General features: G+C 62.4%; 204 protein-coding genes, 1 other RNA gene and 1 riboswitch. Of the genes, 134 read left to right on the top strand and 71 right to left on the bottom strand.

Annotated features, from left to right (window positions below):
* Nucleotides 1-50: 50 nt before the first annotated feature.
* The 5 genes from VM94_RS10850 to gatC all read right to left on the bottom strand — a co-directional run bounded on the left by VM94_RS10850 (nucleotide 51) and on the right by gatC (nucleotide 5,222).
* Complete coding sequence (locus VM94_RS10850; protein WP_046683491.1) at nucleotides 51-1,298, bottom strand: M56 family metallopeptidase; 1,248 nt, start codon at nucleotides 1,296-1,298, stop codon at nucleotides 51-53.
* Complete coding sequence (locus tag VM94_RS10845; protein ID WP_046683490.1) at nucleotides 1,295-1,678, bottom strand: BlaI/MecI/CopY family transcriptional regulator; 384 nt, start codon at nucleotides 1,676-1,678, stop codon at nucleotides 1,295-1,297. The genes VM94_RS10850 and VM94_RS10845 overlap by 4 nt, the downstream gene beginning before the upstream one ends.
* Before the next feature lie 190 nt (nucleotides 1,679-1,868).
* The gene (gene gatB / locus VM94_RS10840) at nucleotides 1,869-3,344 is read right to left on the bottom strand and encodes an Asp-tRNA(Asn)/Glu-tRNA(Gln) amidotransferase subunit GatB (RefSeq protein ID WP_260687384.1); all 1,476 of its coding nucleotides are present in this window, start codon (nucleotides 3,342-3,344) and stop codon (nucleotides 1,869-1,871) included.
* A gap of 38 nt (nucleotides 3,345-3,382) precedes the next feature.
* Nucleotides 3,383-4,867, bottom strand: a complete 1,485-nt coding sequence (gene gatA / locus VM94_RS10835) for an Asp-tRNA(Asn)/Glu-tRNA(Gln) amidotransferase subunit GatA (RefSeq protein WP_046683488.1) — start codon at nucleotides 4,865-4,867, stop codon at nucleotides 3,383-3,385.
* A 52-nt stretch (nucleotides 4,868-4,919) separates the two neighbouring features.
* Nucleotides 4,920-5,222: an Asp-tRNA(Asn)/Glu-tRNA(Gln) amidotransferase subunit GatC gene (gatC, locus tag VM94_RS10830; RefSeq protein ID WP_046683487.1), complete on the bottom strand. Its 303-nt coding sequence runs from the start codon at nucleotides 5,220-5,222 to the stop codon at nucleotides 4,920-4,922.
* A gap of 351 nt (nucleotides 5,223-5,573) precedes the next feature.
* On the opposite strand from gatC, the gene VM94_RS10825 reads away from it, so the two are divergent.
* The 6 genes from VM94_RS10825 (at nucleotide 5,574) to VM94_RS10800 (ending at nucleotide 12,455) form a co-directional block, all read left to right on the top strand.
* Nucleotides 5,574-6,617 (top strand): rod shape-determining protein, encoded by a 1,044-nt coding sequence (locus VM94_RS10825; protein WP_010393186.1) that lies wholly within the window; start codon nucleotides 5,574-5,576, stop codon nucleotides 6,615-6,617.
* A 108-nt stretch (nucleotides 6,618-6,725) separates the two neighbouring features.
* Complete coding sequence (gene mreC / locus VM94_RS10820; protein ID WP_046683486.1) at nucleotides 6,726-7,787, top strand: rod shape-determining protein MreC; 1,062 nt, start codon at nucleotides 6,726-6,728, stop codon at nucleotides 7,785-7,787.
* The gene (mreD, locus tag VM94_RS10815; RefSeq protein WP_034749354.1) at nucleotides 7,784-8,296 is read left to right on the top strand and encodes a rod shape-determining protein MreD; all 513 of its coding nucleotides are present in this window, start codon (nucleotides 7,784-7,786) and stop codon (nucleotides 8,294-8,296) included. The genes mreC and mreD overlap by 4 nt, the downstream gene beginning before the upstream one ends.
* Before the next feature lie 12 nt (nucleotides 8,297-8,308).
* The gene (gene mrdA, locus VM94_RS10810) at nucleotides 8,309-10,279 is read left to right on the top strand and encodes a penicillin-binding protein 2 (RefSeq protein ID WP_046683485.1); all 1,971 of its coding nucleotides are present in this window, start codon (nucleotides 8,309-8,311) and stop codon (nucleotides 10,277-10,279) included.
* An 8-nt stretch (nucleotides 10,280-10,287) separates the two neighbouring features.
* Nucleotides 10,288-11,403, top strand: a complete 1,116-nt coding sequence (rodA, locus tag VM94_RS10805; protein ID WP_046683484.1) for a rod shape-determining protein RodA — start codon at nucleotides 10,288-10,290, stop codon at nucleotides 11,401-11,403.
* The gene (locus VM94_RS10800) at nucleotides 11,403-12,455 is read left to right on the top strand and encodes a septal ring lytic transglycosylase RlpA family protein (protein ID WP_046683483.1); all 1,053 of its coding nucleotides are present in this window, start codon (nucleotides 11,403-11,405) and stop codon (nucleotides 12,453-12,455) included. Before rodA ends, VM94_RS10800 begins: the two co-directional genes overlap by 1 nt.
* Before the next feature lie 52 nt (nucleotides 12,456-12,507).
* Here VM94_RS10800 and VM94_RS10795 read toward each other — a convergent pair whose 3' ends face one another.
* From VM94_RS10795 to argS, 7 genes are read right to left on the bottom strand one after another with little or no spacing between them, the layout of a single operon-like run.
* Nucleotides 12,508-13,203: an SPOR domain-containing protein gene (locus VM94_RS10795; RefSeq protein WP_046683482.1), complete on the bottom strand. Its 696-nt coding sequence runs from the start codon at nucleotides 13,201-13,203 to the stop codon at nucleotides 12,508-12,510.
* A complete protein-coding gene (locus tag VM94_RS10790) occupies nucleotides 13,197-13,955 on the bottom strand; it encodes a type III pantothenate kinase (protein ID WP_046683481.1) in 759 nt (252 codons plus the stop codon). The genes VM94_RS10795 and VM94_RS10790 overlap by 7 nt, the downstream gene beginning before the upstream one ends.
* A gap of 4 nt (nucleotides 13,956-13,959) precedes the next feature.
* Nucleotides 13,960-14,754, bottom strand: coding sequence for a biotin--[acetyl-CoA-carboxylase] ligase (locus VM94_RS10785; RefSeq protein ID WP_046683480.1), 795 nt, complete (start codon nucleotides 14,752-14,754; stop codon nucleotides 13,960-13,962).
* A 10-nt stretch (nucleotides 14,755-14,764) separates the two neighbouring features.
* Nucleotides 14,765-15,526, bottom strand: coding sequence for an SDR family oxidoreductase (locus tag VM94_RS10780; protein ID WP_046683479.1), 762 nt, complete (start codon nucleotides 15,524-15,526; stop codon nucleotides 14,765-14,767).
* 37 nt (nucleotides 15,527-15,563) lie between these two features.
* Nucleotides 15,564-16,235, bottom strand: coding sequence for a thiol:disulfide interchange protein DsbA/DsbL (locus tag VM94_RS10775; protein ID WP_046683478.1), 672 nt, complete (start codon nucleotides 16,233-16,235; stop codon nucleotides 15,564-15,566).
* Between the two features lie 9 nt (nucleotides 16,236-16,244).
* Nucleotides 16,245-16,952 (bottom strand): SPOR domain-containing protein, encoded by a 708-nt coding sequence (locus tag VM94_RS10770; protein WP_046683477.1) that lies wholly within the window; start codon nucleotides 16,950-16,952, stop codon nucleotides 16,245-16,247.
* Nucleotides 16,953-16,972: 20 nt separating this feature from the next.
* Nucleotides 16,973-18,682 carry an arginine--tRNA ligase gene (argS, locus tag VM94_RS10765; protein ID WP_046683476.1) on the bottom strand — a complete coding sequence of 570 codons (1,710 nt, stop codon included), beginning with the start codon at nucleotides 18,680-18,682 and terminating at the stop codon, nucleotides 16,973-16,975.
* Between the two features lie 376 nt (nucleotides 18,683-19,058).
* Here argS and rsmB point away from each other — a divergent pair, with 376 nt between their 5' ends.
* From rsmB to VM94_RS10725, 8 genes are all read left to right on the top strand, one after another.
* Nucleotides 19,059-20,480 carry a 16S rRNA (cytosine(967)-C(5))-methyltransferase RsmB gene (rsmB, locus tag VM94_RS10760; RefSeq protein ID WP_046683475.1) on the top strand — a complete coding sequence of 474 codons (1,422 nt, stop codon included), beginning with the start codon at nucleotides 19,059-19,061 and terminating at the stop codon, nucleotides 20,478-20,480.
* Between the two features lie 97 nt (nucleotides 20,481-20,577).
* On the top strand, nucleotides 20,578-21,084 hold the full coding sequence (locus tag VM94_RS10755) for a DUF4390 domain-containing protein (protein WP_235194189.1): 507 nt from the start codon (nucleotides 20,578-20,580) through the stop codon (nucleotides 21,082-21,084).
* Nucleotides 21,084-23,381, top strand: coding sequence for a sensor histidine kinase (locus VM94_RS10750; protein WP_046683473.1), 2,298 nt, complete (start codon nucleotides 21,084-21,086; stop codon nucleotides 23,379-23,381). Before VM94_RS10755 ends, VM94_RS10750 begins: the two co-directional genes overlap by 1 nt.
* Nucleotides 23,382-23,479: 98 nt before the next feature.
* Nucleotides 23,480-24,199, top strand: coding sequence for a response regulator (locus VM94_RS10745; RefSeq protein ID WP_034749318.1), 720 nt, complete (start codon nucleotides 23,480-23,482; stop codon nucleotides 24,197-24,199).
* Nucleotides 24,196-24,603 carry a hypothetical protein gene (locus tag VM94_RS10740; protein WP_046683472.1) on the top strand — a complete coding sequence of 136 codons (408 nt, stop codon included), beginning with the start codon at nucleotides 24,196-24,198 and terminating at the stop codon, nucleotides 24,601-24,603. Before VM94_RS10745 ends, VM94_RS10740 begins: the two co-directional genes overlap by 4 nt.
* 150 nt (nucleotides 24,604-24,753) lie before the next feature.
* On the top strand, nucleotides 24,754-25,011 hold the full coding sequence (locus tag VM94_RS10735) for a BTH_I0359 family protein (RefSeq protein ID WP_034749313.1): 258 nt from the start codon (nucleotides 24,754-24,756) through the stop codon (nucleotides 25,009-25,011).
* A gap of 77 nt (nucleotides 25,012-25,088) precedes the next feature.
* A complete protein-coding gene (locus VM94_RS10730) occupies nucleotides 25,089-25,868 on the top strand; it encodes a class II glutamine amidotransferase (RefSeq protein WP_082127667.1) in 780 nt (259 codons plus the stop codon).
* A 137-nt stretch (nucleotides 25,869-26,005) separates the two neighbouring features.
* Nucleotides 26,006-27,286, top strand: coding sequence for an EAL and HDOD domain-containing protein (locus tag VM94_RS10725; protein ID WP_035824533.1), 1,281 nt, complete (start codon nucleotides 26,006-26,008; stop codon nucleotides 27,284-27,286).
* 94 nt (nucleotides 27,287-27,380) lie between these two features.
* On the opposite strand, the gene VM94_RS10720 is transcribed toward VM94_RS10725, so the two are convergent.
* Together VM94_RS10720 and metH are read right to left on the bottom strand one after the other, a co-directional pair.
* Nucleotides 27,381-27,752 carry an SPW repeat protein gene (locus VM94_RS10720; protein ID WP_046683470.1) on the bottom strand — a complete coding sequence of 124 codons (372 nt, stop codon included), beginning with the start codon at nucleotides 27,750-27,752 and terminating at the stop codon, nucleotides 27,381-27,383.
* Nucleotides 27,753-27,872: 120 nt separating this feature from the next.
* The gene (gene metH, locus VM94_RS10715; RefSeq protein ID WP_185982100.1) at nucleotides 27,873-31,667 is read right to left on the bottom strand and encodes a methionine synthase; all 3,795 of its coding nucleotides are present in this window, start codon (nucleotides 31,665-31,667) and stop codon (nucleotides 27,873-27,875) included.
* 640 nt (nucleotides 31,668-32,307) lie between these two features.
* Here metH and VM94_RS10710 point away from each other — a divergent pair.
* Together VM94_RS10710 and VM94_RS10705 are read left to right on the top strand one after the other, a co-directional pair.
* Nucleotides 32,308-34,797: an IPT/TIG domain-containing protein gene (locus VM94_RS10710; RefSeq protein WP_138828925.1), complete on the top strand. Its 2,490-nt coding sequence runs from the start codon at nucleotides 32,308-32,310 to the stop codon at nucleotides 34,795-34,797.
* A 158-nt stretch (nucleotides 34,798-34,955) separates the two neighbouring features.
* A complete protein-coding gene (locus VM94_RS10705; protein ID WP_046683468.1) occupies nucleotides 34,956-35,363 on the top strand; it encodes a tautomerase family protein in 408 nt (135 codons plus the stop codon).
* Here VM94_RS10705 and VM94_RS10700 read toward each other — a convergent pair whose 3' ends face one another.
* The 3 genes from VM94_RS10700 to def form a co-directional block, all read right to left on the bottom strand.
* The gene (locus VM94_RS10700; RefSeq protein ID WP_046683467.1) at nucleotides 35,364-36,266 is read right to left on the bottom strand and encodes a LysR family transcriptional regulator; all 903 of its coding nucleotides are present in this window, start codon (nucleotides 36,264-36,266) and stop codon (nucleotides 35,364-35,366) included.
* An 18-nt stretch (nucleotides 36,267-36,284) separates the two neighbouring features.
* On the bottom strand, nucleotides 36,285-37,241 hold the full coding sequence (gene fmt, locus VM94_RS10695) for a methionyl-tRNA formyltransferase (RefSeq protein ID WP_046683466.1): 957 nt from the start codon (nucleotides 37,239-37,241) through the stop codon (nucleotides 36,285-36,287).
* A gap of 107 nt (nucleotides 37,242-37,348) precedes the next feature.
* Nucleotides 37,349-37,891, bottom strand: coding sequence for a peptide deformylase (def, locus tag VM94_RS10690; protein ID WP_046683465.1), 543 nt, complete (start codon nucleotides 37,889-37,891; stop codon nucleotides 37,349-37,351).
* 307 nt (nucleotides 37,892-38,198) lie between these two features.
* On the opposite strand from def, the gene dprA reads away from it, so the two are divergent.
* From dprA to VM94_RS10675, 3 genes are all read left to right on the top strand, one after another.
* On the top strand, nucleotides 38,199-39,302 hold the full coding sequence (gene dprA, locus VM94_RS10685) for a DNA-processing protein DprA (RefSeq protein ID WP_046683464.1): 1,104 nt from the start codon (nucleotides 38,199-38,201) through the stop codon (nucleotides 39,300-39,302).
* Between the two features lie 94 nt (nucleotides 39,303-39,396).
* Nucleotides 39,397-39,861, top strand: coding sequence for a DUF494 family protein (locus VM94_RS10680; protein ID WP_046683463.1), 465 nt, complete (start codon nucleotides 39,397-39,399; stop codon nucleotides 39,859-39,861).
* A gap of 283 nt (nucleotides 39,862-40,144) precedes the next feature.
* Nucleotides 40,145-42,808 (top strand): DNA topoisomerase III, encoded by a 2,664-nt coding sequence (locus tag VM94_RS10675; RefSeq protein WP_046683462.1) that lies wholly within the window; start codon nucleotides 40,145-40,147, stop codon nucleotides 42,806-42,808.
* Nucleotides 42,809-42,886: 78 nt separating this feature from the next.
* On the opposite strand, the gene VM94_RS10670 is transcribed toward VM94_RS10675, so the two are convergent.
* The 3 genes from VM94_RS10670 to VM94_RS10660 all read right to left on the bottom strand — a co-directional run bounded on the left by VM94_RS10670 (nucleotide 42,887) and on the right by VM94_RS10660 (nucleotide 46,575).
* A complete protein-coding gene (locus tag VM94_RS10670) occupies nucleotides 42,887-43,618 on the bottom strand; it encodes a hypothetical protein (protein WP_046683461.1) in 732 nt (243 codons plus the stop codon).
* 74 nt (nucleotides 43,619-43,692) lie between these two features.
* Entirely contained in the window at nucleotides 43,693-45,093 is a 1,401-nt protein-coding gene (locus VM94_RS10665; protein ID WP_046683534.1) for an alkaline phosphatase, read from the bottom strand.
* A 30-nt stretch (nucleotides 45,094-45,123) separates the two neighbouring features.
* Nucleotides 45,124-46,575, bottom strand: coding sequence for an alkaline phosphatase (locus VM94_RS10660; protein ID WP_185982101.1), 1,452 nt, complete (start codon nucleotides 46,573-46,575; stop codon nucleotides 45,124-45,126).
* A 280-nt stretch (nucleotides 46,576-46,855) separates the two neighbouring features.
* Between VM94_RS10660 and VM94_RS10655 the strand changes: the two genes are divergently transcribed.
* The 4 genes from VM94_RS10655 to VM94_RS10640 all read left to right on the top strand — a co-directional run bounded on the left by VM94_RS10655 (nucleotide 46,856) and on the right by VM94_RS10640 (nucleotide 50,485).
* The gene (locus VM94_RS10655) at nucleotides 46,856-47,725 is read left to right on the top strand and encodes an MBL fold metallo-hydrolase (RefSeq protein ID WP_046683460.1); all 870 of its coding nucleotides are present in this window, start codon (nucleotides 46,856-46,858) and stop codon (nucleotides 47,723-47,725) included.
* Between the two features lie 20 nt (nucleotides 47,726-47,745).
* Entirely contained in the window at nucleotides 47,746-48,402 is a 657-nt protein-coding gene (locus tag VM94_RS10650) for a DsbA family protein (RefSeq protein WP_046683459.1), read from the top strand.
* A gap of 93 nt (nucleotides 48,403-48,495) precedes the next feature.
* Complete coding sequence (locus VM94_RS10645; protein WP_046683458.1) at nucleotides 48,496-49,959, top strand: catalase; 1,464 nt, start codon at nucleotides 48,496-48,498, stop codon at nucleotides 49,957-49,959.
* A 148-nt stretch (nucleotides 49,960-50,107) separates the two neighbouring features.
* Complete coding sequence (locus tag VM94_RS10640; protein WP_138828924.1) at nucleotides 50,108-50,485, top strand: hypothetical protein; 378 nt, start codon at nucleotides 50,108-50,110, stop codon at nucleotides 50,483-50,485.
* Between the two features lie 52 nt (nucleotides 50,486-50,537).
* On the opposite strand, the gene VM94_RS10635 is transcribed toward VM94_RS10640, so the two are convergent.
* From VM94_RS10635 to VM94_RS10620, 4 genes are all read right to left on the bottom strand, one after another.
* The gene (locus VM94_RS10635) at nucleotides 50,538-54,116 is read right to left on the bottom strand and encodes an ABC transporter permease/M1 family aminopeptidase (RefSeq protein WP_046683532.1); all 3,579 of its coding nucleotides are present in this window, start codon (nucleotides 54,114-54,116) and stop codon (nucleotides 50,538-50,540) included.
* Nucleotides 54,117-54,126: 10 nt separating this feature from the next.
* A complete protein-coding gene (locus VM94_RS10630; RefSeq protein WP_046683456.1) occupies nucleotides 54,127-55,020 on the bottom strand; it encodes an ABC transporter ATP-binding protein in 894 nt (297 codons plus the stop codon).
* Nucleotides 55,021-55,190: 170 nt separating this feature from the next.
* Nucleotides 55,191-56,387 carry an ABC transporter permease gene (locus tag VM94_RS10625; protein WP_046683455.1) on the bottom strand — a complete coding sequence of 399 codons (1,197 nt, stop codon included), beginning with the start codon at nucleotides 56,385-56,387 and terminating at the stop codon, nucleotides 55,191-55,193.
* Nucleotides 56,388-56,390: 3 nt separating this feature from the next.
* A complete protein-coding gene (locus tag VM94_RS10620) occupies nucleotides 56,391-57,170 on the bottom strand; it encodes an ABC transporter ATP-binding protein (protein WP_046683531.1) in 780 nt (259 codons plus the stop codon).
* Nucleotides 57,171-57,318: 148 nt separating this feature from the next.
* Here VM94_RS10620 and VM94_RS10615 point away from each other — a divergent pair, with 148 nt between their 5' ends.
* Both VM94_RS10615 and coq7 read left to right on the top strand, forming a co-directional pair.
* Entirely contained in the window at nucleotides 57,319-57,750 is a 432-nt protein-coding gene (locus VM94_RS10615; protein WP_046683454.1) for a hypothetical protein, read from the top strand.
* A gap of 86 nt (nucleotides 57,751-57,836) precedes the next feature.
* Complete coding sequence (coq7, locus tag VM94_RS10610) at nucleotides 57,837-58,481, top strand: 2-polyprenyl-3-methyl-6-methoxy-1,4-benzoquinone monooxygenase (RefSeq protein WP_046683453.1); 645 nt, start codon at nucleotides 57,837-57,839, stop codon at nucleotides 58,479-58,481.
* A 102-nt stretch (nucleotides 58,482-58,583) separates the two neighbouring features.
* Here the strand turns inward: coq7 and VM94_RS10605 are convergent, their stop codons facing one another.
* Nucleotides 58,584-59,006 carry an OsmC family protein gene (locus VM94_RS10605; protein ID WP_034749235.1) on the bottom strand — a complete coding sequence of 141 codons (423 nt, stop codon included), beginning with the start codon at nucleotides 59,004-59,006 and terminating at the stop codon, nucleotides 58,584-58,586.
* Between the two features lie 225 nt (nucleotides 59,007-59,231).
* Between VM94_RS10605 and rplM the strand changes: the two genes are divergently transcribed.
* The 5 genes from rplM to erpA all read left to right on the top strand — a co-directional run bounded on the left by rplM (nucleotide 59,232) and on the right by erpA (nucleotide 62,211).
* Entirely contained in the window at nucleotides 59,232-59,660 is a 429-nt protein-coding gene (gene rplM / locus VM94_RS10600) for a 50S ribosomal protein L13 (RefSeq protein ID WP_010393282.1), read from the top strand.
* A gap of 9 nt (nucleotides 59,661-59,669) precedes the next feature.
* Nucleotides 59,670-60,062 (top strand): 30S ribosomal protein S9, encoded by a 393-nt coding sequence (rpsI, locus tag VM94_RS10595; protein WP_010393285.1) that lies wholly within the window; start codon nucleotides 59,670-59,672, stop codon nucleotides 60,060-60,062.
* 170 nt (nucleotides 60,063-60,232) lie between these two features.
* Nucleotides 60,233-61,270, top strand: coding sequence for an N-acetyl-gamma-glutamyl-phosphate reductase (gene argC / locus VM94_RS10590; protein WP_046683452.1), 1,038 nt, complete (start codon nucleotides 60,233-60,235; stop codon nucleotides 61,268-61,270).
* Nucleotides 61,271-61,360: 90 nt separating this feature from the next.
* Complete coding sequence (locus VM94_RS10585; protein ID WP_034785332.1) at nucleotides 61,361-61,750, top strand: bactofilin family protein; 390 nt, start codon at nucleotides 61,361-61,363, stop codon at nucleotides 61,748-61,750.
* A 98-nt stretch (nucleotides 61,751-61,848) separates the two neighbouring features.
* Nucleotides 61,849-62,211 (top strand): iron-sulfur cluster insertion protein ErpA, encoded by a 363-nt coding sequence (gene erpA / locus VM94_RS10580; RefSeq protein ID WP_029496047.1) that lies wholly within the window; start codon nucleotides 61,849-61,851, stop codon nucleotides 62,209-62,211.
* A gap of 65 nt (nucleotides 62,212-62,276) precedes the next feature.
* On the opposite strand, the gene VM94_RS10575 is transcribed toward erpA, so the two are convergent.
* Complete coding sequence (locus VM94_RS10575) at nucleotides 62,277-63,371, bottom strand: anhydro-N-acetylmuramic acid kinase (protein WP_046683451.1); 1,095 nt, start codon at nucleotides 63,369-63,371, stop codon at nucleotides 62,277-62,279.
* Between the two features lie 138 nt (nucleotides 63,372-63,509).
* Entirely contained in the window at nucleotides 63,510-64,877 is a 1,368-nt protein-coding gene (locus VM94_RS10570; protein WP_034749221.1) for a M23 family metallopeptidase, read from the bottom strand.
* Nucleotides 64,878-65,031: 154 nt separating this feature from the next.
* On the opposite strand from VM94_RS10570, the gene tyrS reads away from it, so the two are divergent.
* The 11 genes from tyrS (at nucleotide 65,032) to VM94_RS10515 (ending at nucleotide 74,229) form a co-directional block, all read left to right on the top strand.
* On the top strand, nucleotides 65,032-66,297 hold the full coding sequence (tyrS, locus tag VM94_RS10565) for a tyrosine--tRNA ligase (protein WP_046683450.1): 1,266 nt from the start codon (nucleotides 65,032-65,034) through the stop codon (nucleotides 66,295-66,297).
* Nucleotides 66,294-66,740: a D-aminoacyl-tRNA deacylase gene (gene dtd, locus VM94_RS10560; protein WP_046683449.1), complete on the top strand. Its 447-nt coding sequence runs from the start codon at nucleotides 66,294-66,296 to the stop codon at nucleotides 66,738-66,740. The genes tyrS and dtd overlap by 4 nt, the downstream gene beginning before the upstream one ends.
* 33 nt (nucleotides 66,741-66,773) lie before the next feature.
* Nucleotides 66,774-67,406 carry a YbhB/YbcL family Raf kinase inhibitor-like protein gene (locus tag VM94_RS10555; protein ID WP_046683448.1) on the top strand — a complete coding sequence of 211 codons (633 nt, stop codon included), beginning with the start codon at nucleotides 66,774-66,776 and terminating at the stop codon, nucleotides 67,404-67,406.
* Nucleotides 67,407-67,409: 3 nt separating this feature from the next.
* Complete coding sequence (locus VM94_RS10550; RefSeq protein ID WP_046683447.1) at nucleotides 67,410-68,054, top strand: histidine phosphatase family protein; 645 nt, start codon at nucleotides 67,410-67,412, stop codon at nucleotides 68,052-68,054.
* Between the two features lie 107 nt (nucleotides 68,055-68,161).
* Nucleotides 68,162-69,202, top strand: a complete 1,041-nt coding sequence (gene dusB / locus VM94_RS10545; RefSeq protein WP_082127662.1) for a tRNA dihydrouridine synthase DusB — start codon at nucleotides 68,162-68,164, stop codon at nucleotides 69,200-69,202.
* A 191-nt stretch (nucleotides 69,203-69,393) separates the two neighbouring features.
* A complete protein-coding gene (locus VM94_RS10540) occupies nucleotides 69,394-69,627 on the top strand; it encodes a helix-turn-helix domain-containing protein (protein ID WP_008445162.1) in 234 nt (77 codons plus the stop codon).
* 105 nt (nucleotides 69,628-69,732) lie between these two features.
* Entirely contained in the window at nucleotides 69,733-71,319 is a 1,587-nt protein-coding gene (gene purH / locus VM94_RS10535; RefSeq protein WP_046683446.1) for a bifunctional phosphoribosylaminoimidazolecarboxamide formyltransferase/IMP cyclohydrolase, read from the top strand.
* A gap of 184 nt (nucleotides 71,320-71,503) precedes the next feature.
* Complete coding sequence (ruvC, locus tag VM94_RS10530; RefSeq protein WP_046683445.1) at nucleotides 71,504-72,043, top strand: crossover junction endodeoxyribonuclease RuvC; 540 nt, start codon at nucleotides 71,504-71,506, stop codon at nucleotides 72,041-72,043.
* A 54-nt stretch (nucleotides 72,044-72,097) separates the two neighbouring features.
* Nucleotides 72,098-72,676, top strand: a complete 579-nt coding sequence (gene ruvA, locus VM94_RS10525) for a Holliday junction branch migration protein RuvA (RefSeq protein ID WP_034749203.1) — start codon at nucleotides 72,098-72,100, stop codon at nucleotides 72,674-72,676.
* 6 nt (nucleotides 72,677-72,682) lie between these two features.
* A complete protein-coding gene (ruvB, locus tag VM94_RS10520) occupies nucleotides 72,683-73,738 on the top strand; it encodes a Holliday junction branch migration DNA helicase RuvB (RefSeq protein ID WP_046683444.1) in 1,056 nt (351 codons plus the stop codon).
* 23 nt (nucleotides 73,739-73,761) lie between these two features.
* Entirely contained in the window at nucleotides 73,762-74,229 is a 468-nt protein-coding gene (locus VM94_RS10515) for a YaiI/YqxD family protein (protein ID WP_046683529.1), read from the top strand.
* Nucleotides 74,230-74,281: 52 nt separating this feature from the next.
* Here VM94_RS10515 and VM94_RS10510 read toward each other — a convergent pair whose 3' ends face one another.
* From VM94_RS10510 to VM94_RS10495, 4 genes are all read right to left on the bottom strand, one after another.
* Nucleotides 74,282-75,421: an OmpA family protein gene (locus VM94_RS10510; protein ID WP_046683528.1), complete on the bottom strand. Its 1,140-nt coding sequence runs from the start codon at nucleotides 75,419-75,421 to the stop codon at nucleotides 74,282-74,284.
* A gap of 13 nt (nucleotides 75,422-75,434) precedes the next feature.
* A complete protein-coding gene (locus tag VM94_RS10505) occupies nucleotides 75,435-77,747 on the bottom strand; it encodes a beta strand repeat-containing protein (RefSeq protein ID WP_052755707.1) in 2,313 nt (770 codons plus the stop codon).
* Between the two features lie 278 nt (nucleotides 77,748-78,025).
* The gene (locus tag VM94_RS10500; RefSeq protein ID WP_046683443.1) at nucleotides 78,026-78,472 is read right to left on the bottom strand and encodes a DUF2147 domain-containing protein; all 447 of its coding nucleotides are present in this window, start codon (nucleotides 78,470-78,472) and stop codon (nucleotides 78,026-78,028) included.
* A gap of 164 nt (nucleotides 78,473-78,636) precedes the next feature.
* Complete coding sequence (locus VM94_RS10495; protein ID WP_046683526.1) at nucleotides 78,637-81,444, bottom strand: valine--tRNA ligase; 2,808 nt, start codon at nucleotides 81,442-81,444, stop codon at nucleotides 78,637-78,639.
* 491 nt (nucleotides 81,445-81,935) lie between these two features.
* Between VM94_RS10495 and VM94_RS10490 the strand changes: the two genes are divergently transcribed.
* Nucleotides 81,936-83,018 carry a porin gene (locus VM94_RS10490; protein ID WP_046683442.1) on the top strand — a complete coding sequence of 361 codons (1,083 nt, stop codon included), beginning with the start codon at nucleotides 81,936-81,938 and terminating at the stop codon, nucleotides 83,016-83,018.
* An 8-nt stretch (nucleotides 83,019-83,026) separates the two neighbouring features.
* On the opposite strand, the gene VM94_RS10485 is transcribed toward VM94_RS10490, so the two are convergent.
* Nucleotides 83,027-85,111 (bottom strand): putative bifunctional diguanylate cyclase/phosphodiesterase, encoded by a 2,085-nt coding sequence (locus VM94_RS10485; protein ID WP_052755705.1) that lies wholly within the window; start codon nucleotides 85,109-85,111, stop codon nucleotides 83,027-83,029.
* A 235-nt stretch (nucleotides 85,112-85,346) separates the two neighbouring features.
* Between VM94_RS10485 and VM94_RS10480 the strand changes: the two genes are divergently transcribed.
* From VM94_RS10480 to VM94_RS10425, 12 genes are all read left to right on the top strand, one after another.
* On the top strand, nucleotides 85,347-86,087 hold the full coding sequence (locus VM94_RS10480) for a Crp/Fnr family transcriptional regulator (protein ID WP_046683441.1): 741 nt from the start codon (nucleotides 85,347-85,349) through the stop codon (nucleotides 86,085-86,087).
* A gap of 45 nt (nucleotides 86,088-86,132) precedes the next feature.
* The gene (locus VM94_RS10475; protein WP_235432892.1) at nucleotides 86,133-88,037 is read left to right on the top strand and encodes a PAS domain-containing hybrid sensor histidine kinase/response regulator; all 1,905 of its coding nucleotides are present in this window, start codon (nucleotides 86,133-86,135) and stop codon (nucleotides 88,035-88,037) included.
* A gap of 28 nt (nucleotides 88,038-88,065) precedes the next feature.
* A complete protein-coding gene (locus tag VM94_RS10470; protein WP_046683440.1) occupies nucleotides 88,066-88,872 on the top strand; it encodes a response regulator in 807 nt (268 codons plus the stop codon).
* A 38-nt stretch (nucleotides 88,873-88,910) separates the two neighbouring features.
* A complete protein-coding gene (locus VM94_RS10465) occupies nucleotides 88,911-89,168 on the top strand; it encodes a hypothetical protein (RefSeq protein ID WP_046683439.1) in 258 nt (85 codons plus the stop codon).
* Nucleotides 89,169-89,251: 83 nt separating this feature from the next.
* Nucleotides 89,252-89,367: riboswitch (TPP riboswitch) on the top strand.
* 79 nt (nucleotides 89,368-89,446) lie between these two features.
* Nucleotides 89,447-91,360: a phosphomethylpyrimidine synthase ThiC gene (thiC, locus tag VM94_RS10460; protein WP_046683438.1), complete on the top strand. Its 1,914-nt coding sequence runs from the start codon at nucleotides 89,447-89,449 to the stop codon at nucleotides 91,358-91,360.
* An 11-nt stretch (nucleotides 91,361-91,371) separates the two neighbouring features.
* On the top strand, nucleotides 91,372-91,584 hold the full coding sequence (gene thiS, locus VM94_RS10455; protein ID WP_046683437.1) for a sulfur carrier protein ThiS: 213 nt from the start codon (nucleotides 91,372-91,374) through the stop codon (nucleotides 91,582-91,584).
* Nucleotides 91,585-91,741: 157 nt separating this feature from the next.
* On the top strand, nucleotides 91,742-92,536 hold the full coding sequence (locus VM94_RS10450) for a thiazole synthase (protein ID WP_046683436.1): 795 nt from the start codon (nucleotides 91,742-91,744) through the stop codon (nucleotides 92,534-92,536).
* Nucleotides 92,533-93,300: a bifunctional hydroxymethylpyrimidine kinase/phosphomethylpyrimidine kinase gene (gene thiD, locus VM94_RS10445; RefSeq protein ID WP_046683435.1), complete on the top strand. Its 768-nt coding sequence runs from the start codon at nucleotides 92,533-92,535 to the stop codon at nucleotides 93,298-93,300. Before VM94_RS10450 ends, thiD begins: the two co-directional genes overlap by 4 nt.
* A 10-nt stretch (nucleotides 93,301-93,310) precedes the next feature.
* A complete protein-coding gene (gene thiE / locus VM94_RS10440) occupies nucleotides 93,311-93,922 on the top strand; it encodes a thiamine phosphate synthase (RefSeq protein ID WP_046683434.1) in 612 nt (203 codons plus the stop codon).
* A 78-nt stretch (nucleotides 93,923-94,000) separates the two neighbouring features.
* Entirely contained in the window at nucleotides 94,001-94,633 is a 633-nt protein-coding gene (locus VM94_RS10435; protein WP_034749164.1) for an ANTAR domain-containing response regulator, read from the top strand.
* Nucleotides 94,634-94,719: 86 nt separating this feature from the next.
* Entirely contained in the window at nucleotides 94,720-95,826 is a 1,107-nt protein-coding gene (locus tag VM94_RS10430) for an S-(hydroxymethyl)glutathione dehydrogenase/class III alcohol dehydrogenase (protein WP_046683433.1), read from the top strand.
* A 184-nt stretch (nucleotides 95,827-96,010) separates the two neighbouring features.
* Entirely contained in the window at nucleotides 96,011-96,865 is an 855-nt protein-coding gene (locus VM94_RS10425) for a hypothetical protein (RefSeq protein ID WP_046683432.1), read from the top strand.
* On the opposite strand, the gene VM94_RS10420 is transcribed toward VM94_RS10425, so the two are convergent.
* Nucleotides 96,862-97,137: a hypothetical protein gene (locus tag VM94_RS10420; RefSeq protein WP_046683431.1), complete on the bottom strand. Its 276-nt coding sequence runs from the start codon at nucleotides 97,135-97,137 to the stop codon at nucleotides 96,862-96,864. The genes VM94_RS10425 and VM94_RS10420 overlap by 4 nt on opposite strands.
* Nucleotides 97,138-97,245: 108 nt before the next feature.
* Here VM94_RS10420 and VM94_RS10415 point away from each other — a divergent pair, with 108 nt between their 5' ends.
* Nucleotides 97,246-99,549 (top strand): UvrD-helicase domain-containing protein, encoded by a 2,304-nt coding sequence (locus VM94_RS10415; RefSeq protein WP_034749150.1) that lies wholly within the window; start codon nucleotides 97,246-97,248, stop codon nucleotides 99,547-99,549.
* A 267-nt stretch (nucleotides 99,550-99,816) separates the two neighbouring features.
* Here the strand turns inward: VM94_RS10415 and VM94_RS10410 are convergent, their stop codons facing one another.
* From VM94_RS10410 to VM94_RS10400, 3 genes are all read right to left on the bottom strand, one after another.
* Entirely contained in the window at nucleotides 99,817-100,608 is a 792-nt protein-coding gene (locus tag VM94_RS10410) for a BPSS1780 family membrane protein (RefSeq protein WP_046683430.1), read from the bottom strand.
* Nucleotides 100,609-100,610: 2 nt separating this feature from the next.
* Nucleotides 100,611-101,567 (bottom strand): homoserine kinase, encoded by a 957-nt coding sequence (locus VM94_RS10405; protein ID WP_046683429.1) that lies wholly within the window; start codon nucleotides 101,565-101,567, stop codon nucleotides 100,611-100,613.
* Nucleotides 101,568-101,650: 83 nt separating this feature from the next.
* Complete coding sequence (locus VM94_RS10400; RefSeq protein WP_046683428.1) at nucleotides 101,651-102,046, bottom strand: hypothetical protein; 396 nt, start codon at nucleotides 102,044-102,046, stop codon at nucleotides 101,651-101,653.
* A gap of 291 nt (nucleotides 102,047-102,337) precedes the next feature.
* Here VM94_RS10400 and polA point away from each other — a divergent pair, with 291 nt between their 5' ends.
* The 4 genes from polA to VM94_RS10380 all read left to right on the top strand — a co-directional run bounded on the left by polA (nucleotide 102,338) and on the right by VM94_RS10380 (nucleotide 109,073).
* Complete coding sequence (polA, locus tag VM94_RS10395; protein ID WP_046683427.1) at nucleotides 102,338-105,097, top strand: DNA polymerase I; 2,760 nt, start codon at nucleotides 102,338-102,340, stop codon at nucleotides 105,095-105,097.
* Nucleotides 105,098-105,188: 91 nt separating this feature from the next.
* On the top strand, nucleotides 105,189-106,073 hold the full coding sequence (locus VM94_RS10390; RefSeq protein ID WP_046683426.1) for a dienelactone hydrolase family protein: 885 nt from the start codon (nucleotides 105,189-105,191) through the stop codon (nucleotides 106,071-106,073).
* Between the two features lie 246 nt (nucleotides 106,074-106,319).
* Nucleotides 106,320-107,078 carry a ZIP family metal transporter gene (locus VM94_RS10385; protein WP_046683425.1) on the top strand — a complete coding sequence of 253 codons (759 nt, stop codon included), beginning with the start codon at nucleotides 106,320-106,322 and terminating at the stop codon, nucleotides 107,076-107,078.
* Nucleotides 107,079-107,336: 258 nt separating this feature from the next.
* A complete protein-coding gene (locus VM94_RS10380; protein WP_046683424.1) occupies nucleotides 107,337-109,073 on the top strand; it encodes an ABC-F family ATP-binding cassette domain-containing protein in 1,737 nt (578 codons plus the stop codon).
* Between the two features lie 44 nt (nucleotides 109,074-109,117).
* Here the strand turns inward: VM94_RS10380 and VM94_RS10375 are convergent, their stop codons facing one another.
* The 3 genes from VM94_RS10375 to VM94_RS10365 are packed head-to-tail and all read right to left on the bottom strand — an operon-like array spanning nucleotide 109,118 to nucleotide 112,061.
* Entirely contained in the window at nucleotides 109,118-109,969 is an 852-nt protein-coding gene (locus VM94_RS10375; protein WP_046683423.1) for a sulfurtransferase, read from the bottom strand.
* Nucleotides 109,970-109,982: 13 nt separating this feature from the next.
* A complete protein-coding gene (locus VM94_RS10370; protein WP_046683422.1) occupies nucleotides 109,983-110,906 on the bottom strand; it encodes a DMT family transporter in 924 nt (307 codons plus the stop codon).
* A gap of 54 nt (nucleotides 110,907-110,960) precedes the next feature.
* Nucleotides 110,961-112,061, bottom strand: a complete 1,101-nt coding sequence (locus VM94_RS10365) for an aromatic ring-hydroxylating oxygenase subunit alpha (RefSeq protein WP_046683421.1) — start codon at nucleotides 112,059-112,061, stop codon at nucleotides 110,961-110,963.
* A gap of 405 nt (nucleotides 112,062-112,466) precedes the next feature.
* Here VM94_RS10365 and VM94_RS10360 point away from each other — a divergent pair, with 405 nt between their 5' ends.
* The 7 genes from VM94_RS10360 (at nucleotide 112,467) to VM94_RS10330 (ending at nucleotide 118,960) form a co-directional block, all read left to right on the top strand.
* Nucleotides 112,467-112,718: an exodeoxyribonuclease VII small subunit gene (locus tag VM94_RS10360; protein WP_046683420.1), complete on the top strand. Its 252-nt coding sequence runs from the start codon at nucleotides 112,467-112,469 to the stop codon at nucleotides 112,716-112,718.
* Complete coding sequence (locus VM94_RS10355) at nucleotides 112,715-113,626, top strand: polyprenyl synthetase family protein (RefSeq protein WP_235432891.1); 912 nt, start codon at nucleotides 112,715-112,717, stop codon at nucleotides 113,624-113,626. Before VM94_RS10360 ends, VM94_RS10355 begins: the two co-directional genes overlap by 4 nt.
* Complete coding sequence (dxs, locus tag VM94_RS10350) at nucleotides 113,627-115,495, top strand: 1-deoxy-D-xylulose-5-phosphate synthase (protein ID WP_046683419.1); 1,869 nt, start codon at nucleotides 113,627-113,629, stop codon at nucleotides 115,493-115,495.
* Nucleotides 115,496-115,689: 194 nt separating this feature from the next.
* Nucleotides 115,690-117,756 (top strand): FUSC family protein, encoded by a 2,067-nt coding sequence (locus tag VM94_RS10345; RefSeq protein ID WP_046683522.1) that lies wholly within the window; start codon nucleotides 115,690-115,692, stop codon nucleotides 117,754-117,756.
* 321 nt (nucleotides 117,757-118,077) lie between these two features.
* Nucleotides 118,078-118,458, top strand: coding sequence for a glutaredoxin family protein (locus VM94_RS10340; RefSeq protein ID WP_046683418.1), 381 nt, complete (start codon nucleotides 118,078-118,080; stop codon nucleotides 118,456-118,458).
* Between the two features lie 31 nt (nucleotides 118,459-118,489).
* On the top strand, nucleotides 118,490-118,681 hold the full coding sequence (locus tag VM94_RS10335) for a hypothetical protein (RefSeq protein WP_046683417.1): 192 nt from the start codon (nucleotides 118,490-118,492) through the stop codon (nucleotides 118,679-118,681).
* 90 nt (nucleotides 118,682-118,771) lie between these two features.
* Complete coding sequence (locus VM94_RS10330) at nucleotides 118,772-118,960, top strand: hypothetical protein (protein ID WP_046683416.1); 189 nt, start codon at nucleotides 118,772-118,774, stop codon at nucleotides 118,958-118,960.
* Between the two features lie 66 nt (nucleotides 118,961-119,026).
* Here the strand turns inward: VM94_RS10330 and VM94_RS10325 are convergent, their stop codons facing one another.
* Nucleotides 119,027-119,581, bottom strand: a complete 555-nt coding sequence (locus tag VM94_RS10325; RefSeq protein WP_046683415.1) for a cob(I)yrinic acid a,c-diamide adenosyltransferase — start codon at nucleotides 119,579-119,581, stop codon at nucleotides 119,027-119,029.
* A gap of 151 nt (nucleotides 119,582-119,732) precedes the next feature.
* Here VM94_RS10325 and VM94_RS10320 point away from each other — a divergent pair, with 151 nt between their 5' ends.
* From VM94_RS10320 to glcF, 3 genes are read left to right on the top strand one after another with little or no spacing between them, the layout of a single operon-like run.
* Nucleotides 119,733-121,223 (top strand): FAD-linked oxidase C-terminal domain-containing protein, encoded by a 1,491-nt coding sequence (locus tag VM94_RS10320; protein ID WP_046683414.1) that lies wholly within the window; start codon nucleotides 119,733-119,735, stop codon nucleotides 121,221-121,223.
* 16 nt (nucleotides 121,224-121,239) lie between these two features.
* Nucleotides 121,240-122,310 carry a glycolate oxidase subunit GlcE gene (gene glcE, locus VM94_RS10315; protein ID WP_046683413.1) on the top strand — a complete coding sequence of 357 codons (1,071 nt, stop codon included), beginning with the start codon at nucleotides 121,240-121,242 and terminating at the stop codon, nucleotides 122,308-122,310.
* Nucleotides 122,311-122,316: 6 nt separating this feature from the next.
* Nucleotides 122,317-123,543: a glycolate oxidase subunit GlcF gene (gene glcF / locus VM94_RS10310; protein ID WP_046683412.1), complete on the top strand. Its 1,227-nt coding sequence runs from the start codon at nucleotides 122,317-122,319 to the stop codon at nucleotides 123,541-123,543.
* Here glcF and VM94_RS10305 read toward each other — a convergent pair.
* The 4 genes from VM94_RS10305 to VM94_RS10290 form a co-directional block, all read right to left on the bottom strand.
* Entirely contained in the window at nucleotides 123,536-125,644 is a 2,109-nt protein-coding gene (locus VM94_RS10305; protein WP_046683411.1) for a putative bifunctional diguanylate cyclase/phosphodiesterase, read from the bottom strand. The two genes, glcF and VM94_RS10305, sit on opposite strands and share 8 nt — an antisense overlap.
* A 184-nt stretch (nucleotides 125,645-125,828) precedes the next feature.
* Nucleotides 125,829-126,314: a glutathione peroxidase gene (locus tag VM94_RS10300; protein WP_046683410.1), complete on the bottom strand. Its 486-nt coding sequence runs from the start codon at nucleotides 126,312-126,314 to the stop codon at nucleotides 125,829-125,831.
* Between the two features lies 1 nt (nucleotide 126,315).
* Nucleotides 126,316-127,455 carry a PilT/PilU family type 4a pilus ATPase gene (locus VM94_RS10295; protein ID WP_185982102.1) on the bottom strand — a complete coding sequence of 380 codons (1,140 nt, stop codon included), beginning with the start codon at nucleotides 127,453-127,455 and terminating at the stop codon, nucleotides 126,316-126,318.
* Nucleotides 127,456-127,458: 3 nt separating this feature from the next.
* Nucleotides 127,459-128,502: a type IV pilus twitching motility protein PilT gene (locus VM94_RS10290; protein WP_046683409.1), complete on the bottom strand. Its 1,044-nt coding sequence runs from the start codon at nucleotides 128,500-128,502 to the stop codon at nucleotides 127,459-127,461.
* Nucleotides 128,503-128,572: 70 nt separating this feature from the next.
* Here VM94_RS10290 and VM94_RS10285 point away from each other — a divergent pair, with 70 nt between their 5' ends.
* Together VM94_RS10285 and proC are read left to right on the top strand one after the other, a co-directional pair.
* Nucleotides 128,573-129,274, top strand: coding sequence for a YggS family pyridoxal phosphate-dependent enzyme (locus tag VM94_RS10285; protein ID WP_046683520.1), 702 nt, complete (start codon nucleotides 128,573-128,575; stop codon nucleotides 129,272-129,274).
* A gap of 16 nt (nucleotides 129,275-129,290) precedes the next feature.
* A complete protein-coding gene (proC, locus tag VM94_RS10280; protein WP_046683408.1) occupies nucleotides 129,291-130,121 on the top strand; it encodes a pyrroline-5-carboxylate reductase in 831 nt (276 codons plus the stop codon).
* A gap of 3 nt (nucleotides 130,122-130,124) precedes the next feature.
* Here proC and VM94_RS10275 read toward each other — a convergent pair whose 3' ends face one another.
* From VM94_RS10275 to VM94_RS10240, 8 genes are all read right to left on the bottom strand, one after another.
* Nucleotides 130,125-130,841, bottom strand: a complete 717-nt coding sequence (locus VM94_RS10275) for an anti-sigma factor (RefSeq protein WP_046683407.1) — start codon at nucleotides 130,839-130,841, stop codon at nucleotides 130,125-130,127.
* The gene (locus VM94_RS10270; protein ID WP_046683406.1) at nucleotides 130,838-131,395 is read right to left on the bottom strand and encodes a sigma-70 family RNA polymerase sigma factor; all 558 of its coding nucleotides are present in this window, start codon (nucleotides 131,393-131,395) and stop codon (nucleotides 130,838-130,840) included. The genes VM94_RS10275 and VM94_RS10270 overlap by 4 nt, the downstream gene beginning before the upstream one ends.
* Before the next feature lie 92 nt (nucleotides 131,396-131,487).
* Nucleotides 131,488-132,045, bottom strand: coding sequence for a DUF3455 domain-containing protein (locus VM94_RS10265; RefSeq protein ID WP_046683405.1), 558 nt, complete (start codon nucleotides 132,043-132,045; stop codon nucleotides 131,488-131,490).
* Between the two features lie 89 nt (nucleotides 132,046-132,134).
* Nucleotides 132,135-132,482, bottom strand: a complete 348-nt coding sequence (locus VM94_RS10260; RefSeq protein ID WP_046683404.1) for a hypothetical protein — start codon at nucleotides 132,480-132,482, stop codon at nucleotides 132,135-132,137.
* Nucleotides 132,479-132,865 (bottom strand): phage holin family protein, encoded by a 387-nt coding sequence (locus VM94_RS10255; RefSeq protein WP_046683403.1) that lies wholly within the window; start codon nucleotides 132,863-132,865, stop codon nucleotides 132,479-132,481. The genes VM94_RS10260 and VM94_RS10255 overlap by 4 nt, the downstream gene beginning before the upstream one ends.
* A gap of 45 nt (nucleotides 132,866-132,910) precedes the next feature.
* Nucleotides 132,911-133,267, bottom strand: a complete 357-nt coding sequence (locus tag VM94_RS10250) for a glycine zipper domain-containing protein (RefSeq protein WP_046683402.1) — start codon at nucleotides 133,265-133,267, stop codon at nucleotides 132,911-132,913.
* 108 nt (nucleotides 133,268-133,375) lie between these two features.
* Entirely contained in the window at nucleotides 133,376-134,230 is an 855-nt protein-coding gene (ubiA, locus tag VM94_RS10245; protein ID WP_046683401.1) for a 4-hydroxybenzoate octaprenyltransferase, read from the bottom strand.
* A 58-nt stretch (nucleotides 134,231-134,288) separates the two neighbouring features.
* Nucleotides 134,289-135,227, bottom strand: coding sequence for a hydrogen peroxide-inducible genes activator (locus tag VM94_RS10240; protein ID WP_046683400.1), 939 nt, complete (start codon nucleotides 135,225-135,227; stop codon nucleotides 134,289-134,291).
* Between the two features lie 134 nt (nucleotides 135,228-135,361).
* Here VM94_RS10240 and VM94_RS10235 point away from each other — a divergent pair, with 134 nt between their 5' ends.
* The 8 genes from VM94_RS10235 (at nucleotide 135,362) to VM94_RS10200 (ending at nucleotide 145,445) form a co-directional block, all read left to right on the top strand.
* Nucleotides 135,362-135,601 carry a DUF3717 domain-containing protein gene (locus VM94_RS10235; RefSeq protein ID WP_046683399.1) on the top strand — a complete coding sequence of 80 codons (240 nt, stop codon included), beginning with the start codon at nucleotides 135,362-135,364 and terminating at the stop codon, nucleotides 135,599-135,601.
* Nucleotides 135,602-135,634: 33 nt separating this feature from the next.
* Nucleotides 135,635-136,117, top strand: a complete 483-nt coding sequence (gene rfaE2, locus VM94_RS10230) for a D-glycero-beta-D-manno-heptose 1-phosphate adenylyltransferase (RefSeq protein ID WP_046683398.1) — start codon at nucleotides 135,635-135,637, stop codon at nucleotides 136,115-136,117.
* 127 nt (nucleotides 136,118-136,244) lie between these two features.
* Nucleotides 136,245-137,729: a hypothetical protein gene (locus VM94_RS10225; RefSeq protein WP_138828923.1), complete on the top strand. Its 1,485-nt coding sequence runs from the start codon at nucleotides 136,245-136,247 to the stop codon at nucleotides 137,727-137,729.
* Nucleotides 137,726-139,195: a hypothetical protein gene (locus VM94_RS10220; protein ID WP_046683396.1), complete on the top strand. Its 1,470-nt coding sequence runs from the start codon at nucleotides 137,726-137,728 to the stop codon at nucleotides 139,193-139,195. The genes VM94_RS10225 and VM94_RS10220 overlap by 4 nt, the downstream gene beginning before the upstream one ends.
* Nucleotides 139,196-139,239: 44 nt before the next feature.
* Nucleotides 139,240-139,680, top strand: coding sequence for a hypothetical protein (locus VM94_RS10215; RefSeq protein ID WP_046683395.1), 441 nt, complete (start codon nucleotides 139,240-139,242; stop codon nucleotides 139,678-139,680).
* Between the two features lie 36 nt (nucleotides 139,681-139,716).
* On the top strand, nucleotides 139,717-143,415 hold the full coding sequence (locus VM94_RS10210; protein ID WP_052755704.1) for a tubulin-like doman-containing protein: 3,699 nt from the start codon (nucleotides 139,717-139,719) through the stop codon (nucleotides 143,413-143,415).
* 33 nt (nucleotides 143,416-143,448) lie between these two features.
* Nucleotides 143,449-144,681 carry a hypothetical protein gene (locus tag VM94_RS10205; RefSeq protein ID WP_138828922.1) on the top strand — a complete coding sequence of 411 codons (1,233 nt, stop codon included), beginning with the start codon at nucleotides 143,449-143,451 and terminating at the stop codon, nucleotides 144,679-144,681.
* 17 nt (nucleotides 144,682-144,698) lie between these two features.
* Nucleotides 144,699-145,445 carry a hypothetical protein gene (locus tag VM94_RS10200; RefSeq protein ID WP_046683392.1) on the top strand — a complete coding sequence of 249 codons (747 nt, stop codon included), beginning with the start codon at nucleotides 144,699-144,701 and terminating at the stop codon, nucleotides 145,443-145,445.
* Here the strand turns inward: VM94_RS10200 and trmL are convergent, their stop codons facing one another.
* Together trmL and VM94_RS10190 are read right to left on the bottom strand one after the other, a co-directional pair.
* Entirely contained in the window at nucleotides 145,446-145,916 is a 471-nt protein-coding gene (gene trmL, locus VM94_RS10195; protein ID WP_046683391.1) for a tRNA (uridine(34)/cytosine(34)/5-carboxymethylaminomethyluridine(34)-2'-O)-methyltransferase TrmL, read from the bottom strand.
* Nucleotides 145,917-145,940: 24 nt separating this feature from the next.
* A complete protein-coding gene (locus tag VM94_RS10190) occupies nucleotides 145,941-146,690 on the bottom strand; it encodes a ComF family protein (protein ID WP_046683390.1) in 750 nt (249 codons plus the stop codon).
* A gap of 57 nt (nucleotides 146,691-146,747) precedes the next feature.
* On the opposite strand from VM94_RS10190, the gene VM94_RS10185 reads away from it, so the two are divergent.
* From VM94_RS10185 to VM94_RS10160, 7 genes are all read left to right on the top strand, one after another.
* Entirely contained in the window at nucleotides 146,748-147,671 is a 924-nt protein-coding gene (locus VM94_RS10185; RefSeq protein ID WP_034749015.1) for a methyltransferase domain-containing protein, read from the top strand.
* A 465-nt stretch (nucleotides 147,672-148,136) separates the two neighbouring features.
* On the top strand, nucleotides 148,137-149,345 hold the full coding sequence (gene coxB / locus VM94_RS10180; RefSeq protein ID WP_046683388.1) for a cytochrome c oxidase subunit II: 1,209 nt from the start codon (nucleotides 148,137-148,139) through the stop codon (nucleotides 149,343-149,345).
* A gap of 13 nt (nucleotides 149,346-149,358) precedes the next feature.
* Entirely contained in the window at nucleotides 149,359-150,957 is a 1,599-nt protein-coding gene (ctaD, locus tag VM94_RS10175; protein WP_034749009.1) for a cytochrome c oxidase subunit I, read from the top strand.
* A 51-nt stretch (nucleotides 150,958-151,008) separates the two neighbouring features.
* Complete coding sequence (locus VM94_RS28955) at nucleotides 151,009-151,125, top strand: cytochrome oxidase small assembly protein (RefSeq protein ID WP_216350353.1); 117 nt, start codon at nucleotides 151,009-151,011, stop codon at nucleotides 151,123-151,125.
* Between the two features lies 1 nt (nucleotide 151,126).
* Entirely contained in the window at nucleotides 151,127-151,699 is a 573-nt protein-coding gene (locus VM94_RS10170) for a cytochrome c oxidase assembly protein (protein WP_082127658.1), read from the top strand.
* Nucleotides 151,700-151,708: 9 nt separating this feature from the next.
* Nucleotides 151,709-151,915 carry a DUF2970 domain-containing protein gene (locus VM94_RS10165; protein ID WP_034749002.1) on the top strand — a complete coding sequence of 69 codons (207 nt, stop codon included), beginning with the start codon at nucleotides 151,709-151,711 and terminating at the stop codon, nucleotides 151,913-151,915.
* A gap of 40 nt (nucleotides 151,916-151,955) precedes the next feature.
* Nucleotides 151,956-152,816 (top strand): cytochrome c oxidase subunit 3, encoded by an 861-nt coding sequence (locus tag VM94_RS10160; protein WP_034748999.1) that lies wholly within the window; start codon nucleotides 151,956-151,958, stop codon nucleotides 152,814-152,816.
* 197 nt (nucleotides 152,817-153,013) lie between these two features.
* On the opposite strand, the gene VM94_RS10155 is transcribed toward VM94_RS10160, so the two are convergent.
* On the bottom strand, nucleotides 153,014-153,214 hold the full coding sequence (locus tag VM94_RS10155; protein WP_046683386.1) for a twin transmembrane helix small protein: 201 nt from the start codon (nucleotides 153,212-153,214) through the stop codon (nucleotides 153,014-153,016).
* A gap of 36 nt (nucleotides 153,215-153,250) precedes the next feature.
* On the opposite strand from VM94_RS10155, the gene VM94_RS10150 reads away from it, so the two are divergent.
* From VM94_RS10150 to VM94_RS10125, 6 genes are read left to right on the top strand one after another with little or no spacing between them, the layout of a single operon-like run.
* Entirely contained in the window at nucleotides 153,251-153,997 is a 747-nt protein-coding gene (locus VM94_RS10150; RefSeq protein WP_046683385.1) for an SURF1 family protein, read from the top strand.
* Nucleotides 153,978-154,607 (top strand): SCO family protein, encoded by a 630-nt coding sequence (locus VM94_RS10145; protein ID WP_046683384.1) that lies wholly within the window; start codon nucleotides 153,978-153,980, stop codon nucleotides 154,605-154,607. Before VM94_RS10150 ends, VM94_RS10145 begins: the two co-directional genes overlap by 20 nt.
* 18 nt (nucleotides 154,608-154,625) lie before the next feature.
* Entirely contained in the window at nucleotides 154,626-155,795 is a 1,170-nt protein-coding gene (locus VM94_RS10140; protein WP_046683519.1) for a COX15/CtaA family protein, read from the top strand.
* Nucleotides 155,796-156,695 (top strand): heme o synthase, encoded by a 900-nt coding sequence (cyoE, locus tag VM94_RS10135; protein ID WP_046683383.1) that lies wholly within the window; start codon nucleotides 155,796-155,798, stop codon nucleotides 156,693-156,695. It abuts the gene before it with no gap.
* Nucleotides 156,692-157,285: an SCO family protein gene (locus tag VM94_RS10130; protein ID WP_046683382.1), complete on the top strand. Its 594-nt coding sequence runs from the start codon at nucleotides 156,692-156,694 to the stop codon at nucleotides 157,283-157,285. The genes cyoE and VM94_RS10130 overlap by 4 nt, the downstream gene beginning before the upstream one ends.
* 42 nt (nucleotides 157,286-157,327) lie before the next feature.
* Entirely contained in the window at nucleotides 157,328-158,404 is a 1,077-nt protein-coding gene (locus VM94_RS10125) for an AI-2E family transporter (RefSeq protein ID WP_046683518.1), read from the top strand.
* On the opposite strand, the gene VM94_RS10120 is transcribed toward VM94_RS10125, so the two are convergent.
* The 3 genes from VM94_RS10120 to nhaR all read right to left on the bottom strand — a co-directional run bounded on the left by VM94_RS10120 (nucleotide 158,405) and on the right by nhaR (nucleotide 162,228).
* Nucleotides 158,405-159,745, bottom strand: a complete 1,341-nt coding sequence (locus VM94_RS10120; protein ID WP_046683517.1) for a hemolysin family protein — start codon at nucleotides 159,743-159,745, stop codon at nucleotides 158,405-158,407. It lies immediately after the preceding gene.
* Nucleotides 159,746-159,854: 109 nt separating this feature from the next.
* Complete coding sequence (locus tag VM94_RS10115) at nucleotides 159,855-161,189, bottom strand: MFS transporter (RefSeq protein WP_138828921.1); 1,335 nt, start codon at nucleotides 161,187-161,189, stop codon at nucleotides 159,855-159,857.
* Nucleotides 161,190-161,310: 121 nt separating this feature from the next.
* On the bottom strand, nucleotides 161,311-162,228 hold the full coding sequence (gene nhaR / locus VM94_RS10110) for a transcriptional activator NhaR (protein ID WP_046683381.1): 918 nt from the start codon (nucleotides 162,226-162,228) through the stop codon (nucleotides 161,311-161,313).
* A 117-nt stretch (nucleotides 162,229-162,345) separates the two neighbouring features.
* Between nhaR and VM94_RS10105 the strand changes: the two genes are divergently transcribed.
* The 5 genes from VM94_RS10105 to VM94_RS10085 all read left to right on the top strand — a co-directional run bounded on the left by VM94_RS10105 (nucleotide 162,346) and on the right by VM94_RS10085 (nucleotide 165,818).
* Entirely contained in the window at nucleotides 162,346-163,425 is a 1,080-nt protein-coding gene (locus VM94_RS10105) for a DUF475 domain-containing protein (protein WP_046683380.1), read from the top strand.
* Between the two features lie 131 nt (nucleotides 163,426-163,556).
* The gene (locus VM94_RS10100; RefSeq protein WP_034784897.1) at nucleotides 163,557-164,132 is read left to right on the top strand and encodes a TerD family protein; all 576 of its coding nucleotides are present in this window, start codon (nucleotides 163,557-163,559) and stop codon (nucleotides 164,130-164,132) included.
* 70 nt (nucleotides 164,133-164,202) lie between these two features.
* On the top strand, nucleotides 164,203-164,898 hold the full coding sequence (locus VM94_RS10095) for a TIGR00266 family protein (protein WP_046683379.1): 696 nt from the start codon (nucleotides 164,203-164,205) through the stop codon (nucleotides 164,896-164,898).
* A gap of 39 nt (nucleotides 164,899-164,937) precedes the next feature.
* Entirely contained in the window at nucleotides 164,938-165,519 is a 582-nt protein-coding gene (locus VM94_RS10090) for a TerD family protein (RefSeq protein ID WP_046683378.1), read from the top strand.
* An 80-nt stretch (nucleotides 165,520-165,599) separates the two neighbouring features.
* Nucleotides 165,600-165,818, top strand: coding sequence for a hypothetical protein (locus VM94_RS10085; RefSeq protein WP_034784905.1), 219 nt, complete (start codon nucleotides 165,600-165,602; stop codon nucleotides 165,816-165,818).
* A 70-nt stretch (nucleotides 165,819-165,888) separates the two neighbouring features.
* Here the strand turns inward: VM94_RS10085 and VM94_RS10080 are convergent, their stop codons facing one another.
* The 4 genes from VM94_RS10080 to VM94_RS10065 all read right to left on the bottom strand — a co-directional run bounded on the left by VM94_RS10080 (nucleotide 165,889) and on the right by VM94_RS10065 (nucleotide 171,328).
* Entirely contained in the window at nucleotides 165,889-167,541 is a 1,653-nt protein-coding gene (locus tag VM94_RS10080; protein WP_160309287.1) for a patatin-like phospholipase family protein, read from the bottom strand.
* Nucleotides 167,542-167,620: 79 nt separating this feature from the next.
* Nucleotides 167,621-169,897 carry a CPBP family intramembrane glutamic endopeptidase gene (locus VM94_RS10075; protein WP_046683376.1) on the bottom strand — a complete coding sequence of 759 codons (2,277 nt, stop codon included), beginning with the start codon at nucleotides 169,895-169,897 and terminating at the stop codon, nucleotides 167,621-167,623.
* A complete protein-coding gene (locus VM94_RS10070) occupies nucleotides 169,894-170,625 on the bottom strand; it encodes an ABC transporter ATP-binding protein (RefSeq protein WP_046683375.1) in 732 nt (243 codons plus the stop codon). The genes VM94_RS10075 and VM94_RS10070 overlap by 4 nt, the downstream gene beginning before the upstream one ends.
* A gap of 10 nt (nucleotides 170,626-170,635) precedes the next feature.
* The gene (locus VM94_RS10065; protein ID WP_046683374.1) at nucleotides 170,636-171,328 is read right to left on the bottom strand and encodes an ArsR/SmtB family transcription factor; all 693 of its coding nucleotides are present in this window, start codon (nucleotides 171,326-171,328) and stop codon (nucleotides 170,636-170,638) included.
* Between the two features lie 76 nt (nucleotides 171,329-171,404).
* Between VM94_RS10065 and VM94_RS10060 the strand changes: the two genes are divergently transcribed.
* Nucleotides 171,405-172,508 carry a cytochrome P450 gene (locus tag VM94_RS10060; RefSeq protein ID WP_046683515.1) on the top strand — a complete coding sequence of 368 codons (1,104 nt, stop codon included), beginning with the start codon at nucleotides 171,405-171,407 and terminating at the stop codon, nucleotides 172,506-172,508.
* Nucleotides 172,505-172,852, top strand: a complete 348-nt coding sequence (locus VM94_RS10055; protein ID WP_046683373.1) for an antibiotic biosynthesis monooxygenase family protein — start codon at nucleotides 172,505-172,507, stop codon at nucleotides 172,850-172,852. The genes VM94_RS10060 and VM94_RS10055 overlap by 4 nt, the downstream gene beginning before the upstream one ends.
* A gap of 3 nt (nucleotides 172,853-172,855) precedes the next feature.
* Here the strand turns inward: VM94_RS10055 and VM94_RS10050 are convergent, their stop codons facing one another.
* Entirely contained in the window at nucleotides 172,856-173,308 is a 453-nt protein-coding gene (locus tag VM94_RS10050; RefSeq protein ID WP_046683372.1) for a hypothetical protein, read from the bottom strand.
* Between the two features lie 178 nt (nucleotides 173,309-173,486).
* Here VM94_RS10050 and VM94_RS10045 point away from each other — a divergent pair, with 178 nt between their 5' ends.
* Nucleotides 173,487-173,753: a hypothetical protein gene (locus VM94_RS10045; RefSeq protein ID WP_046683371.1), complete on the top strand. Its 267-nt coding sequence runs from the start codon at nucleotides 173,487-173,489 to the stop codon at nucleotides 173,751-173,753.
* An 89-nt stretch (nucleotides 173,754-173,842) separates the two neighbouring features.
* Here the strand turns inward: VM94_RS10045 and rpoH are convergent, their stop codons facing one another.
* The 5 genes from rpoH to VM94_RS10020 form a co-directional block, all read right to left on the bottom strand.
* Nucleotides 173,843-174,736: an RNA polymerase sigma factor RpoH gene (gene rpoH / locus VM94_RS10040; protein ID WP_035824784.1), complete on the bottom strand. Its 894-nt coding sequence runs from the start codon at nucleotides 174,734-174,736 to the stop codon at nucleotides 173,843-173,845.
* Nucleotides 174,737-175,125: 389 nt separating this feature from the next.
* The gene (gene ftsX, locus VM94_RS10035) at nucleotides 175,126-176,046 is read right to left on the bottom strand and encodes a permease-like cell division protein FtsX (RefSeq protein ID WP_046683370.1); all 921 of its coding nucleotides are present in this window, start codon (nucleotides 176,044-176,046) and stop codon (nucleotides 175,126-175,128) included.
* Nucleotides 176,043-176,786: a cell division ATP-binding protein FtsE gene (locus VM94_RS10030; RefSeq protein ID WP_046683369.1), complete on the bottom strand. Its 744-nt coding sequence runs from the start codon at nucleotides 176,784-176,786 to the stop codon at nucleotides 176,043-176,045. The genes ftsX and VM94_RS10030 overlap by 4 nt, the downstream gene beginning before the upstream one ends.
* Before the next feature lie 8 nt (nucleotides 176,787-176,794).
* Nucleotides 176,795-177,853, bottom strand: a complete 1,059-nt coding sequence (gene ftsY / locus VM94_RS10025; RefSeq protein WP_046683368.1) for a signal recognition particle-docking protein FtsY — start codon at nucleotides 177,851-177,853, stop codon at nucleotides 176,795-176,797.
* A 164-nt stretch (nucleotides 177,854-178,017) separates the two neighbouring features.
* On the bottom strand, nucleotides 178,018-178,959 hold the full coding sequence (locus VM94_RS10020; RefSeq protein WP_046683367.1) for a MerR family transcriptional regulator: 942 nt from the start codon (nucleotides 178,957-178,959) through the stop codon (nucleotides 178,018-178,020).
* Nucleotides 178,960-179,162: 203 nt separating this feature from the next.
* Between VM94_RS10020 and VM94_RS10015 the strand changes: the two genes are divergently transcribed.
* The 10 genes from VM94_RS10015 to VM94_RS09970 all read left to right on the top strand — a co-directional run bounded on the left by VM94_RS10015 (nucleotide 179,163) and on the right by VM94_RS09970 (nucleotide 188,835).
* Nucleotides 179,163-180,476, top strand: a complete 1,314-nt coding sequence (locus VM94_RS10015; protein ID WP_046683366.1) for an NAD(P)/FAD-dependent oxidoreductase — start codon at nucleotides 179,163-179,165, stop codon at nucleotides 180,474-180,476.
* Nucleotides 180,466-181,263 carry a DUF1365 domain-containing protein gene (locus tag VM94_RS10010; protein WP_046683365.1) on the top strand — a complete coding sequence of 266 codons (798 nt, stop codon included), beginning with the start codon at nucleotides 180,466-180,468 and terminating at the stop codon, nucleotides 181,261-181,263. The genes VM94_RS10015 and VM94_RS10010 overlap by 11 nt, the downstream gene beginning before the upstream one ends.
* A gap of 68 nt (nucleotides 181,264-181,331) precedes the next feature.
* The gene (locus tag VM94_RS10005) at nucleotides 181,332-182,495 is read left to right on the top strand and encodes an SAM-dependent methyltransferase (RefSeq protein ID WP_046683514.1); all 1,164 of its coding nucleotides are present in this window, start codon (nucleotides 181,332-181,334) and stop codon (nucleotides 182,493-182,495) included.
* 2 nt (nucleotides 182,496-182,497) lie between these two features.
* A complete protein-coding gene (locus VM94_RS10000; RefSeq protein WP_046683364.1) occupies nucleotides 182,498-183,046 on the top strand; it encodes a chalcone isomerase family protein in 549 nt (182 codons plus the stop codon).
* The gene (locus VM94_RS09995; RefSeq protein WP_046683363.1) at nucleotides 183,043-184,320 is read left to right on the top strand and encodes an MFS transporter; all 1,278 of its coding nucleotides are present in this window, start codon (nucleotides 183,043-183,045) and stop codon (nucleotides 184,318-184,320) included. Before VM94_RS10000 ends, VM94_RS09995 begins: the two co-directional genes overlap by 4 nt.
* A complete protein-coding gene (locus tag VM94_RS09990; RefSeq protein ID WP_046683362.1) occupies nucleotides 184,311-184,871 on the top strand; it encodes a DUF3833 domain-containing protein in 561 nt (186 codons plus the stop codon). The genes VM94_RS09995 and VM94_RS09990 overlap by 10 nt, the downstream gene beginning before the upstream one ends.
* The gene (locus VM94_RS09985; protein WP_046683361.1) at nucleotides 184,868-185,635 is read left to right on the top strand and encodes an SDR family NAD(P)-dependent oxidoreductase; all 768 of its coding nucleotides are present in this window, start codon (nucleotides 184,868-184,870) and stop codon (nucleotides 185,633-185,635) included. The genes VM94_RS09990 and VM94_RS09985 overlap by 4 nt, the downstream gene beginning before the upstream one ends.
* Nucleotides 185,632-186,087, top strand: coding sequence for a nuclear transport factor 2 family protein (locus VM94_RS09980; protein WP_046683360.1), 456 nt, complete (start codon nucleotides 185,632-185,634; stop codon nucleotides 186,085-186,087). Before VM94_RS09985 ends, VM94_RS09980 begins: the two co-directional genes overlap by 4 nt.
* 974 nt (nucleotides 186,088-187,061) lie before the next feature.
* The gene (locus VM94_RS09975) at nucleotides 187,062-188,141 is read left to right on the top strand and encodes a porin (RefSeq protein ID WP_046683359.1); all 1,080 of its coding nucleotides are present in this window, start codon (nucleotides 187,062-187,064) and stop codon (nucleotides 188,139-188,141) included.
* Nucleotides 188,142-188,292: 151 nt separating this feature from the next.
* A complete protein-coding gene (locus tag VM94_RS09970) occupies nucleotides 188,293-188,835 on the top strand; it encodes a hypothetical protein (protein WP_046683358.1) in 543 nt (180 codons plus the stop codon).
* A gap of 73 nt (nucleotides 188,836-188,908) precedes the next feature.
* Here VM94_RS09970 and VM94_RS09965 read toward each other — a convergent pair whose 3' ends face one another.
* Entirely contained in the window at nucleotides 188,909-190,612 is a 1,704-nt protein-coding gene (locus tag VM94_RS09965; protein ID WP_046683357.1) for a thiamine pyrophosphate-binding protein, read from the bottom strand.
* 198 nt (nucleotides 190,613-190,810) lie between these two features.
* Between VM94_RS09965 and rnpB the strand changes: the two genes are divergently transcribed.
* The 17 genes from rnpB (at nucleotide 190,811) to VM94_RS09885 (ending at nucleotide 209,914) form a co-directional block, all read left to right on the top strand.
* Nucleotides 190,811-191,165, top strand: an RNA gene (gene rnpB, locus VM94_RS27220) — RNase P RNA component class A.
* 661 nt (nucleotides 191,166-191,826) lie between these two features.
* Nucleotides 191,827-192,255 carry a division/cell wall cluster transcriptional repressor MraZ gene (mraZ, locus tag VM94_RS09960; protein WP_034748899.1) on the top strand — a complete coding sequence of 143 codons (429 nt, stop codon included), beginning with the start codon at nucleotides 191,827-191,829 and terminating at the stop codon, nucleotides 192,253-192,255.
* Between the two features lie 9 nt (nucleotides 192,256-192,264).
* On the top strand, nucleotides 192,265-193,236 hold the full coding sequence (rsmH, locus tag VM94_RS09955) for a 16S rRNA (cytosine(1402)-N(4))-methyltransferase RsmH (protein ID WP_046683356.1): 972 nt from the start codon (nucleotides 192,265-192,267) through the stop codon (nucleotides 193,234-193,236).
* A complete protein-coding gene (gene ftsL / locus VM94_RS09950) occupies nucleotides 193,233-193,502 on the top strand; it encodes a cell division protein FtsL (protein WP_034748894.1) in 270 nt (89 codons plus the stop codon). Before rsmH ends, ftsL begins: the two co-directional genes overlap by 4 nt.
* Nucleotides 193,502-195,280 (top strand): peptidoglycan D,D-transpeptidase FtsI family protein, encoded by a 1,779-nt coding sequence (locus VM94_RS09945; RefSeq protein ID WP_034748891.1) that lies wholly within the window; start codon nucleotides 193,502-193,504, stop codon nucleotides 195,278-195,280. The genes ftsL and VM94_RS09945 overlap by 1 nt, the downstream gene beginning before the upstream one ends.
* 8 nt (nucleotides 195,281-195,288) lie before the next feature.
* Nucleotides 195,289-196,797 (top strand): UDP-N-acetylmuramoyl-L-alanyl-D-glutamate--2,6-diaminopimelate ligase, encoded by a 1,509-nt coding sequence (locus VM94_RS09940; RefSeq protein ID WP_046683355.1) that lies wholly within the window; start codon nucleotides 195,289-195,291, stop codon nucleotides 196,795-196,797.
* Between the two features lie 11 nt (nucleotides 196,798-196,808).
* Nucleotides 196,809-198,239: a UDP-N-acetylmuramoyl-tripeptide--D-alanyl-D-alanine ligase gene (locus VM94_RS09935; protein WP_046683354.1), complete on the top strand. Its 1,431-nt coding sequence runs from the start codon at nucleotides 196,809-196,811 to the stop codon at nucleotides 198,237-198,239.
* 2 nt (nucleotides 198,240-198,241) lie between these two features.
* Nucleotides 198,242-199,417: a phospho-N-acetylmuramoyl-pentapeptide-transferase gene (mraY, locus tag VM94_RS09930; protein WP_034748886.1), complete on the top strand. Its 1,176-nt coding sequence runs from the start codon at nucleotides 198,242-198,244 to the stop codon at nucleotides 199,415-199,417.
* Nucleotides 199,417-200,973, top strand: coding sequence for a UDP-N-acetylmuramoyl-L-alanine--D-glutamate ligase (murD, locus tag VM94_RS09925; protein WP_046683353.1), 1,557 nt, complete (start codon nucleotides 199,417-199,419; stop codon nucleotides 200,971-200,973). The genes mraY and murD overlap by 1 nt, the downstream gene beginning before the upstream one ends.
* Nucleotides 200,973-202,184 (top strand): putative lipid II flippase FtsW, encoded by a 1,212-nt coding sequence (gene ftsW / locus VM94_RS09920; RefSeq protein ID WP_046683352.1) that lies wholly within the window; start codon nucleotides 200,973-200,975, stop codon nucleotides 202,182-202,184. The genes murD and ftsW overlap by 1 nt, the downstream gene beginning before the upstream one ends.
* The gene (gene murG / locus VM94_RS09915; RefSeq protein WP_082127656.1) at nucleotides 202,181-203,275 is read left to right on the top strand and encodes an undecaprenyldiphospho-muramoylpentapeptide beta-N-acetylglucosaminyltransferase; all 1,095 of its coding nucleotides are present in this window, start codon (nucleotides 202,181-202,183) and stop codon (nucleotides 203,273-203,275) included. Before ftsW ends, murG begins: the two co-directional genes overlap by 4 nt.
* Nucleotides 203,276-203,285: 10 nt before the next feature.
* Nucleotides 203,286-204,689 carry a UDP-N-acetylmuramate--L-alanine ligase gene (gene murC / locus VM94_RS09910; protein ID WP_034748872.1) on the top strand — a complete coding sequence of 468 codons (1,404 nt, stop codon included), beginning with the start codon at nucleotides 203,286-203,288 and terminating at the stop codon, nucleotides 204,687-204,689.
* A 1-nt stretch (nucleotide 204,690) separates the two neighbouring features.
* A complete protein-coding gene (locus VM94_RS09905) occupies nucleotides 204,691-205,659 on the top strand; it encodes a D-alanine--D-alanine ligase (protein ID WP_046683351.1) in 969 nt (322 codons plus the stop codon).
* Nucleotide 205,660: 1 nt separating this feature from the next.
* The gene (locus VM94_RS09900; RefSeq protein WP_034784973.1) at nucleotides 205,661-206,473 is read left to right on the top strand and encodes a cell division protein FtsQ/DivIB; all 813 of its coding nucleotides are present in this window, start codon (nucleotides 205,661-205,663) and stop codon (nucleotides 206,471-206,473) included.
* A 45-nt stretch (nucleotides 206,474-206,518) separates the two neighbouring features.
* A complete protein-coding gene (gene ftsA / locus VM94_RS09895) occupies nucleotides 206,519-207,751 on the top strand; it encodes a cell division protein FtsA (RefSeq protein WP_010394955.1) in 1,233 nt (410 codons plus the stop codon).
* A 154-nt stretch (nucleotides 207,752-207,905) separates the two neighbouring features.
* Nucleotides 207,906-209,114 carry a cell division protein FtsZ gene (ftsZ, locus tag VM94_RS09890; protein ID WP_034784974.1) on the top strand — a complete coding sequence of 403 codons (1,209 nt, stop codon included), beginning with the start codon at nucleotides 207,906-207,908 and terminating at the stop codon, nucleotides 209,112-209,114.
* A gap of 293 nt (nucleotides 209,115-209,407) precedes the next feature.
* Nucleotides 209,408-209,914 carry a peroxiredoxin gene (locus tag VM94_RS09885; protein WP_046683350.1) on the top strand — a complete coding sequence of 169 codons (507 nt, stop codon included), beginning with the start codon at nucleotides 209,408-209,410 and terminating at the stop codon, nucleotides 209,912-209,914.
* A gap of 181 nt (nucleotides 209,915-210,095) precedes the next feature.
* On the opposite strand, the gene VM94_RS09880 is transcribed toward VM94_RS09885, so the two are convergent.
* Nucleotides 210,096-210,863 carry a class I SAM-dependent methyltransferase gene (locus VM94_RS09880; protein ID WP_046683512.1) on the bottom strand — a complete coding sequence of 256 codons (768 nt, stop codon included), beginning with the start codon at nucleotides 210,861-210,863 and terminating at the stop codon, nucleotides 210,096-210,098.
* Nucleotides 210,864-210,967: 104 nt separating this feature from the next.
* Here VM94_RS09880 and VM94_RS09875 point away from each other — a divergent pair, with 104 nt between their 5' ends.
* The 3 genes from VM94_RS09875 to lpxC all read left to right on the top strand — a co-directional run bounded on the left by VM94_RS09875 (nucleotide 210,968) and on the right by lpxC (nucleotide 213,757).
* Nucleotides 210,968-211,738 (top strand): helix-turn-helix transcriptional regulator, encoded by a 771-nt coding sequence (locus VM94_RS09875; protein WP_046683349.1) that lies wholly within the window; start codon nucleotides 210,968-210,970, stop codon nucleotides 211,736-211,738.
* Between the two features lie 165 nt (nucleotides 211,739-211,903).
* The gene (locus VM94_RS09870) at nucleotides 211,904-212,746 is read left to right on the top strand and encodes a DMT family transporter (protein ID WP_046683511.1); all 843 of its coding nucleotides are present in this window, start codon (nucleotides 211,904-211,906) and stop codon (nucleotides 212,744-212,746) included.
* Between the two features lie 75 nt (nucleotides 212,747-212,821).
* Nucleotides 212,822-213,757, top strand: a complete 936-nt coding sequence (lpxC, locus tag VM94_RS09865; RefSeq protein ID WP_046683348.1) for a UDP-3-O-acyl-N-acetylglucosamine deacetylase — start codon at nucleotides 212,822-212,824, stop codon at nucleotides 213,755-213,757.
* Between the two features lie 129 nt (nucleotides 213,758-213,886).
* Here the strand turns inward: lpxC and VM94_RS09860 are convergent, their stop codons facing one another.
* Nucleotides 213,887-214,396: a DciA family protein gene (locus tag VM94_RS09860; RefSeq protein WP_046683347.1), complete on the bottom strand. Its 510-nt coding sequence runs from the start codon at nucleotides 214,394-214,396 to the stop codon at nucleotides 213,887-213,889.
* A 279-nt stretch (nucleotides 214,397-214,675) separates the two neighbouring features.
* Between VM94_RS09860 and secA the strand changes: the two genes are divergently transcribed.
* The 4 genes from secA to VM94_RS28950 form a co-directional block, all read left to right on the top strand.
* On the top strand, nucleotides 214,676-217,444 hold the full coding sequence (secA, locus tag VM94_RS09855) for a preprotein translocase subunit SecA (RefSeq protein WP_046683346.1): 2,769 nt from the start codon (nucleotides 214,676-214,678) through the stop codon (nucleotides 217,442-217,444).
* Between the two features lie 154 nt (nucleotides 217,445-217,598).
* Entirely contained in the window at nucleotides 217,599-218,837 is a 1,239-nt protein-coding gene (gene argJ, locus VM94_RS09850) for a bifunctional glutamate N-acetyltransferase/amino-acid acetyltransferase ArgJ (protein WP_046683345.1), read from the top strand.
* Nucleotides 218,834-219,715, top strand: a complete 882-nt coding sequence (locus VM94_RS09845; RefSeq protein ID WP_046683344.1) for an ATP-binding protein — start codon at nucleotides 218,834-218,836, stop codon at nucleotides 219,713-219,715. The genes argJ and VM94_RS09845 overlap by 4 nt, the downstream gene beginning before the upstream one ends.
* A partial coding sequence (locus VM94_RS28950) for an NUDIX domain-containing protein (RefSeq protein ID WP_046683537.1) occupies nucleotides 219,712-219,947 on the top strand: 236 nt, incomplete at its 3' end. The genes VM94_RS09845 and VM94_RS28950, both read left to right, overlap by 4 nt.

Genomic DNA, 219,947 nt, shown 5'->3' with positions numbered 1-219,947 from the left:
GGGCGGCGGCAGCGCTGCTGCGATGTTGCTGCGCTGCCGCCGCCCGTACATTACTTCAGACGCCAGACGTATTGCGCCTTGACGCTGGCGCTGACAGGCTTGCCGCCAGCGAGGGCCGGCTTGAACGTGCACTTGGCGATGCCGCTGCGCGCCGCCTCATCGAGGGCCGGATGGCCGCTGCTTTTGACGACGCTCGAAGCTGTTACCTTGCCGGCGGCATCGACGTCGAAGGACATGGTGACCTTGCCCTCTTCCTTCGCCTGCAAGGATGCGGCTGGGTAGACGGGTTTGCCGCAGACGCCAAAGTCGATGACGGGGCGGCGCTCCAGCACGGGCGCGCTGTCGGCGGCGACGGCCTGGCCGTAGATGCCGAGGCAGGCGCCGGCCAGGGCCAGCAGCGGCACTGCCGCCTTCCAGTTCAGGGTTTGTGGTGCGGGGCGCAGCAATCGTTTGATACGTGACATAAGATCTCCTCCGTTGGCCGCCTGGGCCAGGTGGTGGGTTGAGAACTGGAGGCGTTCCAGTTCCGAAAGTGCAAGAGCCAGACGCCGCGGTTCGCCCAGTTGTCTTGCTGCGAAATCATCTGCAATATGTTCGCGTTCGAGGCGCACGCCGCGTGAAATCCACCAGACGGCAGGGTGGAAAAACAGCAGCGCTTCGATGGCGTTTTGCAGCAGGTTGATCAGATAATCGTGGCGCCGGATATGCGCCAGTTCGTGCGCCAGCAGCGCGTCGAGCAGGTGCGGCGGCATGCCGGTCAACAGCGAGGCGGGCACCAGCACCATGGGGCGCCAGATGCCGGCCGTGAGCGGGCTGGCGATGCCGTCGAGCACGCGCAGCCGCACTGGCCGCGTCACGCCCGCATCGTGCGCCATGTGCGACAGCCTGGTCTGCAGTTGTCCATGCGTGGCGCCCGTGTTCCTGGCGCTGCGTTCTATCCACAGCATGCCCAGCGCCATGCGCACGACCAGCACGGCGGCGCACAAAGCCCACACGCCGACGACGGCGCGCAGCAGCAGGTCCAGGTCGGGCAGGCTGTCGGGTGCCAGCAGAGCGGCCGGCAGCAAGGCGCTGGAGAACGGAGCGCCCGTGGCGTCGCCACCGGCCAGGCGCAGATACAAGCCCGCCGCCGGCCATGCCAGGCAGGCCAGCAGGGCGCCGCAACCGACGGCGTAGCGCGCCTCCGGACGCGCATTGCGCAGGGCCGCCCACGCCAGCGCCGTGGCGCAGCCGATCAGCAAGCCTTGCCACAGGAAGTGCAGCAGGGTCCAGCCCAGCGCTGGCACGAAGCCGCTCATGACTGATCGTCCTTGAGCATTTTTTCGATCTCTTCGCGTTCGGCGCGCGACACGCCCGTGCGCAGCGCCGCCAGCACCAGCGCCTTGGCCGAACCGGCAAAGGCCTTCTGCATCAATTCCTTGAGCAGGTTCGTCTGCAGGCTGTCCTGCGCCTGCGCCGGCGCATACACGTGCGAGCGCTGGCTTTCATCGCGGATCAGCAAGCCCTTGCCGTGCATGATCTGCATCAGGCGCAGCACGGTGCCATACGTGATGGCCGGCTTGGCCAGCGCCATCGCCTCGTGCACCTGCTTGGCCGTGGCGGCGCCCAGCGGCCACAGCGCCTGCAGCAGATCGAGTTCGGCCGCCGTCGGTTTCGGGATGTCGTGCGTCTTGGCCATGCGGTTTTCCTCTTGCCTGAAATTCAATAGGGCTAGATTAAACCTTGTAGACAAAAATGTATACTTTAATTTTTGATGGTCTGCAAACGCCCTTTAGGGAAGAGAAAAAGTGTAGACAAGGCTGTTTATAAACGACGCGTTCAGGCGAAAAAAAAGACGCCGCAGCGTCTTTTTTTTGGGGAGAGGGGAGTTAGCCCGCCAGCTTGGCCTTCAGCAGTTCCGTCAGCTGGGCCGGGTTGGCCTTGCCCTTGGACGCTTTCATGGCCTGGCCGATCAGCGCATTGATGGCCGCTTCCTTGCCGGCGCGGTACTGCTCCACCGACTTGGCGTTCGCCGCCAGCACTTCATCGACGATGGCTTCCAGGGCGCCAGTATCCGAAATCTGTTTCAGGCCCTTGGCGTCGATGATGGTGTCGACCAGGTTTTCGTCAGTCGATTTCGCTTCCCACATGCCGGCGAAGACTTCTTTCGCCGCCTTGTTCGAGATCGTGCCGTCGGCGATGCGCTTGAGCATGGCGGCCAGTTGCGCGGCGGAGACGGGCGCGTCGTCCAGGTCCACGCCTTCGCGGTTCAGAGTAGACGACACGTCGCCCATCAGCCAGTTGGCGGCGGCCTTGGCGTTTTCCTTGCCGGCCTTGTCGACCACGGCGACGAAATAGGTGGCCATGGCTTTCGACTGCGTCAGCACCAGCGCATCGTAGTCCGGCAGCGCGTATTCACTGATGAAACGGGCGCGCATGGCGGCCGGCAGCTCCGGCATCGACGCCTTGACGGTAGCGATCCATTCTGGCGAGATGACCAGCGGCGGCAGGTCAGGGTCCGGGAAATAGCGGTAATCCTGTGCGTCTTCCTTGCTGCGCATTTCACGCGTTTCCTTGCGGTCCGGATCGTACAGGCGCGTCGCCTGCACGACCTTGCCGCCGTCTTCGATCAGTTCGATCTGGCGGCGCACTTCCACGTGCACGGCTTCCTCGATGAAGCGGAAGGAGTTCAGGTTCTTGATTTCGCAGCGGGTGCCGAATTCCTTCTGGCCGACAGGGCGCACGGAGACGTTGACGTCGCAGCGGAACGAGCCTTCCTGCATGTTGCCGTCGCAAACGCCCAGCCACATGACCAGCGAGTGCAGGGCCTTGGCGTAGGCCACGGCTTCGGCGGCGCTGCGGATTTCCGGTTCCGAGACGATTTCCAGCAGCGGCGTGCCGGCGCGGTTCAAGTCGATGCCGCTCATGCCTGCATAGTCTTCATGCAGCGATTTGCCGGCGTCTTCTTCCAGGTGGGCGCGCGTCAGGTTGACCGTCTTGGTGACGAATTCGCCATCCTTTTCGTAGCCGAAGGTCAGGGCGCCGCCGATGACGACGGGGTCTTCGAACTGGCTGATCTGATAGCCCTTCGGTGAATCAGGGTAAAAATAGTTCTTGCGCGCGAAGACCGAGTGCGGCGCGACGGTGGCGCCCACGGCCAGGCCGAAGCGGATCGCGCGGTCGACGGCCTGCTTGTTCATCACCGGCAGCACGCCTGGCAGCGCCAGGTCGACAGGGCTCGCTTGCGTGTTGGCGTCGGCGCCGTACTTGATCGGCGAACCGCTGAAAATTTTGGATTCGGTCGTGAGCTGCACGTGGTTCTCAAGACCGATGACGACTTCCCATTGCATAGTGTTCTCGCTTATTTTCTGGTGGCGCCGCCTGGGCGGCGCGTCTGTTCTTATTAAATACCGGCAGGGCTGCGCGTATGCCAGTCCGTCACTTGCTGGAACTGGTGGGCGACGTTCAGCAGCTTGGCTTCGCCAAAATAATTGCCGATGATTTGCAGGCCGACGGGGCGCTTGCTGTTTTTCTCGCCTTCGCCGAAGCCGCAAGGTATCGACATGCCGGGCAGGCCGGCCAGGCTGGTCGACAGCGTATAGATGTCGGCCAGGTAGTTCGCCACCGGGTCGTCCGTCTTGTCGCCCAGGTCCCAGGCGACGGTCGGCGCGACCGGACCCATGATGACGTCGCAGACGGCGTTCGGGCCATTCAGGACGGCGTCGAAATCCTGCGCGATCAGGCGGCGGATCTTTTGCGCCTTCAGGTAGTAGGCGTCGTAGTAGCCGTGGCACAGCACATAGGTGCCGACCATGATGCGGCGCTGCACTTCCGGGCCGAAGCCCTGGGCGCGCGACTTCTTGTACATGTCCTGCAAGTCCTTGTATTCGGCAGCGCGGTGGCCGTAGCGCACGCCGTCGTAGCGCGACAGGTTCGATGACGCTTCGGCCGGGGCGATCATGTAGTAGGCGGGAATCGACAGGGCCGTGTTCGGCAGCGAGATGTCGACCAGGGTGGCGCCCAGCTTTTCATATTGCGCCAGCGCGCCGCGCACGGCAGCTTCCACGTCCTTGGCCAAACCTTCGCCGAAGTATTCGCGCGGCACGCCGATGCGCAAGCCCGTGAGGGGCTGGCCCAGCTCGCGCGAAAAATCTTCCGCCACGCCGCCTTGTTCCGGCGACAGGCTGGTCGAGTCGCGCTCGTCGAAGCCGGCCATGGCACTCAAGAGCAGGGCGCAGTCTTCGGCCGAGCGGGCCATCGGGCCGCCCTGGTCCAGCGACGAGGCAAAGGCGATCATGCCGAAGCGCGAGACGCGGCCATACGTCGGCTTGATGCCGGTGATGCCGCAAAAAGCGGCAGGCTGGCGAATCGAGCCGCCCGTGTCGGTGCCGGTGGCCGCCGGCGTCAGGCCGGCCGCCACGGCAGCGGCCGAGCCGCCCGACGAGCCGCCCGGCACGGCGTGCTTGTCCCACGGGTTCCGCACGGCGCCGAAAGCCGAGTTCTCATTGCCGGAGCCCATGGCGAATTCATCGCAATTGACCTTGCCCAAGGTGACCATGCCGGCCGCCTGGAATTTTTCCACCACGGTGGCGTCAAACGGGCTGGCGTAGTTGGCCAGCATTTTCGAGCCGGCCGTCGTGCGCCAGCCTTTGGTGACGAACAAGTCCTTGTGCGCGATCGGCACGCCCGTCAATGGCGTGGCCGTGCCGGCGGCGATGCGCGCGTCCGCTTCGGCCGCTTGCGCCAGGGTCAGGGCACGGTCGACGTGCAAAAAGGCGTTCGAGGTGTCCGCTTCGATGCGGTCGAGGAAATGCGTCGCCAGCGCAACGGCGGAAATTTCCTTGTTCTGCAAAAGCGTGGACAGCTGTTTGATGGATTTTGTATGCATGGCGTTTCTATTTTGATATTCGACGGGAAGGCAACAGCATGGAGCGGCGCAGTTACTCGATCACTTTTGGCACCAAGTACAGGCCATCCTGTACCTTCGGCGCCACGGCCTGGTAGGCGTCGCGGCGGTTCGTTTCGGTAGCCAGGTCTTCGCGCAGGCGCAGGGCGATATTGTCCATGTGGGCGGCCAGCGGGTGGCTCAGGGGCGCCACGCCATCGGTATTGACGGCTTGCATTTGTTCTGCCAGGGCAAAAATCTTGTTCAATTGGGCCAAAGACGTGACGGCCTGGTCGTCGGCCATTTCAAGTTGGGCCAGGTGGGCGATGCGTTTTACGTCGGAGAGTGTCAGGGACATGGCGAATGGCGCGGAGTGCCGCGCATTAGTATTAAGTTGGCGTTTTGATAAAACGCGGGTATTTACTGCTATTTTGCTCACAAAAATCGAGGAATGCCGCGTAACTCGCGGCTGCAAGAGTCGCACTTTTCCATGGTTTTTGAGCAAATCGCATTCAAATTATAAGGTAGAATGGCGGGTTAATGCGTTGCCGGCGCTGATGGACCGCTGCCGCAGCATAGAAAAGATTGCGCAAGCGCCAAGCGAAACCCGAAAAAATCGCCTCCACGGATTTTCAGGGTGCCTGAAAGCGCCCGCTTTGAAACTCCCCATAAACAGCTTTTGCGCAGCTCGATGCGCTACAGGACACTCATGTTTGGTTTTTTACGCAGGTATATCTCCACCGATCTGGCCATTGACTTGGGCACGGCCAACACCCTTATTTATGTACGCGGCCTCGGTATCGTCCTGGACGAACCATCCGTTGTCGCCATCCGCCAGGAAGGCGGTCCGAATGGCAAGAAGACCATTCAGGCAGTCGGCAAGGAAGCCAAGCAGATGCTGGGCAAAGTGCCGGGCAATATCGAAGCGATTCGTCCGATGAAAGATGGCGTGATCGCCGACTTCACCGTGACCGAGCAAATGCTCAAGCAATTCATCCGCATGGTGCACGACTCGAAATTCTTCCGTCCATCGCCGCGCATCATCATTTGCGTGCCTTGCGGTTCGACCCAGGTCGAACGCCGCGCGATCCGCGAATCTGCCCTGGGCGCCGGCGCCTCGCAGGTGTACCTGATCGAAGAGCCGATGGCAGCTGCCATCGGCGCGGGCTTGCCCGTATCCGAAGCGACCGGCTCGATGGTGGTCGACATCGGTGGCGGCACGACCGAAGTGGGCATCATCTCGCTGGGCGGCATGGTCTACAAGGGTTCCGTGCGCGTCGGCGGCGACAAATTCGATGAAGCCATCGTCAACTACATCCGCCGCAACTACGGCATGCTGATCGGCGAACAGACGGCCGAAGCCATCAAGAAAGCCATCGGTTCGGCTTTCCCTGGTTCGGAAGTGAAGGAAATGGAAGTCAAGGGCCGCAACCTGTCCGAAGGCATCCCGCGCTCGTTCACCATCTCCAGCAACGAGATCCTCGAAGCGCTGACCGACCCGCTGAACAATATCGTCTCGGCCGTGAAAAACGCGCTGGAACAGACGCCGCCGGAACTGGGCGCCGACATCGCCGAAAAAGGCATGATGCTGACGGGCGGCGGCGCACTGCTGCGCGACCTGGACCGCCTGCTGATGGAGGAAACCGGCCTGCCGGTGCTGGTGGCCGAGGACCCGCTCACCTGCGTGGTGCGCGGTTCCGGGATGGCACTGGAACGTATGGACAAGCTCGGCTCGATCTTCTCCTACGAATAATCTGACAGAAGGGCCGGAAACCATTCCGGCCTTTTTTTGGTTTTGGCGCCGGCGTTTGACCGGGGCCTGCACGTTGGCGCACTGCGCCTGGCCTGATTATTGGAAGTCATGGAATACAGTCCTCCGCCACTTTTCAAACAAGGCGCCTCCGCCCGCGTCAAGATGATGGTGTTCGCCGGCATTTCTATCGCCCTGCTGCTGGTCGATTCGCGCATGCACGCGCTGACTGCCGTGCGCCAGGCCGTCGGCACCGTGCTGTATCCGGTGCAGATGGCTGCCCTGGTGCCGCGTGACGTGGCGCTTGGCGTCGGCAATTATTTTTCGTCGCTGTCCGCTCTGGAAAAACAGGTGCGCGACCTGAAGCACGAACAGATCGCCTCGGCGCAGATCCTGCAGCAGGCGCAGCTCAACATCGTTGAAAATAACCACCTGCGCAAGCTGATGGAAGCGCGCGAGCGCGTGCCCGTCAAGACCTTGATGGCCGAAGTGCTGTACGACACGCGCGATTCGGCCACGCGCAAGATCGTGCTCGATCGGGGTATCCAGCATGGCGTGGAGTTGGGCCGCCCCGTGATCGACAACCTGGGTGTGGTGGGACAGGTCACGCGCGTGTTCCCGTTCACCTCCGAAGTGACCTTGCTGACGGATGAAGAGCAGGCCATTCCCGTGCAGCTGCTGCGCAATGGCGTGCGCAGCGTGGCCATCGGCCGCGGCAAGTCCGGCACCATGGAGCTGCGCTTCACGGCCCCCAGCGCCGACATCCAGATCGGCGACATCGTCATTACCTCGGGCCTCGACGGCCTGTACCCGGCCGGCCTGGCCGTGGCGCGCGTGACCCTGGTCGAGCGCAATGCGCATGGCCCGTTCGGCCGCGTCGTGTGCCAGCCGCTGGCCGGCATTGAACGCAATACCCAGCTGCTCATCCTCATGACGTCGCCCGAGATTCCGCCGCGCCCGCCCGCTGAAGATATCAAGACGGGCCGCAAGATCGCCGGCAAGATGGCGCCGATCAAGGACCCTGCCAAGGAGCCTGCCGCTGCGACGCCACCGGCCGCCAATACGGCCACGCCACCGGCCGCGAAACCGCCTGGCAGCCCCGCGCCGAAACCGGCGGCGCCTGTAGCAACGCCAGCACCTGCCGCCGTGCCACCGAAGGAAGCGACACGATGAACCGCCCGCATTACATCCTGCTGCCGGTCAGCCCCCTGTTCATCGGTTTTTCCCTGCTGTGCGCTTTTCTGCTGAACTTGCTGCCGTGGGGGCAGTTCGTCGGCGTGCCCGACTTCGTCGCGCTGGTGCTGGTCTTCTGGGGCATCCACCAGCCGCGCAAGGTCGGCATCGGCGTGGCGTTCTTCATGGGCCTGATGATGGACGTGCACGATTCGACCCTGCTGGGCGAGAATGCGCTGGCCTACACCTTGCTGTCGTATTTCGCCATCATGATGCACCGCCGCGTGCTGTGGTTCCCCATCATGACGCAGGCGTTGCACGTGCTGCCGCTGCTGTTGCTGACGCAGGCGCTGCAATTGCTGACGCGCTTGATCGTCTCGGGCCGCTTCCCCGGCTGGCTCAATTTCATCGAGAGCTTCGTCGCCGTCGCCCTGTGGCCCATCGTCACGTGGATTCTGCTGGCACCGCAGCGCCGCGCCGTTGACCGCGACCATAACCGGCCGATCTGACGAGCGCCTGCCATGACTGAACTCAAGAACACCGAGCGCGAACTGCATTTTTTCCGCATGCGCCTGACCATCCTGGGCGCGCTCGTCTTCGTCTGCTTTTCGCTGCTGCTGGCGCGCTTCATCTGGCTGCAGGTGATCAAGCACGAGGACTACGCGACCAAGGCCGAGGACAACCGCATCGCCGTGGTGCCCATCGTGCCCACGCGCGGCCTGATACTCGACCGCAACGGCGTGGTCCTGGCGCGCAATTACTCGGCCTACACCCTGGAAATCACGCCGTCGAAACTGAGCGCCAGCCTCGATTCCGTGATCGACGAGCTGTCGACGTTGGTGCAGATCGATATCAAGGACCGCCGCCGCTTCAAGAAGCTGCTGGAAGAATCGAAGAACTTCGTCAGCGTGCCGCTGCGCACACGATTGACGGACGAGGAAGTGGCGCGTTTCACGGCGCAGCGTTTCCGCTTCCCCGGCGTCGAGGTGCAGGCGCGATTGTTCCGCCAATATCCGATGGGCGAAGTGGCGTCGCACGTGGTGGGCTTTATCGGCCGCATCAACCGCAATGAAGCCAAGGCGCTGGAAGAGGGCGAGGACGCGGCCAACTACAATGGCACCGACCATATCGGCAAGGAAGGCCTGGAAAAAAGCTACGAAAAGCAGCTGCACGGCACCACCGGCTACGAAGAAGTGGAAGTGTCGGCCGGCGGGCGCGCCATGCGCACCCTGTCGCGCACGGCGGCGACCCCTGGCAATAACCTGATCCTGTCGATCGACATCGAGCTGCAAAAAGTGGTCGAGGAAGCGTTTGGCGAATGGCGCGGCGCGGCCGTGGCCATCGACCCGGCCACGGGCGACATCCTGGCCTACGTCTCCAAGCCCGGCTACGACCCGAATCTGTTCGTCGACGGCATCGACCAGCAAAGCTGGAACGAACTCAATACTTCGCTGGACCGGCCGATGGTCAACCGTCCCCTGTCCGGCACCTACGCGCCCGGCTCGACCTTCAAGCCCTTCATGGCGCTGGCCGCACTGGAATTGGGCAAGCGCACGCCGAGCCAGTCGATTTCCGATCCCGGTTTCTTCATCCTCGGCGGCCACACCTTCCGCGACGACAAGGTGGGCGGCCATGGCACGGTGGACATGCACAAGTCCATCGTCGTCTCGTGCAACACCTATTACTATCAGCTGGGCCGCGACATGGGCATCGACGCCATTCACGACTTCATGAAGCCGTTCGGTTTCGGCCAGTTGACGGGTATCGACCTGAATAACGAAAAGACGGGCGTGCTGCCGTCGACGGAATGGAAGCGCAACCGCTTCAAGACGCCGCAGCAGAAAAAATGGGTGGGCGGCGACACGATTTCGGTGAGTAACGGCTCCGGCTACAATTCCTACACGCCGCTGCAGATCGCCCACGCGACGGCCAACCTGGCCAACAACGGCGTGGTGATGAAACCGCATCTGGTGAAAATCATCGAAGACGCGGCCACGCGCGCGCGTACATTGACCGTGCCGAAGGAAAGCTACCGCATCGCGCTCAAGCAGGAAAACATCGACACCATCAAGCGCGCCATGGTGGGCGTGACCAGCGAGCAGGGCGGCACGGCCGCGCGCATCTTCACCGGCGTGCAGTACACGGTGGGCGGCAAGACGGGGACGGCGCAGGTGGTGGGCATCAAGAAAAACGAGAAGTACAATGCCAAGCTGCTGGCCGAGCGCCTGCGCGACAACGCCTTGTTTACGGCCTTCGCGCCGGCCGACAAGCCGCGCATCGCGATCGCCATCGTGGTGGAAAACGCGGGCTTCGGCGCCGGCGTGGCCGCCCCGATCGCGCGCAAGGCGCTCGACTACTACCTGCTGGGCAAGCGCCCGAGCGACAAGGAAAAGGACACCACCAAGGTGCCCAAGGAAGATGTCGACGAAGTGCGCACCCTGGAAGAAATCACTGACGAGCAGGCCGCCCCGGCGACTCCTGCCAGGCAATAAGGAAGCACATGCCCATTAACGAGAGGCGCTCGCTGTGGCGGCGCGCCAAACCCTACCTGGCGGTGTTCGACCCGCCCTTGATGATCATCATCCTGATGCTGCTGTGTACCAGCCTGCTGACCCTGTATTCGGCCAGCATCGGCATTCCCGGCAAGATCGAGGACCATCTGCGCAACATCCTGCTGTGCTTTTTCGTCATGTGGGTGGCGGCCAACATCACGCCGCAGATGATGATGCGCATCGCCGTGCCCGCGTACACGGTATCGGTGATCTTGCTGGTGGCCGTGGCGCTGTTCGGCACCATCAAGCTCGGTGCCCGGCGCTGGCTGCATATCGGCGTGATCGACATCCAGCCGTCCGAATTCCTGAAGATCGCCACGCCGCTGATGCTGGCCTGGTTCTTCCAGCACAATGCGGGCGCGCTGCGCTGGAAATCGTTCCTGATGGCGGCCGTGCTGCTGCTGGTGCCCGTCTACCTGATCGCGCGCCAGCCCGACCTGGGCACGGCGCTGCTGGTGGTGGCGGCCGGCTTTACCGTCATCTTCCTGGCCGGCCTGTCGTGGAAGGTGCTGGCCGGCTTGCTGATCACCTTTGTTTCCTGCCTGCCGATCGCCTGGTCGCACCTGCATGATTACCAGCGCGACCGCGTGATGATGCTGATCGACCCGACCAAGGACCCGCTGGGCAAGGGCTTCCATATCATCCAGTCCATCATCGCCATCGGTTCCGGCGGCATGACGGGCAAGGGCTGGACGCACGGCACGCAGGCCCACCTGGAATTCGTTCCGGAGCGCACGACCGATTTTATTTTTGCCGTATATTCCGAGGAATTCGGCCTGGTCGGTAACTTGATCCTGATGCTGATGTATTTGCTGCTGGTGGGACGGGGGATGATGATCGCCGCCAACGCCCCCAGTTTTTTCACTCGCCTGCTGGCAGGAGCGATAACTATGATTTTCTTTACGTACGCCTTTGTAAACATGGGCATGGTCAGCGGCATCGTGCCGGTGGTCGGCGTCCCTCTCCCATTCCTCAGCTATGGCGGCACCGCGCTGCTGACCCTGGGCGTGGCCACCGGTATCCTGATGAGCATTCAGCGCCACCGCAAGCTGGTGCAGACCTGATGCGGGCGCCTTTCGACACCTTCGCCATGCGCGGGCTGAGCCTGGCGGTCTTGCTGACCCTGGCCGCTTGCGGCACGACGCCGCAAAAGCCCGCATCGAATAATGTGCCGCTGCCGTCCGGCGGCAAGGTCAAGGTGCCCGTGCGCCAGGACCCCACCTTGCCGGCATTGCCGGCGGCCGGCTCCGGGCGCGGCGGCTACTACAAGGATGACGGCCCGGGCGACAATCCGCCGGCCAACCTGCGCGACGTGCCCGATGCGGAAGTGCGCAACGAGCCGTATTCGACGCGCTCGAATCGCCCGTATGTCGTATTCGGCAAGACGTATACCCCGATCACCGACAACGAACCGTTCAAGCAGAAGGGCACGGGCACCTGGTATGGCAAGAAATTCCACGGCCAGCGCACTTCGTCGGGCGAAATCTACGATATGTACAAGATGACGGCGGCCCACCCGACCTTGCCGATTCCGTCGTATGCGCGCGTGACGAGCATCGACAGCGGCGAGCAGGTGATCGTGCGCATCAATGACCGCGGCCCGTTCCACGCCACGCGCGTCATCGACGTGTCCTATACGGCGGCGCTGAAACTGGGATTCCTCGGCAAGGGCAGCCACCAGGTGGTCGTCGAACGGCTGCTGCCGGCAGATATCGACGCCATCCTGGCGGCCCGTGCGACGCCGAAGCCGGTGCCGTCGGTGGTGGCCAGGTCGATCGATACGCCGGCCGACAGCGAACCGGAAATGCGCGCCGTGGTGCAGCCTGACATCACCGCGCTGTCAGCGGTCGATGCCACCGTGGCCGCGCCCGCGCCAGCGGCGCTGGCCACCGGCTTCTACCTGCAGCTGGGCGCCTATTCGCGTGCGGATAATGCGGAAGCGGGCCGCGCGCAACTGGCGCCGTATGCGCAAACGCTGGGCAATCTCGATGTGGTGCCGGCCGGCCCCTTGTTCCGCCTGTACGGCGGACCGTTCACGAGCCGCGCCGATGCGGCGCGCGCGGCGGCCAGCCTGCCGGCGTCGGCGGGGGTCAAACCGATCGTCATCGAAAGATAAGCGTAGGTCGGATTAGGCGCAAAGCGCCGTAATCCGACACGACTGTCAGGTGTCATTTACAGGAGCGCAGTTCCTGCTCTTCGAACTGCTTCGTGATCTCGGCCAGCCGCGTGCGCGTGGCGGCGTCGAGGTCACGGAACTGGTAAGCGAATTGCTTGCTGGCGCTGTAACGGGGCGCGACGCGGGCGCTGTGCACGCCCTGTTTGTTGAGCGATGCCAGCTGGCTTTGCGCGCTCGTTTCCGACTTGAACACACCCAGTGAAATGCCCCAGCGCAGCGGGCTGCTTTCGTTCATGATGAAGTAATTCGTCACGCCCAGCTGCTTCAATTCGCCAGCCTTGCGGTCGGCGCCTTCCTTGCTGCCCTGCGGCGGGATGTACACCATATAGCTGGAAATATCCTGGCCGGCCACATTGCGGCGCGACTGGCGGTCGCCCAGGTTCAGCGCGGCCACTTGCGCTTCGAAGCGGCGGCCGTCGGCCAGCAGGAAATTGCCCACTTCCGTGCATGCATACGATGGCGGCGCCGCTGGTGCGGCGGCTGCTGGTGTCGCGCCTTCGGCGGCCGGCGGCGCGGCAGACGCCGTGGCCTGCTCCTGCGTCAGCAAGGCGAGCTTGCCCGCCTGCAGCTGGTTTTTCAGGCGCGCCGGTTCGCGCGTCTCGGTGCGAAAACTGCCCAGATAACCCTGGCCGATGGCCAGTACCAGCAGGTTGACGCCGGCCAGCAGCCAGAAGACGAATTTCAGCATACGTGGTTTCCTTGTGTTCCTGCGGCCCCGGCGCGCGCGGCGGCCTGCAGGCCGATCATGACGATATTATCGACCAGGTGCAGCGGCACCGCCAGCGCCAGTGCCGGCGCGATGCGCGGCGCGGCGCCGCCCGACAGCAGGCAGGCGCTGGCGCCGTGCATGCGCACGGCCCGTTCGATGGCGCCCGCCTGGGCCGCCAGGCAGCCCGAAAGGATGGCGTCGTCCGTGTTGTCGGCAAAGCCGGCCGGCAGGGCGGCGTCGCTGGCGATTTGCGGCAGCTGCGCCGTGTTGCGCGCCAGCGAACTGGCCATCAATCCCAGTCCCGGCAAGATCATCCCGCCGAGGAAAACGCCATCGGCCGTGATGGCGTCGATGGTGGTGGCGGTGCCGCAATTGGCGACGATGACGGGCAGGCCCGGCGCCAGCGCCTGCGCGCCGATGGCGGCGGCAAAGCGGTCGCAGCCCAGCTGCGACGGCGCGCGGTAGCCATTCGTCAGGCCCGCCAGCTGCGGCAGCGAGACAAAGTCGCGGGCAACGACCGGCAGCATGGCGCGCAGGCGCGTGCCGATGACGGCGCCTGCCACGTTCGACAGCAGTGCTTCATGGATAGCGAGTGGCGCCCACTGCGCGGCCAGGGTGTCGATCTGCGCATGCGCGACGGCGCCGCTGGCCAACCAGCCGCCGGCGGCACTATCTGGGGCCACGAGTGCCCATTTGATGCGCGTATTGCCGGCGTCGATCAGCAGCAGCATGCGCTTACTCCCCCAGCAGGCGCAAGGATACGTCGCCGGACATGACTTCCTGCAGGCCGCCATCGGTGCGCAGCAGCAGGCGGCCCAGGTGATCCACGCCGGTCGCCACGCCTTGCTGCAGCAGCTGGCCGTTGTCGAGGATTTTCACGTGCTGGCCCTGCCAGGCGTGCAGTGCATTCCAGCGCTCCGTGAACGGCGCAAAGCCTGTGTCGTCGAATTCGGCCAGCACGCCGGCCAGGCGGCTCAAGAGGGCCGCCACCAGGGTATTGCGTTCCATCTGCGCCAGCCAGGGCACGGCGGAAACGCTGCGACCGATCTGCCGTTCCAGCGCATCGGGCATCAGCAGATTGATGCCGCAGCCGATCACGGCCCACACGGCGCCATCGGCCGCCTGCTGCGTCTCGACGAGGATGCCGGCCAGTTTATGGCCATCCTTGAGCAGATCGTTCGGCCATTTCAGTTGCACCGGCACGCCCAGCGAGGACATGGTTTCGGCCAGCGCCACGCCGACGGCCAGCGGCAATCCCACTAGCTGATGCAGCGGTCCCTTGAAGCGCCAGGCCAGCGAGAACATCAGGCTGGCGTCCGCTTGCGACACCCATGGCCGTCCGGCGCGCCCCCGTCCGGCCGTCTGCTGGCCGGCGATGCGCAGGGTGGGGCCGGCCAGGGTGGCGCAGCGCGCCAGCAGGTCGGCGTTGGTCGATCCCGTTTCGTCGACCACCTCTATGCATACGTGGGCGGCGCCCGTGGCGCAATGGGCGGCGATGGCCGCGCTGTTCAAGTCTGAGTGCTTCGTCATGGTAATTGGATCAGTTGCGCGCCTTGTGCGGCGCATTCGCGAAGGCCCGGTCGTACACGGCATTGGGCAGCGCGCGCAGCAGCTTGGCGACGACGCCCATCTGCCACGGGATCACGCGGTAGCTGTCGCCATCGGCGATGGCGCGCGCGGCCCGCGCGGCGAATTTTTCGGCCGGCATCAAAAAGGGCATGCGGTAGGCGTTGTGGCGCGTCATCGGCGTGTCGATGTAGCCGGGCGTGATGGTGACGACCTTGATGCCCGCAGGTTTCAATTCCAGGCGCAGCGATTCGCAGTAGCTGATGACGGCCGCCTTCGAGGCGCTGTAGGCTTCGGCGCCGGGCAGGCCGCGGATGCCGGCCACGCTGCCGATGCCCACCAGCCGTCCGCTGCCCTGGCTTTTCATGGTGGCGATGAAAGGCGCAAAGGTGGCGACGGTGGCCGTGACGTTGATGGCGATCAGGCGCGCGAAAGCGTCGAGGTCTTCCGCGTGCTCGCTCAAGGTGCCGTAGGACACGCCGGCGCTGGCGATGACGACGTCGATGCCGCCGGCATGGGCGATGAAGTCGCCGGCCGCGCTTTTCAGGGCGGCGTGGTCGCACACATCGACGGCGTAGGCGCGGTGGCGTTCAGGGTGGGGCAGGGAGGCGATCAGTTGCTGCAGGGTGTCGCCGCGGCGGGCCAGCAAGCCCAATTGGGCGCCCTGGCGCGCGTACTGCAGCGCCAGGGCTTCGCCCAGTCCGCTCGACGCGCCCGTGATGAAAATGCGATGCATCAGGCGATGCCCGGGCGCGCCAGGGAAGTGGCCATGCTTATTTCTTTTCCGCTTTGGCTTTCGCGACCAGCACGTCCATCACGCTGAGCGCCTGGGCGTTCAGCTGCTCTTCGTTCTTGGCCGACTTGCTGCCCTGATCGGCTTGCGAAGGCGACGTGATGTAGCGGCCGTCGATGGCGATCATGGGCCAGAACGTCACGTTATAGCCCTGCATCATGGCGTCCGCACGGCGCACGCGGGCCGAGATGCCCATGGAACGGTAGGTGTCGATGAATTTCTGGCGGTCCACGCCCTGCTTGGCGACAAAGTCGAAGACGGCGTCGTCGGTGTTCAGGCGGTTGCGTTCCACGTGCATGGCGTGGAAGACGCTGGTGTGCAGCTTGTCGACCAGGCCCATGGCTTGCAGGGTGAAGAACAATCGCTGCTGCGGCGCCACGCTCTCATCGCGCGACACGTGCACGCGCTTGAAGACGATGTTGTCCCCCTGTTTCTTGACCCAGGCCGCCAGCTGCGGTTCGAGCACGTTGCAATGCGGGCAGTAATAGGCGAAGAATTCCGTCACTTCGATTTTCTTGCCCGATTCCGTCGCCTGCGGCGTGGCCAGGGTTTCGTACTCGACGCCGTTTTTCGGGTCGGCCGGCGAGGCCAATGCGCCCATGGCGGCCGTGCACAGTGCGGCGGCGATCAGGATGTTCTTCAGAAAACGCATGCTGGTTCCTTATTTTTGGTTGCGGACGACGGCGACGTCGATGCCGTTTTCAGACAGTTTGGTGCGTGCGCGGTTCATCGCTTCGAGCTGGTTGAAAGGCCCGACTCGTACGCGGTGCAGCACGCCGGCATCGGTGCTGCGGTCGCTGATGGCCGCTTCGAAGCCGAGCAACGCCAGTTTGCCGCGTGTGCTTTCGGCGTCCGACATGTCATGGAAGGCGCCAGCCTGCAGATAATAAATCCATTTGTCGCTGGCTGCATCGGCCTTGGCCTCTTTCACGTCGGCCTTCGCTTGCGGCGCTGGTGCTGCCGCCGGCGTTTTCGGCGCCGGCTTGTCTTTCAACGTACCGATCAATTCCTGCAGCGCGTCCGGCGGCGGTGCCTTCGGCTGCTGCGCTGGAGCGGGTGCGGGCGCCGGTGCGGCTGGCTGCGTTGGCGTGACGATCTCGCGCGGTTCCTTGGAGAAGTCGCGCGCCGCTTCCTTGGCCGCTTCCTTGTTGCCGTACATCGGCTTGTTCGGGTCGGCGATCTGGCCGGCCGTCGGTTCGGCCGATTTGCCGGCCTTGCCCGACTTGTCGGTGAACGGCGAGGCGCCCTTGGTGATCACCAGGGCGACCACCACGGCGATGCCCAGGCCGATGACCAGGCCGATGATGATGCCGACCAGGGTGTTGCCCTGCTGGCGCCGGGTCGAAGAGAAGCGGGAAGCGTGATTCATTGACTGTTTGACCTTCGCGATTACATTTTGTTTGGCGCGGACACGCCGATCAGTGCCAGGCCGTTGCGCAATACCTGGCGCGCGGCGATGACGAGGGCCAGGCGGGCCATCTTGACGGCTTCGTCCTCGACCAGCACTTTTTCGGCGAAGTAGAAGCTGTGCAGGTTGGCGGCCAGGTCGCGCAGGTAGAAGGCGACTTGATGCGGTCCCAGTTCCGCTTGCGCGCGCGCCAGCATTTCCGGGTAGGCAGCCAGGGTCGCCAGCAAGGTCGCTTCGGTCGGCGCCGTCAGTGGGGAAAGGTCGACGTTGGCGACCGCGCTTTCATCGCCGCCCCAGTTTTCCAGGATGCGGCAGATGCGCGCATGCGCGTACTGCACGTAATAGACGGGGTTTTCATCGGTGGTTTTCAGCGCCACGTCGACGTCGAAGACGAATTCCGTGTCGGCCTTGCGCGAGATCAGGAAGAAACGCACGGCGTCGCGGCCCTTGGCGATGTCGCCGCCGCCCGACCATTCGATCAGGTCGCGCACGGTCACGTAGGAGCCGGCGCGCTTCGAGATCTTGACCTCTTCGCCGTCCTTCATGACGGTGACCATCTTGTGCAGCACGTAGTCGGGGTAGCCTTGCGGGATGCCCATGTCGACCGCCTGCAGGCCGGCGCGCACGCGCGCGATGGTGCCATGGTGGTCGCTGCCCTGGATATTGATGGCCTGCACGAAGCCGCGCTGCCATTTCACCAGGTGGTACGCCACGTCCGGCACGAAATACGTGTAGGTGCCGTCCGTCTTGCGCATCACACGGTCTTTGTCGTCGCCGAAGTCGGTGGTGCGCAGCCACAGCGCGCCATCCTGCTCGTAGGTGTGGCCGGCCTTGATCAGGGTTTCCACGGCGCTGTTGACCTTGCCGTCCGCGTACAGCGACGATTCCAGGTAGTAATTGTCGAACTTCACGCCGAACGCCTGCAAGTCGATGTCCTGCTCGTTGCGCAGGTAGGTGACGGCGAACGGGCGGATCGAATCGATGTCTTCCACGTTGCCGTTGGCCGACGCAGGCTGGCCATCGCTGGCCGAGACGGTCTTGCCGGCCTTGAAGTCGTTGGCGATATCGGCGATGTAGTCGCCGTTGTAGGCCGACTCGGGCCATTCTGCGTCGCCGGGCTTGAAGCCGCGCGCGCGCGCCTGCACGGAATTGGCCAGGGTCTGGATCTGCACGCCCGCGTCGTTATAGTAGAACTCGCGCGTCACTTGGTAGCCTTGCGCGTCGAACAGCGAGGACAGCGCGTCGCCCAGTGCCGCCTGGCGGCCGTGGCCCACGTGCAGTGGACCGGTCGGGTTGGCCGAGACGAATTCCAGGATGACTTGCTTGCCGGCGCCTGCCGTGCTGCGGCCATAGCTGTCGGCCTCGCCCAGGATGGTTTTCACCACGGCCTGCTTGGCGGCGGCGGAGACGCGCACGTTGATGAAGCCGGGACCGGCGATTTCCACTGCCTCGACCAGGCCCTTGCCGGCCGGATTGGCCAGCACGGCCGTCACGATGGTTTGCGCCAGTTCGCGGGGATTCTGTTTCAGCTGCTTGGCCAGTTGCATGGCGATATTGCAGGCGACGTCGCCATGCGATGCATCGCGTGGTCGCTCGAGCACCACGGTAGGCTCAAGCGTAGTGCCGGCCAGGACGGGAGCGAGGGCGGCCTGGAACAGGGCGATGATTTCTTGTTTCTGTTGGGCGAGCATGAGCAGGATGGCGGTGGAACCGCGTTAAGAATGAATAGAATGAATCAAAAAGCAAAACGGACGGCAAGTACACAAGCCGCCCAGACTGCGTTAATTATACTGGTTTGCCGCCGGGAACAATACGCCAGCCGGCAGTGTTCCCGTGCCGGCGTGTTTCACGATATTATCAGGACAGCATGCCCATGTTGGTGCGCGAAAACATCAGCATGGCGCATTCTGCTTGTATATATGCAGTTTTTTGCCGCAATTTACAGGTATCGCTGCAATCGCTTGGGCCAGAGGGCGCCACAAACGCTACAATCGACCCTTTATTGATGACGCGCGGCCGCGACTTTGCCTCCATGCAGCCCGCCGCGCGCAGCCACACCGGATAACTATGAACAAGCGCCCCACGCTGAAATTGAAAACCAAGCCGGCGCCAGGCCAGGCTCCTGCCGCCCCGAAATTGCGTCCCAGCTACCATCCCGACCTGAAACCGGTCTTGCAGCCAGGCTTCCAACCCGATTTGCGCGCCGACTCGCTGGCGTTTTGCCTGCTGGGCGCGGCCAATGCCGTAGCGCAAGTACGCACGGGCACGGCCCTGCCGCAGGCGCTGGCCAAGGTGTTTACGCAATCGAACGCCAGCCCGCAGGCGCGCGGCGCCATCCAGGATATTTCCTACCGTACCATGCGCCAGCTGGGCCGCAGCGAAGCCCTGGTCGGCCTGATGACGTCGAAGGCGCCCGAGCCGCCGATGCTCGCCGCCCTGCTGTGCTGCGCGCTGTCCCTGATGTCGGCCGAGCCGGGCGAGCAGCCGTATGAGGAATTCACGGTGGTCGACCAGGCCGTCACGGTCGCCACCTCGCACCCTGACCTGGCGCACGCCAAGGGCATGGTGAATGCCGTCTTGCGTCGTTTCTTGCGCGAGCGCAAGTCCTTGCTGGAAGCGGCCCTGCAGCAACCGTTGGCGCAATGGAATTATCCGCAGTGGTGGATCGACTCGCTGCGCCTGGCCTATCCGCGCGATTGGCAAGCCATTTTGACGGCTGGCAATGCCGTGCCGCCATTGACCCTGCGCGTAAATCGCCGCAAGAGCACGGTGGAAGCGTATCTGGCCGTGCTGCAGGAAGCGGGCATTGCCGCGCGCCAGGTGGGGCCGTTCGCCGTGCGCCTGGACAAGCCGATCGGCGTGGCCTTGATCCCCGGCTTCGAGCAGGGCGTCGTTTCCGTGCAGGATGCAGGCGCGCAATTGGCCGCACCGCTGCTGGACTTGCAGGACGGCATGCGCGTGCTGGACGCCTGCGCGGCGCCGGGCGGCAAGACGTGCCACATCCTGGAACTGGCCGACGTGCAAGTGACGGCCATCGACGCGGACGCCAAACGCCTGCCGCGCATCGCGGAAAACCTCGAGCGCCTGGGCCTGGACGCTACCTTGAAGGCGCAGGATGCGCAATCGAGCGCGTGGTGGGACGGCCAGCAGTACGACCGCATCCTGGCCGACGTGCCGTGCACGGCTTCGGGCATCGTGCGCCGCCATCCCGATATTCGCTGGTTGCGCCGCAAGGGTGACGCGTTCCAACTTGCAACACTTTCATCCAAAATTCTTGACAACCTGTGGCAGATGCTGCGCCCCGATGGTAAATTGCTGTTCGTGACATGTTCATTGTGGCCGCAGGAGTCCGAGGCACAGGCGGCGGCATTTGCGGTGCGCAATAATGCCACCCGATTGACAGCGCCTGGCCAGCTGTTGCCGACTGGCAGCGCGGAGCAGGACCATGACGGTTTGTTCTATGCGCTCTTCCAAAAAAATGCGGCTTGAGCGATTCGTCGAATCTTATCCTACGGACTACACCGGCACACTTGTGACAACACGACTCTTCCGACTCCTGGCCCTGCTGCTGATGCTGGCATGTACCATGCCACGCGCGCATGCCGCGGACATGGTCGAGATCACCCGCGCCTACATCGAGTCGAGCGAAGAGGGTTACAAGCTGGCCGCCACGTATTCCTTCGAGCTCAATCACGACCTCGATGATGCCGTGCAGCATGGCGTGCCCCTGTTTTTCACGACGGAAATCGAACTGACCCGGCCCCGCTGGTACTGGTTCGATGAAAAGGCCATCGTGGCGCGCCAGACCAGCCGGCTGTCGTACAACGTGCTCACGCGCCAGTATCATGTGTCGGGCGGCGGCTTGCAGCAAAGCTTTGCCACGCTCGACGATGCGCTGTTCCTGATCCGCCGCCCCAGCCGCTGGCTGGTGGCGCGACGCGGCGAACTGAAAGTGGGGCAGACGTATAACGTCACCTTGCGCATGGGCATGGACCGCGACTACCTGCCCAAGCCGATACAGGTCAATGCCTTCAATAACAGCGACTGGCGCCTGGCTTCGAATAAAAAAACCTTCTTGTATACGGCGGAGTAGTGAGTCAAGCATTGCGCTATCTGCTGGTGGTGGGCGGCGGCATTGTCAGTATCCTGCTGTTCCTGCTGGCGTCGGCTTCCGATAATTCCGGCTTTTTCGACCGTTACTACACCTGGCTGCTGGGCTTGAACGCGGCCGTGGCCGTGTCCCTGCTGGCGCTGGTGGGCATTTCCCTTGGCCGTTTATACGCGCGCTACAAGAGCGGCAAGTTCGGCTCCAAGCTGATGACGCGCCTGGTGATGCTGTTCGCCGCCGTCGGCATCTTGCCCGGCCTCGTGATTTTTCTTGTTTCCGTGCAATTCGTCTCCCACTCCATCGAATCCTGGTTCAACGTCAAGATCGAAGCGGCGCTGGAATCGGGGATTGAGCTGGGCCGTGCCGGCCTCGATGCGGCCTTGGTCGAGCTCGATCACCGGGGCCGCAAGGCCGTCGATGAACTGGGTGCCGACCCGGTGGCTGGTCCGGCTGTGTTGACCAGCCTGCTGCGCGAAGAGGGCATGCAAAATGTCATGCTCGTCAGCGGCGACGGCGTGCTGCTGGCCAGCGCCGGGCCGCACAGCGCGGCCGACTTGCCGACGCCGGCCATGCTGGTGCAGGCGGCCTTGCCGGCCGGCTATGCCTCCGCCGAAGGGGGCCTGGAATTGCACGACGATGGCACGGAATCGGGCGGCGGCGGCTTCCGCGCGGGTACGCCCGCATCGCTGGAAACGGCGGCCAGCCTGCGCCTGCGCGTGCTGGTTGCCGTGCCGGGACCTTCCGTGTCGCCCCGCTACCTGCAACTGCTGCAGGCCGTGCCGCCCAAGCTGGCGACGAATGGCGAAGTGCTGCGCGCCGCCTACAGTGAATACAAGGAACGTTTCGTCGCGCGCGTGGGTCTGCGCAAGATGTACATGGAAATTCTCACCCTGACCTTGCTGCTGGCCATCTTTGGCGCCATCGGCAGCGCTTTCCTGATCGCGGGGAACCTGGCCCAGCCCCTGCTGCTGCTGGCCGAAGGCACGCGCGCCGTGGCCGAGGGCGATTTGTCGCCGCGCCCCATCGTCGCTACCAAGGATGAACTGGGCACCCTGACACAGTCGTTCAACATCATGACGCGCCAGCTGCTCGATGCGCGCACGGCCGTGGAAAGCAACCGCGCCGCGCTGCAAAACGCCAAGGCCCACCTGGAATCGGTGCTGGCGAACATGTCGGCCGGCGTGATGGTGCTCGATGGCGATTTTAAACTGGTCACCTGCAACGAGTCCGTCGAGCGCATCTTGCAACACTCCGGCATGAGCATGGTGGGCCAGCCGCTGGTCCAAATTGCTGGAATGGAAGAGTTTGGCGGCGCCATCATCAGCGCCTTCACGGCGCAAAGCGCGCAGTCGGCATCGGGCCGCAACCAGCAGCGCCTGCACTGGCAGCGGCAAATCGAGATTCCCCGCCGCCTGGGCAGCAGTGCCGACGAGCATGACATTACCTTGCTGGCGCGCGGCTCGCGCCTGCCGCTGGAGTCCGGCAGCGGCTACATCGTCGTGTTCGATGATATTTCCGACGTGATTTCCGCGCAGCGCTCGATCGCCTGGGGCGAGGTGGCGCGCCGCCTGGCGCATGAAATCAAGAATCCGCTCACGCCGATCCAGCTGTCGGCCGAGCGCCTGCAGATGAAACTGGAAGGCAAGCTGGAGCAGCCGGACGCCGACCTGCTCAGCCGCGCCACCACCACCATCGTCAAGCAGGTCGATGCGATGAAGCGCATGGTCGACGACTTCCGCGACTATGCGCGCACGCCGCCGGCCGTGCTCGTGCCGCTGCGCTTGAACGAGCTGATCGAAGAGATACTGAACCTGTACCTGCGCGGCGACGATGGCGACATCATCCACCCGCTGCTGGCGCCGAATCTGCCGATGGTGATGGGCGATCCGACCCAGTTGCGCCAGGTGATTCATAACCTGCTGCAGAACGCGCAGGACGCCATGGCCGACCTGCCGCCGGACTCGCCGCATCCGCGGATTGACGTAAGGACGGAAGCAATTCATTATCGCAGTGCGGACGGCGGCGTGAATATCGCCGTGCGGCTGGCCATCACAGACAATGGTCCTGGTTTTGCACCAAAAATCCTGGCGCGCGCCTTCGAGCCGTATGTGACCTCGAAGGCCCGCGGCACGGGATTGGGCCTGGCGATGGTAAAGAAAATTATCGATGAACACGGCGGACGCATCGATATCGAGAACCGGGTCGACGGCAGTGGCGCTTCGGTGGTCATTTTGCTGTTAAAGTTAGCTCCCGACACTCCTGCCCAGGAATTCCTGGCGTGAGGGTCTGGTTTAGTATTTAAAACACTAATAAAATCATAGCTGTCCGCCGTGTACATCTTGTGCGCGTCGGCCGGCGAAATGAGGAAGGCAAGACACGAATGGCAAACATACTCGTAGTGGATGATGAAATGGGTATCCGTGAGTTGCTCTCGGAAATTTTGGGCGACGAAGGACATGCTATCCAGCTGGCCGAAAATGCGCAGCAGGCGCGCGAAGCGCGTGCCGCCGGTGCGCCGGATCTGGTATTGCTGGATATCTGGATGCCCGACACCGATGGCGTCACCCTGCTCAAGGAGTGGCAGCGCGATGGCTTGCTGACCATGCCGGTGATCATGATGTCGGGCCACGCCACCATCGATACGGCGGTCGAGGCGACGCGCATCGGCGCCATGAACTTCCTGGAAAAACCGATTGCCCTGCAAAAACTGCTGAAGGCAGTCCAGCAAGGCTTGACGCGGGCCCAGGAAACCGTGCGCGCGCCGAGCGTGGCGCCGCGTCCCGTGGCGCCCGTGGTGGCCGAAGAAAGCAGCCACCCCGTGCCCAGCTTTGGCGGCAGCGCGCCGCAACAGCTGATGGTGCGCCCAGGCATCGCCGTACCGGCGGTAGCCGAAGGTCATGGCTACAACCTGTCGTTCGACTTGCCGCTGCGCGAAGCGCGTGATGCGTTCGAGCGCATGTATTTCGAACACCACCTGGGCCGCGAAGGCGGCAGCATGACCCGCGTGGCGGAAAAAACAGGCCTGGAACGCACCCATTTGTACCGCAAGCTGAAACAGCTGGGCGTGGAACCGGGCAAGCTGGCCAAGAAAGGCCTGTGACGTCAGGCGTACGGCGTCCGACGCCGCTGACCCTGGTCAGCGGCGGTCGCGCCGTCGAGCGCGAGGCGGCCATCGCGCAAGCCTTGCAGCCTGCCGAAACGACCGCCGTGATCCTCGAGGGACTCGCTGACGGCAACGCCATCCTGGCCGACTTGGCCGAACAAATTTCCCCTTCCTCATCGTTTCCATTGCAACTGTTGCGCATCGCGCCCGGTTGTCTATGCTGCAGCGGCAATCTCGTATTGCGTGTAACATTAAATCGTCTGCTGCGCCATCCACCCGCGCGCCTGTTCATCAGCCTGGCCGACGCCTCGCACATCGAACAGCTGCGCACCTGGCTGACCGCCAGTCCCTACGATGTCCTGCTGGCGCTGGAACCGGACTTGCTTGTTTCCTCAACGTAGCTTCCTGATCGTCTTACCGCAGTCGCAGTTTGCATCTCGTTACAACTCTGTAGCCCGCAGGGTGGCATTGCCGCTTGAAATGGCGGCGTGGGAACCCCACCTCTGTCCTGAAACCGCAAGAGTTTCTCTTGCTTGAGCGAAGGATGCAAAATGAACCTGATCTATAACAGCGAACAATATAGCGTCGTGGAATTCGGCGTCGATGGCGACCTGGAAGCCCTGCGCTTTGGCGGCTATGAAATCGTCGACAAGGGGGGCAAGCGGGAAACGTTTATCGCCGGCATCCTTGCGCAAAACTTTCGTCGCGACGTCACGGAATTGATCGCCAGCGAACCGAGCATGGAAGAGATCGATGAATTCTTGGGCAGCTACGATTCCCTCATGAGCCAGCCCGTCCTGTTGCACTGATCGGATGGCTATCGCCACCATACCAATCCGCCAGGCGGCGTGGTATGGTGGCCGTGTTATCCAGCTGCAAACAGACCATGTGCCAACTTCTCGGAATGAATTGCAATGTCCCTACGGACATTGTCTTTAGTTTTACCGGCTTCGCCATGCGCGGCGGCCATACCGATACCCACCATGACGGCTGGGGCATCGCCTTTTTCGAGGGCGCCGGCGTGCGCCATTTCGTCGACCACCAGGCGGCCATCGCCTCGCCTGTGGCCGAACTGATCAAACGCTATCCGATCAAGTCGCGCAATGTCATCGCGCATATCCGCAAGGCCACGCAAGGCCAGGTGGCGCTGGAAAACTGCCACCCCTTCGTGCGCGAACTGTGGGGCCGCTACTGGGTCTTTGCCCACAATGGCGATTTGAAGGATTTCAACCCCGTGCTGACGGGCAGTTACCGTCCCGTCGGCTGCACCGACAGCGAACGGGCTTTCTGCTACCTGCTGCAGGAATTGCATGCGCGCTTTGGCGACGCCCCGCCGGCCTTGCCGCAACTGCATGCCGCCCTGGCGCAGTTGTTGCCCAGCATTGCCGCCCACGGCACGTTCAACATGATGCTGTCGAGCGGCGAGGCCCTGTTTGCCCATTGCTCGACCAGCTTGCACTATCTGGTGCGACAACATCCGTTCCCAACTGCTAAACTCTCCGATGAAGACCTGAGCGTGGACTTTTCCCAGGTGACGACGCCCCAGGACAGAGTGGCCGTGATCGTTACCCAGCCGCTGACGACGAATGAGCAATGGACGGCGTTTGCGCCCGGCGAATTGAAATTATTTGTCGACGGGATAGTACAAGACACGCCAGTGGCCTAATTTGTTGACGACAATAAACTGGATTGCTGCCAAAATACCCACAGCGCGGGCGGAATTCAGCTAAAGTATTGTCAATAGTGAACCTTGATGCGGGCGCGGCGCGGCCGGTGTCACTCGACGTGATTGATGAAGAGTTAATGATCGATATTTCCAGCAACGACATCACCCCGAAACCCTTGCGCGTGCGCGAGTTCTATCTGGGTCGACAACCTATCCTCGACCGCAACCAGGCCCTGTTCGGCTATGAGTTGCTATTCCGCAACGCTCCGGTCGGCCCCGCCAACATTACCAGCGACCTGTCCGCCACGGCGTCCGTGATCGCCCACGCTTCCCAGCTGGGCATGGAAAAGGTCATCGGCGACGCGCTCGGTTTCGTCAACGTCGATGCCGACGTGATCATGAGCGACATCTTCGTCTTCCTGCCGCGCGAAAAAGTCGTGCTGGAAATCGTCGAATCGATGCCCGTGACGCCGGAAGTGCGCGCGCGCATCAGCGAACTGGTGGGCCATGGCTTCACCTTCGCGCTGGAAAACGTCGTGTCCGACACGGCGCAAGTGCAGGAACTGTTGCCGCTGGTGCAATACGTCAAGATGGACATGAGCACGGTCGACCCGAAAGTGCTGGCAGCGCTGGCGCCCCGTTTCAAGCAGGAAAACAAGAAACTGGTAGCGGAAAAGGTCGAGACGCGCGAAGAATTCAAGTCGGGCCTGGACCTGGGCTTCGATTACTTCCAGGGTTATTACTTTGCCAAGCCCGCTATCATGACGGGCAAGAAGCTGTCGCCGTCGCAACTGGCTGTCATGGAACTGATGACCTTGGTCACGTCGGACGCCGACAACATGGATATCGAGCGCGCCATCAAGCGCGACGTGTCCTTGGCCCTGAACCTGTTGCGCCTGGTCAATACGCCGGCCGTGGGCGCGCGCCAGCGCATCGATTCGCTGAGCCAGGCCGTCACCGTGCTGGGCCGCCGCCAATTGCAGCGCTGGCTGCAAATCATGCTGTACGCGGAACCAAGCAAGCGCGGCCATAGCATGACGCCGCTGCTGATGCTGGCCACCACGCGCGGCCGTTTGCTCGAATTGCTTGCGCATAAACTGCGCCCGAACCACGCCCACTCGGCCGATATCGCCTTTACGGTCGGTATCATGTCCCTGATGGACACCCTGTTCGGCGTGCCGATGTCGGAAATCCTCAGCCAGATCGAAGTGATCGACGAAGTGGCCGAAGCGCTGCTGTCGCGCGAAGGTTTCTACGGCGACCTGCTGCGCCTGGCCGAATGCATCGAGCGCATCGAAGACATGGAAGGCGAGATCGTGCCGACCTTGCGCGACCTGGCCATGTCGCCGGACGACCTGGTGGAGCTGGAAATGGCCGCTTACGAATGGAGCGATAACGTTGTAAGGTATGCGCTGTAGGTCGGATTAGGCCCAACGGGCCGTAATCCGACAACATTGGCGCGTTCTTCAAAAGCCCTGCACGGCGACGCCGTAGCAGGGCTTTTTTACGCCGCTACGCTGCCGCGCCCGGCCAGTGCTTGTGCAGTTCGGGGTCGGTGCGCAATTCCCACAGGGCCAGCACGACGACGGCGATACCGACGAGCAGCTCGTTCCACATGACGACGGGCTGATCGGCCAGCCGCAGTACCCACGGCGAGGCGGCGACCCAGACGCCGACGAGCAGGTTGACGACGACGGCCCAGAAATAGGTCTTGTACAGGTCGAAGGCGGCCAGCACGGCGATCACCAGGCCCGAGACAATGGCGTTCATCATCTGCGGCGAGCCTTGGGGATAGGAAAAGGCCCAGGGCGAGACGACCAGCCATAAGCCCAGCAACAGGATCACCTGATCCTGCCAGCGTTTCAGTTTGAAATTGGTTGCCATATATCCTCCTTGCCAATTGAGAACGGGCCGGAGCGGGCATGCAGCATGCCGGCCGGCATACTGCGTTAGTGCGCTGCGGCGCGCGAAAAGTTCCGCGCGCCGCAGGTCAAGGCGATGGTGTTACGACAGGTTGGGCGCCAGCCAGCGTTCCACGTCCTCAATGTTGACGTTACGACGCTTGGCCATGTCTTCCACCTGGTCCATGCCGATCTTGCCGACGACGAAGTATTTCGACTTCGGGTGAGCAAAATAAAAGCCGGACACGGCCGCGCCCGGGAACATGGCGTACGATTCCGTCAGCTGCATGCCGATTTCCTCGGCCTGCATGACGTCGAACATCTCTTTCTTGACGGTATGCTCGGGGCAGGCCGGGTAGCCGGGCGCAGGGCGGATGCCGACATACTTTTCAGCGATCATGTCGTCGTTGCCCAGGTGCTCGTCCGGCACATAGCCCCACAAATCCTTGCGCACGCGCTCGTGCAGGTATTCGGCAAAGGCCTCGGCCAGGCGGTCCGCCAGCGATTTCAACATGATGGACGAGTAATCGTCGTGCGCATCCTCGAAGCGTTTTTCGTATTTTTCGATACCCAGGCCGGACGTGACGGCAAACATGCCGATGTAATCCTTCACGCCCGATGCCTTCGGCGCAATGAAGTCGGCCAGGCACTGGTTCGGCCGTTGCACGCCATCGACCACGGGTTTCACGCCCTGTTGGCGCATGCCGTAGTAGGTGAACGCCACGGTACTGCGCGTATCGTCCGTGTACACCTCGATATCGTCGTCATTGATGCTGTTGGCCGGCAGCAAGGAGACGACGCCACTGGCCGTCAGCCAGCGTCCGTCGATGAGTTTTTTCAGCAAAGCCTGGCCTTCCGCGTACACCTTGGTGGCCGCGTCGCCCACCACTTCATCCGTCAAAATGGCGGGGAAGGGGCCGGCCAGGTCCCAGGTCTGGAAGAACGGGCCCCAGTCGATGTAATTGGCCAGGGTAGCCAGGTCCACGTTCTTGAAGACGCGACGGCCGATGAACTTCGGTTTCACGGGCGTGCAGGCGCCGTCGAACGGCACGACCATCCTGTTGGCGCGCGCTTGCGCCAAAGGCAGGATGGGCAGGGCCTTCTTGTTGGCGTGCTGCTCGCGGATGCGCGCGTAATCGGTTTCGATGTCTTCCACGTACTTGTCGCGCTGCTCCGGCGTCAAGAGCGACTGCGCCACGGACACGGAACGCGACGCGTCCGGCACGTAGATCACCGGGCCTTCATAGTTGTGCGCGATTTTCACGGCCGTGTGGGCGCGGCTGGTGGTGGCGCCGCCGATCAGGAGGGGAATCTTGAGCATGCGGAAGTGTTCGTCGCGCTGCATTTCCTTGGCGACATAGGCCATTTCTTCCAGCGACGGCGTGATCAGGCCCGACAGACCGATAATGTCGGCGTTTTCCACCTTGGCGCGGGCGAGGATTTCCGAGCACGGCACCATCACGCCCATGTTCACCACTTCGAAATTGTTGCATTGCAGAACAACGGTAACGATGTTCTTGCCGATGTCATGCACGTCGCCTTTGACGGTCGCCATGATGATCTTGCCTTTCGGCTTGGCGACGATGCCCGTGCGCTGTTCTTCCAGCAGCTTTTCTTCCTCGATGAACGGAATCAGGTGGGCCACGGCCTGCTTCATGACGCGCGCCGATTTCACCACTTGCGGCAGGAACATCTTGCCCTGGCCAAACAGGTCGCCGACCACGTCCATGCCGGCCATCAAGGGGCCTTCGATCACGTGGATGGGACGTCCGCCATTGTGCAGCAGTTCCTGGCGCGCTTCTTCCGTGTCTTCCACGATGAATTGCGTGATGCCGTGCACCAGCGCGTGCGACAGGCGCGCTTGCACCGTGCCTTCGCGCCAGGCCAGGGTTTGCGCTTCGGCCTTGCCGCCCGCCTTCAGGGTGCCGGCAAACTCGATCATGCGCTCGGTCGAGTCTTCGCGGCGGTTCAGCACCACATCTTCCACGCGCTCGCGCAGTTCCGGGTCCAGGTTGTCGTACACGCCCACCATACCGGCGTTGACGATGCCCATGGTCATGCCGGCCTTGATGGCGTGGTACAGGAAGACGGTATGGATGGCTTCACGGGCTGGATCGTTGCCGCGGAAACTGAAGGACACGTTCGACACGCCGCCCGAGATCTTCGCGTACGGCAAGTTTTCCTTGATCCAGCGCGTGGCGTTGATGAAGTCGACGGCGTAGTTGTTGTGTTCTTCGATGCCGGTGGCGACGGCAAAGATGTTCGGATCGAAAATGATGTCTTCGGGCGGGAAGTCCAGCGCATCGATCAGCAGGTGATACGCGCGAGCGCAAATTTCGATCTTGCGCTCGAAGGTGTCGGCTTGCCCCTTTTCATCGAAAGCCATGACGATGACGGCCGCGCCGTAGCGGCGGCACAGTTTCGCCTGGCGCAGGAATTCCTCTTCGCCTTCCTTCATGGAAATCGAATTGACGATGGCCTTGCCCTGCACGCATTTGAGGCCCGCTTCGATGACGGACCATTTCGACGAGTCGACCATGATGGGCACGCGCGAAATATCGGGTTCCGAGGCGATCAGGTTCAAAAAGCGCGTCATGGCGGCCAGCGAATCGAGCATCGCTTCGTCCATATTGATGTCGATCACTTGCGCGCCGTTTTCCACTTGCTGGCGCGCCACGGAGAGCGCTTCGTCGTATTGCTCGTTCAGGATCATGCGCGCGAACGCCTTCGAGCCAGTGACGTTGGTGCGCTCGCCCACGTTGACGAACAGCGACTCGTCGTTGACGACGAACGGTTCCAGGCCCGCCAGGCGCAAGTCGTGCGACGGGGCCGGCACCGTGCGCGGCGTGTTTTTCGACAGCAATTGCCCGATGGCGGCGATGTGCTCGGGCGTGGTGCCGCAGCAGCCGCCCGCCATGTTCAAAAAGCCCGCGTCGGCGAATTCGCGCAGCAGGGCCGACGTATCGGCTGGCAACTCGTCGAAGCCCGTGTCGCTCATGGGATTGGGCAAGCCCGCGTTCGGGTAGATGCACACGAAAGTGTCGGCGATCTTGGCCAGCTCTTCCGCGTACGGGCGCATCAGGGCCGCGCCCAGCGCGCAGTTCAGGCCGATCGTCAGCGGTTTCGCGTGGCGCACGGAATTCCAGAAGGCGGGCACGGTCTGGCCCGACAGGATGCGTCCCGAGGCGTCCGTGACGGTGCCGGAAATCATCAGGGGCAGGCGCACGACGGTCGGGTTTTGCTCGTAGAACAGGTCGATGGCGAACAGGGCCGCCTTGCAATTCAAGGTATCGAAAATGGTTTCCACCAGCAGCACGTCGGCGCCGCCTTCCACCAGCCCCTGCGTCTGCTGCAGGTAGGCGGCCACCAGCTGGTCGAAACTGACGTTGCGCGCGGCCGGGTCGTTCACGTCGGGCGAGATCGACGCCGTCTTCGGCGTGGGCCCGAGGGCGCCGGCGACGAAGCGCGGCTTGTCCGGCGTGGAATATTTATCGCAGGCGGCGCGCGCCAGTTTGGCCGCCTGGACGTTCATTTCATAGGCCAGGTGGGCCATGTGGTAATCGTCTTGCGCGATCGTCGTGGCGCCGAAGGTATTCGTTTCGATCAGGTCGGCGCCGGCCGCCAGGTAGCGCTCGTGGATTTCCTGGATGATATGCGGCTGCGTCAGGGTCAGCAGCTCATTGTTGCCCTTGACGAACAGTTCGCGCGCGCCGCTGTCGGCCGGCGCGGTGAAATCGATGAAGCGGCCGGCGGGACCGCCACGGTAGGCTTCTTCGTCGAGCTTGTACTGCTGGATGATCGTGCCCATGGCGCCGTCGAGGATCATGATCCGCTGCGCCAGGATGGCGCGCAAGGAGGCTTCGGTCGGGGACATGGCGGGGATCACGGTATCGTTCATTTCATGCTTTCAATAGGCAAACGGGCGGCGGCGCGGCGACAGGACTGTACGAGGCGGTTGCGGATCAGCAGGATCAGCTGACGGAGTGTGCCGGCCGGATAGGGCAGGCAGAAGGTGGCAATCGCCTGATTTCACCGGGTCTAAAATTATACGGCATCAGGCTGCTTTGGTTTTAAGCAAAAGCGGCCGATCACCCCACGGCTGGCCTTCTTGCAACACATCGCCTCGCGCCACGTTTGCATCTGAAAATTACATTCCTGAAAATCTTACTCAAAACGTTAATTCTTCCGCCAAACTTGGCAGGAAGGCATGTCGTCTAGGCTGTGGAAAAATTTCCACATTATTTGCGCCAGGCCAAAATCTTTTTAATGAATTGAATGGCAATAGCTGCAAAGGAAAATAATTTTGATTTAGGACAATGCAGAGTGAAGTGAATAATTCCCAAAATAAAGGTTTCCAAACAGATACTTTAATTATTATCAAAACCAATTGAATCAAAAGCATTAATAGTTGTCTTTGGGAATCGAATTAACCCATAATATTGGTTCTTCGAAATTACATTCTCACCAAAAGTCACCAATATGTCACATTTCTCTCGTGTCCTCCCCGGCATCGCGCTGCACCAACATGGTTGCCAGCCATGAAAAACCATCTGCTTGTAGCATTGTTTGTCGTGCTGGGCCTGTCCGCTTGCGGCGGTGGAGGCGGTGGTGGCGGTGACACGGTGGTGGCGACCACGTCGGGCAATCCCGTCGTGATTCCTGCTGTGATTCCTGCCGTGACGGCTGTCTCGGCGGCGAATGTCGCCGTTGGTGGCAGCTTGGTGGTGACGGGTAGCAATCTGAGCCGCGTGACGGCTTTCCAGGTGGGTGGCGTGAACGTTACCGCCAGCGCCAGCAGCGACAGCAGCGTGACCCTGGCCATGCCGGGCGTGCCCGTGACGGGCGCCTTGAGCCTCGTCAGCGCCAGCGGCACGGCGGCAACCAGCTATAACGTGAATGTGTATCTGCCGCTGAGCGTGAGCAGTGTCGCGCCGGCAACGGGCGGCGTCGGTTCCAGCGTGACGATCGCGGGCGGCGGCATGGGCGCCGTGACAGCGGTGCAGTTCGGCAATGGCGCGGCGGCAACGCCGCAAAGCCAGACGGCCGGCAGCGTGACGGTGGTGGTGCCTGCGGGCGCGGCAACGGGCGCGCTGACGGTGCGCGGGCCCTACAACGATGTCATCAGCAGCGACACGTACACGGTCCTGGCCAGCGTGGCAGTGACGTCGATCACGTCGGCCGTCAATGGCGCGACCTTGTCGGTGACGCTGCAGGGCAGCAATCTCGACCAAGTCAGCTCGGCAACGGTCGGCAGTACGCCAGCCGTCATCGTCAGCGCCAGTGCCAGTCAGCTGTTGCTGTCCGCGCCAGCGTCGGCAACGGGCAGCGTGATGCTGTCGGCCGCTTCGCGCATCGCCGTGAATGCAGGTACGGTGTCAGCCTTTACCCTGGGCAGCATTGATTTCGCGCAGGTACTGAACTTGAACGCCAGCAATGCCGCCTTGCGCTTGACGCGCGGCAAGCCGGCCGCCGTGCGCGTGTCCGTGCTGGCCACGCAGGCCGGCCAGGCCAGCCCGTCCGTGATCCTGAATGCGACGGCCGCCAATGGCAGCAACCTGGGCAGCATCACCATGAGCGGCCCATCGGTCTTGCCGACAACGAAAAGCGATTACAGCTTCAACGGCAATTTCAGCGCCGTCCTGCCATCGGGCTGGATCTTGCCCGGCGTGCGCGTGCGCGTGACGGCCGTGGGCAATGACGGTACGCAAGTGAGCCAGGAAGCGGCGCCCGTCGTCGCCAGCGCGGCGAGAATTCATCTGGTGCTGGTACCGCTGAGTACCGACGATGGCGTGGCGCAACTGCCTGACGCCGAGCTGATCCGCGCTGCACTGACCCGCGTGTATCCGTATGCGACGGAAAATATCACCATCACCACGCGCGCCCCACTGAGCGTACCTGGCAGCAGCACGGCCGACAGCTGGTGGAGCGATACCCTGGGCAAGCTGGAAAGCCAGCGCGCGCTGGAAGACCGCGGCGCCTATTATTATGGTTTCGTGCCGAAAATGTCCTCCACGCGCGCCGCCGGCCTGGCCTACATCAACCCGCCTGGCAGCAGCAACGACTTCACGTCGGCCATCGGCCTGGACGCCAGGTTCAACAGCATTGCCTCCGTCGATCCCTTCGGCAATAGCTGGCCTGAATGGCTGACCACGATGGTGCATGAGCTGGGCCACAACCACTCGCTGCAGCACGTTGCCTGCGGTGGTCCAGCCAATGCGGCCACCGATTACCCGTACCCTAATGGCGAGCTGGGTCCGCAACCGCTGTACAACAGCAGCTATGCGGGCAGCATCGGCCAGTTGAGCAAGGCAGTGTATGGCGTGACGCCGATGAAAGACGTGATGAGCTATTGCAGCGGTGCCTGGTTCTCCGACTACAGCTATGTGCGCGTGCAGCAATTCCTGGAAAGACGCGGCACGCAGATTACCGGCAGCAATGTGCTGGCCGCCAGCATGTCCGTGGCCGAGCATGGCTATCTGACGATTTCCGGCCGCATCACGCCAAGCGGCGTGGCCTTGCGCCCAGCCGTTGCCTCGTCCACGCGTGTGGGCGCAGCGGCCAGCGGCAGCGGCCATGCCTATACCTTGCGCGTCTTGACGGCGTTGGGACAGACTATCGACTTGCCCTTCGATGGCGTCTCCGTGGCCGACCATGGCGGCAACGCCATGAGCCATTTCCGCGTCAGCTTCGCCAACCCGGGCGACATCAGCGACGTGCAAGTGCTGCAAAATGGCAAGGCTTTGGCCAAGCTGGAGCGCCCGGCGCGCCGCAGCAGGGCAGCCGCCAACGATGCCACGTTCGATGCGGTACAAAGCGGCGGCAAGCTGGCGCTGGCCTGGAATGCCGAGGCGGAACCGTACGCCGCCGTGCTGCACGTGGCTGCCGATGGCCGCAAGACGGTGGTCGCCAGTGACTTGACGGGTGGCAAAGCCAGCGTCGATGTGAGCGCCTTGCCGGCTGGTGGCCGCTTCGAAGTCAGCCTGTCGTCGTCCGTGGGCGCACGCCTGATGAAGGTGCAGCGCCGCTAGGCAAGGGTGCTGGATGCAACAAGGGCTTGCCGCGGCAAGCCCTTTTTTATGCGCGCAGGCATTGGTGCATAAACTGCACAGATCCTGTGCCTGGCGAGGGCTGCCGTTTTATCTCCCGCCTGCCTAGAATGGGGCTTCATCCACTTGCGGAGCATCCCATGCCCATCCTGAACCTGCGTTTATCCACGCCACCCGATGCGCGTCAGTCGGCCGCCATCGCCGCCACCCTGAGCCAATTGACGGCGCAACTGTTGCACAAGGCGCCCGAGCTGACGTCGGTGGCCATCAGCCATCTTGACGCGGCGCACTGGTTTGTCGGCGGGCCATCCTTGCAGGCGCAAGGCAAGGCCAGTTTTTTCCTCGATATCCTGATCAGCGATGAAACGAATACGGCAGCGGAAAAGGCCGCGTATATCGCCGCCGTGTTCGCCGCCATGCAGGAGTATCTCGGCGCCGTGCACGACGTCAGCTACATCCACGTGCACGATGCGCGCCAGGCGGCCTGGGGCTATGGCGGATTGACGCAGCAGTTCCGCGCCGTGCGCAAGGCGCTGCAGCAGGCCTGATCAATCCCAGCGGCGATCCTGATAGTGCTGCACGGCAAAATCGACGAAGGCCCTGACCTTGGGCGACAACTGGCGGCTGTGCGGATACAGCGCGTACAGAGTGCGTGAACGCAAGGTGTAGCCGGGCAAGACTTCCACCAGCTGGCCGCTGCGCAGTGCGTCGCGCACGATGAAGGCGGCCGCGCCGGCAATCCCCATGCCGCCCACGGCCGCTTCGCGCAGGGCAACACTGGTATTGGCTTGCAGGCTGCCGCGCACGGCCACCTTGTGCGCGGCGCCGTCGCCATCCGTGAACGACCACTCCGCCGGCTTTTCGCCGGAGGTATACATCAAGCAATTGTGCTGCGCCAGATCTTGCGGCGTGGCCGGATGACCATGGCGGGCCAGGTAGGCGGGCGAGGCGACGGCCACGGTGCGGCTGCTGGCCAGCTGGCGCGCCACCAGGGTGGAGTCGGGCAAGCCGCGCGCCAGGCGCAGCGCCACGTCGAAGCCATCGTCGATCAGGTCGACGATGCGGTCATTGCAGACGAGATCGATGTGGATGTGCGGGTACTGGCGGGTAAATTCGGGCAGCCAGGCGGCCAGCTCCAGGGTGCCGAAAGCCATCGGCGCATTGACGCGCAGGCTGCCGGACGGCTGCGCCTGGTGCATGGCGACGGCGCGGTCGGCCGCGTCAAGGGCGTCGAGGATGTCGCGGCTGGCCAGGTAGTATTCCTGGCCGGCGGCCGTCAGGGCGAAGCGGCGCGTCGTGCGGTTGAGCAGTTGGGCGCCCAGCTGGTTTTCCAGTTGCCGCACCTGGCGCGAAACGATGGAATGGGAAATGCCCAACGCGTCGCCGGCGGCCGTGAAGCTGCCCAGTTCCACGACGCGGCGCAGGGCGCGCAGGGCGGTCAGCTGGTCCATGGGCGCGTCTTGCTGGGATTAAACGAAGCGTTTGCCTTCGAGGGGGAAGCCCTTGATGAACTCGGCTGCGGGCAGGCGCTTGCCGCCCGGTTTTTGCAGTTCCGTCAGGCGCAAGGAGCCATTGCCGCAGGCCACGACGATGCCGTGCTGGGCGTCGGCTGCCAGTACCTGGCCAGGCGCTTCCTTGCTGTCCGCTTCGATCACCTCGGCGGCCCAGATCTTGATGGTGGTGCCATCGACCTGGCCGCAGGCGCCGGGAAACGGATTGAAGGCGCGGATTTTCAGGCCCAGTTCCAGCGCCGGCAGGCTGAAATCGAGCGCCGCTTCTTCCTTGGCGATTTTCGCCGCGTAGGTGACGCCCGCTTCCGGCTGCGGCACGGCTTCGAGCGGCTGCTGCTGCATCTTGCGCAGGGTCTCGACGATCATCTTGCCGCCCAGGGTGGCCAGCTTGTCGTGCAGGGTGGCGGTGGAATCGCCCGCTTCGATGGGCGTGCGCTCGATGGCCAGCATGGGGCCCGTATCGAGGCCTTCTTCCATCTGCATGATGGTCACGCCCGTTTCATCGTCGCCCGCTTCGATGGCGCGATGAATCGGCGCGGCGCCGCGCCAGCGCGGCAGCAGGGAACCGTGGATATTGATGCAGGGTTTGATGTCGAGGGTGCTGCGCGGCAAGATCAAGCCGTAGGCCGCCACCACCATCACGTCGTAGTCGGTAGCCAGCAGGCGCTCGTGGGCCGCTTTCGCTTCGGCGGCACGCTGCGGGTCCTTGCTGTCCATGCGCAGGGACAAGGGTTGCAGCACCTCGATGCCGTGCTGCTGGGCATATTGCTTGACGGCCGAGGCGTGCAACTGCATGCCGCGTCCGGCGGGGCGGTCGGGCTGGGTCAGCACCAGCGGAATCTCGAAGCCCGCTTCGTGCAAGTCTTTCAGGGCCGTGGCGGCAAATTCAGGCGTGCCTGCGAAGATCACTTTCATATGGTTCCTTGACGTGAGGTGCGCAGGCCCGCGCCGAAGGCGCCAGGCTGGCGTGGTAAGACGACTACTGTTGCTGCTTAGTCTATCAGCAGTGGCTCGAAGTCTGCTTAAAAGCGGCGGTTCTGTGCGCGCAGGCTCGCTTCGCGCTCGAGACCACGGATTTCCTTGATCATCTTGGTCTTGATGCGGTTGCGCTTGAGCGGCGACAGGTATTCGACGAATACCTTGCCCAGCAAGTGATCCATCTCATGCTGGATGCAGACGGCCAGCAAGCCATCGGCTTCCAGCTCGAACTGCTTGCCGTGGCGGTCCTGGGCGCGCACCTTGATGCGGGCCGGGCGCTCGACGCCATCGTAGACGCCGGGCACGGACAGACAGCCTTCGTCGTAGACCTGCTTTTCTTCGCTGGCCCAGGTGATTTCCGGGTTGATGAAGACTTGCAGCTGGTTTTTCTCTTCGGTGGTGTCGATCACCATCATCTGGATATGCTCGTCCACTTGCGACGCGGCCAGGCCGACGCCCGGGGCGTCGTACATGGTTTCAGCCATGTCGTCGATCAGGGTTTGCAGGCGCGCGTCAAATTCGGTGACGGGCTTGGCGATCGTGTGCAGGCGAGGATCGGGGTAACGCAGGATATTTAATATGGACATACGGATTCGACTGGTTAAGGTGGGCGCCGGTGCGCCGGATTATTCATGCCTGGGCCATGCGGACGATGGCAGGGCTATTTTATTTTTGAGTACGCTACGGTTGGGCGCGTATGGCGCAACGGCGCGGCAGATGCGTTTGCCAGTGCGTCGATTAGTTTGCTGCAAAGGGAAATTTTATCACAGACGCCCATTTCCCTGTGGACGAGGGGCCGTTTTGCGGCGCCATTGCACGCATTCTTGCGCGCGTCGGTATCGCGTGCGCGCCGTGGCGCTAGCATGGAATGGCACAGTACACAGCGAGGTTGCCATGCATGCAATTGCAACGACGGCAGACACGGCCACGGAACTGGCGGGCTGGCTGCGCCTGCAGCACCTGCCCGGCGTGGGACCGGTGGCGGCGCGCGCCTTGCTGGCCAGCTTCGGTCTGCCGCCGCAAATCTTTGCCACGCCATTCGAGGCCTTGCGCGAGGTGGTGCCGGCCAGCGTGGCGCGCGCCATCGTGCAGCCGCCCAAGCCGGTGGCCAACAGCCAGCTCGCGCTCACCCTGCAGTGGCTGGAGCGGCCCGGCAATGCCGTGCTGACCTTGGCCGATACCGCGTATCCGCCGCTGCTGCTGGAAATCGCCGATCCACCGTTGTTGTTATATGTGCGGGGGCGGGCGGAACTGCTGTCGCGTCCCGGCGTGGCCATCATCGGCAGCCGTAATGCCAGCGCGCAAGGCATGCAGAATGCGGCCGCCTTCGCGCAAGCATTGAGCGCGGCAGGCCTGACCATCATTTCCGGGCTGGCGCTGGGCATCGACACGCACGCGCACGAGGGCGGCTTGCGCGGCGCGGGCGCCACCGTGGCCGTGATCGGCACGGGCGCCGATCTGGTGTATCCACGCCGGAACCTGGATCTGGCGCAAAGAATCGCCGAACACGGCTGCATCGTCAGCGAGTATGCGCTGGGCTTGCCGGCCATGCCCGGTAACTTTCCGCGCCGCAACCGCTTGATCAGCGGTCTGGCGCGCGGCGTACTGGTGATCGAGGCGGCCGCGCAATCGGGCTCATTGATCACGGCGCGCCTGGCCGGCGAGCAGGGGCGCGACGTGTATGCCTTGCCCGGCTCCATCCATGCGACGTTGGCCAAGGGTTGCCATGCGCTCATCAAGCAGGGTGCCAAGCTGGTCGAGTCGGCCGATGACGTGCTGCAAGAGCTGCAGTGGCTGGGCGGCGTTCCCATGGCGTCGGCAGCGGTGGAGGACGAGACGCCGCTGCTGGCCGCGCTGGGCCACGATCCCCACGATGCCGATACCCTGGCCGCGCGCAGCGGCCTGGCCATGGGCGCACTGATGGGCGAATTGCTGGCGCTGGAGCTGGCGGGGCGGGTCGAACGCTTGCCGGGAGGACTGTTTCAACGCTGCAAATGACAGCTTGTCACTTGTGTGGCGGCCTTGCCGCACGGGCGCGCTTTGTCTGTGCGCACCCTTGTGTCTTAGCGAGCTTAGCTGCTAGAGTAGAGCCATGTTCGATATCCTGGTGTACCTCTACGAGACTTATTATCGCCCCGATGCCTGCCCCGAGCCGGCAGTCCTGGCGCGCAAACTGTCGGCCGTCGGTTTCGACGACGTGGAGATTTCCGAAGCGCTCGTGTGGCTGACGGACTTGAACGCCATGGCCGGCGTCGAACAAATCCTGACGGCCAGTTCCACGGGCACGCGTTTCTATGTACAGCAGGAAAGCGACGTGCTGGGCACGGCCGCCATCGGTTTCATCCAGTTCCTGGAAAGCGCCAAGGTGCTGTCGCCGCTGCAGCGCGAAATCGTCATCGAACGGGCGCTGGCGCTCGACGAGGCGCCCGTGTCGCTGGGCAAGCTGAAAGTCATCGTGCTGATGCTGCTGTGGAGCCAGGGCAAGGAACCGGATGCCCTGATGTTCGACGACTTATTTGTCGACGACGAAGATCTCCCGCCGCGCTTATTGCACTAATATATACCCATATTCTTCGCTGTCTGCCCGACCCTGGCGCCGCCGCCGCGCCATCCCCTTTACTATGTGCTGCACCGGCGCGCACGCCAGGCCATTGTGTTTGCGCCTGCGCATTCTTGCTTGTAGATAACTTGCCGAATTCTTCAATAGGCGCTTATCATTGGCCGCTTGACAAGACCACAAGTCACTGTGCCTTGCGCAGACAAAAGCGTCGGCGCCTGGCAATGCACTGTATGATGCGCATGCTGAAACTATCCTAGAGCATTTTTCGAGACTAAAAAATATGACAAAAACCCTCATCATCGCCGAGAAGCCTTCTGTCGCGAACGATATCGCGAAGACGCTTGGCGGCTTTACCAAGCACGATGAGTACTTTGAATCGGATGAATACGTCCTGTCGTCGGCGGTCGGCCACTTGCTGGAGATCGCCGTGCCGGAAGAATTCGACGTGAAGCGCGGAAAATGGAGTTTCGCGCACTTGCCGATGATTCCACCGTATTTCGCGCTGAACCCGATCGCCAAGACGGAAGCGCGCCTCAAAGTATTAAACAAGCTGATCAAACGCAAAGACGTCACCACCCTCATCAACGCATGCGATGCGGGGCGCGAAGGCGAGCTGATTTTCCGCCTGATCGCGCAAAACGCGAAAGCCAAGCAACCGGTCAAGCGTTTGTGGCTGCAGTCGATGACGCCGGGCGCCATCCGCGACGGTTTCTCGCACCTGCGCAGCGACGAGGAAATGTTGCCGCTGGCCGATGCTGCCCGCTGCCGTTCGGAAGCCGACTGGTTGATCGGCATCAATGGCACGCGCGCCATGACGGCGTTCAATTCGAAAGAAGGCGGCTTCTACCTGACGACCGTGGGCCGCGTGCAAACGCCAACCCTGTCCATCGTCGTCGAACGCGAAGACAAGATCAAGAAATTCGTGCCGCGCGACTTCTGGGAAGTGCGCGCCGAATTCGTCTGCGCGGCCGGCATCTATGAAGGCCGTTGGCTCGACACGAAGTTCAAGAAGGACGAGAACGACCCCGAGAAGCGCGCCGAGCGCCTGTGGAGCAAGACGGCTGCCGACTCGATCGCCACCGCCTGCCGCGGCCGCCAAGGCATCGTCACGGAAGAATCGAAACCGACCACCTCGATGGCGCCGGGCCTGTTCGACCTGACCAGCCTGCAGCGCGAAGCGAACTCGCGTTTCGGCTTCTCCGCTAAAAATACCCTGGGTCTGGCCCAGGCGCTGTACGAAAAGCACAAGGTGCTGACATATCCGCGTACCGATTCGCGCCACCTGCCGGAAGACTACATGCCGACCGTGCTGCAGGCGCTGGAAACGGTCAAGGAAAACAGCAACTACCACCAGTTCGCCAAGCAGATCATCGACAAGGGCTGGGTCAAACCGAACAAGCGCATCTTCGACAACACGAAGATCTCGGATCACTTCGCGATCATCCCGACGACGATCGCGCCAAAGAATTTGTCCGAGCCGGAACAAAAATTGTACGACCTCGTCACGCGCCGTTTCATGGCCGTGTTCTTCCCGCCTGCGGAATTTCAGGTCACCACGCGCTACACGGAAGTGTCCGGCCATCAGTTCAAGACTGAAGGCAAGGTCATGACCAATCCGGGCTGGCTGGCCATCTACGGCAAGGAAGCGTCGACGGACGCCGACAAGGAAAGCAATGGCAACGGCAATCTGGTGCCCGTCGCCAAGGGCGAGAAAGTACAGACGGAAAGCGTCAACGCCAACGGCCTGGTCACCAAGCCGCCAGCGCGCTTCACTGAAGCAACGTTGCTGTCGGCCATGGAAGGCGCCGGCAAGCTGATCGACGACGACGAGCTGCGCGATGCGATGGCCGGCAAGGGCCTGGGCACGCCAGCGACGCGCGCCGCCACCATTGAGGGCTTGCTGACGGAACGCTATCTGATCCGCGAAGGCCGCGAACTGATTCCAACTGCCAAGGCGTCGCAGCTGATGACCTTGTTGAAAGGCCTGGGCGTCAATGAATTGACGGCGCCGGAGCTGACGGGCGAGTGGGAATACAAACTGTCGCAGATGGAAAAAGGCAAGATTTCGCGTGAAGAGTTCATGCGTGAAATCGCGCAGATGACGCAAATCATCGTCAAGCGCGCCAAGGAGTACGACAACGACACGATCCCGGGCGACTACGCTACCCTGGAAACGCCATGCCCGAATTGCGGCGGCGTGGTGAAGGAAAACTACCGTCGTTTCGCCTGCACCAAGTGCGAATTTTCGATGAGCAAGACGCCGGGTTCGCGCCAGTTTGAAATCGCCGAAGTGGAACAATTGCTGAAGGACCGCACCATCGGCCCGCTGCAAGGCTTCCGTTCGAAGATGGGCCGTCCGTTCGCCGCCATCCTGCGCATCGTGCGCGATGAAGAGATCAAGAATTTCAAGCTGGAATTCGATTTCGGCCAGAACGACGAGAGCGAAGATGGCGAAGGCGTCGATTTCACGGGCCAGACGCCCGTGGGACCTTGCCCCAAGTGCAACGCCGGCGTGTACGAAATGGGCCTAGCCTATGTGTGCGAGCACAGCGTCGCCAAGCCGAAGACGTGCGACTTCCGCAGCGGCCGCATCATCTTGCAGCAGGAAATCTTGCCGGAACAAATGGCAAAACTGCTCAACGATGGCAAGACGGATTTGTTGCCGGGCTTTGTTTCCCAGCGTACCCGTCGTCCGTTCAAGGCTTTCCTCGTGCGCGGCAAGGATGGCAAGGTGAGCTTCGAGTTTGAAGAGCGCAAGGCCAAGCCGGGCGCCAAGACCAAGGCGGCAGCCGCCGAGGTCGAAGGCGAAGAAGGCGCGCCGGCGAAGAAAACGGCCGTCAAGAAAGCGGCAGCCGTCAAAAAGGCGCCAGCCAAGAAAGCCACGGCCGTGAAAAAGCCGGCCGCCAAGAAGGCGCCGGCGAAGAAAGCGGCAGCGGCCGAGTAATCGGGCGCCAGCCAAACAAAAGCCAGGGAGTTCCCTGGCTTTTTTTACGTCCCGATTTTCTTGGCGTGAGTCTGACGTTTAGTCGAGGTAGTCGGAATACTCGCGCTGCGCGTAGTTCTGCAAATTCGCCCACGGCTGCGCCTTGCTGACGGTCGGCTGCAGCTTGACGTCGACCCGGCGGTAGAAGGTATTCGCGCGGTCGCCGCTTTCGATAATCAGCGGAATCTGCTTTTGTTCATCCCACAGGATGCGCTGGAACACGCCATTCTTTTCCACTTCGCGCCAGCGTGCGCCCGTCACGTTCGACGCCTGTTTCGACAGCGGCATGGCGGCCACCAGTTTCGGGTCCAGCAGATAAAAACTGTTTTCCCAGGAGCCGTCGAAATTGACGTTTTCGTATTCGGCCTTGGGGATGGCGACGACGATCTTGTCATGCGCATCGATGTATTCCACGCGCACGGTATTTTTTTCCAGCATCACGTGGCGGGGGATCAGCACGGGATTGAAGTGCTTGTGCTCATGCTGCGTGGCCTTCAGCGCCACTTTGGTGTTGTCGCCATGCTTGTGGCCCGCATGCGCGTCCGTCGACGGCGCCAGCACGCGCTCGACCCACACATGGCCGGGGCGGCGCAGCATCTTTTCTTCGTAGCGGCTCTCGCGCGTCACGCCTTCCGGCGTCAGGACGCGGCTGTAATAGGTGATGCCCAGGTCCAGGTCGGCAGGAGCGGAAGGAGGCGCGGCGGTGGGGGCAGCTTGCGCGCCGGCGGCAAAGCCGGCGGCGAGGAGGACGGCGATCAGGGACGATTTCATGGTGGTGCCTTTACGTGCAGAGGGGCGGAGGGCCTACGCCATCCGCCCCGGTGGGGTTACCGTGTTGATGTGGATCAGAAGCCGAAGGCCGCCTTCAGCAAGTCAAACACCTTGGTGTTGTCCAGGGTGCCCTTGAAGGACTTGGCGCCGGCGCCCGTGGCCAGCAGCTTGACGTCGCCGCCGCCGTGGGTTTCGCTGGCCAGGCGCACGCCTGTTTCTTGCAGGTAGTTGTCTTTCAGTGCCGTGGCGCTGTCGACGTTGCTGCGCAGGTCAGGGCGGTTCGGGCCGTTGCCGAACACCAGGGTGGTGTAGGTATTGCCATCGGCATCCTTGCTCGGCTGGTTATCCTTGTAGCCGCGGTTGATGTCGAGGATAGGATTGCCGCGCTTGCCGTAGCCGTTGAAGGCCAGGGTGTGGTCATGGTCGGCCGTGACGACGATCAGGGTATTGGCCAGGGTCGGATCGGTTTCCTTGATCTTGGCGATGGCGGCCTTGATGGCGTCGTCGAAGGCGATGGTGTCCGTCAGCGCGCGCTTGGCATTGATGCCATGCAAGGCGTGATCGATGCGGCCGCCTTCGACCATCAGGAAGTAGCCGTTCGTGTTTTTCGACAGCAAGTCGATGGCCTTGAGGGTCATTTCCGACAGGCTAGGCTGGGTCGCGCCTTCGCCCAGCGGCGGCGTGGCCGTGCGGTCCAGTTCATATTCCAGGTGGCTGCGGGTGCTGTACAGGCCGATGAATTTCTTGCCGCTTTGCGCTGCCGCCATTTCCGCTTTCGTCGCGGCCACGGTGTAGCCCTTGGCGGCAAGTTCCGTCAACAGGTTGCGGCCATCGGCGCGGCCATATTTGTTGCTGGCCGACCAAGGTGTGAAGTGGTTGCGGCCGCCACCCATCAGCACGTCGACGCCATCGCCCAGGGCCGCGTTGTAGCCCGCGCCGCCTGGCACCGCTTGCGCGGCGATCGCGTATTGCGCATTGCGGTTGCAGATGTGCGAGAAAGTCGTTGCCGGTGTGGCGTGCGTCAATTCCGTGGTGGTGATGGCGCCCACGGCCTTGCCCTTGGCTTTCGCCAGTTCCAGGATGGTCGGCGCGCTCTTGCCGCCGGCCGGGCAATTGTCCACGCCCAGGTTGCCGTTGGCGTCGCGGCCCGGTTCCTTGGCGATCGTGTCCTGCGCCATCGAGATGACTTCATTGTTCATCTTGACGCCGGTCATGTAGGCGGCCATCGAAGGCGCGCTGTCCGTCGTTTGCGCATCGTTCGAGAACGTCTTGATGCGCGCCGTGCGCTCCAGCGTGTCCATCGTCAGGCTGCCGTCTTCCTTGTACTGGTAGATGCGCGCGGCCGTCACGACGGACGGTCCCATGCCGTCGCCGAGGAAGAAGATGACGTTCTTGGCGTCGGCGGCGTAGGCGCCGTTGGCAACGCTGGCGGCCACGAGCGTGGTCAACAAGGAGAGTTTCAATGCGGATTTCATGATTTTGTCCAATTTTTGATGTCTTGGGGATTACAGACCGCCGGCCGTCTTGACCAGGCCGAATACTTTGGTGTTGTCGATGGTGCCCAGGAAGGTTTCCGAACCCTTGCCGATGGCGCCCAGGAAGACGTCCGTGCCGCCGTGGGTTTCGTTGCCGGCCGCCGTGCGGATTACCGCTTCCTGGTGGTAATTGTTGGCGCTGGTGACGGTTTCATCGAGGCTGGCCATGGCGGCGCGGCTCGACTGGGTGCGGTTTTCGCCATTGCCGAAGCCGATGATCGAATACGGTGCGCCATCGAGGTCTTTTTCGACGGCGCCGGTGACGTAGTTCTTCACCACGCCCAGCACGCCAGGGTTGCCGGCAGCCGTCTTGCCCGTGCGCTTGGCGTAGCCGTTCAGCACCAGGGTGTGGTCATGGTCGGCCGTGACGACGATCAGGGTATTGGCCAGGGTCGGGTCGGTAAGCTTGGCTTTGTCGATGGCGGCCTTGATGGCGTTGTCGAACGCGACGGTGTCTTGCAGCGCTTTCTTGGCCGTCGTTTCGTGCAGCGCATGGTCGATGCGGCCGCCTTCGACCATCAGGAAATAACCCTTCTTGTTCTTGGCCAGCACGTCCATGGCCTTGGTGGTCATGTCCGCCAGGCTAGGTTCCTTGGCCGCATCGCGGTCCAGGTCGTAGCTCATGTGGCTGGACGTGAACACGCCGAACAGGCGCTCCGTCTTGGCGGCATCGACGGCCTTGAAGTCGGTGGCCGTGTTGGCGACCGTGTAGCTTTTCGCTTTCAGTTCAGCCAGCAGGTCGCGCCCGTCGGAACGCTTGCCGCCGTCCTTGAACGGCTTGAAGAATTGCGCGCCGCCGCCGAGGACCACGTCCAGGCCGGCGGTGCCCAGCGCGCTGTTGTAGCCCGTGCCGCCTGGCACCAGGGCTGCGGCGATATCGTTTTCCAGGTCGCGGTGGCAGATGTGCGAATAGGTCGCGGCCGGCGTGGCGTGCGTTACGCGCGCCGTGCTGACGACGCCGGCGGCAAAGCCCTTGGCCTTGGCCAGTTCCAGCAAGGTGGTGGCTGGCGTGCCGTTGCCGGTGCCGCATTTGTTGACCAGCTTGTTGCCGTTCGCATCCGTACCCGGATCGATGGCGACCGTGTTGGCCGACATCGAGATGACTTCATTGTTCATCTTGACGCCGGTCATGTAGGCGGCCATCGATGGCGCGCTGTCCGTCACTTGCGCGTCGTTCGAGAACGTCTTGACGAAGGCCGTTTCCGGCAGGGTGTCCATGGTCAGCGAACCTTCTTCGCCCACCGAATAGATGCGCGCGGCCGTCATGGTGGTCAGGCCCATGCCATCGCCGAGGAAAAAGATGACGTTTTTCGGCGGCGCTTCAGCCACTACTTCTTCTTTTTTGGCGTCGCTGCCGCAGGCGGCCAGCATCAGGGTGATGGCGACGCTGCAGCCAGCGACGGAAATTTTTCTGCGTGTCATGTGGTTCATCCGGCTAGGTTTGAAAGAGCTAGCAAGATAACAATCCAATGTGACGCCATCATGACGCTGTGACACGTTCGACACGCCGCTGCGCTTCCGCCTGGCGTGTTGTTTTGGGCGCGTTCCTGGTGGAAGAGTACACTGTGCCGTGTTTGATGGCGTTCGATGGTATCGGCAATTGCGCCGAATTGTGCAACAAACTATTGCGCTTTAACGGGTTTTTCTACCGAACCGAGCAACGTAAGATGCAGTCATCCCAATCATCTTGTGAAGGCAGATCATGTTCTCCAAAACCATCAGCAGCGTTCTTGTTTCCACCGTGTTTGCCGCCAGCGCCGCCTCGGCCGCCGCCAGCGCTCCCCTGACCCTGGAAGTATTCAACCCGGGCGAAGAGGCCATCTTCCCCGTCGCTTCCGTATTGGTTGCGGGCAAGCATGACGCCGTGCTGATCGATGCGCAATTCTCGCGCGCCGAAGCGCAAAAGCTGGTGGAAAAAATTCGCGCCAGCGGCAAGAAACTGACGACGGTCTACATCAGCCACAGCGATCCCGATTTTTACTTTGGCCTCGACGTGATCAAGGCCGCCTTCCCGCAGGCGAAAATCGTCGCCACGCCGGAAACGGTCGCCGAGATTCGCCGCAAGGCCGACGCCAAGGTCGCCTACTGGGGCCCCATCCTGAAAGACAATGCGCCGAAAAGCATCGTCATTCCGGAAGCATTGAAAGGCAAGCGCATCGCCCTGGAAGGCCAGTCGCTGGACATCGCCGGCCTGACGCCAGCGCGCACCTATGTGTGGATTCCCTCGATCAAGGCCGTCGTTGGCGGCGTGGTGCTGTTTGGTAACTTGCACGTGTGGACGGCCGATACGCAAAGCGCGCAATCGCGCCAGGACTGGCTCAAAACCTTGGACGGCATCGCCGCCCTGAAACCCGTCACCGTCGTGCCTGGCCACTTCAAGGTCGGTTCGCCCCTGACGCCGGACAGCATCGGTTTTACGCGCGACTACCTGGTGACGTTTGAAGAGGAAACGGCCAAGGCCGCCAATTCGGCCGCCCTGATCGAGGCGATGAAAATGCGCTATCCGAAGCTGGGCCTCGATGGCGCCCTGGAAACTAGCGCCAAGGTCGCCAAAGGCGAAATGAAATGGTAAGCGGCAACCAGGAGGCTCACATGCCCACACTGCACTACATTTTCGACCCGCTGTGCGGCTGGTGCTACGGCGCCGCGCCGCTGGTCGAGGCGGCGCGCGCCGTGCCCGGCCTGACGGTGGCGTTCCACGGCGGCGGCATGATGACGGGCAGCAATCGCCGCCAGGTCACGCCTGAATGGCGCGGCTATGTGCTGCCGCATGACCGGCGCATCGAGCAATTGTCGGGCCAGCCATTTGGCGATGCTTATATGAATGGCTTGCTGAACGACACGACGGCCATGATGGATTCCGAACCGCCGATCACGGCCATCCTGGCGGCTGAAGTCCTGGCCGGCAAGGGCCTGGACATGCTGCAGCGCGTGCAGCGCGCCCATTACGTGGACGGCTTGCGTATCGCCGACCTGCCCGTGCTGGTGACCTTGGCGCAAGAGCTGGGCATGGACGGTGCCGCCTTCCAGGCCGAATATGCGCGGCAGGCGGGCGCCGCCACGCAGCGGCACATCGATGCCAGCCGCGCCTTGCTGGCGCAGGTAGGCGGGCAGGGCTTTCCCACGTTCGTGCTCGACGATGGCAGCGGCAAGCTGTCCGTGATCGATATCGGCGGCTTCCTGGGCCAGCCGGCGAAGTTGCAGGAGCAACTGGGCGGCGTTTGTAATGCACAAGGGTGTGCATTGTAAATAGCTATCGATTCGATAAAATCAATTATCTTTTCCTTTGTTGTTGACCTCGTTACACTAGTTCTATTAGTCAACAACGAAGGAAAAGCAGCCATGAGCCAACAGCCGCCATTCAGTACCGCCTCGGGCATCCCCGTCGCCGACAACCAGAACTCCATCAGTGCCGGCCCTCGCGGCCCGCTGCTGCTGCAAGACTTCCACCTGATCGAAAAACTCCAGCATTTCAACCGCGAGCGCATTCCCGAGCGCGTCGTGCACGCGAAAGGTTCGGGCGCCTACGGTACCTTTACCGTCACGCACGACATTTCGCGCTACACCAAGGCCAAATTGTTTGCCGAAGTGGGCAAGCAGACGGCGACCTTCGCGCGCTTTTCCACGGTCGGCGGCGAACGCGGCAGTGCAGACACGGAACGCGACCCGCGCGGTTTCGCCGTGCGTTTCTACACGGAAGAGGGTAACTGGGATTTGGTTGGCAACAACACGCCGATGTTCTTCATCAAGGACCCGATCAAGTTCCCCGATTTCGTCCACACGCAAAAGCGCGATCCGCAAAGCAACTTGAAATCGGCTGAAATGATGTTCGACTTCTGGAGCCATGCGCCGGAAAGCCTGCATCAGGTCACCATGCTGTTCTCGGACCGCGGCACGCCGGACGGCTACCGGCACATGGATGGCTTCGGCAGCCACACGTATAGCCTGATCAATGCTGACGGCCAGCGCGTGTACGTGAAATGGCACTTCAAGACGCGCCAGGGCATCAAGAATCTGCCTGCCGCGGAAGCGGGCCGCCTGGCCGGTGCCGACCCCGACTACGCCCAGCGCGACCTGTTCGGCGCCATCGAGCGCGGCGATTTCCCCCAGTGGGAAGTCAAGTTGCAGGTGGCGACGCAGGAGCAACTCGATGCATGGGAACAGCGCACGGGCTGGAACCCGTTCGACCTGACGAAAGTGTGGCCGCACGCGGACTTCCCGCTGCTGCCGGTCGGTATTTTCGAGCTGAACCGCAATCCGGACAATTACCACGCGGAAGTCGAGCAGGCGGCCTTTTCGCCGGCCAACGCCGTGCCAGGCATGGGTTACTCGCCGGACAAGATGCTGCAAGGCAGGCTGTTCGCCTACCACGACGCCCAGCTGTACCGCGTCGGTACGAACCACCAGCACTTGCCCGTGAATGCGGCCCGCTGCCCCTTCCATAACCAGCAGCGCGACGGCGGCATGGCGATCCACAATGGCGGCGCGTCACAGAATTACGCGAACGTGGCGGCGGCAGGCACGCAGCCGCAAGGCTTGGGCCATGGCGAGAGGGCGCTGGCGCTCGATGGCGGCGCGGCGCGCTACGACGGCCGCGGCGTGGAAGACGACTTTACGCAAGCCGGCAATCTGTTCCGTCTGATGTCAGCGCAGGCGAAGCAAAACCTGTTCGACAATCTGGCCGGTCCCTTGAGTCAGGTGCGGCCGGAAACCTTGCAGCGTCAACTGGGCCACTTCGACCGGGCCGATGCCGCCTACGGCGCCGGCGTACGGGCCGCCTTGCAGGCGCGCGGCGTGGCGCTGTAAGCGGGTGGCAGGCGGAACTTGCTTGTTCCGCCTGTTGTTGATGCAGCACAAATTAGAGCTGAATACCAAATATTGCCGTATGGACATATTTACCGCCCATGCGTAGACTTGTCGGTCTGATCTGACTATAAAGTCTTGCAATATGAATATGGCGAAGCTGTCGGTGCATGGGGACGACCCCACGCTCAAATCCATTCTCGAAGTCTTGCCTACCGATCCGGAACGGCAATGGCGCAAGGGCGAGGCGAAGGGTGCGAATCGCGTGCATCTCGATTCCGGCTTTGAAGTGCTGATCGCGCAGGCGCCCAAATCGCAAGTGTTACCCTCGCGCATACGCAGCTATCTGGCCGAATGCCGCTCGCGCGGCGTGACGTTCACGATGCCGCGCATCGTGGCCGAGCTGCAACTGGAGCTGAACGGCGACGACACGGTCGATACGCCGCTCGATTTGTCGCTGGCCGATATGCAACACCTGACGGAAATGGGCATCAGCCTGAGCCTGGTGACGCGCTGCGCCACCGCCTGACTCTCCTGGAATACCGAAGTGGCCGCCTGTATGCAGGGGCGGCCATTGTTCGTCACGGCTCTTCGAGCTCGACGGTGACCATATTGTCGTCCGGCTTGCGGTCGATCAGCTTGTTGTCGGGGTCGATGCCCGCCTTGCCGGGCCGGCTGCCGACGATGACGGTGTAGCTTGCCTGACGGGCTGTCATGCGCAGACGCTCGCGCAGCAGCGGATGGCCATTCGCGTCGTCGACGCCGATCTCGATCCAGTCGTGCAGGGGCGCGTCGTGTTCCTCTCCCTGTTCGCCGGCCGTCAATTTGCCCGCCTGTACCTTGATGGTGACGGCGTACTTGCCGTCGCCGCGCTTGGTGGCCGTGGCCGACAGGGCGCGGTTGTCGAACAGCACGATTTTCTCGAACAGGTCGTCGATCAGGTAAGCCTGCTCGGGCGGCGTCACCTGGCGCAAGCCGGCAATCAGGGCCGTCACGCTGGCATACGGCGGGCCTTTCTGGCCATAAGTCTTGAGCAGATCGCGCAGCACGCCGTTGACCTTGTCTTCGCCGATGATATCTTGCAGCAAGTACATGGCCAGGCTGCCCTTGTGGTAGTGGATGTAGGGCTGGTTTTCATTCTCGGCCAGCGGCAATTCCTTCTTGCGCTCTTCGCTGCGCCCCATCAGGTATTGATTCAGGTCATAGCGCAGGAAGCGGCGCATCTTGGCCGGCCCCACGGTTTTCTTCATCACCATCAGCGCCGAATATTCGGCCAGGGTTTCGCTGAGCACGGTGGCGCCGCGCGTGTTGCCGCCCACCAGTTGATGCGCCCACCACTGGTGCGCCACTTCATGCGCCGTGATGTAGAACGGATAGTCGATGTCCTTCGGGTTCTTGTCGTCCACCTTGGCGATGAAGCCCAGGCCTTCCGAGTATGGAATCGTGTTCGGGAACGATTGCGCAAACGTGGCGTAGCGGGGGAACTCGACGATGCGCAGGATCTTGTGCTGGTAGGGGCCGAAGTTTTTCGTGTAGTACTCGAGCGCTTCCTTGCTGCCGCGCACGAAACGATCGAGATTGTATTCATGTCCCGGGTGGTAATACACGTCGATGGCCACGTCTTGCCAGCGCTCGTGCCTGACGGCGTAGCGGGCGGACTGGAAGGCGTAGAAATTCAGGATGGGCTGGTCCATCGTGTAATGGAAGTAATGGCGGCCCTTGGCGATCCAGTCGTTGTCCAGCATGCCCGGCGCGATGGCCGTCTGGCCGTCGACCGTGCTGACGGTGGCATCGAAGTTGATGCGGTCGGCGTCGTTGCTGACGTAATTGTCGGCCAATCCCTTCGCATCGTCGCGCGGCAAGGCCCGTTCGCGCGCCAGCAAACCGTGTTTCTTGCGGTCGCGCGGGTCCGTCAATTCCTGTTGCGGCTGGTAGCCGATGTGCGGCAGCACGGCATTCGTGAAGAAGGTGCCGTTGGCCACGACGGGCGTGTCCTGGCCCAGGCCGAAGATGCCGCGCGGCGCATAGCGGATGTCGAAATCGAGGCCTAGGGTGGCGCCCGGCGCCAGCGGCGCGGCCAGGCGGTAGCTGTAAAAGCCCAGCTTGCCGTCATCGAGGCCCGGATGCACGCGCGCGTCAAAACGCAGGCGCATGGTGGCGGTCGGATCTTGCTGCACAAAAATGTGGCTGATCGGCAGGCTGGTCTTGTTTTGCAGCAGATAGCGGCCCGTGACGGCCAGGGTGCGCTGCGCCGGGTAGATGGCCACGTCGAGCTTCACGTCGGTGATTCTCGGCTGCGGCGTGGCGGCAAACTTGCGGTACTGGCGCTCGATGCTGGCGCGGTCCGCATCGCGGGAAAACTCGGACTGGTAATCGTTGGCCACGTGGAAGACGTAGAACAGCACGCCGCCGGTGAAGACGAAGATCAGGGCGCCGCCGGCAAAGCTGGCCAGTACGCCGTGCGTGAGGCCGTGGCGCGCCAGGCGTAGGCGGATGCGCCAGCTGTCCTGCGCGCCGCGGGGCCAGAACAGCAGCGACAGCACCGTCAGCATGACGGCCGCGCCGCTCCAGTACAGCAAGTACCAACGCTCGCGCAACACAAAGTGGCCGGCGCCGTTCATGGCCGAATACACGACCTCGGGCGTGCTGCCGTACAGCAGCAGCGGGTCGCCCAGGCCCAGCGAGGAAAAGCTGATGCTGGCGATGTGGTACAGAATCATGGCGAAATATGCCAGGTATTTCTGATTGATCAGCACCTGCACGAAGATGGCCAGCACGGCCACCAGCGCATAGCAGGGCAGGTGCGACAGGAACAGTGATTCCAGGTACAGGCCGGGGTCGAGGCGGTAATAGCCCTTGAAGACCTGGATCGACATGCCGCACAGCATGATGACCAGGCTCAGCAAGGCTTGCAGGCCGACCAGCGCAATCAGTTTCGACAGCAGGGGCAGCCAGTTCGGCACGGGCAGGGCGTCGAGCATCTGATACGTGCCCGCTTCCCGTTCGCGCCACACCAGCTCGCCCGCGTAGAAGGTGGTAATGATCAGCATGAACAGGGCGAACGAGGCGCTGACCATGTCCAGCACCTTTTCCGTCACGGGATAGGTATTCGTGCCGTAGATGGAACCCATGTCGAGCGCGCCCGCATACATGGTCAGCACGCCGGCCAGCACGATGACGACAAAATAGATGTTCTTGATGGTTTCGCGCAGGTTCAGCCAGCTCATCTTGAGGAGCAGGGCGGCCAGGTTGCGCTGCGCGAAGTCCGGCGTTTCCTGCGTGGACAGCGAGGCGTTCGACAGGCGCTGCGGCGCCTCGCCCTCGCTGCGGCGCCTGGTGGCGCCCGCGTCCGTCGTCGCATGGAACTGGAAGCGCCAGTAGCCGAGCAGCAAGGCCACGAGGGCAAAGCCGGACCAGATGGCGCGGTTCAGCAGGTACACGCCTTCCAGGGTCACCAGGCGCGTGTTGCGTTCCGCGTTTGGCCAGTATTCCGTCAGGCGTATCAGCGCCGTCGTGCCGAAAGGGTCGATCAGGGCGGCCAGGGTCTTGTAGTCGAGGTCGCGCGCCAGCGACGGCGCCACCAGGTAGCCGATCAGCATGACCACCGAGCTGATGTACACGGGCAGCATGCGCCGCGTCAGGGCCGCGATGACGAAGAAGATGGCGCCGAAGATGAACAGGTTCGGCAGCAGGGTAAATACATACGGCATCAGGTAAGCCAGCGCCCGCTGCGGCCCCAGCCGTTCCTGATCGATGCCGGGCAGCCAGGCGCCCAGCCAGGCACCGATCACGATGCTGGAAAACACCACGGCCAGCACCAGATAGGCGCCGAGGAAGCGGCCAAATACGTACTGGTATTTCTTGATCGGCGCGCTGAAGAAGAAATGCTGCATGCCGTATTCGAAATCCTGCTGCACCGAGCGGCCCATCATGGCGGCCACGACCACGGCGCCGAAGCAGCCCAATACGCTGCATGTGAACGCCAGCGAGCGCGGTGCGTTGATCAGGAACTTGCCGCCGAAACTGATGCTCGCTTCCTTGAAGACGCCGCCGGCGGCCGCCATCCACAGCATGGCCAGCGCCAGAAACATGGCGAAATACACCCAGGTGGACAGCAGCTTGAGCCGCTGTCGCGCTTCAAAGCGGGCGATGGCAAACATGGCCTTCCCCTCAGTCGCACTGCGGGGCGACGCGGTGGCGCCCGGCAATGGTGGCGAAATACAGGTCTTCCAGGTCGCCGATGGCTTCCTCGAAGCCATCGCCCGGGTCGTCGTCGCTGTAGACGTGGATCAGGGTGCGGCCCGACAGCAAACGCGTGGAAATGACGGCGTGGCGCTGCTGGAAGCTGGCCAGCTCTTTCTTGTCGACAAAGCGCGCCCAGATCTTGCAGCTGACTTCGTCGATCAGTTCCTGGGTCTTGCCGCACAGCAGCAAATGGCCCTTGTTGATGATGGCCATGTTGGCGCACAGGTCGGCCACGTCGGACACGATGTGGGTCGACAGGATCACCGTCTTGTCTTCGCCTATGTCGGACAGCAAGTTGTGGAAGCGCACCCGCTCCTGCGGGTCGAGGCCGGCCGTCGGCTCGTCGACGATGATCAGTTTCGGGTCGCCCAGCAGCGCTTGCGCGATGCCGAAGCGCTGGCGCATGCCGCCGGAAAAGCCGCCCAGGCGCTGGTGGCGCACGTCGAACAGATTGGTTTGCTGCAACAGGCCATCGACGACTTCGCGCCGGCGCGCCCGCTGCGACAAGCCTTTTAACATGGCGAAGTGGTCGAGCAGCTCGTAGGCCGTCACTTTCGGGTACAGGCCGAAGTCTTGCGGCAGGTAGCCGAGCATGCGGCGGATTTCGTCCTTGTCGTCGAGCACGTCGTAGTCGCCGAAGAAGATCGAGCCGGAATCGCATTCCTGCAAGGTGGCCAGGGTGCGCATCAGGGTCGACTTGCCGGCGCCGTTCGGGCCCAGCAAGCCGAACATGCCCGGCGGTATCGTCAGCGAAACATTGTCCAGCGCCACTACGCCATTTGCGTAGGTCTTCGACAATTTGCGGATCTGCAATTCCATACAACTCCTAACTCATGCGTTGCTGCCCGATGCGACAGGGCTACTCTATGCTGGCATTGTATTGAATTTAAGACGTACTGGGCAGTTGCATGCGATACACGGCATTTTCGCGTGCCCAGAGTGCAGCCGGGCGGGGTGGATGGCGCCCCGCCGCGAGTCACATGGCAAGTTTAATTGCGGAACAACACTGATTCGCGGTTGAACCACCAGCGGCACAGCATCAGCAGCCCGCCCGCGATCACCGTCGTCGAGGCCAGGATAACGCCGAACATGCGGTAATCCATGGTGCCCTTGACCAGTTCCTTCATGGCAAGCGACACATTCGTCAGCGGCACCATGGCCCATATCCAGTTCAGCTCGACGCCGGGCAGCATGGCCGCCACCGTGGGCAGGATGACGAACAGCATCAATGGCGTGATCATGCCGGCCGCTTCCTTGTAGCTTTTCGCGTAGATCGAGATCGACAGCAGCAGCGAGGCAAAGATGGCGGCCGTCGGCACCAGCATCAGGGTCACCATGGCCAGGTCGGGCAAGCCGATGCTGCGCACCATGACGGCCATGTTGCCTTCGAGCGAACTGCCGAAGATGGCCAGCAGGGCGCCCATGCTGCCCACCATCAGCACGGCCGAGGTCATGCCGACGGTAAACAGCACGAGGAACTTGGCCACCACGATGGCGCTGCGCGGCACGGGCGCCAGCAGCAGGGTTTCCAGGGTGCCGCGTTCCTTCTCGCCCGCGCCCAGGTCGATGGCCGGGTACATGGCCGCCGTCAGGCACACCATCAGCAGCAGGTAGGGCAGCATGCCGCCGACGATGGCGCCCATCTGCTCGCGCTCGTTGGCCGTCGATTGCTTGTCGAGCACGATGGGGTGCAGGGCAAAGGCCAGCTGGGCCGGACTCAGGTTCAGGGCCGACAGCGCGCTTTCGCGCAGGCTGGCGTTGTAGGCTTCGACGATTTCGCGCACCCGCTGCTGGGTCACGTCGACCGTGCTGGCGCTGTTGTAATGCAGGGTGACCTTGGCTTGCTGCTGTTGCTTCAGCGCCTCTTCAAATTGCGGTGGAATGACGACGGCGAACTTGATCGTGTCGTCGCCGATGGCGCGGCGGATGTCGCCTTCGCTGGCTAGCGGCACTTCGCGCAGGTTGTGCTGCTGCGCAAAGCGCGCGCTCAAACCCGGCGAATGGTCCTTGCCGAACAGCGCGTAGCGCATTTCCGCCGTTTTCGCGTTCTTGAACATATTGCTTGAAACATAAGCGAAGCCGCCAAAGATCAGCGGCATGGCAAAGATGGGGATGAGGATGGTGAAGATCAGCGTCTTGCGGTCGCGCGTGAGTTCCAGCAACTCTTTCAGATAAATGGTCCACATGGCTCAGGCTCCCTGGTTGATGACGCTGACAAAGGCGTCGTACAAGTCCGCGCTGCCGCCCAGGTGGCGCAGTTCGTTGACCGTGCCATTGAAGGCGGTGGTGCCGCGGTTGATGATGCAGACGCGGTCGCACAGCTTTTCCACTTCGTGCAGGTGGTGCGTGGAAAAGATCAGCGGCACGCGCAGCGCCTTGTAGCTGGCGATGAAGTCGAGCAGGATCTTGGCCGACATCACGTCCAGGCCCGTCGTCGGCTCGTCGAGGATCACCACTTGCGGCTCGTGCACGACGGTGCGGGCGATCGCGCACTTCTGTTTCATGCCCGTCGACAGCTGATCGGCCCGCTTGCCGCCGTACTCTTCCATTTGCAGCAGGGCAAACAGCTCGTCGCAGCGGCGTTTCAGCTTGTCGGCCGGCATGCCATGCAGGCGGCCAAAGTATTCGACGTTCTCGCGCGCCGTCAGGCGGCCGTACAAGCCCGTCGAGCCGGACAGGAAACCGATGCTCTGGCGTGCCACCAGCGGCTGGCGCAGCACGTCGACGCCGTTGACGAGGGCGCTGCCCGCGTCCGCCTGCAAGGCCGTCGACAGCAGGCGCAGGGTGGTCGTCTTGCCGGCGCCATTCGGCCCCAGCAGGCCCAGCACTTCACCGGGGGCGCAGCTGAAACTGACGTCGCGCACGGCGTGAAACCAGCCATCGTGTTCGCGCGGATCGCTGACGTGCACGCTTTTGCCCTTGTGGGGCGGCATGCGGAAACGTTTTGCCAGGTGCTTGACCTCTATCATGTGCATCATCCATTCAATGGTGAACAACGAGAGTAGCATGCAAAAAATGTAACTTGCAAGGTGGAAATATCGTTTGGTCTATTGAAAAAAACAGCATCTTCATGCAAGCTGGCCCGGTGGGCGCCGGCGGACGGCGCGGGAGAGCGCAATGCAAACGATCGATCAGGCGATGCAGGACAAGGTACTGGCCGTGGCCCGCGCCGGCATGACCAGTGCCGAAGCCATCGGTTTCTTCCGCGTCAGCCTGGGGCTGTATTACCTGGCCGGCCTGATGACGGAGGAAACGCTTGATTTCAAAGAGATCGACGCGAAGTACAACCGTTTTATCTACCACTCGATAGGTGGCGGGCACAGCATCGCCAGCGTGCTGCAATTCATGAGCGGCGAGAAAGTCTTGCGCGTGCTGCAATCGGAGCGTTTTCGCGCCGCGTTTGCCCAGCACTGCCCGGACATTCCCGTCGACAGTATTTCCTTCCTGATTTCACTGAATCTGGGCGTGGCGAAAAGCCTGTCCGGCCTGGACGCCGTCGGCCCCGTGGTGGACTGGATCGAGCAGGAAAAAGCGCGCACAAGTCAATAAAGCCCCGATCCCCCTGCGCGCGGCGTGGGGACGGCTGGCCGCTATCGTCCTATAATTCATGTTTTCCCTTACATGAAATAGCCACGATGACCGCGAACCGCCATTTTGACCCCTTGGATCGTTTGATTGTTGGCGCCGACAAGGCCCTGCGCGTCATGGCGGGCGTGGCCTCGGCCTCGCGCCCCACGCCGGCCGCGCATGCGCCCGATGCGGAGCTGAGCCCGGCCGAACAGCGCCACAGCGCCGGCTTGATGCGCGTCAACCATGTGGGCGAAGTGTGCGCGCAAGCCCTGTACAACTCGCAGGCGCGCTATGCGCACAGCCCGGCCATCCGCGCCCAGTTCGACGAAGCGGGACGCGAAGAGGAAGACCACCTGGCCTGGACGGCGCAGCGCCTGACGGAGCTGGGCTCGCGTCTGAGCCTGCTCAATCCCCTGTGGTATGCCGGTTCGTTTGCGCTGGGCACCATCGCCGCGCGCATGGGCGACGGCCGCAGCCTGGGTTTTGTGGTGGAAACGGAACGCCAGGTGGAAGCGCACCTGGCCAGTCACCTGGAGGAGTTGCCGCCGCAGGACGCGAAATCGCGCGCCATCGTCAAACAGATGGCCATCGACGAAGTGGAGCACGGCGCCGCCGCCCAGCGACTGGGCGCCATCGATACCCCGGCGCCCGTGAAGGCGCTGATGGGGTTGATGGGTAAAGTGATGACGAAAACCGCTTACTACATCTGACAGGTCGGGTAGGTCGGATTAGGCCGCAGGCCGTAATCCGACAACATTGTTGGTGCTACCGGTGTCGTCGGATTACGCGGGACGCTGCCCCGCTAATCCGACCTACTCCTCGATGATTTCGAAGGAGTGCGTGATTTCCGCCGTTTTCGCCAGCATGATCGACGCCGAGCAATACTTATCATGCGACAAGGCCACGGCCCGTTCCACGGCCGTCGGTTTCAGGGCCTTGCCCCGCACCGTGAAGTGGAAGTGGATCTTGGTAAATACTTTCGGATCGGTGTCGGCACGGTCGGCCTTCAGGGTCACTTCGCAGCCGCTGACGGCTTCGCGTCCCCGTTTCAGGATTAGCACCACGTCATAGGCGGTGCAGCCGCCCGTACCCAGCAAGACCATTTCCATGGGGCGTGGCGCCAGGTTGTGGCCGCCGCCATCGGGTGCGCCATCCATGGTCACCAGGTGGCCGGAACCGGTTTCTGCCCGAAAACTCATGCCCGACGGGCCATTCCAGCTGACTTTGCATTCCATCGTACTCTCCGAAAATTGTAAGCGTTTTGTATTGTAATAGAGGAATGCCCATCCATGTGCCGGCCGCCGGCCCGCAGCGGGCCTCGATTGCGGCTTGACGCGGCAAGGCAAAGCCGCTTATACTTGTCGGCTTTCCGTTCGCTCAGGAAAAGTAAATAAGGCAGAGTCCGAACAGCAGCATCGTCGGAACCACCATTTGAGCGTGTAATCTATTAGGAAGTCAACATGAAAACATTTTCCGCTAAAGGACATGAAGTCCAGCGCGATTGGTTCGTGGTTGACGCGACGGACAAAGTCCTCGGACGTGTTGCCAGCGAAGTGGCACTCCGACTGCGCGGCAAACACAAACCAGAATTTACTCCTCACGTCGATACCGGCGACTTTATCGTCGTCATCAACGCAGGCAAACTGCGTGTGACCGGTACCAAAGCTACTGAGAAAATTTACTACCGTCACTCTGGCTATCCAGGCGGCATCTACGAAACCAACTTCCAGAAAATGCAACAGCGTTTTCCAGGTCGCGCGCTTGAGAAAGCGGTCAAAGGCATGTTGCCTAAAGGCCCACTCGGCTACGCAATGATCAAGAAGCTGAAAGTGTACGCGGAAGGTTCCCATCCGCACGCTGCTCAGCAACCTAAAGCACTTGTTCTCTAAGGAACTGACATGATCGGTAATTACAATTATGGAACCGGCCGTCGCAAAAGTGCAGTGGCTCGGGTTTTTATCAAAGTTGGCACAGGCTTGATCGTTGTTAACGGCAAACCAGCAAACGAATACTTTTCGCGCGAAACGGGTCTGATGGTCATCCGTCAACCACTGGAACTGACCGGCAATGTCGAGCGTTTCGACATCAAAGTCAACGTCCATGGCGGCGGTGAGTCGGGCCAAGCTGGTGCAGTTCGTCACGGCATCACCCGCGCTCTGATCGACTACGATGCAGCGTTGAAACCGGAACTGGCTAAAGCCGGCTTCGTGACCCGCGATGCACGTGAAGTCGAGCGTAAAAAAGTTGGTCTGCGCAAAGCACGTCGCGCAAAGCAATTCTCGAAGCGTTAATTTCTACGCTACAGCACCTTTCGGGGTGCTGGTCGAAAAGCCGCTGGACTTTAGTCCCGCGGCTTTTTTGCATTTCAGCGTGACTCTGCGTTGCGCTGTAAAATACGCGGAAAACCCCTATGGGTGGCGTTCCCCCTCATCTTTATGCAATCTATACACAAGGAAAGAACATGATCAAAGTTGGCATCGTCGGCGGCACTGGATACACGGGCGTGGAATTGCTGCGCTTGCTTGCTACCCATCCAGATGTCGAGTTGACGGCGATTACCTCGCGCAAGGAAGATGGCTTGCCCGTTGCTGACATGTATCCTTCCCTGCGCGGCCATGTCAAACTGGCGTTTTCCTCGCCGGACAAGGCGAATCTGGAGCAATGCGACGTGGTCTTCTTTGCTACCCCGCATGGTGTTGCCATGGCGCAAGCGCCAGCCTTGCTGGCCGCCGGCGTGAAAGTCATCGACCTGGCCGCCGACTTCCGCCTGAAAGACCAGGCCAAGTTCGAGCAGTGGTACAAGATTCCCCACACGGCTCCTGAATTGATCGAGCAAGCCGTGTATGGCTTGCCGGAACTGAATCGCGCAGACATCAAGCAAGCCAAGCTGATCGCCAATCCCGGTTGCTACCCGACCACCATGCAACTGGGCTTTTACCCGCTGCTGAAAGCGGGCCTGGTCAACGCGGGCGGCTTGATCGCCGACTGCAAGTCGGGCGTGTCCGGCGCCGGCCGCAAGGCGGAGATCGGCATCCTGTTCTCGGAAAGCAGCGACAGTTTCAAGGCTTACGGCGTGGCCGGCCACCGTCACCTGCCGGAAACGACGGCGCAACTGCAGCGTTTCACGGACGAGAAAGTGGCGCTGACCTTCACGCCGCATCTGGTGCCGATGATCCGCGGCATGCATTCGACCCTGTACGCGCAGCTGAACAAGGAGGTCAGCAATGAGGAATTGCAAGCCTTGTTCGAAGACCAATACAAGGACGAGCCTTTCGTCGACGTGATGCCGTTCGGCTCGCACCCGGAAACCCGTTCCACGCGCGGCTCGAACATGCTGCGCCTTGCCTTGCACCGTCCGGAAGGCGGCAATACCGTCATCGTGCTGGTGGTGCAGGACAATCTGGTCAAGGGTGCGTCGGGCCAGGCCGTGCAGTGCATGAACTTGATGTTTGGCTTGAAAGAAACGGCCGGTTTGCAACACATCGCCCTGCTGCCGTAATTATCGGCGCAGGTGCTTGCGCGGGTCCGGCGCCTTTTTGCCGGACCTGTGATAAATTGGACTGCCACCTACCCCGACAGGATGACGTTCATGTTCGAGCGCAACGCGAAAAACCCCATCGACACCTTGATCGGCGCTTCCACGCGGATCGAGGGTGACTTGCTGTTTTGCGGCGGCTTGCGCATCGACGGCCATGTGCGCGGCAATGTCACGGGCGAGCCGGGCGAGCCCACGTATGTGGTGCTGGGCGAGGCGGGCCGCATCGATGGCGAAGTGCGTTGCTCGAGCCTGGTTGTCAGCGGCGAGATCAATGGCCCCGTGTATGTGTCCGAAATGCTTGAAATCCAGCCAAAAGCCCGCATTGTAGGAGAGGTCTATTACAAGGTGCTGGAAATGCACAGCGGCGCATTGGTGCAAGGCAAGCTCAGCCGGCACGACAGCGCCGACCCCGTGCTGCACCTGGCCGTATCGGAAATGTGAGCAGGAACAACACCGTCCAGCCGCATCAGCGGCGGCCGCAGCGCGACTTGCGCCAACAGTCTATAATGACTTAATGTTTTCTAGTAGGAGTGCCTGATATGAATGCCGTCGCTGAAATGCAAGATGTGATCCCTTCCCCTATTATCTTTACCGATAGCGCCGCTGAAAAAGTCGCGCAACTGATCGAAGAAGAAGGCAATCCCGACCTGAAATTGCGCGTCTTCGTGCAAGGCGGCGGCTGCTCCGGTTTCCAGTATGGATTCACCTTCGACGAAATCGTCAACGAAGATGACACCACCATGGTCAAGAACGGCGTCCAGCTGTTGATCGATTCCATGAGCTACCAGTACCTGGTCGGCGCGGAAATCGACTACAAGGATGACCTGGAAGGCGCGCAGTTCGTGATTAAAAACCCTACCGCGACTTCCACCTGCGGTTGCGGTTCGTCTTTCTCCGTTTAAGTACTAAACTGGGCAAGTAAGAAAATAGCGGATCATCGATCCGCTATTTGTGTTTCTGCGCCCGCTTAGCTCGGGTACAAGGCGCCCAGTACCCTCAGCCCCTGCGCGCCCGTCACGGCCGGCAAGTTGCCCGGCTTGCGCTGTGTAAAACGCCAGGCCAGCCAGGCAAAGGCCAGGGCCTCGACCTGGCTGGGCGCCACGCCCAGCGCTTCTGTCGATTCCACCGCCATGCCCGGCAATGCACGGGCCAGCGCCGCCATCAGGTTGGCGTTCTGCGCGCCGCCGCCACACACATACACGGTTTCCGCCTGCGCCCCGTCGCGTAGGATGGCGTGCGCCAGGCTGGCGGCCGTCAGTTGGGTCAAGGTCGACTGCACGTCGGCGGGCAGGGCGGCCGGATAATTGGCCAGCTTGGCGCTCAGCCAGTCGGCATGGAACAGGTCGCGGCCCGTGCTTTTCGGTGCCGGCAAGTCAAAATACGGTTCATTGAGCAAGTCTGCCAGCAAGGCGGGGATGACCTGGCCCGTGGCGGCCCAGGCGCCGTTGGCGTCGTAGGGCTGGCCCAAGTGCTGCAAGACCCAGCCATCCATCAATGCATTGCCGGGGCCCGTGTCGTAGCCTGTCACCTTGCCGTCCGCGTGCAACACGCTGATATTGCTGATACCGCCGATATTGGCCAGCACGCGCGTGTGGCCGGGCAGATTGAAAATGGCCTGGTGAAAGGCGGGCACCAGTGGCGCGCCCTGGCCGCCTGCCGCCACGTCGCGGCTGCGCAAGTCGGCGATGACGTCGATGCCCGTCAGTTCGGCCAGCAGGGCAGGGTTGTTCAACTGGCGCGTAAAACCCAGCTCGGGGCGGTGGCGGATGGTCTGGCCATGTGCGCCGATGGCGGTGACGGCATCCGGGCCGATGCCCGCGTTGCTCAGGAGCTGGGCGACGCAGTCGGCGTAATGGCGCACGAGCTGATTTGCCGCCAGTGCTTCGCGTTCGATTTCATTCTGGCCGGCACTTTGTAGCGCCATCAGGTCGTCGCGCAGGCTGGCGGGAAAGGGAATGTAGGCATCGCCGAGGCTGCGCGTGCCGCCATCGTCGGAAAAGTCGACCAGCGCACCGTCAACGCCATCGAGGCTGGTGCCAGACATCAGGCCGATATACAGCATGGGATGTTCCTTGAGTGGGTAAGTGATGGGGGTACATTGTGCCGCATTTGTGCCGTACGCAGAAGCGAGCGAGAAAAACAAAGGCACCGGCCATCTGCATGGGCGGTGCCTTTATATATTGCCCGAAGGCAGTGTTGCTTAGCGCGAAGCCAGTGCCGTGTCGTTAGGACGCAGCAGGGTGAAGCGGTGCATCATGTCGGCCGACACCATGCGGAAGCGGCTCAGCTCGGCGGCCGTCAATGGCGCCTGGGCTTGTACGTTCAGCTTGCTTGGATCTTGCGCCACGCCGCCGACGCGGAATTCATAGTGCAAATGCGCGCCCGTGGACCAGCCGGTGGTGCCGACGTAGCCGATCACATCGCCCTGGCTCACTTTTTGACCTTTTTTCAGGCCCGAAGCGAAGCGGCTCATGTGCGCATAGGCGGTGCTGTAGTTGGCCCAGTGTTTCAGGACGACAACATTGCCATAGCCGTTTTGGCTGCCGACGGAATCGACCACGCCATCGCCCGAAGCGCGGATTGGTGTACCGGTTGCTGCAGCGAAATCGATGCCCTTGTGCGCTTTCCAGTTGCCGGAAATCGGGTGCACGCGCATGGAGAAGCCGGACGAGATACGGGAAAATTCGAGGGGGGATTTCAGGAAGGCTTTTTTGAGGGACTTGCCGTCGAAACTGTAGTAACCGCCGCCTTGCTTGCTGGCTGGGTCTTCGAACCAAACGGACTGGTAAGTCGTGCCGCGGTTGGTGAATTCACCGGCCAGGATGCGGCCCGCTCGGACAAATTCGCCATCTTGCCAGAATGTTTCGTAGACAACATTGAACGAGTCGCCGCGTTTCAGGTCGGAGCGGAAGTCGATATTGGTGGAGAACATTTCCACGATTTGCGCGGAAATCGAGTCTGGCAGGCGGGTGCCGTCCAGGCTGGAGTCGGTGGCGGCGAACAGGGTGGAAGTAATCTTGCGCGCGTGCATTTCAACGCGGCGTTCCAACTGGGCTGCCACTTCCGTGGCCACGAACTTGTCGCCCTTGCGGGTGATCAGGATGTTCTTGACCGATTTGTCCGTGCCGTCGACGAGGGTGGCGCGCATCCAGTTGAGGTCGCCGTTTTCGGTCGTTTGCGCTTGTACGCGCTTGCCCGATTTCAGCAACATCACGCCGCGCGCGATCTTGTCGGTTTTAATGAAATTGGCGGCCGCCTGATCATCCACGCCGAGACGGGTCAGCAGGGTGGCGAGGGTATCGCCAGCGCGGACTTTTTCTTCGTGGGTGAAATTCTGGTCTACCTGTTCCATCGCGGAAATTTGCGAGGCAAGATCAGGCATTTCCAGGTTTTGGGCGATGGACGTGACCGGCAGGTCCGATGCGTCGGGCGCCATAGGCGACACAGCGACCGCGCCGAAGGCGGCCACGGCGAGCAGCACCGCGGACGCACCAATAATGCGTGCCTTGCGGGTCGTCGTCAGCTGTGTGTACAAGCGTGAGCCTGTGATTTTATGTATAGGGTTCATGCAATCAGTTAAAATTTGCCCTTGAACGTGACCTGAGCTAGCGCTCTTTGTTATTGTTATTTTGATTCGTTTTCATACGGCAAGATTGATGGGATCGAGCATTATAGCAAACTCCGCAAACCTACTACCATTTTGAGATCTACAGTCAAATTTTATGGAAATCAACACCACCGCATCGCCTACAAAGGCTAACGCCGCTCAGACCGCGCTTCCGCTGTCTGACAGAGTACAAGAAGCCCTCGCGATTACCAAGCGTGGCGTCGACGAACTATTGATCGAAAGCGAATTTGCGCAAAAATTAGCACGCTCCGAGAAAACCGGTGTTCCGCTGCGCATCAAACTGGGCCTGGACCCGACCGCACCCGACTTGCATCTGGGCCACACTGTCGTGCTGAACAAGATGCGCCAGTTGCAAAACCTCGGCCATCAAGTCATTTTCCTCATTGGCGACTTCACGTCCATGATCGGCGACCCTTCGGGCCGCAACGTCACGCGCCCGCCGCTGACCAAGGAACAGATCGAGATTAACGCGATGACGTATTTCGCGCAAGCATCTTTAGTGTTGGACGCCAGCAAGACTGAAATTCGCTATAACTCCGAGTGGTGTGATCCGTTGGGCGCACGCGGCATCATCCAGCTCGCTTCCCACTACACGGTGGCGCGCATGATCGAGCGCGACGACTTCACCAAGCGCTTCCAGGGCGGCATTCCTATTTCCGTACACGAATTCCTGTACCCGCTGATGCAAGGTTACGACTCGGTGGCCCTGAAATCGGACCTGGAACTGGGCGGCACGGACCAGAAGTTCAACCTGCTGGTGGGCCGCGAACTGCAAAAGCAGTACGGACAGGAGCAGCAGTGTATTTTGACCATGCCGCTGCTGGAAGGTTTGGACGGCGTGGAAAAAATGTCCAAGTCGAAGAATAACTACATCGGCATCACGGAACCGGGCAACACCATGTTCGCCAAGCTGATGAGCATTTCCGACGTCATGATGTGGCGCTACTACGAGCTGCTGTCGTGGCGTTCGATCGCCGAACTGGCCCAGCTGAAGCGCGAAGTCGAGGAAGGCCGCAATCCGCGCGATGCCAAGGTTGCGCTGGCGCAAGAAATCGTCGCCCGCTTCCACTCGCGGCAGGCGGCCGAAGATGCGCTGGCCGACTTCGTCAACCGCTCGAAGGGCGGCATTCCCGACGATATCCCGGAAGTGAGCCTCGCTGGCGCACCGCTGGGCATCCCGCAATTGCTCAAGCAAGCTGGCCTGTGCCCGTCCACGTCGGAAGCCATGCGCAAGATTGACCAGGGCGGCGTGCGTATCGACGGCACCGTCATCAGCGACAAGGGCTTGCAAGTGGAAGCCGGCCAGTTCGTGTTGCAAGTTGGCAAGCGCAGCTTTGCGCGCGTCACCTTGACGGCATGATCGCGCTGCTGCAAAGAGTGACGCAGGCGAAAGTCGACGTTGCTGGCGCCACCATCGGCGCCATCGACGCCGGGCTGATGGTGCTCGTGTGCGCCGAGCGGGGCGATACGGAGAAGGAAGCGGACGCCCTGCTGGCCAAGCTGCTCGGCTACCGCGTGTTTGCCGACGAGGCGGGCAAGATGAACCGCAGCGTGACGGACGTGGCCGGCGGCTTGCTGCTGGTGCCGCAGTTTACCCTGGCGGCCGACACCAAGTCCGGCACGCGCCCGTCGTTTACGCCGGCGGCCGCGCCGCAGGACGGCTTGCGCCTGTTCACGCATTTCGTGGACCAGGCACGCAGCCGCCATGCGACCGTGCAAACGGGGCAGTTCGGCGCCGACATGCAAGTGTCGCTGACGAACGACGGCCCCGTCACGTTCTGGCTGCAAGTGAATGCCAAATAAGCGCAAAGCAATAACTATAAAAAGGAGCAAGCGATGAAATTGTGGAGCGAGACGTTTCGTGATGGTGGCCTGATGCCGGCCGGTAATGCCTTTGCCGAGATCGATCCGGCCAGCCGCGTGCGCCTCGCCGCTAATCGCAATCCCCATCTGGCCTGGGACGAGGTGCCCAACGGCACCGAGTCGCTGGCCCTGTTCTGCATCGACCCCGATGCGCCGCAGGACGCCAGCCTGGCCAACCGCGATGACCAGGCCCTGTCGCTGACGGCGCTGCGCGGCGACTTTTATCACTGGAGCTTGCTCGATATTCCCATCAGCATGCGCGTGATTGCCGCCGGAGAATTTTCCAGCGGCATCACGCCGCGCGGCAAGGCTGCCGGTCCTGGTCTGCGCCAGGGCGTCAACGACTACACGGGCTGGTTTGCCGACGATGCCGCCATGGCCGGCGATTACTACGGCTATGATGGCCCGTGCCCGCCGTGGAATGACGAGCGCATCCACCACTATATTTTCCGCCTGTACGCGCTCGACGTGCCGCAGCTGGCCTTGCCCGAGCGTTTCACGGGGCAGCAAGCGTATGCCGCCCTGTACGGCCACATCCTCGACGAAGCCCAGCTCGTCGTCGCCTATTCGCTCAATCCCGAGTTGGCACTTACCCTGAAGAAATAAAGCATGAGCACCACGATTTTACTGATACGCCATGGCGAGACGGCCTGGAATGCGGGCCGCCGCCTGCAAGGCCATATCGACATCGCCTTGAACGAGGCGGGTCTGGCGCAAGCTTCCGCGCTGGGACAGGCGCTGGCGGACGAACCGCTGGCCGCGATCATCGCCAGCGATCTGCAGCGCGCGCGGCAGACGGCGCAAGCCGTGGCCGACGAGAAAGGTTTATCCGTGCAAACGGATCCCTTGCTGCGCGAGCGCTGCTACGGCGCTTTCGAAGGCTTGCTGTATGCGGACATTGCCGCGCGCTATCCGCATGAGTATGCGCAATGGCAATCGCGCCAGATCGACGCCGTGATGCCGTCGGGCGAGCGCCAGGCCGAAAGTTTCCGCCAGTTTTATGCGCGCGCGAATGGCGCCATCGCCCGCTGGGCCGAACAATATGACGGCCAGACCATCGCCATCGTGGCGCACGGCGGCGTGCTCGAGTGCGCTTACCGCGAGGCGGTCGGCATGACGCTCGACAGTCCGCGCGACTTCCAGGTGAAAAATGCCAGCGTCAACCGTTTCTCATACGTGGACGGCAAGCTGCATTTAGTGCACTGGGGAAATATCGAACACCTGAGCGCGCCCGCGATGGACGAGCTGGGCTAAGCGGCCCCATCGTCACTCTGACGCACTGAGCCAAAAAAATAGTGCTTATTAAATAGGCAGGGAATCGGTTAAAATAGCAGGTTCCTCCGTCCATTCCAGGTTCCTCAGTGCAAATCGGCCCTCACATTCTGCGCAACAACGTTTTCGTCGCTCCCATGGCGGGAGTGACGGATCGGCCTTTCCGCCAGTTGTGCAAGCAGTTGGGTGCCGGTTACGCCGTGTCGGAGATGGCGGCGTCGAATCCGCGCCTGTGGGCAACGGAAAAAAGCTCGCGCCGCACGGACCACGAAGGCGAAATGGAGCCGAAAGCCGTGCAGATTGCCGGCGCCGATCCGCAAGACCTGGCCGACTGCGCCAAGTTCAATGTGGACCGGGGTGCGCAGATCATCGACATCAACATGGGTTGCCCCGTGAAAAAGGTGTGCAACAGCTGGTGCGGTTCGGCCCTGTTGCAAGATGAAAGCCTGGTTGAAAAGATTTTGCACGCCGTCGTCAACGCCGTTGACGTGCCCGTCACCCTGAAATTTCGCACGGGCTGGAACCGTTCCAACAAGAATGCCCTGACCATCGCCCGCATCGCCGAGCAAGCCGGTATCCAGATGTTGACCTTGCACGGCCGCACGCGCGCCGATGGCTACAAGGGCGATGCCGAATATGAAACCATTGCCGCCGTGAAAGCGTCGGTAGGCATCCCCGTGGTGGCCAATGGCGACATTACCAGCCCGGAAAAGGCCCGCTTTGTGCTCGATCAAACGGGCGCTGATGCCGTCATGATCGGCCGCGCGGCGCAGGGCCGGCCGTGGATTTGCCGCGAAATCGACCATTTCCTGCGCACCGGCACCTTGCTGCCGGCGCCATACGTGGATGAAGTGCGCAGCCTGATGGACGAGCATTTGCGCGCCCATTACGCGTTTTACGGTGAATTTCTCGGCGTGCGCACGGCGCGCAAGCACATCGGCTGGTACGTCAAGGATCTGGAAGGCGGCGAAGCGTTCCGCCAGCAAATGAACTTGCTGGAATCGACGGAAGCGCAATTGCTGGCCGTCGATCAATTTTTTGAGTCGCAATGGAAATTTGGCGAACGGTTACAATACCGCCTCTCCGAATCCAGTGAAAGTGGCTTGATAGAAGTGGCCACGGCAGCATGAGCAGATAGCAAGGCAGTTGTATAAGTTATAAGTAATAGTGATCAGCAAGAGTGATAAGAAGTACAAGGGCGAGCGCCTATACAGAGCGTCATGCAATATTAATTACAACACCGAGGCAAGAGGGCAGCACGCGGACCGCAGGAGCGACGCGGCACCGGATGGCCAGGTGTTCAGCCGGTTGAAGCATACAAATGAGCAAAGAAAGCATTCAGGAAGTCGTACAGAAAAGTCTAGAAGATTACTTCAATGACCTGGGCGAACAGCAAGCATCGAATATCTACGACATGGTCGTGCTGACCGTGGAAAAGCCCATCCTGGAAGTCGTGATGACACGCGCCGATGGCAACCAGTCGCACGCCGCGCAGATGCTGGGCATCAACCGCAATACCCTGCGCAAGAAATTGCAGGAGCACGGTTTGCTGTAATGCCGGCATGCAAGTGACGCCAAGATTTGAATCCGCCGCAGCAGTCTTCGCCTGAAGACTGAACTGCGCCATTCGCCAAGAACACTTAACCACCTAGCCACAGCCATGATCAAACAAGCTCTCCTCTCCGTTTCCGACAAGACCGGCGTTCTCGAATTCGCCCGCGCCCTGTCCGCCCTCGGCGTCAACCTCCTGTCCACGGGCGGCACCGCCAAATTGCTGGCAGACAACGGCGTTCCTGTCACGGAAGTTGCCGATTACACGGGTTTCCCGGAGATGCTCGATGGCCGTGTGAAAACCCTGCACCCGAAAGTACACGGCGGTATCCTGGCGCGCCGCGATTTCCCTGAGCACATGTCGAAGCTGGTCGAGCACGACATGCCGACCATCGACATGGTGGTGGTCAACCTGTACCCGTTCCAGGGCACGGTCGCCAAGGCCGATTGCACCCTGGAAGACGCGATCGAAAACATCGATATCGGCGGCCCGACCATGCTGCGTTCGGCGGCCAAGAACCACAAGGACGTGGTTGTCATCTGCGATCCGACCGACTACGACGTGGTACTGGCGGAAATGCGTGCGGCCGACGGCAAGGCAGGCGATGTCAGCTACGACACCAAGTTCATGCTGGCGAAAAAAGTCTTTGCGCACACGGCGCAATACGATGGTGCCATCACCAACTACCTGACCAGCCTGGGCCCGACGAAAGTGCACGCCGAGCGCGGCGCTTACCCGCAAATCCTGAACGTGGCCTTTGAAAAAGTGCAAGACATGCGCTACGGCGAGAACCCGCACCAGAGCGCCGCCTTCTACCGCGACCTCGTCACCACCGATGGCGCGCTGGCCAACTACCGCCAGCTGCAAGGCAAGGAATTGTCGTACAACAACATCGCCGACGCTGATGCGGCCTGGGAATGCGTGAAGAGCATGGGCGGCTTCGAGCAAAGCGCCGCTTGCGTCATCGTCAAGCATGCGAACCCATGCGGCGTGGCCCTGGGCAAAAATGCGGCGGAAGCGTATGCGCGCGCCCTGCAGACGGACCCGACCTCGGCATTTGGCGGCATCATCGCCTTCAACACGGAACTCGACGGCGCCACGGCCGGCGAAATCGCCAAGCTGTTCGTCGAAGTGCTGATCGCCCCGTCGTTCTCCGCCGAAGCGAAACAGATTCTGTCGAGCAAGCAAAACGTGCGCATGCTGGAAATCCCGCTGGGCAGCGGCGTGCACGCCATGGACTTCAAGCGCGTTGGTGGCGGCTTGCTGGTGCAATCGCCGGACGCGAAAAACGTCGGTGTCGGCGACTTGCGCGTGGTCAGCAAACTGCAGCCAACGCCGCAGCAACTGGCCGACCTGATGTTCGCCTGGAAAGTGGCGAAATTCGTCAAGTCGAACGCCATCGTCTTCTGTGGCAACAACATGACCCTGGGCGTGGGCGCTGGCCAGATGAGCCGTATCGACTCGGCCCGCATCGCTTCCATCAAGGCGCAAAACGCAGGCCTGTCGCTGACCGGTTCGGTGGTGGCGTCGGACGCCTTCTTCCCGTTCCGCGACGGCCTCGACGTCGTCGTCGACGCGGGCGCGACCTGCGTCATCCACCCGGGCGGCTCCATGCGCGACCAGGAAGTGATCGATGCGGCGGACGAGCGCGGCGTGGTCATGCTGTACACGGGTACGCGTCACTTCCGTCATTAATATCGATGGAGAAAGTAGGTCGGATTGGCGGGGCCGCAGGCCGCGCGTAATCCGACAAGTGCAGTTGGCAACGCATGTCGGATTACGCGTACCGCTAATCCGACCTACAACTACTCTAAAAAGTACTCAGCGGCAGGCATCGGTTATTCACCGGTGCCTGCCGTATTCATTATAGAATCTGGCGATGATTATTCTTGGCATCGATCCTGGCTTGCGCACCACCGGCTTTGGGGTCATTGAAAAACACGGCAACAAGCTGCGCTATATCGCGTCGGGAACCGTCAAGACGGGTTCCGAAGGGGAATTGCCGCCGCGCCTGAAGGTCATCCTGCGGGGCGTGAGCGAAATCGTCGGCACCTACCAGCCCGATTGCGCGGCCATCGAAAAAGTGTTTGTCAACGTCAATCCTCAATCGACCTTGCTGCTGGGCCAGGCGCGTGGCGCGGCCATTTGCGCGCTCGTCCATGCCGACCTGTCGGTGGCCGAATACACGGCGTTGCAAGTGAAACAGGCCGTCACGGGGCACGGCAAGGCGGCCAAGGAGCAGGTGCAGGAAATGGTGTCGCGGCTGCTGTCCTTGCCCGGCTTGCCCGGCACGGATGCGGCCGATGCCCTGGGCGTGGCCATTTGCCACGCCAACAGCGTCGACGCGCTGGCCATGCTCGGGGCGCTGGCGCCGCAACTGCAGGGCTTGCGCATGAAGCGCGGCCGTTTAGTAGGGTAGGCGCATGGCCCTCATATCAATAGAAACAACGATACACAACATTAGGAACACGCGATGATAGGCCGTCTCTCCGGTATTTTGCTTGAAAAGAATCCGCCACAATTGCTGGTCGATTGCCAGGGCGTCGGCTATGAAGTCGACGTGCCGATGAGCACCTTTTACAACTTGCCCCACGTGGGCGAAAAAGTCGTGCTGTTCACGCACCAGGCCATCCGCGAAGATGCGCACCTGCTGTTTGGCTTCGGCAATGCGGCCGAGCGGGCAGTATTCCGCCAGTTGATCAAGATCACGGGCGTGGGCGCGCGCATGGCGCTGTCGATTCTTTCCGGCATGACGATTGCCGACCTGGCCCAAGCCATCACCCTGCAGGATTCCGGCCGTTTGGTCAAAGTGCCGGGCATCGGCAAGAAGACGGCCGAGCGCCTGTTACTGGAATTGAAGGGCAAGCTGGGGGCCGATATCGGCGCCGGCGGCGCGCATGCGGCGCCGGACGCGCAATCGGATATCCTCAACGCGCTGGTCGCGCTCGGCTATTCGGACAAGGAAGCGCTGGCCGCCGTGAAGAACGTGCCGGCCGGTACGGGCGTGTCGGACGGCATCAAACTGGCGCTGAAAGCGCTGTCGAAAGGCTGATAGGGCATGAGCATCCAGACCGACAGCTTCACGGAACAGCGCATCATTGACGCGGCGCCCATCTCGCACAACGAAGAGGCGATCGAACGGGCCTTGCGTCCCAAGCAGTTAGATGAGTACGTGGGGCAGGAAAAGATCCGCGACCAGCTCGAGATTTTCATCACGGCCGCGCGCCAGCGCAAGGAAGCGCTCGACCATACCTTGCTGTTCGGCCCGCCTGGCCTGGGCAAGACGACCCTGGCGCACATCATCGCGCGCGAAATGGGCGTCAACTTGCGCCAGACCTCCGGCCCCGTGCTCGAGCGCCCGGGCGACCTGGCGGCGATTCTGACGAACCTGGAAGCGAACGACGTCCTCTTCATCGATGAAATCCACCGGCTGTCGCCGGTCGTTGAGGAAATTTTATATCCGGCGCTGGAGGATTATCAAATCGATATCATGATCGGCGAAGGTCCGGCCGCCCGTTCCGTGAAGCTCGATCTGCAACCGTTTACATTAGTTGGCGCCACGACGCGCGCCGGCATGCTGACCAACCCGCTGCGCGACCGCTTCGGCATCGTCGCGCGCCTGGAGTTTTACAACACGGGCGAACTGACGAAGATCGTCACGCGCAGCGCGGCCTTGCTGAAAGCGCCCATCGACCCGGAAGGCGCGATTGAAATCGCCCAGCGCGCCCGCGGCACGCCCCGCATCGCCAACCGTTTGCTGCGCCGCGTGCGCGATTTCGCGGAAGTCAAAAGCAATGGCGAGATCACCAAGGTGGTGGCCGACCGCGCGCTGGCCATGCTTGACGTCGATTCCGCCGGCTTCGACGTGATGGACCGCAAGTTGCTTGAAGCCGTGCTGTTCAAGTTCGGCGGCGGCCCCGTCGGCATTGGCAACCTGGCGGCAGCCATCGGCGAAGCGGCCGATACCATCGAAGACGTGCTGGAACCGTATCTGATACAGCAAGGTTTCCTGCAGCGCACGCCGCGTGGCCGTGTCGCCACGCCGGCCGCCTATTTGCACTTCGGCGTCAGCGCGCCGCGCATGGGCCCGGGCGGCGAAGCGTGGGAACTGTGATGGCGCAAGAGGGTATGCCGGGCATGCAAATCTGGATCGACGCGGACGCCTGTCCCGTCGTCATCAAGGAAATCCTGTACCGGGTCGCCGACCGCCTGGAGTTGCCGCTCACTCTGGTGGCCAACCAGGGCTTGCGCGTGCCGCCCTCGCGTTTCATCCGCACCGTGCAAGTGCCGTCCGGCGCCGACGTGGCCGACCAGGAAATCGTGCGGCTGTTGAATCCCGGCGACCTGGTCATCACGGGCGACATCCCGCTGGCCGCCGACGTGCTGACCAAGGGCGGTTTTGCGCTCAATCCGCGCGGCGAGTTCTACACGAAGGACAATATCGCCCAGCAACTGACGATGCGCGCCTTCATGGAAGAATTGCGCAGCGGCGGCGTGGACACGGGCGGCCCGGCCGCCTTCAGCCAGTCCGACCGGCAACAGTTTGCCAATAGCCTGGACCGGCATTTGAGCAAGCATCACCGCAAGCCGACCCCGGCGCAGTAATCCGCGGACGAAAAAAAACCGGCGCGAGCCGGTTTCTTTTTGCGCATGAAACTTAACGCATGACTTTTTTCGTGCCCACCACTTCCACCGTCACGCGGCGGTTCTTGGCGCGGCCGGCGGCACTTGTGTTGTCGGCCACCGGCTGCGTTTCTCCCTTGCCTTCCGTGTAGACACGGTTCGTTTCCACGCCTTGCGCCACCAGATAGGCCTTGACGGCTTCGGCGCGGCGTTGCGACAGTTTCTGGTTGTAGGCGTCAGGGCCGACGGCATCCGTGTGGCCGACCGTGACGATCACTTCCAGGTCCATGCCCGTCAATTGACCGAGCAGTTGGTCCAGCGCCGCCTTGCCTTGCGGCTTGAGCATCGATTGATCGAAATCAAACAGTGCTTCGGAAGCAAACGACACTTTTTCCGACACGGGGGCCGGTGCGGGCTTGGCTTCGACCAACGGTGGCGCCATCGTGACGACGGGCGCCGCTTCTGGCGCAGGCTGGTAGGCTGGCGTGGCGCTGGCCGGGCGGCCCAGTTTGTACACGAGGCTGACGGAATACAGGTCCGCATCGCCGCGGTTGCCAACGGCGTCGTTCAGGCGATAGCGCTCGACTTCGCCGCGCAGGGCCAGCGCTTCGCTGAACTTGTATTCCAGGCCCAGGCCCACCTTGGCGTTGAGCTTGCGCTCGCTGGCATGGGTATTGGTCGAGCCCAGCAGGCGGTTGCCGCTGAATTCCGTGTTGGTCTTGGTGTAGTGCATGCCGACACGGCCCAGCAAAGACAGGCGCTGCGACAGCGGCAGCTGACCCAGCAAGTCCAGGTTCACGCCGCGAAAGGCCGCTTGTCCGTTCAGCACGCCGTTGCCGCTGGTGGTCGACTTGAAGTCGAACTTGCCCAGGTCAAAGTAGCCCGCTTCCACGGCGAAATACTGGTTCAGTTGGCGGCCGACAAACAGTTTATAGCCGGTGTCGCGCTGGTCCTTGCTGAAACCGGTGACGCTTTCGCCGTTGGCGGCCAGGCTGGCGCGCAGGCGCGGCTCGTCGATGTTGGCGCGCGACTGGCCCACGCCCGCGCCGATGTACCAGGCGCTGTTGGCCCAGTCCGGGTTGATGAACGTGTTGTCCTGCGCCTGCGCCGGTTGCGCCGCCAGCAAGGCGCCGGTCATGACGCTCAGGGCGCCCAGTGTGTGTGCGATAGTCATGGTCATGTCCCGGTTATTTGGTGATCTGGTTGTTGCGCAGGGTAACGGCGGCAGCCGTCAGCACGCGGCCATTGAGCAAGGTCGTGTTGTCGCCCACCGTGATGGCAGCCGATTCGCCCAGGATATTGCCCTTGAAGACGCTGTTCGCGGCCAGGGTGGTCGGGCCGACGGGCAGCCAGGTGACGTTGTCGGCCGTGGCGCCGTTGTTCAGGGCAACCACCGAATTGACGGTCGAGTTCAAGGTCAGCGCCGTGCGGAAGATATACACGCCAGGACCGTTCAGGGTCAGGGTGCCCGTGATGCTGATGGCGCCCGCATAGCAATACACGCCGGGGCCGAAAGTCTGGCCGCCGAGGTCGATGCCGCCGGCAAAAGTGACGTCGCAGATGCGGCTGTTGCCGTCCGTGATCGCCGCTTGCAGGTCCGTCATGGCGCCGGCCAGGATGGCACCCGACTTGTAGTTGGTAAAACCTGCCGCCTGGGTCGGGTCGACCGTTTGCGAGGGCGAACCGACGTCGCCCGTGATCAGGGTGGTGCCGCCCGAATTATTCGTGATCGAGGTGCCGGCCAGTACGCCGAACGATGCCGCGCGGCCCAGAATGATCGGATTCAGGACGGGCGGGATGGCGACAGCGGTGACGGTCAGCAGCGCGCTGCCCGACTGGCCGCCGGATGTGGCGGTGATGCTGCTAGTGCCGGCGGTGATGCCGGTGGCGATACCCGTGTTCAGTACCGTGGCCGTGGCGATGGTGCCCGACGTCCAGGTGGCGCTGTTGGTGATGATGGCGTTCGAACTATCCGAATACGTTGCCGTGGCAACGAACTGTTGCACGCCGCCGACGGCGATGCTGGCTGTGGCTGGCGTGACGGCAATGCTGACCAGGGTGGCGGCAGGAACGGTGACGGTGGTATTGGCCGTCTTGCCGTTGAAGCTGGCATTCATGACGCTGGTACCAAAGGCAACGCCGGTGACGAGACCATTGCTGGCGACGCTGGCGAAAGCTGGTGTGACGGCAACGAAGGTGCTGCTGGCGGTGACGTCGACGGTGCTGCTATCCGAATACGTGGCAATCACGGCCAGCTGGCGCGTCGCGGCGATCAGCACGGTCGGGTTTTGCGGCGTGACGGCGATCGACAACAGCACTGCCGGTGGCGGTACGACAACGGCGGTGACGCTCAGGAGGGCGCTGCCCGACAGGACGCCGGCGCTGGCAGTGATGCTGGCGGTGCCGGCGGTAATACCGGTGGCGATACCTGTGCTCAATACGGTAGCCGTGGCAGGCGCCGCAGTGGTCCACAGGGCGCTGGCGGTGATGTTGGCCGTCGAGTTATCCGAATAGCTTGCCGTGGCGATGAATTGCTGCGTGGCGCCGACGGTGATGCTGGCCGTGGCTGGCGTGACGGCGATGCCGGTCATGGTGGCGGCCGGTACGGTGACGGTGGTGCTGGCGCTCTTGCCGCCGAAACTGGCCGTCATGACGCTGTTACCGCTGGCAACGCCCGTGACCAGGCCCGTGCTGCCGATCTTTGCTGCTGCCGGCGTGGCAGCACTGTAGCTGCTGCTGGCGCTGACGTCAGGCGTGGTGCCGTCCGAATAGGTGGCGATGACGGTCAGCTGGCGCGTTGCGGCGATCAGCACAGTTGGATTTTGCGGCGTGACGGCGATCGACAGCAGCACGGCGGGCGTAACGGTCAGCAAGGTGCTGGCCGTCAGCGTGCCCGTGGTGGCGGTGATCTGCGTGGTGCCGGCAACCTTGCCCAGCGCCAGGCCGCCAGCGGCGATGCTGGCCGTGGCGGGACTGGCCGAGGCAAAGGCCGACACGGCCGTGACGTCGCGCGTGGCGCCGTCGCTGAAGCTGCCGCTCACCGCAAATTGCTGCGTGCCGCCGATGGCGATGGAGGGCGTGAGCGGCGTGATGGCGATGGCTGTCAAGGTGGCGGGCGAGACGGTCAGTTGCGCCGCGGCGCTCTTGCCGCCAAATGTGGCGCTGATGCCGCTGCTGCCGGCGCTCACGCCGGCGGCGACGCCGCTGCTGGCGTTGACGCTGGCCGCCGCAGGCGTGGCGGATGTCCAGGCCGACTTGGCGCTGACGTCTTGCGAGGAGCCGTCGCTATACGTGGCGATGGCCGTGAATTGCTGGCCCGCGCCGATGGCGACCGTGGCCGTGGCTGGCGTGACGGCCAGGCTGGACAAGGTGGCCGCCGGCAAGCCGAGGATGGGATCGCGTCCCTGGTCGCCACCGCCGCCGCAACCGGCCAGGGCGGCCATGGCCAGTAGACCTGCCGAAACGAGCAGCGGGTTCAGATATCGCTTGAAGAGATTCATATAGTTCCTTTGTGCATGGCAGTCATTGCCGGTCATCCGCGGATGAGGTCATCCGGCAGAGCCATGCCGCCTTTCGCTACAGGGCGATGGCGTCACAGGCATGCACTATTTCATTTAGGAAACTTCAAGTATGTTCGGTGGCGCGCATAGGCGTTCGGCGTTCGGAGATAGCTTCAAAAAAACGCGATTCGGCCTGGAAAACAACGGCCGTGTACGGAAAACAGACGTAAAAAAGCCGGCGCAGGGCCGGCTTCGTCAGGGCGGAAGTGTTGCGCTTATTATTCTTCGCGCAGCCAGGTTTGTGTGCGGCCCAACATCGGTATGCCCTTGTAGGCGCGCATGCTGATTTTCTTGCCGCCATCGCTCAGACTGATTTTGCTTTTATAGACGGTGCCATTTTTGGGGTCGACGATTTCACCGCCGGTAAAATCATTGCCATCTTTTTTCAGGCCAGTCAGGATCACCATGCCGATAATGGGCTGATCCTTGCGCGCACCTTCGCACTTTTCGCATTTGGGCGCCTGGTCTTCGTTGGGCTCGCGGAACAGCTTTTCAATCTGGCCTTGCAGTACGCCATTGTTTTCCGTGATGCGTATCAGCGCTTTTGGCTTGCCAGTCTCATCGTCGATGTTTTTCCACAGGCCGACCGGCGATACATCTGCGGCCAAGGCGAGGGCAGGGGCGACACACAGCATGGCGCTGATGGCGAATGCGGCAAATTTCATGGTAAGTCTCCTCAATGGTTTTTGTTTGACGAGTGTAGCAAATAAATGACCGATCGTACTATTTCCCTTTGAATTAAGCGCGGGACAATGACAGCATAGGCGCATGGCCAAAAAAAAGCCGCCCGGGAGGGCGGCTTTTCAACTGGGACATTGCTTGGGCCTGCTTAGGAGGCTGACAACTTGGCAAATTGCTCGCGCATCTTCTCCAGCGTCGCAGAGAAGTTCGCGACGCGGGCTTTTTCCTGCGCCACGACTTCAGCCGGCGCGCGGGCAACAAAGCTTTCGTTCGACAGTTTGCCGTTGGCTTTGTTGATCTCGCCTTCAAGACGCGTCATTTCTTTCGACAGGCGTTCGCGTTCGGCAGCCACGTCGATTTCCACTTTCAGCATCAGCTTGGTGGTGCCGACGATGGCGACGGCCGCTGGCGAGTCCGGCAGCGCATCGACGATCTGCACTTCGGCCAGCTTGCCCAGCGACTGGATGTACGGCGCATACGACGCCAGTGCTTCTTTCTCGCTGGCATTGCCCGCTTCGACGATCAGCGGCACGCGCACGGAAGGCGAGATCTGCATTTCGCCGCGCAGGTTGCGCGTCGCGTCCGTCAAGGCTTTCAGCTGCTGCATCCACGCTTCGGCCGATTCATCGATCTTGTCGGTGTTGGCGATCGGATACGGCTGCATCATGATCGAATCACCCTCGGCCTTCAAGGTCTTGCCAGCCAATGGCGCCACCGTCTGCCACAGGGCTTCCGTGACGAACGGGATGATCGGATGGGCCAGGCGCAGCACCACTTCCAGCACGCGCAGCAGGGTGTGGCGGGTGGCGCGCTGCTGGCCTTCCGTGCCTTGCTGCACTTGCACCTTGGCCACTTCCAGGTACCAGTCGCAATACTCGTCCCACACGAATTTGTAGATCGATGCGGCGATATTGTCGAAACGGAAGTCTTCAAAGCCCTTGGCCACGTCCAGTTCCGCTTTTTGCAGCAGCGAGATGATCCATTTATCCGCTTGCGACAGGTCGGCGTCGTTCGGCGAGCAATCCTTGCCTTCCGTATTCATCATGACGAAACGCGTGGCGTTCCACATCTTGTTGCAGAAGTTGCGGTAGCCTTCGCAGCGGCCCAGGTCGAAATTGATGTTGCGGCCCAGCGAAGCGTAGCTGGCCATGGTGAAGCGCACGGCGTCCGTGCCGTAGGCGGAAATGCCTTCCGGGAATTCCTTGCGCGTGGCCTTGGTGATCTTTTCCGCGTCGCGCGGGTTCATCAGGCCCGTCGTGCGCTTGACGATCAAGCCTTCCAGATCGATGCCGTCGATCAGGTCGATCGGGTCCAGGGTGTTGCCCTTCGACTTGGACATTTTCTGTCCCGTCGAATCGCGCACGAGGCCATGCACGTAGACGGTTTCAAACGGCACCTTGCCCGTGAAGTGCGCCGTCATCATGACCATGCGCGCGACCCAGAAGAAGATGATGTCGAAACCCGTGACCAGCACGGACGATGGCAGGAACGCCTTCATGTCCGGCGTTTCTTCAGGCCAACCCATGGTCGAGAACGGCACCAGGGCCGACGAGAACCACGTGTCGAGCACGTCGTCGTCGCGTTTCAACGGGCCCGTGCTGCCGGCTGCCTGCGCCTTGGCTTGTGCCTCGGCTTCCGTCTTCGCAACGAAGATATTGCCCTTGTCGTCGTACCACGCCGGGATTTGATGGCCCCACCACAGCTGGCGCGAGATGCACCAGTCCTGGATGTTGTTGAGCCACTGGTTGTAGGTGGTGCTCCAGTTTTCCGGCACGAACTTGATTTCGCCATTGGCGACCTTGTCCAGCGCCGTTTCCGCGATCGACTTGCCCGGGAAGAAAGTGCCTTCCGGGGCAGGCTTGCTCATGGCGACAAACCACTGGTCCGTCAGCATCGGTTCGATGACGACGCCCGTGCGGTCGCCGCGCGGCACCATCAGCTTGTGCGGCTTGACCTGTTCCAGCAAGCCTTGCGCGTCGAGGTCGGCGACGATCTGCTTGCGCGCGGCAAAGCGGTCCATGCCGCGGTAGGCCTCGGGCGCGTCGTCGGTGATCTTCGCGTCCAGGGTCAGGATGACGATCTGCGCCAGTTTGTGGCGCAGGCCCACGGCGTAATCGTTCATGTCGTGCGCGGGGGTGATTTTGACGCAGCCGGTGCCGAATTCCTTGTCGACGTATTCGTCGGCGATGATGGGGATTTCGCGGTCGGTTAGCGGCAGTTTCAGCATCTTGCCCACCAGCGCGGTGTAGCGCTTGTCCGTCGGATCGACGGCCACGGCCACGTCGCCCAGCATGGTTTCAGGACGCGTGGTGGCCACCGTCAGGAAACCGCTGCCGTCGGCCAGCGGGTACTTGATGTACCACATGGAGCCGTCTTCCTCCTCGGACACCACTTCCAGGTCGGACACCGCCGTGCCCAGCACGGGGTCCCAGTTCACCAGGCGCTTGCCGCGGTAGATCAGGCCCTGCTCGAACAGGCGCACGAAGACGTCGGTGACGACTTTCGAGCGCGGTTCGTCCATCGTGAAGTATTCGCGCTGCCAGTCGGCCGAGGCGCCCAGGCGGCGCATCTGGCCGGTGATGATGGAACCGGATTTTTCTTTCCATTCCCACACTTTTTCCACGAATTTCTCGCGGCCCAGGTCATGGCGTGAAATCTTTTGCGCGTCCAGCTGGCGTTGCACGACGATTTGCGTGGCGATGCCCGCGTGGTCGGTGCCGGGTATCCAGGCCGTGTTGTGGCCCAGCATGCGGTGGTAGCGGGTCAGGCCATCCATGATGGTCTGGTTGAACGCATGGCCCATGTGCAGGGTGCCGGTGACGTTCGGCGGCGGCAACTGGATGCTGAAGGAAGGTTTTCCGGCATCGAGGGTGGCGGTAAAGTAACCGCGCTGTTCCCACTCGGTGCGCCAGAATTGTTCAATGTCGGCGGGCTCGAAAGACTTGGCTAATTCCATGATTTGGCGTGTGATTGGCAAAAGGAACCATTATAGATGACACGGCATCGCCTGCAGCGTGGCAAGCCGCCTTTTTCAGTGTTTTGGCGGCTTTGCGGGCCGTTTTCCCGCAACAGAACGGGGATGAAAGGGCTGCCGATGTTATAATGCCGGCCTCGGCGCCTCCTGCCCTATCTTTGCGGACGGCGCCAGCAGACGCAGTTTTATCCAACTCTCGTCCGCGTCACACGGCCAGCGCATCTGCGATGCCAGCCACTTTCAGAGCGTCCCCTGCGGGCTGGGCGCCTGAGCCACGCGCACCGCCAGCGGTGCACCATTCACGGCGGAATACCGCGCGCCACCGTTTGCCGGCCGCGCCGCCACAGCTTAGCCAGGAATGTTGTTATCTGGCCCGTCGTCTTTCGATACGGCGCTCCCGCAGCGCGCCTTTGCGCCTGTGGCCGCGCCATGGCCGCGCGCTTTCCCGGTTTTGCTTTTACAAGGAAACCCGCATGAAAAAAATCTCGATCACGATGGCACTCGCCACCCTGGGCGCCTTGCCTGCCGCCCACGCACAGTCGTCCGTCGACCCGTCTTCAGTCACCCCGTCGTCAGTCACCCCGTCTTCAGTCACCATGTATGGCTTGATGGATGCCGGCCTGGTGCAGGAAGGCGGCGTCAGCAAGCTCACCAGCGGCGTATCGGCCGGCTCGCGCCTGGGCTTGCGCGGCACGGAATCCCTGGGCAATGGCTGGCAAGCCGTGTTCACGCTGGAAGCGGGCGTCCTGAGCGACACGGGCCGCTCCGACCAGGCGGGCCAATTGTTCGGTCGCCAGGCTTTTGTCGGCATCGACAGCCCGCTGGGCATGCTGACCATCGGGCGCCAGTACAACCTGCAAAGCCAGGCCCTGACCGACGTGGCCGATCCGTTCGAAGGCGGCCTGGCCGGCGCGGCGACCAACCTGGCCGGTTATTCGGCCACGCGCATCGACAATACCGTGCGCTACACCTCGCCGGAATGGCGCGGCGTGACGGGCACGGTCATGGTCGGTGCCGGCGAACACACGGGTGTGGCGGCCGACCAGCGCTCGCTGGGCCTGGCCCTCGGCTATGTCAACGGCCCCTTGACCTTGCGCCTGGCGCGCCAGAGCCGCGCCGGCGAGCCGGGCAAGGCTGACGTCAACAACACGATTCTGGCCGGTAACTACAACTTTGGCGTGGCGACGGCATTTGCCGGCTATGGCCGCAACACGGGCGACGGCAGCACCATGTTCTTTGCGGAAAACCCGTATGGCGCGGCGCAGGCGCCGGCCCAGTCCACGGACAGCCGCGACGCCATCGTCGGCGTGTCCGTGCCGCTGGGCGCGACGACCTTGCTGGCCTCGTACGTGCACAAGGATGACCGCGACGCTGCCAACCGCGACGCGCGGCAGCTGGCCGTCGGCGCCACGTATGCCTTGTCCAAGCGCAGCAAGGTGTATGTTGCCTACGCGCATATCCGCAACCGCAACGACGCCGCCTACATGGTGGGCAATGCCACGGAAGTGGGCACGGGCAACCGCGCCTTCAACGTCGGCTTGCGCCACGCTTTTTAAACCTTGGTCTAGGCGGGCAGCATGCTGCCTTCGTGCAGCAGCGCTTCGAAGGCGGCGGCGGCCAGGGGGCGGCTGAACAGGTAGCCCTGCATCTGGTCGCAGCCGTGCTGGCGCAGGAAGGCCAGTTCCTGCTCTGTTTCCACGCCTTCGGCGATGACTTTCAGGCGCAGGCTGTGCGCCAGCGAAATGATGGCGCGCACGATGGCCGCGTCGTCGATGCTGTGCGTGATGTCGCTGACGAAGGTTTTGTCGATTTTCAGCACGTCGATGGGGAAGTGGCGCAGGTAGGCCAGACTGGAATAGCCGGTGCCGAAATCGTCGATCGACAATTGCACGCCCAGCGCCTTCAGCTTGGCCATGATGGCCGTGGCTTGCTCCACGTCATGCATGACCATGCTTTCCGTCAATTCCAGTTCCAGGTGGGCCGCCTCGAGGCCTGTCTCGGCCAGCACCTGGGCCACGGCGTGCAGCAGGTTCTTTTGCTTGAATTGCCGCGCCGACAGGTTGACGGCCAGGCGCAGCGGGCCATGGCCTGCCAGTTGCCAGGCGCGCGTCTGGGCGCACGCCGTGCGCAGCACCCAGTCGCCGATGGGGGTGATCAAGCCCATTTCCTCGGCCAGGCCGATAAAGCTGGCCGGGGGAATACGCCCCAGCTGCGGATGTTGCCAGCGCAGCAGCGCTTCCATGCCCACCACGGCGCCGCTGGCCAGGTCCAGCTGGGGCTGGTATTCCAGGTGGAACTGCCCCCTTTCCAGGGCGTGGCGCAACTCGCTCTCCAGTTCCAGCCGCTCCAGGGTGCCCGCATTCATGCTTGAAGCATAGAATTGCCAGTGGCCCCGTCCCTGTTCCTTGGCGCGGTACATGGCGATGTCGGCGTGCTTGATCAGGGTGTCGGCATCGCCGCCATCGTCGGGATACACGGCCACGCCCATGCAGCAGCTGAGGAAAAATTCATATTCGCCCAGTTGCAGCGGCTGCGCCACGGCGTCCTGAATGCGCTGCAGGATGGCGGCGCCCGGTTCGCCATTGCCATGCTGGGGCAGCAGCAGCACGAATTCGTCGCCGCCCAGGCGCGCCACCGTGTCGACTTCGCGCGTGGCGTCGCACAGGCGCTCGGCCACGCTTTTCAGCACCAGGTCGCCCGCGTCGTGGCCCAGGGTGTCGTTGACGAATTTAAAGCGGTCGAGGTCGATGAAGACCACCCACAGGGGCTGGCCGCTGCGCCGCGTCACGGCCATCGCCTGCTCCAGCCGTTCGCGCAGCAGGGCCCGGTTGGCCAGGCCCGTCAGGATATCGTGCCTGGCCTGGAATTCCAGTTCCTGTTCGAAACGCATGACGGTGCTGATGTCGTATTGCGCCACGACAAAGTGGCTGAGCGCGCCATCGCCATCGTCGCGCACGGGCGCGACGAACAGCTCGCTCCAGTAGCTGCTGCCATCCTTGCGGAAATTGCGCACGATGGCCTTGCCTTCGCGCTGCTCGCGCAGGGCCGCCGTAATGGCGTGCATGTCTTGCCGCCCTTGCTCGGGACCCTGCAAGTCTTCCAGGCGCTGGCCGATGACTTCGCCGGCCGCATAGCCGGTGATGCGTTCGAAGGCGGGGTTGACGTACTCGATCAGGTAGCCTGGCGCGTCGGCACTGCACAGGATGATGGCATTGGCCGACACTTCGATGATGCGTTCGCGCAAACGTAGCGACTTTTCATTGTGCATGCGCGCGGCGATGTCTTCGGACAGGCGCAAATTGGCAAACTGCAGCGCCGCCGTGCGTTCGCCCGTGATGCGGGCAATCACGGAATTGCGCGACACCAGCTGATACACATACGCGGCTGCCAGCAGGCTCGACAGCATTCCGCCCAGCAGCACATACAGCGAGCCGCGATGGCTGGCGTCCAGGCCCATGCCTTTGGCCGGCAGCAGGGCGGCGCCCAAGGTGTGGCCGCTGGCGTGGTACTGCAGCAGCAGCCGGGCGCTTTCCGCTTCGATCTGGCGCGCCGAGGCGTAGCACAGGGCCGTCAGGCACAGTCCGAACGCCAGCGTGAGCAGGGCCGAGGTGGAAACGGAAATGGAGATGCGTTTGAAGAATGATTGCATGGTGGTCCCGTGGCAGCACCGGTGCCGATCCATGATCAGGCAAGCCGGGCAGTGACTGACTGTAGGGTGCACGGCGAAATACCGTCCGTTCGCTACCGAACGGACGGCAATGCTGACAAGAAATATAGTCGGGTCACTGTGCCAGCGCTGTGTTACGCTGCACCACATGGCGCCCCTCGTTCGGACGCCTTTCATCGATCCCCTAGCTGACGACTGGAAAACAGGAAACCTGCCCATGTCGAGTCCGCATGCCCAGTTGCACAACCCGAATCAAAACCATTTGCTCGCCGCCATGCTCGACGCCGATTTCGCGCGCCTGGCCCCCCACCTGGAGCAAGTATCGATGCTGCTCGGTGACGTGATCTACGATTCGGGCGACAAGCTGCAGCATGTGTATTTCCCCACCACGGCCATCGTTTCCATTCACTACCTGCTGGAAAACGGCGGATCGTCGGAAATTGCCGGCGTCGGCAATGAAGGCGTCGTGGGCGTGTCGCTGTTCATGGGCGGCAACTCGACGCCGAGCCGCGCCGTCGTGCAGACGGGCGGCGTCGGCTACCGGCTGAAGGCGCATCTGCTGATGGAGGAATTCGACCGCGCCGGTCCCGTCATGCGCTTGCTGCTGCGCTATACGCAAGCGCTGATCACGCAAATGTCGCAGACGGCCGTGTGCAACCGCCACCATACGGTGGAACAGCAGCTGTGCCGCTGGCTGCTGCTGACCATGGACCGCCTGCCGAACCGCGAGCTGACCATGACGCAGGAACTCATCGCCAACATGCTGGGCGTGCGCCGCGAAGGCGTGACGGAAGCGGCCGGGCGTTTGCAGACGCGCGGCTTCATCAGCTACCGGCGCGGCCATATCTCCGTGCTGGACCGCGCCGGCCTCGAAGGCCATGTGTGCGAATGCTATGGCGTGGTGAAGAAGGAATTCACGCGCCTGCTGTCGGACGTGCGCCAGCGCCAGGCGCGTTGAACACCGCATCCTCTCTTTTATCGTTGTCACAGCCCGGGCTACCCCATGCAATCTGTTGAAAACATTCCCCCGCGCGCACCGTCGCGCTGGCCCATGGCGCTGGCGTTTTCGTTCAGCGCCATCGTGCTGCTGGCCATCGGCCTGCTGGCCTGGCGCGCGCCGTTCGAGACGGCCTGCGTCATTGACGCGCTGGTCTTCTTGCTGCTGATGCTGCTCGTGGCGCTGTACCGGCGCACCTTGGCGGCCAGCCTGCCGCGCCAGCTGCTCAAGGCGGGCGCCTTGCAGGATGCGATTTTCAACAGCGCCAATTTTTCGTGCATCGCCACCGATGCGCAGGGTGTGATCCAGATTTTCAACGTGGGCGCCGAACGCATGCTGGGCTATGCGGCGAGCGACGTGGTCGACAAGCTGACGCCGGCTGGTATTTCTGACGCGCAGGAAATCGTCGCGCGCGCCGCCGCCCTCAGTGCCGAACTCGACACCGTCATCACGCCCGGCGTGGAAGCGCTCGTGTTCAAGGCCACGCGCGGCATCGAAGACATCTATGAGCTGACCTACATCCGCAAGGATGGCAGCCGCTTCCCCGCCATCGTCTCCGTGACGGCCTTGCGCGATGCGCAAAGCAAAGTCATCGGTTACTTGCTGATCGGCACGGACAACACGGCGCGCAAGCAGGTCGAGGCGGAACAGGCCTTGCTGGACCAGCGCCTGCAGGAGCAGCAGGCGTACACGCGCTCGCTGGTCGAGACCAACAATGCGGAGTTGAAGAAGGCGCGCCAGGTGGCGGAAAAGGCCAACCGCGCCAAGTCCGAATTCCTGTCAAGCATGAGCCACGAATTGCGCACGCCGCTGAACGCCGTGCTGGGCTTTGCGCAGCTGATGGCGTCCGACGTGCCGCCACCGAGCCCGCCGCAGCAGCGCTCGATCGAGCAAATCCTCAAGGGCGGCTGGTATCTGTTACGCCTGATTAATGAAATCCTCGACCTGGCCATGATCGAATCGGGCAAGGTCACCTTGTCGCAGGAAGCGATGTCGCTGCTCGACGTGTTGCAGGATTGCCAGGCAATGATCGCGCCGCAGGCGGAAAAGCGCGGCATCCGCATGCATTTCCCCCGCTGCGGCCAGGCCTTCTATGTGCATGCGGACCGCACGCGCGTGAAACAGGTGATGGTCAACCTGCTGTCGAACGCCATCAAGTACAACCAGGGCGGCGGCGCCGTCACCGTCGAATGCAGCCGCCATGGCGAGCGTGTGCGCGTGAGCGTGCGTGACAGTGGTGCCGGTCTCGATGCGGGCCAGGTAGCCCAGCTGTTCCAGCCCTTCAACCGCCTGGGACAGGAAAACAGCACGGAAGAGGGCACGGGCATCGGCCTCGTCGTCACCAAGCAGCTGGTCGAATTGATGGGCGGCACCATCGGCGTCGACAGCACGGTCGGCGTGGGCACCACGTTCTGGTTCGAGCTGGCTGCCAGCAGTGCTCCCGCACTGGTGCTGGGCGATGGCGACGCGCTGCCGCAGGTGCAGGAGCCGCAGGAAAGCCAGCGCACCTTGCTGTACGTGGAAGACAATCCCGCCAACCTGGCGTTGGTGGAGCAATTGATCGCCCGCCGCAGCGATTTGAAACTGCTCACGGCCATCGATGCGCACCTGGGCATCGACCTGGCGCGCACGTATCAGCCGGACGTGATCTTGATGGATATCAACCTGCCCGGCATCAGCGGCTTTGGCGCCCTGCACATCCTGCATGACGACCCGCTGACGAAACATATTCCCGTGATGGCCCTGTCGGCCAACGCCGTGCCGCGCGACATCGAGAAGGGCCTGGAAGCGGGCTTCTTCCGCTACCTGACCAAGCCGATCAAGGTCGTCGAATTCATGGATGCGCTCGACGTGGCCCTGCACCATGCGGCCGCGCACGGCCTGGCCGACGACATTCACGCAGTACGCTAATTCAGCATTTATTTTTAGGAATACCGCCATGCTTCAAGCCACCGAGATTCTGAACGCCAGCATCCTCATCGTCGATGACCAGGAGGCGAACGTCATGCTGCTGGAACAGGTGCTGCGCAATGCCGGTTATACGCGCATTACTTCCACCATGGACCCGCAAGCCGTGCGCGCGCTGCACCAGCAGCACCGCTACGACCTGATCCTGCTCGACTTGCAGATGCCGGAAATGGATGGTTTTGAAGTCATGGAAGGCTTGCGCGACATCGAGGCGGGCAGCTATCTGCCCGTGCTGGTGATCACGGCCCAGCCCGGCCACAAGCTGCGCGCGCTGCAAGCGGGCGCCAAGGATTTCGTCAGCAAACCGTTCGACCTGGTGGAAGTGAAAACGCGTATCCACAACATGCTGGAAGTGCGCCTGCTGTACCAGAAGCTGGCCGAATACAACAAGTCGCTGGAACAGATGGTGGAAGAACGCACGGCGGAGCTGCGCGAAAGCGAAGCGCGTTTCCAGCGCTTCACGGAACTGTCGTCCGACTGGTACTGGGAACAGGATGCGCAGGGCAATCTGACGCGCTTTTCCGGCCCCGTGGCTGAAATGCTGGGCATCGGCAGCGAGCAAGAGCCGCAGCGCTGGAATGCCACCGAGCGCGCCTTGCTTGACGCAAAAATTGCCGCGCGCGAACCGTTTCTCGATTTCATCTACAGCCGCGCCAACCTCGACGGCAGCACGCAGTACCTGCAAGTGAGCGGCGAACCGATGTTCGACAATGGCAGCCGCTTCATCGGCTACCGCGGCATCGGCCTCGACGTCACGGAACGCCATCGCATCGGCTGATTTATACTGGGTGCTATCGATACTGACCAGGAAAAATCATGACTGACAAATCAAGGCCGCAATACTGGTTCCCCGCCAAAACCTATGGCTGGGGCTGGGGCTTGCCCATCACCTGGCAGGGCTGGCTGGTGTTTCTGGCGGCGCTGGCGCTGTTCGCCTGCGGCGCCTTCCTGTTCCCGCCGCAAACCATGTTGGTCGGCTACATCGTCTATGAAGCGGCCATCGTTGCCGTGCTTATTTTCATCTGCCAGCTGAAGGGCGAACCGACCAGCTGGCGCTGGGGCAAGAAGAAGTAGAGCGATGTACAAAGACGACACCTGCAAGAAATCATCTGGCCACGCGACGTGAACCGCGTATAATTGGCTCGCTGCCGCAAGGCGGCAAACGCTAGGGGTCCTGCCTTTCGCTGTGAAAACACAGTGCAAGCGCGGGTGAGAAATACCCTCCGAACCTGATCTGGATAATGCCAGCGAAGGGAAGCTTTAGGATGAACGCACCCCGCTTTTCCGCGTGCGCAATTCCGAACCTCCTTAGCTGGCTCCAGGCTTAAAAATAGTCTAGCCAAGGAGCCAAAATGAACGCCAACCCGAAATTCCTCTCCGCCACCGCCACGGTCGACGAAGCCGCCATCGCGCCGCTGCCCAATTCGCGCAAGATCTATGTTGAAGGCAGCCGTCCCGACATCCGCGTGCCCATGCGCGAGATCAGCCAGTCCGATACGGAAGCGTCGTTCGGCGGCGAAAAGAATCCGCCGATCTACGTCTACGACACGTCCGGCCCCTACACGGATCCGGACGTGCAGATCGACATCCGCTCGGGTCTCGACACGCCGCGTCTGCCGTGGATCATCGAGCGTGCCGACACGGAAGAGTTGCCCGGCCCGACCTCCGACTACGGCATCGCCCGCCTGGCGGACCCGAAGCTGGCCGAACTGCGTTTCAACTTGCACCGCAAGCCGCGCCGCGCCATCGCCGGCAAGAACGTGACGCAGATGCATTACGCGCGCCAGGGCATCATCACGCCGGAAATGGAATACGTCGCTATCCGTGAAAACATGCGCCGCCAGGAATATTTGCGCGAGCTGAAAGCGTCCGGCCCCATGGGCGAGCGCCTGGCCGACCTGATGGGCCGCCAGCATCCGGGTCAGTCGTTCGGCGCCAGCATTCCGGCCGAGATCACGCCGGAATTCGTGCGCGAGGAAATCGCCCGCGGCCGCGCCATCATTCCCGCCAACATCAACCATCCAGAAGTGGAACCGATGATTATCGGCCGCAATTTCCTCGTAAAAATCAACGCGAATATCGGCAATTCCGCCGTCACTTCGTCGATCGGCGAGGAAGTGGAAAAGATGACCTGGGCCATCCGCTGGGGCGGCGACAACGTGATGGACCTGTCCACAGGTAAACATATCCACGAGACGCGCGAATGGATCGTGCGCAACAGCCCCGTGCCGATCGGTACCGTGCCGATCTACCAGGCGCTGGAAAAGGTCAACGGCAAGGCCGAAGATTTAACTTGGGAAATCTTCCGCGACACCCTGATCGAGCAGGCAGAGCAGGGCGTCGATTACTTCACCATCCACGCGGGCGTGCTGCTGCGCTATGTGCCGATGACGGCCAAGCGCCTGACGGGCATCGTCTCGCGCGGCGGCTCCATCATGGCGAAATGGTGTCTGGCGCATCACCAGGAATCGTTCCTGTACACGCATTTCGAAGAAATTTGCGAAATCATGAAAGCGTACGACGTGTCGTTCTCGCTGGGCGACGGCTTGCGTCCCGGCTCGATCTACGACGCCAACGACGAAGCGCAGCTGGGTGAACTGAAAACCCTGGGCGAGCTGACGCAAGTCGCGTGGAAGCACGACGTGCAAGTGATGATTGAGGGGCCTGGCCACGTGCCTATGCAGTTGATCAAGGAAAACATGGACTTGCAGCTGGAGCAGTGCGGCGAAGCGCCGTTCTACACCCTGGGGCCGCTGACGACCGATATCGCACCCGGCTACGACCACATCACGTCCGGCATCGGCGCGGCCATGATCGGCTGGTACGGCACGGCCATGCTGTGCTACGTGACGCCGAAGGAACACCTGGGCCTGCCCAACAAGGCGGACGTCAAGGACGGCATCATCACCTACAAGATTGCGGCGCACGCGGCCGACCTGGCGAAGGGCCATCCGGGCGCGCAAATCCGCGACAACGCGCTGTCGAAAGCCCGCTTCGAATTCCGCTGGGACGACCAGTTCAACATCGGCCTGGACCCGGACAAGGCGCGCGAATTCCACGATGAAACCTTGCCCAAGGACTCGGCCAAGGTGGCGCATTTCTGCTCCATGTGCGGCCCCCATTTCTGCTCGATGAAAATCACGCAGGAAGTGCGCGAATACGCGGCCGGCATGGGCATCGCGGAAGACAAGGCGCTCAAGCAGGGCATGGAAATCAAGGCCATTGAATTCATCAAGAACGGCGCCGAGCTGTACCGCAAGGTCTGAGGGAGAGCGTGATGCCTGCATTCATCAACATCACGCTCAACGGCGCACCGCACCAGGTGCCGCCGGGGCAAACCCTGGACAAATTGATCGCCGCCCTGTCGCTGGAAAACCAGGCGCTGGCGCTGGCCGTCAACCGCAATGTCGTGCCGCGCAAGGCTTGGCCGGGACAGGTCTTGCAAACCCAGGATCAAGTGGAAATAGTCCGCGCCATCGGCGGCGGCTGAAAACGTCCAAGCAAACCTACTGCGCGTCGCGCTTTGCGGCCTGCGATGCTCACCGGCTCGGCGCCCCCGTGCTCTAGCACGGTTGCGCGTCTCGGCCACAAATCATCGCCGCTCGTTACGGTTTTCTTCGGACGTTTAAAAACTTAAGGAAGAACACATGCATACCGAAACAAATAACGACCTGCTGACCATTGCAGGAAAACAGTATCAATCGCGCTTGCTGGTCGGTAGCGGCAAGTACAAGGATTTGCCGCAGACGCGCGAAGCGACGGATGCGGCCGAGGCGCAGATCATCACGGTGGCGATCCGGCGCGTGAATATCGGGCAGGACCCGAACGCGCCCAGTCTGTTCGACTTCGTGCCGCCCGACCAGTACACGATTTTGCCGAACACGGCCGGCTGCTACAACGCCAAGGACGCTGTCTACACCCTGCAACTGGCGCGCGAGCTTCTGGGCGGGCGCAATCTCGTGAAACTGGAAGTGCTCGGTGACGAAAAGACCTTGTTTCCGCACATGCCGGAAACGTTGATGGCGGCCGAAGCGCTGGTCAAGGATGGCTTTGACGTGATGGTCTACTGCAGCGACGACCCGATCCAGGCGAAGATTCTGGAAGATATCGGCTGCGTGGCCGTCATGCCGCTCGCCTCCTTGATCGGCTCGGGCATGGGCATCTTGAACCCGTGGAATTTGTCGCTGATCATCGACCAGGCGAAAGTGCCCGTGCTCGTCGATGCCGGCGTGGGCACGGCGTCGGATGCGGCCATTGCCATGGAACTGGGCTGCGATGGCGTGCTGATGAATACGGCCATTGCCGGTGCGCGCGACCCCGTGCGCATGGCGCATGCGATGAAACTGGCCGTGCGGGCCGGGCGCGAAGCGTTTCTGGCGGGGCGCATGCCGCGCAAGTTTGCCGCGTCGCCGTCGTCGCCGATGGCGGGCCGCCTGGCGTGAAGCCAGGCAGCTTGCCGGCGGTGCTGGTGTTTGCCGGTGTCGATCCCTCGGGCGGCGCCGGTATCGCCGCCGATATCCTGGCCATTGCCGCGCAGGGCGCGCATGCGCTGCCCGTCATCACGGCGCTGACGGTGCAGGACAACGACAGGGTCTTTGGCGTCGAGCCGGTGGCGTCGGAATTGCTGCGCCGGCAGGCGCAGGCGCTGATCGACAAGATGGCGATTCATGCCGTGAAAATCGGCATTCCCGGCAGCGCCGCGAATGCGGCCGTCATTGCGCAACTGATCGCGCAATTGCGGCTGGCCCGGCCGCATTTACCTGTCGTGCTCGATCCCGTGCTGGCCAGCGGCCATGGCGACGTGCTTAGCCGGGACGATGCCGTACTGGCGCTGGCGCCCTTGTTGCCGGTGACGACCGTGATCGTACCGAACGGGCCGGAAGCGCTGGCTCTCGGCGGCGTAGAAAACTTGCGCGCGCAAGGCTGTCGGAACGTGCTGGTGACGGGCGGCCACGGCGAAGGCGAGATGATCGTCAACCGCTGGTTTGACGCCGATGGCAGGGAGCACGCGTGGCGCTGGCCGCGCTTGCCCGGCGAATTTCATGGCAGCGGCTGCACTTTGGCGTCGGCCATCGCGGCGCGCCTGGCGCAAGGCGTGCCGATGCAAGATGCGCTCGATGGCGCGCAGCGTTATTGTCATGCGGCCCTGTCCGATGCGTATGCGATAGCGCCAGGTCAGCTGATGCCGCAACGATTCATTCAATAAGGAAAATATCATGCGTGGACTGTATCTGGTCACCCCGAACTGGGACGACACCGACCGCCTGCTCGACGTGAGCGAGCAAGCCTTGCAGGAAGGCGTGGCCCTGCTGCAATACCGTCACAAGAGCGCCGACGCGGAGCAGCGGCGCGAACAGGCGGGCGCCTTGCTGGCGCTGTCCCGCAAGTATGGCGTGCCTTTCATCATCAATGACTTCATCGAACTGTGCGAAGAGCTCGATGCGGACGGCGTGCACGTGGGCGGCACGGATGCGTCCGTGGCGCAGGTGCGCGCGCGGCTGGGCAAGGACAAGATCGTCGGCGCTTCCTGCTATGGCGACATGACATTGGCAAGGACGGCGGAGGCGGGCGGCGCCAGCTATGTGGCCTTCGGCGGCTTTTATCCGTCGCTGGTGAAAAAGTACCCGGTCACGACACCGCTGGACATCGTGCTGCAGGCCAAGCGCGAGATTGCCTTGCCCTGCGTGGTGATCGGGGGCATGACGCCGGAGAACGCCGCACCGCTGGCCGCACGCGGGGCCGACATGGTGGCGGCCATCAGCAGCGTCTATCAGGCGGACGATGTGAATATTGCGGTGCAGCAATTCAATCACTTGTTTGCGGCGTGAGCATGGACGTGCAGGGCTGGTTTGGGGGAATAATCGGCATATAATAAGAACATCATTCATTACCGAGGTCCCCCACCCATGAGCCAGCCAGCCGCCGCGAAACGCCTTATCCTGATCGTTGACGATGACCAGCTCCTGTTGGAGTTCCTCGGCGAAGTCCTGCGCCATGCCGGCTACGAAACAGCCCTGGCCCATTCGGCCGAAGTGGCGCTGCAGCTGATCGCCCAGCGCGAGCCGGACCTGGCCTTGCTCGACATCCACATGCCGGGCATGTCCGGCCTGGAACTGGCCAAGCGCCTGCATGGCGAAACGGCCGTGCCGTTCATGTTCCTGTCCGGCAGCGGCGACAGCGAATCGGGCAAGCAGGCGGCCGCCTACGGCGCCGTCGGTTACGTGGTGAAACCCGTCGATGAAGGCCGCTTGATGCCCGCGTTCGAAGCGGGCCTGGCCCGTGCCGATGAAATCCGCCAGCTGCGCCGTACGGAACTGAACCTGAACGCGGCGCTGGCCGCCGGCCGCGAAACGAGCCTGGCAGTCGGTTTGCTGATGGGAAAATTCCAGACGGACCGCAACACGGCCTTCGAAGTGTTGCGCGACCACGCCCGTTCCAGCCGCCGCAAGATCAATGAAATCGCCAGCCAGCTGCTGCTGGCCGAGGAAACCCTGAACGGCTTGCACGGGGCGTTCTTGAACCGCGCGAAAACCAAGTAAGCGTTTTCCTGGCGCCTGCTTTGTTATGATGTGGCGATACGGCGCGCTGGCGCGCCCGGTTCAACCATACACAGCACAGGACACACATGAAAACCAAAGCAGCGATTGCATGGAAGGCCGGCGCGCCTTTGACCATCGAGGAAATCGACCTGGCCGGCCCGTGCGAGGGTGAGGTACTGGTCGAGATCAAGGCCACGGGCATTTGCCACACGGATTATTACACCCTGTCGGGCGCCGATCCGGAAGGCATCTTCCCGTCGATTCTCGGCCATGAAGGCGCCGGCATCGTCGTCGACGTGGGCCCGGGCGTGAAAAGCTTGAAAAAGGATGACCACGTCATTCCCCTGTACACGCCGGAATGCCGCCAGTGCAAATTCTGCCTGTCGCAAAAAACCAACTTGTGCCAGTCGATCCGCTCGACCCAGGGCCGCGGCCTGATGCCCGACGCGACGTCGCGCTTTTCCATCGACGGCAAGCCCATCTTCCATTACATGGGCACGTCCACCTTCTCCAACTACATCGTCGTGCCGGAAATCGCCCTGGCGAAGATCCGCGAAGATGCGCCATTCGATAAGGTTTGCTACATCGGCTGCGGCGTCACCACCGGCGTGGGCGCCGTGCTGTTTACTGCCAAGGTGGAAGCGGGCGCCAACGTGGTCGTGTTCGGCCTGGGCGGTATCGGCTTGAACGTGATCCAGGCGGCCAAGATGGTCGGCGCCGACAAGATCATCGGCGTCGACATCAATCCGGCCCGCCAGGCCATCGCACGCAAGTTCGGCATGACGCATTTCGTCAACGCCAACGAGGTGGAAAACGTCGTCGACACCATCGTGCAGCTGACGGACGGCGGCGCCGACTATTCGTTCGAATGCATCGGCAACACCACCACCATGCGCCAGTCGCTCGAGTGCTGCCACAAGGGCTGGGGCCAGTCCATCATCATCGGCGTGGCGGCAGCCGGCCAGGAAATTTCCACCCGTCCATTCCAGTTGGTGACGGGACGCGTGTGGAAAGGCTCCGCTTTCGGTGGCGCGCGCGGCCGCACGGACGTGCCGAAGATCGTCGACTGGTATATGGAAGGCAAGCTCAATATCGACGATTTGATCACGCACCGCTTGAAGCTCGACGACATCAACCAGGGCTTCGACCTGATGAAAAGCGGTGAATCGATCCGCTCCGTCGTGCTGTACTAATACATTACGCCGTACCACGGCGTTTTTGCGGAGGCTGCGGCCTCCGTTTTTTTTGCCCGGCGTTCCATCCATCGTCCGTGTCTGCCATCCAGGCCGGTCTTTTTGCAGCCTGTCGCATCGCGCTGGAGCCGTGCTTCATCCACCGTTAAAGTCAAGGCTCCACTACTTTTGCGACGAGGCAGCCATGTCCACTTCCCACCGTTTGATCCTCAGCCTGGCCGGTATCCTGATCGGCGGCAGCGCGCTGGCCGTGCAGCCCCCCGAGCCGCCCGCGCCACCGGCAGCACCGGCCGCACCCAGCAAGCAGATCAATATTTCCATGGGCAGCGGCGACGGTTATGCGCTCGTCGACAGCCGCAAAGATAGCGTCACCATGGCCGGCACCGATGTCGATGGCCAGCAGATCAAGCAGCTGAAACAGTCCGTCAAGGGCCAGTTCCTGTGGTTCCGCGACCAGGGCAAGAGTTATGTGACGCAGGATGCCGCATTGCTGGCCCGGGTCAGCGAAGCCTGGAAACCATCACAGCAGCTGGGTGAACAGATGGGCAACCTGGGCAAGCAGATGGGCGAGCATGGCAAGGCGATGGGCGAACTGGGCAGCAAGATGGGCGCCCATGGCGCGGCGCAGGCGAACGGCGGCACGCGCGATGCGGAGCAGTTGCAGGCGCTGGGCCGCCAGCAGCAGGAACTGGGCCGCAAGATGGGCGAGGCGGCGCGCCGCCAGGCGCAGGCAACTACGGAGACGGCGCGCCGCGCGGCCGGACGCGACGTGGAACGCTTGCAGCAGCAGATGGAAGATGCGCAGGACGCCATGGAAGAGGTCAACGACCGCATCGCCGCCGCGCACGAGCGCGAAGCGGACAAGGTGGACGCGCTGTCGCGCCAGATGGACCAGCGCGGCAAGCCGATGGAAACCCTGGGCAAGCAAATGGAAGCGCTGGGACGCCAGCAGGAAAAGGCATCGAAGGCGGCCGACAAGACCACGCGCCAGGTGATCGCCCAGGCGCTCAGCGAAGGCAAGGCAAAACTGGTGCGCTAGACTTTACGCCAGATGGCAGCCACGGCGCGATATTGCGCTGGCAACTGCTGCATGGCGTCATCCTCGCTGGCATACACGTCATCCTGCACGGTTTCCCACTGCGCGTCGCAGCTGAAACGGTACACGCGCGCTTCGTCTGCGTAGCGGCACAGGGCCAGGCCGTGGATGGCGACGGGGCCGGGCCCGCCTTCACTGGCGACATGGCCGAAGGGCAGGTCGGACCAGGCCCAGGCCATTACGCGGGCGCCGTCGAGGTGGGTGGGTGGTGTCATGGGATGCAGGCCGCTGTGTCGGGATACCGATTGTAGCGCGCGTGGGTAAAATGCCGCGACCGCTGGACAAATGCACAGTATTTTTAGCCATGCCGGTATAATCACGGGATGCAAAATCTTCTTCACAACCTCAATCCCGAACAATTGGCTGCCGTCACCTTGCCGGCGCAACATGCGCTGATCCTGGCGGGCGCCGGTTCGGGCAAGACCCGCGTGCTGACCACCCGCATCGCGTGGCTGATCCAGACCCAGCAGGTATCGCCGCCCGGCATCCTGGCCGTGACGTTTACCAATAAAGCCGCCAAGGAAATGCTCACGCGCCTGTCGGCCATGCTGCCGATCAATACGCGCGGCATGTGGATCGGCACTTTCCACGGCCTGTGCAACCGCTTGCTGCGCACGCATTACCGCGACGCGGCCTTGCCGCAAACGTTCCAGATCCTCGACTCGCAGGATCAATTGTCGGTGATCAAGCGCTTGTTGAAGGCGAACAATATCGATGATGAAAAATTCCCGCCGAAGACGGTGATGTATTTCATCAATAATGCCAAGGACCAGGGCTTGCGCGCCACGGACGTGGAAGCGTACGACGCGCACGAGCGCAAGATGGTCGAGCTGTACCAGCTGTACGACGACCAGTGCCAGCGCGAAGGCGTCGTCGATTTTGCGGAATTGCTGTTGCGCACGTACGAATTGCTGAGCCGCAACCAGCCGCTGCGTGAACACTACCAGGCGCGTTTCCGCCACATTCTCGTGGACGAGTTCCAGGATACGAACAACTTGCAATACAACTGGTTGAAATTGCTGGCTGGCCATGGCAGCCGCGATGGCGGCGCCCTGTTTGCCGTCGGCGACGATGATCAGAGCATCTATGCGTTCCGCGGCGCCAACGTGGGCAATATGAGCGCCTTCGAGCACGAGTTCCAGGTCAAGAACTTGATCAAGCTCGAGCAGAACTACCGCTCGCACGGCCACATCCTCGACAGCGCCAACGTGCTGATCGCGAACAATAGCAAGCGCCTGGGCAAGAATCTGCGCACGGACGCGGGCCATGGCGAGCAGGTGCGCGTGTATGAAGCCAGTTCCGACTTGCAGGAAGCGCAGTGGATCATCGAAGAGGCGAAAAGCCTGATCGCCGACGGCGCCTCGCGCAGCGAAATCGCCATCTTGTACCGCTCGAATGCGCAGTCGCGCGTGATCGAACATGCGCTGTTCTCGGCCGCGATTCCGTATCACGTGTATGGCGGCCAGCGCTACTTCCAGCGCGCCGAGGTCAAGCACGCGATTGCCTATTTGCAATTAATGGACAATCCCCACAACGATTCGGCCTTCCTGCGCGTGGTGAACTTCCCCACGCGCGGCATCGGCATGCGCTCGATCGAGCAATTGCAGGCCGCATCGGAACAGTACGGCATTTCGCTGTATGCATCCGTGCCGTATGTGGCGGGCAAGGCGGGCAGCGTGCTGGCCGGCTTCGTCAAGCTGATTGAAGGCGTGCGCTTTGAAACGCAGCAATTGTCCTTGCCGGAAATGGTTAGAGTGGTGCTGGAAGCCAGTACCTTGCTGCAGCATTACCAGAACGAAAAAGAAGGCGCCGACCGCATCGAGAATCTGGAGCAGATGGTCAGCGCGGCCAGCCAGTTCATTTCCGAAGAAGGTTTCGGCCAAGGCGCACCGGCCCACCTGGGGCCTGCCGCCCAGGCGCAGTCGGGCGCGCCCGTGGTCAACCAGGATGGCATCGAAATCCTGGACGCGGACGCGCCGCTGCCGGCCGTGATGTCGCCGCTGTCCGCCTTCCTGTCGCACGCGTCGCTGGAAGCGGGCGACAACCAGGCGCAGGCGGGCCAGGATGCGCTGCAGATGATGACGGTACACTCGGCCAAGGGCTTGGAATTCGACAACGTGTTTATCACGGGCCTGGAAGAGGGCCTGTTCCCGCACGAAAGTAGCTCGAAGGAAGACAATGGCGTGGAAGAGGAACGCCGGCTGATGTACGTGGCGATCACGCGTGCGCGCAAGCGGCTGTACATGAGTTTTTCGCAGACGCGCATGCTGCACGGCCAGACGCGCTACAACATGAAATCGCGCTTCTTCGACGAATTGCCGGAAGAATCCTTGAAATGGCTGTCGCCGAAGGTGCAGGCAAACTGGTTCGGCAACCGCAAGTCGGCTTGGGACGAGGCGCCGCGCGTGGCCAGCCTGGGTTCGGACAATGCGATTGCACAAAAGATCGCGCAAAAAGCCACGGGCGGCGGCTGGCGCATCGGCGAATCCGTGGCGCACGCCAAGTTTGGCGAAGGCGTGATCGTCAATATCGAAGGCGGCGGCGGCAATGCGCGTGCGCAAATCAATTTCGGACAGCACGGCATGAAGGTGCTGGACCTGGGGATTGCGAAGCTGGAACGGCTGTGAAGGTAATCCGGCACCACCGCAGGCGCTAACAATGTTGTCGGATTACGCGTGGCCTTCGGCCCCGCTAATCCGACCTACCGGGAAGATACTCTGGCCGGTCGCGTAGGTCGGATTAGCGAAGCGTAATCCGATACCATTGTTGGCCTTGCAACGTCGGATTACGCGGCGTGCCGCCGCTAATCAGACCTGCGGGTGGCATTGCAAGGCATTCGGAAAATAAAAAAGGGCAGCCTGCGCAGGCTGCCCCTTTTTACATCTGGCCGGCGATTATTCGCCGGTCTTGTCCAGCGACACCGTCTTGCTGTCATCGACGGGCAGGCCGAAGATCTGGCGGTAGGCGGCGTAGAACGAGCAATGCATGATGATGGTGAGTATCATCGACAGCGGCATCATCAGTTGCATCATCAGCGGCGTGCGGCCAAAGATGAGAGCCAGCAACTGGCTGGTGACGATGCTGATGGCGAACCACGTGCTGGCGAAGACGATGAAGGCCGACAGCGAGCGCCAGACGGCGAAAAAGCTGAAGAACAGCGCCTTGCCCAGGCTGATGCGTTGCCAGTAGATCAGCGGCGCGGCAAAGCAGAAGGCCATGGCGGCCGGCACGTACATCGCGATGGCCAGCAGGATGCCCAAGCCCAGGCGCGATTCGGGGATGGCGGCGCGCGCCGCTTCTTCCGTCAGTTGCCCTGTGACCAGTTGCCACAGCAAGCCGCCGTCCACCAGGGTCGAGGCGCCGATGGCGACGATGGCCATGAGGATGTACAGCACGCCCAAGCCCAGCAGGGATGGAAAGGCGGGCTTGCGAAAGCCGGAGATCAAGAGGCTCGGCAGGACGCGCTTGCCCTGGTCGATATTCAGGCAGCCTTGCACGAAGGCGACGGAAAACACGGGCACGAGGATGACGGGCAGTAACTGGCCGAGCACGGGCACGATGCTGACGGCCAGCATGCAGAACATATAGCCGAGAAACAGCATCGACATGCCGCCAGGTTGCTTGCGAAACAGGGCGAAGCCTTGTTTCACCCATTGCCAACCTGTACTTGCAGGTAATTTTTCCATGTTTAAAACAGTTCCGGAGCAGGTGTGGCGATACGTTCGCGCAGAATGCGTTCGAAATGCGTGGGATCGTGCGGGGTCAGCATTTCCGCTTCGCGCGGCTGGTAATAATCGTACAGGCGCGACAGCCAGAAGCGCAGCGCGGCGGCGCGCAGCATCGGTTGCCATGCCGTTTGTTCTTCCTGCGTAAACGGGCGCACGGCCTGGTAGGCGTCGAGCAGGGCGCGCACGCGCACCGTGTCGAGCACGCCCGTGGCCAGGTCCACGCACCAGTCGTTGACGGTGACGGCCACGTCGAACAGCCACGTGTCGCAGCCGGCAAAGTAAAAGTCGAAAAAGCCCGTCAGTTGCTCGCCGTCAAACATGACGTTGTTGCGGAACAAGTCGGCATGCACGGGACCGCGCGGGATGGCTTTATACGTATCGCAGGCAGCAAAGGCGTCCTGGAAGTGGATTTCCGCGCGCAGCAAGTGCGCCCTGGCATCGTCGAGGTGGTGCAAGACCAGCGGAGTGGTGGCGTTCCACCAGTCCAGTCCACGTAAATTCGGCTGTTGCAGGGGGAAATCCTGCGCCGCCAGGTGCATTTTCGCCAGCATGGCGCCGACAGCCGCGCAGTGCACGGCTTGCGGCGCCATCTGCGAGCTGCCGTCGAGTTTGCTGACGATGGCGGCCGGCTTGCCTTGCAAGGCCGTCACCAGTTCGCCGTCCGCATTGGCGATCGGCGCCGGCACGAGCACGCCCCGGTCCGCCAAATGGCGCATCAGTTGCAGATAGAACGGCAATTGCTCGAAACTGAGGTTTTCAAAGATCGTCAGCACGTACTCGCCGCGCTCCGTGCTCAGGAAAAAATTGCTGTTTTCGATGCCGGACGCGATGCCCTTGAGCGCCAGAGGTTTGCCAAGTGGAAACTGCGTGATCCACTGGCCGATATCGTCCAGGTGTAGCGCGGTAAAAACTGCCATGGGAAAGAGGGGAATGGTCTAAAAGGTCAAAAAAAGCCGGCTGCCCCGCAGATGGCCGGGGCAGGGCAGAAGAGAGTGGCTGCTTACTTCGCTGGTGCGGGCGGTGCTGGCGCGTCCGCTGCCTCTTCATCGCGTTGTTTCTGTTTTTTCTTGCCCAGGTCGAATTCCAGCACTTTCCATTGCGGGCCGCGCAGGGCGCCGTTGTGAGCCTGGTCGCCGCCAGCGGCCGGCTTCATGTAATACGTGCTGCCGCCGCTCGTCACTTTCACTTCGGACGTCACGCCCGCTTCGCGTTTTTCGGTAATCTGCTGCTTGGCCGCCGCTGGCGCCACGGTAATGGGCGCTTCGCCCATTTCCTCGATACGTTCGAGCTGTGGCGGCGCGTCGCTCGGTTTGGCCGGCGTCTGGGCGCTGGCAATGGCCGAACATGCCAGCAGGGGCAGGGCGAGGAATGTCCAGAGTGTCGATGTACGCATCATGATGGGTTCGCTTCCATGTGTGGGACTGCAGCGCGTGCAGTGTGTAATGCCGTCAATTTATCTATAAGGCATTGTAACAAACTGGTAGGCAATGCTGTTTAAATGGGTTGAAATCGGCCCAGGTGGCAGCCCGCGCGTCCGCACGGGACTGTCAGCGTGTCAAAAACGCCAGGAACGGCACGCGTGGCTGCCGGTGGCGCGGCCCTAAACTCTGCGATAATTGTGCGATATTCCGCCCGTTCGCCGCTGTGTCTTCCCGGCTGGCGCGGCTCACCTTATTTTATTGGCATTATGCAAAACACCCTGCTGTTAGTCGACGGTTCCAGTTACCTTTATCGTGCCTTCCATGCGCTGCCCGACCTGCGCAGCCCGGATGGCTATCCCACGGGCGCCATGCACGGCATGGTCAACATGCTGCGCCGTTTGCGCGCCGATTTCCCGGCCGCTTACATCGCCTGCGTGTTCGATGCCAAAGGTAAAACTTTCCGCGACGACATGTATCCCGAATACAAGGCCACGCGCGCCTCGATGCCGGACGACCTGCGCCTGCAGATCGAACCGATTCACGAAGCCGTGCGCGCCATGGGCTGGCCGATCCTGATGGTCGATGGCGTGGAAGCGGACGACGTGATCGGGACCTTGGCCGTGCAGGCTGCCGCCGCCGGCATGAACGTGGTGGTGTCCACGGGCGACAAGGACCTGGCGCAGCTGGTCAACAGCCAGGTGACCCTGATCAATACCATGAGCAATGAAAAGCTCGATGAAGCGGCCGTGCTGGTCAAGTTCGGCGTGCCGCCGAACCGCATCATCGATTATCTGTCGCTGATCGGCGATACGGTCGACAACGTGCCTGGCGTATCGAAATGCGGCCCGAAAACGGCTGTCAAATGGCTGACCTTGTACGACAGCCTGGAAGGCGTGATGGAAAACGCGGCCAAGGTGGGCGGCGCCGTCGGTGAAAACCTGCGCACGGCCTTGCCATGGCTGCCGCAGGCGCGCGCCTTGATCACCGTCAAGACCGATTGCGATTTGTCCGGGCACATGACGACCATCGCCGACTCGCTGGTGGCGAAACACGAAGACAAGGAAGCGCTGCTGGCTTTCTTCAACCGCTACGGCTTCAAGGCCCTGCTGCGCGAACTGGGCGCCGCGCCGCCGCCGATGTCGCCGGTCGGTGCACCTGTCGCCGGTGGCGCTGCCAGCAACACGACGGGCGACATGTTCGCCGATGCCGTGCCAGTGGTGGAAGCTGTGTATGAAACCGTGCTGACGGATGAACAGCTGGACAAATGGATCGCCCTGATCGATGCGGCGCCCTTGACCGCCGTCGACACGGAAACCACGTCGCTGGAACCGATGACGGCGCAAATGGTCGGCATTTCCCTCTCGGTGGCCGAACACGCCGCCTGCTACATCCCGCTGGCCCACGACTACGCGGGCGCGCCGGAACAGTTGACGCGCGAACACGTGCTGGCGAAACTGCGCCCGTGGCTGGAAGATGCAAACAAGCCCAAGCTGGGCCAGAACCTGAAGTACGACAGCCATATCTTCGCCAATCATGGCGTGACGTTGCGCGGCATCGCCCACGATACCCTGCTGGAATCGTATGTGTTCGAGTCGCACAAGAAACACGACATGGACAGCCTGGCCCTGCGCCACCTGAACTACACGACGATCCCGTTCGAGGACGTGTGCGGCAAGGGCGCCAAGCAGATTACCTTCAACCAGGTGGAAGTGGAGCAGGCGGCGAAATATGCGGCCGAGGATGCCGACGTCACCTTGCGCTTGCACAACAATATGTGGGGCAACGTGGCGAATGATGACAAGCTGACCTTCATCTATGAAAAGATCGAGATGCCGACGGCCGTGGTCTTGCAAAAGATCGAACGCAACGGTGTGCTGATCGACGACGAATTGCTCAACATCCAGTCGGCCGAGCTGGCCGTGAAGATTTTAGAGTTGGAAAAGAAGGCGTATGAACTGGCCGAGCAGCCGTTCAACCTGGGTTCGCCCAAGCAGATCGGCGAGATTTTCTTTGAGAAGCTGAAGCTGCCGGTGGTCAAGAAAACCCCGACGGGCGCGCCGTCGACGGACGAGGAAGTGCTGCAAAAGCTGGCCGAGGATTATCCGTTGCCCAAAGTGCTGCTGGAATACCGCGGCATGGCCAAGCTGAAGTCGACCTATACCGATAAATTGCCGAAGATGATCAACGTCACGACGGGCCGCGTGCATACGAACTATGCGCAAGCCGTGGCCGTGACGGGGCGATTGGCATCGAACGACCCGAACTTGCAGAATATTCCCATCCGTAGCGCGGAAGGCCGCCGAATCCGCGAAGCCTTTATTGCGCCGCCCGGCAGCCACATCGTCTCGGCCGACTATTCGCAAATTGAATTGCGCATCATGGCGCATATCTCGGGCGACGAAGCCATGTTGCGCGCATTTGCCGACGGCATCGACATTCACCGCGCCACGGCCGCCGAAATCTTTGGCGTGCCAGCTGCGGAAGTGCAAAGCGAGCAGCGCCGCTACGCCAAGGTCATCAACTTCGGTTTGATTTACGGCATGAGCGCGTTCGGCCTGGCCGGTAACTTGGGCGTGGACCGCACGGCCGCGCAAAGCTATATCGACCGCTACTTCGCGCGTTTTTCTGGCGTGAAACAGTACATGGAAGACACGCGCCAGCAAGCAAAGGCGCGCGGCTACGTGGAAACCGTGTTCGGCCGCCGTTTGTGGCTGCCGGAAATCAATTCGCCAAACGGCCCGCGCCGCCAAGGCGCCGAACGGGCGGCGATCAACGCGCCGATGCAGGGCACGGCCGCCGACCTGATCAAGCTGGCCATGATCGCCGTGCAAGGCTGGCTGGAAACGGACAACTTGCAGACGAAGATGATCATGCAGGTGCACGATGAACTGGTGCTGGAAGTGCCGGACGCCGAGCTCGAGCTGGTCAAGCGCAAGCTGCCGGAACTGATGGCCAGCGTGGCCGCGCTGAAGGTGCCGCTGACGGCGGAAGTGGGCGTCGGTAAAAATTGGGACGAAGCGCATTAACAATGTGACATAGCAGCAATGACCGTAGGTCGGCTTAGCGCGCAGCGCGTAAGCCGACATTTTTTGTCAACACACCTTTCAGGAGAAACGCATGAGCGACATGATCACCGATTGTGAAAGTTTGCTGGGCCAGAGCAGCTTGTCCGGGCCGGACGGCCGCCGTGGTTTCCTGAAGGTGGCGCTGGGCACGGGCTTTGCCGTGGCCGTGCTGCCCGTGGCGGCGCAAAACATCATCAAGACGGATTCCGCCGGGCTTGTCACGGGCAGCATGTCGGTGATGGTCGATGGCCAGGCCGTGCCCGTGTATGCGGCCCAGCCGGAGGGTAAGACGGGTTTGCCCGTGGTACTGGTCATTTCGGAAATTTTTGGCGTGCATGAACATATCGCCGACATGGCGCGCCGTTTCGCCAAGCAGGGCTACCTGGCGCTGGCGCCCGATCTGTTCGTGCGCCAGGGCGACCCGACCAAAGTGGGCAGCATCCCGGAGTTGATGAAAGGCATTATCGCCAAGACCCCGGACGCGCAAGTGATGACGGACCTCGATGCGGTGGTGGCGTGGGCGAAACCGAATGGCGGCGACACGAGTCGCCTGGGCATCACGGGTTTCTGCTGGGGCGGGCGCATCACGTGGCTGTACGCGGCGCACAATCCGGCCGTCAAGGCGGGCGTGGCCTGGTATGGCCGCCTGGTGGGCGAGCCCAATCCCTTGCAGCCGAGCAACCCCATCGATATCGCCGCCACCTTGAAGGTCCCCGTGCTGGGCTTGTATGGCGGCAAGGATACGGGCATCAGCCAGGAATCGATCGCGAAGATGAAGGAGGCGCTGGCCAAGGGCGGCAACAAATCGGAGTTTGTCGTGTACCCCGATGCGGGTCACGCCTTCAATGCCGATTACCGTCCCAGCTACGTGGCGGCCGATGCGAAAGACGGCTATGCGCGTTGTTTAGCCTGGTTCAAGAACCACGGCGTGGCGTGACGACGCAACAGAAAAACACCGCATTTCCCAGAAGTTGGCGCGAAAGGCGCACCGGGCTGTAAAATGCCCGCTGCGCGCCAATGCAGTACAATTGCATCTTCATCGCGCGACGCTGCCGCCAAACGCGCAAAAAATTAAACAATAGATAACAACGCATTCATCAGGCCAGACGCCAGCATCGCGGGCGCCAGTGACCCGGCGCCATTTTGAGGTAAGAAAATCATCGATCCCGTCCTTATATCCATTTTGCTCGCGACCACGATCGCGGGCGTGTTGAGCATTACCGCGGCGGCGATCTTTTCGTTTGCATTCCTGTCCAAAGTGGTCGAGCGTATGGTCAGCTTGTCCGTCGGCATCATGTTGTCGACGTCCTTGCTGCACGCCTTGCCCGAAGCGTTCGAATCGCAGGCGGATCCGCGCACCCTGTTCGCCACCCTGCTGGCCGGCTTGCTGGCCTTTTTCATGCTGGAAAAATTCGCCATCCTGCGCCATTCGCACCACCACGAAGGCGATGGCCACCACCATGCGCACGGCCACGACAAGCACGAGGCGGGCAAGGCCGGCTGGATGATACTCGTCGGCGACGGCATGCACAATTTTACGGATGGCATTTTGATCGCAGCCGCCTTCCTGGCCGACCCGAAGCTGGGCCTGGTGACGGGCCTGGCCATCATCGCGCATGAAATCCCGCAGGAAATCGGCGATTTTATTGTTCTGCTCAACGCCGGCTTCTCGCGCTTGCGCGCCTATATCTTCAATTTGCTGTGCAGCCTGATGGCGGTGGCGGGCGGCCTGCTCGGCTATTTCACCTTGGACCGCGCCAGCAATCTGATTCCTTACGTGCTCGTGTTCGCCTCGTCCGGCTTCATCTATATTGCCCTGTCCGACCTGATGCCGCAGATGCAGCGCCGCGCCACCTTGCGCGAAACCATTCCGCAAGTGCTGTTGATCGCGCTGGGCGTGTGCATCGTGCTGTTCCTGACGCACAAGCGCCACGGCGGTTGATGTACTGACTGTGTGGGTGTAGTATTGCCTTTCTGACTAACTTGCACAGAAAGGAGGAAAATATGGAAATTTTTATGCTCGCCCTATGGGATGCGCGCTCTTTAAGCGCATTTGCCAGCTCTTGCCCACGTTCTATCGCGCTGCGATAACCGGGTCAGAGCAAAGTCACCCCTCTCATATAGAGTCTTTCTCGGCTCATGGTTGTCGTTAGCGCTCCTGTTAACGCGGATGCTTGCATCCCGAACAAAGACAAGAGCCATGACTACCCTTATCTCGACACAAGCTTTACAGCTGGATACCCACGACGGTTTCCTGTTCAACGAACTCGCCTTTACTTTGCGCCAGGGCGACCGCATCGGCCTGATCGGCCACAATGGCTGCGGCAAATCCACCTTGCTGGGTCTGCTCAGCGGCACGCGCGAAGCGACATCCGGCACCATCCACTACGCCCGTGCCTGCCGCTTGCAGCACGTGGAGCAGCATTTGCCGGCCGAACTTGCCAGCCTGAGCCTGTACGACGCCTTGCTGGCGCCCGTGCTGGACCAGCCGGAACTGCATTGGCGGGTCGACAGCCTGCTGGCCGAACTTGGTTTTGATCAAGAAACCGCGCAAGTGCCCGTACACTCGCTGTCCGGCGGCCAGCACACGCGATTGCTGCTGGGGCGCGCCCTGCTGCAGGAACCGAACGTGCTGCTGCTCGACGAACCGAGCAATCACCTGGACTTGCCGTCGCTGCTTTGGCTGGAGCAATTCCTGCTGGCCTGGCGCGGCGCCTTCATCCTCGTCTCGCACGACCAGCGCCTGCTCGACAACGTGGCTACGCGCAGCTGGATCTTGCGCGACAGCCGCCTGTACGACTTCGACTTGCCGTGCGGCCCCGCGCTGGCGGCGCTGGCCGAAGCGGATATGGCCGCTGCCGCCCGCCATGCGGCCGAGCAAAAGGAAATCGACCGCCTGTCGGCCAGCAGCGCCCGCCTGGCCCTGTGGGGCCGCACCTATGACAATGAAGACCTGGCGCGCAAGGCCAAGACCATGCAGCGTCGCATCGACAAACTGAAGGATGAACAGTCGTTCGTCAGCGATGGCGCGCCGTGGCGCTTGAGCTTGCGGGGCAAGGCGCTGGCGGCCGACCAGTTGCTGGCGCTGGACGCCGTGGACGTGCGCGCCGTGCCTGCCTCGCCGCTGTTGTTCCACGTCGGCCAGCTGTGGCTGAAACCGGGCGACCGCATCGCCTTGCTGGGCGCCAACGGCAGCGGCAAGTCGTCCTTGCTAAGGCTGTGCTGGCAAGCGATCCAGGCGCAGGAGGAGCGCAGCGACCTGCGCTACCATCACGCCGCCAACATCGGTTACTACGACCAGTCGCTCAAGCAACTGGCCGATGACGCCGATTTGTCCGACGCCTTGTATCCGTTTGCCGTGCAAAACGAGGCTGCCCGCAGCCAGGTGGCGCGCAAGCAGGCCTTGATCGCGGCCGGTTTTCCGTATGCGCGCCATGGCCAGGCGGTGGCGACCCTGAGCGGCGGCGAGCGGGCGCGGTTGCTGTTCCTGGGCCTGTCCCTGGCCAGCTACCATTTGCTGCTGCTGGACGAGCCCAGCAACCACCTGGACATGCAGGGCAAGGCGGACCTGGGGCAAGCCTTGCGTGGCTTTGCCGGCGGCTGCTTATTGGTGTCGCACGACCGCGATCTGATCGAAACGGCATGCAACCGTTTTTGGGTGGTGGCCGATGGCCAGCTGGAAGAGTGGCCGGACGCGGCCAGCGCGTATGCACGGCTCAGTGCGGAAGATGGGCAGGCGTTGACGCCCGCGCCAAGAGTGGAGCATGCATCTGCGGTACCGGAGGACGTCGAAGTGCAGCTGGAACGCTTGTGCGAACTGGAGCAATTGCTGACGGAAGACCTTGCCCGCAAGCCGCGCCACCAGAAGCCGGCCAGCCAGCAGGCGTGGCTGGCGGAACTGGAACGCTTGAATCAAGCGCTGGGAATAACATCGTAGTTATCCACGGGTAAAAGGTGGCGGACCAGTTGGTCCGCCATTTTTTAATTCCCCGTCGCCACAGGTCGCGCCGGATCGGCGCACCATTCGCTCCAAGAACCCGGATACAGGGCCGCGCCCGGCAAGCCGGCCACTTCCAGTGCCAGCAAGTTGTGGCAAGCCGTCACGCCGGAGCCGCACTGCATGACGGCTGCTTGCGGCGAGGCGATCAATGCGCTGAAGTCTTTTTCCAATGCCTCGGCCGGCTTGAAGCGGCCATCCGCCTGTAAATTATCCTTGAAGAAACGGTTTTTCGCGCCGGGGATGTGGCCGCCCACGGGATCGATGGTTTCGTTTTGGCCGCGATAACGGTCGGAGGCGCGCGCGTCGATCACCGTCAGCGCCTGGTTTTCCAGGTTGGCGACGACGTCCTGTACGCTGACCGTGCGCGTCAGGCTGGCTTTTTCCGTGAGCTTGCCCACAGGGCGGGGCGCCACCGGCGTGACCAGCGGCAAGCCTTGCGCCTGCCAGGCGGCCAGGCCGCCGTCGAGCACGGCGACGGCCGGATGGCCGAGCCAGCGCAGCAGCCACCACAAACGGGCGGCGAACATGCCGCCCTGGCCGTCATAGGCGACCACTTGCGTGTCGTCATTGATGCCCCAGCCGCGCAAGGTGGCCAGCAGGGTGTTGCGGTCGGGCAAAGGATGGCGTCCCGTAAAGTCCGGGCCGCGCGCCGTCTTCGGGCCGGACAGGGCCGTGTCGATATCGGCGAACTGCGCGTTCTGGATGTGGCCGGCGGCAAACGCATCGCTGCCGGCTGCCGGGTTGAGCAAGTCGTGGCGGCAATCGAGGATCACCCAGTTGCTGTCGTTCAGGTGGCTGGCCAGTTCGCTGGCCTGTATCAAGGTGGTGTACATCGGAAACGCTCCTTTACACTTCGCTGGCAATCGGATCCGTGCGCGCGATCGCCGCGCCACGGGCCGTGTTGCGGGTATTGTAATAGGTTGCCGCGATACCCGAAGCGAGAATGATGCCGATGCCGGTCCAGCCGTGCCAGTCGAACAGGTCGCCAAAGATCACCACGCCCCAGAAGCTGGAAAAGACGATGCCCGTGTATTGCAGATTGGCCACTACGAGGGTCTTGCCCAAGCGATAGGCGCGCGTCATGGCCATCTGCGCCATGGTGGCGCACAGGCCGATGGCGGCCAGCAAGCCGATGCCGTAGGCGCTCGTGTGCGCATGCCAGACGACGGGGCCGCCGCCGGCGCTGGCCACGTGGCCGATCACGCCGGCGAGGAAATTGACGACCGAGAAATAAAACACGACCCGGTATTCGGGCTCGCCCAGCAAGCCCAGTTTACGTACTTGCAAATAGGCGAGGGCAGACAGCATGCCGGAAATCAAGGCCGTGATGGCGCCGCCCAGCTGGTCCGTCTCGAACACGGGTTGCAGCAGCAGGGTCACGCCGACAAAGCTCATGGCAATCGCGGCCATCAGCGGCCACTCGACCTGTTTCATGCCTTTCCACCAACCGCCCGCCAGCAGGATCACGGCGATCCAGATGGGCGCCATGTAATTCAAGGTCATGGCCGTGGCCAGCGGCAGGATGGCGATCGCGTAAAACCACAGCCACAGGGCGATCACGCCCACCACGCCGCGCCACAGATGCTGGCCCGGCATCGTGGTTTTGAAGCTGCCGCCCTGGTACAAAATCGTGCAGCTCATGACGATCATGCCGATGATGCCGCGGTACATGACGATTTCGGACGTCGAATACATATCCGACGCCAATTTGACGCACACGCCCATGATGGCGAACATGAAACTGGCAAATAGCATCCAAAGCGATTGCATGAGAAATCCTGACGATGAAAAAGAAAAGGCCGCGCAATGCGGCCCTGGAGGGAATTACAGTTCGATATTATTGCGGTACCACTCGTGGAAATGCTGCATGCCATCTTCCATGGGCGACTGGTAAGGGCCCACTTCGCTGACACCGCGCGCCATCAGGGCCTTGCGGCCCGCATCCATGCGCTGGGCGATTTCATCGTCCTCGACGCAGGTTTCCATGTAGGCAGCCCGTTCCGCTTCGACGAAGTCGCGCTCGAACAGCACGATTTCTTCTGGGTAATAGAACTCCACCACGTTGCGCGTCTTTTGCGGGCCATCGGGCCACAGGGTCGAGACGACCAGCACGTGCGGATACCATTCCACCATGATGTTCGGATACAGGGTCAGCCAGATGGCGCCATACGGCGGCGCTTCGCCGCCACGGAATTGCAGCACCTGCTCTTGCCATTTCTTGTAGGCAGGCGAACCGGCCTGCTGCAAGCCGCGGTGCACGCCCACCGTCTGCACGCTGTAATCCTTGCCGAATTCCCAGCGCAGATCGTCGCAGCTGACGAAGCTGCCCAGGCCCGGGTGGAATGGTTCGACGTGATAATCCTCGAGGTAGACTTCGATGAAAGTCTTCCAGTTGTAGTCGCACTCGTGGATTTCCACGTGGTCGAACATGTAGCCGGAGAAATCGAGGTCTTTCGAGACGGACAAATCTTTCAATTTTTCCATCACGTTGTAGCCATTCTGTTCGAACAGCAAGCCATTCCAGCTTTGCAGCGGCGTTTTCGACAGGTTCAGGCATGGCGTCTCGGGGAAATGCGGCGCGCCGATCAATTCACCCTTGAGGTCGTAAGTCCAGCGGTGCAGCGGGCACACGATATGGTTCGCGTTGCCGCGGCCGTTGAACATCAGCGCCTGCCGGTGGCGGCATACGTTGGACAGCACTTCGATGCCATTGGCGTTGCGCACGAGCATGCGCCCTTCGTTCTCAGACGCCAGGGTCGCAAAATCGCCGGTTTCCGGCACCATCAGCGCATGCCCGACATAGCGCGGGCCGGCTTGGAACAATTGCTGCATTTCACGCTGCAACAGCGTTTCGTCAAAATAGACGTGGACCGGAAGTTGCGCGTTTGAGCGCGCCAGCTTGGCGTGAGTAGCCAGATCGGACATCCCAACCCCCCATAAATGTACAACGGTCAGCAGTGCCCCAGGCCATTCCCTGGGCAACCGCTACAGAGAGAAAGAATCCGCAAAGACCTGAATTCAAATTTGTTGAAACGGTATTTCGGACAGAACCGGCGATTATAGCGCGTATCGGCCTCGGCATTGCCAAAACCCCCCGGTAAATAGTCTATTAATGAGAAACATTGTCATTTGGCGTGCAATTTCCGGTAGATGGGAACGATTGCGCTAAAATTCACTGCCAAGCTGGCAACGCTATTGACTTTGAGCGCGCCGATTGCGCTTTAGTTTTCACTTAATAGTGTGGTTTGTTCTAAAATAACGCTTCTATGCTGGCCGGGAATCCCCGGCGTCTCCCTACAAGCCCCTCGTGCCACGAAGAGATCTGAGTTTATGTCGAAGAAATTAACTGCCGCTGCCGCAGCGCCGGCCTCGTTTGAAGAGGCGATGGCGGAACTGGCGCAGCTGGTAACGCAAATGGAAGCGGGCCAGTTGCCGCTGGAAGCATCGGTCGCGGCCTACCAGCGCGGCTCGGAACTGGTCAAGTATTGCGCAACCCAGCTCGACAGCGTTGAAGCGCAGGTAAAAGTATTGGAAGGCGACATGTTGAAACCGTTCGTGGATGCCGGCGAGGCCGCCCAATGATGGCCAGTGTGCAACAAGACGGCGTTACCTTCGGCGACTGGATGCAAGCCACCCAGTCCGGCGTGGAAGCCCGGCTCGACCAGTTCCTGCCGGCGGCAGATGTCGTGCCGCACAAGCTGCACGCGGCCATGCGCTATGCGCTCTTAGGTGGCGGCAAGCGCGTGCGTCCGCTGCTGGTGATGGCGGCGGGCGAATTGTTTGATGCCGATCAAGATACCCTCGCGCGCGCTGCTTGCGCGCTGGAAATGATTCACGTGTATTCGCTCGTGCATGACGACATGCCGTGCATGGATGACGATGCCTTGCGTCGTGGCAAGCCCACCGTGCACATCGCCTACGATGAAGCGACGGCCCTGCTGGTCGGCGACGCGCTGCAGTCGCAGGCCTTCATGCTGCTGGCCGACGGCGCGGCCATTCCGCCGGCGCGGCAAATGGCCATGCTCAAGCTGCTGGCGCACGCCTCGGGTTCGGCCGGCATGTGCGGCGGCCAGGCGATTGACCTCGACAGCGTCGGCCTGGCCTTGACCTTGCCGCAGCTGGAACAGATGCATCAACTGAAAACGGGCGCCTTGTTGCGCGCGGCCGTGATCCTCGGCGCGCTGGCCGGCAAGGACTTGACGCCGGACGAGATGACGGCGCTGAACGCCTATGCGCGCGCCGTCGGGCTGGCGTTCCAGGTGGTCGACGACGTGCTCGACGCCACGGCCGATTCGGCCACCCTGGGCAAGACGGCCGGCAAGGATGCGGCCGCCAACAAGCCTACTTACGTATCGATACTGGGGCTGGAACCATCGAGAGCCCTGGCAGAACAATTGCGGTGCGACGCCCATGCGGCGCTGGCGCCATTCGGGGACAAGGCACGCCGTTTGCGCGAGCTGGCGGACCTGGTCGTGCAGCGGAAGGCATAAATGAAACTGTTAGAAACCATCAATGAACCAGCGCAAGTGCGCAAGCTGGCCCGCTCGCAACTGGTGCCGCTGGCCCAGGAATTGCGCAGCTTCCTGCTCGACTCCGTTTCCAAGACGGGCGGCCACCTGTCGTCCAACCTGGGCACGGTCGAGCTGACCGTCGCGCTGCATTACGTGTTCAACACGCCGCACGACCGCATCGTGTGGGACGTGGGCCACCAGACCTATTCGCACAAGATCCTCACGGGCCGCCGCGAGCGCATGCATACCTTGCGCCAGAAGGATGGCATTTCCGGCTTCCCGAAACGCGACGAAAGCGAATACGACACCTTCGGCACGGCGCACTCGTCGACGTCGATCTCGGCCGCACTGGGCATGGCGCAGGCCGCCAAGATCAAGGGCGACCCGCTGCATGCGATCGCCGTGATCGGCGACGGCTCGATGACGGCCGGCATGGCCTTCGAGGCGATGAACAATGCTGGCGTGCAAGAAGACGTCAACCTGCTGGTGATTTTGAACGACAACGACATGTCGATCTCGCCGCCCGTGGGCGCGCTGAACCGCCACCTGGCGCGACTGATGTCGGGCCAGTTCTATGCGGCCGCGAAAAATGTCGGCAAATCCGTCTTGCCCGGCCCCGTGCTGGAACTGGCGAAGCGCTTTGAAGAGCACGCCAAAGGCATGGTCGTGCCCGCCACCATGTTCGAGGAATTCGGCTTCAATTACATCGGCCCCATCGATGGCCACGACCTCGATTCGCTGATCCCGACCTTGCAAAACATCAAGCAATTGAAGGGCCCGCAATTCCTGCACGTGGTGACCAAGAAGGGGCAGGGCTACAAGCTGGCCGAGGCGGAACCGATTTTGTACCACGGCACGCCGAAGTTCAATCCGGCCGAAGGCATCAAGCCGGCCACGGCGCCGGGCAAGATGACGTACACGGAAGTGTTCGGCAACTGGCTGTGCGACATGGCCGCGCACGACAAGCGCCTGGTGGGCATCACGCCAGCCATGCGCGAAGGCTCGGGCATGGTGAAATTTGAACAGCAATTCCCGAACCGCTATTTCGACGTCGGCATCGCCGAGCAGCATTCCGTGACCTTTGGCGCGGGCCTGGCTTGCGAAGGCTTGAAGCCTGTCGTGGCCATCTATTCGACCTTCCTGCAGCGCGCCTACGATCAATTGATCCACGACGTGGCCCTGCAAAACCTGGACGTGACGTTCGCGCTGGACCGTGCCGGCCTCGTGGGTGCCGATGGCGCCACGCACGCGGGCAACTACGACATGGCGTTCCTGCGCTGCATCCCGAACATGGTCGTCATGGCCGCGTCGGACGAAAACGAATGCCGCCAAATGCTCACCACTGGTTACCACTATCCGGGCCCGGCGGCCATCCGCTATCCGCGCGGCGCTGGTGCTGGCGTGGCCATCGCGCCGGAACTGACGAGCATTGAAATCGGCAAGGGCGAGATCAAGCGCCACGGCAAGCGCATCGCCATCCTGGCCTTCGGTTCCATGGTGGCGCCGAGCGTGGCGGCAGGCGACAAGCTCGACGCGACGGTCGCCAACATGCGCTTCGTCAAGCCGCTCGACGTGGCGCTGGTGAAACAGCTTGCCGCAGAACACGATTACCTGGTGACGGTGGAAGAGGGCTGCATCATGGGCGGCGCCGGTTCGGCCGTGGCCGAAGCACTGGCGGCGGAGGGCATCGTCAAGCCGATTTTGATGCTGGGCTTGCCCGACACCTTCATCGACCATGGCGACCCCGTGCAACTGCTGAAAAGCGTGGGCCTGGACGCCACCGGCATCGCCGCCTCGATCGAGCAGCGTTTTGGCGGCACGCAGCCGCGTCTGGCCGTCGTCAGCTAAGTTTGCCCGCATACAGAGAGAAGCGGCACTGCGGTGCCGCTTTTTTTTTCGCCTGCCGAGATTTTACGCTGCACTGCAACATTTTTCGCCGGGGAATGCTACGATGACGCTTTGATACCCTTTCAAAGTTCAATTTGCATTTCAGGAAACTTCACCGCCGTTCGCGCGCACTGGCCGGCCGCTGGCTGACGGGCATGCACGCCTATACCGACAAGCTGGCGCAGCGCCGTCCCCTGTGGATGGTCAGCCTGGCCATCGATGAAACGAATCTGTCCGAGGGCCTGCGGGCCGCGTGCGCGTCAAGCGCCATGCTGTTGCTGGGCCTGCTGTTCGACCACCCCGATTTTTCCTGGGCCGCCATCGGCGCCTTCTGGACCTGCCTGGCCGACGCGGCCGGCACGCGGCGCATGCGTTTCGTCTCGATGGTGGGCTTCGGCTTGCTGTCGACCGTGGCTGGCGGCCTGACGGCGCTGGCGGCCGGCCATGGCGTGGCGGCGGCCGCCATCGCCGTGCTGCTGTTTTCCTGGGCCGGCGCGCTGGCGCGCATCTGGGGTGCGGCCACGGCGCAAGTGGCCATCCTGGCGGCCACGGCCTGCGTGGTGATGGTCACGCATCCATTGGAATCGATGACGCAGACGGCGCCTTTCCTGGGCCTGTACATGTTCGGCTGCCTGTTTGCCACCGTGCTCAGTTTTACGGTCTGGCGCATCCACCCGTTCAGCCCGGCCAGGCGCGCCATCCGCGCCGCGTATTCGCGCCTGGCCGGCATCGCGCGCGACAATGCGCGCTTCCTGGAACAGGGCCCGGCGCTGCCGGACGCCACCGCGCATGGCGCCAGCTACCGCTCGCAGGCGCGTGCCGCGCTGGAAGCGGCGCGCGTGGCGCTGGCCGCCGTGCCGCCCGCGCGCGCGGGCCGCAGCGCCCTGTACGACAACCTGCTGCTGGCGCTCAGCGACGCCGAGCGTATCTTCGCCTATCTGATCGCCGTCACGCATACGTGCGAGCGCGAACAGCAGCGCCTGCGGCAGGACCCGCGCGCGCGGCGCAGCCTGGAAGTGATGGCCGTGCTGCTGCGCCGCCTGGGACAAGCCGTGCAGCGCCAGCCGGAAACGCCGCCGCTGGCATTGCAGCGCCGCCTGGCGAACTGCGGACGGCGTCTGGAAGCGGCGCTGGGCGCCTTGCTGCCCTTGCGCCTGAACGTGGATTTCATGGAACTGGGCTTGCCGCGCGCGACGCAGCTGCCGTGGCGCGAAGCGGCCTTCCTTGTGCTGGGGCAAGCGTGGCAAACGGCGAAAGTCAACGCCACGCCGCAGTCGCTGAGCTGGCGCCATGCGGCGCGCGTGTCGCTGGCGACGACGGCCGGCTTCCTCTTGGTCGAGGCCTTGCATATTCCCTTCGGCTACTGGGCCACGATGGCGACCTTGTTGATCTTGCAGCCATCCGTGTCGACCACCTGGCCGCGCGGCATCGAGCGCGTCGCTGGCAGCGTGCTGGGCGCCGTGCTGGCCGTGCTGATCGGCCTGGTCATTTACACGCCGCTGGGCATCTCGCTGGTGGTGTTTCCCCTGATTGTCGCCACGATGGCCTTGCGCCGTGTCAGCTACAGCCTGCACGTGCTGTTCATGACGCCCGCCTTCGTGCTGGTGGCCGACTATGCGGCGCCGGCCAGCGAGATGGTGTATGCGGTAAGCCGCCTGGGCAACAATGTGCTGGGCTGCGTGCTGGCCCTGCTGGCCACGTTTTTCCTGTGGCCCGACCGCGAGGCGGACGACCTCGATCAGCGCCTGGCGAAAGCCGTGTCGGCCAACCTGAAATACCTGCTGGCCGTGCTGGCGGCGGGTGGACGCTGGGATAGCGCCATTGCGCGCCTGCGCCGCGAGGCGGGGCTGGCCAGCAATAATGCGGAACAAGTGCTGCAACGCCTGCGCATCGAGCGCCGCCTGGACCGCAGCAGCGGCGTGGGCCTGGCGGCACTGCGCACCTTGCCGTTGCTGCGCCGCGTGGCAGGCAGCACGGCGCGCATCAGTTTGAGCCCGCAGGCCGAGCCGGCGCCGCCCGCATTGCAGCGGTGGATTGCCGCCGTTAGCGGGGAAATCGATGCGTTGCTGCGCGGTGAAGCCGATGCCGCTGCGCCCGGCCCGTGCGCGGCAGAGGGCTTGACGGCCCTGCAAGCTGATGCGGTGGCCCAGGTGCAGCTGCTGCGCGGCTTGCTGCGCGAACATGTGCAGGCCGTCGATAGCGCGGTGGCGTCCTCGCGTTGAAGCGTAGCCGCTCGGCCGGCTGCGCCCGCAACCGGCCTTTTCCTGCTTGCGGCGCCAATATTGTATAGACGTTTGGCGCCTGCCAATCTCTCCAAATTCCACATTTCATGGGCTTCCCCGATATATTTTCCAAACTGGAAATTTATCGAAAGGAAACGTTGACTCTAAAATAATCGCGCTCTATATTCGTTTTTGTAGGATGTAAATTCTACAAGGTAATAAGCATGCAAGCGCAAGTGGCATTCTTTTTCCACGTCTATCGAAGGGTGGGAAATGTTTTAAAAGATCGTACTTTTCCTGTAACGACGTCAAGGTGGCTTCATGATGCAAAAGAAAATTAAAACCATCGCCATGTATGGCTTGATCCTGGCCGCCGGCCTGGGCAGCGGTTATGGCCTGTCCTTGTTGCCCGGCTTGCTCAAGTCGAATTACACCGAGGGTAATTACGCCGCGTATTTCCCGAATGCCCAGGCGAAAGTGGTGCTGTACGGCACGGACTGGTGCGGCTATTGCGCCAAGACGCGTGCCTACTTCAAGGAAAACAAGATCGAATTCGTCGATCTCGATATCGAGAAATCCCCGGAAGCGAAAAAAGCCCATGAGGCACTGGGTGGCGGTGGCGTGCCCGTGGTGTTGATCGGCAACCGCAAGATCCAGGGTTTCAATGCGGGCGCGCTGGAAGCGGCGCTGAAGAAAATCTGACGTTCCCACTTGTTAACTTGAAAGGCTGACCATGTTCAAAAAGATTGCTGTTTTTCTGTTTGCCGCCGGCGCCGCGCTGTCCTTCAGCGTCCAGGCAGGTGGGCCTGACTGCACCTTTGTGTGCGAACGCAATCTGCTCGATTGCGTGGAATTCGGCCAGCCGGCCTGCATGGAAAATTATCAGGCTTGTCAGAAAGAGTGCCTGCGTCCGCCCCGTAATTGACGCGCGGAGCAATGCCAGCTTATGGATGGCGCGTAAGGGACGGCGCGCTGTGGATGTCAGTGATCGTCTGTCAATTCAACAGGAGTGCTTATGTTCAAAAAACTGGGTTTCTTTTTGTTTGCCATGGGCGTCAGCGCCTCGTATGCCATGGCCAGCAGTACCGCCGACATTTCGGAATGCCAATCCGAGTGCTATATGGCGCTCGATGCCTGTGTCATGGAGTTCAGTGTCCCTTCATGCGTGCGTGCCAATAAAGCCTGCCTTCAGGCTTGCGGTTAAGTAAAACACTCTGTCAGCCGGATAAAGCGCGGCGATGCTGTTTGACAGCATCGCCGTTTTTTCATCTCATGCCCGCGTGCGGTCGTGCCGCCACAACACGTCGCTGCCGCCGGCAAAGCGGTTGAGCACGCGCGACAGCACGAACAGCAGGTCCGACAATCGGTTCACGTACTGGCGCGGATGCTCGTGGATGGTTTCCGCATTGGCCAGCGCGACGATGCTGCGCTCGGCGCGGCGGCATACGGTGCGGCACACGTGCGCCAGCGAAGCGGCGCGCGAGCCGGCCGGCAGGATGAATTCGGAGAGGGCCGGCAAGTCCGCATTGTATTTCGCCAGCAGCTCGTCGAGGCGCAGCACGTGTTCTTCCTTGATCAGCTGGTAGCCGGGGATGCAGATTTCTCCGCCCAGGTCGAACAGGTCGTGCTGGATGGCCACCAGCTCGTCGCGCAAGGCGTCGGGCATGGCTTCGCACAACAGCAAGCCGATATTGGAATTGAGTTCGTCCACGTCGCCCATGGCGTGGATACGGGCGCTGTCCTTGCTGGTGCGGCTGCCGTCGCCCAGGCCGGTGCTGCCATTGTCGCCCGTGCGCGTGGCGATTTTCGAAAGTCGGTTGCCCATGATGCTGATCCTGTAAAGAAGAATGGGGGCAGCATACGACACTGCGCGCCGCCTGGCCCCGGATTTGCGGGCAAATCGGACAAAAAATGCGGTGCGCGCCACTTTTGTGCTTACAATCGTTGCACGCCCATGCCCATTTGCCTCCCATCTTATGCTCAATGCCGCTCCTGAACCCGGATTGACCGCCGCGCGCCAGCAAGCCGTCGTCGCGGCCCTGCTGGCCGTGCTGCCGGCACGTTGCGTGCTGTCCGACGCGGAAGACACGCGCCCGTATGAATGCGACGGTCTGGCCGCCTACCGCCAGCTGCCGATGGTGGTCACCTTGCCGGACACGGAAGAACAGGTCATCGCCATCCTCGGCGTCTGCCGAGAACTTGGCGTGCCGATCGTGCCGCGCGGCGCCGGCACGGGCTTGTCGGGCGGCGCCTTGCCGATCGCCGATGGCGTGGTGCTGTCGACGGCGCGTTTGAACCGCATCGTGCGCGTGGATGCGTACGCGCGCACGGCCGTCGTGCAGCCGGGTGTGCGCAACCTGGCCATTTCCGAAGCGGCCGCGCAATATGCCTTGTATTACGCGCCCGACCCGTCCTCGCAAATCGCCTGCAGCATCGGCGGCAACGTGGCGGAAAACTCGGGCGGCGTACATTGCCTCAAATACGGGCTGACCGTGCACAATGTGCTGCGCGTGCGCGTCGTCACCATCGATGGCGATGTGCTGGAGCTGGGCGGCGAATGCCTGGATTCTCCGGGCCTGGACCTGCTGGCCGTCTTCATCGGTTCCGAAGGCATGCTGGGCATCGTCACGGAAGTGACCGTGAAACTGATACCGAAACCGGCCACGGCGCGTGTCATCATGGCCTCGTTCGGCGACGTCGTCACGGGCGGCAATGCCGTGGCCAACGTGATCGCCGCCGGCATCATCCCTGCCGGCCTGGAAATGATGGACCAGACGTCGTCGCGCATGGTCGAACCGTTCGTCAAGGCCGGCTACGACATCGACGCGGCCGCCATTTTGCTGTGTGAAGCTGATGGCACGCACGAAGAAGTGGAAGAGGAAATCGCCCGCATGACGGCCGTGCTGGAAGGGGCGGGCGCCAGTGCGATTGCCGTCTCGCAGTCGGAAGCGGAGCGCATGAAATTCTGGTCCGGCCGCAAGAACGCCTTTCCCGCCGCCGGGCGCATCTCGCCCGACTACTACTGCATGGACGGCACCATCCCGCGAAAAAAACTGGCGGAAGTGCTGACGGGTATCGCCGTCATGGAAACGACGCATGGCTTGCGCTGCGCGAACGTGTTCCACGCGGGCGACGGCAATCTGCACCCCTTGATCCTGTTCGACGCCAACATGCCCGGCGAATTCGAGCGCGCCGAAGCGTTTGGCGCCGACATCCTGGCCCTGTGCGTGGCCGTGGGCGGCACGATTACGGGCGAGCATGGCGTGGGCATGGAAAAGATCAATTCCATGTGCGTGCAGTTTACGCGCGCCGAACTCGATGCCTTCTTTGCCGTCAAGCGCACCTTCGATCCCCACACCTTGCTGAACCCGGACAAGGCGATTCCCACCTTGAACCGCTGCGCCGAATTCGGCAAGATGCATGTGACGGCGGGGCGCCTGCCATTCGCCAACCTGCCCCGTTTTTAATTTTCCGGAGACCCTTTTGCAAGCGATAGCGGAACAATTCAGGCAGCAGATACTGGCGGCCAGCGCGGCGGGCAAGCCCTTGCGCCTGCGCGGCGGCGGCACGAAAGACTGGTATGGACAGCAGCTCGAAGGCGAGGTGCTCGATACGCGCGCCTATGCGAGCATCATCGACTATGAACCGACGGAGCTGGTGATCACGGCCCGCTGCGGTACGCCGCTGGCCGAGATCGAGGCGGCGCTGGCCGCGCGCAACCAGATGCTGGCGTTCGAACCGCCCCACTTCGGCCCCGGCGCCACGGTGGGCGGCGTCGTCGCCAGCGCCTTGTCCGGCCCGCGCCGGGCCAGCGCGGGCGCCTTGCGCGATTTCGTGCTGGGCGCCGTGCTGATGGATGGCCATGGCGAACGCCTGGCCTTCGGCGGACAGGTGATGAAAAACGTGGCCGGCTACGATGTCTCGCGCCTGCTGGCGGGGTCCCTGGGCACCCTGGGCCTGATCCTGGAAGTGTCGCTGAAGGTGCTGCCCTTGCCGCTGCGCGAAGCGACGTTACGCGTGGCATGCGCGGAAATCGCCGCCTTGCGCATGCTCAATGAGTGGGCGGGCAAGCCGCTGCCGATATCGGCCAGCTGCTGGCACGATGGCGTGTTGACGGTGCGCCTGTCCGGCGCCGAGGCGGCCGTCTCGGCGGCGCTGCAATCCCTGGGTGGCGAAGTGCTGGCAGCAGAAGAAGCATCCGCCTTCTGGCTGTCCGTGCGCGAGCAAACGCACGCATTCTTCGCAGGTGCGGGCAGCCTGTGGCGCTTGTCGCTGCCGCCGCACGCCAGCGCCATGATTTTAAAAGGGCGCCAGCTGATCGAGTGGGGCGGGGCGCAGCGCTGGCTCAAGCTCGACGGCGACGCCGATGCGGCCGGCGCGCAGCACGTCCGCCAGGCCGTGGCGGCCGCCGGCGGCCATGCGACTCTGTTCCGCGGCGGCGACAAGGCCGTGGGCGTGTTCCACCCGCTGGCGCCGGCCGTGGCCACCATCCATCAGCGCCTGCGGCAGGCTTTCGACCCGGCCGGCGTCTTCAACCCGCACAGAATGTATTGAGCGCGCATGCAAACCAATCTCGCCGATTTCATCAAGAATACGCCGGCAGGCGACGAAGCCGAAGCCATCCTGCGCGCCTGCGTGCATTGCGGGTTTTGCACGGCCACCTGTCCCACCTACCAGCTGCTGGGCGACGAACTCGATGGCCCGCGCGGACGCATCTACCTGATCAAGCAAGTGCTCGAAGGCGCGCCCGTCACGGCCAAGACGCAGACGCACCTGGACCGCTGCCTGACCTGCCGCAACTGCGAGTCGACTTGTCCCTCGGGCGTACAGTACGGGCGCCTGGTCGACATCGGCCGCAATGTCGTCGAACAGCGCGTGCAGCGCCCCTTGCGCGAGCGTGCGCTGCGTTTCGCCCTGAAGGAAGCCTTGCCGCGCCGCTGGCTGTTTACGCCCGTGTACAAGGCGGGGCAGGCGCTGCGCCCGCTGCTGTCGAAAAGCTTGCAGGACAAATTGCGCCCGGGCGCCGCCGCCGGTGCATGGCCGACGCAGCAGCACGCGCGCAGCATGCTGCTGCTCGACGGCTGCGTGCAGCCGGCCATGTCGCCGAACATCAACGCGGCCACGGCGCGTGTGCTCGACGCCTTGGGCGTGCAATTGATCGTCGCCCCGAAGGCGGGCTGCTGCGGCGCATTGCGTCATCACCTGAATGACCAGGACGCGGCGCTGGACGATATGCGCCGCAATATCGACGCCTGGTGGCCTTACGTAGATAGTGCCGAAGCCATCGTCATGACGGCATCCGGCTGCGGCGCCACGGTCAAGGAATACGGCCATTTGCTGGCGCATGATGCGCAGTATGCGGACAAGGCGCGCCGCATCGCCGCACTGACGCGCGATCTGTCCGAGATCATGCCGGCGTTTGAAGCGGAACTGGCGGCGCTGCTGAAAGGGCGCATCGGGAAAAGGGTAGCGTATCACCCGCCATGCACCCTGCAGCATGGCCAGCAGGTGCGCGGCAAGGTGGAGCAGGTCTTGCGCGCCGTCGGCGTCGACGTGCGCCTGTGCGCGGACAGCCATTTGTGCTGCGGTTCGGCGGGCACGTATTCGATTTTGCAGCCGGAACTGTCGCAGCAGCTGCGCGACAACAAGGTGGCGAACCTGGAAGCGTGCGAGCCGGAGATGATCGTGTCGGCCAATATCGGCTGCCTGAGCCACCTGCAGTCGGGCACGGAGACGCCCGTGCGGCACTGGATCGAGCTGATCGACTCGGCCTTGGCGCCTACATAGGCACTTCGCTGTACTGCGCGACGCGCCATTGGGGGGCCGGCACGAAGTTGGCCGCCCACTCCAGCACGGCGTCGGCCGGCATGGGGCGGGCGATGCCGTAGCCTTGCGCCAGATCGCAGCCCAGCTGGATCAAACGCGCGCCATGCTCGACGCTTTCCACGCCTTCGGCGATCACCGTCAGGCTGAAGGAGCGGGCCAGACCGATGACGGCGCGCACCAGGTGCAGGTCGTCGCGGTCGTTGAGCATGTTGCGCACGAAGCTCTGGTCGATCTTGACGATGTTCGCCGGCAGGCGTTTTAAATACGACATCGACGAGTAGCCGGTGCCGAAATCGTCGAGGGCGAAGGTGATGCCCAGCGCCTGGCAGGCGCGGATGATGCGGCGCACGTCTTCGATGTCGTGCAGGGCCGACGATTCGAGGATTTCCAGTTCCAGCATGCTGGCGCGCACGCCGGGAAATTCGCCGAGGATGGTTTCCAGGCGCGAGACGAAGTCCGGTTGCTGGAAGTGGCGCGCCGCGATATTCACGCTGACCACCCAGTGCTTGCCGCCAGCCACCCAGCGCTGCATTTGCCACAGGGCCTGGCGCAGCACCCATTCGCCGATGTCGATGATCAAGTCCGTCTGCTCCACCAGCGGCAGGAATTGCGCGGGCGCCAGCACGCCGCGGCGCGGATGCTGCCAGCGTAGCAGCGCTTCCATGCCCACCACTGTGCCGGCGCGCATGTTGACCTTGGGCTGGTAGTACAGCCGCAGTTCGCCGTTGATCAGGGCGTGGCGCACTTCCGTGCGCTGGTTGTGGTGGGTGCGCACTTCTTCGTCCAGGTTGGTGTCGAAGAAGTGGTACTGGTTGCGCCCCGTCAGTTTCGCCTGGTAGACGGCGTGGTCGGCGTGGCGCAGCAGGCTTTCCGTATTCAAGTCCTTGCCCGCGTAGACGGCGATGCCGGCGCTGGCCGTCATGTGCAGCGCCTGCTGGTCGCACTGGTAGGGGCGTCCCAGCTCGGCCATCAGCTGCGTGACGTTTTGTTCGATGCTGGCGATGCTGGCCTGGCCGCACAGCAGCAGGACGAATTCATCGCCGCCCAGGCGCGCCGCGTAATGGACCTGGCCCGTAAAGCCGTGCAGGCGGCCGGCCACCTGCTTGAGGATTTCATCGCCGGCCTCGGCGCCGTAGCGGTCGTTGATGGCCTGGAAGTGGTCGAGGTCGAACAGGCAGACGGCCAGCAGGCGCTGGCGTTCGCGCGCGAGGAACAGTTCCTGTTCGAAGCGGGCGGCCAGCGCGGCACGGTTGGGCAGACCCGTCAGCACATCATTGTAGTTTTGCCACGACAGCTTTTGCAGGGCCTGCTGCATGTGCACGGTTTCGTTCAGTTGCTCGCCCAGCTGGCGCTGGCTGGTTTTCAGCGAGGTCAGCAGTGCTTCGATATCGCCGGCCATGCCGTTGAACGACTGCGACACGGCTTGCGCCTCGGGCGTGGCGCCAGCCACCAGGCGCACGGCGAAGTTGCCGTCGCGGAAGCGGTCGGTCGCTTGCACGAAGCGCGCCAGCAGCTTGCGGTGCGTGGCCAGGATCAAGCCCAGCAGCACGAAGACGAGCACGATATTGATGCTGCTGAGGACGGCCTGCTCGCGCACCCTGAGCCACACTTGCGCCAGGGGCAGGCCGGGCGTGTAGTGCAGGTCGAGGATGCCGTCGCCGCCGTCCGGCAGCGCCACCGTCAGGCGGCTGCGGATGGCCGTGATGCCGGCCAGGCGCGCGAACCACGCCGGCACCGTGGCCAGCGTGCCGGTCAGCTTGCTGTCGGCCAGTACTTCGACATGCCCGCCAGCCGTGTCCCAGCGCGCGGAAACGAGGCTGCGGTTCAGCGGCAGGGCGCTGCGCAGCACCTGGCGCACGCTGTCGTGCATCGCGTGACTGTCCGCGTGCACGGCCAGCGGCAGCACGCTATTGGCGAGGAACAGGTCGAGTTGCCGCGCATCGCTCTGGTAGCGCGCATTGGCCAGCGCCGTTTCCGTGCCGAGCAGGGCGTGATAGCGAACGGCGGAAACGGCGAGTATCAGGAAGAAAATAGGAAGAAAGAGGCGGGAATAAATTCCCATCCGCATCCATGAAGATAATATTTTCCCAAAGACTGGCATCGTTTTTTGATCGATATCTGCGAATAATTATGCAAACATTATCACCGAAATTTGCTATTGGAAACACAATATTGATATCAAGCATGAAATAAGTGCGGATTGATTGATTTCAGCAATTATTGTTTTTAATCAAACCGCCGAATCGCTATTCCTGTAGCAATTGCCGGATGTCATCCGCCAGGCTGGCCGGTTTGCTGGCCGTGGCGTAGCGGCGAAATACGCGGCCATCCTTGCGCACCAAAAACTTGGTGAAATTCCATTTGATCGACTGCGTGCCCAATATGCCGGGCGCCGCCTGTTTTAATTGCGCAAACAGGGGATGGGTCTGCGGGCCATTCACGTCCACCTTGGCAAACAGGGGAAAGGTGACGCCGAAGTTTTTCTCGCAAAAAGCGCCGATTTCCGCATTCGACCCCGGTTCCTGCTGGCGGAATTGATTGCAGGGAAAGCCCAGCACGACCAGGCCCTGCGCGTGGAATTCGCGGTACAGCGCTTCGAGCCCCTGGTATTGCGGCGTGAAGCCGCAGGCGCTGGCCGTGTTGACGATCAACAGCACCCTGCCTTTGTATTGCGCCAGGTCGACCGGCGTGCCGTCCAGTGCCTCGGCCTGGAAATCGTGGATGCTGGTCATGTCAGAGGAGTCCCAGTTTGGTGGCGCCCGTTTGCGGGGCGGGTTCCGGCGCCGTTGCGCCCTTGAGCTTGATCGTCAGGCGCAGGTCGTTGACGGAGTCCGCATTGCGCAGCGCGTCTTCATAGCTGATGGCGCCGGCTTCGTGCAGGTCGAACAGGGCCTGGTCGAAAGTCTGCATGCCGTGTTCGCGCGATTTTTTCATCAATTCCTTGATCTCGTGCACCTGGCCCTTGAAGATCAGGTCGCTCATCAGCGGCGAATTGAGCAGGATTTCCAGCGCCGCCTTGCGCCCGCCGCCTTCCTTGTTGGGAATCAGGCGCTGCGAAATCATGCCCTTCAAATTCAGTGACAGGTCCATCAGCAACTGTTGGCGCCGTTCTTCGGGGAAGAAATTGATGATGCGGTCCAGCGCCTGGTTGGCGTTGTTCGCGTGCAAGGTCGCCAGGCACAGATGGCCCGTCTCGGCAAACGCGATGGCGTGGTCCATCGTATCGCGGTCGCGGATCTCGCCGATCTGGATCACGTCGGGCGCCTGGCGCAGGGTGTTTTTCAGGGCCGTGGCCCAGTCGTCCGTATCGACGCCCACTTCGCGCTGGGTGACGATGCAGTTGCCGTGCGGATGGATGAATTCCACGGGATCTTCGATGGTGATGATGTGGCCATGGCTGTGCGCGTTGCGGTGGCCCACCATGGCGGCCAGGGTGGTCGACTTGCCGCAGCCCGTGGCGCCCACCATGATGACGAGGCCCCGCTTGCTCATCACGATGTCTTGCAGGATGGCGGGCAAGCCCAGCCCATCGAGGGTGGGGATGGCGGTATTGATCAAGCGCAAGACCATGCCTGCCTGGCCCATCTGCACGAAGGCGGACACGCGGAAACGCCCGAGTCCGTCCGGACTGATGGCGAAATTGGCTTCGCGGCTGGACGCGAACTCGGCCGCCTGGCGTTCGTTCATGACGGCGCGCACGTAGCCGGCCGCCTGCTGCGCGTCGAGCGCGCCGCCCGCCAGCGGCGTCAGTTTGCCGTCGAGCTTGATGGCGGCAGGAAAGCCGGCCGTGATGAACAGGTCGGAGCCGCCCCGTGCGCGCATCTGCGCCAGCAGCGCGTGCATGGCGCCATAGTGTTCGTGCGTCGTCTGCATGGCTTATCCGGGGAAGTTTTCAGGCGACTTGGCGGCCGAGCGGGCCGTTTCCGCCGAGATCGTGCCGCGCCGCACCAGGTCGGACAGGCACTGGTCCAGGGTTTGCATGCCCACGTTGCTGCCCGTCTGGATGGCCGAATACATTTGCGCCACTTTCGCTTCGCGGATCAGGTTGCGCACGGCCGGGGTGGCCAGCATGATTTCATGCGCGGCCACGCGGCCCGCGCCATCCTTGGTTTTCAGCAGGTTTTGCGAAATGACGGCTTGCAAGGATTCGGACAGCATGGCGCGCACCATTTCCTTTTCCTCGGCGGGGAAGACGTCGATGATGCGGTCGATCGATTTCGCCGCCGACGAGGTATGCAGAGTGCCGAACACGAGGTGGCCCGTTTCGGCCGCCGTCAGCGCCAGGCGGATGGTTTCCAGGTCGCGCAATTCGCCCACTAAAATCACGTCCGGGTCTTCGCGCAGGGCCGAGCGCAGCGCGTTGCTGAACGAATGCGTGTGCGAACCGACTTCACGCTGGTTGATCAGGCATTTCTTCGGTTCATGCACGAATTCGATCGGGTCCTCGATGGTCAGAATATGGTGGTTCAGGCGCTCGTTGACGTGGTTCACCATCGCCGCCAGGGTGGTCGACTTGCCCGAACCGGTCGGCCCCGTCACCAGCACGAGTCCCCGTGGGCGCATGGCCAGCTCGCCGAAGATGCGCGGCGCGTTCAGGTCTTCCAGTGTCAGCACTTTCGAGGGAATCGTGCGCAGCACGGCCGAGGCGCCCCTTTCCTGGTTGTAGGCGTTGACGCGGAAGCGGGCCAGGCCGGGAATCTCGAACGAGAAATCGCATTCCAGCGCTTCTTCATACGCCTTGCGCTGGCTGTCGTTCATGATGTCGTAGATCATGCTGTGCACTTCCTTGTGCTCGAGCGGGGGCACGTTCAGGCGGCGCACGTCGCCGTTGACCCGTATCATCGGCGGTAGGCCGGAAGACAGGTGCAGGTCGGAAGCCTTGTTGCTGACGGAGAAAGCGAGTAGTTCGGAGATGTCCATTTATAATCCCTGTGCCTGCATTGATGGGCTGGCGCACTGTGCCGTCGCCCCTATACACTAGAAAATGATTATGTCCACAATCGAACAGAACTTGCAAGCCGTGCGCGAGAGTATTGCGCAGGCCGCCGCTGACGCGCAGCGCGCCCCTGGAGACGTGACTCTGCTGGCCGTCTCGAAAACCTTCGGCGCGGATGCCGTGCTGGACGCCATGCGCGCGGGCCAGGCGGCGTTTGGTGAAAACTACCTGCAGGAAGCGCTCGACAAGATCGCCTTTGTGAAGGCGGCCGCGCCGCAGCATGCCCCGGCATGGCATTTCATTGGCCCCATCCAGAGCAACAAGACGCGCCCCATCGCCGAGCACTTCGACTGGGTGCACACGGTGGAACGGGAAAAGATCGCCGCGCGCCTGTCCGAGCAGCGTCCGGCCGGCTTGCCGGACTTGAATATCTGTCTGCAAGTCAATATCAGCGGCGAAGCGAGCAAGAGCGGCGTGACGCCAGCCGAATTGCCGGCCCTGGCGCATGCCGTGGCGCAATTGCCCCGTTTGCGCTTGCGCGGCCTGATGGCCATCCCCGAGCCGGAAACGGAGCTCACGCTTCAGCGCGCTGCCTTTGCGCAACTGCGCGCGCTGTACGAACAATTGAAGGCCGAAGGGCTGGCGCTTGACACCTTGTCGATGGGCATGTCCGCCGACTTGCGCGCCGCCGTGCTCGAGGGCGCCACCATCGTGCGCGTGGGCAGCGCCATTTTCGGTTCCCGCAACTATTCCTGATGAAGAGAGAACAAGCATGACGACAGAATTGAATATCGCCTTTGTAGGCGGCGGCAACATGGCCGCGGCCCTAATCGCCGGCCTGGCGGGTAAATTGACCCTGGGCGGCAACATCCACGTGATCGACCCCCATGCGCCCGCGCTGGAAAAACTGCAGGCGCAATTCGGCGTCACGACGGCGACTGCCGCCGGTGACGCATTGCGCGGCGTGGACGTGATCGTGCTGGCCGTGAAACCGCAAAGCATGCGCGAAGTGGCGGCGCAATTGCTGCCCTTCCTCGACGGGGAGCGGACGCCATTGATCCTGTCGATCGCGGCCGGCATCCGCGCCGCTGACCTGTCGCGCTGGCTCGGCGACTATCCCGCCATCGTGCGCTGCATGCCGAACACGCCAGCCCTGATCGGCATGGGCATCACCGGCATGGTGGCCAGCAGCGGCGTCAGCGAAGAACAGAAAAAGACGGCGGACGCGATCCTGCGCGCCGTCGGCCAGACGGTCTGGCTCGACGAGGAAGCCAAGATCGATCCCGTCACGGCCGTGTCCGGCAGCGGTCCCGCTTACGTGTTTTACTTTATCGAAGCAATGCAGCAGGCGGCCGCCGAATTGGGTCTCACGCCCGAGCAGGGCACGCAGCTGGCGATTGCCACCTTTACGGGCGCGGCGCAACTGGCGGCCAATTCCAGCGAACCCGTGTCCTTGCTGCGCGAGCGCGTCACGTCGAAAGGCGGCACGACGTACGCGGCCCTGACCAGCATGGAAGAGAGCGGCGTCAAGGCGGCCATCGTCAAGGGCATCAAGGCTGCCGCGCAGCGCGGGCGCGAGATGGGGGACGAGCTGGGCAAATAAACGCTACATCACCTTGACGGCGCGGCCGATATACAGGATCGGCCCTGTCGGCCTGCCTGTCGGCGAGCCCGTTTGCGGTTCCAGCGTGATTTCAAACAGTTGGTCGGGCTGCAGCGGCGGCAGCTTATCCAGGGTCAATTTGAGGCTTTGCCCCGGCTTGACGAGGCCCAGCGAGACAGGGGCGCCCCAGTCCTTGCCCTTGGTCCAGAATTGCAGGGCTTTTTGCTGCGGCACGCTAGTCGGCCCCAGCGGAATCAGGCTCAGGTCGCGGTTCTTGCCGCCCCGTCCGCCCGCCTGCACGATCCAGCCCGGCGATTTATCCTGCGGCGCCACCAGCACCACCAGGTAGCCGGGTCCGCTTGGCGCTTGCAGTTGCACGCTGACCAGCACGGCCAGCGCGGCCGTGGCCGCCAAGCCGCTACCGGCCAGCACTCTCCAGAAAGCCAGGCTGTTCCACCACGCTTGCCAGCCGCCCGCTTGCCGCACGGCCTTCGGCGTGAACAGGCTGGCGCTGATGCGCGGCCACAGCTGGGCCGAGGGCGTTTCGGGCGGCGCCAGCGTGGTCAAGGGCAGCAGACGCCGTTCCCAGGCATCGACGGCGTCGCGCAACGCTGGCTCGCGCGGCAAACGCTGTTCCACTGCCGCCCGTTCGGCCAGCGCCAATGTGCCCAGCACGTATTCGCCAGCCAGCCTTTGCAAATCTTCGTCGCTGTCGATCATCCCATGCACTCCCGCAAGGCGGCCAGGCCCCGCTTGACCCAGGCTTTGACGGTCCCCAGCGGCGCTTGCAGGCGCTGCGCGATTTCGCTGTGGGAACAGCCATCGACATAGGCGTACAGGATGCTATTGCGTTTGCCTTCATCCAGGTGACCAAGGCAATCGTGCAGCTTGCCCAGATCCGCCTGGTCGGCATAGGCCTCGCCCGTATCATGGCCTTGGCGTTCGTGCAGCAGGGTTTCCACGGTATCCTCGTCGGCTGACAGTTCATGGGCGCGGGCACGCGCCACGTCCAGCGCCTGGTGCCGCACCACCACATAGATCCAGCCCTTGCCGCTGCCGCGCGTGGCGTCGAAACTGCCGGCGCGGCGCCAGATGTTCAGGAAGGCGTCGTGCAGCACGTCTTCGGCCAGGGCCCGCTGGCGCACGATGCGCAGGGCCACGCCCAGCAAATAGCGGCTTTCCTGCTGGTACAGGCCGTGCAATGCCTGCTGCTCGCCCCTGGCGCAGGCGCGCAGGGCGGCATCGTAATCGTAAGGGGCGGCGTGGGCTGGCAAGGTCGGCGCAATCGTCAGGAGTAAACGGTTAGCAAGTTTTCAATGCCGAGTATAGGCCAGAAACCAGCTTGCCAACCGTCAACGCCAGGTATTTATACTGCTTTCCAGAAGATATAATCGGCCTGGTAGGGCACCCATTGTTTGGCGCCGATGGACTCCATGCCGCAGGGGCTGCTTGGCGCCACGCCGCCGCTGGTGGCCACGCGCTGGATGTAGCTGACGCCCTGCATGGCGCCGCTGCCCATGGCCGGGTTGGCTTTCACCAGTTGATACGGGATGTTACCCGTGCCGGCCGGCGCCACGGCCACTTGCGTCGCCGTTACTTTCGAGCCATCCAGGTTGGCCCAGGTGGCAGGAGGACCGACGTAGGTGCCCACTTGCATGCCGCTGCGGTCGTTCAAGGTCGCATCCGGTCCCGCGAAGACCCATTCATGGCCCGTCATGTCTTTTTTCGCCTTGCATTCGTAGGCGATCTTGCCCACGCCCACCGTTTGCATGGCCACCTGGTGGCCATCGGGCACTTTCACGGCGTTCGGCAATTGTTCCTGCGAATAGCGCGCGCTCATGGGGGCGCAGGCGGCCAGCAGCAGGGCGGCGCACAGCACGGTGAGGGAAGGGGCGGTATGGCGTGGGGCGATGATGGCATGCATGGCAAGCTCCTGGTAGTTGGCTCAACCGGCTGGTTGATACCATTACTACGCAGGGGTTTGCCATTTGGATGCAGCCAGGAAAAAATAATTTATTCCGGCGTTTCTTTCTTGCTGAAACGCTGGGCCAGCGCCAGCACGACGGGCATGGCGGTGGTGGCGTGCTTGAGCAGCGCGCCGCTGGCCCGCAGCAGCGGCAGGAAACGGCGCGGACGTACGAGCAGCAGGCCCAGCACTGCACCCCCTATCATCAGGGGAATTTTAAAGCGCGTGGCCAGGGTGTGGCGTAGATTGCCGCCCGTCAAAGGTTCCAGCAATTGCCGCGTCTGCACGCCCAGGGCCAGGCGCTGCAGCGCACATTCGGCCAGCAGCGCGTCGCGCCGCTGCGCCAGGCTGGTGGCCGTGTGCACATGCGACAGTTTGGTAGGGTGCGTGGTCATGGCCGCTCCGATCCCCGGCGGGCCAGCAGTTGCAGCTCGTCCAGGTCTTTGTTCAGTTCGGAAAGTGTGAAGGACAGCAGTTTCGGCTTGCTGCGGAAACTGGCGCGCACGCCCAGCAGGGTGGCGATGGCGGCGACGATGAAGACGGCGGCCGTGATGGCGATGGCGGCGATGCGGTGCGTGTCCCAGAACAGCACGATGACGAGGAACACGATCAATACCAGGCCGACAAACAGGCACAGCAGTGCCAGCATGGCCAGGGCCAGATACGACAGGAAGCGCAGCGACTCTTCTTCCATTTCCACGGCCGCCAGGGCCAGACGGGTCTGGACGATGGCGGCGAGAGTCGCTGCGACTTGGGCGACATGGTGCACGATAGCCATATGCTGCCTTTCGCGTCAGGAGACGGCTTATGCCGTCGGTACTAACTAGCGGCGTGACGAGGAAAGCAACAGGCCGAACAGTACGCCCACGACGGCGCCCGCGCCCACGGCTTTCCACGGATTGTCCTGCACGTACTCGTCGGTGGCCTTGGCCGCCTTCTTGGTACGTTCGAGCAAGTCTTCTTCCAGCTTGATCAAGTCTTTCTTGGCCGTTTCCAGCGTGGCGATGAACTTGTCCTTGACGGCTTTGACATTCTCGCCCGTCTGATCCTTGGCGCCGTCGAGCCAGCCTTCCGCTTCATTGATGACGGTTTTCAGGTCGCCCACCAGTTTGTCGCGCGCCTTGTCGGCGTCGGCGAGGATGCTGTCGCTGCTGGATTTTCCGGTATGTATCGAGCTCATGTATTACCTCTTGGAAGTGAAACTGCACAGTGAAATACCAGTGTAGGCAGCTGCGGCCAGGCTTGTCTTGCGCCGCCTCAAGGGCTACCGCGGCGCAAGGATGATTGCTTAACGGAAAGCAAAGTCCAGAACCACGCCCGCAAACACCGCTGCTCCTAGCCAGTTATTATGCCGGAATGCCGCAAAACACGGCATACGCTCGCGTGCGCGGATCAAGGTGTAGTGGTAAACGGCGCAGCCGGCCGCCACCAGCAAGCCCGCGACGAACCAGTAACGCAAGCCCAGGGACCAGCCGCAGGCCAGCCACAGCAGCAGGAAAACGGCGTAGCAGAACATGACGATGGCCACGTCGTAGCGGCCAAAGGTGATGGCCGACGTCTTGATGCCGATTTTTAAATCGTCGTCGCGGTCGACCATCGCGTATTCCGTATCGTAGGCCACGGCCCAGAAGACATTGCCCAGCAGCAGCAGCCAGGCGACGACGGGCACGGAATCCGTGATGGCGGCAAAGCCCATGGGGATGCCGAAGCCGAAGGCGATACCGAGATACGCTTGCGGGATGGCAAAAAAGCGCTTGAAGTAGGGATAGGTGCCGGCGATGATGACGGCGGCCACGGACAGTTGCTTGGTCAGCGCATTCAAGGGCAGGATCAGGCAAAAGGCCAGCACGGTCAGCACGCCGGCCACGGCCAGCGCTTCCTTGCCGCTGATGCGTCCGCTGGTGATGGGACGCTCGGCCGTACGCTTGACGAATTTGTCGATATCCTGGTCGGCGTAGTCGTTGATGGCGCAGCCGGCCGAGCGCATCAGGAAAGTGCCGAGAGTAAAGATGAGTAGCAGCCGCCAGTCCGGCACGCCCTGCTGCGCCAGCCACAGCGCGCACAGGGTAGGCCACAGCAGCAATACGGTACCGATAGGCTTGTCCAGCCGTATCAGGCGGAAATACAGCGCCAGCTTGTTCATGGAAGACTCGATCTTGTTGAAGAGAAAGGTCGATTATCGCAAATAGTATGTAAATGTACTATTCGTCGTCTTCGCACAAGGGGGTGATGCCAGGCAAGTTGCAGCTGGCGATGGCCGCGCACAAGGCGTCGATGGCCGCCTTGCGCGTAAAACTCTTGCGCCACAGCATGACCACCCGGCGCGATGGCACGGGTTCCGCGAACGGCCGGTATTCAAGCATGCCGTCGGTGGCGTGCATATTGGCGACGGAGGCGCGCGGCAACACCGTCAGGCCGATGCCGCTGGCCACCATGTGGCGGATGGTTTCCAGTGAAGAACCTTCGAACGTGCGCTGCATGCCGTTGCCGGGCGAGGAAAAACGCGCCATTTCGGGGCATACTTCCAGCACCTGGTCGCGGAAACAGTGGCCATTGCCCAGCAGCAGCATGGTTTCCGATTTCAAATCCTGCGCGGCGATTTTGTCGCGCGCCGTCCACGGATGCTGGCGCGGCATGGCCACGACGAACGGTTCGTCATACAGTTCCTGCATGGCCATGCCATGGTCGGGCAGGGGCAGGGCCATGATGGCCACGTCCAGTTCGCCCTGGCGCAGCAATTCGAGCAGGCGAACCGTGAAGTTTTCCTGCAAGATCAAAGGCATCTGCGGCACCTGGTCTATCATGGCCTTGACCAGGGGCGGCAGCAGGTAGGGGCCGATCGTATAGATCACGCCCAGGCGCAACGGGCCGGCCAGCGGGTCCTTGTTTTGCTTGGCGAGTTCCTTGATGGCGGCCGTTTGTTCCAGCACGCGCTCGGCTTGCGCGATGATCTGCGCGCCCAGGGGCGTGACGGAGATTTCCGCGCCGCCCCGTTCGAACAGGACGACGCCCAATTCGTCTTCGAGTTTCTTGATGGCCACTGACAGGGTGGGCTGGGCAACGAAACAAGCTTCGGCGGCATGGCCGAAGTGCTTCGCTCGCGCGACTGCAACGATATATTTCAGTTCAGTCAGTGTCATAGGTTGATTGAAACACAGGAAGTACTTACTTGCAATGAATGAAAGGTGGCGCAAACGTGAAACTGTGGCGCCGATGGCGTATTGTAGCGGATCGCCCCCTATAATGCGGGACCGGGCGGCGGAGGGAGAGGGCGATGGAACTGCGGATGCAGGCGCTGGAAGCGGCGATCAATTACTGGCGAGCCAGGCAACCGGCGCGCGGCAATGAATATGCGCTGTCGCCGCCCGTCAGCCGCCTGGCTCGCGTGTATGCACTGATGATTTATTACCGGCAAGATCGCATCGCCGAAGAGGGCCTGGAACCGGCCGTCCTGGCCTTGATCGATGCCTGGCGCCGGGATGCGGGCGGCATCCAAAGCGATAGCCACGCCTGAGCGTGACCATAATTAACCCAACAAGAGATAGCCATGCCTGACTTTGAAAACAAACTGTGCAGCCGTGACGAATTGCGCGCCCGCGCGCAAGCGCTGCCGAAACCGGTGGTGGTGACGAACGGCGTGTTCGACATTTTGCACCGCGGCCACGTGACGTATCTGGCGCAGGCGCGCGCGCTGGGCGCTTCGCTGATCGTTGCCGTGAATACTGATGCTTCAGTGAAACGCCTGGGCAAGGGCGACGACCGTCCCCTGAACAACTGCGAAGACCGCATGGCCGTGCTGGCCGCGCTGGAAGCGGTGAGCCTGGTCGTGCCATTCTCGGAAGACAGCGCGCTGGAAGTGGTGCAGGACATTCAACCGGAAATCTATGCCAAGGGCGGCGACTACGACATGACGGCCATTCCGGAAGGCAAGGCCGTGCTCGCGTATGGCGGCCAGGCCGTGGCCATCGATTTCGAGCATGACCGCTCGACCACCAAGCTGTTGACGAAAGTGCGGACGCAGCAGGGCTGAGGAAGCTCGTCAATGTTTCCATACAGATAAAAAGACGTTACTATGAGAACTGCCAGGGCTGCGACTTCGTTTCGACAGCCCCAGCACGTTACACCGTCTGATATGCATTGCTTGTCATAGAAAATAAATGGATCATAAAACTTCTGGGGATTGGCCACTGCCCTCCGGCGCCTGGTACGTCGATGACGAGGGCGCATGGAGCATGCAGCGCAGCGCGGACGGCCAGAACGTCTCGCCCTTGGTGAGCCACGCCGATATTGGCAAGCTGATGCTGGCGCGGCGCCTGCCTGCGACCGCCGACGCGCCCGTGCGGCAGTTTCCGCCCGAATTCTCGTTCGACCCCGCCTCGGGCGCGGCCTTGCAAGTGCCGCCCGACACCTCTATTACCCCGCCGTGGGTGCCGCCCTACGGCGCACACCCCGTCAGCGACGTGCCGCCGGCCGGCCCGTCCGGCTTGCGCCAGGCCAGCGTACCCCTGAAACTGGCCGACCAGCGCGCCCGCGAAGAGCATGCGCAGGCCGATGCCTCGCTGCCCATGCCGCCGCCCGGCGAATACGAATTCTTTTCCGCCCAGTTCGGCACCGGCGCGCCCGCGCTGCTGGCGCTCGACCCGCGCAAGGCCGTCCTGCACGCGTGGCTGCCCGCCTCGAAACGCTGGCTGGCGCTGGACCCCGACTATGGCAGCCTGCTGGCCGAATCGGACCTGGCCCACGGCGCCTGGCGCGCCGAGCTGGTGCCGGAGTTCAATAGCGTGCTGGTCTTGCCGACCAGCCATGGCCTGGCTTGCATCCGTCCCGACGTGCCATCGCTGACCTACGTGGTCGAGCACGTGGGCGGCGCGCCGTGCGTGGCCAGCCCCGTCTGGTTCCAGAACCGGCTGTGGGCGCCGCTGCGCGACGACGATGGCCGCATCCGCTTCGTCAACCTTGACGCCGCGCAAAAGCCGGGCAGCGATGTGCTGCTCGACGGCGTGGTTGACCTGGGTAGCGTCAGCGCGCCCGTGGCCTACAACCGCATGGCCGTGTGGCCCTGCGCCAATGGCCAGCTGCGCTTGCAGCTGCAGCCGGACGGCAACGTGGCCGCGTCGTTTACGCCCTGGCCCGAAGGGCTGGTGCCGCATTTCGAATTCGGCAGCCCCTACGTGTCGCGCGACGGCGGCCTGTGGCAGCTGTGTTTCGAGCGTAGCCGCGGCACCTATGTCTATGTGAAACTGGGCGCGCAGTCCGAACGGGCCGACGCGCTGGCGCCGCGCCTGTGTTCGGGCAGCTTCAATTACCGCTTTGCCACCAAGCTGAAAACGGCGCCGTGGGAAGAGCCGGAACACGGCGACGATGGCGGCAAGAACCAGGCCGTCATGCCGCTGCTGGAGTCAAGCGTGGGCAACAGCGTCTTCGGCGTCAAGTTCGCCACCAGTGCCGGCCTGTCGAGCGTGCTGCGTTCGAACGAGCGCCTGGCGGCCCAGCTGGTGCAAGACGACGAGTTGCGCGAAACCGTGTTTCACACGTTCGCCGTCAGCGAGCCGTGGCGTGTGCGCCTGTTTGTCCACGAAGGCATGCTGTGGGCGTATCACTCGCTGCTGTCGCGCATCGATGGCTGGGCCTTGCAGGCATGAAAGCGCGCGTCCTGATCGCGGCCTGCGCCGCTTTTTTCGCCACCGCCAGCGTGCAGGCGGCGGGTATCCAGCAAGCGTTTCTCGTGCAAAACTCGGGTTGGATGGAGCCGTTTTACACGGATGAACAGTCGCAACTGAAAGCCCTCGTGGGCGCCGTGGCGCAGGCTGCCACCAGCCCGTCCGATAAAGTTTATACGCTGGCCTTCAGCCAGAGCAGCGGCAGCAATGTGTCGCCCGCACTGATCGGGCAAGGGCAGGGCGGCGCCGGCGTGGCGGGCCAATTGGCGAACTTGGGTCTGGCACGCAAGAGCGCCGGCGGCGCGCTGGCCGATACGGATTTCCAGGAAGCCGTCACGAAGACCATCACGGGCCCGTTCCAGTCCGCTTCCGGCATCGTATGGATTTTTACGAACAACAAGAACAGCCCGAACAACGACAGCCAGACGGCCGAGCGCAACCGCGACTTTTACCGGCTGCTGCATCTGGAGCCGTCGATCACCAAGACGGTGGTGTTTCCCCTGCGCATGCCCGTGCAGGGCAAGCTGTACAGCGCCAAGGGCTTGATGGTGTATGCGCTTGCGTATGGACAGCCCGCGTCCGAGGCGTTGAACCGCATCCTGGCCGAAGGGCGGCTGTCGCAAGTGCTGACGCGCCCGCCCGCGCGCTTGAAACCGGTGGACCAGGATGCCGTGCGCATCGTGCCCCAGTCCGTCAAGAACAGCGCCAATGTGCACGCCAGCCTGGGCCGCGACGGGCGCACCATCGTGCTCGACGTCGATGCGGCGAGCCTGGTGCCGCAAGTGGTGCTGCAGGCGTCCTTGCAAAACATGTTCTTCCCGTACGTGATCGACAGCGCCAAGGTGCACGCGAGCCTGGCGGGCCACAACGCGCCGCTAAACGTTGCGCCGGATCAAATCCGTCAGCTGCAGCCGGGCGCCAGCCAGTCCGTGCAGGTACAGTTCGCGTTGCCGATGGCGCAGATTCCATCGCCGTGGTCGGCGCAGGCGATTGCCGCCATGGGCAAGCAGGTGATGTTGCCCATGCAGGCCCAAGTGGGCCTGTCGGAACAGCGGCTGGCACTGGCGTCCAGCTTCGGCAAGGATTTGCAGGAACTGTTCCCCGGCGACCCGATCTCAAGCATGTTTACGCCGCCCGACAGCGTGCGCGCGTCGCAGGCAACGATACCGCTGCTGGTGCGCATCCAGTATCCGCTGCTGCCCGTGCTGGTGATACTCGGCGGCGTGCTGGCGTTCGTGCTGGGTTTGCTGGCGCTGGGCTTGCTTGGCACACGCGCCACGCGCTACAAGGTGATGGCCGACGGCGTGCAGCGGCAAGTGTTGTTGAAACCATTCAAGAGCGTGCAGATCCGCGACGATGACGGCCGCGACATTGGCGAACTCAAGCGGGGCCTGGGCAAGCCGGCCGTCGTGCGCGTGGCTGAAGGCCATACCCTGAGCCTGGCCTGAACACAGATTCCTTTTTAATTAGTCAAATCCACCAGAGGCATACCATGGCGCAAGACACTCCAAAAGACAACGCAGGTTTTACCTTGCCAGCCCCGGCGTCCGCGCCGCCCGCCGCCGATACACCGGCTGCCGGCGCTGCGGCAACCACGGCCACGACCGAACCTGCGCCCGCGCTCGATCCCGCCAGCACGACCGATACCTCGTCGCGCGACACCCTGATCGGCGGCGTCGTGCTGTTACTGCTGTTCATCGCCTTTTTCTTTGCCAAGAATGCCTATGCGAATGGCCTGGTGGCCAAGCGCGTGCCGCCGAACAAGGCCAATGCCTCGGGCTGGTGGCTGTTCATCTTCCTGGCCAGCCTGGCGACCGGTGTCGTGCTGGCCGCCGTGAACGCGCATAAATTCCTCGCGCCACTGTTCATGGGACCGCTGGTGCTGGTGGGCCTGGTTGCCCTGTTGCTGACATTCACCTCGAGCCGCCGCTAAGAGTACGCCGTAACACGCATCATCGAAGGAATCACCATGGCAGAGAACCTGAACCAAACCATCACCGGCGGCGCCAGCGAGCGCAAGCAGGACAAGATCATCGAACTGCGCCCGACCCTGTTCATCGGTATCGGCGGCACGGGCATGCAGGTGCTGATGCGCGTGCGCCGGCGCGTCCTCAATACCCTGTGGGGCGGCGCGGGCAACCGCACGCGCATCGAGGGATTGGCCGACTTTCCCATCGCGCAATTCATCCATTTCGACCTCGACAATGGCGCCGTGATCGAAAGCGGCGAGTCGCAGGCGAAGGATTTGCAGTTCGACCAGGTGAAGTTCACGGACGATGACAAGGTGGTCGAATCGTTCGACATGGACAAGTACAGCCGCGATGAGGATTCTCTGGAAAAATATCCGCACATCAAGGAATGGCTGCCGCTGACGCCGCAGCGCATCCGCGAATTGCGTTTCGACATGAGCAGCGGCGCCGGCCAGATCCGCGCCGTGTCGCGCCTGTATTTCTTCGACAAGTACGCGAAGATCCGTGACAAGATCCGTTTGAAATTGAAAGCCTTGAAGGCGGGCCTGTCGCACGAGCGCCAGCTGGCCGAGCTGGGCTTGCGCATGGAAACGAACCGTTTCCGCATCGTCATCGTCGGTTCCGTGGCGGGCGGCACGGGTTCCGGCTCCTTCCTCGACATGGGCTTGCTGGCGCGCTGGCTGGCGCGCAGCGAAGTGGGCGCGGCCGACGTCGAGCTGATGCTGTTCTTGCCGACCGGCTACACCAAGGCCAACAAGGACCGGGTCGAGGCCAATGGCTATGCGGCGCTGATGGAGCTGGAATCGGCCATGATGGGCAACAAGGGCTACGTGGGCCGCTGGGATGCGTACGACCGCCCGGAACTGACGCGCGAGCCGTACAGCGAGGTCTACCTGATCGATTCGGGTAACCTGGCCCAGCAGCACACCAAGGATGTCAGCGACGTCTACCACATGGTGGCCGATTCGCTGTTTGAGGATTTCGCCTCGGCCGACTTCGCGCGCGCCAAGCGTTCGATCGCCGTCAACCAGGCGCAGCACAAGAACTCGCTGTACAACGCGCCCGTGCCGCAAGACCGTTTCGGCGACATGCGCCTGTATTTCTCGAAGCGCTTTTCCTCGTTCGGCATGGCCGTGCTCGACACGCGCCAGGAAGCGGCGCGCGACGAGCGGGCCCACCGCTGGGCCGGCGCCATGCTGCAAGCGTTCTTTGGCGTGGGCGGCACGGATGCGGGCGCCAACCGGGCCACGGATACGCAGCGCGATAATTTCCTCGCCGCCAATATGTTCCTGAAGGGCACGCCGTTCAGCGACTTCCCCGAGTTTTCCGACAAGAGCATCGAACTCAAGCGCTCCAGCGGCGACTTCATCGATTTCCGCGTCGTCGACGAATTGCTGGAAGACCGCCACGGCCATTTGCTGGCCGGCGTGGAAAACCGGGTCAATACGCGCATCAACGATATCCGCACGGGCTTTGACCGCAGCGAATGGCCGGCGCAAGTGCGCGATGCCATGAAGCATTTGGAACGCGACGCCGTGCGCGACCAGGATTCCACGGCCGACACGACGGAAGACCGCATCAGCAAGCGCCGCCGCGAAGTGCTGGAAGACGTCAAGAAAGTCGTGCGCGACCAGCTGTATGGTTACCTGGACAACAAGGAATTCGGCGGCCTGGAATACGTGCTGTCCTTGGTGGAGCAGATCAAGGACCGCATCGAGGCGCCTGGCAGCGGCTTGACGGCGCAGATCGGCAACAATGCCGAGCGCTACCGCGAAATCAAGGAAGCCGTGCGTTCGCGCGAATATGAGCGCCTGCTGAACAACCTGGAACAGACGCGCAGCACCTTCGGTTTCCTCAGCAATGGCGAAAAGCAGGCGGGCGTGGTGATGGACCATTTGCGCACGGAAATGGCGAATGCCCTGAAATTCCATCTGCGCGCCAAGGCGGCGGACGAGTCCGTCATCTTGCTGGGCGAACTGTCGCGCTGGCTGGGCAACCGTGTCGGCGTCGACGCGCAAGGCCGCGCGCAGTGGAATGGCCTGGTGGGCGAACTCCAAACGGGCCGCGAAGGCGTGCTGGCCATGCTGGCCGAATTGAAAACCGCCAACACGATTTTGCAAAAGGACCTGGACAAGGAACACGCGACCCTGATCGTCATTCCTGTCACGGAAAAAGACATCGCGCTGCCGTCGGCGGCCACCTTGCGCCAGTGGGCCGATGAAGCGTTCAAGGACATGGGCGGCTCGAAAGCGCTGTTCCCCATGCTGGGCGAACCGGCGCAACGGGGCTTGATCCTGGCCAAGGTCACGCGCATGGCCGAGAACATGATTGCCACGACGAGCCTGGTGGAAGGCGCGACGAGCACGCCCGATCCGCTGTTCGAAGCGCTGGAACAGATGGATGTGTCCGAACGCCTGGACCGCTTCCGCAAGCTGCTGGCCTGTTCGATGCCGTGGATCGACGCTAATATGGCGGGCGATTTCACGGTCGTGTCGGACCAGTTCAAGTGCGTGATCGGCGTGGCCAACGCGGCCGCCTTCAAGGCGAAGTTCGGCGCCGAGCTCGAATCGTGCGTGCCGACCCAGGTGGGCATCACGGTGAGCCAGCTGGAAATCGTCGAAACGGGCATCCGCGGGCGCGCCGTCTGCTACTGCGAACTGGCCGGCGTGCCGATGACGGTGCTGCGCGGCCTGGAAGGCTGGCGCACCAGTTACCGCAAGGAAGGCGACAACGACAAGGCGCCGACCCACACGCATATCGATCCGACGCAATTCACGCACCCCATCGCACCGAACACGGACGAGATGAAGCGCCTGGCGGAAGACTTTGGCGAATTCCTGCAAGCGATCATGCTGGGCGTGCTGACGCGCCACACGGGTAGGGTCGTGCCGCCGGGCCAGTACCAGTTTGCCGTCGAGCCGGGCGACTTGCGCCGCATCGGCAATGAACGGGCCATCCGCCAGAACGGCATGCCCGCTTCGTACGAGAAAAATATCGCCCTGCGCATCGAGGAAAAATTGACTGCGCTTGACGCCGTGCAGACGGCCGCCATGGCGGCGCTGGCAAAATACTATGAACGCACCGTGTATGCGCCCAAGCTGGTGGCGCAGGCCGATGGTTCGCAACTGCCGTACGTCGGTTTTGGCAGCGCGATTTCCGCCGAAGTGGGCGCGCGCCTGCGCGAATCGGCGCGCCGCAAGGGTATGGCCAGCGATGAGCTCGACCGCACGGTGCAAGCCTTGCTGGGCCGCCTGAAGGAGTGGGCGAACGTCATCGGCGACTCCGACAGCGATGCCTACGACTGGGAAGTGCGCGAGCCGGAAGCGGATGGCCAGCCGCGCCTGAAATACGCGATCAAGGCGGAAATGCTGGAAGCGGGGCGCCTCGAGCAATTGCTGCGCCCGGCCGGCGCGGCATCTGCCCCGGCGGCAGCCGTGTTCGGCATGGCGCCGCCACCGCTGGGCGGCATGCCGCCGCCGCTGGTGGAATACCAGTATTTCCTGGGCATCAATGGCCAGCAGCAGGGACCGTTTACGGCCCAGCAGATCGTGCAGTACGTGCAGGCGGGCCAGGTCGCACCAGGCACCACCAAGGTGTGGCGCGCCGGCTTGCCGGCCTGGGCCGACCTGGCCCAGTTCCCCGAACTGGCGCCCTTGTTTCTCAGCGCGCCGCCACCGTTGATGCCGCCGCCTCTGTGAACGCTGGAATGACGTTGGAATGAAGGATTAGTTTTGGATATTTGCAACAAATGCAAGACGGGTCTGTGGACCGTTGTCAGCCATTGCCCGTACTGCGGTCACGTGGTGGCTGGTGCTGCCCAGCCGGCAGCGGCCGTGCCGCCGCCGCTGCCAGCGCCAGCGCCTGTATCACCGCCAGTAGCGCCCAAGCCGCCGCCCGTGCCGGTGGCGCCGGCGCCTGTGCCTGCACCGAAAGCGCCGCCGAAGCCGGCACCGGTACCGGTACCGCCGCCAGCGCCGCCTGAGCCGGCCCAGCCGAAAGCCGCGCCCAAGCCCGCACCGGCAACTCCACCGGCATCAACCGAAGCGCCATCACCGCCGCGCAAGTGGCTGCGCTGGCTGGGCGGCATCGCCGTGCTGGCCTTGGTGATCGTCTACATGAATGGCAAGCCGGGCGGAAAGAATGAATCGGCCTGCAATGACGCCATCGATAGCGGCTTGAAACTGGTAGCGAACGGCAGCCTGGACGGCGCCCGCCAGAAGCTGGCGACGGCGAAGAATGTATGCACGGGCAAGTCCAGCGCCAAGGCGGATGATTTGCAGGCGGCCATCGGCAAGGCCGGTGCCGCGTCCAGCGGTTGCCAGCGCAGCGTGCGCGCCATCGAGCGGGCTATCGATGGCCATCAATTGCAAAGCGCCGCCAAGGGTATCGCCGCGCTCGACATCGATTGCGCGGGCGCTGCCAGCGTGGATTCCTTGCGCAAGCAACTGGCGCGCCAGCAAGCGGCAGCCGCGTCCGTGCTGGTGGGCGTGCGCCAGGCGCTCGATGGCAAGGATGCGACGGCGGCACAAAATGGCATCGCCAGGCTGGAAGCGATCGACCGCGAAGCGGTGGAATTGCCGCAGTTGAAGGCCGACGTGCAGGCGCTGTCGGCGGCCGCGGCGCCTGCACCCGTTTTAACACCGGCACCAGCCCCGGCGACCGTGTCGACGCCGGGACAGCAGGAACCGGCGCCCGCGCGCGTGGTCGAACGTTCTGCGGTGGCCGAACGCCGTCCGCTGGAAACGTCACCCGTCGATAGCGGCGCGGCCATGCGCAACGAGATGGCGCAATCGTTCCTGCGCGATGCCGAGCGCTCTTTGCTGGAAGGCAAGTTCGATGCGGCCAAGACGTATCTGGAAAGCGCGCGCCGCGTCGATCCGGGCAATGCGCGCATCGACAATCTGTCGCGCCGCATCCGCGAGCGCGAACGGCAAGTGCTGCAGACGGAAACAACGATCAACTAGCTATCTGGGGAGTCACCATGCTGAACCACACCACCATGCGCGCGGCCGCTGCGCTGACCATCGCGGCCATGCTGGCCGGTTGCGCCACGGCGCCGATGAACCCGAATGGCGTGCGCCAGGACGGTTCCTATCCGCAAGGTGGCGCCCAGGCGGCGACGGATGAGGACCCGTGCAGCGTGGGCACGTCGGCCGCTGCCGGTGCGGCCGTGGGAGCGTTGCTGGGTGCGTTGGCGGGCGGCAAGAATGGCGCGCTGAAGGGGGCGGCCATCGGCGGCGGTCTGGCGGCGGCCGGTTGCCTGGCCATCAATGTCAATTCGCGCCAGACCAAGACGGCGGCGCAGGCGGACCGCGACTACATCCGCACGCGGGGCGCGCTGCCGCGCGAGCCGCAAGTGGTGTCGTACACGCCGCAACTGAGCGCGTCGACCGTCAAGCGCGGCCAGCCGTTCAAGGTCAATTCCGTGGTGGAGCTGGTCAATGGCAGCGCGCAGAGCGTCAACGACGTGCGCGAAGAGCTGGTGGTGCTCGACCCGCAAGGCCAGCCATTCAAGTCCGGCTCGAAAGCCCTGGCCAGCAACAACAAGTCGGGCGGGCGCTTTGAAAACTCGTTCGAGCTGACCTTGCCGGCCGGCGTGTCGCAAGGCGTGTATGGCGTCAAGACGAATCTGTACGTGAACGGCAAGCTGGCCGCCACGCGTGACTTGCGCACGCAGCTGGTGATGCTGGAGGCGGGCGACGCCGCACCGCAATTGGCGCTGCGTTAGTTAAGCGCCACCCTGATATCCGTGCTGGCGCCAGGCCTCGTAGACGACGACGGCCACCGTATTCGACAGATTCAAACTGCGGTTGTCCGGGCGCATCGGCAGGCGGATGCGCTGCTCGGCGGGAAAGCCGTCGCGCAGGGCCGGGTCCAGGCCTTTCGTTTCCGAGCCGAATACGAACACGTCGCCTGGCAGGAAGGCCACGTCGCCGAACGGGCGCGAGCCGCGCGTCGTCATGGCGAACATGCGGGCCGGGTCGGGCTGGGTGTCGGCCAGGAACGCTGCCCAATTCTTGTGCACCTTCATGTTGGCGTAATCGTGGTAATCGAGGCCGGCGCGCTTCATCTTGGCATCGTCGAGCGGAAAGCCCAGCGGTTCGACCAGGTGCAGCTGCGCGCCCGTGTTCGCGCACAGGCGGATGACGTTGCCCGTATTGGGCGGGATTTCAGGTTCTACCAAAACAACGTGAAACAAAATGCTCTCCTTATATAAGTGATGCTAGCGTGGCGGCGTGCGCGCCACCACTAATATGCTGACCCTGGCCGCGCCCGCGCTCTTGCAGGCGGCGGCCAGGGCGTTGACGGTATGGCCGCTGCTCATCACGTCGTCGACGATGCCGACATGGCGCCCTTGCAATAACGGCGCGTATTCGGGCGCGATGGCGAACGCGTGCGCCAGGTTGGCTTGCCGTTCCTGTGGCGCCACGCCGCTTTGCGCCCGGGTGTCGCGCACCCGCAGCGCCAGGCGGGGCTGTAAAGCTACGTCCAGCAGGCGCGCCAGCGGGCGGGCAATTTCCAGCGCCTGGTTAAAGCCCCGCTCGGCCAGCCGGGCCGGGCCCAAGGGCACGGGGCACAGCAGCTGCGGCGCTTCCCACTCTGGTTGTTGCTGAATGGCAACGTGCAGCAGTTCTGCCAACAGGGGCGCCAGCGCCAGGCGCGCGCCGAATTTCAGCTGCAGCAGCAACTGGTCGACGGGCGCCGCATAGTCAAACGCCGTGATCGTGGCGTCATACGCGGGCCGCTGGCGCAAACAGCGTCCGCACAGTGTTGCCACATCGTCGAGCGGATTGGCGCACTGGCGGCAGCGGTGGCGCAGTTGTCCCAGATACTGCGCGCGGCAGGGCGAACACAGCACTTGCGGGCAGCCCATGCCGCACAGCGCGCACTGGGCGGGCAGCACCGTGGCGCCCAGCCATAGCCGCAGCGCCTGCCACGCGGCATCAAGACGGTGCCGGGTGGCGGTCCGCATCGCGATGGCGTCGTTCCATGTACACTGCCGACATTATCTCACCTCACCCGATTCAACATGCCAGTTCCCACCAGTCCGCCCAAAATGAGTGCGCCCATCGATGCGGTGCAAGTACGCGATTTCTTTTCCCGTCCGGCGCGCGTCGCGCCATCGGATTTCCTGCGCCGCGAAGTGTCGGCACGCATGCACGAGCGCCTGGAGTTGGTGAAAATCACGCCGCACCGTGTGCTTGACGCCGGCTGCGGTCCGGGCGCGGACCTGGCGCAGTTGCAAAAGGATTATCCCGCCGCGCAGATTATCGGTCTCGATGCAGCGCAAGCGATGATGCAGGCGGCGCGCGCGCCCGCGTCGAAACTGGCCAGCCTGAACCAGTTTCTCAGCAAACTCTTGCCGGCCAAGGCGGGCGTGGATTTATTGTGCGGCGACCTCGGCGACTTGCCGCTGGCGCAGGGCAGCATCGACCTCGTGTGGTCGAACCTGGCGCTGCACTGGCATGCCCAGCCCGATCGCGTGTTTGCCGAATGGCGGCGCGCGCTGCGCCTCGATGGCTTGCTGATGTTTTCCTGTTTCGGTCCGGACACCTTCCGCGAAGTGCGCGACGCCTTTGCCGAGGCGGACTTGTATCCGCATGCCTTGCCCTTTGTCGACATGCACGACTTTGGCGACATGCTGGTCGAAACGGGCTTTTCCACGCCCGTGCTGGACATGGAGATCATCACGGTGACCTACGATACGGCGGAAAAACTGCTGGCGGACGTGCGCGCCTTTGGCGGCAACCCGCTGACCACGCGCCGGCGCGGCCTGATGGGCAAGGCGGCCTGGCAGCGCATGCTGGCTGCGCTGGAAAAAACGCGCCGCCCCGACGGCAAGCTGGGCCTGAGTTTCGAGGTGATCTATGGCCACGCCTTCCGTCCCGCGCCGCGCGTGACGCGCAACGGGGAAGCCATCATCCGTTTCGACCTGCCGCGCAAACCCAAATAAAAGGGCAAAGAAACCGACACTTGGTCGCCATCCGCGCATGGATGTTGCAACAAGCGTTGCAAAGCGCGCGGCGGCGGGGAGAAGGGCGCGCACAAAGCCGATTATTGCTTGATGGATTCAAGTTTACTTGATTATAATCGTTGATTGTTTGTCAGCTTGCTAAGTAGAAAAAACAAGGGCTGCATACAAAATAAAAAAAACAAAGCAAGACGAATTCGAAGTTACTGCATTAGTATAGTAACCATCTTCCACACGAGGCCATTTCGATGTGGGGAAGAAAAACAGGGTTCCAGCATGGTTGTACGCCGCCTTTTTTGCTGCGGCAGCCAGCATGGAATTCGCTGGTGCTTGACGCACATGGCCGTATTCTGGCCGTGTTGCTTTCATGGAGGAGCGGCAGCGGTCCAGTACGGAGAAGTCCGCAGCCGTTTAAAATATCATTATTTTTGGGTGGTTGGGGAAAACATGACACATGCAAAGCGACTTCAATCGTTGCTGCTCGGGCTGTCTTTGACAGCGTTTGGCATCGGGCGATGGGCCACGGCGGCACCGGCTGCCAGTACCTATCCCGGCACCGGCGGTCCCGTGCCGTTCGAAATGAATCTGCAACCGCCGGCGACACAGATCGCCCATGAAATCTACGATTTGCACACCCTGATGATGATCATCTGCCTGGTGATCTTCGTGGCTGTGTTCGGCGTCATGTTTTATTCCATCTTCAAGCACCGCAAGTCCCTCGGCCACAAACCGGCCACTTTCCACGAAAGCACCACCGTCGAGATCGCCTGGACCGTCGTGCCTTTCCTGATCGTCATCGGCATGGCCCTGCCTGCCACGCGCACCGTCGTCGGCATGAAGGATACCTCGAACGCCGACATCACCATCAAGGCCACGGGCATGCAGTGGAAATGGGGCTATGACTACCTGAAAGGCGAGGGCGAAGGCATTTCCTTCCTCTCCAACCTGGCCACGCCGCGCTCGCAAGTGGGTGCGCCAGGCGCGCCGCCGACGGAAAAACGGGGCGAAAACTACCTGATCGAAGTCGATAACGAAGTCGTCGTGCCGGTCAACAAGAAGATCCGCGTGGTGCTGACAGCCAACGACGTCATCCACGCCTGGTCCGTGCCCGCCTTTGGCGTCAAGCAGGATGCGATTCCCGGTTTCGTGCGCGACACCTGGTTCAAGGCTGACCATATCGGCACCTTCCGCGGCAATTGCGCCGAGCTGTGCGGCAAGGAACACGCGTTCATGCCCATCGTCGTCAAGGTCGTATCAGCCGATGACTACAAGGCCTGGGTTGATGTAAAACAAAAGGAAATGGCGGCATTGGCTGATGATCCTAGCAAGGTGTGGACCATCGACGAATTGAAAGTCAAGGGCGAGAAAGTGTATGCGGCCAACTGCGTGGTCTGCCACCAGGCGACAGGCAAGGGCGTGCCAGGTGCGTTTGCGCCGCTGGACGGCTCGGCCGTGGTGAACGGTCCGAAAGCGGACCAGATCCACGTCTTGCTGAACGGGCAAAAGAGCGGCAAGTATCCCGCTGAAATGCCAGCCTGGAAACAGCTGTCCGACACGGAAATTGCCGCAGTGATCACTTACACGCGCAATTCCTGGTCGAACAAGGCCGCAGAGAACATCGTTCAACCAGCCGAAATCGTGGCTGCACGCAAGTAATTAGGAGCCGCATATGAGTACTAGCACGAGCACCTTGGACCACGCCGGTCACGATCACGACCATGCCCACGACCACCCCACCGGCTACCGCCGCTGGCTGTTTGCCACCAACCACAAGGATATCGGTACCCTGTACCTGTGGTTCTCGTTCATCATGCTGCTGTCGGGCGGCGTGCTGGCCCTGATGATCCGTACGGAACTGTTTCATCCAGGCCTGCAATTTTTCCACCCTGAATTCTTCAACCAGCTGACCACCATGCACGGCCTGGTGATGGTGTTTGGCGCCATCATGCCGGCCTTCGTCGGCTACGCCAACTGGATGATCCCGCTGCAAGTGGGCGCGTCCGACATGGCGTTTGCCCGCATGAACAACTTCTCGTTCTGGCTGCTGCCGCCGGCCGCGCTGCTGCTGGCCACGTCCTTCCTCGTGCCGGGCGGTGCCACGGCTGCCGGCTGGACCCTGTATGCGCCGCTGTCGACGCAGATGGGCCCTGGCATGGACATGGCCATTTTCGCCATGCACCTGATGGGCGCCTCGTCCATCATGGGTTCGATCAACATCATCGTTACCATCCTGAACATGCGCGCGCCGGGCATGACCCTGATGAAAATGCCGATGTTCTGCTGGACCTGGCTCATTACCGCGTATCTGCTGATCGCCGTCATGCCCGTGCTGGCTGGCGCCATCACCATGACCCTGACGGACCGCCATTTCGGCACCTCCTTCTTTAATGCGGCCGGCGGCGGCGACCCCGTCATGTACCAGCACATCTTCTGGTTCTTCGGCCACCCAGAGGTCTACATCATGATTCTGCCGGCCTTCGGCATCGTCTCGCAGATCCTGCCTGCGTTTGCCCGCAAGCCTTTGTTCGGCTACGCCTCGATGGTGTACGCGACGGCCTCGATCGCGATCCTGTCCTTCATCGTCTGGGCGCACCACATGTTTACCACCGGCATGCCGGTGACCAGCCAGCTGTTCTTCATGTACGCGACCATGCTGATCGCCGTGCCGACGGGCGTGAAAGTGTTCAACTGGATCGCCACGATGTGGAAGGGTTCCATGACGTTCGAGACGCCGATGCTGTTCTCGGTCGGCTTCATCTTCGTGTTTACCATGGGCGGTTTCACGGGCCTGATCCTGGCCGTCACGCCGATCGACATCCAGCTGCAGGATACCTATTATGTGGTGGCGCATTTCCACTATGTGCTGGTGGCCGGTTCGCTGTTCGCCCTGTTCGCCGGCTTCTACTACTGGTCGCCGAAATGGACGGGCCACATGTACAACGAGACGCGCGGCAAGATCCACTTCTGGCTGTCCCTGATCACCTTCAACGTGACCTTCTTCCCCATGCACTTCCTGGGCCTGGCCGGCATGCCGCGCCGCTACGCCGACTATCCGGCGCAGTTCACGGACTTCAACATGATCGCCTCGATCGGCGGCTTCGGTTTCGGCCTGATGCAGGTGTACTTCCTGTTCTTCGTGGTCTTGCCGACCATCCGCGGCGGCAAGGCTGCGCCGGCGAAACCATGGGAAGGCGCGGAAGGCCTGGAATGGACCGTGCCGAGCCCGGCGCCATTCCACACGTTTGAAACGCCGCCGACAGTGAAATAAGGTATCCCGGGCCGGCGTGTTGCGCGGCCCGTCTTGAATAAAGTGCCTGTCATGACCGAAGTGAAAACTGAGCGTAAAAAACCGAACAACCTGCGTACCGGGCTGATACTGGGGGCCCTGGCGGCCTTCTTCTTCCTGTCCGTGTTCGTCAAGCGCATGTGGCTCTGACGTGACGACGCCCCATCAACAGGAAACACGCGGCCTGAACCGCAAGATGCTGGGCAAGCTGCTCGTCATTGCCGTGCTGATGTTCGGCTTTGGCTATGCCCTGATCCCCGTCTACAAGCAGATTTGCGAAGTGATGGGCATCAACGTGCTGACGCAAAAAGATGGCACGGTGGCTTACGACAACAATACGCAGGTCGACACGACGCGCAGCATCACCGTCGAGTTCGACGGCAATGCGCAAGGGCCATGGCGCTTCCGCCCCACCGTCTCGAGCATGCAGGTGCATCCGGGCGAACTGGTGACCGTCATGTATGAAGTGGTCAATACGCAAAACCGCGTCGTCAACGCGCAAGCCATCCCCAGCTATGCGCCGCAAAGCGCCACGCCGCATTTCAAGAAGGTCGAGTGCTTCTGCTTCAAGCAGCAGACCTTGAAGGCCAACGAAGCGCGGCAGATGCCCGTGGTGTTCTTCCTCGATCCGGCCCTGCCGAAAGAGGTGAAGACCATCACGCTGTCGTACACGTTTTTCGAGATCGCCGGTCTGAGCCAGGCTCAGACGCCGGCCATCCAATAGGAGAGTGGCATGGGCGAATCCAAGCAGCCGGAAAAAGCGTCGTTCCTGTATTCGCTGCGGGCCGTCGTGTGGTCGTTTACGGGATTGCGCCGCAAGAGCGATTTCGACACGGATTCGGCCAAGCTCAATCCCGTGCACATCGTCATCGCCGGCTTCCTGGTGGTGGCTTGCCTGATCGGCATCCTGATTTCAATTGTTAAATTCGTCGTTTTATAAATTATAAAAAACCACCCTATAAGTTTTTGAGGAGATGATGATGAGTTCCAACCACGCCGCCGTACCTTATTATTTCGTGCCCGGCCCGTCGCGCTGGCCCATGCTGGGCGGCGCCAGCCTGCTGCTGACCATGATCGGCGCCTCGGCCTGGGTCAATGACGTCTCCTGGGGCCCGTACGTGAACTACCTGGGCATCGCCGGCATCCTGCTGGTGCTGTACTTCTGGTTCGGCGACGCCATCAGCGAATCGGAACAGGGCCTGTACAGCGAGCGCATCGACCACTCTTTCCGCTGGAGCATGAGCTGGTTCATCTTTTCGGAAGTCATGTTCTTCGCCGCCTTCTTTGGCGCCCTGTTCTATGCGCGCAGCATCTCGATGCCGTGGCTGGCCGACCTCGACCACAAGGTGATCTGGCCCGATTTCGCCGCCCACTGGGGCAATACTGGCCCGGCCGGCACGGTGCAGGAATTCACCACCATGACGCCGTTCTGGATTCCAACCATCAACACGGCCCTGCTGCTGCTGTCGGGTGTCACGTTGACCATCTCGCACCACGCGCTGCGCGCCGGCCACCGCGGCATGACGGCCCTGTTCCTGTTCGCCACGATCTTGCTGGGCGCCATCTTCATGGGCTTCCAGGTCTACGAATACATGCACGCCTACAGCGAACTGAACTTGAAATTGACGTCCGGCATCTACGGCGCCACCTTCTTCATGCTGACGGGTTTCCACGGCTTCCACGTAACCCTGGGCGCCATCATGCTGTCCGTCATCCTGTACCGCGTGCTGAAAGGCCACTTCACGCCCGAACACCACTTCGGCTTCGAAGGCGCCGCCTGGTACTGGCACTTTGTCGACGTCGTCTGGCTGGGCCTGTACGTGGTCGTGTATTGGTTATAATGGCGGGGCAGGGCGCGCGCAGTTAGCGCTTGCGCCTGCACCATAAAAAAAGCCGTACCGGGACATCCTGGGTACGGCTTTTTTCTTAGTTTAAGAATTTTGCTAACCAAGCAACGTCGTTAGCACCGGGGTCAGTCCCTGCGGGATCGGAATCCGCCCCATTGAGGCGCATTCCCCCGCGGGTCTGACCCCAGCATTTAATGTATTCCCGTCGGCTGGATATAGCCCAGATGATGCGCCAGCAGGATCAGCAAAAACAGGGTGATCGACAAGCCCACGCGCAGGGCCAGCGCCTGCACGGTGCGGTTGCTCTTGCCCTTGTCGCGCATGAGGAAGAACAGGGCCGAGCCCAGGCTGCCCAGGATCAGGATGAAGGCGATGGCAACGAGGATTTTCATGGATGGTAGCGCCAGGCTTGAGGAGGTTTCATTGTAATGCGTATCCGCTTCCATTTTAGATGGATTCCATTTGTTGTAATGCTGCTACTGGTAGCCCTGGGCGTGTCGCTGGCGCAATGGCAGCAGCGCCGAGGCGATGAAAAAGTCGCCCGCGCCGCCAGACTCGCCGCGGGCAACCAGGCCGCGCCCCTGGCATTGACGGCCGCGCCGATGCTGCCGACCGACGCGCAAGTGATCGAATATCGCCGCGTTACCGTCACGGGCCATTTCGTGCCCGCCTGGACGGTGTACCTGGACAATCGTCCCTACAAGGGCCAGGCCGGCTTTCACGTGCTCACGCCATTCCAGATCGACGGTTCCCAGATGCACGTGCTGGTGGCACAGGGCTGGTTGCCGCGCAACAATGCCGAGCGCACGCGCATTCCCGATTACGCCACGCCCACGGGCACGGTGACGATTTCCGGCATCGCGCGCCTGAACGCGGGCCATGTGATGGAACTGGGCACGGCGCCGGCCCTGACGCCGCACGCCATCGTGCAAAATGCCGATATCGCCCAACTGGCACAGGCCAGCGGCCTGGTCTTGCAGCCTTTCATTCTCGAACAAACAGTCGACGGAGCAACGGCGCCTGCGTCCAGCCAGCTTCCCGTGCGCGACTGGCCGGCGCCCGACCTGGGCGCGGACAAGCACCGCGGCTATGCCTTCCAGTGGTACGCACTGGCACTGATGGCTTTTTTATTTTTTGTCTTTACAGGATTTCGACGTGCAAACAAACAACCCTGAAGCAACGCAAGACAGCGCCAATAAACAGGCACAAAATACGGGACGCTGGAAACTGCTGGCCGTCGTGGCCGTGTGCGCGTTTCCCATCATCGCCTCGTATTTTACGTACTACATCATCAAACCCACGGGCCGCAATAATTACGGCGCCCTGATCGACCCGCGTTTGCATCCGATTCCCGAAGAACAATTGCACGTGACGGAACTGGACGGCAAGGCGTCGCCGCTGGCGCAATTCAAGGGCAAGTGGGTGCTGATGCAAACGGGGCCGTCCGATTGCCAGGAAGCATGCAAGAAGCAATTGTTTGACATGCAACAACTGCGTCTCATGCAGGGCAAGGAACGCGAGCGCCTGGAACGGGTCTGGCTGGTGACGGATGCCCAGCCGCTCGATACGCTCGTGATGCGCGAATTCGATGGCACCAGCATGTTGCGCGTCAATGGCGACGCCTTGAAAGCCTGGCTGCCCGTGGAGCCGGGCGGCAAGACCAGCGACCATTTGTATTTGATCGATCCGCTGGGCAATCTGATGATGCGCTTCCCGAAAGACGCGGACCCGAACAAGATCAAGAAAGACATCGCCAAGCTGCTCAAAGCTTCGGCGATCGGTTGAGGAGTCTGCATGCCGACGATGCATCTCTCCGCGCTGGCCCAGCTGGGCTTGACGGGTCTGCTGGTGGCGCTGCTGCCGCTGACCATGGTCTGGGTGTCCGCGGACGCCAATAAGTACCGCAAGCTCGTGTGGATCGCCGTCTTTTTGACGGTCGACCTGATCATGTTTGGCGGCTTTACGCGCCTGTCCGATTCCGGCCTGGGTTGTCCGGACTGGCCCGGCTGCTATGGCTCGGCCAATCCTTTCCTTGCGCACGAGCATATCGTCGCGGCGGAAACGCTGATGCCGACGGGCCCCGTGACGGTGGTGAAAGCGTGGATCGAAATGACGCACCGCTACCTGGCCATGGCCATAGGCGTGCTGATCGTGGCGATGATGGTGCAGGCGTGGCGCCAGTGGAAGAAAAGCCGCCGCGCGGAATTCGCGCCCGCGCTGCCGACGGCGCTGTTTTTGTTCGTCTGCCTGCAAGGTGCGTTCGGCGCCTGGACCGTCACCCTGAAACTGCAGCCCGTGATCGTCACCATCCACTTGCTGCTGGGCATGGGCTTGCTGGCCATGCTCACATGGCTGGGCGGGCGCCAGGATCATGCCGTGAAACCCTTGCTGCGCGCCGATGCGGACGCTGCCGTGCTGCGCCCCGTGCGTGCGCTGGCCATCTTTTCGCTCGTGCTGTTGACGGTGCAGATCGCGCTGGGCGGCTGGGTGAGCACCAACTACGCTACCCTGGCCTGCACGGATTTCCCCCTGTGCGGCGGCAAGGTGATTCCGGAGATGGATTTCGAGCATGGCTTCCATCTGTGGCGCGAGCTGGGCAAGACGGCCGCCGGCCATTACTTGCCGTTTTCCGCGCTGACGGCCATCCACTGGGTACACCGCAATTTCGCCTTCATCGTGCTCGCCGGCATCGGCTATACCGTGTTTCGCGCATGGAAGCTGCCGTCCTTGCGCGGCACGGCCCGCTGGGTTGCGCTGGTGCTGGCCCTGCAGGCGGCAACGGGCCTGGCGACCATCTACCTGAGCTGGCCATTGTCGATTGCCGTCATGCATAACGGCGGGGCGGCGCTGCTCGTGTTATTGCTGACCATGTTAAACTACAAGGCTAAATTCCAACTCGATGTAGCGCGCAAATCTGCTTGCGCCTCCGCGCCAGTGCCCTCGGCACCAGCCAGTCCTTCCCGTACCGCATAAATGACTACTCAGACCATCAGCCGTAAACCATCCCCCCGCATCGCCCAGTATTGGGCGCTGACCAAGCCCCGCGTGACGCAACTGGCCGTGTTTTGCGCCGTCATCGGCATGTTCCTGGCCAGCGAGGAGTTGCCCGACTGGCACGCGGTGGTGTTCGGCACCGTCGGTATCTGGCTGCTGGCCGGCGCCGCGTTTGCCGTCAATTGCCTGGCCGAGCGCGAGATTGATGCGCGCATGGCCCGCACGGCGCGCCGTCCGATGGCCATGGGCGACATCACGGTTAAGCAGACGGTGGTGTTCGCGCTGGTGATCGGCGGCCTGGGCATGGCGATTCTGTATCACCTCGTCAATCCGCTGACCATGTGGCTGACCTTTGTCACCTTTGTCGGCTATGCCCTGATCTACACCATGGTGCTGAAACCCGCTACGCCGCAAAACATCGTCATCGGCGGCCTGTCCGGCGCCATGCCGCCCGCGCTGGGCTGGGCGGCCGTCGCCAACGACGTGCCGATGCAGGCCTGGCTGCTGGTGCTGATCATTTTCGTATGGACGCCGCCGCACTTCTGGGCCCTGGCCATGTACCGGCGCGACGATTATGCGCGCTCGGGCCTGCCCATGCTGCCCGTCACGCACGGCATGCAATTCACGCAATTTCACGTCTGGCTGTACTCGATCGCGCTGGCCGCCACCACCTTGCTGCCGTACGCCGTGCGCATGAGCGGCCTGATCTATCTGGCGTCGGCCGTGGTGCTCAACGCCGGCTTCCTGTATTACGCGTGGAAGATGTACCGCCACTACACGGACTTGATCGCACGCAAGGCTTTTACGTTTTCCATCATCTACCTGGCATTGCTGTTCGCGGCCTTGCTGGTCGACCACTACATTCCTCTCGGCACATGAAAAAATACCTGACTCTGTTGCTGGCGGCCGCGCTGGTCGCCGTCCTGGCCGGCTGCGGCAAGCCTGCCGCGACCAAGCTGGCCTTCAAGAACACGGACGTGACGGGCCTCGGCTACGCGCGCGAGTTCGCGCTGACGGACCACACGGGCCACCCGCGCACCCTGGCCGACTACAAGGGCAAGCTGGTGCTGATGTTCTTCGGCTACACGCAATGCCCGGACGTGTGCCCTACCACCATGGCCGACATGGCCCAGGTGATGCAGGAAATGGGCCCGCAGGCGGACCAGGTGCAAGTGCTGTTCGTCACCGTCGACCCCGAGCGCGACACGCAGGAATTGCTGGCGCAGTATGTGCCGGCCTTCGACAAGCGCTTCGTGGGCCTGTATGGCGACGCTGCCGCGACGGCCAAGGTGGCCAAGGAATTCAAGGTGTATTACGCCAAGGTCGAGGGCGAGACGGACAGCAGCTATACGGTCGACCACACGGCCGGCACTTATGTGTTCGACCGCGAAGGCAAGATCCGCCTGTTCGTGCGCCACGGCGAAAAGCCTGCCTCCATCGCGCACGATCTTAAACTTCTGCTATCCTGATCCGGTCGCGCCCCCAGGCGCCATCTTCAGGATATGCAGTACATGGACAAACGTTTCGAGCCGCACGCCCGCCTGGCAGCCATCATCTTTTTGTTGATCGGCTGCTTTTTCGTCTTGCGGCCCTTCTTGGCCGCCATGCTGTTTGCCGCCTGCGTGGGCATTTCCAGCTGGCCTTTGTACCTGCTGCTGCTGGAACGCCTGAAGGGACGGCGCAACTGGGCGGCCGCCATCATGACCCTGTCGCTGCTGCTCGTCATCGTGCTGCCGCTGGCCCTCGTCACCTACAACCTGGCCGACAATGTGTCGCGCATCTATGAACAGTTGCGCGCCGCGCTGGAATCGGGCGGCCTGCATCCGCCGGCCTGGCTGGCCAGCATTCCCGTGGTGGGCGAAACCATCGCTGGCTACGTGGAGCGCCTGCTCGCTGACCGCGAGGAATTACTCAATTTGGGCAAGACCATGCTGGAGCCGGCGCGCCACTTCCTCGCTTCCGGCGGCATCCTGCTGGGTACGGGCCTGGCGCAGACCAGCCTGGCCGTGTTCGTCAGCTTCTTTCTCTACCGCGACGGCCAGCAACTGAGCCGCGCCTTGATGACGGGCGCCGGCCGCATCATCGGCGACAGCGCGCCGGGCGTGGGCCTGACCATCAGCCGCACCGTGCGCGGCGTCATGTACGGCTTGCTGGGCACGGCGCTGGCGCAAGCGCTGGTGGCCGTGGTGGGTTTTCTGATCGCCGGCGTGCCGGCCGTGGCGCTGCTGGGCGTGGCCACCTTCATCTTTTCGCTGATCCCCGTCGGCCCGCCCCTGATCTGGGGTGGCGCCGCCATCTGGCTGTTCAATGACGGCCAGACGGGCTGGGGCATCTTCATGCTGGTGTGGGGGGGATTGCTGATCAGCGGCGTGGATAACGTTGTGAAACCCATGCTGATCAGCCGCGGCAGCAGCCTGCCGTTCCTGCTCGTGCTGCTCGGGGTGCTGGGCGGCGTGCTGGCCTTCGGCTTCGTCGGTATTTTTATCGGTCCGACCCTGCTGGCGGTGCTGTACAGCTTGCTGCAAACGTGGACGGTGGGCGAGACCACCGTGCCGCAGGGCAAAGATACCCTGACGAGCAAGAAGTAATTAATCTCTTAAATCGGCGTCCAGGTCCCGTTCCTGCTTCGGGATCACTTTAATGAGCACGATGCGGGGCCCGTTCATCTTCTTGACAACGATGTCGAAGTCGACAAAGGTGATGCGCTGGCCCTGCTTCGGAATGTCACCGAGCTTGACCATGATCAAGCCGCCCACCGATTCCACGTCGTCCAGCCCCAGTTCCTCGTTTTCGATATCGATGCCGAGGATGCGTTCGAGCGAGAAGATGGGCAAGCTGGCCTTGCCGATCAGGGTGCCGTCGCTTTGCTTGAGCCAGTCGTTTTCATTGCGGCGGAATTCATCGCGGATTTCACCGACCATGGCGCCGAGCAAGTTATCCAGGGTAATGAACCCCAGCGGGCGCTTGCCCTTTTCGCCGATCAGGGCGAAGTGGGGCGCGCCGTCGCGAAAGCGCCGGAACAGTTCCAATGCCGGCGTGCGCGCGGAAATGATGTCCACGGGACGCAAAAACGGCGTGAGCGAGGTGATCGGCTTGCCCGCCTGCTGGGCAAAGAACAGATCCTTGAGGTGCACGACGCCGAGCACGTCGTCTTCATTCGTGTCGAAATACGGATAGCGGCTGAAGCGGTTGCGCAGCACCGTGTCGAGGTTTTCTTCCAGCGTGTTCGAGGCGTGCAGGGCGATCACTTCATTGATCGGGCGCATCAGGTCCGATACCGTCATCTGTTCGAAATCAAGCGACTGGGCCAGGATGTTGCGCTCGTCGCGCGTAAACTTTTCGCCGGGCTGGCTGGTGCGCAGGATCAGTTTCAGTTCTTCGGACGAGTAATGGGCGTCGTGGCCGCCCTTGCCGGACAGGCCCGCCAGGCGCAGCACCCAGTTGGCGCTGGCGTTGAGCAGGTAGATGGCCGGGTACATGGCCCAGTAAAAGCCGTAAAGGGGGATCGCGCTCCACAGGCCGACGGCTTCCGGGTTGCGGATGGCCATCGATTTGGGCGCCAGTTCGCCCACGACGATATGCAGGAAGGAAATCACGCTGAAGGCGACGACGAAGGAGACGCCATGGATCAGCTCTTGCGAGGTGACGCCGATGGCGCCGAACAGCGGCTCGAGCAGGCCGGCGAACGCCGGTTCGCCGACCCAGCCCAGGCCCAGCGACGCGAGAGTGATGCCCAGCTGGCAGGCGGACAGGTAGGCGTCCAGCTGGCCATGCACCTTGGCCAGGATGCGGCCCCGCAGTCCCTGCGTCTTGGCGATGGCGCGGATGCGCGTGCGCCGCAATGTGACGATGCCAAATTCGGCGGCAACAAAAAAACCGTTCAGCGCGACCAGGAAGAGGGCGAGCAGGACTAGCAAGACATTGTGCATGGGGGCGCTGAAGATGGGCTGGTAAAACGTCATCTTAAACGACGAAGGGCGCCATAGCCTAATTTTGCCGCGCGCCACCCCGCCAGGGACGGGCGCGCGGACGCTGGCCTTACGCTTTGGCGGCCGTTTGCGGTCCGCCGCGCATGGCAAAGACCATGACGGCCGAGACGATGGCGGGAATGGCGACGACGAGGAAAATCGTGCTGTTGGGCCAGTTCAGGCGGATCAACTCGCCACCGAGCACGGGGCCGATGATGGAACCGATGCGGCCCACGCCCAGGCTCCAGCCGATGCCCGTCGAGCGCAAGGTGGTCGGATAGTAGCTGGCCGCCAGGGCGTTGACGGCCGGCTGGCCGCCCACCACGCAAAAGCCGGCGATGAAGATCGTGATGAACAGGAACGCCAGCGATACGTCCGGACGGCCGATCAGGGCAATGGCCACGGCGGCGACCAGGAAGCATGGCAGCAGGATGCGGCGGAAGCTGGAGCGGTCGATCAGCTGGCCCATGACGAGGGTGCCGATGGTGCCGCCCACTTGCAGGGCCGTGCCGGCCAGCACGGCGTTCGCCGTCGACAGGCCCGCTTCCTTGGCGATCGTCGGCAGCCAGTTCGACAGGAAATACAAGTTCAGCAAATTCATGAAGTTGATGACCCACAGCAGTATCGTCATCTTCGCGCGGCCGCCCGTAAACAATTGCAGCACGGGCGCGCCCTTGTGTTCTTTCTCATGCACGACGTATTGCGTGTCGGCCGTGATGGTCACCGTCGGGTCAATGCGTTTCAGCCATTGCGCCACTTTATCCAGCTTGCGTTTCTTGAGCACGAGGAATTGCATCGATTCCGGCAGCAGGAAGAACATCAGTACGCCGATGACCAGCGGCACCACGCCGCCCACGTAAAACACGGATTGCCAGCCGAAGGCGGGAATCAGCGCGGCGGACAATAAACCGCCCAGCACGGCGCCCAGGGTAAAGCCGCACGAGACCAGCATCATCAGGGTGACTTTCTTGCGCAGGGGGCTGTATTCGCCGGCCAGCGCCATGGCGTTCGGCATCACGGCGCCCAGGCCCAGTCCCGTGATGAAACGGATCAGTTGCAATTGCTCGATGGTCGTTGCCAGCGGCGTGACCAGCATGCACAGGGAAAAGAAGATGGTCGAGCCGATCAGCACGGGGCGGCGGCCGAACTTGTCGGCCGTGATGCTGAACACGAGCGAGCCGACCAGCATGCCCAGCAGGCCCGCGCCAAACACGGGACCCAGGTTGGCCTTGCTCACATGCCAGTCGGCGATGATGGCGGGCGCCACATAGCCCATCGCCTGCACGTCGAAGCCATCCATGATGACGCACAGCCCGCACAGGATCAGCATGCCGATCTGGAAGGAGCCGATCTTGTTGTTATTGATGAGATCGGGAATATCGATCGTCTTGCCTGCCATGGACATGGTGCCGCTCCTGTTTTTTTATGGTAATCGCGCCCTTCCGGCGAGGGCTGGGCGCGTGTTTGTCTCAGGCTTTATTACAATCGCTTTTGATTGATTATTCAAACGTTATTTTCGAATGGATTTATGAGGTTTCCTTGTTAATCTTTGTCGTCCCCTGGATGGCCGCCAGGATCACGTCGAGCGCCGGGTGCATGATCTTGCGTTCGTTCGAGATGACGTAAAACTGTTCGCGCAGGGACGAGGCGTCGCCGACCAGCACGGCGCCGAATTGCTCCTCGATATCGGCCGCCAGGCTGGCGGAGGCGAAGAACAGGCCCAGGCCCTTGCGGCCAAACGCGTTGAGCATGGCGTTGTCCTCGAATTCGCCGACCACGTCGGGACGCACGCCTTGCTGCACCATCCATTCGTCGATGCGCCCGCGCAAGGCGTTATTGCGCGCGGGCAGCAGGAATGGCGCGCCGTGCAGGCTGTGCGGGAAATTGCCGCGGTACTGTTCGGCCAGCGCGGGGATGCCGAACAGCTTCATGGCGCTCTCTCCCCACAGGTGGCTGGACACGCGCAGGCTGGCGCCGGCCGGCACGGCACGGTCCGTCAACACCAGGTCCAGCTTGTGCAGGGCCAGGTCGGCCAGCAGGGATTCGAATTCGTCTTCCAGGCACACGAGCTTGATGGGCTGGTCCAGGCTGCGCGTGGCGTCGAGCATGCGATACGCCATCAGTTTCGGCAGGGAATCGGAAATGCCCACCGTCAGGCGCATCTTTTCCGCGTCCGCATCGGCCAGCGCATCCTGCATCTGCTCGCCCAAGAGAAAAATCTGGTCCGCATAGCCGAGCGCCAGGCGGCCCGCTTCCGTCGGCACCAAACGCCGTCCCTGCGGCTGCAGCAGCGAGCGGCCCAGCTCCTTTTCCAGCAGGGCCAGCTGGGTGCTGATGGTTTGCACGGCCAGTCCCAGCCGTTCAGCCGCGCGCGTCACGCCGCCTTCCTTGGCGACCACCCAAAAGAAGTACAAATGGCGGTAATTGAAGCCCGTGGTTTTCATCGCTGCATCCTCTATCTTCTGTTTTTACGAAGTAATACTTCCATTATCTTCTATTTTTAAATGTGTCACACATCCCTATACTACGTTCCATTGAATTTGGATAAAGGGGAACTATCGATGAAACATTTCAGAGTGTCATTTCTAGTGACATTTATCTGCCTGGGCATTTCCGCCTGGTGGGGTTACACGCACGGTGGCGTGCAGACGATGCTGGCGGCGCTCGGTATCGCGGTGATCCTGGGCGTGATGGAAGTCTCGCTGTCGTTTGACAACGCGGTGGTCAATGCTTCGGTGCTGAAGAATTGGGACAAGTTCTGGCAGGGCCTGTTCCTGGGCGTCGGCATCATCATCGCCGTGTTCGGTATGCGTCTGGTGTTCCCGCTGGTCATCGTGGCGCAAGCGGCTGACCTGGGCTTGATGGAAGTATGGAATCTGGCACTGAGCAATCCTGAACAGTACTCGATGCACCTGACGAACCACCATGCGGAAGTGGCGGCCTTCGGCGGCATCTTCCTGCTGCTGGTGTTCCTGAACTTCCTGCTGGACGACGAAAAAGAAACGCACTGGCTGGGCCGTATTGAAGAAAAACTGGGCGCGCTGGGCAAGATCTCGTCGATTTCCGTGATGATCGCGCTGGGCACCCTGATGGCCAGCCTGTCGATGATCGAAGAAGGCCAGAAACTGGTGGTCCTGACGGCCGGCCTGTGGGGCATCTTGACCTACGTGGGCGTCGATGTGGTCAGCGGCTTGCTGGAAGGCGATAACGGCGACGGCAACGTGGGCGACATCGTCAAGCGCGGCGGTATCGGCGGCTTCCTGTACCTGGAAGTGCTCGACGCTTCGTTCAGCTTTGACGGCGTGATCGGCGCGTTTGCCATCACCAAGGATGTCGTGATCATCATGCTGGGCCTGGCTATCGGCGCGATGTTCGTGCGGTCGATGACGGTGTTCCTGGTGCGCAAGGGTACGCTCGACGAGTTCGTTTATCTGGAGCACGGCGCGCACTATGCGATCGGTATCCTGGCCGTGATCATGTTGGTCAGCATGAAGTTCCACATTCCCGAGATCTTCACGGGTCTGATCGGCGTGGCCTTCATTCTCGCCTCGCTGTGGTCGTCGATCCGCTACAAGCGCAGGATGGCGCTTGAAGAAGGCCCGACGGAAGCGCTGGAAGCGGTCAAGGCAACAGCAGTGTAAAGAATGCGCGGCAAACGACTACACCCGTTTGTCGGCAAGTTGTAGCAAGCGTCGCCGCCGGCCTGGGGAGTCAGGCCGGTGGAGGACGCCAGGTGTTTGGTGATACACAACCCACATAGGAGAAACACATCATGGCAATCAGTCTGCAAAAAGGCGGCAACGTCAACCTGAGCAAAGAAGCTCCCGGCATCTCGAAGATGATCATCGGCCTGGGCTGGGATGCCCGCGCCACCGATGGCGCCGCGTTCGACATCGACGGCTCCGTGTTCCTGTTGAAGGCCGACGGCAAGGTTCGCGCCGACGTCGACATGATTTTCTACAACAATCTGAAATCGAGCGACGGTTCCGTCACCCACTCGGGCGACAACACCACCGGCGCCGGCGATGGCGATGATGAAACCGTCATCGTCGACCTGGCCACGGTGCCAGCCGAGATCGACAAGATCGCCGTCTGCGTGACGATTCACGATGCCGAAGCGCGCAAGCAAAACTTTGGTATGGTATCGAAGGCGTACGTACGCTGCGTGAATGCCAACGGCAACACGGAAATCGCCCGCTTCGACCTGTCGGAAGACGGTTCGGCGGAAACGGCGATGGTCTTTGGTGAGATCTACCGCAATGGCGCCGATTGGAAATTCAAGGCCATCGGCCAGGGTTATAAAGGCGGTCTGGGCCCACTGGCTGCCTCCTTTGGTGTCGGTGTTTAAGTTGTAAGCAGTCAAGGCGGTCCGCTGTATGGACCGCCCCCATCATTACTGAGTTGAGGAAGGAACAGGCATGCCAGTTTTCAATATTACCGGGGACGTCGACCCGTTCCTGCATGTGTCGCTTGCCAAGGGCGAGAAGATTTATTGCGAATCCAATGCGATGGTGATGATGGAAACCAATCTTGAGCTGAAAGGCAAGATGACTGGCGGCATAGGCGCCGCGCTGATGCGCACCTTTGCCAACGGGGAATCGTTCTTTCAGCAGCATATCGAAGCCATGCGGGGCGACGGCGACTGTCTGCTGTCGCCTACCTTGCCTGGCGCGATGCGGGTGCTCGAGGTGGGTGCCCAGCAATACATGATCAGCGACGGCGCCTTCGTGGCGGCCAGTGCTGGCGTGGAATTGAAGGTGCGCACGCAGAGCCTTGGCAACGCGCTGTTTGCCCAGAGCGGTGGTTTTTTCATTACCGAGACGGCAGGCAGCGGCCAGTTGGCGGTGTCCGGTTTTGGCGCGATGTCGATACTGGAAGTGACGCCTGGCAAGGACGTGGTGATCGATAACTCGCACGTCGTGTGCTGGGACAACCGCCTGCAATACGAAATTTCCATGACGACCGGCAGCAGCGGCGGCTTTCTGGGGAACCTGATCAACAGCCAGACCAGCGGCGAGGGCATAGTGCTGAAGTTTTCAGGCACGGGAAAAATCCTCGTGTGCTCGCGCAACCGTGCGGCCTTCCTCGCCTGGACCCAAAGCAAGCCGGCGTAACTAATATTTGATGTAACCAAGCAAACAGGAGCTATGCGTATGTCTGTCAATTTGAGCAAGGGCCAGAAGATTTCTCTGGACAAAGAAGCTGGTACCACCCTGACCCGTATCACCATGGGCCTGGGCTGGGATGCGGCCAAGACCAAGGGTTTCCTCGGTTTCGGTTCGAAGACGGAAGCCGTCGACCTGGACGCGTCGTGCGTCATGTTCGATGAAAACAAGAGCACATCCGACATCGTCTGGTTCCGCCAGCTGAAAAGCAAGGACGGCAGTATCGTCCACACGGGCGACAACCGCACGGGCGCGGGCGATGGCGACGACGAACAGATCAATGTCGATCTGTCGAAAGTGCCGGCGCACGTGAAAAGCCTCGTCTTCACCGTCAACAGCTTTACTGGCCAGAACTTCTCGCAGGTGGAAAACGCCTATTGCCGCATCTTGAATGCCAGCAATAACCAGGAAGTCGCGCGTTTCAACCTGTCTGTGCAAGGTAGCCACACGGCACAGATCATGGCCAAGCTGTACCGCCATAACGGCGAATGGAAGATGCACGCCATCGGAGAAAACGGCAACGGTCGCACCTTTGACGACTTGATGCCGCAAATCTCCGTGCATCTATAAGGAGCAGTACGCAGCGGGCGGGGGACGGACCGGATACCGGCCCTTGTCCGCTGCTCTATTTTGAAGGAGAGTATGTCGTGATGCGATTGCTGATAGCCTTGCTACTTCCGTGTCTCACGTTTTTCATGCTGGGGCGCCCGCTGGCCGGTGCCGCCGCCTTGATCTTGCAGTGCACTGTGATCGGCTGGGCGCCGGCGGCCCTGTGGGCCCTGTACACGGTGAACCAACATAAAACGGAGCAGGAACTGGAAGGTGCGTTAAGCCGCAGCTACATGCGCAGGCGTAGTCGGTTGATCTAAATCAGCCGGGCGCTTGGAATCCTTGCGCTAAAACCCGCACGAGCGATCGTGCGGGTTTTTTTGTGCGCGCTTACTTCTTGCAGCGTATCGGTACGTTCACGGAATTGCCGTCCGAACTCAGGTTGCGGTACTGCAAATCTTCACTCTCGATGGCGAAGCGAGGCACGGCGTGCACATAGCGCTGCTTGCAGACGGTATCGTCATTGATCAGCTGGCCCGCCAGCATGTAGTCGCACAGGGCGAAGCGCGATTCCTCGTCGTCGAGGATCAGCACGCGCGCGGCGCTGTACAGGGCCGATTGCAAAACGTCCGGGCTGCAATTTTCCGGGCCAGTCAGCTTCAGATGGGTTTTCGTCTGCGTGGCCAGGCGCTGCAGCTTGACGAGGGCGGCGCGCTCTTCCTTGCGTGCACCGTCGACTTGCGCATCGCCGCTGGACAGGCGCAGCGCCAGCGAGGCGATCTGGTCGATGGAAATATGCCAGGCAAAGCCTTCCAGCCGCGTGCGGATCTGGCCCGGCAAGGGATCGGCCGCATCGACTTCGCAGCGGTACTGGCCCAGGTGGGGACGGCACAGCACGGGGATGGCAAAAGCCGAGGTGCGCTTGCCCTTGACGAATTTCTGGCTCAGGTCGCCAAAGTTTTCATGCGTGATGGTGTCGAAGCGGGCTTGCCCAAAGCCCATCTTGACGAGGTTTTCCTTGCGCTGGCGCGAAAACAGGGCGTCGACGGCGTCGTAGATATTCTTGTTGAAGATGCGGTCCAGCGGCTGGCGCTCGTCCGACATCTTTTCGAAGACGGCGCTGGAATTGGGCGCGTTGGCGTCGATGGAAATGAGGATGAAGGGCTTGCTGTTCAGGCGCGGCGGCACGATGGCCATGTCGTTGCCGTACAGCTGCGTCAAGGCCACGTCCCACAGGGTTTCCACGCCCAGGTTGTCGGCCGCGCCGCCATCGAACAGGTGCACGTACGACGGCGATTCGCGCGACTCGGAACCGAGCTCCGGCACGAAGGTGTTTTTCGGACGGAAACGCTCGAAGGTGACGGAATCGAACACGCCGGGAAAGGCGGCCGAGGTGGCCACGGCCGTGGCCAGGCGGATATCCTGGATCGGCGAATGCAGGGTGCCGTAAAAATACTCATAGGAAAACACCACGCGCTTGCCGCCATCGGTGGCGTCTGTTGCATTGGCCAGGAAAATGGGGCCGTCGTGCGGCAAGTCCTCGTAGGTTTTCTTGTCGTACAGCACATCGTCAAACACGTCGGACAGGAACGAGGTACGCGTCTTGTTCGTCAACAACATCGTCGTCAGGTTGGCCGGTTTCAAAATGGTCTGGCCGAAGAAATCCGTTTTCAGTTTGCTGCGCAGCAAAGGCCAATCCGTCTGCTTGCCATGCAGCGCATAGTAGCCGCCCGCGATGGCGCCGCCCGAGACGCCGGAGATGGCCGAGGCGCCGCTGACGAGGCCGAACTGCTCCAGCTGCTCCAGCGAGGCGGCCGAGAAATTGGCCGCGCGGCTGCCCCCGCCGGACAGGGCGATGCCGATGAAGTGGTCGTTGGGCATGGGATTCTGGATGCGCGCCTTGGGCGCGTCGATGCGCAGGCGCGGGGCTTCCTGCACGGTGAACATGCGGTTTTCGACGCCGCTGTTGGGGCGCAGGGCGAGTACCGTGCAGCCGCTCAGCAGCGCAACGAGGATACATGGTGCAAACAAGCGTGGATTCATGCGTGATCTGTGCGTAGTCATTGGTTGGGATACGGACGGAAATCGTGTGCGATTCTAGCAAACTTGTCTGTGCCTGTATCTATCCTTGCAACTGGTACGCGAGGAGGGCGGCGTTGTAGGCGGCATGCACCAGCATGGGCGCCAGCAGAGCGCCGCTGCGCTCGTATGCGATGCCCGTGCACAGGCCCAGCGCGAAGGCGGGCAGCATGGCGGCCGGTGGATGCACGATGGCAAACAGGGCGGCGGCGACAGTGATCGCCTTCCAGGCCGGCAGGGAACGGCGCAAGCCGCCCTGCAGCAAGCCGCGGAAGATGAATTCCTCGCACAGGGGCGCGGCCAGCACGCCCAGTGCCAGCAGCCACGGCCAGTGCCCGCCGGCCGGTGGAAGCGTGCCAGGCGGCAACAGGGCCGCGTAGCCGACGCCGAACAGCACCGCGGCACAGGCGCCTGCGCCTCCCCAGCGCCACGGCTGGCGGCCCTGTGCCATGCGCGGCACGCCGGCCGTCCCTGCGCGCCAATACACGAGGCGTAGCAGCACATACGTGAGCGGCGCGGCCACCGGGTACTTGAGCAGGATCAAGGCCAGTGTTTGCAGAATGAAAAACAGCATGGCGGCGATCAAGCCGTCGGCCGCCGTGATTCTGGCCGGCGGCGAGGCGACCGGGTCGAGCAGGTAGGGCAAAGCGTCGCGCGCCTTTTGCCACAGTGCCGCGGCCAGCGCGCCCGTGAGCACGACAAACACCAGTTGCTGCACGGGGTTGCCGGCGGCCAGCGCGGCGATATACAGGCCGGTCAGCAGCAGGTACAGATACGTGTAGGCAGGCCGTATTTTTGACGTCGCCTCGGCGGCCAGCGGATCGCTGGCAAACACGCCCAGCGCCACGGCGATCAGCGAGTACAGGGGGATGCCGGCCAGGGCCTGCAGCATCAACCCCGCCATGTCCCAGCGCCAGGCGTCTTGCCAGGCCAGCGCCACGCCGAACAGGATCAATGGATACAGCAGGGCCAGCGCGGCCCACAGCTGGGCCTTTTGCCGCAGCGCCTGTTCGACGGAGACGGGAAACGTGTACAGCAGCCACAGCGCGCCGCCTTCCTTGTTGAGGGTCTGGAAGGCCGACATCATCAGCACATAGGTGCCGAGGAAAAAGCCGGTGGAGGCCAGCAAGGCGGGGCTGGACAGCAGTTCGTGCAGGTCGCGCGCCTGGCCCGAGAACAGGGCCTGGCCGCCGAGGATCAGCAAGGGCAGCAGCAGGGTTTGCACGAGAAAATTACGGTCGCGCAGCAGCAAGGTCAGTTCGCGGCGCTGGATCACCGTGCCGATGCTGGCGCGCCACTTGCCTGTGGGCGGTACCGCCGGGGACGGCTTGCGGCTGGCCTCGCGCTGGCCCGCGCCCACCACGCCATGGCGCAACTGGTGGCTTAGCAGCGCCATGCCCAACAGCATCAGGCACAGGCATTGCGCCAGCAGCAGGGCGGCCGGCAGCGCTGCCGCCGCACCCTTGGCATTGAGCAATGTAACCAGCAGGCCGGGCGGCGTCCAGGCGCTCCAGGCGGGCATGGCCGCCGCCCACTCGTGGGCAAAGCCGCCCGCGCCCATGCCGAAGGACATGCCCATATACATGGGAAACAGGCCGGCCACCGATAACAGCGCCTGCAGGTTGCCCAGCTGCGCGGGACTGAACGACAGGCGCAAGCCCGTGTCGACCAGGGTACGCAGCATGGCCGCCAGGGCCAGCAGGAGCAGGCAGGCAAAGAGGCCCGGCAACGGCGAAAACCAGCCCTGGCCCGAATACCAGGCGATCATGGTGGTGCAGGGCCACAGCACCAGCAGGCCGAGCGGGTTGACCAGCGTGCGTTCAAGCACGCGCGCCCACAGCAAATTGCTTTTCTCGACGGGCAGGGTGACCAGCCATTCCAGATCCCAGTCTGGCTTTGACAGTTCTCCCATGCCCAGCGGCAGCAGAACACTGACCAGCCACAGCAGGGCCAATTGCAGGGTCAGGGCGCCCGCCAGCGCCGTACTGAAGGGTTGCTCGATCAAGTGGGCGATGACGGGCGCCAGCACGCGCTCGCCCGCGTTCATGCTGCCCTTGGCCTGGCAAACGGCCACCTGGTCGAGCAGGCAATGCATGTTCAGCAGGTTGTGGCGGGCGATATTGCCGGAGGAAAATAGCATGGGCAAGAGCAGCAGCGCGCCCAGCAGCCAGCGTCCCCGTTTTTTGCCTGGCGTGGCGGCCCGGCTCTTGCCGCTCCGCTTGAACGACCAGCCCCTGCCGCTGACGTTGAGCAGGCGCTGCAGGCGCAAGCGTGTCAGCAGCCAGACGGCGCGCCAGGCGGTGGGTGGCGCCGGTGTCATGCGGTCGACGTCTCATCAGTGAGTTGCAAAAAGAGGTCTTCCAGGCTGCCGTCGCTGGACAGCTGCCGGCGGATATCGTCCAGGCTGCCCGTGGCGACCAGGGCGCCACGGTGGATGATGGCAACGCGGCTGCACAGTTTTTGCGCCATATCGAGCAAATGCGTGGAAACGAAGATGGTGGTGCCGGCCGCGGCGATGCGCAGCAAGCGTTCCTGCACGTCGCGCGAAGCACGCGGGTCGAGACCGTTGATCGGTTCATCGAGGATCAGCACGGCCGGATCGTGTATCAGCGCACAGGCCAGGCCCAGTTTCTTTTTCATGCCCAGCGAGTAATTGACGGCGAAATCCTCGCTCGCTTCATCGAGGCCGAATTCCGTGAGCAGGCGCGCGGCGCGGGCGGCTGCTTCCATGCGCGAAAAACCATGCATTTCGGCGACGAATTGCAGGATTTCGCGGCCCCGCAAATAATCGTAAAAGATGGGATTGTCGGGCAAATAGCCCACCTTGCGCTTGACGGCGGCGCCGTCGCGCTGGCAATCGAGGCCGTCGACCAGCACGCGGCCGCTGCTGGGCACGAGGATGCCCATCAGCATGCGGATGGTGGTGGTCTTGCCCGCCCCGTTCGGGCCCAGGAAGCCGAAGACTTCTCCTTTGCCCACTTGCAGGGTCAGCGGCTTGACGGCTTCGAAGCTGCCGTATTGTTTGGCCAGTTCCTGGAACGCGATCATCGTGCTTCCCTCAGCAAGCGCCGAAGGCGGCCAGCAGGCGCCGTTCGCCGGCCGGCGTGATGCGCAGGGCGCGGCTGTCGAGTTCGCGTTCGGCCCAGCGCTGGCGCAGGGCCAGTTGCAGCAGGGCGGCCCCCAGCGCGCCGCCCAGGTGGGCGCGCCGTTCGCTCCAGTCCAGGCAGGCACAGGCGAAGCGGCGGCGCTGCTTGAGCAATTGCGGCACGTCGATGCCCAGGGCCGCCATGCCGGCCGCGCCCGCTTCCGACAGACGATATTCTCCGCCGTCGTCCAGCAGCCAGCCCTGCGCGTGCAACTGGTCGTGCAGGGCGACGGCGACGGTGCCGGCCATGTGGTCGTAACAGGTGCGCGCATGGCGCAGGCGGTCCGGCGTCGATGGAGTAAATGGCGTTGCAGGCACGCCGGCCACCACCAGCAGCGCTTCGAGGGCTTGGCCCACTTCCGCGCTGGCCAGACGGTAGTAGCGGTGCTTGCCCTGCGCCAGCATGGACAGCAAGCCATCGTCGCGCAGCCGGCTCAGATGGGCGCTGGCCGTCGAGGCGCCCACTTCGGCCAGCGTGGCCAATTCCGTGGCCGTGCGCGCATGGCCATCGAGCAGGCTGCACAGCATGCGTGCGCGGGCCGGTTCGGCGATGGCGCCGGCCAGTTGCGCCAGGCCCATGTCGGCCGAGGGAAGTTTGTCATCCATGGTTCGTTCGTGGGCGAAGTGTAGTGGTGGAAGGAGCAGCATACTCGTGTCCCCACCTCACTGCAATGGAATGCGCATGCCGCTCGCCGACCCCGCCGACCCTTTTTCAGCCGTCACCCACGCGGCGCCGTATGACTACTATCGCCGCCTGGCGGACGGTCCGCCGCTGCGTTTCGATGCGGCACTCGATTGCTGGCTGGCGACGGGCGCGGCCGGCGTGCGGGCCGTGCTCGCGCATCCCGCTTGCCGCGTGCGCCCGCAGGGCTTGGGCGTGCCGCACAACTTGGCGGGCACGCCGTGCGGCGCGATTTTTGCGGAACTGGTACGCATGAACGATGGCGAACGGCATGCCGTGCCGAAACAGGTGCTGGTGCGCGCGCTGGGGCAGGTGGATGTGGTTCGCCTGCAGGCGCAGACATTGCGCTTGGCCAGCGACCGTGTGCCCGTCGGCGCTGCCCAGCTGAATGAGGCGATTTTTCAACTGCCACTGTTTGCCATGGCAGACTTGCTGGGCTTTGCGCCAGCGCAATGGCCGGCGCTGGCGGCCTGGACGCGCGCTTTTGTTGCTTGCCTGTCGCCGCTCAGCAATGGAGAACAACTGGCTGGCGCGCAGGAAGCGGCCGATGCCCTTCTGCAAGGTTTTGGCCACTTGCTGCGCGAGGGCAGCGCGCGGCCGGGCAGCCTGCTGGCCAGTATCGTGACAGAGACCGATGCCATGGGGAGCGGCTTGCCGGCCAATCTCGTGGGTTTGCTGTCGCAGACCTGCGACGCCACTGCCGGCTTGCTGGGCAATGCCGTCGTTGCCTTGCGCACGCAGCCGGAGTTGTTGGTGCAACTGCGTGCAACACCTGAGCGATGGCCGGCCATGCTGCGCGAAGTCAGCCGTTTTGATCCGTCGATCCACAACACGCGCCGCTACACGGTGCAAGACGTGGAGTTCGATGACGTGCGCGTGCCGGCCGGACAGATGATCGTCGTCGTGCTGGCCAGCGCCAGCCATGCGGAGTTGGGTTTTGGCCATGGCCGCCATGTCTGTCCGGGCCAGTCCATCGCGCAGGCCATCGTTGCGGCTTGTTTGCAGGCGTGGGCCGATGGGCTGGAAGGCATGCCGCTGGCGTGGCGTTCTCTGCCGTCGCTGAACGCCCGCATCCCCGTGTTTACGCAAGGAGAAAATGCATGATTGCCGTGATTTTTGAAGTCTGGCCCAGCGCCGAAGGTCGCCAGCAGTATCTGGACCTGGCCGCTGCGCTACGGCCCCTGCTCGACGAAGTCGATGGCTTCATTTCCATCGAGCGCTTCAGCAGCCTGAGCGAGCCAGGCAAACTGCTGTCGCTGTCGTTCTTTCGCGACGAGGCGGCGCTGGCGCAGTGGCGGCAGCTGGAAGCGCACCGGGCGGCGCAATCGGCTGGCCGGCAGGGCGTATTTGACGATTACCGGCTGCGCATCGCCGCCGTCGTGCGCGATTACGGCATGCTGGACCGGCAACAGGCGCCGACCGACAGCCGCCAGCGCCACGATGCCTAGCGCTTAACGGGGCAGCGCGCCCTGCGTGATCTTGACCTTGACCCGATAGCTCGGTTGTTCCGCGTTCAGGGCGGGCGGCGTGGCCGGGTCGACGTCGAGCAAGGTAAACGTCAGGTGATTGACGGTGACGGAACTGGAAGCGCCGGGCATGGAATCGGACAGGACGATGTCGGTGGCGCCAGCACTGTTGAGCAAACTGAAACTGTAGCTGACGTAGCCTTTCCACACGCACACGGCGCCCTTGCGGCAGCGGCTGTCGTTGACGCGCTCGAGTTTCAGGGTATCGGTGGCCGTGATGGCGACCTGTTCGCCCGGCGACAGCACGTGGGTGACACTGCGCGGCGTGTTTTCCGCGTCGCCGGCGCTGCCGGCCGCGCCGCAGCCCGCCAGTACGGCCAGGCAGGCGAAGAACAGGGGAAGCAGCATGGTGCGATAAGAGCGGGTCAGGTAATGCATGTTTTTCCTTTCAGGTAGAGCGTCCCCGGCGTGCTTGTTCACGCGTGGGATAAAATGATGGTAACAAAATGATATTTTTCAGGCGCACTATTGGCGTGCTGCCGATGAATTGACGCGCCGGCCACGCGGCGCGCCGATTACTGCGTAAAATGGCTGTTTTGAAAATCAGGAAACAACCATGAAAAAAACCGACCTGGCCAAAAGCGATGCCAAGAAACTGATGGGAAAGATGAGTGTTCCCGGCGCCGGTGCATTCGGTAAGGAAGCGGTGGTCGTCGACCGCCGCGAGCAGCGCAAGCGCGATCAGGCCTTGGGCCTGGTGCCATTCGCCGTCAAGCTGAACAGCGATCTGGTGTTGCAATTGCAGACCCTGGCCAAGGAACGCGGCGCGGATCTGAATGAATTGGTTGCCGAAGTCCTCGTCAAGGGCCTGGCTGCAGCGTAAGGGCTGACAATGTTTATCTGTTGATAAATATCAGTTATAAAACCAAAAGGCGCCTTGCGGCGCCTTTTGCATTGCGGCATTGCTTGTGATTACACCCAGGCGGCCAGGGCGCCCTTCATTTTTTTCAGCGCCGCCACTTCGATCTGGCGGATGCGTTCGGCCGATACGCCGAACTCTTCCGCCAGCGCGTGCAGGGTGGCGCCGGAACCGTCGTCGTTGGCCAGCCAGCGCGCTTCGATGATGCGGCGCGAACGGGCGTCGAGCTTGCTCAAGGCCGTTTCCAGGCCTTCCGATTGCAGACGCGTCACTTGTTCCGCTTCCAGCACCTTGGTCGGCTCGCTTTGCTCCGACGACAGGTAGGCGATCGGCGAAAACTTGTCGTCTTCATCGTCGGTTGGCGATTCCAGCGCGATGTCGCGGCCGCTCAAGCGCGTTTCCATCTCGATCACTTCTTCGCGCTTTACGTCGAGCAGCTTGGCCAGCGCATCGATCTGCTTCGGCGTCATCGCGTCCAGGCCTGTCTTGTGGCTGCGCAGGTTGAAGAACAGCTTGCGCTGCGCCTTCGTCGTCGCAACCTTGACCAGGCGCCAGTTTTTCAGGATGTACTCGTGCATCTCGGCTTTCACCCAGTGCATGGCGTACGACACCAGGCGCACGCCCTGGTCCGGATCGAAACGTTTCACCGCTTTCATCAAGCCGATATTGCCTTCCTGAATCAGGTCGGCATGCGGCAAGCCATAGCCCAGGTAGCCACGGGCAATCGAGACCACCAGGCGCAGGTGCGACAGCACCAGTTCTTGCGCGGCGGCCAGGTCATTTTTTTCGCGCAGGCGTGTCGCCAGCGAAATTTCTTCGTCATGGGTCAACATGGGCAGGCGGTTCACGGCCGAGATATAGGCGTCAATATTGCCCAGATTGCCAGTGAACCCGAGGCCCAGCGCATTACTTTTGGTCGGAACCAATGCGGACGTTGCGGACATCATAGTCATGTTTTCTCCCTCGTAGTCTTGCTTTGTTCCAGTTGGCCACGTCACGCGACGTGGTCCGTTTGTCTGTTCGGTCTTGCGTATTCGGTCTTGTACTTTGCAGAGCGCGGCACCATCTTCATCTGGCGTCCATGGCGCTTCTGCTCTTGGTATGTCCCTATATTAGCACTCTCTGCTTGAGAGTGCCAATCAGCACATTTAATCGTCCTGATAGCCTAAATACTATGGCGATGTAATGCTTGATATATATCCAGATAGCGCTTCACGACAACGTAGTTAGTCTACGGCCTCTGGCTGAAGCGAGCCTTAAGAATACTTGCTTATTATCAAGATAGCAGCAATATGGGACGCATGGCGGCGCCAGGAGCGCCGCCATGGAAAGAGGGTCAGTTCAGGCGCGCCAGGTGGCGCTGCACGCAGAGGAAGGCGCCGATCAGGCCCAGGCTGGCGCTGACGGCCAGCAAGCCGGCCATCGGCAGCGGCGCCAGCGGCACCAGCTGGAATTCGGACGCATACAGGCGGGCAAACTCGGCAATCGCGGTATTCAGCGGCTGCAAGGCCAGCGCCACGGCGCCCAGGGCCAGCGCGCCGGCGCACAGGCCCAGCAGGGCGCCCGTGTAATAGAAGGGGCGGTGGATGAAAGTGTCCGTCGCGCCGATCAGTTTCGAGATGCTGATTTCATCGCGCTGCTGCATCACCTGCAGGCGGATGGTGTTGAAGACCACGGCGATCACGGCCACGCCCAGGGTGATGGCCAGCAGCAGCAGCACCAGGCGCAGCACGCCCAGCAGGGCAGCCAGGCGCTTGACCCAGGCCGAATCGACTTGCGCCGATTCCACGCCGGGCAAGTGGCGCAGCTGTTCCGCCACCGCATCGACGTCCTGCGCTTCGCTGGCGCTGCTGAAGGCGTCGAGTTTCAGCACATAGCTGTCGGGCAGGGGATTGTCGCCCAGTGTGCTCAGTACGTCGGCCAGTCCATTCTTGTCTTTCAGGGTGTCGAGCGCCTGTTCGCGGGGGATGAAGACGATCTTCGCCTTTTGCTCGCCGACGATCTTGCGCATGGCGCTGGCCAGGGCCACGGCTTGCTCGCGCGGCGTGTCGATCTTCAGGAAGACGCTGATTTCCGGGTCGACCGACATCTGTTCCGACATCGGGCGTACATTGTCGAGCATGGTCAAGCCGGCGAACGGGAGCGACAGGGCGATGGCGACTACTACGACGTTCAATAGAAAGCCGCCTGGCGACTTGCGCAAATGAATCAGCGCCGAACCGAGGGCGAAGCGATGTTGACGGAACCAGCCTCTCATGCCTGTTCTCCCTGCGCGTCATCCTGGTTGGGGGAGGGTGCAAAATCGGGATCGGGTGGCGCGAAGACGGGCGCTTGCGTGGCCTTGTCGATGGCGACCAGCTGGCCGTTTTTCAGGTGGATCACGCGGGCGGCGGCGTCGAGCATCTGTTCGTCATGGCTGGAAATGAGGCAGGTCACGCCCACCGAGTGGAATGCTTTCAGGGCGTCGAGCACCTTGTTGGCGCTGGCGCGGTCCAGGTTGGCCGTCGGTTCGTCGGCCAGGATGATCTGCGGCCGGTTGACGATGGCGCGCGCGATCGACACGCGCTGCTGCTCGCCGCCCGACAGCGACAGCGGACGCGCCATGGCGCGGTCCAGCAGTCCCACCTTGTCGAGCGCGGCGCGCGCGCGCTGTTCCGCGGCAACTTTATGCGCGCCGACGACGAGCAGCGGCAGCATGACGTTGGCCAGGATGGAGCGGTCGTTGAGTAACTTTTGCTGCTGGAAGATCAGGCCCATGTTACGGCGCAAAAACGGCACGCCGGCCGGCTTGATCTTGGCCATGTCCTGGCCATTGACGATCAGCTTGCCCGACGTGGGGCGTTCCATGGCGGCGATCATTTTCAGCAAGGTGGATTTGCCGGCGCCGGACGGGCCGGCCAGGAACACCAGCTCGCCCTTGGCAATACTGAGCGAAATGTCGCTGAGCGCCACGGCATCGGAGGAGTATTGCTTGGAGACGTGCTGAAATTCAATCATGTATGGGCTTATCCGAGCAGCGCTTCGACAAATTCGGCAGCCACGAAAGGCTGCAAGTCTTCAATTTTCTCACCGATGCCGATGAAATACACAGGCACGGGGCGCACGCGGGCAATCGCCGCCAGCACGCCGCCCTTGGCGGTACCGTCCAGCTTGGTAATCACCAGGCCGCTCAATTGCAGGGCATCGTCAAATGCTTTCACTTGCGTGAGGGCATTCTGGCCCGTATTGCCGTCGATGACGAGCAGGGTTTCATGCGGCGCGCCATCCATGCCCTTGCCGATCACGCGCTTGATTTTCTTCAATTCTTCCATCAAGTGCAACTGCGTCGGCAAGCGTCCCGCCGTATCGACCATGACCACGTCGATGCCGCGCGCCTTCGCCGATTGCACGGAGTCGTAGGCCACGGCGGCCGGGTCGCCAGATTCCTGCGAGATCACGGTAACGTTGTTGCGCTCGCCCCAGACCATCAACTGTTCGCGTGCGGCGGCGCGGAAGGTGTCGCCTGCGGCCAGCAGCACGGACTGGTTGTTCGATTGCATGTGCTTGGCCAGCTTGCCGATGGTGGTGGTCTTGCCGGCGCCATTCACGCCGGAAATCATCATCACCAGCGGCTTGTGGCGGCCCAGCTCGAAGCGCTTTTCCAGCGGCGAGAGCAGCTCGATCAGCAGCACTTTCAAGGCGGCCTTGACGGCGGCGGCGTCAAGCAGCTTGTCTTCCTTGACCTTTTTCTTCAATTCCGTCAGCAGGAATTCCGTGGCGTCGATGCCCGCGTCGGACATCAGCAAGGCCGCTTCCAGCTCTTCGTACAGGGCATCGTCGATCTTTGCGCCGATGAACAGCACGGACAAGGTGTTCGAGGTTTTCGACAGACCGGCCTTCAGGCGCGTCATCCACGATTTTTTCTCGGGTTCGGCGGCCACGATCACAGGCACGAGCTCGGCCGGCGCGCCGCTCAGGGGCGTAGCGGCAGGCTGCGGTGCAGGCGGCGTGGCGGCGGGAAGGACGAGGGGCTCGGTTGGCGCAGCCTCGGGAGCGATGGGTTTTTTCTTGAAGAAACTAAACATGGATGTGTGGTGGCGGGTGCTGACCTTAGGCCCGGCGGCGCCGGACACTGTTGATCCGGCTATTCTACCAGAGCGCGCCCGGCCCTTCATGCTTTACTGTTCGATTGGCAACATTGCGCGGCTATCCACGGAGATCGCCGCAGTTGCCGCGCTTTCCAGCCGGTTCAGTGGGTTTGCAGGGCCAGCGCCTGATGGCGGCGGCGCCAGTCGGCGATGCTTTCATCGACTTGCCGCAAGTCCAGCACGTGCAAAAAGGCTGGCGGCTGGCGGTACAACACGGGACTGCGTCCGCCGGCCCACAATTCCATGCTTGACGGCAAGTTCGCATGCAGCTGCTGCAGGCTGTCGCGCGTCTGCCGTTGCTTGCTGGCGCTGGAAAACGACAGCGCGACGATATCGGCGCGCTGCGCGCGGGCGGCCGCGACGATGTCCGTCAGCGGCGTTTCCACGCCCAGCGACATGCAATGGGCGCCGGCCGCCGCACACAACGCTTCGGCCATCAGCAGCCCCAGGCCATGACGCTCCTGCGGCAAGGTGCTGAGGACGATGCGCGGCGTGCGCGTGGACGGGCTGCTTGCTTGCGGCAGGGAAAAGATGGCGTGGCGCATCACCGTCTGCAAGGTTTCGCTATACAGATGCTCTTCATACACGGCCAGGTCGCCGCAAGCCCACGCTTCGCCCACCATGCCGGTGAGGGGGGCGATCACGTCGATGGTGAACGCTTTCAAGCCCAGCACGGCCAGCGCCTGGCGCAGGGCGTCGCCCAGTTCCGTCATCTGGTGGCCACGGCAAAGGGACAGGTAGTGTTCGAGCTGGGGTGCCGGCGTGGATGGCGCTGCGCTGCCGGCGCTGGCCAGCTGCTGCAGTTGCAAGGTGCTGTGCTGCATGATTTTGCCCGGACGAAATCCGAGGTCCAGCAGGCGCTTGACCATGCGCAACTTCTGCACTTGCTCGGCCGGGTAGCTGCGTTCGCCAAAGGCGTCGCGCTGGGGCTGGGGAAAGGCATAGCGGCGCTCCCACACACGCAAGGTTTCCTTGGCCAGTCCGGTATCGCGCTCGACATCGCTGATGCTGAAGGCGGAAGTAGGTTGCAGGTCAGTATCCATACCAGGGGGCTTGCTCGCATGCCAAAAGAACGTGGAGTGCATTTTACGCCTTCCGCTGCCCCGTACCAAATAGCTGAATCCGATTAGAAATTGCCGACGTATAAGTTTCTGAATGGCTCAGGACGCTCATTGACATAAATCAATATTTCATCGATTATCCATGAGGCTTATTTGTCCAGGACAAACTTAACACGGGTGCACTCATGAAAATTGCCGTCGTCGGAGCAGGAATTGCAGGATTGTCGTGTGCCTATCGCCTGGCGCAAGCGGGCCAGGACGTCACCTTGTACGAGGCGGGCGACTATTTTGGCGGCCACAGTCATACGGTGGACGTCACGCTCGATGGCGTCACGCATGGCGTGGACACGGGTTTTCTTGTGTTCAACCACGCCACCTATCCGAATCTGGTGCAACTGTTTGACGAACTCGGTGTCGAGGCGGCCGACAGCGACATGTCGTTTTCCGTCAAAATGCCGCTGGGCACGGCATCCGATGCGCGCGTGCTGGAATGGGCGGGCGCCAATCTCGATACCGTGTTTACCCAGCGCAGCAATCTGCTGCGCCCCGCCTTCTTGCGCATGCTGCGCGATATTCTGCGCTTCAACCGCCAGGCCAGCGCCCTGGCGACGGGAAGCGTGCCGGCGCCGGCCATGTCCCTGGGCGAATTTCTCGACCTGCACAATTATGGCGACGAGTTCCGCCACTGGTATCTGCTGCCGATGGCCGCCTGCATCTGGTCGTGTCCGGCGCGCCAGATGCTGGCCTTTCCATTGGCCACTTTCATCCGTTTCTGCCACAACCATGGCTTGCTGCAAGTGAGCGACCGTCCGCAATGGCGCACGGTGCGGGGCGGATCGCGCGTGTACGTGGAAAAACTGCTGGCCGGCATCCCGCAGCAGCGCCTTGCTTGCCCCGTGCTGGCCGTGCGCCGCCAGCCGCACGGTGGCGCGCGCATGGTCGAGCTGCACACGGCCGCCGGCGTCGAGCATGTCGATCACGTCGTGCTCGCTTGCCACAGCGACCAGTCGCTGGCCTTGCTGGCCGATATCCGCGACGACGAGCGCTCCGTGCTGGAAGCCGTGCGCTACCAGCCGAACCGGGCCGTGCTGCATACGGATGCGTCCTGCCTGCCGCAGCGCCGCAAGGCCTGGTCCGCCTGGAATTACCAGGGCCGGCCGGCAGTGGCGGAAGGCGAGGCGCCGCAAGTGTGCGTGCATTACTTGCTGAACCAGCTGCAGCCGCTGCCTTTCAGCACGCCCGTCATCGTCTCGCTCAATCCGCTCGACGAGCCCGCTCCGGCCAGCATCATCGACGAATTTTCGTATGCCCACCCCGTGTTCGATGGCGCGGCCATTGCCGCCCAGGCGCGCCTGGCCGGTTTCCAAGGTGCGCAGCACACGTGGTTCGCGGGCGCCTGGACGGGCTATGGTTTCCATGAAGACGGCTTGAAGTCGGGCCTGGCCGTGGCGCAAATACTCAATGGCATGGCGACGGCGGAGCTCGGCCATGCCGCGTGATCCATCGCCGCCCGTGGCGCCGCAGCCCCAGCTGTGCCTGGGACAGGTGCGCCATGCGCGGCTGCGCCCGCGCGCGCATGCTTTTGCTTACGGCATGTTTTATCTGCGCCTGCCCTTGCGCAGCATGGGCGCGCACGATTTTCCTGCGCGGCTGATGTCACGCAACGGCGCCAATGTGCTGTCCTTCCGCGACAGCGACCATGGCGATGGCGCGATGCCGCTGCTGGACTGGATCGACGGCTTGCTGCGCCAGCAGGGCGTGCTGGATGCGGGCGGCGAAATCTGGCTGCAAACCATGCCGCGCATGTTCGGCTATGTCTTCAATCCCGTCAGTTTCTGGTTTTGCCACCGCCCGGATGGCGCGTTGCGCGCCGTGGTCTGCGACGTGCGCAATACCTTTGGCGAGCGTCATCTGTACCTGCTTGAGCAGGGCGGCGCCATCGCGTATGGCAGCGAGTTGCGCGCCAATAAAATTTTCCACGTCTCTCCGTTTTGCAAGGTGGAAGGAAATTATCGTTTCCATTTCTTGCGCAATAGCGAACAGGACGGCGAGCGCCACCTGGCCCGGGTCGACTATGACGACCTCGACGGTCCACTGCTGCAGACGAGCTTGTCCGGCACGGCGCAGCCGCTGCGCGATGGCGCCATCGCCTGGGCCTTGCTGCGCTATCCCCTGATGACGTTTGGCGTGATGGCGCGCATCCATTGGCAAGCCTTGCGCCTGTGGCTGCGACGCGTGCCGTTTTTCAGCAAACCCCACCCTCCACAAGAAAAGGTGTCCCGATGAGCTCCGATTCCCTGCCGACCGGCCTGCAGGCGCGCAGCAGCGTTTGTCACGATCACTCGCATCTCGACATGCCCGCCTCCGGGCGCATGATCTTGCGCCTGCTGCAAAAATTGCAGCATGGCGCCCTGCGCCTGCGCACGCCCGATGGCAGCATCTTGCTGTATGGCGACGGCAGTCATCCCGTCACCCTGGACTTGCACAACTGGCGTTTGTGCTCGGCCGTGCTGCGCTCGGGCGACATCGGCTTTGCGGAAACCTTTATCGCCGGCGACTGGCGCACGGACAATTTGCCCGGCTTGATCGAATTGATGATACGCAACCGCGCGCAGATTGAATCGCTGATCTACGGCAACTGGTGGGGGAACCTCGTCTACAAGCTGCGGCATTTACTCAACCGCAATTCGCGCGCCGGCAGCAAGAAGAATATCCACGCCCATTACGACATCGGCAACGCCTTTTACCAGTTGTGGCTGGACCCGTCGATGACGTATTCGAGCGCGCTGTTCACCGAAGGCGCCAGCCTGGAGCAGGCGCAAGTGGCCAAATACCGGCGCATCGCCGATCAGTTGCAACTGCAGCCAAGCGCCAGGGTGCTGGAAATCGGCTGCGGCTGGGGCGGTTTCGCGGAAACGGCGGCGCGCGATCATGGCGCCCACGTGACGGGTTTGACTTTATCCACGGAGCAACTTGTCTATGCGCGCCAGCGCCTGCAGGACGCGGGGCTGGCTGAGCAGGCCGACCTGCAGCTGTGCGACTACCGCGACAGCGCCGGCCAGTACGACGCCATCGCCTCGATCGAGATGTTCGAAGCCGTGGGGCAAAGCTACTGGCCCGGCTATTTTGCTTGCGTGGCGCGCAACCTGAAGCAGGGAGGACGCGCGTGCATCCAGACCATCGTCATCGCCGATGAACTGTTCGAGCGCTACAGCAAGAGCACGGATTTTATTCAACAGTACATTTTCCCGGGCGGCATGCTGCCGTCGCCGGCCGAGTTTCGCCGCGCCGCCGAGGCGCAGGGCTTGCGCGTGGAAGACGCCTTCAGCTTTGGCCTCGATTATGCGGAAACCTTGCGCCAGTGGCGCGCCAGCTTCCTGGCTCAGCGCACGGCGCTGGAAAAGCAGGGTTTCGATGGCCGTTTCCTGTTGACCTGGGAGTTTTATCTCGCGTATTGCGAGGCCGCCTTCCAGGCGCACAACACGGATGTGATGCAATTTACCCTGATCAAGGACTGACCATGCGCCGTTTGCTTGCCGTTGTTGTGTTGTTGTTGACCATGTCCGCTGCCGTGGCAGCGCCGCCTGCCTTTATCGCTGCCGACGTGCCCGAAGCCCGCCTGGCGGGCGAGGGCGAATACACGTGGTTTGGCATGCGTATTTATAGAGCGCAACTGTGGGTGGGCCCGCAAGGCTACCAGGGTGCGGCGTCCGAAACGGCGCCGTTTGTGCTGGAATTGCGCTATGCGCGCGCGCTCGACGGCAAGAAGATCGCCGAAGCCAGTTATGAACAGATGCAGAAAATCGGCGCGGGCACGCCGGAGCAGCGCCTGGCGTGGCTGTCGACCATGCAGCGCATCTTTCCTGACGTCAAGGAAGACCAGCGCATCGCGGGCGTCTACCGGGCCGGTACCGCGCCCGGCGTACGTTTTTATCTCGACGGCAAGGTGCTGGCCGATGTGAGCGACGGCGACTTCGCGCGCGCCTTCTTTGCCATCTGGCTCTCGCCGTCGACCACGGCGCCGAAGCTGCGCGCGGCCTTGCTGCAGAATGCGGCGCCGCTGCCATGAATGCCGTGGGCGGCGCCTTGAGCTTGCCAGCCTTGTTCAGTTATGGCCTGTTCGGCTTGCCGCTGGCCATGCTGGCGCTGCCCATCTATATATATGTTGCGCCGTTTTATGCGCAGCGCAGCAGCCTTGACCTGGCGCAGATCGGCGCCGTGCTGCTGGCGGCCCGCATCGCCGCCGCCTTCATCGATCCGGCCCTCGGTGCCTGGATGGCGCGTGGCGGGCGCAGCTATGCCGTATATGTCGGCGCCTCGCTGCCCTTGCTGCTGCTGGGCTTTGGCGCCCTGTTCCATCCGCCCGCCATGCAGGAAACGGCCACCCTGGCCTGGTTTCTTGCCGCCTTGCTGCTCGTCTACACCGCTTATGGCCTGGCCGGCATCGCGCACCAGAGCTGGGGCGCGGCGCTGAGCCAGCTGCGCGCGCAGCGGGCGCGGGTGACGGCCGTGCGCGAAGGCTGCGGCTTGCTCGGCGTGATCCTGGCGGCGGGGCTCACTTCCGTGTTCGGCTATGACGGCTTGTCGCTGGCCTTTGCCGCCTGCCTGCTGGCGGCGGGCGCGCTGCTGCTGGCGCGCGCGCCGCGCCCGGCTTTGCGCAGCGCCGCAGAAGCGGTTTCCGGCACTGGCTGGAAGCTGCCATTTCGCCAGCGCGCGTTCCGCTGGCTGTTTGCCGTCCTGCTCGTCAATGGCGTGGCGGCCGCCATTCCCGCCACCCTGTTCCTGTTCTTTGCCGGTGATTACTTGCGCCTGGGCCATTACGCCGGACCGTTTTTGATCGTTTACTTTTGCGCGGCAGCCGCCTCGATGCCCGTGTGGGTGGCGTTGGCGCGCCGCTTTGGCGAAGCGCGCGCCTGGGGCGGCGCCATGCTGCTGGCCGCGACCGTGTTTGTCTGGGCGTATGGCCTGGGCGCTGGCGCAGCCTGGGGCTTTGCCGCCATCTGCCTGCTGTCGGGCCTGGCCTTGGGAGCCGACCTGGCCTTGCCGCCGGCCCTGCTGGCGGGGCTGATCGGCGCGGCTGGCCATGCCGGACGGCACGAAGCGGCATATTTCGGCTGGTGGACCTGGGGCGTGCAGATGAGCCTGGCGCTGGCGGCCGGCATCGCCTTGCCCCTGCTGGCCTGGCTCGGCTACGTGCCGGGCAGCGACGGCGGCTTGCCGGCCTTGGCGGCGGCCTACGCCTTGCTGCCCTGCGCCTTGAAACTGCTGGCGGCGCTGCTGCTGTGGCGCGCGCCTCTACAACATATATATAGTGAAACTGGGGAGTATCGACCATGTACCTGATGAACTATTGCCGGCGCGGCATGACGGCGGCCGCCTTGCTGCTGGCGCTAGCTGCCTGTTCCACGCCCCCCACGCCGGCCATGTACGCGCAGGAAACACCCAAGCTGGACTTGCAGCAGTACTTCAACGGCACGCTCGACGCCCATGGCATCTTCCAGGACCGCTCCGGCAAGGTGGTCAAGCGTTTCACCGTCGTGATGCGGGCCAGTTGGGTGGGCGAGACGGGTACGATGGACGAGGATTTCACGTATTCGGACGGCAGCAAACAACGCCGCGTGTGGACCTTGCGCAAGACGGCGCCCGGACGTTTCATCGGTACCGCGCCCGACGTAATAGGCGAGGCCGTCGGCGAAGTGGCCGGCAATGCGCTGCGCTGGCAATACGTGCTGGCGCTGCCCGTCGATGGCACGGTCTATCACGTCGACTTCGAGGACTGGATGTTCCTGATGGATGACAAGGTCATGCTCAACCGCGCCGCCATGAGCAAGTTCGGCTTCAGCCTGGGCGCCGTTACCTTATCGTTTAGCAAGCGTCCACAGGCGGCCCCATGAATCGCAAGATCACCAACTGGGCCGGCAAGCACGTGTGGGTCATCGGTGCTTCCAGCGGCATCGGCGCCGCGTGCGCCACCTTGCTGCTGGAGCAGGGCGCCAGCGTGGCCTTGTCGGCCCGCCATCGCGCCAGCCTGGAGCAGCTGTGCGAAGGGCAGCCGCTGGCGCAGGCATTGCCGCTCGATATCACCCAGCACGCGCAGCTGCGGGCCGTCTGCGCGCAATTGCAGCAGCAATGGACGCATATCGATTTGATACTGGTGGTCGCTGGCGGCTATCAGGCCATGCGCGCCGATAGCTTCGACCTTGAGGCGGCCCAGGGTTTGCTGGCCCTGAATGTGGGCGGCGTCTTCAATTGCCTGGAGCAAGCCTTGCCATGGCTGTTGCGCCAGGGCAGCGGCGGCATCGGCATCGTCGCTTCGGTGGCCGGTTATGGCGGCTTGCCCAAGGCGCTCGCGTACGGTGCCAGCAAGGCGGCGCTGATCAACCTGACGGAGTCGCTGTATCTGGATTTGCATCCACGCGGGATTGATGTGTATCAAATCAACCCTGGTTTTGTCGCCACTCCCTTGACTGCAGACAACGATTTCACCATGCCGGCCCTGATGACGGCGCAGGACGCGGCGGCCGCCATGCTCGAGGGCATCGAGCGGGGCCAGTTCCACATTCACTTTCCCAAGCGCTTTACGAATATCCTGCGCCTGGCGCGGCTGTTGCCGTACCGCGTCTATTTCTGGTTGATTCGCAAGGTAACGGGCGTATGAGCGCAAGCATGCCGGACACGGAACGCGTGGAGGAGGCGCTGGCGCGCCTGGTGGGGTTTTACGAGCACCTGAGCCTGGAAAACCTGGCCCAGCTGGGCGCCGTGTATGCGCCAGATGCCCAGTTCAAGGACCCGTTCAACGAGGTGGTGGGCCACGCCGCCATCCTGGCCATCTTCGAGCACATGTTTGTGCAAGTCGATGCGCCCCGGTTTGTCGTGCTGGAAAGCCTTGGGCAGGGGCAGCAAGCGTTCCTGACGTGGGAATTTCGCTTCCGCATGAAACGACTGGTATCTGGCGAACAATGCATTCGTGGCGCAACCCATGTGCGCTTCGATGCGCAGGGACGGGTGGCCGTGCACCGCGATTATTGGGATGTGGCGGAAGAATTGTATGAAAAACTGCCGTTGTTGGGCGGTTTCATGCGCCTGCTGCAGCGCGCAAGCCAGCGCTAAGGCGGTTTCGCGATGCTTTTAAGCAAAAAATGCAAAAAAGAAAAAGTAAATTCTATGAAATGGGGCAGGCGAAAACTTGATTTCGGTCAAAGTGTCGTTTTTTAGACACAAATATGTCAAAATATTGAGAAGGCAACATTGTAAGAAATTGTTTCAACTGATGCGCAATTTGCAAGCAAGAGTCGTCCTCATCCGTTCCAATCGGATACTTGAAGCGTTGGCTGTAAAACATGGAAAACATTTCTATGTGAGCAATTTAAATTACCGGAAAGTCAGTAATTGTCTTGTTACTCTGCCTATTTTTCCGCCGCGCGCGCCGACGTCGAAAATGGCGCCTACGCCCCTGAATAATGCGGCAACGCACCAAAATTGGGCGCATTATTTCCCGTTTTTGGGCCTTCGGCAGCAAACATTGGCGATGCCGTGTATGCTTCGTTCCGTTTATCCATTATCGCCTGACAAACTGCGCGCTTTGTCGCGTAAATCTTGGCGGGCAAATGACGGGTAAAGCATGTTGACGTTTTAATCACTCGCCTGATACTGTTGCACTAATACAACGGGTGTCGACAAGGCATGCGCTATGATGGAATGGTCAATCAGGCCAATGCATTGGTTGGCAAGGGGCACTGGCTCTGTCGCGTAGTACGGTTGGCGATGGTCGGGATGCCTGAAAAAGCCCTCGGCCTGGTACCGGAAGTAACATGTTGGAACTTGATGGAATGTGAAACGGTCGTTATAGTGCCGCTTCCGGTGCCGTTTGAGCACCGAACCGGCGCACGAATGACGGTCGTTATGCAGCCTTCAAGCTTATCGGTGCAATAGCGTGCCGATACCGATATGAATGTTCCCCTGACCGGAACAGCAATGTGGCAGGTGGAGACCTTGCCCTCACTCATAAAAAGCGCTCTGCTAGAGCGCAGCTCGAGATGCATAGGCTGTATTACTTTTTGCTTCAAAAATTAAAGGAAATCGCAATGAAAAAAACTCTGATCACCCTGGCAGTTCTGGCAGCAGCCACTGGCGTAGCCCAAGCTCAATCGAGCGTTGTTATCTACGGTACCGTTGACGCTGGTTTCGTCAGCGAGCGCGGCGGTGTTAACGGCAACGTTAACAAAATCGACAGCGGCATTGCTTCGGCTTCCCGTATCGGCTTCAAAGGCACCGAAGATCTGGGCAGCGGCCTGTCGGCACTGTTCGTTCTGGAATCGGGCTTTGGCGTTGACAACGGTCAACAAGACGTTGCAGGTACCTTGTTCAATCGTCAAGCTTACGTTGGTCTGAGCAGCAAAACGGCTGGTACCGTAACCCTGGGTCGTCAATACACCCCTTGGTACAACACCCTGTCGAAAGTTGCTGATCCATTCGCAGCTGGCTACGCTGGTTCCGCTAAGAACTTGTTCCCAGCGAACACGACCCGCACCAGCAACACCGTGCTGTACACCTCGCCTAATTTCAACGGCTTCGATGCTGACGTTGCTTACAGCACCGCCAACAACGGCCAAGAGAGCCTGGTATCCAGCAAAATCGGTCGCCAAATGGGCGCGTCGGTTGGCTACGCTAACGGTCCTCTGAATGCACGTCTGGCTTACAACACCACCAGCAACGAAACCGCCATCAGCGATGCTGGCAGCGCACGTAACTGGTTGGCTGCAGCTAACTACGACTTCGCAGTAGCGAAAGCGTATGTTGCATACGGCGTCAACAAAGGTGCTAACAGCTCGCTGCGTAACAACGGTAACGTCAATGCGTTCAACTACGTTTCGGCCGCTACCAGCGACGACAGCACCACCGCCCTGATCGGCGCAACGGTACCAGTTGGTCCAGCCGGCACCGTGATGGCTTCGGTTATCCACGTGAACGACAAATCGGGCCTGAACGCCGATGCTAACCAGTTCGCACTGGGCTACTCGTACGCTCTGTCGAAGCGCACCAGCACCTACGCTTCGTACGCCAAGATCTCGAACAAAAACAACGCTGGCTACACCGTTGGCAACAACAGCAACGCCGGTACGGGCGACAAAGCCTTCAACGTTGGCGTTCGTCACTCGTTCTAATATTCGCGCAAGCGAAGCTTAGTACCGCTGCCAGCATCCCTTCGGGGGTGCTGACAAGCAAGGAAACGCGTCTCCAGGCTAGTCCTGGCGGCGCGTTTTTGCATTGGCGGCGCCAGTTATAATGGCGCCGTTACTCAAGTAAAGGAATGCCATGTATTCATTCACCTCGCCGCGCCTGGCCGCCATGCTGGCTGCGCTGCTGCTCGCTGGCGCCACGGGCGCCGCTGCCGCTGCCGTGAAGGGCAAGAAACCGGCTGGACTGGAGCGCTACGGCGTGGCCGTCTATTCCGACCTGTGCCTGCAAAAGGATAGCGGCGAAATCGGCGGCCAGCGCGTCACCCTGCACCGCTTTGCCGAGGCCGATTCCGTCATCTATGAATTCACGGCAGGCGCCCTGAGCTGGCCCATCGTGGCCAACGACGTCAACCTGGACGCCGCCACGGGCGTTTTCGACTTCACCATTGCCGGCGCCGACAGCGAAGAGCGCACCATCGTCGGCAAGTTTTCCAAGGATGGGCAAACCCTGACCCTGGAAGGCGATTACTGCGGCGGCAATGTGCGCATGCCCATGAAACTGAGCCGTGTGCGCGATTTCGGCCGCCCCCTGAAAAACTGCACGCCATGCCCGCCGATGCCCCAAGTGCCGGCCGAGGCGGTGCCTGCCGAGGAAAGCGCGCCGGTGCCCGCGGCCTGAGCGATTGCCGCCGTCAAAAAGAAAAAGGCCCGGTATCGACCGGGCCTTTGTTATTTGCAGCGTTGCAAGGGGCTTATTTGACCGCTTGCGCCTTTTCCGCCGTGGCGCGGATGGTGGCCAAGGTGGCGTTCGGCGTGATCAAGTTGCCGTCATAGCGCAGCTCGATCAGGGCCGGCAAGTTGTGCGCCTTGGCGTGCGCCAGCGCCCGTTGCAGGGCAGGGGCGAACTCTTCCGTCGTATTCACCACTTCGCCTTGTGCGCCGTACGCCTGCGCCAGCGCCGCGAAATCCGGGTTGTGCAGGGTCGTGCCCGACACGCGGCCCGGATAATCGCGCTCCTGGTGCATGCGGATGGTGCCGAACATCTGATTATTGAAGACGATGATGACCACGCCCGCCTGGTATTGCACTGCCGTGGCCAGTTCCTGGCCATTCATCATGTATTCGCCGTCGCCGGCAAAAGTGATCACGGTGCGTTCCGGATGGACGATCTTGGCCGCCACGCCGGACGGCACGCCGTAGCCCATGGCGCCGTTCGTCGGCGCCAGCTGGGTGCGCAGGCCGCCGTAGCGGTAGAAACGGTGCGCCCACGAGGCGTAGTTGCCGGCGCCGTTCGTCAGGATCGTGTCGGCCGGCACTTGCGCCATGATCTCCTGCGTTACTTGCCACAGGTCCAGCGGCGCCTGGCCATCCTGGAAGATGGGCGGGCGCTCCTGGTAGGCGGCCAGTTCGGCCTTGGCTTCGGCCGGCGTATGTTCCCATGTGGAAGCGTCGACGGGGGCCATGGCGGCCAGCATGGCGCATACTTGCGGCATGCCGCTGTTGATCATCAGTTCAGCCTGGTAGACGCTGCCCAGTTCCTCGGCATCCGTATGGATGTGCACGAGGCGCTGGCGCGGCACGGGCGAGTCGAACAGGGTGTAGCCGCCTGTCGTCATTTCGCCGAGGCGCGGGCCGATGGCGATGATCAGGTCGGCATTTTTCACGCGCGCGGCCAGTTTCGGGTTGATGCCGATGCCGACGTCGCCGATGTAGTTCGGGTGTGTATTGTCGAGCAAGTCCTGGAAGCGGAAGGCGCAGGCGACGGGCAGGTGGTTGTTTTCCGCGAACTGCTGCAGGTCGGCGCACGCTTTCGGCGTCCAGGTGGTGCCGCCCAGCAAGACCAACGGCTGTTTCGCGGTGGCCAGCATGCTGCGCAGTTGCTGTAATTGAGCGTCCGATGGTGCCGCTTGCACCGGCTGGTAGGCGCGCGTGTCGGCCACCGTGGCCAGCGAGATGAGCATGTCTTCCGGCAGGGCCAGCACGACGGGGCCGGGACGCCCGCTGGTGGCCACCTGGAAGGCGCGCGCCAGGTATTCGGGGATGCGCTCGGCGCGGTCGATCTGCGCCACCCACTTGGCCATCTGGCCGTACATGCGGCGGTAGTCGATTTCCTGGAACGCTTCGCGGTCGACGAAATCATTGCCCACCTGGCCGATGAACAGGATCATCGGGGTGGAATCCTGGTAAGCCGTGTGCACGCCGATCGAGGCGTTGGTGGCGCCCGGTCCCCGCGTGACGAAGCAGATGCCCGGCTTGCCCGTCAGCTTGCCGTAGGCTTCGGCCATGAAGGCGGCGCCGCCTTCCTGGCGGTTGATGATGAAGCGGATGCCCGAGTCGTGCAGGGCGTCGAGCACGTCCAGGTAGCTTTCGCCAGGCACGCCAAAGGCGGTGTCGACACCGTGGATCTGCAGGGCATCGACCAGGATCTGGCCGCCGGTACGGGATTGTTGCGTCATGTTCGGCTCTTTATATTCTAGTGGGTGGCAAAGAAATGGGGCAAGCGGTGCGCATGCGCCTGCATGCAAGCAGCTTGCCTCATTCTATGTGAGCCGATTTGGCCCGGCTTTTGAAATGGCGACACCGAATTACACAATCCCCCGGCTGATGTGGCGCGCTTTTGCAGAAACATGCTGCGGCGCGGTACAATGGCGGGTGAAGCAGGCCAGACAGTCGCTGGCCGGCGCAGCAATGCGCTGGCGGGAGGAAGGTCCGGACTCCATAGAGCGGGGTGACGGTTAACGGCCGTCCGCTGAAAGCCGCAAGCGCAGTTAGCCCATGGTATAAGGCGAGGAATAGGGCCACAGAGACGAGCGTATTAAGTTACGGTGAAACGCGGTAACCTCCACCTGGTGCAATTTCAAATAGGCACGCGATGATGCTGCTCGCGGAGCGTGCGGGTAGAAAGCTTGAGCGCCCGAGTAATCTGGCGCCTAGAGGAATGACTGTCATAGCGCCAACCTGCAAGGGAAGGCGCCGTAACAAAATCCGGCCTACCGGCCTGCTTCACTTGAATTCCTGTTCCCTGGCTTGCCAGGGAGTATCTTGACCGCAGCGGTTTACCTGCTGCGCGCCAAGCAAAAGCCCCCGCGAAGGGGCTTTTTTTGTATCTAAAAATAATGCAGCGAAGATAAAGTTGTATAGACAAGTAAAAGTGAACAATTGGTTAAAGTTTCTCGCTTCCAATTAATTGCTGCATTGCAAAAATAGTTTTCCCGCATCAGGCCAGCCCCGGAAAACAGGGCCGATACGCGCCATGGACGATTATTTTTTGCTTTAAACCAAGTCTTTCAGTGCGGCTGATTGCTGTTGTGCCTGGATGACGAAATTATTGTCATGTGTCAACTAACTGTAAAAAATTCAATTATTTGATTTCGTTTTTTTCGATGTTTACGGTAGGAAAACACATGTGTGCAGATGAGGTAGCACATTCACTATCTTTCATAAGTATCTAATTTATCGATATATTTTTATTTGAGACTCCTTCAACGATATGCGCTAAGTCCTTAATTTCATTAATAAAATTCCTGTTTTGCCAATCGGAAACCGCTTGACCACTATCTTTGCTTCCTCTAAAGTGGGCAACTGTGTGAAAAAGTGTGTTTTTGTGGGAAATTTTCCCTTTTTATCGTGATGCGCAAGCGTCGCAAGCCAAGCTCAAAAAAGGTCTTCCGTGTTTCAAGGCGCGTCCGCAATCAATCTCGATGCCAAAGGCAGGATGTCTATCCCTGCCAAGCACCGTGACGCGCTGGCGATTCAATGCGAAGGCCGTTTGACCCTGACCAAACACCCCGATGGCTGCCTGCTGTTTTTCCCCCGTCCCGTGTGGGAAAGCCACCGCCAGCAAATCGCCGCCTGGCCCATGTCGGCGCGCGCCTGGCAGCGCATCTTCCTCGGCAACGCCGTCGACGTCGAGCTGGACTCGGCCGGCCGCGTGCTGATCTCGCCCGAATTGCGCAACGCCGTCGGGCTGGCGCGCGAAGTGATGATGATCGGCATGGGCAGCCACTTTGAAATATGGGATGCCGCCAAATTGGCCGACAAAGAACAGCAGGCGATCGATGCCGGCACCCCCGATGTACTTTCCAATTTTTCTTTCTAAGGCTCCGTAATGACACAACTCACGGTGCCGGAATTTCAGCATCGCACGGTGCTGCTCGATGAAGCGGTCGATGCCCTCGACCTGACGGGCGACCGCGCGCACGGCGTTTACGTCGATGGCACGTTTGGCCGCGGCGGCCATAGCCGCTTGATTTTGTCGCGCCTGGCCGATGACGCGCGCCTGATCGGTTTCGACAAGGATTTGCAAGCGATTGCCACGGCCGAGCAGATCGCCGACCCCCGTTTCCAGATCGTCCATGACAGCTTTGCCACCATGACGGCCAGCCTGGCCGAACGCGGCGTGCAGCAGGTGGACGGCATTTTGCTCGACCTGGGCATCTCGTCGCCGCAGGTCGACGACGCGGCGCGCGGTTTCAGCTTCCGCAACGACGGACCGCTGGACATGCGCATGGATACCACGCGCGGCATCTCCGCGGCCGAATGGCTGGCGGTGGAAACCGAGCAGAATTTAGAGAAAGTGATACGCGATTATGGGGAAGAACGGTTTGCTTTTCAGATTGCAAAGGCGATTGTTGCTGGCCGGGCAGTCCAGCCAATTTCAAGCACACGACAGCTTGCCGGCATCGTGGCAGGCGCCGTCAAGACCCGCGAGAAGGGTAAGGACCCCGCTACCCGCACCTTTCAGGCAATCCGCATTTTCATTAACAAAGAGCTCGAGGATCTCGAGATCGGTCTGAACCAGGCGTATGCCTGCCTGGCGCCTGGCGCGCGCATGGCCGTGATCAGTTTTCATTCGCTGGAAGACCGCATGGTCAAGCGCTTCTTCGCCTCGAAGGCGAACGTGGAGCAGCCTGACCGCCGTCTGCCGATCCGCGCGGTTGATTTGCCGCAGCCGGAAATGAAGCTGATTTCGAAAATGAAGCCGTCCGACGCCGAGATCGAAGGCAATCCCCGTTCGCGTTCGGCCGTGATGCGCGTGGCGCAGCGTTTGCCCATTCCAGTTAGTGGCGGCGCCCGATGACTGGCAAGCTGTGTGTCGTGCTGTCGGCCCTGCTGGTGTGCTGCGGCCTGTCGCTGGTGAACGCGCAGTACCAGTCGCGCCACTTGCTGATCGACCTGGAACGCGCGCAAGCGCTGTCGCGCCAGCTCGACATCGACTGGGCGCAACTGCAGCTGGACCAGTCCACTTTGGGCAAGCATGAACGCATCGAATCGATCGCACGGCGCGACCTGAGCATGACGCCGCTGACGGCGGCGCGTACGCAATACCTGACGGAGGGTGAATAATGAAGTTGGGCGGTAATAGCAACGGCCGGGTGGCGGCATCGAAAGGCGTGCCATTCTCGAAGAACCCCGTACTGGCGGTGCGTCTGCCCGTCTGGCGTTCGCGCGTCGTGCTGTTCCTGCTGTTCTTCGCTTTCGCCGGCCTGGGCGCGCGCGCCCTGTGGCTGCAGGGCGTGTCGACGCAGTTCCTGCAAAAGCAGGGCAAGGCGCGCTATGAGCGCACGCTGGAATTGCCGGCCACGCGGGGCAAGATCACCGACCGCAATGGCCAGGTGCTCGCCTCGTCCGTGCCCGTGAAAGCCATTTGGGCCATTCCCGACGACGTGCTGCAGGCGTCGCCCGAAAAAATCAATGCGCTGGCCGGTCTGCTGGAAATGAACGTCAACGAATTGCGCAAGAAGCTCGATTCGGACCGCAGCTTTGTTTACCTGAAGCGCCAGGTCGAGATGGACGTGGCTGACAAGATCTCCAAGCTGGGCATCGACGGCATCGACGAACGCAAGGAATACAAGCGCTTTTATCCACAGGGCGAAGTGATGACACACGTGGTGGGCTTTACCAACGTGGAAGACGTGGGCCAGGAAAGCATGGAACTGGCGCAGCAGAAAACCCTCGTCGGCACCACCGGCAGCCGCCGCGTGATCAAGGACCGCCTGGGCCACATCGTCGAAGACATCGGCTTCATCCACGAACCGCATGACGGCAAGGACCTGACCCTGTCCGTCGACAGCAAGATCCAGTACATCGCCTTCACGCAGCTGAAGGAAGCGGTTGAGAAATTCAACGCCAAGGCCGGCGGCGCCGTGGTGCTCGACGTGCACACGGGCGAAGTGCTGGCCCTTGCCAATTATCCCAGCTACGATCCGAACGACCGCCGCAAGCTCACGGGCCAGCAGTTGCGCAATCGCGTCATGACCGATACCTTCGAACCTGGTTCGACCCTGAAGCCGATCACGGTCTCGCTGGCGCTCGATACGGGCCGGGTCAAGCCTGGCACCCTGATCGACACTGGCCCGGGCCGCTACACCATCGCCGACCGCACGATCACGGACACCAAGCCGCACGGCGTGATCAACGTTTCCGAAATCATCGAGATGTCGTCGAACATCGGCACCTCGAAAATCGCGCTGGGCATGCCGTCACAGGAAATGTGGGAAATGTTTACCAAGGTGGGCTTCGGCCAGCAGCCGAAATGGGGCTTCCCCGGCGCCGTGGCCGGCCGCGTGCGTCCGTATAAATCGTGGCGCCCGGTGGAGCAGGCGACCATGAGCTACGGTAACGGCATTTCCGTGTCGCTGATCCAGCTGGCGCGCTCCTACATGATGTTCGCGCGCGATGGCGACACGATTCCTCTGTCGTTCCAGAAGGTCAATGAACTGCCTGTGGGCCAGCAAGTGATCAAGCCGAAGACGGCCGCCGAAATGCGCGCCATGCTCGAACTCGTGGTCTCCGGCGCGCACGGTTCGGCCAAGCGCGCCCAGGTCGCCGGCTACCGCGTGGGCGGCAAGACGGGTACCGCCTATAAAGTGGAAAACGGCCGCTATGCGATGCCGCGCAAATACATCGGCTCTTTCGTGGGCATGGTGCCGATGTCGGCGCCGCGCTTCATCATTGCCGTGATGATCGATGAACCGACCGGCCCCGCCCACTATGGCGGCCAGGTTGCCGCTCCCGCTTTCGCGGCGATTGCGACCAACGCGCTGCGCGCGATGAACGTACCGCCCGATTCCTCCGTTACCGAAATCGTGGTCCCGGCCAATGCCGGCCCGGAGGCCATGTGAAGTCACTCATGACCATACAAGACATCAGTTTGTGGATCAAAACGGCTGCCCCGTCCGGGCAGCTGACGTCCGATTCGCGCCGCGTGCAGCGCGGCGACGTGTTTTTCGCCTATGCGGGCGCCACCGATTTCATCGCCGCCGCCATCGAGCAGGGCGCCGCCGCCATCGTGCATGACGCCGTGGAATGGAACGCCGCATGGAGCGTGCCGCACCTGCTGGTCAGCGACCTGAAACGCCTGGTCGGCCCCGTGGCGCATGCTTTTTACGGCATGCCCGACAGCGCCATGTTCAGCGCCGGCGTGACGGGCACGAATGGCAAGACCTCGTGCGCGCTGTGGCTGGCGCAAGCCTTGGCGCGCCTCGGTGTCACATCGTCCGTCATCGGGACGTTGGGTGTGGGCCTGTGCAAGCCGCGCGGCGCCATTGAATTCGACGTCACGGGCTACACCACGCCGGACGCCGTGCTGCTGGCCCGCAAACTGGCCGCCATGCGCGACGCTGGCGCCAAGGCCGTAGCCATCGAAGTGTCGTCGATCGGCCTGGACCAGGACCGCGCGGCCGGCATGCATTTCGACGTGGCCATGTTTACCAATTTGACGCGCGACCACCTCGACTACCATGGCGACATGGCGGCCTACGAGGCGGCCAAAGTGAAACTGTTCGACTGGCCCGGCCTGAAAACTGCCGTCATCAACCTGGACGACGCCATGGGGTTGCGCCTGGCGCGCCACGTGGACGGCAAGCTGTCCGGCGAATATCCCGTCATCGGCTACACCTTGCAGGATGCGGCAGCCTTGCCCGACTTGCCGGGCGTGCTGATGCTGCGCGCCAGCCAGTTCCGCAGCCGCAATGCCGGCACCGACTTCCACCTGGAATGCCCGCTGGGCGTGGCGCTGGTCAAGACGCAGCTGGTGGGCCACTTCAATATCAGCAACGCGCTGGCCGTGCTGGGCGCCTTGCTGGCGCACGGCACCGGCCTGCGCGCGGCCATCGACGGCATCGAGTCCTTGCAGCCGGCCCCGGGCCGCATGCAGCAGGTAGGCGGCCAGGAAGCGCCGATGGTCGTCATCGATTACGCGCACACACCCGATGCACTGGAAAAAACCCTGGCTGCCTTGCGCCAGGTGGCGCAGGAGCGGGGCGGCCAGCTGTGGTGCGTGTTCGGCTGCGGCGGCGACCGCGATCCGGGCAAGCGTCCGCAGATGGGCGCCATCGCGCAACTGGCCGACCACGTGCTCGTCACCAGCGACAATCCGCGCAGTGAAGATCCGCACGCGATCATCGCGCAGATCGTCGCCGGCATGCGCGCCGACGGCCCGCAGCCGCAAGCCATCGAAGACCGCGCCGCCGCCATCCTGTCGGCCATCAAGCACGCGGCCAAGCCGGACGTAATCCTGTTGGCGGGCAAGGGCCATGAGCCGTACCAGGAAATCAAGGGCAAGAAACTGCCGTTCTCCGACGCCGACCATGCGCAGCTGGCCCTGTCCGCGCGTCTGACGATGATGAGGACGAACTGATGGATCGCCTCATGCACGCAAGCCTGGCGGAACTGATGCCGTCGCTGCAAGGCGCGCAGCTGACGGGCGACGCCGTTTTTGACGGCGTATCGACCGACAGCCGCAGCGCTCCGGCCGGTTCGCTGTTCGTCGCCCTGCGCGGCGAGAGTTTTGACGCCCACGATTTCCTCGATCAGGTGGCTGCGCGCGGCGTTGCCGCCGTGGTGGTGGAGCGCTTGCCCGCAGGCTGGGACAGCGGCAAGGTGCCGGCCATCGTGGTAGCCGATACCCTGGTCGCGCTGGGCCGCATCGCCAACCACTGGCGCCGTCGTTTCAATGTACCCGTCATCGGCGTCACCGGCAGCAATGGCAAGACCACCGTCAAGGAGATGATTTCCTCCATTCTGGCGGCGGCCTTCGGCGAAGAAGCACGCCTGGCCACGCGCGGCAACTTGAATAACGAGATCGGCGTGCCATTGACCCTGTTCCGCCTGAATGAAGAACACAAGGCGGCCGTCATCGAGATGGGCATGAACCATCCGGGAGAAATTGCCCGCCTGGCCGCGATTGCCGCGCCGACCCTGGCGATGGTCAACAACGCGCAGCGTGAGCACCAGGAATTCATGCATACGGTGCTGGCCGTGGCGCGCGAGAACGGTGCCGCACTGGCGGCCTTGGGCGCAGACGGCGTGGCCGTCTTCCCGCATGGCGACGAATTCACGCCCGTGTGGCGCGAACTAGCTGGCGCGCGCTCTGTCATCACTTTCGGCCTGTCGAAAGACGCGGACGTCAGTTGCACGCACCGCGCGGCAGAGGATTTTGGCAGCGACCTGTTCGTCAGCGTGCGCGCGCAGGACGGCAGTCTGCGCCAGTTTTTTGTCGGCCTGCAGGCGGCGGGCGAACACAATGTGCGCAATGCGCTGGCCGCGGCGGCATGCGCGATTGGCGCCGGCATCGCGCCGGAACATATCAAGCAGGGCCTGGAGGCATTTTCTCCCGTGAATGGCCGCCTGCAGAAAAAACGTGCCGCCAACGGCGCCACCATTATCGACGACACGTATAACGCCAATCCGGATTCGGCGCGCGCAGCCATCGATGTGCTGGCGCAGGCCGCGGCACCGCGTATCCTGGTGCTGGGGGAGATGGGCGAAGTCGGCACGCAGGGGCAGCAGTTCCACGAAGAGATCGGCGCCTACGCCGCCGCCAAAGGCATCGAACACGTGCTGGCGACGGGCGGTCTGGCGCGCCATCTGGTCAATCCGGCGCAGGAAGCCGCGAGCCAGGAATCAGGCACGGTCGTGGAGTATTTCGAACAGTTCGACGGTTTGCTGGCGGCGCTCGATGCGCATTTGTCCGGCCGTTCGGATGCAACAGTATTAATCAAGGGCTCCCGCTTCATGAAGATGGAACGGGCCGTGCAGCATTTGATTGGTTCAAACAACAATAACAAGGAAGCTCACTAATCATGCTGCTCTGGCTCGCTCATTATTTCCAGGACGACATTGGCCCATTGCGGGTCTTTAACTTCATCACTTTCCGCGCCGTCTTCGCCACCTTGACGGCGATCCTGATCGGCCTGTGCGCCGGTCCCGCCGTGATCCGCATGCTCACGCGCATGAAGGTCGGCCAGGCCGTGCGTACGGACGGCCCGCAAACGCATCTGAAAAAACACGGCACCCCCACCATGGGCGGTGTGCTGATCCTCATCGCCATCGGCATTTCCACCTTGCTGTGGGCCGACCTGTCGAACCGCTTCATCTGGCCGGTCTTGATCGTCACCCTGGGCTTTGGCGCCGTCGGCTGGGCCGACGACTACCGCAAGGTGGTGCACCAGGACCCGGAAGGCATGCGCTCACGGGAAAAATACTTCTGGCAGTCGCTGATCGGCATCGTCGCCGCGTTTTACCTGGCGTTTTCCGTCTCCGTGTCGGAGCCTGACGCTGGCCACGTGTGGAATCTGATCTACGCCTGGGTGCAGTCGGGCTTCGCCATGGACCTGCCGCCGAAGGCCGACCTGATCGTCCCGTTCTTCAAGACCATCAGCTATCCGCTGGGCGTGTGGGGTTTTATTGCGCTGACCTATTGCGTCATCGTCGGCACCAGCAACGCCGTCAATTTTACCGATGGCCTCGATGGCCTGGCCATCATGCCGACCGTGATGGTGGGCACGGCCCTGGGGCTGTTCGCCTACCTGACGGGCAACGCCACCTATGCGCGCTACCTGTTCATCCCGCACATCCCGGGCGCCGGCGAACTGGTGATCTTCTGTGGCGCGCTGGCCGGTTCCGGCCTGGCCTTCCTCTGGTATAACACGCACCCCGCGAAAGTGTTCATGGGCGACGTGGGCGCGCTGGCACTGGGCGGTGCGCTGGGCACCATTGCCGTTATCGTGCGCCAGGAAATCGTCCTGTTCATCATGGGCGGCATCTTCGTCGTCGAAACGCTGTCCGTGATCATCCAGGTCGTCTGGTTCAAGTACACCAAGAAGCGCTATGGCGCCGGCCGCCGCGTCTTCCTGATGGCGCCATTGCATCACCATTTTGAACAAAAAGGCTGGAAGGAGACGCAGGTTGTCGTGCGTTTCTGGATCATCACCATGATGCTGGTGCTGCTCGGCCTGACCACCTTGAAGCTGCGCTGATGATGTACGACGCTAAAACCGCACTGGTACTGGGCCTCGGCGAATCGGGGCTGGCCATGGCTCTGTGGCTGGCCCGCAGCGGTGCGCTGGTCCGCGTGGCCGACACGCGCGAGGCGCCCGAGCGCCTGGCCGCGCTGCAGGCCGCCGCGCCGCAGGCGCAGTTCATCGCCGGCGCCTTCACGGCCGACCTGCTCGATGGCGTCGATTTCGTCGCCGTCAGCCCTGGCCTGGCGCCGGGCCGCGAACTGGCGCACATCGCCCCGGCCGCGCAGGAAAAAAATATCCCCGTGTGGGGCGAGATCGAACTGTTCGCGCAGGCGCTGGCCGCCTTGAAGACGGAACGCGGCTATGCGCCGAAAGTCATCGCCATCACGGGCACGAATGGCAAAACGACCGTCACCAGCCTGGTGGGCCTGCTGTGCGAGCGCGCGGGCCTGCTCACGCGCGTGGCCGGCAATATCAGCCCGGCCGCGCTCGACGTGCTGCGCGAAGTGCTTGACGCCGAGCCTGCGCCGCTGCCCGTGGATGCAGAGGCTGAAGCGGCCGAACCCGTCGCCAGCTCCTTGCCGCAGGCGTGGATCCTGGAATTGTCCAGCTTCCAGCTGCACACGACGTTCAGCCTGCAGGCCGATGCGGCCACGGTCTTGAACCTGTCGCAGGACCACCTGGACTGGCATGGCGACATGGTCGCCTACGCAGCCGACAAGGCGCGCATCTTCGGCGAGCAGACTGTGCGCATATTGAACCGCGACGATGCGCTTGTGATGCACATGGCCGATCCGCTGGCCGAGACGATCACCTTCGGCACGGGCGAACCGCTTGACGTGGACAGCTTTGGCCTGGTCAATGAACGTGGCATCTTCTGGCTGGCGCAAGCCGTGCCCAGCGAAGAAGTGATCGAGAAAAAACGCAAGAAGAACGATCCGGCGCCGGAACCGGTGCCGACGATGGCGAAAAAACTGATGCCGGCCGATGCGTTGAAAATCCGCGGCCAGCACAATGCCTCGAATGCGCTGGCGGCGCTGGCCCTGTGCCGCGCCATCGGTCTGCCGTTCGCGCCGCTGCTGCACGGCTTGCGCGAATACCAGGGCGAGCCGCACCGCGTGGAACTGATCACGGCCGTCAATGAAGTCGAGTATTACGACGACAGCAAGGGTACCAACGTGGGCGCGACCGTCGCTGCCCTGTTCGGCCTGGGCAAGGCGTTTGGCGGCGCGGAACAGCGTCTGGTGCTGATCGCCGGCGGCGACGGCAAGGGACAGGATTTCTCGCCGCTGGCCGAACCCGTGTCGCGCTATGTGCGCGCCGTGGTGCTGATCGGGCGCGATGCGCCTGCGCTGCGCGCGGCCCTCGAGCCGGCCGGCGTGGACATCGTCGACTGCGCCACCTTGCCCGAAGCCGTCAAGCGCGCCAGCAGCCTGGCGCTGGCCGGCGATGCCGTGCTGCTGTCGCCCGCGTGCGCCAGCCTGGACATGTTCAAGAACTATGCGCACCGCGCACAGGTGTTTGTCGACGCCGTGCGCGACATCGCCCTGGAAAACGGACAGGATATCTGATGGCCTTCCAACTGCCCTTCAGCTTTGGTTCCGGCTCGGCTGCCAAGCCGCTGGATAGCCGCGCGCGGCAGTCGAAGATGATGGACTACGACAAGCCGCTGGTGTGGGTTGTCCTGCTGCTCATGTTGCTGGGCATGGTGATGGTGTATTCGGCGTCGATTTCGCTGTCGGACGCGCGCAAGTTTGCCGCCTACACGAACAATTATTTCGTCGTGCGCCAGGCGCTGTTCATCGGCGTGTCGATCATCGTCGGCGCGCTGGTGTTCCGCATCCCCGTCGCCACCTGGCAAAAAATCGCGCCGTGGCTGTTCATCGGCACCCTGGTGCTGCTGGTGATGGTCTTGATACCGGGCCTGGGCGTGTCGGTCAATGGCGGTCGCCGCTGGCTGAACTTGCCGGGCCTGCGGCCGCAGCCGTCCGAGCTGATGAAAGTGGTGATGGTGCTGTACGCGGCCGACTACACGGTGCGCAAGCAGGAATACATGCACAAGCTGACCAAGGGCTTCATGCCGATGGCGCTGGCTGTGAGCTTCGTCGGCTTGCTGCTGCTGATGGAGCCCGACCTGGGGGCCTTCGGCGTGATCGTCTGCATCGCCATGGGCATCCTGTTTTTGGGCGGCGTCAACGCCATCTGGTTCGGCGGCATCGGCGCCATGCTGACGGCGATCTTCGTCACCATCATCGCCTTGTCGAAATTCCGCCGCGAGCGGTTTTTCGCGTATCTCGATCCGTGGCAGGAAGACAATGCGTTGAACAAGGCGTACCAGCTGACGCATTCCTTGATCGCCTTCGGGCGCGGCGAACTGTTTGGCGTGGGCCTGGGCGGCAGCGTGGAAAAACTGCATTACCTGCCCGAAGCGCATACGGACTTTTTGCTGGCCGTGATCGGCGAGGAGCTGGGCCTGGTCGGCGTGCTGATCGTGATCGGCATGTTTTACTGGATTATCAAGCGGGCGTTCGACATCGGCCGCCAGGCGATTGCCATCGACCAGACCTTTGCGGGCCTGACGGCGAAGGGTATCGCCATCTGGATAGGCGTGCAGACCTTCATCAACATGGGCGTGAACCTGGGCCTGCTGCCGACCAAGGGCCTGACCTTGCCTTTGATGAGCTATGGCGGCACGGGTGTACTGATTAACTGTATCGGCCTGGCGATTTTGCTGCGCATCGATTATGAAAACCGGATTCTCATGCGTGGAGGCCGGCTATGAACAACGTGACGAATTTGAAAACGACGAAAAGACTGATGATCATGGCGGCCGGCACCGGCGGCCATATTTTCCCGGGCTTGGCGATTGCGCAGACGATGCGCGCGCGCGGCTGGGAAGTGAGCTGGCTGGGCACGACCCATGGCATGGAACAGGAACTGGTGCCGAAAAGCGGCATTCCCATGGACGCGATTGAATTTTCCGGCATGCGCGGCAAGGGCCTGGCGCACACGGTCAAGGGCGGCTTCAAGATGCTGGCCAGCTTCTTTGCCATCCGCCGTTTCATCGCGCGCCGCAAGCCGGACGTGGTGATGGGCATGGGCGGCTACGTCACCGTGCCGGGCGGCCTGATGGCGCGTCTGAAGGGCGTGCCGCTGGTGCTGGTCAATGCCGACGCGGCGCTGCTGTTGTCGAACAAGACCCTGGTGCCGCTGGCGCAGCAAGTATGCTTCGGCTTTCCCGCCGATTTCGGCAGCGCCGCCGGCAAGGCCGTCGTCACGGGCAATCCCGTGCGCGCCGAAATCCTCGCCATGGCGCCGCCGGCGCTTCGCTTCGCGGGCCGCAGCGGACCGCTGCGCATCCTGGTGGTGGGCGGCAGCCTGGGCGCGAAAGCGCTGAACGACAATCTGCCCGCCGCGCTGGCGCTGATGCCGGAGGGCGAGCGCCCGCTGGTGACGCACCAGTCGGGCAAGAAGAATATCGATGCCCTGCATGCCGCGTATGCGCAGGCGGGTGTGCAAGCCAATGTGGTCGACTTCATCGACGACATGGCCAAGGCGTATACCGAAGCCGACCTGGTGATTTGCCGCGCAGGCGCCATCACGCTGTCGGAATTGACGGCGGCCGGCGTAGCCAGCGTGCTCGTGCCGCTGGTGGCGTCGACCACCAGCCACCAGCGCGACAACGCGCAATGGATGGCAAAACAAGGTGCGGCGATTCATCTGCCGCAAACGGAAATGAGTGCGGCGTCGCTGAGCACATTGCTGGCGTCCCTGACGCGGGATACCTGCCAGCACATGGCGCAAGCGGCGCTGGCAGCAGGCAAGCGCGACGCCAATGAGGCGATCGCACACGTATTGGAAAAACTGGCATGAGGTTAGCTCTGTGAAGCATAAAGTAAACAATATCCACTTTGTCGGCATTGGCGGCAGCGGCATGAGCGGCATCGCCGAAGTGCTGGTCAACCTCGGCTACAAGGTGTCGGGCTCGGACCTGGGCAGCAATGCGGCGACGCAGCGCCTGGCGAGCCTGGGCGCGACCGTCATGCTCGGCCACGCGGCCGAGAACATCGGCGACGCCGATGCGGTGGTGACGTCGGGCGCCGTCCCGCAAGACAATCCGGAAGTGGCGGCCGCGCGTGCGCGCAAGATTCCGCTGGTGCCGCGCGCCGTGATGCTCGGCGAGTTGATGCGCCTGAAGCGCGGCATCGCGATTGCCGGCACCCACGGCAAGACGACGACCACCAGCCTGGTCGCTTCCGTGCTGGCGCAGGGAGGTCTCGACCCTACTTTTGTGATCGGCGGCCGTTTGACCAGCGCCGGCGCGAACGCCAAGCTGGGCTCGGGCGACTACCTGGTGGCCGAAGCCGATGAATCGGACGCCTCGTTCCTGAACCTGACGCCGATGATCGAAGTGATCACGAATATCGACGCCGATCACATGGACACCTACGAGCACGATTTCGAAAAGCTCAAGCAGGCCTTCGTGCAGTTCACGCACCGCTTGCCGTTCTATGGCCGCGCCATGCTGTGCATCGACGATCCGCACGTGCGCGCCATCATCCCGTCCGTTACCAAGCCCGTCACCACCTACGGTTTCGCGGAAGACGCGCAAGTGCGCGCCATCAACGCGCGTGCCGTGGGCCTGGAAATGCATTTCACCGTGTTGCAGGAAGGCTATCCGGATCTCGATGTGGTGCTGAACCAGCCCGGCATGCACAATGTGCAGAATGCCTGCTCGGCGATCGCCATCGCGCGCGAAATCGGCATCGCCGACAGCGCCACGCAGCAGGGCCTGGCCGAGTTCTCCGGCGTGGGCCGCCGCTTCACGCGCTATGGCGACGTGGCGCTGCCGAACGGCGGCAGCTTCGCCCTGGTCGACGATTTCGGCCACCACCCTGTGGAAACGGAAGTGACCCTGGCCGCCGCGCGCGCCGCCTATCCGGGCCGCCGCCTGGTGCTGGCGTTCCAGCCGCACCGCTACAGCCGCACGCGCGACCTGTTCGAGGATTTCGTGAAAGTGCTGGGTGCGCCCGACGTGCTGCTCTTGTCCGAAGTGTATGCGGCGGGCGAAGCGCCCATCGTCGCCGCCGACGGCCGAGCGTTGGCGCATGCGCTGCGCGCACGCGGCAAGATCGAACCGATTTTCGTCGAATCCATGAAGGACATGGCCGACACCATCATGAGCGTGGCGCGCGACGGCGACGTCGTGCTGACCATGGGCGCGGGTTCCATCAGCGGCATCCCGCAACAACTGACTACGTATCCATCCAACACTGTAAAGGCCTGATGTGAACCAAGCTTCAGCTATCGATGTAAAACAATTGGGCAAGGTCGGCGTCCTGTTCGGCGGCAGCTCGGCCGAGCGCGAAGTGTCGCTGATGTCCGGCACGGGTGTGCTGGCCGCGTTGACAAGCCGCGGCGTGGACGCGCATGCGTTCGACACGGGCGAACGCAGCCTGGCCGAACTGGCCGCTGAAAAATTCGACCGCGTCTTCATCGCGCTGCACGGCCGCTTCGGCGAAGACGGCAGCCTGCAGGGCGCGCTGGAACAGCTGGGTATTCCCTACACTGGCAGCGGCGTGATGGCCTGCGCGGTGGGCATGGACAAGATTTACACCAAGATGATCTGGCTGATGCATCACCTGCCGACGCCGAAGTACGCGGTGCTCGATGACAGCTCCGACCTGGCCAAGGTCGCTGCGGAACTGGGCTTGCCGCTGATCGTCAAGCCGCCGCATGAAGGCTCGAGCATCGGCATCACCACGGTCAACGAGGCGGGCGCCTTCCAGGCGGCCTACGACATCGCCGCCGGACTCGATGATTCGGTGCTGGCAGAAGAATTCGTCAAGGGCCGCGAATTCACCGTCGCGATCCTGGGCAAGGGCGCCACGGCGCGCGCGCTGCCGCCGATCGAGATCGTCGCGCCGCAAGGCAATTACGATTACCAGAACAAGTACTTCACGGACGACACGCAGTATTTCTGCCCGCCGCAGCTGGACCCGGCGATCGTGGCGGAGATGGAACGCATCGCCGTGGCAGCCTACCGCGCCCTCGGTTGCGAAGGCTGGGGACGGGTGGACGTGCTGATGCGCGCGGCCGACAGCAAGCTGTTCCTGCTGGAAGTCAATACCTCGCCTGGCATGACGGGGCACTCGCTCGTGCCGATGGCGGCGCGCGCGGTGGGCATCAGCTATGAAGACCTGTGCCTGGAAATCGTCGCTGGCGCGCGTCTGAAAATGCACAAGGGACAGCACTGATATGTGGCATGACGCTAAAAGCCTCAATACGACTGCCAACGGCTTGCTGGCCGCGGTTCTGGTCGTGTGCGTGGCCGCCGGCGTCTGGTGGGTGTCGCAGCGTCCCATGTTCGACCTGCGCACGATCAAGGTGGAAAGCGCGGATGACAAGGGCCTGCGCCACGTGAATTACCTGACCCTGCGCAGCGGCACTTTGGGCCGCATCAAGGGCAATTTTTTCACGACCAACCTGGAAAGCGTGCGCGGCGTGTTCGAATCGGTGCCCTGGGTGCGCCGCGCCAGCGTGCGGCGCGAGTGGCCGAACCAGCTGATCGTGGCGCTGGAAGAACACGAAGCGCTGGGCACCTGGGGCGAAGATGGGCGTCTGCTGTCGGTCAAGGGCGACGTGTTTACGGCGAACGTGGCCGAAGCCGAAGACGACCATGAATTGCCTGCGTTTGCCGGCCCCGATGGCAGCGAGAAGGAAGTGCTGGCGACCTATGTGCAGCTGGCAAAGTGGTTTGCGCCGCTGAAGATGGTGCCGGAAACCCTGTCGCTGTCGAGCCGCTATGCGTGGACGGTGAAACTCGATAACGGCATGAGCGTGGCGCTGGGCCGTGAGCAGAATCATACGACCCTGAAGGCGCGGGTCGACCGGCTGGTGGGCATCTACCCGCAGCTGGCGAGCCGGCTGGAAAATATCGACACGATCGATATGCGCTACCAGAATGGCCTGGCGCTCAGTTCCGCCGGCCTGGTGATACCGGCCGAAGGCAAGGATGGCAAGCCAGTGATGAAGAAGAAAAACAGCAGTCCGATTAAAAAACCGACTTAACCGAATACCCAATTAATTAATAGCCCAAAAAACTAGGCGAAAGAAATGACAAAAGACGCGAAAAACCTGATCGTCGGCCTCGACATCGGCACCTCGAAAGTGGTGGCGGTGGTAGCCGAAGTGATGTCCGACGGGCGCCACGAAGTGATCGGGCTGGGCCAGCACGAATCGAAGGGCCTGAAAAAAGGCGTGGTGGTCAATATCGAGGCGACGGTGGAGTCCATCCAGCGCGCGCTGGAAGAGGCCGAGCTGATGGCCGACTGCAAGATCCGCAATGTGTACGCGGGCATTGCGGGCAGCCATATCCGCAGCTTCAATTCCAGCGGCATGGTGGCCATCAAGGACAAGGAAGTGACGGCGACCGACGTGGCGCGCGTCATCGAGACGGCAAAAGCGGTTAACATTCCGACCGATCAGCAATTGCTGCACACGGTGCCGCAAGAGTTCATCGTCGACAGCCAGGAAGATGTGCGCGAGCCTATCGGCATGAGCGGCATCCGCCTGGAGGTGAAGGTGCATATCGTCACCGGCGCCGTGTCGGCGGTGCAGAACATCGTCAAGTGCGTGCGCCGCTGCGGCCTGGAAGTGTCGGACCTGATCCTGCAGCCGATGGCGTCCGCCGATGCGGTGCTCACGCCCGACGAGAAGGAGCTGGGCGTGGTGCTGATCGACATCGGCGGCGGCACGACCGATGTGGCGGTATTCTCCGATGGCGCGATCCGCCATACGGCAGTCATTCCCATCGCCGGCGACCAGATCACCAACGACATCGCCATGGCCTTGCGTACCCCGACCGCGGAAGCGGAAGAAATCAAGATCCGCTATGGCGTGGCCAAGCAGGTCCTGGCCGACCCCGGCGAATCGCTGGAAGTGCCTGGCCTGGGCGACCGCGGACCGCGCAACCTGTCACGCCAGGCGCTGGCGGCCGTGATCGAACCGCGCGTCGAAGAGCTGTTCGCCATGGTGCACCAGGTGGTGCGCGAATCCGGTTATGAAGGCGTGCTGTCGTCGGGCATCGTGCTCACGGGCGGCACGTCCATCATGCCCGGCATGGTGGAAATGGCGGAAGACATTTTCCTGAAACCGGCGCGCCTTGGCACGCCGGAGTATCGGGGCCAGCTGGCCGACGTGGTGCGCAGTCCGCGCTATGCCACGGTATTGGGCCTGCTGCTGGAAGCGAAGAAGCAATACCTGCGCGGCCACATCGTGACGCGTCAGGACGGCTCGGTGAAGGCAGTCTGGCAGCGCATGAAGGAATGGTTTTTAGGGAATTTTTAAGGGCATGATTTGCGCCCGGCAGTACAGGTTTTTTGGCAGCATCGCAGGTACACACACATAACTTTATTTTATATTTAACCGCAGTTTTCAATCTCCAGTTCTCCTACCAATATGAGGCCTGGCGCTTGGAAACCGCATCTGATAGGAGCACATCATGGAGTTCGATATGGTCGATAACACAGCTTTAGGTACCGTCATCAAGGTCGTCGGCGTCGGCGGTGCGGGTGGCAATGCAGTCCAACACATGATCAACAAAGGCATGTCGGGCGTGGAATTCATTGCCGCCAACACCGACGCACAGGCCCTGTCGACATCGAAGGCCCACAACATCATCCAGATCGGCGATACCGGTCTGGGCGCCGGCATGAAGCCTGCCGTCGGCCGCCAGCTGGCCGAGGAATCGCGCGCGCGCATCGCCGATTCGCTGCGCGGCGCGCACATGGTCTTCATCGCTGCCGGCATGGGCGGCGGCACGGGCACGGGCGCCGCTCCCATCGTGGCTGAAGTGGCCAAGGAACTGGGCGCGCTGACGGTGGCCGTGGTCTCCAAGCCGTTCTCGTACGAAGGCCAGAAGTGCATGGACATCGCCGACGAAGGCCTGGAGCAGCTGTCCCTGCACGTCGATTCGCTGATCATCATCCTCAACGAAAAGCTGGAAGAGATCTACGAAGACGAAAGCATGCTGGAATGGATGCAGCACGCCGACGATGTGCTCAACAACGCGGTGGCCGGCATTGCCGAGATCATCAACGTGCCTGGCCATATTAACGTCGACTTCAACGACGTGAAAACCATCATGGGCGAGCAGGGCAAGGCCATGATGGGTACGGCGACGGCTTCCGGCGTCGACCGCGCGCGTATCGCCGCCGAACAGGCTGTCGCTTCGCCGCTGCTCGATGGCATCGATCTGTCGGGCGCGCGCGGCGTGCTGGTCAACGTCACGGCCAGCCGTGGCTTGAAAGGTAAAGAGATCAAGGAAGTCATGGCTGCCGTGCGCGCGTTTGCCGCGCCGGACGCGTCGATCGCGCAGGGTATCGCCTACGACGACGCCATGGGCGACGACATCCGCGTCACCGTGGTGGCCACGGGCCTGGGCCGCGCCAAGAAAAACATCCAGCTGGTACCGCAGCAAGTGCTGCGCACCGGTACCCACAACAGCCCGCTGACCCCGTCGGCTGCCATGGGTAGCGCGCAAGCGGCGACGACGACGGTTGGCGTGGCCACGCCGGCGGCCGGTTTCGACGGCATGAAGGCACCGGCAGTATGGCGCCGTGAATCGGCTTCCGAGCAAGTGCGCGCGATGGAAAAGAATGGCATGGAGACCTACGACATTCCAGCCTTCCTGCGCAAGCAAGCCGATTAAGCGCAGTGAAAAAAGCCCATGGCGGCGTTGCATAGCCTTGCCGTACATTCGTACTGTCTTCGGCCATGCGCCTTGCCCTGAGCATTTTTCATGCGCTTCAATATGGAAAAGGTGATCTGATGTATGCAACGATGACGGCGGCCTGAGGGCCGCCGTTTTTTTTGGCGGTTTTTGACTTTTGACTTTGCCTTTCCGGCCATTTTCTGCACAAATACGGCAAGTCAGGCATACTATCGCGCAGTGTCGGCATCATGCCGGCAGCATCCTCAACCGACAGTACACAAGGAGTCAACATGACCATCAAGATCGGCGACACCCTGCCAGAAGGCACCCTGGCCGAATTCATCGAAAGCGAAACCGAAGGTTGCGCACTGGGCCCGAACACGTTCAACGTGCAAGACCTGGTCAAGGGCAAGAGGATCGCCATCTTCGGCCTGCCAGGCGCCTACACCCCGACCTGCTCCGCACAGCACGTGCCAGGCTACGTGCAGCACGCTGCCGACCTGAAAGCCAAGGGCGTCGATGAAATCTGGTGCATCTCCGTCAACGACGCGTTCGTGATGGGCGCCTGGGGCCGCGATCAGAAAGCCACGGGCGTCGTGCGCATGATGGCTGACGGCAATGCCGCCTACAGCAAGGCACTGGGCCTGGACGCCGATTTCTCCAAGCACGGCATGGGCACGCGTTCGCAGCGCTACTCGATGCTGGTCGACAATGGCGTCGTGACGCAATTGAACATCGAGCAAGGCGGCAAGTTTGAAGTGTCGAATGCCGAGACGCTGCTGGGCCAGCTGGCTTAAGCGGAGTGCAGGCTGGGTAGGCCTGTGTCGGTCGGCGTAGGTCGTCTTAGCGCAGCGTAAGCCGACGTGCTGAGTTATCATCACGTTTGCTCTGGCATTGTTGGATTACGCGCCTTGCGCTAATCCAACCTACCCAACCTACGCATAAATCAAAACGGCGCCATCGGCGCCGTTTTGACGTTTACTGTACCGACGGTTTCGTTGCCTCGAACATGGCCGCATCGATGCTGAACGAATAATCGTCCTGCAGCGCGAAATATCTTCTCGCTTCCTCGGGCGCGCCATCGAACAGGTTGCGGATGGCCGCCACGCGCTCGTTCGGCGTGCGCATGCGCGCCACCCACTCGTCGAACTGCATCGTCAGTTTCCACACGCTGCGCAAGCTGTGCGTGAATCCCGCATTGTTGAATTTGGCGCCCCATTCGCAGGTGCGGTAGTCGCGCACGTGGGAAGCGTCGCGCAGCATTTCCACCGCCTGCAAGGTGCTGTCGTACAGGGCGGTTTTCGGCGCGACGATGTCGATCACGAGCAAGGTGCCGTTCGGGCGCAGCACGCGCCACGCTTCTGCCAGTGCAGCGGCCACGTCGTTCCAGTGGTGCGCGGAAAAGCGCGTGACGACCATGTCGAAGCTGGCGTCGGCAAATGGCAGGCGCGCCACGTCGCCCTGTTGCGTGCTGATGTTGTGCAAGCCGCGCTGTGCCTTCGCGTGGTCCACCACGTCGAGCATGGGCTGCGCCAGGTCGTAGGCGACCACCGATTGCGCCACGGGAGCGACGGCGAAGCTGGCGTGGCCGGCGCCGCAGCCCAGGTCCAGGACGACGGGCTTGCCGTGGCGGCGCGCGCATTCCTGCATCAGCACCAGGTCCGCGCCTTGCGCGTGTACGGCGCTGCTCAGGTAGGCATTGGCCGTCTTGCCAAACTGTTCGGTAACGACATCGTGCTGCTGCATGGTTTTCTCCTGTTGATGGGTGAGTTCCTGCAGAATAAGGATAAAATTATCCTGTAACAAGACCATAACTTATACTGGTATATCCACTACCATGCATCCGTGCCATGTCGAACAAGCTTGCTGAATTCATCCGTGCCCGGCGCGAAGCCGTCACCCCCGCCATGGCTGGCTTGCCCGGTGGCGGGCGGCGGCGCACGCCGGGCTTGCGGCGCGAAGAACTGGCGCAGCTGTGCGACGTCAGTCCCACCTGGCTGACGTGGCTGGAGCAGGGTAGGCCCGTATCGGCGTCGGCCAAGATGCTCGCGCGCCTGGCGCAGGTGCTGCAGCTGAGCACGGCCGAGCGCGCTTATCTGTTCGAGGTGGCCGACAAGCATGACCCCAGCCACGCGACAGGCGAGGGCGGGGGGCCTGCTAGCGCCGAACTGGCCGCCATCGTGTCCGCCATCGATGCGCCGGCGTACGTCCTCGATCGCGCATGGAATGCCGTGGCGTGGAACGGCGCGGCGTCCACCTTGTTTGCGGGCTGGCTGCAGGCCGGGGAGGGCGCACCGAACCAGCTGCGCTTCATGTTCCTGGAACCGGGCGCGCGCGACCTCGTCGTCGGCTGGCCCGAGCGGGCGCAGCGGCTGGTGGCGGAATTCCGCGCCGATATCGGCCGGCAGGCGGACCAGGCGCCGCTGGCCGGCCTGATCGCGGAACTTACTGGCGCCAGCCTTGAATTTCGCCAGTGGTGGGGCGCGCAGCAGGTGCAGGGCCGCGATGGGGGCTTGCGCCAGTTCCAGCATGCGCAACAGGGGCTGCTGGTATTTAATCAGGTGACCTTGCACCTGGCGCGCCAGCATGAGTTGAAACTGGTGATGCTGTTGCCTGTGTAGTTGCCCCTTTGAAAATGTAAAACGGCCGCGCTTGCTATAATCGGCTTGATGGTTTGGCCTTGCCACACTGTCCTGGCTCCGGCCGTCGCCATGATGACGGCCCCGCTCTTTCGCCAGGAGTCTGTCCTGCTACCCCGCAATCCCAACCTGCGCAGCATCTATGTGATGCTGGTCGCCGTCGCCATGTTTTCCCTGATGGACACGGCCATGAAGTTGCTGTCCGCCCATTATCCGCCCATGCAGGTGACGGCCTTGCGCGCCCTGTCGTCCTTGCCGCTCGTGTGCCTGTACCTGCTGTACCGCGGCGCCTTCAAGAACTTGCTGAAGGTGCGCTGGCCCCTGCACGTGCTGCGCGGCGCCCTGGGCGTGATGATGATCACTCTGTTCGCGTATGGCTTGAAGCGCATGTCGCTGGCCGAGGCGTATTCGCTGTTCTTCGTCGCGCCCTTGCTGATCACGATCCTGTCGGTGTTTATCCTGAAGGAAAGAGTCGACTTGGCGCGCTGGTGCGCCATCGCCGTGGGACTGCTGGGCGTGCTGGTGGCGCTGCGCCCCGACGGCTCGGGCTTCTTTTCCCTGGCCGGGCTGGCCGTGCTGGGCTCGGCCGCCTGCTATGCCATTTCCGCCGTCACGGGCCGTATCCTGAGCCGCACGGATGCCAGCGAAAGCATGGTCTTCTGGCTGATGGTGATGATGGCCGGCGGCGGCGTGGCCCTGTCGGCGCATGAGTGGGTGAGCATCCGCAGCGAAGACTGGTGGCTGCTGGCGGGCTTGTCGCTGAGTGGTTTCCTGGGCCAGCTGGCCATCACGGAAGCGTTTCGCCATGGCAAGGCCTCCAGCGTGGCGCCGTTCGAATACTCGGCCCTGGCCTGGGGCATGGCCCTGGACTGGATGCTGTGGCGCGCCCTGCCCGACGAATACACCTTGATCGGCGCGGCCATCATCATCGGCAGCGGCATCTACTTGGTGCGCCGCGAAGCCGTGCATGTGGAAAGCGAACATCCGTGAGGAACGGTTGTGGTATTTCTGGCGTGATCCATGCCGCACCGCAACGAAAATCCGGCAAATAGATATAATCGACAGATGTTAAAACAACGCACCATCAAACAACAGGTCCGCACCATCGGTGTCGGTTTGCATTCCGGCACCAAGGTCGAGCTGATCCTGCGTCCTGCCGCGATTGACACGGGCATCGTGTTTCGCCGCATCGACCTCGACCCCATCGTCGAGTTCCCCGCCAGCGCCATGGCCGTGGGCGACACGCGCATGGCTTCCGTGCTGATCAAGGATGGCGCCAGGGTGTCCACCGTGGAACATCTGATGTCGGCGGCGGCGGGCCTGGGGATCGACAATATGTATATCGACGTGAATGCGGAAGAAATTCCCATCATGGACGGTTCCGCCTCGTCCTTCGTCTACCTGCTGCAGCAAGCCGGCGTGGAAGAGCAGCAGGCGGCGAAGAAATTCATCAAGGTCGTCAAGCCCGTGGAAGTGCGTCACGGCAAGGGTGACGCGGAGAAATGGGCGCGCCTGTCGCCGTATGACGGCTTCAAGCTTGATTTCTTCATCGAATTCAACCACCCGGCCGTCGATGGCACGATGCAGCGCGCCTCCGTCGATTTTGGCGACGTGTCGTATGTGCACGACGTGGCGCGCGCGCGCACCTTCGGTTTCATGCAGGACGTGGAAAGCTTGCGCGGCATGGGCCTGGCCCGCGGCGGTTCGCTGGAAAACGCCATCGTCATGGACGAGTACCGCATCCTCAACGCGGACGGCTTGCGCTATGAAGACGAGTTCGTGCGCCACAAGATCCTCGACGCCATCGGCGACCTGTACCTGGTCGGCCACCCCTTGCTCGCCTACTACACGGCGCACAAGTCCGGCCATGCGCTGAACAACCAGCTGCTGCTGGCGCTGCTGGAGCAGCCCGATGCGTATGAAATCGTCTCGTTCGCCACGAACGAGGCGGCGCCGCAATCCTACCTGCGCCAGATGGAGCGCGAGTGGTCGCTGACGTAGGTCGGATTAGCGGGGCGACGCCCCGCGTAATCCGACAACCATGTTGGCACTGATCGTGGTGTTGTCGGATTACGGCCCGAAGGGCCTAATCCGACCTACGCGATATGCGTTAATTTAGCGCCGTTATTCTCAGTCCCGCGGTTCGCGGTGGTGGCGCACCATATTGCGCAGCGCCGCGATCAATTGCTCGTTCTGCTTCGACGCGGGCAGGGCCGTGCTCAGCTCTTCCAGGGCCGACATGGCTTTTTCCGGCAAGACCAGTGCCCGCGTATGCACGATGGGTGCGATGCTCTTGATGACTTGCACTTTCAGCTTGATGCCTGAAATCTGCCAGCCCTTTCTTTCCAGTTCCCCTTGCAACTTCGGCAATTGCTGCTTGAGCTTGGCCGCCAGCGCCGCGTTCGGCGTGGCCAGCACCAGTTGCCCGCCCTCAAATTGCAGGATGTCGCAATGCTCGAACATGGCCGGCAAGGCCCTGGCGCAATCTTTTTGCAGGGCGGCCAGGCGCGTGACGGTGGGCATCAGGGAGGCCATCGTCGCGTTGCCGCGCAGAAAGTCGGTTGCGCCCGTCGCGGCCGGGCCTGAACGGGCGAAGCCGTAGCCGCGGCGCGGCGCCGGAGAATAAGTGGGAGTTCGCATGGCCGAAACATAGCACACTCGCCCGCGCATGACGAGTGCGGCGGCGGGGGCGGCGCAGGCGGGCAGGCCGTATTGCCTTACAGTATGGAAAATGTCCGCAATTTCTGCCATTTGTTTGTCATTAAGCTATTGTTATATGGCGCATTACCCCAACCATGTCGGGAACGCATGATAAAATCATCGTCTTTTGCCATAGTCGAACTCCGTGCGGTGACGCGATACCTACCTCGTTGTTCCCTACCGAGCTTTTTTTAACGGCGTTTTTTCAAGAATTCAAGCATGTCATTACTGACCCAGATTTTCGGTAGCCGCAACCAGCGGCTGCTCAAGCAATACCAAAAAACGGTACGCGAGATCAATGCGCTCGAGCCGGCCATCGAAAAGCTGTCGGATGCCGAGCTGCAAGCGAAAACGCCTGCCTTCAAGGAACGCATCGCCGCTGGCGAATCGCTCGATGCCTTGTTGCCGGAAGCATTTGCCGTCTGCCGCGAGGCCAGCAAGCGCGTCCTGCGCATGCGCCATTTCGATGTGCAGATGATCGGCGGCATGGTCTTGCATTTCGGTAAGATCGCGGAGATGGGCACGGGCGAGGGCAAGACCCTGATGGCAACCTTGCCAGCCTACCTGAACGCCCTGTCGGGTAAGGGCGTGCATATCGTCACCGTCAATGATTACCTGGCGCAGCGCGATGCCGAGACCATGGGCCGCCTGTATGCATGGCTGGGCTTGTCGACGGGCGTGAACATGTCGCAGATGGAGCACAGCGCCAAGCAGCAGGCGTACAACTCCGACATCACCTATGGCACCAACAATGAATTCGGTTTCGATTTCTTGCGCGACAATATGGTCTACGAAGCGCGCGAACGCGTGCAGCGCAGCCTGAACTTCGGCATCGTCGATGAAGTCGACTCGATTCTGATCGATGAAGCGCGTACGCCGTTGATCATTTCGGGCCAGGCCGAGAACCACACGGACCTGTATCACAAGATCAATGAAGTGCCTGCGCGCCTGACCTTGCAGATCGGCGAAGAAACGCCGGACGGCAAGGGCAAGGTTGACGTGCCGGGCGACTACACCAAGGATGAAAAAGCGCACCAGGTGCTGCTGACGGAAGCCGGCCACGAAAAGGCCGAAGGCATCCTGATGGAGATGGGCCTGCTGCCGGAAGGCGCGTCGCTGTATGATTCGGCCAACATCACCCTCGTGCACCACCTGTATGCGGCTCTGCGCGCGCATGCGCTGTACTTCAAGGATCAGCACTACGTGGTGCAGAACAATGAAGTGGTGATCGTCGATGAATTCACGGGCCGTCTGATGACGGGCCGCCGCTGGTCCGATGGCTTGCACCAGGCCGTCGAAGCGAAAGAAGGCGTCAAGATCCAGAACGAGAACCAGACCCTGGCCTCGATCACTTTCCAGAACTACTTCCGCATGTACGCCAAGCTGGCTGGCATGACCGGTACGGCCGATACCGAAGCGTACGAATTCCAGGAAATCTACGGCCTGGAAACGGTCGTGATCCCGCAAAACCGTCCGCTGCAGCGCAAGGACCGTCAGGATCAGGTCTACAAATCGTCGGCTGAAAAATACAACGCGATGTTGAACGACATCCGCGACTGCTACGAGCGCGGCCAGCCCGTGCTGGTCGGCACGACCTCGATCGAGAACTCGGAACTGCTGTCGGGCATCCTGACCAAGGCCGGTTTGCCGCACAATGTGCTGAACGCGAAGCAGCATGCGCGCGAAGCGGAAATCATCGCCCAGGCAGGCCGTCCGAAAGCCATCACCATCGCCACCAACATGGCCGGTCGCGGTACGGACATCGTGTTGGGCGGTAACGTCGAGAACCAGATCAAGTTCATCGAAGCCAATGCTGAACTGAGCGACGCCGACAAGGCAGCCCAGTCGCAGACCTTGCGCGATGAATGGCAATCCCTGCACGACCACGTGGTCAATGCGGGCGGCTTGCACATCATCGGCACCGAACGCCACGAATCGCGCCGCGTCGACAATCAACTGCGTGGCCGTGCCGGCCGCCAGGGCGATCCGGGTTCGTCGCGCTTCTACCTGTCGCTCGACGACGCGCTGCTGCGCATCTTCGCCGGCGACCGCGTGCGCGCCGTGATGGACCGTCTGAAAATGCCGGAAGGCGAACCGATCGAGGCAGGCATCGTCTCGCGTTCGATCGAATCGGCCCAGCGCAAGGTCGAAGCGCGCAACTTCGACATCCGCAAGCAATTGCTGGAATACGATGACGTCGCCAACGACCAGCGTAAAGTGATCTACCAGCAGCGTAACGAGCTGCTGGAAACGACCGATATCTCGGAAATGATCGGCTCGCTGCGCCATGGCGTGTTCACCGACCTGGTGCACGAGTACGTGCCGCACGAATCGGTGGAAGAGCAGTGGGATATCAAAGGTCTGGAAAACACCCTGGCCAGCGAATGGCAGCTCGACTTGCCGCTGCAGCAATTGCTGGAAGCTGATTCGACCCTGACGGACGACGAGATCCTGGAAAAAGTGCTGGCTGCGGCCGATGCCGTGTACCAGTCGAAGATCGATATCGTCGGCAAGGAATCGTTTGGCGGCTTCGAACGCAATGTCATGCTGCAAAGCGTGGACAGCCACTGGCGTGAACACCTGGCGGCACTCGATCACCTGCGCCAGGGTATTCACCTGCGTGGTTATGCGCAGAAGAACCCGAAACAGGAATACAAGCGCGAAGCGTTTGAACTGTTTGGCCAGATGCTCGACATGATCAAGAACGACGTCACGAAACACGTGATGACGGTGCGTATCCAGTCGCGCGAAGAAGTCGATGCGGCCGAACAGGCGATGCAGCAGTCGCACGTGGAAAACGTGCACTACCAGCACGCCGAATTCGACCCGAACGCGGCGCCGGAAGAACTGCTGGCGCCTGTGGCCGGCGGCAACATGGACAACGTCGACGACATGAGCGTGAGCATGGGCGTCAAGGTGGGTCGCAACGATCCGTGCCCTTGCGGCAGCGGTAAAAAATACAAAGCTTGCCACGGCAAGCTGGCATAAGGCGGTTTGACAGCCTGAGCAAAAACGGAGACCGCGGTCTCCGTTTTTTTATGCCTTTTCAATTTGCGGGCGCGCATGTGTAGGCACGCATGTTCACCGGCGCCGCGAAGGCGCTACAATAGCGCTTCCATTTTCCCTCGCAGAAGAACTCACCATGGCCGTCAATTCTCCCAAGCCCGTCGCCGCCGACTTGAAAGCCGTCGCCGGCATTGAAATCGGTGTTGCCGAAGCCGGCATCAAGAAACCCAACCGCAAGGATTTGCTGGTATTGAAACTGGCGCCGACGGCCACCGTGGCCGGCGTGTTCACCCTGAACCGCTTTTGCGCCGCGCCCGTGCAAATTTCGAAAGCCAACCTGGCCGCAGTGACGGCTGGCGCCGCGCCGATCCGCGCGCTGCTGGTCAACACGGGCAACGCGAATGCGGGCACGGGCGAATCGGGCCTGGCCGACGCGCAGGCCAGCTGCGCCGCGCTGGCCGAGCTGCTGGGCTGCACGCCGCAGCAAATCCTGCCGTTTTCCACCGGCGTGATCCTCGAACCCTTGCCCGTGCAGCGCCTGGTCGCCGGCCTGCCGCAAGCCGTGGCCGCGCTGACATCGGACAACTGGTTCTCGGCCGCCGAAGCCATCATGACCACCGATACGCAGCCGAAAGCCGGCTCGCGCACGGTCACCATCGGTGGCCACGCGGTCACCCTGACGGGCATCAGCAAGGGCGCCGGCATGATCAAGCCGAACATGGCCACCATGCTCGGTTTCCTCGCGTTCGACGCCACCGTGGCGCAACCGGTGCTGGACCAGCTGGTGAAACAGGCGGCCGACAAATCGTTCAACTGCATCACCATCGACGGCGACACGTCCACCAATGACTCGTTCATGCTGGTGGCCACGGGCGCCGGCAGCCTGGTGATCGATTCGATCGACTCGCCGCACTATGCGGCACTGGCCGCCGCCGTCACCGAACTGTCGACCTTCCTGGCACAAGCCATCGTGCGCGACGGCGAAGGCGCGACCAAGTTCATGACGGTGACCGTGGAAGACGGCCGCAACGTGGAAGAGTGCCGCAAGATCGCCTATTCCATCGCCCATTCGCCGCTGGTGAAGACGGCCTTCTTCGCGTCCGATCCGAACCTGGGCCGCATCCTGGCCGCCATCGGCTACGCGGGCGTGGACGACCTGGACGTGGGCCAGCTGAACCTGTACCTGGACGACGTGTGGGTGGCCAAGAATGGCGGCCGCAACCCCGACTATCAGGAGCAGGATGGCCAGCGCGTGATGCAGCAAAGCGAAATCACCATCCGCGTCAAGCTGGCGCGCGGCGATGCCATGGCCACCCTGTGGACGTGCGACCTGTCGCATGACTACGTGTCGATCAACGCCGACTACCGCTCATGACCGGCCTCGATCAATTCCTGATCCGCGCCGAGCGGGTGCTGGCGCGCCTCGAGTCGATCTTGCCGCCGGCCTTGCCGGCAACCGACTGGAACAGCTTTGCCTTCCGCTGGCGCCGGCGCCAGGGCGCGCTTCCTTACCTGCAGGCCGTGGCTCACGTGTCGAACATCGCGTTGGACGACTTGCACAATATCGGCACGCAAAAAGCGCAGATCGAGCAGAACACGCGCCAGTTCGTCAGTAGCCGTCCGGCCAACAACGTGCTGCTGACGGGCGCGCGCGGCACGGGCAAGTCTTCCCTGATCAAGGCATGCCTGAACCAGTTTGCCGATCAAGGCATGCGCCTGATCGAAGTGGACAAGGCCGATCTGGCGGACTTGCCCGACATCGTCGACCTGGTGGCGGCGCGTCCCGAGCGCTTCATCATCTTTTGCGATGACTTGTCGTTTGAAGAGGGCGAAAGCGGCTACAAGGCGCTGAAAGTGGCGCTCGACGGCAGCATCGCCGCGCAATCGGACAATGTGCTGATCTACGCCACGTCGAACCGCCGTCACCTGATGCCGGAACGGATGTCGGACAACAGCAGCTACAAGACGGACGATGATGGCGATCTGCATCCGGGTGAGACGGTGGAAGAGAAAATCTCGCTGTCCGAGCGCTTCGGCCTGTGGCTGTCGTTCTACCCGTTCAAGCAGGACGATTACCTCGATATCGCGGCGCACTGGCTCGCTTCGTTCGGCTGCACCCAGGAACAGATCGCGGCAGCGCGCGGTGACGCCTTGCGCTGGGCCTTGCAGCGCGGTTCCCGTTCGGGCCGTGTCGCCTGGCAATTCGCGCGCGACTATGCGGGGAAACTTCCTGCGGGAAAGCTGCCGCAATGAGCGAAGTGAAAGTGAAACCGGTCGATGTCGCCGTCGGCATCCTGATGAAGCCGAATGGCGACGTGCTGCTGGGCCAGCGCCCGGCCGGCAAGCCGTATGACGGCTATTGGGAATTTCCTGGCGGTAAAGTCGAACCGGGCGAAGCCATACTCGACGCCTTGAAACGCGAGTTTGTCGAGGAGCTGGGCTTGCATATCGACAGTGCCGAAGCCTGGTGCGGCGTCGAATATGT

The organism is Janthinobacterium sp. KBS0711 (assembly GCF_000988085.1).
Classification (GTDB): Bacteria; Pseudomonadota; Gammaproteobacteria; order Burkholderiales; family Burkholderiaceae_D; genus Janthinobacterium; species Janthinobacterium lividum_E.
This window is presented reverse-complemented; position numbering and strand designations above follow the sequence as displayed.

Excerpts from the sequence above, each read along its gene's own strand:
- nhaR (WP_046683381.1), bottom strand. The coding sequence starts at position 162,228 with ATGAAAACCACGGGCTTCAATTACCGCCATTTGTACTTCTTTTGGGTG.
- VM94_RS09965 (WP_046683357.1), bottom strand. The coding sequence starts at position 190,612 with ATGACGCAACAATCCCGTACCGGCGGCCAGATCCTGGTCGATGCCCTG.
- thiS (WP_046683437.1), top strand. The coding sequence starts at position 91,372 with ATGCCTGCATTCATCAACATCACGCTCAACGGCGCACCGCACCAGGTG.
- VM94_RS10605 (WP_034749235.1), bottom strand. The coding sequence starts at position 59,006 with ATGGAATGCAAAGTCAGCTGGAATGGCCCGTCGGGCATGAGTTTTCGG.
- VM94_RS10390 (WP_046683426.1), top strand. The coding sequence starts at position 105,189 with ATGAGCGACATGATCACCGATTGTGAAAGTTTGCTGGGCCAGAGCAGC.
- VM94_RS10100 (WP_034784897.1), top strand. The coding sequence starts at position 163,557 with ATGGCAATCAGTCTGCAAAAAGGCGGCAACGTCAACCTGAGCAAAGAA.
- VM94_RS10710 (WP_138828925.1), top strand. The coding sequence starts at position 32,308 with ATGAAAAACCATCTGCTTGTAGCATTGTTTGTCGTGCTGGGCCTGTCC.
- rpoH (WP_035824784.1), bottom strand. The coding sequence starts at position 174,736 with ATGATGTCCGCAACGTCCGCATTGGTTCCGACCAAAAGTAATGCGCTG.
- VM94_RS10825 (WP_010393186.1), top strand. The coding sequence starts at position 5,574 with ATGTTTGGTTTTTTACGCAGGTATATCTCCACCGATCTGGCCATTGAC.
- purH (WP_046683446.1), top strand. The coding sequence starts at position 69,733 with ATGATCAAACAAGCTCTCCTCTCCGTTTCCGACAAGACCGGCGTTCTC.
- VM94_RS09845 (WP_046683344.1), top strand. The coding sequence starts at position 218,834 with ATGACCGGCCTCGATCAATTCCTGATCCGCGCCGAGCGGGTGCTGGCG.
- VM94_RS10500 (WP_046683443.1), bottom strand. The coding sequence starts at position 78,472 with ATGAAATTTGCCGCATTCGCCATCAGCGCCATGCTGTGTGTCGCCCCT.
- VM94_RS10645 (WP_046683458.1), top strand. The coding sequence starts at position 48,496 with ATGAGCCAACAGCCGCCATTCAGTACCGCCTCGGGCATCCCCGTCGCC.
- VM94_RS10095 (WP_046683379.1), top strand. The coding sequence starts at position 164,203 with ATGCCAGTTTTCAATATTACCGGGGACGTCGACCCGTTCCTGCATGTG.
- VM94_RS09885 (WP_046683350.1), top strand. The coding sequence starts at position 209,408 with ATGACCATCAAGATCGGCGACACCCTGCCAGAAGGCACCCTGGCCGAA.
- VM94_RS10795 (WP_046683482.1), bottom strand. The coding sequence starts at position 13,203 with ATGCTGAAATTCGTCTTCTGGCTGCTGGCCGGCGTCAACCTGCTGGTA.
- coq7 (WP_046683453.1), top strand. The coding sequence starts at position 57,837 with ATGACCGCGAACCGCCATTTTGACCCCTTGGATCGTTTGATTGTTGGC.
- VM94_RS10265 (WP_046683405.1), bottom strand. The coding sequence starts at position 132,045 with ATGCATGCCATCATCGCCCCACGCCATACCGCCCCTTCCCTCACCGTG.
- VM94_RS10635 (WP_046683532.1), bottom strand. The coding sequence starts at position 54,116 with ATGTTTGCCATCGCCCGCTTTGAAGCGCGACAGCGGCTCAAGCTGCTG.
- VM94_RS10285 (WP_046683520.1), top strand. The coding sequence starts at position 128,573 with ATGTCCACAATCGAACAGAACTTGCAAGCCGTGCGCGAGAGTATTGCG.
- VM94_RS10155 (WP_046683386.1), bottom strand. The coding sequence starts at position 153,214 with ATGAAAATCCTCGTTGCCATCGCCTTCATCCTGATCCTGGGCAGCCTG.
- VM94_RS09880 (WP_046683512.1), bottom strand. The coding sequence starts at position 210,863 with ATGCAGCAGCACGATGTCGTTACCGAACAGTTTGGCAAGACGGCCAAT.
- VM94_RS09860 (WP_046683347.1), bottom strand. The coding sequence starts at position 214,396 with ATGCGAACTCCCACTTATTCTCCGGCGCCGCGCCGCGGCTACGGCTTC.
- VM94_RS10620 (WP_046683531.1), bottom strand. The coding sequence starts at position 57,170 with ATGATAGAGGTCAAGCACCTGGCAAAACGTTTCCGCATGCCGCCCCAC.
- dprA (WP_046683464.1), top strand. The coding sequence starts at position 38,199 with ATGCATGCAATTGCAACGACGGCAGACACGGCCACGGAACTGGCGGGC.
- VM94_RS10345 (WP_046683522.1), top strand. The coding sequence starts at position 115,690 with ATGCACGCCTATACCGACAAGCTGGCGCAGCGCCGTCCCCTGTGGATG.
- ruvA (WP_034749203.1), top strand. The coding sequence starts at position 72,098 with ATGATAGGCCGTCTCTCCGGTATTTTGCTTGAAAAGAATCCGCCACAA.
- ruvB (WP_046683444.1), top strand. The coding sequence starts at position 72,683 with ATGAGCATCCAGACCGACAGCTTCACGGAACAGCGCATCATTGACGCG.
- VM94_RS10290 (WP_046683409.1), bottom strand. The coding sequence starts at position 128,502 with ATGGACATCTCCGAACTACTCGCTTTCTCCGTCAGCAACAAGGCTTCC.
- argS (WP_046683476.1), bottom strand. The coding sequence starts at position 18,682 with ATGCTCGCCCAACAGAAACAAGAAATCATCGCCCTGTTCCAGGCCGCC.
- mrdA (WP_046683485.1), top strand. The coding sequence starts at position 8,309 with ATGACTGAACTCAAGAACACCGAGCGCGAACTGCATTTTTTCCGCATG.
- secA (WP_046683346.1), top strand. The coding sequence starts at position 214,676 with ATGTCATTACTGACCCAGATTTTCGGTAGCCGCAACCAGCGGCTGCTC.
- coxB (WP_046683388.1), top strand. The coding sequence starts at position 148,137 with ATGACACATGCAAAGCGACTTCAATCGTTGCTGCTCGGGCTGTCTTTG.
- VM94_RS10255 (WP_046683403.1), bottom strand. The coding sequence starts at position 132,865 with ATGGCTATCGTGCACCATGTCGCCCAAGTCGCAGCGACTCTCGCCGCC.
- argC (WP_046683452.1), top strand. The coding sequence starts at position 60,233 with ATGATCAAAGTTGGCATCGTCGGCGGCACTGGATACACGGGCGTGGAA.
- VM94_RS10340 (WP_046683418.1), top strand. The coding sequence starts at position 118,078 with ATGATGCAAAAGAAAATTAAAACCATCGCCATGTATGGCTTGATCCTG.
- VM94_RS10295 (WP_185982102.1), bottom strand. The coding sequence starts at position 127,455 with ATGCAGACGACGCACGAACACTATGGCGCCATGCACGCGCTGCTGGCG.
- VM94_RS09935 (WP_046683354.1), top strand. The coding sequence starts at position 196,809 with ATGCACGCAAGCCTGGCGGAACTGATGCCGTCGCTGCAAGGCGCGCAG.
- rplM (WP_010393282.1), top strand. The coding sequence starts at position 59,232 with ATGAAAACATTTTCCGCTAAAGGACATGAAGTCCAGCGCGATTGGTTC.
- mraY (WP_034748886.1), top strand. The coding sequence starts at position 198,242 with ATGCTGCTCTGGCTCGCTCATTATTTCCAGGACGACATTGGCCCATTG.
- VM94_RS10800 (WP_046683483.1), top strand. The coding sequence starts at position 11,403 with ATGCGGGCGCCTTTCGACACCTTCGCCATGCGCGGGCTGAGCCTGGCG.
- VM94_RS09940 (WP_046683355.1), top strand. The coding sequence starts at position 195,289 with ATGACCATACAAGACATCAGTTTGTGGATCAAAACGGCTGCCCCGTCC.
- VM94_RS10000 (WP_046683364.1), top strand. The coding sequence starts at position 182,498 with ATGCGCCGTTTGCTTGCCGTTGTTGTGTTGTTGTTGACCATGTCCGCT.
- VM94_RS10365 (WP_046683421.1), bottom strand. The coding sequence starts at position 112,061 with ATGTCCGATCTGGCTACTCACGCCAAGCTGGCGCGCTCAAACGCGCAA.
- VM94_RS10330 (WP_046683416.1), top strand. The coding sequence starts at position 118,772 with ATGTTCAAAAAACTGGGTTTCTTTTTGTTTGCCATGGGCGTCAGCGCC.
- VM94_RS28955 (WP_216350353.1), top strand. The coding sequence starts at position 151,009 with ATGACCGAAGTGAAAACTGAGCGTAAAAAACCGAACAACCTGCGTACC.
- VM94_RS10065 (WP_046683374.1), bottom strand. The coding sequence starts at position 171,328 with ATGGATGACAAACTTCCCTCGGCCGACATGGGCCTGGCGCAACTGGCC.
- VM94_RS10665 (WP_046683534.1), bottom strand. The coding sequence starts at position 45,093 with ATGAAATCCGCATTGAAACTCTCCTTGTTGACCACGCTCGTGGCCGCC.
- ftsW (WP_046683352.1), top strand. The coding sequence starts at position 200,973 with ATGGCCTTCCAACTGCCCTTCAGCTTTGGTTCCGGCTCGGCTGCCAAG.
- VM94_RS10770 (WP_046683477.1), bottom strand. The coding sequence starts at position 16,952 with ATGAATCACGCTTCCCGCTTCTCTTCGACCCGGCGCCAGCAGGGCAAC.
- VM94_RS10070 (WP_046683375.1), bottom strand. The coding sequence starts at position 170,625 with ATGATCGCGTTCCAGGAACTGGCCAAACAATACGGCAGCTTCGAAGCC.
- VM94_RS10370 (WP_046683422.1), bottom strand. The coding sequence starts at position 110,906 with ATGCAATCGCTTTGGATGCTATTTGCCAGTTTCATGTTCGCCATCATG.
- VM94_RS09945 (WP_034748891.1), top strand. The coding sequence starts at position 193,502 with ATGAAGTTGGGCGGTAATAGCAACGGCCGGGTGGCGGCATCGAAAGGC.
- VM94_RS10190 (WP_046683390.1), bottom strand. The coding sequence starts at position 146,690 with ATGCGGACCGCCACCCGGCACCGTCTTGATGCCGCGTGGCAGGCGCTG.
- VM94_RS10745 (WP_034749318.1), top strand. The coding sequence starts at position 23,480 with ATGGCAAACATACTCGTAGTGGATGATGAAATGGGTATCCGTGAGTTG.
- VM94_RS09970 (WP_046683358.1), top strand. The coding sequence starts at position 188,293 with ATGTATTCATTCACCTCGCCGCGCCTGGCCGCCATGCTGGCTGCGCTG.
- rsmB (WP_046683475.1), top strand. The coding sequence starts at position 19,059 with ATGAACAAGCGCCCCACGCTGAAATTGAAAACCAAGCCGGCGCCAGGC.
- ftsL (WP_034748894.1), top strand. The coding sequence starts at position 193,233 with ATGACTGGCAAGCTGTGTGTCGTGCTGTCGGCCCTGCTGGTGTGCTGC.
- VM94_RS10320 (WP_046683414.1), top strand. The coding sequence starts at position 119,733 with ATGCTCAATGCCGCTCCTGAACCCGGATTGACCGCCGCGCGCCAGCAA.
- VM94_RS10165 (WP_034749002.1), top strand. The coding sequence starts at position 151,709 with ATGGGCGAATCCAAGCAGCCGGAAAAAGCGTCGTTCCTGTATTCGCTG.
- murD (WP_046683353.1), top strand. The coding sequence starts at position 199,417 with ATGATGTACGACGCTAAAACCGCACTGGTACTGGGCCTCGGCGAATCG.
- VM94_RS10845 (WP_046683490.1), bottom strand. The coding sequence starts at position 1,678 with ATGGCCAAGACGCACGACATCCCGAAACCGACGGCGGCCGAACTCGAT.
- VM94_RS10105 (WP_046683380.1), top strand. The coding sequence starts at position 162,346 with ATGAAACATTTCAGAGTGTCATTTCTAGTGACATTTATCTGCCTGGGC.
- VM94_RS10060 (WP_046683515.1), top strand. The coding sequence starts at position 171,405 with ATGCCGCTCGCCGACCCCGCCGACCCTTTTTCAGCCGTCACCCACGCG.
- thiE (WP_046683434.1), top strand. The coding sequence starts at position 93,311 with ATGCGTGGACTGTATCTGGTCACCCCGAACTGGGACGACACCGACCGC.
- murG (WP_082127656.1), top strand. The coding sequence starts at position 202,181 with ATGAACAACGTGACGAATTTGAAAACGACGAAAAGACTGATGATCATG.
- VM94_RS10005 (WP_046683514.1), top strand. The coding sequence starts at position 181,332 with ATGCCCGCCTCCGGGCGCATGATCTTGCGCCTGCTGCAAAAATTGCAG.
- dtd (WP_046683449.1), top strand. The coding sequence starts at position 66,294 with ATGATCGCGCTGCTGCAAAGAGTGACGCAGGCGAAAGTCGACGTTGCT.
- VM94_RS10625 (WP_046683455.1), bottom strand. The coding sequence starts at position 56,387 with ATGTGGACCATTTATCTGAAAGAGTTGCTGGAACTCACGCGCGACCGC.
- VM94_RS10140 (WP_046683519.1), top strand. The coding sequence starts at position 154,626 with ATGCATCTCTCCGCGCTGGCCCAGCTGGGCTTGACGGGTCTGCTGGTG.
- VM94_RS10225 (WP_138828923.1), top strand. The coding sequence starts at position 136,245 with ATGGATCATAAAACTTCTGGGGATTGGCCACTGCCCTCCGGCGCCTGG.
- VM94_RS10780 (WP_046683479.1), bottom strand. The coding sequence starts at position 15,526 with ATGCATCGCATTTTCATCACGGGCGCGTCGAGCGGACTGGGCGAAGCC.
- VM94_RS10410 (WP_046683430.1), bottom strand. The coding sequence starts at position 100,608 with ATGGAAAAATTACCTGCAAGTACAGGTTGGCAATGGGTGAAACAAGGC.
- VM94_RS10080 (WP_160309287.1), bottom strand. The coding sequence starts at position 167,541 with ATGAATCCACGCTTGTTTGCACCATGTATCCTCGTTGCGCTGCTGAGC.
- VM94_RS09990 (WP_046683362.1), top strand. The coding sequence starts at position 184,311 with ATGTACCTGATGAACTATTGCCGGCGCGGCATGACGGCGGCCGCCTTG.
- VM94_RS10505 (WP_052755707.1), bottom strand. The coding sequence starts at position 77,747 with ATGAATCTCTTCAAGCGATATCTGAACCCGCTGCTCGTTTCGGCAGGT.
- VM94_RS10275 (WP_046683407.1), bottom strand. The coding sequence starts at position 130,841 with ATGATCGACAGCGACGAAGATTTGCAAAGGCTGGCTGGCGAATACGTG.
- VM94_RS10470 (WP_046683440.1), top strand. The coding sequence starts at position 88,066 with ATGCTTCAAGCCACCGAGATTCTGAACGCCAGCATCCTCATCGTCGAT.
- VM94_RS10850 (WP_046683491.1), bottom strand. The coding sequence starts at position 1,298 with ATGAGCGGCTTCGTGCCAGCGCTGGGCTGGACCCTGCTGCACTTCCTG.
- mreD (WP_034749354.1), top strand. The coding sequence starts at position 7,784 with ATGAACCGCCCGCATTACATCCTGCTGCCGGTCAGCCCCCTGTTCATC.
- def (WP_046683465.1), bottom strand. The coding sequence starts at position 37,891 with ATGTCCATATTAAATATCCTGCGTTACCCCGATCCTCGCCTGCACACG.
- VM94_RS10260 (WP_046683404.1), bottom strand. The coding sequence starts at position 132,482 with ATGACCACGCACCCTACCAAACTGTCGCATGTGCACACGGCCACCAGC.
- VM94_RS10670 (WP_046683461.1), bottom strand. The coding sequence starts at position 43,618 with ATGAAATCGTCCCTGATCGCCGTCCTCCTCGCCGCCGGCTTTGCCGCC.
- VM94_RS10720 (WP_046683470.1), bottom strand. The coding sequence starts at position 27,752 with ATGGCAACCAATTTCAAACTGAAACGCTGGCAGGATCAGGTGATCCTG.
- VM94_RS10680 (WP_046683463.1), top strand. The coding sequence starts at position 39,397 with ATGTTCGATATCCTGGTGTACCTCTACGAGACTTATTATCGCCCCGAT.
- VM94_RS10755 (WP_235194189.1), top strand. The coding sequence starts at position 20,578 with ATGCCACGCGCGCATGCCGCGGACATGGTCGAGATCACCCGCGCCTAC.
- proC (WP_046683408.1), top strand. The coding sequence starts at position 129,291 with ATGACGACAGAATTGAATATCGCCTTTGTAGGCGGCGGCAACATGGCC.
- ctaD (WP_034749009.1), top strand. The coding sequence starts at position 149,359 with ATGAGTACTAGCACGAGCACCTTGGACCACGCCGGTCACGATCACGAC.
- VM94_RS09985 (WP_046683361.1), top strand. The coding sequence starts at position 184,868 with ATGAATCGCAAGATCACCAACTGGGCCGGCAAGCACGTGTGGGTCATC.
- ftsA (WP_010394955.1), top strand. The coding sequence starts at position 206,519 with ATGACAAAAGACGCGAAAAACCTGATCGTCGGCCTCGACATCGGCACC.
- VM94_RS10510 (WP_046683528.1), bottom strand. The coding sequence starts at position 75,421 with ATGACTATCGCACACACACTGGGCGCCCTGAGCGTCATGACCGGCGCC.
- VM94_RS09875 (WP_046683349.1), top strand. The coding sequence starts at position 210,968 with ATGTCGAACAAGCTTGCTGAATTCATCCGTGCCCGGCGCGAAGCCGTC.
- argJ (WP_046683345.1), top strand. The coding sequence starts at position 217,599 with ATGGCCGTCAATTCTCCCAAGCCCGTCGCCGCCGACTTGAAAGCCGTC.
- VM94_RS10360 (WP_046683420.1), top strand. The coding sequence starts at position 112,467 with ATGTCGAAGAAATTAACTGCCGCTGCCGCAGCGCCGGCCTCGTTTGAA.
- VM94_RS10015 (WP_046683366.1), top strand. The coding sequence starts at position 179,163 with ATGAAAATTGCCGTCGTCGGAGCAGGAATTGCAGGATTGTCGTGTGCC.
- VM94_RS10055 (WP_046683373.1), top strand. The coding sequence starts at position 172,505 with ATGATTGCCGTGATTTTTGAAGTCTGGCCCAGCGCCGAAGGTCGCCAG.
- thiC (WP_046683438.1), top strand. The coding sequence starts at position 89,447 with ATGAACGCCAACCCGAAATTCCTCTCCGCCACCGCCACGGTCGACGAA.
- ubiA (WP_046683401.1), bottom strand. The coding sequence starts at position 134,230 with ATGAACAAGCTGGCGCTGTATTTCCGCCTGATACGGCTGGACAAGCCT.
- VM94_RS10305 (WP_046683411.1), bottom strand. The coding sequence starts at position 125,644 with ATGGGAATTTATTCCCGCCTCTTTCTTCCTATTTTCTTCCTGATACTC.
- VM94_RS10045 (WP_046683371.1), top strand. The coding sequence starts at position 173,487 with ATGAAAAAAACCGACCTGGCCAAAAGCGATGCCAAGAAACTGATGGGA.
- VM94_RS10585 (WP_034785332.1), top strand. The coding sequence starts at position 61,361 with ATGTTCGAGCGCAACGCGAAAAACCCCATCGACACCTTGATCGGCGCT.
- VM94_RS10075 (WP_046683376.1), bottom strand. The coding sequence starts at position 169,897 with ATGACACCGGCGCCACCCACCGCCTGGCGCGCCGTCTGGCTGCTGACA.
- VM94_RS10405 (WP_046683429.1), bottom strand. The coding sequence starts at position 101,567 with ATGGCAGTTTTTACCGCGCTACACCTGGACGATATCGGCCAGTGGATC.
- VM94_RS10185 (WP_034749015.1), top strand. The coding sequence starts at position 146,748 with ATGCCAGTTCCCACCAGTCCGCCCAAAATGAGTGCGCCCATCGATGCG.
- mreC (WP_046683486.1), top strand. The coding sequence starts at position 6,726 with ATGGAATACAGTCCTCCGCCACTTTTCAAACAAGGCGCCTCCGCCCGC.
- VM94_RS09980 (WP_046683360.1), top strand. The coding sequence starts at position 185,632 with ATGAGCGCAAGCATGCCGGACACGGAACGCGTGGAGGAGGCGCTGGCG.
- VM94_RS10630 (WP_046683456.1), bottom strand. The coding sequence starts at position 55,020 with ATGGAATTGCAGATCCGCAAATTGTCGAAGACCTACGCAAATGGCGTA.
- VM94_RS10480 (WP_046683441.1), top strand. The coding sequence starts at position 85,347 with ATGTCGAGTCCGCATGCCCAGTTGCACAACCCGAATCAAAACCATTTG.
- VM94_RS10570 (WP_034749221.1), bottom strand. The coding sequence starts at position 64,877 with ATGAACCCTATACATAAAATCACAGGCTCACGCTTGTACACACAGCTG.
- metH (WP_185982100.1), bottom strand. The coding sequence starts at position 31,667 with ATGAACGATACCGTGATCCCCGCCATGTCCCCGACCGAAGCCTCCTTG.
- VM94_RS10785 (WP_046683480.1), bottom strand. The coding sequence starts at position 14,754 with ATGACGAAGCACTCAGACTTGAACAGCGCGGCCATCGCCGCCCATTGC.
- VM94_RS10640 (WP_138828924.1), top strand. The coding sequence starts at position 50,108 with ATGGCGAAGCTGTCGGTGCATGGGGACGACCCCACGCTCAAATCCATT.
- VM94_RS10300 (WP_046683410.1), bottom strand. The coding sequence starts at position 126,314 with ATGACCAGCATCCACGATTTCCAGGCCGAGGCACTGGACGGCACGCCG.
- rpsI (WP_010393285.1), top strand. The coding sequence starts at position 59,670 with ATGATCGGTAATTACAATTATGGAACCGGCCGTCGCAAAAGTGCAGTG.
- VM94_RS10675 (WP_046683462.1), top strand. The coding sequence starts at position 40,145 with ATGACAAAAACCCTCATCATCGCCGAGAAGCCTTCTGTCGCGAACGAT.
- lpxC (WP_046683348.1), top strand. The coding sequence starts at position 212,822 with ATGTTAAAACAACGCACCATCAAACAACAGGTCCGCACCATCGGTGTC.
- VM94_RS10355 (WP_235432891.1), top strand. The coding sequence starts at position 112,715 with ATGATGGCCAGTGTGCAACAAGACGGCGTTACCTTCGGCGACTGGATG.
- VM94_RS10380 (WP_046683424.1), top strand. The coding sequence starts at position 107,337 with ATGACTACCCTTATCTCGACACAAGCTTTACAGCTGGATACCCACGAC.
- VM94_RS10655 (WP_046683460.1), top strand. The coding sequence starts at position 46,856 with ATGTTCTCCAAAACCATCAGCAGCGTTCTTGTTTCCACCGTGTTTGCC.
- VM94_RS10485 (WP_052755705.1), bottom strand. The coding sequence starts at position 85,111 with ATGCAATCATTCTTCAAACGCATCTCCATTTCCGTTTCCACCTCGGCC.
- cyoE (WP_046683383.1), top strand. The coding sequence starts at position 155,796 with ATGACTACTCAGACCATCAGCCGTAAACCATCCCCCCGCATCGCCCAG.
- VM94_RS10475 (WP_235432892.1), top strand. The coding sequence starts at position 86,133 with ATGCAATCTGTTGAAAACATTCCCCCGCGCGCACCGTCGCGCTGGCCC.
- VM94_RS10435 (WP_034749164.1), top strand. The coding sequence starts at position 94,001 with ATGAGCCAGCCAGCCGCCGCGAAACGCCTTATCCTGATCGTTGACGAT.
- VM94_RS10415 (WP_034749150.1), top strand. The coding sequence starts at position 97,246 with ATGCAAAATCTTCTTCACAACCTCAATCCCGAACAATTGGCTGCCGTC.
- VM94_RS10375 (WP_046683423.1), bottom strand. The coding sequence starts at position 109,969 with ATGTACACCACCTTGATACAGGCCAGCGAACTGGCCAGCCACCTGAAC.
- VM94_RS10575 (WP_046683451.1), bottom strand. The coding sequence starts at position 63,371 with ATGCTGTATATCGGCCTGATGTCTGGCACCAGCCTCGATGGCGTTGAC.
- VM94_RS10010 (WP_046683365.1), top strand. The coding sequence starts at position 180,466 with ATGCCGCGTGATCCATCGCCGCCCGTGGCGCCGCAGCCCCAGCTGTGC.
- VM94_RS10325 (WP_046683415.1), bottom strand. The coding sequence starts at position 119,581 with ATGGGCAACCGACTTTCGAAAATCGCCACGCGCACGGGCGACAATGGC.
- VM94_RS10700 (WP_046683467.1), bottom strand. The coding sequence starts at position 36,266 with ATGGACCAGCTGACCGCCCTGCGCGCCCTGCGCCGCGTCGTGGAACTG.
- VM94_RS10240 (WP_046683400.1), bottom strand. The coding sequence starts at position 135,227 with ATGACACTGACTGAACTGAAATATATCGTTGCAGTCGCGCGAGCGAAG.
- VM94_RS10020 (WP_046683367.1), bottom strand. The coding sequence starts at position 178,959 with ATGGATACTGACCTGCAACCTACTTCCGCCTTCAGCATCAGCGATGTC.
- VM94_RS10550 (WP_046683447.1), top strand. The coding sequence starts at position 67,410 with ATGAGCACCACGATTTTACTGATACGCCATGGCGAGACGGCCTGGAAT.
- VM94_RS10090 (WP_046683378.1), top strand. The coding sequence starts at position 164,938 with ATGTCTGTCAATTTGAGCAAGGGCCAGAAGATTTCTCTGGACAAAGAA.
- VM94_RS10450 (WP_046683436.1), top strand. The coding sequence starts at position 91,742 with ATGCATACCGAAACAAATAACGACCTGCTGACCATTGCAGGAAAACAG.
- VM94_RS10215 (WP_046683395.1), top strand. The coding sequence starts at position 139,240 with ATGGCGCAAGACACTCCAAAAGACAACGCAGGTTTTACCTTGCCAGCC.
- VM94_RS10735 (WP_034749313.1), top strand. The coding sequence starts at position 24,754 with ATGAACCTGATCTATAACAGCGAACAATATAGCGTCGTGGAATTCGGC.
- VM94_RS10085 (WP_034784905.1), top strand. The coding sequence starts at position 165,600 with ATGCGATTGCTGATAGCCTTGCTACTTCCGTGTCTCACGTTTTTCATG.
- VM94_RS10725 (WP_035824533.1), top strand. The coding sequence starts at position 26,006 with ATGATCGATATTTCCAGCAACGACATCACCCCGAAACCCTTGCGCGTG.
- VM94_RS10465 (WP_046683439.1), top strand. The coding sequence starts at position 88,911 with ATGACTGACAAATCAAGGCCGCAATACTGGTTCCCCGCCAAAACCTAT.
- VM94_RS10250 (WP_046683402.1), bottom strand. The coding sequence starts at position 133,267 with ATGAGCTCGATACATACCGGAAAATCCAGCAGCGACAGCATCCTCGCC.
- VM94_RS10540 (WP_008445162.1), top strand. The coding sequence starts at position 69,394 with ATGAGCAAAGAAAGCATTCAGGAAGTCGTACAGAAAAGTCTAGAAGAT.
- VM94_RS10030 (WP_046683369.1), bottom strand. The coding sequence starts at position 176,786 with ATGATTGAATTTCAGCACGTCTCCAAGCAATACTCCTCCGATGCCGTG.
- VM94_RS10150 (WP_046683385.1), top strand. The coding sequence starts at position 153,251 with ATGCGTATCCGCTTCCATTTTAGATGGATTCCATTTGTTGTAATGCTG.
- VM94_RS10115 (WP_138828921.1), bottom strand. The coding sequence starts at position 161,189 with ATGTCCATGGCAGGCAAGACGATCGATATTCCCGATCTCATCAATAAC.
- rfaE2 (WP_046683398.1), top strand. The coding sequence starts at position 135,635 with ATGCCTGACTTTGAAAACAAACTGTGCAGCCGTGACGAATTGCGCGCC.
- VM94_RS09995 (WP_046683363.1), top strand. The coding sequence starts at position 183,043 with ATGAATGCCGTGGGCGGCGCCTTGAGCTTGCCAGCCTTGTTCAGTTAT.
- ftsZ (WP_034784974.1), top strand. The coding sequence starts at position 207,906 with ATGGAGTTCGATATGGTCGATAACACAGCTTTAGGTACCGTCATCAAG.
- VM94_RS10210 (WP_052755704.1), top strand. The coding sequence starts at position 139,717 with ATGGCAGAGAACCTGAACCAAACCATCACCGGCGGCGCCAGCGAGCGC.
- VM94_RS10220 (WP_046683396.1), top strand. The coding sequence starts at position 137,726 with ATGAAAGCGCGCGTCCTGATCGCGGCCTGCGCCGCTTTTTTCGCCACC.
- VM94_RS10430 (WP_046683433.1), top strand. The coding sequence starts at position 94,720 with ATGAAAACCAAAGCAGCGATTGCATGGAAGGCCGGCGCGCCTTTGACC.
- VM94_RS10120 (WP_046683517.1), bottom strand. The coding sequence starts at position 159,745 with ATGCACAATGTCTTGCTAGTCCTGCTCGCCCTCTTCCTGGTCGCGCTG.
- VM94_RS10775 (WP_046683478.1), bottom strand. The coding sequence starts at position 16,235 with ATGCGTTTTCTGAAGAACATCCTGATCGCCGCCGCACTGTGCACGGCC.
- VM94_RS10125 (WP_046683518.1), top strand. The coding sequence starts at position 157,328 with ATGGACAAACGTTTCGAGCCGCACGCCCGCCTGGCAGCCATCATCTTT.
- VM94_RS10235 (WP_046683399.1), top strand. The coding sequence starts at position 135,362 with ATGGAACTGCGGATGCAGGCGCTGGAAGCGGCGATCAATTACTGGCGA.
- ftsY (WP_046683368.1), bottom strand. The coding sequence starts at position 177,853 with ATGTTTAGTTTCTTCAAGAAAAAACCCATCGCTCCCGAGGCTGCGCCA.
- VM94_RS10130 (WP_046683382.1), top strand. The coding sequence starts at position 156,692 with ATGAAAAAATACCTGACTCTGTTGCTGGCGGCCGCGCTGGTCGCCGTC.
- VM94_RS10050 (WP_046683372.1), bottom strand. The coding sequence starts at position 173,308 with ATGCATTACCTGACCCGCTCTTATCGCACCATGCTGCTTCCCCTGTTC.
- VM94_RS09975 (WP_046683359.1), top strand. The coding sequence starts at position 187,062 with ATGAAAAAAACTCTGATCACCCTGGCAGTTCTGGCAGCAGCCACTGGC.
- VM94_RS10200 (WP_046683392.1), top strand. The coding sequence starts at position 144,699 with ATGCTGAACCACACCACCATGCGCGCGGCCGCTGCGCTGACCATCGCG.
- ftsX (WP_046683370.1), bottom strand. The coding sequence starts at position 176,046 with ATGAGAGGCTGGTTCCGTCAACATCGCTTCGCCCTCGGTTCGGCGCTG.
- gatA (WP_046683488.1), bottom strand. The coding sequence starts at position 4,867 with ATGCATACAAAATCCATCAAACAGCTGTCCACGCTTTTGCAGAACAAG.
- gatC (WP_046683487.1), bottom strand. The coding sequence starts at position 5,222 with ATGTCCCTGACACTCTCCGACGTAAAACGCATCGCCCACCTGGCCCAA.
- VM94_RS10425 (WP_046683432.1), top strand. The coding sequence starts at position 96,011 with ATGTCCACTTCCCACCGTTTGATCCTCAGCCTGGCCGGTATCCTGATC.
- glcF (WP_046683412.1), top strand. The coding sequence starts at position 122,317 with ATGCAAACCAATCTCGCCGATTTCATCAAGAATACGCCGGCAGGCGAC.
- VM94_RS10615 (WP_046683454.1), top strand. The coding sequence starts at position 57,319 with ATGCAAACGATCGATCAGGCGATGCAGGACAAGGTACTGGCCGTGGCC.
- tyrS (WP_046683450.1), top strand. The coding sequence starts at position 65,032 with ATGGAAATCAACACCACCGCATCGCCTACAAAGGCTAACGCCGCTCAG.
- VM94_RS10160 (WP_034748999.1), top strand. The coding sequence starts at position 151,956 with ATGAGTTCCAACCACGCCGCCGTACCTTATTATTTCGTGCCCGGCCCG.
- VM94_RS10660 (WP_185982101.1), bottom strand. The coding sequence starts at position 46,575 with ATGACACGCAGAAAAATTTCCGTCGCTGGCTGCAGCGTCGCCATCACC.
- VM94_RS10400 (WP_046683428.1), bottom strand. The coding sequence starts at position 102,046 with ATGATGCGTACATCGACACTCTGGACATTCCTCGCCCTGCCCCTGCTG.
- ruvC (WP_046683445.1), top strand. The coding sequence starts at position 71,504 with ATGATTATTCTTGGCATCGATCCTGGCTTGCGCACCACCGGCTTTGGG.
- VM94_RS10650 (WP_046683459.1), top strand. The coding sequence starts at position 47,746 with ATGCCCACACTGCACTACATTTTCGACCCGCTGTGCGGCTGGTGCTAC.
- VM94_RS10420 (WP_046683431.1), bottom strand. The coding sequence starts at position 97,137 with ATGACACCACCCACCCACCTCGACGGCGCCCGCGTAATGGCCTGGGCC.
- VM94_RS09870 (WP_046683511.1), top strand. The coding sequence starts at position 211,904 with ATGCTGGTCGCCGTCGCCATGTTTTCCCTGATGGACACGGCCATGAAG.
- VM94_RS10495 (WP_046683526.1), bottom strand. The coding sequence starts at position 81,444 with ATGGAATTAGCCAAGTCTTTCGAGCCCGCCGACATTGAACAATTCTGG.
- VM94_RS10555 (WP_046683448.1), top strand. The coding sequence starts at position 66,774 with ATGAAATTGTGGAGCGAGACGTTTCGTGATGGTGGCCTGATGCCGGCC.
- VM94_RS10490 (WP_046683442.1), top strand. The coding sequence starts at position 81,936 with ATGAAAAAAATCTCGATCACGATGGCACTCGCCACCCTGGGCGCCTTG.
- rodA (WP_046683484.1), top strand. The coding sequence starts at position 10,288 with ATGCCCATTAACGAGAGGCGCTCGCTGTGGCGGCGCGCCAAACCCTAC.
- erpA (WP_029496047.1), top strand. The coding sequence starts at position 61,849 with ATGAATGCCGTCGCTGAAATGCAAGATGTGATCCCTTCCCCTATTATC.
- VM94_RS10515 (WP_046683529.1), top strand. The coding sequence starts at position 73,762 with ATGCAAATCTGGATCGACGCGGACGCCTGTCCCGTCGTCATCAAGGAA.
- dxs (WP_046683419.1), top strand. The coding sequence starts at position 113,627 with ATGAAACTGTTAGAAACCATCAATGAACCAGCGCAAGTGCGCAAGCTG.
- VM94_RS10335 (WP_046683417.1), top strand. The coding sequence starts at position 118,490 with ATGTTCAAAAAGATTGCTGTTTTTCTGTTTGCCGCCGGCGCCGCGCTG.
- rsmH (WP_046683356.1), top strand. The coding sequence starts at position 192,265 with ATGACACAACTCACGGTGCCGGAATTTCAGCATCGCACGGTGCTGCTC.
- VM94_RS10790 (WP_046683481.1), bottom strand. The coding sequence starts at position 13,955 with ATGCTGCTGCTGATCGACGCCGGCAATACGCGCATCAAATGGGCACTC.
- VM94_RS10730 (WP_082127667.1), top strand. The coding sequence starts at position 25,089 with ATGTGCCAACTTCTCGGAATGAATTGCAATGTCCCTACGGACATTGTC.
- VM94_RS09900 (WP_034784973.1), top strand. The coding sequence starts at position 205,661 with ATGTGGCATGACGCTAAAAGCCTCAATACGACTGCCAACGGCTTGCTG.
- VM94_RS10705 (WP_046683468.1), top strand. The coding sequence starts at position 34,956 with ATGCCCATCCTGAACCTGCGTTTATCCACGCCACCCGATGCGCGTCAG.
- fmt (WP_046683466.1), bottom strand. The coding sequence starts at position 37,241 with ATGAAAGTGATCTTCGCAGGCACGCCTGAATTTGCCGCCACGGCCCTG.
- polA (WP_046683427.1), top strand. The coding sequence starts at position 102,338 with ATGCAAAACACCCTGCTGTTAGTCGACGGTTCCAGTTACCTTTATCGT.